Here is a 230686-nt window from a genome sequence, read left to right as displayed (position 1 = left end):
CGACCTGATGCCAATTTAAAACCCCTCTTGGCTTATCTAAAACAACAGTCGATTGAAAATATGGTACCTACCGTACCGTTAATGATTGTTCAGGGTTCTAAAGATCATTTAGTCGACCCGAGAGGGACATTTGCTTATTATCAGCAGCTATGTAAATTAAAAAAACCAACGGTATATCAAACGATTGATGGTGGAGATCATCGTGATGCACTACGCCAGAGCAATACTTTTGCTACTCACTTTTTAAATGTAATAGAGAAAAACCAAAGTAAGTCCTATTGCTCGACTTCTAAGTAAATTGGTTTAAATGCTAAAAAAGCCGACTTTTCATAAGTCGGCTTTTTATATTTGAAGGGGTGACTTTAGGTCAGGTTATACAGTCTTTCTTTAGGGAAAACTGCGTTAAAATCAGCCTTCATATTCACGTCCATTTTTGCGCCATTTTCCATCAGCACCTTTGTACCAGTCTGGGGCTACAGCTGGGCCTCGTGCTCCTGAGCCTTCTCGTGACTCATCTATAGAATCAATTTTATCAATGTACACCGTATCTTCCCGGCCTTCATAAACTCTGCTGCGCAACAGTATTGTACGGTGCTTCCAATCAATACTTTTAAGTTCTCCTTGTTCGCAACGTGCATTTATTGAACCACCAAAATGTCCCCAAACCATTAAATACTTGCCCATAGGGATGCGTCTTAATTGATCATCAATAGTTTCTATATAAGGTTCTTCTTCGATTGGCTCAAGTGACTCAATTTTATCAAAAGAGATTAGTCCAATTGATTCACCTTCTATGAATACACGAATTGATACAAGAATAGTCTGTTGATCTTTATCAATATGAAGAACTTTTACTTTTAATGATTCTCCACTTTTTAAACCGAGAATAAAGCAATCAGTTATTTCTACATTATTCGATATTATTTCTACAGGGTTAATAGTCATTTAAGCCTCGCTTAATTATTATGTTAGCTGTTCTTATGGATTAAGTTTTTGTAGCGAGTTAATAATACTAATTTTATTTAAAAATGAAAGTGGTTTTTAAGACTGTTAAATAATTAGTTTAAATGGTGTTTTTTATTTTTAACCATTTTTAAATTATCAATGACATTGATTATATATATTGTATAAATTGAGTGGTTTTATTTTTTTAAAGTACAGTTAGTATATCTATTTCATAAATTCTAATCTATGAAATAGATATGAGAGAAAAAGAAGATTTATTAAATAACTTATATAGGCTAATTATAAATAGGATTTGATTTTATCAGTGACAAAAAATTAAAATCATGTCCATAATAACTTATATATACAAAATGGCTAAGTATCTTTCACTGCGTCTATTTAATATCCACCCTTTGTGTGAAATGAATACTTTTTAAGCCATGTTATATAGTCTTTCTTTAGGAAAAACCACTGTAAAAGTTGAACCTTCATTTTCTTTAGATTGCACATCTAAATAAGCGCCATGTTGCATCAATACATGCTTCACAATGGCCAAACCTAAACCTGTACCACCTGTTTGACGACTACGGTCGCTGTCAACACGATAGAAGCGTTCAGTTAGACGTGGCAAATGTTTGGGGTTAATCCCAATGCCTGTGTCTTGTACACTAAAGTAGGCATGTTCACCGTCGTCATGCCAGCCAATAGTAATCGTTCCACCTTTTGGCGTGTATTTGATGGCATTGGTAATTAAGTTACTAAACGCGCTGGCGATTTCCATGTCAGAACCAATCAGGTCACAGTGACTATCAATATGTAAATTGAGTGTATGTCCATAATCGGCATTGTAGGCCTGAGCATCATCAAACAGTTGATTCATTAAACTCGGCATTTCAATAATCTGATTTTTTGCAATTTTCTTATTATTTTCTAAATTCGATAATAGCAGTAAATCATTCACCAAAGCATTCATACGTTTGGTTTGTGACTGCATCTGATCAAACGCACGTTTCCAACGTGGACTAATATCTTCTTGATCGGTAAATGTCTCGATATAACCACTAAGTACAGTTAATGGTGTACGAAGTTCATGAGAAATATTATCTACAAAGTCTTTACGCATTTGCTCAAGGTTGTGCATACGAGTAACGTCGTAAGCCACCAATAAACGACTTTCTCCACCAAATCGTGTGAGCTTAACCTGCACATATCGGTCATCGTCAAAACTTGACTGTAATTTAATACCATCGGGTGCCTGATCAATATTGTTAAAATATTCAATAAAGGTCGGCTGGCGTAAAATCGTTAATAAATTTCGACCACGGTCGAGAGGACTGATACCCAACAAACGTTCAGCAGCAGGGTTCCACCATTCAATTTTATGTTGGTCATCAATGAGGACAACAGCTTCGGCAAGCGCCACTAAAGAAGACTGAGCACGATCAATTAAACCGACCATTTCTGCTTGAACGATTCGTTCCTGACGCTGGGCACGATAAACATTAAACAATAACGCTCCCCAAATCCCATTTAGGTTTGGAGGAACGTCATAAGGTTTATTTGCAATCCAGTCATTGACCAGATAAAGCGAACGCAACTGGAGTGTAAAAAACACCACAAAGGCGATAAAAATACAGCTCCAGAAATACCCAAGGCCTAAACCGACTAAACCGGCAATAATTATAAAAAATAATAAAAGCCGTAAATCTTGTTTGGCAAACGTCCATAAACTACTGTAGCGGGAAAGCTTTTGTTCACGTACCTGTTCGGGGACGGGGTAGGGTTCATACATAAATCTTGGTTAACCTGCGGCTAAATCTGCACGTGTTGAGAAGCGGTAGCCAGTTCCACGCACGGTCTGAACAAATCGGTCAACACCAAAAGGTTCTAAAACTTTACGCAAACGACGGATGTGCACATCGATAGTTCGATCTTCGATATATACATTACCGCCCCAGACCTGATCGAGCAACTGGGCACGTGTATATGCACGCTCTGGATGGGTCATAAAAAACGCAAGTAAGCGATATTCAGTTGGGCCCATATCTAAAATACTGTCGCCAAAGCTTACACGTTGGCTCACAGGATCAAGAATTAAACCATTGGCGTCAATCATTTTTTCGCCACTTAATGCATTTGCACGACGCAGAACTGCTTTAATACGTGAAACCAGTTCACGTGTTGAGAAAGGCTTCGTCATGTAATCATCTGCGCCAGCATCAAGACCTTGTACTTTGTGGTCTTCTTCTCCGCGAGCGGTAAGCATAATTACTGGAATTTCTGCTAAGTTCTCATCACGTTTTAAGCGGCGACATAAATCGACACCACTTACGCCTCCAGGTAACATCCAATCGAGCAAGATAAGCGCCGGACGTTGGTCGACGATAATTTGATGAGCCTGTTTGGCATCTTCTGCCTGCAAACATTGAAAGCCTGCCATGTCCAAAGAAGTATGGATCATTTCACGAATAGGAAGCTCATCATCGACAATTAAAATATAGTCATCTTTCACAGCGCAATATCCTATAGATTTAACGGTGAACCGTTTTGTAGTTATGACAGGCTTATTACAAAGATTAATTATGACAATTTCATTGCAGAAAAGTCTATAAAATTGAATTTAGCAATAATTTGTGACAAAAGTAAGGCAAAGGTGTGACCGAATGATGACATGAAAGCTTAAATATTCTTAAAATCATTCAATAAGTTATCACCTTCAACGCTTAACGGGTTTTGCACATTTTAGAGTGTCAAAAAACTTTAATATTATTTTGAAACCTTGGCCAATAAAGATAAGAAAACAATGCGGCATGCGGTTAAAACCTGTTCAAGAGACTGCTCAAAGCCTCCCATGACCCATCGAATTGCAATTTGAGTGACATATCCATTTAAGCCTGTTGCGATTAAAGAGAGCTCATTTTCATGGTGTTGAATTTGCGGCATGGTCAACATAACAAAGGCCTGAATCATTCGATCAAACTGTGCAAGAGTTTCTTGAATGGTGGCCTGATTATGTAATTCTTGTACCAAAACTGCGTCAACATAGATAATGCGAGCTAATCTCGGGTCGTCTTTTAATGTCGTCAGCAGTGCCCTTAAACCAGCATCGACCATTTTTTCTGGATCTGGTGTCGCTTTAATGACAGCTTGCATCAGGTTTTGCTGCAATTCTTCAATCATTTTTAAAAAGATGGTTTGAAATAAATCTTCACTCTTCTTAAATGATTCATAGAAATAGCGTTCTGTGAGTTTTGCTTCTTGGCAGACATCTTTGACCGTCACGGAAAAAAAGCCGAGTGTTCCATAGGTCGCAATACCAGCTTCAATCAGTTTTTCTCGGCGTGCCTCTTTACGTTCAGATAGAGATAACCCTTTGAACTGACGTTCTTTACTCACAGTTTTTGTTTTCTTTTTACTGGTTGAGTCGTTAGTCGCCATAAATAAGTCGTTTCCTAAAGATTGGTTTCCTAATTTATAGGTTTTGGCCAAATATGCTCACTATGATAAAGCTCTCAGCAGAATTGTGCCATTCTATCTGAAATTACAGTGTACTATATTGACAATGGATATTGTCAAAATTATATTAAAGATGTCTAAGCTGCACATGCAATGAACCGATTGTGCAAATATCGAAAAACAAAGGATGGACAATGAAAAATTTTAAAAACAAAGTCGCTGCAATTACGGGCGCAGGTTCTGGCATTGGGCAACAACTCTCAATTCTTTTGGCAAAACAGGGCTGCCATCTTTCATTGAGTGATATTAATGAGAAGGGATTACAGCAAACCGTTGAACTTTTAAAACCGTATAGCACGATTACTGTGACGACCAAAAAGCTTGATGTTTCTGACCGTGAAGCGGTAAAGCAGTGGGCCCAAGAAACTGTTCAAGATCATGGGTCAGTTAACCTGATTTTCAACAACGCTGGCGTTGCATTAGGCTCTACTGTTGAAGGTGCGACCTACGAAGATTTAGAGTGGATCGTTGGGATTAACTTCTGGGGTGTAGTGTACGGAACGAAAGAGTTCTTACCGTTCATTAAGCAAACGCAAGATGGCCATATTATTAATATTTCAAGCCTATTTGGTTTAACCGCTCAACCGACTCAATCTGCTTATAACGCGACTAAATTTGCTGTGCGTGGTTTTACCGAGTCATTGCGCCAAGAGTTAGATATTGAAAAAAGTGGCGTAAGCTCTTTGTGTGTACATCCGGGTGGAATCCGCACCAATATTGCTAAATCTGCAAAAATGAGTGATAGCTTAAATAGTTTGGGTATGGACCCGACTAAATCGATTCAAAATTTTGACAAGTTATTACGTACTCCACCTGAGGAAGCGGCTAGTCAAATTTTACAAGCAGTATTAAAAAATAAACGTCGTTTATTGATTGGTAGTGATGCAAAAATTCTTGATGTATTCCAGCGTTTGTTCCCAACTGGATATCAACGTGCTTCTACCATTGTGACTAAGTTAATGAAATAATTTCAAAGTCAAAAAAAGCCATCAAATGATGGCTTTTTTTATAAGAATTTATTGGTTCTAAATAAGAACTTTGATCTTCTTTTTCTTCCAGATAAATTGGTAATAGAGCCCTTGAATAATACATAAACTCACAAATGCCAAGGCATAGGCAACCCAGATCCCTTTAAGCCCCCACATTGAGCTAAACCAGTAAGCACATGGAATTTCAATAAACAAAATAGCGGAAATATTAAGTAGCATTGGGACTGTCACAGTTCCACTGGCACGCATGATCGATGCAAAAATGGCACCCGCACCAAAGAATAAAATTGCCCAAAGTACAATAAATAAAAGTTGTTGGCCCAGTACCACCACGGTTGGGTCGGTAATGAATAAAGCCATTAAATATTTTGAAAATAGATAGCCAAGTGCAATTAAAGTACCCGTAAATAAAAAGTTCATGCCTAAGGCAGTACGAGTCACACGAGATAACAAGTCAGATTTACCCGCACCAATCGCTTGTGCTGCAAAAATTGAAGCTGCAATTGAGATTGATAAGGCAGGGAACTGGATGTAATTGAGCACCTGATTTACCGCACCATATGCTGCTGTGGCATGTGAACCATAATGGTTAACCAACCCAACAATAACCAAGCCAGCCATTGAGGTGGTAATCATTTGAATGCCGGTTGGGACGCCTAAGCGCAAAATGATTTTGCTCAGTTCTGGATTATGACGGATATGTTGCAGAAGCTGACGATTCGGCCGAAGTGGATGATTTTTCTTATTTAGATAAATCGCAAGAAAAATCAAAATAGCCACATAACCCGTGATCGTTGCAATTGCTGGAGCAATAATTCCCAGAGCTGGTAAGCCAAAATAACCTTTAAGCAATATCGGGGTAATCACTAAGCCAATAACGCTAGTTAAAGCCAATGCAAGTAAAGGTGTAGTACTGTCGCCTACACCACGTAAAATTGAGGTATAAATAATATAAACAAACAGAAGTGGGCTACCCGCCAGCATCCATTGCACATAAGGCAAAGCAAGATGCATTACCTTGGGGTCAGTGCCTAATAACTCTAAAATATCGTGGGCAAAAAACACACCAATAATCGCGGTAATTACTCCACCAATCAGTGTCATAAAGAGGGTAGAACCCACCACACTTTGGACTTTCTCTATATTTTGTGCGCCCCATGCTTGCCCTACTAAAACAGTCGTACCTGTTGAAATCCCGATAATAAAAGCGAGTAGCAAAAATAAAATAGGGAAAAAAACAGAGACGGCAGCAATTGCATCTACCCCCATCATTTGACCAACAAAGATTGTGTTAATAGTTCCGGACAAGTTCTGCAAAATATTGGTTGCAATTAAGGGCAGCAAGAAAACAAAAAATGTTTTCCATAGATTTTGCTGATGAATTAAAGACTGTCTTGGTGGCATGCATTCTCCATCGCCCATCTCTTTGATGAGCGGGGCAGATATCCAACTTAGCATAGTTAGAGCAAATGGCTTGTAGTGTTTTTACTATGCTAAGTGGCTAAATTTATTAACATTGATTCAGAATTTCTCCTGCTTTTTGCAATGTCTCATCATTTTTAGCAAAGCAGAAACGAATCAAACGCAAAGACTCTGGCGCTTGCTTGTAGAAAACCGAAACTGGGATAGCCACAATCTTATGTTGTTCTGCTAGAAACTGGCACATTTCAACATCGTTTAAGTCGGGTCTAATTTGACTGTAATCGAGATTTTGGAAATAAGTACCTTGAGACGGTTTTAGCAAGAAACGGCTATGGTGAATCACCTGATTAAAATGATCTCGCTTAGTTTGGTAGAACTGTGGCAGCTCTTGAATATGTTCTGGATGTTGCTCCATATATTGCGCTAGAGCAATCTGACAAGGTGTCGTGCCACAGAAATTCGCATATTGGTAAATTTGGCGGAATAAACGCATTAACTCAGGTGAAGCGACACAGTAGCCTGTTTTCCAGCCTGTGACATGAAAGGTTTTTCCAAAAGAACCAATCACAAAGCTACGCTCTCTGAGCTCTGGAAAATGCAATGCGCTGAAGTGTTGTTGACCATCAAAGACCAAGTGTTCATAGACCTCATCAGATAAAATCACAATGTTTTTATCTTGAATCAGTGCAATGAGTTCTAACCAGTCCTGTTTATCCCAGATTGTACCTGTTGGATTATGGGGAGTATTCACCACAATCATTCGAGTTTTATCATTAATCAAATCTTTAAGTTGTTGCCAGTTCACCTTAAAGTCTGGAGCTTCAAGAGCGATGTGGATGGCTTTACCACCAGCTAACTGCACGGAAGGGCCATAACTGTCGTAACTTGGGTCAAAAATAATGACTTCATCGCCCGCATTAATGCATGCCTGTATGGCACAAAAAATTGCAATGGTTGCGCCGGGAGTAATCGTGATTTGCGTTACAGGATCTAGTTGAAGTTGGTCACGTTGCTGAAATTGTAAAGCAAGCTGTTCACGTAAACCGAGAATACCATCGCCAGGTGGGTATTGATTATGCCCAGCCAAAGTCGCCTGAGATAAGGCTTCCAGTAAGGCTGGTGGAGCCGGAAAATCTGGAAAACCTTGTGACAGGTTGAGTGCACCTAGTCGATGTGCCATTGCCGTCATGGTGCTAAAAATCGTCACGCCTTGAGTGGCCAATTTTGACTGAAGCTGTAGCATATTGTTCTCTTATAAAAATATTTAAAGTTATAAAATTGATTCAATCACTGCCCGAATTACACCGAGTGTTAAACCAATAAATGCCCCGACTACAACGCCGTTCACACGGATCATATGTAAGTCGCCACCGACTTCGTTTTCAATTTTCCCAATCATTTCGCGCGAATCCCATTCATGAATGCGCTCGCTGACATAACGGATGATTTTATGGCTATATTGATCTGTAAAAGTCAGCGCAAGGCCTGTCATTTCTTTGTTCAACACTTCACGTACTTTGGCATTTTGAACAAGGTTTTCACCCAGTTGCTGAATAGCAGCCCGAAGGTTCATTGCAATACCTGAGTCTTTTTTCATTAAATCTTCTTTAATGGCATCACACAAAATGGTGACGGCACCACTGATGAAATTTAGGACTTGCGGACTGTCTAAAAGAGCATCTTTACCGCTGTTGAGGCGTTGGCTGGCAGCACTGTCTGGTTTTGCCAGCTCTAGCATGAGCGAGTGGGCAATGGTTTCAATTTCCTGTCGCCATGGGTGTTCATGGTCTGCCAGCATCGATTCTACTTTTTCAACGAGTGAGTCGATGGTGCGTTGTTGAACATCAATACCAATCCAGCTTGCGCCTTTTGCAAGTGACCAGACACCCAGTGCTTTAAACATTTTTCGGGTCAATTCACGGGTTTTATCTGGGTTTTGTACCACCCACTCATGGGCGATATCGAGTCCACGCTGTAAAACGTCTTGGTGGAAGTCATTTTCCAATACCGCGCGAAGCATTTCACTTGCGAGTTTATTGACTTCGGTATTACGCACCCACTGCACACTATTGTTTTGCACAAAATTGGCAATTTGATCTTGGCTAACAAACTCAAAAATTTTCGGAACGGTTTGCTGAATGAGCTGGACCACTTGCGTATTGTTTTGTGGACTTGCTAGCCATTGACCAATTGCGAGGCTTAAGTCAGTTTTTTCTAAGCTTCGTTCTACCACTTGAGGCGAAAGAAAATTTTCCTGTACAAAACGGCCCATTGACTCTGCAATGCGTGCTTTGTTGCGTGGAATAATCTCGGTGTGGTCCCTTAAAAATTTAGGAATCGGTAACTTACCAAATGGGTTCCGAAATAGAACTGTAATCGCGTACCAGTCGGCTAAGCCACCTACCACGCCGGCTTCAGCCCCTAACATCAAAATATGAATAAAACCTGTGTACTCTGGCAGAAAACGGTCGGCTACCATCAGTGCAACCCACAGCACAACGACAATAATAAGCGCCAGAGTAGCAAAATATTTGCTACGTTTTAGACTGGGCACGTGGTGAACTTCTTCTGCCATGTTCATAAATTTATCCTATTCATTTTTGTTTTACTGGAGGCTCAGGCGGTGGCAACAGCTCTCCTGTCGGACTCAATCCATATTTTTGTCCGATTGATTTCAAGATCAAGGTTGCATCAAAAGCATCCTGAGGAGCCTGCTTCTGATCCCGATAACATTCAATAGTATACGACACTTGAACAGGATCGATATTGACCACTTGTGGGTAATCATAGAACGGATCATGCCAGAAACCAGGGTAACGACGACCGTAACCATATGGGTAAAAACTTGGAGCAGATGGATAAACCACAGCCTGACGTTGTGGTTTCTGGCTCTGATTACTTGGGTCATTTTGTACTTTAAAAAAGCGAAAACCTTTTTGTACCGTCGTTTGTGCTGATTTTACCAAAGTGATTTCTTCAGCTGCGCCATAACTCATATTTGGGTCAGCTTGAAAACTAATCCGAAAAGTTTGGGCATTTAAGGGATATGCTGAAAACTGACCAAGCTGATCAAAGGTTCTTGGTTTACTTGGCGTTGTTGCACAAGCAGTTAAAGTTAAGGCAGTGCCTAAGGCTAAACAAAGAGAGAGATATTTCATGATGAACTCCCAGCTGAGCATTTTAAAAAATAGATGACTCAGCGTTAAAAATTAAGAAGTTTTAAAAACTACTGTTTGGTTCTAATAAAAATTCAGTTTCCTCTGGAGTGGAGGCACGTCCAAGAATCGCATTGCGATGAGGATAACGACCAAAGCGATCGATAATCACTTTATGCTTTTTCTCAAAGCTTAAGTTAATTTCATTGCCGAGGCGTTGAAATAGTTTCAAGGCAAACTCATGGATCAATTTTGATTCACTATGCATAAACGGCATATATAAAAAAGAGCGTTGCTCTGGATTAAGCTGTGCATCTAATTGCAAGCTAATTGCTTCTTGTGCTAAAGCTAAAGCAAGGCTGTCGTAAGCAAAAGATTGTGGTTGATCACGATAAATGTTGCGAGAAAACTGGTCTAGTACAATAATCTCTGCCAGACGGCCTTCAGCCGTTTTTCGCCAAGACCAGAGTTCTGCTTGAGTTGCCTGTCGATGAACGTCAGAAAAATTTTCACGAATTTTTTTGTCAAAATCATCACTTTTTGCAAACCAAAGTGAACGGTGTTCAGGTGAAAACCAGAAGTTTAAAATGTCTTGATCGTTCATGATATTGACAACTCTTTAGCAATTATTCTTCAATAAAATCACAATTCTTTCGTGTCTTAAATAACAAGATTGTGATAAAAATTGCCAAACTGGAATGATGTGATTATATAAGTAACCGTATCATCTCACGATTTTGTATATAGTGATCTTTAATAAGCGAGCAAATGCATGAGTCAACCCACTACACCATCTCAATCAGTTATTCCTGCTTGGGTGGATTCGTCGCTACTACAAGGCATGTTACGTGGAATAGAGCGTGAAAGCCTACGTATGCAAAGTAATGGGTTCTTATCGCAAGAGTTACATCCAAAAGCATTAGGTTCGGCTTTAACACATCCGCAAATCACGACTGATTATTCAGAAGCATTGATGGAGTTTATTACTTCACCTAAGCCAACCATTGGTGAAGCTTTACATGAGCTCACCGATATCCATGCGGTTGTGCATCGTCATTTAGAAAATGGTGAAAAACTCTGGCCGCTGTCTATGCCATGTATGTTAGATGACAATGAAGAACGAATTCGTCTAGCGCAATATGGCACTTCTAATATTGGTCGCTTTAAAACACTATACCGTCGTGGGTTAGGAATTCGTTATGGTCGTCGTATGCAGACGATCTCAGGTGTGCATTACAATTTATCTTTTCCAGATACGCTTTTTGCTGAGTTGCAAGCTCACGAAACTGATGAACAATTAAAATCATTAAGTTTGCAGGATTATCGTAGCCATCGTTATTTTGGTCTTATTCGTAATTTTATCCGTTTAACGCCACTGGTGATGTTTTTGGTCGGTGCGAGCCCAACGGTATGTCGTTGTTTCTTGACCGGACATAAACATCAGTTGTTGCCTTTAATCAAAGGTTCATACTATTTACCGTATGCTACAGCTTTACGTATGGGACGATTGGGCTATCAAAACTCAGCCCAAAAAAGCTTAGGTATTCATTATAACAATTTAACTGGTTATTTGGATGGTTTACAAAAAGCCGTTCATTCTCCTTACCCACCATTTAGCCGTTTAGGGTTAAATGATGCCGCTGGTGAGCCGTTGCAAATTAATGATCATGTTTTGCAGATCGAGAATGAATATTACAGTCTCGTACGTCCAAAACAGGTGCCTCAAGCGGGTGAAACGCCATCTCAAGCCTTGAAAAATCGAGGAGTGGGTTATGTTGAACTACGTGCTGTTGATGTAAACCCATATTCGTCAATTGGCGTTGATGAAACGACAGCTGGCTTCCTTGAAGTGTTAGCACTTTATTGCTTGTTAAGTGATAGCCCAGAGCTGTTAGGCCCTGAGCAAGATTTGATTGAAAAGAACCAGACCGAAGTGGTGAATCGTGGCCGAGCGCCGAATGCAACCATTACAGATTTAAACGGTTCTTATCACATCGAAGATTGGGCACGTTTGTATATTGCTCAAATGCAAGGTTGTGCGCAGTTACTCGATCAGACCTATGGAACAAAGCTGTATGGTTCTGCATTAGCGATCATGCAAGCACGAATTGATGAAGTTGATGAAACTTTGTCAGCCCATGTGATTGACGATACGTTAAAGCATGGTGGAACTTGGAGTTTTGGTAGCCACATGGCCCAGTTACATGCTGAAAGTTATGAGGAGCATGAGCTTAGTGTGGAAACCTTGAAACATTTTGAGCAATTGGCTGCACAATCTTTACAGCAGCAAGAACAACTTGAGCAAGATACTCAGGTCAGTTTTGACCAATATCTTGAACAATATCGATAATAAAATGAGGTTTTACATGCGATTAAGTTACCGTTTGGTGAGTGGACTACTTGTTTTAGCAAGTATTGTCGGCATGTCTTTTGCGTTGTATCTGGAACATGTAAAAGGTTTGGAGCCATGTCCGCTCTGTATTTTTCAACGTGTTGGCTTAATGGCAATGGGCCTTGTGGCACTGATTGCATTTTTGCATAACCCCGTTTCCAATGCAGTTAAACGCTTTTACGCATTTTTGGCTGGCATCGCAATTTTATGGTCAGTGGGTGTAGCAGGGCGTCATGTCTGGCTACAACATTTACCACCTGATCAAGTACCAAGCTGTGGTCCGGGCTTAAACTATTTAGTTGATGCCTTACCAATGAAAACAGTTTTACAGGAAGTCCTGTCGGGTTCAGGTGAATGTGCAGCGATTGACTGGACCTTTTTAGGTCAGTCTTTACCAGTTTGGTCATTGGTTTATTTCATTTTGCTATTACTCGTATGTTTATGGCAATTGTTCCGTTTTTATCCAGTGTTTAAGACTGCTAAAAAGTAAGTTTAAACAGATTAAAAAAAGCTCAATATTATGTTGGGCTTTTTTTATTGTTTTATAATTAATCAAACTATAAAAAAATAAATTGAAAAAAAAGCATAACGATGTAGACAGATAGTTCTGTTTTTTATAAAGTGCAGCCGTTTTATATCCTTATGATTATAAAAAATGCTTTTTAATATATTTAATGTTTTGGAAAAAATAGGGTTAAGTGCACAGAAACGCGCGATTCACGTGCAATTTTCTAATGAACTACTCAATAACCAAGTTTTTTTACAGCGTATTGAAGGCCAACATCAGCTAAATGGGGGAGTTGAAGCTGAGTTAATTTGTCTTTCGACGAGTGCCCAAATTGCATTGAAGCAGTTTATAGGGGTGCAAGTTGCTGTTGATCAGGTGACCGATGCAGGTCAATTATTTCGAACAACAGGAATTGTGACTGAAGCTAGTTATGGACAAAGTGATGGCGCTTTAACGCTTTATAAATTGACCTTAAAAGACGCGACAAATTTATGGCACAAACGCCGTAACAGTCGTGTTTTTATGAATAAAAGTATCGTAGAAATTACCGAAGTTCTATTCAAAGAATGGCAAGAAAAAAGTCCACTTTTTGCGACAAGTTTAAGCCTAGACCTGAGTGGGTTAAGCCAGAGTTATGATACTCGTCCATTTATCATGCAGCACAATGAACCCGACTATGACTTTCTTACGCGTTTATGGCGAAGTGAAGGCGTGAGTTGGTTAGTTGATGAATCAGAACTTCTCGTTCCCCATTTTACTGCTCCGGTACAGGCCCAAAAGCTTAGATTAATTGATGATAATAACCAGTACCAAGCTTTAGCACGCCGTAGCATTCGCTATCACCGAAGTAGCGCGACAGAATATCAAGATAGTATTACGGGTTTGGTTGCGGTGCGGAGTCTGCAACCGACTGCGGTACATGTGCAACGCTGGCAGCCCGATGCCTTATCACAAGAAGAAGGCGCTGGTTCCGTCATCACGACCCATACACATTCAGATAACTTTGATTCAGCGAGTTTAAGCCTTGAGCAAGCATGGCACATGAGTCCTGCTTGGATGCAAGATTTAAAAGGTGAGGATCAGGCTACTGCTTCAACTAGTAATCAGCTAGAGAAACTGAATCAGCAATTTAATGACATGTATGCAAGTCAGGCCAAATACTTTAAGGCTTATAGCAGTGTCAGAGATAGCCAAGTCGGCTATTGGTTTAATCTCCGAGAGCATCCGGAAATTGATCAACATGAAGGGGCTGATCAAGAGTTCCTGATTATCGCTAAAAATTTCTATAACCAAAACAATCTACCTAAAGACTTACATCAGCAAGTTAGCCAGTTATTAACCCAAAGTCGTTGGGATAAACACGGTTATGATGATATTGAGCGACAAGGTAATGAGCTGACTTTAATTCGCCGTCAAATCAAAACGACACCTGAATATAATCCAGAACAGCATCGTCCGATTGCCTACCCACAAAGAGCGAAAGTTGTGGGGCCAGAGGGTGAAACCATTCATGTCGATGAATGGGGGCGTATCAAGGTGCGTTTTCTGTTTACCCGTAGTGATGATCATGGACATGATGGTGGCGCAGGTAGCAATGACAACGATACAGATTCAGCTTGGGTCGATGTACTGACTCCGTGGGCGGGTGAAGGTTATGGAGCACGCTTCTTGCCGCGTATTGGTGAAGTAGTGGTCATTGACTTCTTTGATGGCAATATTGATCGTCCATTTGTGACAGGGCGCATCCATGAAGCGCAGCGTTCACCAACCAAGTTTGATGTGAAAGGACAGCTTCCTGATACTAAAAAACTCAGCGGTATTCGTAGTCAGGAAGTTAGTGGCAGTGGGTTTAATCAATTGCGATTTGACGATACGACAGGGCAAATCAGTACCCAACTACAAAGTAGTCATGCAGCAACACAGCTGAATTTAGGTAATTTAAGCCATCCTAAAGAACAAGCAACCAGTCAGGGTCGTGGTGAAGGCTTTGAGTTGAGAACAGACGCTTGGGGAGCTGTGCGTGCAGGTAAAGGCATGCTCATTAGTACCTATGCGCAAGAGCAGGCAATTGCAGATCATTTAGAAGCTGCACAAGCACAATCCTTACTTTCACAAGGCTATGAAAGCATGAAAATGCTCAGTGAAGTTGCAGCCAAGCAACAAACTGATGCTTTGAACGTGATTAACAGGTTACCCAAATTCATCCAGTCACTTGAGCTAAAAACCACAGGGCAGGCTTTAAATAGCACGGTAAATCTATTTAAAGAAGGGATTAATAACGATCCTATTCATGCGTTAAAAGATTGTGGTGGTTTTATTGAAGATATTGGTGCACTAGGTGGCGATGCAAAAGGAGTTGTAGATGAATTTAATACTTTCTTTAGCGATGCTAAAGATTCGGTAGAGAATTTAAAAGCCTTTATTGAAAATGTTGAAGAACATGGTGCTGACATTGTTAAAGGCAAACTCGCAAGCATTAAAGATCGAATTCATCAAAATCCATTTGAAAGTCTTAAAGAGGTCAGCAAAGTCTTAGGGAATGTCGAGACTAAAGACTTTGACTTGATGAGTGTATGCGGAACTTTTAGTAAGGGCAGTAAATTGGAAGTGACACCTTCTAAAGCATTGGGTTCTTTACAAGGCTTTATGGAGGGTTATACCCAAGGTCTAGAAAGTAGTGCAGATACGAAACAACAAGAACAGGGCAAAATCTTTAGACAAGCCCTTATGTTATTAGCATCGCCAAATGGTATTGCTTTAACGACACCTGAAAATATTATTTTGCAAGCTTCACAAGATATTGCTGAAAGTGCCAGTGGTTCAATTAATTTAAGCGCACAGAAAAATATTATTGGGCATGCACAAGACAAAATTAGTCTGTTTGCCGCGCAAAAGGGTTTTCGTGCTTATGCAGCAAAAGGAAAGCTCGAGCTACAAGCGCAAGATGATGCTATTGAAGCGATTGCCAAGAAGGTCATCAAGCTCATTTCTACTGAAGAAAAAATCGAGCTTACGAGCCCAAAAGAAATTGTATTAACAGCGGGTGGATCTCAGCTCAAAATTAATGCGGATGGCGTATTTTCAACGACAGGCGGTAAGTTTGAAAGTAAAGCTGGACAGCATTTGTTTACGAGCGGAGCTAAGGTTTCTTATGAGGTTCCTGAGTTGCCGAAGATTGGTCCATCTGCAGTTAAATTTTTATTTACTTCAATATTTGGAGAAGCAATTCCTGAAGCTAAAGTTATAGTGTTTGATGACTTAGAAAAACATACATTATGGGAAGGGGTAACTGATGGAAACGGTTTAACACCTTTATTAGAAAGTGAAGATACTAAAAAATATTCTACATATTTAGGTTTTGATCAATGGTCTAGCTCTTTTTATGATGATGAAATCGACGATGATAATACTAACGATATGATTCTAGAACCAGGTGACCATGGTTCACAACTTGATTAAATTTTAGTAGGTAGAAATAAATGAATAAGAAAATACACAAAGTTGTAAAAGGTGAAACACTTTGGGGAATATCAAAGCATTATGGGATTCCTTTAAAGAATTTAGCTGATTGGAATAACTTAGCTGGACGACTAATTCATAATATAAGTATTGGGCAAAAAATATATTTATATCCACCTGAAGAGGAAATTGATACATTTTTAGCTATTCGATTGTTGGATTTAGCATTTAATCCAATTAATACTGCTACATTAAATTTAGAATATGATGGTGTGAAAAAAGAAATTGAAATACTAAATGGAAATTCTCCTGTAATTGCTATTAAAGATCACACTAAGGGAATTAGAGTTTATTTTAAAAGTAACCAAAAAGGCTTTTATTTAATTGCTGATCATAAAAAATTGCCTTTAGGTAAAAAGAAATTAGTTTTAACTTCTAGAATGATGAAATCATATGGTGTATATGGTTATAAAGAAGGTACTGAAAATCAGAAAGTAAAAGATGTTAAAATTGATTTAAAAAATAAAAATAAAGAAATAGCAAACAAGAAAGATGTAAAATCATCTTCAGGTCCCGTAGTGATTGAAGATAATAATGAGTTAAACAATCAAAAAGGAGTGTTGATTGCTAGAGGAGAGAATACTTCAGCTAGTGAAAATTTACAAAAACAAAAAGAAACACCACCTCCAGCTCCTTTACCTGAAACAATCGACAAATCGGTTAGAACTGAACGAGGAGAAAAAACACACGCTATTGCTAAGGTTGGAAGTGAAGGGAATTTGAGACTGGTTGCTGCAAATGAAATTTATAGAAAAGATATTCTTGATGCTGAAAAAAAATATGGCATAAATGCAGCAACCATAGCAGCTCTTATTTGTATTGAGACGGGAGGAGGCAAAGTTGAAAATAAATGGGATTCAAACGCAGTAAATCCACAAGGAACAGGAGTCGGTCTAGGTCAATTTTTTACACCCACTTGGTTAGAACTAGCAACAGATAAAACAGGTAAGCTTAATCAATATATAGTTAATAAAAAAGGATATAAAATACTAGTTGGCAGTGGTCGTTGGAGAAGCTATACACTTTCTGATGACCAGCGTACTGATGACCAGAAAAAGAAAAAATTACAACAACCTATAGTTAAGTTGAATAACAGTGATATCAATTGGATAAATTCTCTAAGAACTGATGCGGGATTGTCAATTGATACGATAGCTTTGTCTGCAAAAAAAAATTTAGAGGGCTTAAAGCGTAGATTAAAGAATAATAGTTTATCTACTAGCGGGGTTGATAACTTAACTCCATTAGAAATGAGTAAACTTATATATTTTTGCCATCATGAATCGCCTGGTTCTGCATATTTGATAATGAGAAACAGTATTGATGAAGATACTGCTAAGAATAATTTTAAATCTAATGTAAGTAAGAAAGTTCAAGCTAAATACTTAAAGCAAGGTAATAATAATTATATTCAAGCTTATAAAATTTGGATGTATGAAAATCTAATTGATACAAAAGTTCATACTTTAGAATTTATGTTAAATACAAATGGATTACATGAATCTAATATGGTGGATATAGAAAAGAAAATTTTAAATTCTAAGGAGCAGCCAAAACAGGAGCCAAAACAGGAGCCAAAACAGGAGCCAAAACAGGAGCCAAAACAGGAGCCAAAACAGGAGCCAAAGATTGGCGGTGCAAATATTTGGTTTGATCCATTAAAAGTAAATAGAATGAGATCAGCTGGAAAATATGCTGCTGTCGCAAAATCCTGCACATTCGGTATGGTTAGAAATGGTGGGACAAGAGCACACCAAGGAATTGATTTAGAAGCAAAAGTTGGAGATGAAATAAGGGCAGTTGCTTCAGGAACTTTATATGCCATTAATAGAGATTTTAATGCTAAAGGAGATAGTAGTTTTGGGGCGACTATTACATTGCAAGTAAAAGTAGATGATTTACCCGATAAACAAAAACTTTACATAAGGAAACGCTATCCAGATATAATATTTGTTTGGTTTTTTTACGCCCATTTGAGCCAAATCAATAGTTTTGAAAGTGATGAAGCGTGGATTGAGGCTGGAACTCCATTAGGAAAAACTGGATGTAGTGGCAATGCACATATAATGCCAACAGTTGAATTAGGCAGCCATTTACATTTTGAAGTTTGGTATTTGAAGGATCATGGGAAAGGTAATAAATCATTACCTACAAAAGATCAAGATGGTAGAGGTTTAGTTGGTCGTTTTGATCCGTCCCCTTTGCTTAATAACCCATTACCTCCAACCAAAGAAAAACGATGAGATTAGATATGTATTTAAGAAAAGTATTTTTAATATTAGCTCTGTTGATACCAAACCTTTCACAGGCAAAAAATATCATTCTTTATGATGATTCAAATAGTGTTATTTCTCAGGGCTATAAAAGTATTAATGAACTTGGACAATCTGTAAAAATAGATAAAGATTATGAAATTCTAACAAAAGAAAACTCTTTTAATTCTGATGATAAGGATACTCATTCTTATAGTATTCTCCTGAAACAACGAAATAATTTATATACTTTGGATAAAAATAAAATATCTGGTTTGAATAGATATATTCTTTCACCATATTTTTCTGATAATAATTTTATTGGTTTTGTGCAATATACAGAAAATGTATTAAGAAGTGATTTTTATATTATAAAGAAATTTTATATTTTTAATAAAAAAACTAAAGAAATTGCTGTTGTAAAATTAAATAATACAAGTGTTTCTTATAATAAGGATGGTCAATATGATTATAAATTTTTAGATCAAAATTATATAAAAAAAATTAGTGTGGATAATTCTTTAAATATATATACTGTAAACTCTATATATGAACAAAATAACCCAGCTGTTTGGGGGGTGTTGTCAAAAGAATTTAAGTCAGGGCTTAAAATTAATAATGGTTTTAAATTTAAGCTAACAAAAGATAATAAAATTAAATGTGAGGATTTAAAAGGTTCAATTCAAGAGTGTAATGAAGGTTTTATGCAAATTCACCAAGTAAAGTAAAGGTTTTAATTATATATTTTAATTTGTTAGAGTATACTTATTTTTAATAAAAAGTTAAATAAACTAATAGTTGGGTTGTAAATATACAGACACTTTTATTACTGAAAGTGCCTGTATAAGCTAATTTAATTGATCCTATAGCCTCTTTGGTTAATTAGTTGTTAGGTGGCTTCTAAAAATAATATTAATGTTCTAACTTTAAAACCCAATTTAATAGTTTTAAATTGTTGATTTTAATATTTTTAATTTTGTTGTTGTCACCATTAATTAAATAGGGGAGTTTGGCGCCCATCAAAATAGGAAAGTCATCTTCAATATCATCACTGTATGTCGCGAACCAAGGTTGATTGACATTAAGTTTATTCAATCTTCTTACTTTTTCTTCAGATCTACAATGTATTCCACTTACCCATCCACCTAGCCTCTTTTGCAAAGGAGTACCAATAATTTGTACATCTAGATTGATAGACCCGAGTAAAATATTTGCTAACTTTTCTGGTGCAGCTGTGGCAATAAACACAATTCTTCCACTTGCTAAATGATCTTTAACTTCTGTTATACCTTGCTCAAACCAATATAATGAATCAGAAGTAGTATCTTTTATATTATTGGAAAAAATTTTAAAGCTGTATTCTAATTCTTCTTCATTCAGACCGCAGGTTGCAATCCACAAATACAATGAAGCACCTCTAGATTTATATTTCTTGAATTTCATAAGAGGTAAAGCAATGGGAGTAACAATAAGTGTACCGATGAATCTAAGAAGATTAGATTTCAATTTATCCGTTAACCATGCCTTTGTAGAGTCACCCGAAAGTAATGTCCCGTCCAAGTCAAAAACAACGATTTCCTTCATATATTTCTCTAAATTTGGTAATAGTGATAAGAATTAATTTTCAAAAAGAATATTTTTAATAGTTATTTTATAAATTAATAAAATATTTTATTGTATTGTAATTTGGTTATAATACCTTGATCTGATTATTTATAAATTAATTAAATGAAATTTTTATTATTATTGCTGGCTCTTTCTGCTAACACACTTGCAAATGCTGATAAGTGGAATGGTACTTATCATTATTATAGTTCAGAAGAACTACCAGATGGAAATGTTGCGACGATAGAATCAGTTTTAACATTAACACCAAAAAAGTGTGTGTACTCTATTGCTGGCTTTCAGGTTGATAAATCTTATATATGCAAAGTGACAGAGAAAAATAACGAACTATATTTCTTTAAAGTTCAAAGTGGTGAAAAGTTAGGAAAAGTAGTCTTTAAGAAAGGAAAATATTATCTTTATTCCGATGAAGTTTTAGATATCAAAGATAATCTATTTTATAAAGATTAATAATTGATATAGGCCTTTTATAACCTTTTCTATTTTCTAATATCTGAGAAATAAAAAAGATTTAAAATTTTATTAAACAAGCCCAACATAAGTTTTCTTTTTCTTTATAGCTCATTATTAACATTCAAGCATATGGTTCGTTATATCTAAGATGAAGCTTTTAATCCCTAAGTGATGAAGATATTGATGGAAGTGGTTGTGGGATAGAATATGAATATGTTTGAAATATTTAAACGAAAGATAACGGAAGGTACAGGATTTAATATGAAAAAGACTTTTATATCAATTTTTTTATTGAGCGGAATTATTTTTAGTTTTAATATATACGCAAATGACGATACTTTTGTAGTTTCAGCGAAATGTAAGGATGAATATAATTCTAGTTGTGACATTGTGAGAACTATAAATTCTCAGAATGAAATAGTTATAAAAGATGTCAAACTTTTAAATATTTCAAAAATAAATAAAAACTTATATAAAGTAAAAACATCTTGTGGGTCTCCATGTTTAGTTACGCTTTTCTATAGTCAAAATAAAGAGGATTCTACAGACGAATTTATTGCTATTGATAATAAAAATAATTGTTTAATTGAAAGTGATAGTCAGAAAAAAGTCATTTATGCAAGAAAATTGTTTACAAATAAGCCTAGAAAAATTGCCGATTTAAAAACTAAAGAATTTAATGGTTTACTACAAAGATTTGATTATTATAGCTATTTTAAGGAGGAAAGTTTTTTTTCACCTGATGGTAGTTTAAATTTAATTGCAAATGATTATGGGGAAATATTGGTTAAAAAGAAAATAAAAAATCCTTGTGGTGGTGTTGGAAAATAATTTATTTAGTGCCTTTAATTGATAGAAATACTAATTTTCTTATCAAGTCTAGTATAAGTGTTAAAAAATTAGTATCAGAATTAATTTCTGGATGGAAAATTGAGTCTTTTGATGATTAAGAAATTAGTGTTCATGGTTGTAGAGAAAAGCATAAACGTGATTGAAGATTTAAAAAACAAAATTATAGAATTTTATTTATTTAATATTAATAAGTTAACTGTTTTAGCTCTTACATTTTGTGGATTTATTATTGGTTCAACTGTTTATGCAAAAAATACATTTAATGTTGAATTGAAATGTAAAGGGCATGATCAGGAATATTGTGATGTCGTAAAAAATTCTGATAATAAAACTAGTTTTATTTTAAGAAACATGAGATATCCTGAGGTTGAAAAAGTGAACGAAAATATTTTTCATACTTATGGTAGTTGTGGCTCACCATGTCAATATCACTTTTTCGTAAGTAAAGTAGAGGAAGATCAGACTAAAGAGTTTATTGCTTTAGATAAAAATAATAATTGTTTAATTGAAAGTGATTCTAAAAGGAATTTTATATATGCTAAAAAGTTATTTAACAGAAATAAAAAAATAATAGCTAATTTAAATGATAAAGAATTTAATGAAATTCCAATAGATATTGCTATATATAACTCATTTCAAGAGAGGTCATATTTTGATGATCAAGGACAATTACATTTAGTAGCCATGTTGGCAGATTTTGATAAAAATGGTGATAGCTTATACTTTAATAAAATAGTTAAGAAAGCTTGTGAATAATAAAATGAATGATTGCGGTGGTAAATATTTTTTAGTTAATTTGAGTGCAATCAAAAAAATATTATTGGATTTATAAAAGATAAGCTTGAATGTAAGATAGCGGCAGATTTTTTGAAAATTTTAGAATAAAGGTCTAAGTTAGTAATGAAACTATTAAAGATAGCAGTAGTGATATATCTTTTATTAAATAGCATAAATTTATATGCAGAAAGCGCCAAAGAATGTATGAAGTATTGGAGTAAACCTGCAGTACAAGTGAGTGTACTGCCAGATATTCAATGCCCTGATGTCTGGGATGATAGTTTTAGGCCAGAAAATAAAAAATTAGTAAAACGAATAGGATTTAATCTAAAAGATAAAAATTGGATTTCTACTGGATCTTGTAGCCATGTCCAGTATAGAACTAAAGACTATTATATTTATTGGGCTGATATGAAAAATAATAAAACTGATCTTATTGTGATTTATAGTCCTAATAATTCATTTGCTTACTCAAGAGCATTAGATCAAACAAAAATTCAAGAAGGGTTCAAAATAGAGGATTATGTCGACGTAAATTTGTCTTGCGGTAAAATAGGGGAAGATATAAATATTATATCTGTCTTAAATGGATATTTACTTAAGGAAACATCGATTAAGAATATTTCTAAATATAAACTTTATGACAGATTTAAATGATTGAAAAATATAAAATCTAAAAAAGCCCAACATAAGTTGGGCTTTTTTTACGTCTCTACAATCCCTTCCAAATCTTCGAGAGTATAGTTCGGCATATCAATAATATGAGTTTGAATACCTTCTTGCACATAATCATTCGCATGAGGATATAACCAGCGTGTGATCTGTTCAGCGACGCTCGAATGATACTGAATTTCAAAGTGATTTAAGCCATAAAATACGGCTTTATGCGAATCTGGAACTTTAAGCTGAAAACGTGGATTAGGATGTTCACCCAGTGCGCTTTTCACACTTACCAAGTAGTCACCAATCACAGTAAGCGCTTTATTGCGTACTTTTTCAAACTCGAGTGTTCCTGCCACTAAAAAAGTATTGATATGGGAAGGCAAAGGAGCAGGGGCACGATTATCATCCATCATACCAATTCGGGCATCCATATATTCCCAGTCATCATCACGAACACTACCGTGGCGTAAGTCTAAAATACCGTTACTGCGAATATTAACCAGTTGACCAAGTAAACCTACAAAAGGGAACGCGCCAAGTTTATCTTGTATGGTAAAACCAAAGCGCTCCAAGACCGCGCCATGATGTGGGGAACCAATACACACCAGGTTCTCGACCATATGAATCCATTGGTACATATTTTGTTTACCGTAGAACAATGCACTACGTGAAACCAGTCCACCCATACTATGGCCAATCACATCAATGCTGGTAATTCTTGGATTATTTTTTACGAGATCTTCTAATAAATTTGAAAAACTGCGACCATTGGCCGAAATACGTCGACCTGTATTGTAATTTAAATACAGCATGGTGTTATGGTCACGCTGGGCTAATAGGCGCTCTCCAATTCCACCATAATTGGCGTTTGACCAAGTCAGATGATTCATACACAAACCGTGAACCATAATTACAATACGGCCTGCAAGCTCACCTTGCTGTATAGCTCCGTAGTGATCGTATAGCACCATTGGTAGGGCGAGAGGACTATGTTGTTTAAGTAAGTAATCTCCAAAAACACCATTCAAAATTCCCACCAAAAAATGTAGGCTTGGGGTGAGTGGTTTTTCGTGAAGTGTTGGATATTTTTCAATAATGCGACGCAAACCGGGTGCTAAAAAATAACGACCATATTTTTGTAAAGCGCCATAAGAAAATTGATATGCCTTTTGCACAAATGGTCGTTTTTGAAAGTTTTTAGCGTTTTGTGTGCTAATACCAAAAGCATTTTTTAAGACTTCAATATTAATAACTTGTATTAATTCATGTACACCATTTAAGCTGGTGCTGAACAGTTGAGCTAAACCTTCAAGTACGTCTGCCTGACTCGGTGGCGTACGATCCCATTTACAATAAGTTTCATGTAGTGGTGTTAAGCTCGGCATATCTTTTCCCCATATACGTTATAACCGACGTTTTAAGCTGTACTTTTTATCAACGGCAGTAAACGTTTCCATCTTAGTAGTTTAAATAACACATTTTTTTAAAATACTGATGAATGGTTAGTTGAGTGGTTTTTCTTGTCTAACAATTGTGCTTTTCTATACAAACTGAGAACAAAATTGTGAATTTAGTCTCAATTTAGAGGGAAATATATGAATATTATCTACCTCCATGGTTTTAATAGTAGCTCTCTTTCGATTAAAGGATTGAGCTTAAGGCAGTATTGTAGCGAATTAGGGATTAATGTGCATTTGCCAAATCTCAATAGATCTCCAGATCAAGTGGTTGAGCAAGTTTCAGAGCTTATTGAAAGTCTGGATGATGTTGCACTTGTAGGTAGTAGTTTAGGTGGTTTTTTTGCGACATACTTTGTCGCGAAATATAATATTCCGGCTGTACTGATTAACCCTGCTATGCAACCATGGAAGTTGTTTGATGAGTTATTTCAGGTTGAAAGCATGCCCTATGTGGTGAATGATCAATGGTCGATTGATCATGTTCAGCTACGACAGTTGCAGCAACTTGAACTGAAACAGCCTGAAAATGCCGACAAAATACTCGTCTTGTTGCAACAAGGCGATGAAATTTTGGATTATCGTCAAGCACAACGCTATTATAGTGCTGCAACGCCATCCTCATTGATTTTGACGGATGCTCATGGCAATCATGCTATGGAAGATTTTGAAGAAAAATTACCGTTAGTGATCGAATTCTTTGCGCACACCATCAAATAAGGAAAACGTACAACGTGACACAATATACGGCTCAATCGCTTGAAGTCCTTTCCGGTTTAGACCCTGTTCGTCGTCGTCCAGGGATGTATACCGATACGACTCGACCTAACCATTTAGCTCAGGAAGTTATTGATAATGCTGTTGATGAAGCATTAGCGGGTCATGCCGACAAAATATGTGTCACGGTTTATAAAGATGGTTCATTGTCTGTTGAAGATAATGGCCGTGGTATGCCAGTCGATATTCATCCTGAATATGGCCAATCTGGTATCGAAATCATTCTGACCAAGTTACATGCTGGCGGTAAATTCAGTACCGATAACTACCAGTTTTCTGGTGGTTTACATGGTGTGGGAATTTCAGTTGTAAATGCTTTATCAACACGTGTTGAGGTCGAAGTACAACGTCAGGGCAACCTCTACCAAATGGCATTTGAGCAAGGGGAGCCTGTTGCGCCTTTAGCCGTGCTAGAGGGTAAGGCACCAAAACGTGCGACAGGTACGACCGTACATTTTTGGCCTGAAACTAAATATTTTGATAGTCCGAAATTCGCTTTAAAAGCCCTTAAACATAATTTAAAAGCCAAAGCTGTTTTAGCCGCAGGCTTAAAAATTATTTATATTGATCAAATTAATGATGAAAAAATCGAATGGCAATTTGAAAATGGCCTTGTCGATTATTTGATGGATGAGTTGCAAGACCGCGAAATTTTGCCGAATCCCGCTTTTGTGAGTAATGGTCAGGCTGATCGTGCGGCGTGTGAATTTGCAATTTGCTGGAATGTAGAAGGTGGTGAGCAGGTTCAAGAAAGTTACGTGAACCTGATTCCAACTGCACAAGGCGGAACCCATGTGAACGGGTTACGTTCAGGGGTAACCGAAGCATTACGTGAGTTCTGTGAGCTGCGTAACTTGTTGCCACGTAATCTCAAACTATCCGCAGAAGATGTTTGGGATGGTGTGAACTATATTTTGTCACTCAAGTTCCAAGAACCACAGTTTTCAGGTCAAACCAAAGAGCGCCTTTCTAGTCGAGAAGCATCTAATATTGTTTTAAATATTGCCAAAGATGCTTTTTCACTTTGGTTGAATCAACATGCTGAAATTGCCATGCAACTGGCAGAAATGGCGATTTCTAAAGCGGGTCGTCGTTTAAAAGCCGCGAAAAAGGTTGAGCGTAAAAAGATTGTTTCTGGCCCTGCTTTACCGGGTAAGTTGGCAGACTGTGTGGGACAAACTCGTGAAGACAGTGAGTTATTTATTGTCGAGGGTGACTCTGCGGGCGGTAGTGCCAAGCAAGCACGCGATAAAAACTTTCAGGCCATTATGCCAATTCGTGGAAAGATCTTAAATACGTGGGAAGTTTCTTCAGATGAAGTGCTGGCTTCTCAAGAAGTTCACGATATTGCGATCGCAATTGGGGTAGACCCAGGTAGCGATGATTTATCCGAGCTACGTTATGGCAAAGTTTGTATTTTGGCCGATGCGGACTCCGATGGTTTACATATTGCCACTTTGTTATGTGCGCTATTCGTTAAACACTTTCCGACACTGGTGGAAGAAGGCCATTTGTATGTGGCGATGCCACCATTGTTCCGTATCGACATTGGTAAAGATGTCTTCTACGCCTTAGATGATGATGAGCTCGAAGTCATCTTGAAAAATGTGAAAGGCAATCGTAATCCGCAAATTACCCGATTCAAAGGATTAGGTGAGATGAACGCGATTCAGCTACGTGAAACGACTATGGATCCAAACACACGCCGCTTGGTGCAGCTCGACCTTGATGATGCTCATTTTACGGCAGGTTTACTCGATAAATTACTTGCCAAAAAACGTTCAGCGGACCGCAAGCAGTGGCTTGAGCAGAAAGGTAACTTAGCCGATATCACCGTTTAAAAGAGAATTAAAAAAAAAACCCGCTTAATAGGCGGGGTTTTTATGTAAACCTAGATTATTGGAAATCACCACAACAATTGCTGTCATTAAACTAAAATAGACAGATCTGTATATTTTAATTTAGACCGTAATTTTTATAGCGTGTGGAAATTGAAAAACATCACAATTCGCTCCGCCTCCAATTCGATCCACTACTGCAAAATCACTCGGTGCTTCAAAGGTAAGCAAAGGATGATGCCATGTACCTGCCCGATAATTTATGCTTTGCTTTCCATTTGAAACAAATGCACATAACTTTGAAATATCGGGAGTATTCTCGTCCAAAGCAGGTGCCACAATAATTAAGAACTTTTGCTGTTGTAATGGAATAAATGCCTGAGAGCCTTTCGGATGACGCTCTAGCATCGAAATTTCTAAAGGTAAAACGCTGGTCTTAATATTACGAAAAATACTAATTCCCGCTTTTGCTTCACCTTCAATTTCTGTTTCAACGAGCGCGTGGTAGCGCTCGGTGTGTGCATCATTAATATGAAAAAAGTCATGCCCGTCACAACAAATGACTTCTCCGAATGGCTGAAAGCTCTCAATGGTTAAGGGCTGAATTTGGACATTATTCATGATCATGACTGGGCAATTTTCCCCCATAAACGGACACGGCTAATACCACCATCTGGAATCATGTTGATACGAATATGAGAGATTTTTTCATGCTGTAAAATCTCATTCACATATTCATGAATATGGTCCATTTGCATAGGTTGAGCTTCAAGTAAATAAGCCCAGAACATACTCTGTGGAATCAGCTGTGCATCGGTTGCATTTTCAAGGTAAACCGCCTGAATGGATACTTGGGCAGGGAAATTACCTTTAAAGTGAGCTGTATCAATTTCAAGCTTATCAATTTTCCCGCCTTTACCTAGAGCAAGAATACACCAGTCATAACCCGGAGCTCGGCGGCGTTTGGTTTCCCATCCATCGCCCATGTTGACGCCACGGCCAGGGTTAATCAAATTACGCGGATGTCCAAAGTGCGCATCGCTATAGGCAACTACGCGGCCACCATTTTCAAGGGCTAATAAATCAAGAGTTTGCTCGCTATCAGTCACCTGAATATGAACGTCTCCATAGACACGTAAACGAGCAATACCACCATCTGGGAAAATATTGAGGCGTATATGAGTGAAAAGTGCATCATTATTGACCATAAAAATATGATGCTGGCTTGGGCCTAGTTCAGTATTTTCTAAAACACTCTCCCATTTTGCTCCTGTAAGGTCACCATTTGGTGCATAACAAGCTTCTAATGATGCAGAAGCGGGATAATTTCCTGTGAAAAAGCTGGTATCAATATCAAGTGCACTGATTTTTCCACTTACACCTAGTTTTACAATGCACCAGTCATAGCCTGCATGACGCTTACGACGCGTTTCCCAACCGTCCATCCATTTGCCGTTGTCATCGAATTTATCTTCAACAAAAACAGGTGCTTCAAATTGCAGCATACGCTTTGCTTCTGCAAAGAAATCATCTGAACACTCAATGACTTGTGCACCAATTCGGGTATCTGCCAAATTGGTTTTCGTATTCAAAATTTCAGGAAGTTCAAAAGCTGGAGCGTGCAGTGTTGCCATAATGGAGTATCCGTATTTCTTGTTAAAAACATGATTTTTCATTTAAAACTGCGCCAACACGGAGCGTGCTGAGACGAGTTTTACACGTAAATATATAAGCATGGTGCATGCCAGTTTTGTGGAAAAGCTAAATAAATTTTGAACGATGGCATGTTTTTAGCATAAGCACCCTATAGGTGAATATCTATAGGAGAGTGTTATGAATGTGGTGATTATTGGTGCGGGAATGGGAGGTCTAACCACAGGCATTGCATTAAAGAAATTTGGTCATCAAGTTCGTATTTATGAGCAAACAGAGAAGATTCTTCCTGTGGGTGCTGCCATTTCATTGTGGTCAAATGGCGTAAAATGTTTGAACTATCTTGGATTAACCGAGAAAATCGCCCAACTTGGTGGACAAATGGACGATTTGGCTTATGTAGATGGTTTAACTGGAGACGTGATGACACAATTCAGTTTACTGCCATTAATTGAAGAAGTAGGGCAAAGACCTTATCCGGTTGCACGTGCAGATTTACAAAATATGCTGATGGATGAGTTTGGCCGAGATCAAATTTATTTAGGCAAAAAAATGGTCAGCCTCGAAGACAACGCTGATTATGTCGAGGTGCATTTTGCTGATGGTAGCTCTACACAAGCCGATTTAGTGATTGGGGCAGATGGCACTCACTCAATTACACGGGCCTATGTGTTGGGCCAGCAAGTACAGCGCCGTTATGCGGGTTATGTGAACTGGAATGGTCTGGTTGAAATATCTGAAGATTTGGCTCCAGCACAGCAATGGACCACCTATGTTGGGGAAGGTAAGCGTGCTTCTCTGATGCCGGTTGCAGATGGGAAATTCTATTTCTTTTTAGATGTGCCTTTACCAGCAGGTTTAGAAAATAATCGAGATGACTATAAAAAACTTTTAAAACAATATTTTGCTGATTGGTGTTTGCCAGTACAGCAACTCATTGAGCGCTTAGACTCGCAAAAAACCAATCGGGTAGAAATCCATGACATTGAACCGTTTACACAATTTTATAAAGGTCGTGTAGTGATTTTAGGTGATGCCGCACACAGCACGACACCTGATATTGGGCAAGGCGGTTGCCAAGCGATGGAAGATGCTATTTATTTAGCGCGTTCTTTGCAAATTAATACTTTAGGTGTTGAAGATGCTTTACGTCGCTATCAAAACAAACGTAATGAACGTGCCAATGAGTTAGTACTTCGTGCACGTAAACGTTGTGATGTGACCCATATGAAAGATGAAAGCGTTACTCAAGCGTGGTATGCAGAATTACGCCGTGAACAAGGTGGACATATTATGCAGGGGATTATTAGCAATATTGTGGGTAATCCACTCGACTAAAACAAAAACAGCAAGGACTTCTCCTTGCTGTTTCAAGCTTCTAAATCATAATTTTAGAAGTGGTATTTAACCAGTGCACTGACGTTGTTTTCGTCTCGTCCTTGAAGGCCAAATTTATTATTCCATACAGAGTGCTCTATACCTAGGTATAGACGCGTATCAGGAGAAATGTGTTTACCAACATTCCATTTCCATTGTGTTGTCCAGTTCAACTCGCTGGCATGGTCGCCTTCAGCGGTTGACCAGTCAAGGAAACCATCTACCAAGAAATCTTCAGATGCGATTTTAAATGGAATGCCATAAACAAACGTCATTTGATAATCGTCGTCAGTTTTGTCATTATCCGCACGGTAGAAGTTTAAATTTGCATATTGGAAATATGGGATATTTAAGTCAACTGCAAAACCATACAAGAAATTGTTGAAGTTATTACCACTTTCCCTATTTCCTTCCCAAGTAGTACTAATGAGTACATCTTTGATTGGGCCATACGACAGTTTTTTGCCTGACACTTCGCCTAAGCTTAAACGTGGTGATAATTCAAAATATGTACTTTTATGATCATCTTCGCCACGCATGTGGTCCATGAAGAAAAATACATCAGCGTATTTAACTTTCGCTGCATATTCCAAAGTAATCGTGGTTTCTTTGTCATCTACTACTTCATAGTTTTCACCATAAAGTCCAGTCACACTAAAATCTTGCCAGATTGGTTTTGCCTGAACCATGGCAGTTGCAGATAACAAGGCACAAGTCGCCGCAAGTTGCTTTAATTGCATTTAAATGATCTCCCCCCAAATAAAGCACGCTAAGGATACAGTGTCTTAAGCAAAAATGAAGCCAAATTTGATCAACGGTTAAAAAAAGGCCCACCGAAGTGGGGCGCTAAAAACTAAATCTTTAATGTGTATTTCTGGTATTTATTGTTTGGCTTAAATGAGGGGTACGCGAGCTGCGAAATGTAGGTAAATGATTAAATAATAAATTCAACAAGATAGCAAAGATACAAGTTGAACTAATGCCCGAATGGAACAAAGTTTGTACCCAAATTGGGAAATGAGCATAAAATTCATGGTTAATAATTGGGATCATCCCTGCTGATAAAGCGGTCGCGACAATGATTAAATTTTTCTGATCGTTATAATCTATTTTTGCCAAAGTGCGAATTCCACTTGCTGCAACCGATCCAAATAAGACCAAACCTGCACCACCAAGTACGGGCATTGGAATCGCGGCAATCAAACGACCCATAATAGGGAGTAGACCCAAAATAATCAGAATGACACCGCCTGCTGCCACCACAAATCGGCTTTTTATACCTGTAATCGCAACGAGTCCAACATTTTGGGCAAAAGCGCTTTGCATAAACGAACCAAAGATAGGGGCGAAAGCACTTGAAAACATATCTGCACGTACACCATTGGCGATACGTTTAGCATCTACTTCCGTTCCTACAATGTCTCCGACAGCAATAATATCGGCTGTGGTTTCCGTCATAATGACTAAAGTCACAATCAACATCGACAAGATTGCGCTGAGCTCGAAAGTCGGTAAGCCAAATGCAAATAAGTGTGGAAATTGCAGCCATGCGCCTGAGCTTACCTGACTAAAATCACCAAAGCCCATAAAATAGGCGAGGGCAGTACCAGCAACAATAGCCAATAAAATCGATAAGCGACGAATGCTGGCTTGCGGCAACATATTTAAAACAATCACAATGCCTAAGGTTAGTAAGGCCAAAGAGATATTTTCTACACTTCCCCAGTCGGGTGCTTTATTGTTACCACCCATCATCCAGCGAACTGCGACGGGTAACAGAGATAAACCAATAATTGTGATGACGCATCCCGTTACAACAGGCGGGAAAAAACGAATAATTTTTGAAAAATAAGGCGCAAGACATAGGCCAATCAGAGACGCAGCAATGACTGCGCCATATACAGCAGGTAAGCCTCCACCTGTGGTGATAATTGCGACCATGGTTGCAACACCTGCAAAAGACACGCCCTGAACTAAAGGTAATTTTGCGCCTAGATATTTGGTTCCGATCGTTTGAATCAGTGTTGCCAATCCACCGACAAATAGAGCAGCAGCGATTAACATTCCGACTTGTGCTGAGCTTAATCCAGCCGCTGTTCCAATAATAAGGGGCGGTGCAACAATGCCACCGTACATGGTAAGCACGTGTTGTAACCCGTAAGCAAAACTTTTGGATATTCCTAAATATTCATGCTCTGGAGAAATCGCATTCTTTTGCCGATGATTCATATTTTTCTCCTCGTTATATTTGAGTTAGCTACCGCGATAAGTGGAGTAAGCAAACGGGCTAATCAGTAAGGGAATGTGGTAATGCTGATTAATGTCTTCTATAAAAAATTGAATGCAAACACGCGGGAAAAAAGTTTTGACTTTTAGTGATGAAAAATAAGGGGCGATTTCGAACTCAAGTTGATAAGCACCCTCTGCAAACTCTCTTATTCCAAAATCACTCACACGCCCATCCTGGCTCGTGGTTGCGGTCGCAATCAGCTCATGGGTTTCTGCATGAAACAACTTCACTTCTACGTGTGCAGCTGGTTTGCCTAAATTCGTATCTAAAATATGAGTGCTGATCATGCTTGTATTTCCTGAGATAGACGTAATAGAGCAATCGCTGCGAGTTGCTCATGTACAATTATTTTTTCGATAGCTAAGTCATGTTGTAAACGTTCATGTAGCTTTTTTAAAATCTCATCGCTACTGAGGCCCGCTGCTCTAATTAAAAAAATAAAGCCAAACTTTTGTTCATAATCGAGGTTGCCTTGCAGCAGAGCTTGCTGCGTTTTTTCATCTAGAGAAATGCCAGCTTGTTCTTGATTTGAAAAATCTTGCTCTTTTGCATTGAGTTGCTTTTTTGCCTGCCGTTCACCAATTTTTGGGTGAGTTGCTAAAGCTGCTTCTATCTCTTGCCATGACCACATTTGACTTAAATTTTCTGCATATTCCAAAAGAGATGTTTTTGATGAATAAGGCCGTTCTAAGATGATTTTTTCGGCCCATGTTGGAATGTGGACACAGTTTTTTAACAAAGTCTTGAGTTGTTCGGGTGGGGCTTGATTAAACTCGGCTAAAAACACTGTTATTCCTAAACTCATTGTCGTGATATAGAGTTTTAGCAATAACAGTGCCAATAGCTGTTAATCAACAGTTTAAGAATTTAAAAATTTAAAAATCAATTATTCAGTTATGTGATTTTTATACCAATGTTCAGCAATATCCTGACGACGGCATACCCAGACACGATCGTGCATTTGAATGTAGTCGAGAAATTTTTGTAAGGCTTTAAAACGACCCGGATGCCCTAAAATACGGCAATGCATTCCAATTGACATCATTTTTGGTGCAGTTTCTCCCTCTGCATACAACACATCAAAACTATCTTTTAAATATTGAAAAAACTGTTCTGAATTATTAAATCCACCTGGTGAACAGAACTTCATATCGTTACATTCTAAAGTATAAGGAATAATTAAATGGGCTCGGGATGCACCCGCAGCATCGGTAAGTGTGGTCCAAAAAGGCAGGTCATCACCATAATAATCAGAGTCATATTGTATTTGTGGGAACTCTGCAAGTAACTGACGAGTATTGGGGCTGTCACGTCCGGTGTACCAACCTATCACTTTATTTTCAAACAAGTTTTCTAAAAAAGATAGGGCCTGTTCCATGTGCTGTTTTTCTACTTCAATATCGGTATCTTGATAGTGAAGCCAGCGGTAGCCATGAGACACTACATCATAATCAGCTTGCTTAATGGCTTCTACAATATAAGGATTGCGGGCAAGCGCCATTGCAACTCCAAAAATGGTCATTGGAAGCTTGCGCCGTTCAAACTCACTATGAATGCGCCAAAATCCAGCACGTGAACCATATTCGTACATTGAGTCCATCGACATGTGTTTAGCTGGGTAGCTTGCAGCACCAATGATCTCTGATAAAAACTGTTCCGAACCTTCATCGCCGTGCTCAATATGTTTTTCGCCACCTTCTTCATAATTAAGCACAAATTGCACAGCAACCTTGGCATTATTAGGCCATTTAACCTGTGGGGGCTGTCCGTGATAACCGATTAAATCACGTGAATAAGGAGACTTTTGAATTTGCTCAATGAGCTCGGCGCCAGATAGATAAGATTCGGTCACGATTGCTCTCCTTTTGTTCAATTTTTCATAAATATTTAAAAAATCAGCTTGCATATTTTTATAGATGGACTGATATTGAAGATATGAAGATCTTCAAAATAAATTAAAAGCAGTACGTTTAAGTCAGGAGATAACAAACCATTACACCATCAAAATGTACAATTGAAGTCAGTTCATGCATGCTTAAAACATGCCAACATAAAAAAGTTTTGCATAGAAAAGATCCACAGTAAGAAAGAGAGGATGGTATTTATGAATATAGAAATCCGTACAGATAAAAACATCCATAATAGCGAACGTTTAATTACTTATGTACGTGCAGAACTTACTCAAGAATTCCAACGTCATAGCGAACGTATTACGCATTTCTCGGTTCATTTTAGTGATGAAAATGGGGACAAAAGTGGTGACAAAGATATCCACTGTATGATTGAAGCACGTCCTTCAGGTTTGAAACCAGTTGCAGTGCACCATAAAGCAGGAAATATTGATGCTTCAATTCATGGTGCAATTGAAAAATTAAAACGTAGCCTCGAACATACTTTTGAGAAAAAAGAACACCCGAGAGGTGGGCAACCAGAATTCATTGATGATGAAGTTTAATTGAAAACGGTAAAAAGCCCTTCGGGGCTTTTTTTATATCTGATGAAAATAAAACTATTCACAACATTAGGTTTGCAATGCAATGCAATCAACCTCTAAAATCTGGAGAAGAGATTAGGCATAATAGCCCTAATATATTTTTGAGAGATGGTCATGTTAACCACCCAGCAGCAAGCTTTAATTAAAGCCATAGAAGAATTAGAACTCGCGCAAGTGCAAAAATTACTTGCTGAAGGACTTGATCCGAACTTTATTGATCCGGAACAGGGGCCACCTGTATCAATTATCTGTGACGGAATTTTTAAATGGTGGGAAAATGTATCGGAAGCTTATGAAGCAGGTACACCATTATCAAAAGAAGAAAAGCAACAAGCGTTACAGGTTTACCTTGAGATTCTCGAAGCTTTGATTCAGGCTAAAGCCAATGTACATCTTTGGGATGCAGAAGAGTTTTACGGTCCATTATGGGATGCTGCAAGCTCGGCATGTGCGCCAGCTGTTCAGCGTTTACTCGATGAAAAAGTTGATCCAAACTCACGTGATGAAGAAGGACTCACTATTTTATCTTCAATCAGTCAATTGTTCTTTGATTGTGAATTTGATGAAATAGATTGGTCAGAATCGCTTGAAGAAGAGCGTGAAACATTAGAATTATTGCGCCGTCATGGGGCTAAAATGACAAAAGAATTAACTGCTTGATTGGATATTAAAATGAAAATAGTACAAATTTTAACTTTTGCTCTCACCACTGTTGCTGCAGGAAGTACTTTTGCCGCAGAGTTCTCGTTTGACCGCCCAGGGGCAGGAATGGGGACGGGTATTACCCCTGTAGGGAATTTGGCTTGGGAGCAAGGTTTACCTAGCGCAACTTATACAGAGTCGACTATTGATGGTGTTAAAGAAAAGACTGTAACTGTAAATGAGGATATGTTGTTCCGTACAGGTTTGGGTCGTGACTTAGAATTACAGTTAGGATGGCAGGGTCCAGCATGGACTCAAACCAAACGTGCGGGTAAAAAAACTGACAATTCAGGTTTTGGTGACGTAAGCATCGGTTTAAAAAAAGCGATTGATTTAAAAGATGACAGATTGTCTATGGCGGTGTTGGCTGAGGCCGTCATTGCAACCGGAAATGATGAATTTACGGCACATGACGACATTTATAGCCTTACCTCTGCGGTAGCTTACGAATATAGTGATTTAGTGGGTACTTCAATTACCATGCGTTATGAAGTGCAAAATAGTGATTGGGCTGTAACAGCAATCCCAACGATTGATTATAAAATCGCAGGTAAACTTTCAGGATATTCTGAGTTTATTTACCGTAAAGCTGAAAGCCAAGACTATGAATATGGTCTAGGCACAGGTTTAGTTTATGCAGTCAATAATCGTACTCAGCTCGATGCAAGCATAGGAGTCGATTTGAACGGTCAAGACAAGAGCTATAACGGTGGCTTAGGCGTGGCATTCTTGTTCTAATCAAAGCAATTTAAATTTATGTTAATGAAAAAGCTTATACATCAGGGAATTCTTTATTTTCTAGCAGTTATTGTTTGTGTATTTAGCCAGTTGGTTTCTGCACAAGACAAGTTGCTGTCACCCGAACAAGCTTTTTCATTTTCGGTTGAATCTTCTGAGCCGCATACTGCGAGTTTATCTTGGCAGATTCAGCCAAATTACTATCTATATCAGCATAAATTTACCGTACAACAAGGTACTCAACCTTTAGCTTTAAAGTTACCTAAAGCTGTTGCTCAATATGATGAAAATTATGGGCAAAGTCAGGTTTACTACCATCAAGTTAATTTTCAAATTAAGACAAAGCCTTCAGAACACTACAGTGTGACTTGGCAAGGTTGTGCCAAAGACCGTATTTGCTACCCACCTCAAACAATTGAGTTTCAAACTGATGCAGATGGCTTGGTGGGTGTGCAAAACCAAGCAGGAACAGCGCAAAAACGATTGTTGGATTTAGCAAATACGCAACCAAATGCCTCTTCAGATTCAGAATCTTTAGAAAAAGAGCAGAGTACACAGACGGCTGTTGATACAACTACACCACAAATTGCACAAGATCAGATCTGGTCTGCGAAGTTAATTGAACACTCACTTTGGTATGGGATTTTATTATTTCTAGGTTTAGGCATGCTGCTCGCATTTACGCCATGTTCTTTACCGATGCTTCCTATTTTAACTTCGTTGATTATTCGAGAGCATAAAGGTTTAAAAGCTTGGGTGATTGCACTTACTTTTGTCTGTAGTATGGCATTAGTTTATGCAGGCTTGGGTTTAATTGCTTCTTCAGCAGGCTTAAATTTCCAACGCTGGTTACAACAGCCTGCGACTTTAATTGCTTTTAGTTTGCTGTTTATAGTATTTGCTCTGAACCTATTTGGCTTGTTTGAACTTCGTTTGCCGCAAACATGGTTAAACCGACTTGACCGCATTCAGTCCATGCAACAAGGCGGCACTTTGATTGGTGCTGGCGTCATGGGTGTGGTTTCTGCGCTCTTGGTGGGTCCTTGTATGACTGCACCTCTGGCTGGAACATTATTATTTATTTCTCAAACACAAAACCAATGGCAAGGAGCTTTGCTTCTGTTTTGTTTGGGATTTGGGATGGGGATTCCCTTATTACTCGCGAGCATATTAGGTGCAAAATTTTTACCTAAAGCTGGCGACTGGATGCATCAGATTAAAGTGATTTTTGCTTTCCTGATGTTGGGTTTAAGCCTTTACTTTATTCGTCCTTTATTACCTGATTGGGGCATGCAAGTACTTAGTTTAGTACTAGGTCTCGCTTTTATAGCCTATGCTGTTTATCAGTTTTTCTGGAAAAAAGGGCAGCTACAATGGCTCTATGCGATTTTATTGTTAATCGTTACACCTTTTGTAGCCTATAACCAGTATCAACATATTCATAATCGAAATTTGCAAAGTTCTGATCACATGGCTGAGTGGCATGTTGCGGCTAGCGCGGCAGACTTCCAAAAGATTTTAGCGGCTGCCCCAGCTGATCGGGCTATTGTAGTTGATGTTTATGCAGACTGGTGTGTTGCCTGCCAACCGATTGAACACCGTATTTTAAAAGCACCCGAGGTTCAATCTGCTCTTGCACCATATTATTTAATTAAGCTTGATTTGAGCCATTATGATCAGTCACATGAGGCTCTACTGAAACAATGGAACATTTTAGGGCCACCGACCTATTTATTCTTAAGCCCAGAGCAAAAAGAAATTCGTGCGTTGCGTTTAACTGGTGCCTTTAGCCAGCAAGAACTTTTACAGCAACTCGCTAGTTTGGCAAAACTAAAAGAATCATAGCGTATTAACAGCCTCAGTCTGATGAAATGTACGTACCTGATTACGTCCTGAGGCTTTTACGGCATAAAGCACTTGGTCTGCCTGCCGAATAACAAGATATGGATCCTTTGCAAATGCTGAACTACTTATTCCAAAACTTGCACTAATATGAATGGGATTATTTTGAGTACTAAAAACTGGCAGTTCTTCTAGAGCATGGCGGCAGCGCTCAGCAATTTTTTCTGCTTGAATAATATCGGTATGGGGGAGTAGTAAAATAAACTCCTCTCCACCAAAGCGACCAATAATATCTTCACTACGCAAGTTTTTTGACAGACATTGAGCAATTTCAATTAAGACCTGATCTCCTTGATGATGTCCGTATATATCATTAATTTTTTTAAAGTGATCAATATCAAGAAGTACGACCGCATAATCAAATTGCTGTTGATGCATTGACTCCAAATGAGTATTTAAACTACGCCTGTTTAATACATTGGTTAATGGGTCGAGTTGGCTTAGGCGTTGAATATAAGTTTCGCGCTGACGCCATTGGGTGAGTAATATTTCAAATAAAATAAAACAAGCCAATAAAATGGGCATAATAAAAAATGCCATACTCCCTAACCAAAAGGGGTTAGTTTGAGCACGTTGCATATCAATAAGATTAAATAACGGCGCATAAGGTAAAGTACCTCTCATGCTTAAATAAGTACATACCGCTAAAATAATGGTCGCAGGTATAAGGGCGCTATAAACAATTTTTCGGTCGAATAACACGAGTCCCACACCAATGGTACCGACATAACCCACCATGGTTGCAGGGCTAATGCTGCCAATTAAATATCCATCGTGGCATAGCATGAGTGCAAAGAATTGCACGCTAATAAATGGAATTACTTTTTGAGCCCATTCTTGGTTTTTGTAGAGGTAGCAAGGAATAATTACTAAGACTAATACAAATAAGGTGAATAGATGTAACCAGATTTGCGACTGAACGAGAGGTAAATTTGTCCATTGCCAAACACTTGGCGTAATTAAAATATAACCTTTCCATAAAATCCAACTAAAATTCATTACAAAGCTAAGTGTGAGCATGAGTGCGCTTTTTTGTAATGGCGTCCAGTTAATGATGTGATTATTGTGGATGAAATCGATTATCACCTGTTTTGTTTTATGTATGGGATGAGTGATTAAACGACTTTTCATAATAAGTAAGGGCTCCTAAGTACAGATGCCTCTTTTGTTAGACTATCCTAAAATTGGATTGTTTAAATAATTTATATTTTAAACATAACATGATTTTGAATTTAAATATGATGACTTTTTATAAAGAAAATAATGTGAAAAGTTTTATTCACTGTTCACATCATTTATAGATAAATTAAGTTTTATCGAGTTCATGAGCAAATTCAGCAATATCTGCCAAAGCTTGTTTTGCTTCATCAAACCATGCATTAAACATCTGGAAGTTATGCCACATACCTGTATAAAGTTTGAATTGAACTTTAACACCTGCATCTTCGGCTTTTTCTCTAAAACGCTTGGCATCGTCTAATAATATTTCTTTAGAACCTACTTGAACCAAAGTCGGCGGTAGGCCATGCAAGTCATCGAAAATAGGCGAAACACGTGGGTCATCGGCTGTAATCTGATTGCCAATATAATGTTGGATCCCTGTTTGCAGGGCTTCAAGCGAAAGCAGGGCATCATGTTTCTGGTTAAATCTTAATGATTCGCTTGTCAGCGTTAAATCTAAAAAAGGCGACAATAAAATAAGACCACTTGGCATGAGCTCAGGTTGTTCTTTTAAGCGTAAACAAAGTGCTAGTGCTAAATTCGCTCCGCACGAATCCCCCGATAAAATAATATCTTTTGGCTGAACACCTTGTACTACTAAAGATTGATAGATGTCATATAGAGCTTCGGTTGCCTCAGGGTATGGGTGTTCAGGCGCAAGTGGATAGTCCACATGAATAACTTGCATTTGGGTGCGAGCAGCCAAATCTGTCATAAAAGCATGGTGTGTTTTGACACTGCCAAGAAAAAAAGCACCGCCGTGAATGTGAAAAATCATTTGAGTAGCATGATCTTGTGGTTTGATTTCTTCACCTTTAATGCCTGCCAGCCGAATCGGGCGCACAGAAACATTTTTTTGTCGTGGAAAAGCACGACACATTTGGTCTAAAACAGGACGTAAGGCAGTAGGCGGTAAATTTAGCTGACTTGGCTTGCGAATTGTTGTTTTAAGAAAAGTTTCTGTAAAGTAATATTTCCAAACATTTGATATATTCATAGAGCATCCATTTTTATGCTAGTTTCTTGTTTTCTTGTAAATTTTATTTTGCAAGATTACAAGGTTACACGAAACAGTCACATTCAAAAATTGCAATATCTTTGCGACTTCTGAATACTAAAATCTTGAAAGACCCAAGGATATTACAAAAATGAAAAAGATTGCTTTAGCTTTAGGACTCATTGGTATGGCTGCATTTGCCAATGCGGCTGATTCACTCAATGGAACGGTATGGAAAACAATTGATGATCAGACCAATAAGCCAAAAGCCGTAGTTAAATTTACGGAACAGAAGGATGGAACCTTAACTGCAACCATTCAAAACATTTTGACACCAGGCGAAGAAAACGTTTGTACAAAATGTGAAGGTCCGTACAAAAACAAACCACTTAAAGGTGTCACCATTGTACATAATTTAAAAAATGTAGGTGATAACAGTTATGAAAACGGTACGATTTTAGATCCTAAATCTGGCAAAACTTACAAATTGAAAGGTGAGTTAACAGATGGCGGTAAGAAGCTTAAATTACGTGGATATATTGGCGTTTCTGCACTTGGTCGTAACCAAACATGGATTCGCGCTAACTAAAAGTTTTAATAAAAAAACGAGCCAAATGGCTCGTTTTTTTATGCTTGGATATTTTGATATATCGCTTCATCAAAACCGACGATAAAACCTTGAGAGGTTTGTAAAACTGGTCTTTTAATTAAACTTGGTTGAGCAATAAGTGCTTCAATAAGATGGTCTTCACTGCTTAACGCATGCGTTTGTTCTTCTTCTGATAGCTTACGCCAAGTGGTTCCTTTTTTGTTTAGAACCGTGTCTTGTCCAATTTCTTTTAACCAAATTTTTAGGGTATCTACATCAATCCCTTGTTTTTTATAATCATGAAAATCATAGTTAAGCCCTTTAGCTTGCAAGGCATCAAATGCTTTTTTCATTGAATTACAGTTTTTGATTCCATAAATTTTTAACATTTTATCGGACCATGTCAAAAAGAGAGAGCACACAGCCTAACCCAAAAAGCATTTGAGCACTACTTTATACAGATACTTTTAAAACAAATGAAAAATTATGATTAATCGAAAGAGAAATGTCATGTTATTGTCATAAGACAAGGCGATAATGAGCTTAATAAGAAGAAGTTAAAACTAAAAGAACTTAGCGCAAAAAATAAGAGATTGAAAAGAGAAAACCCGCATTTAATCATCCTGATCATGCGGGTCTCATTTCAACGTCCAATGTCACATCCTTGCAAATAAACTTATCATAAGTTTATTTTATCTTCCTACGGCGTCCTATCCTTTTGCGTCATCCTGACTGCTTCCCTGTGCCGTGCAGCTATAATGCCGTTAAAGTTGTGTAAGAAAAATACTCAAAAACGACATATGCTGTAAGCGAAAACGACAATGCAAGTGAACGAGTGTTCACTTACTCTTGAATTTTATAGTCGATGATAACGGGTGCATGGTCGCTAAACCATTGATCTTTAAAGACCCAGGCATTGGTTGTACGTGCTTTCCAGTCTGGTGAGCAGGCTTGATAGTCAATACGCCATCCTACATTTTTTGCACGAGCTTGACCGCGATTTGACCACCATGAATAAAGTTCTGCTTCTGCTCGAACTACACGGAAGGTATCAACATAGCCAAGTTCATCATAAATATGGTCAAGCCATGCACGTTCATGCGGTAAACAGCCAGATGATTTTTGATTACCTGACCAGTTTTTAATATCAATCCGTTTATGAACGATGTTGTAGTCACCACAAATGATCACTGACTTATTTTCATCACGCCATTGCTTCAAGATTTTCGCGTATTCACCTAAAAATAAATCTTTACGTGCTTGCGCTTCTTCACCACTTGAGCCTGAAGGTAAGTATAATGATGCAATATGTACTGGATGTGACAAACCTAAATCGAATTCAGCAGAAATAAAGCGACCTTGACTGTCAGCCAACTCAAACCCTAAACCATCTTTAACAGAGACGAAGGGTAGGCGGCTATATATGGCAGTTCCTGCGTAACCTGCACGCTCTGCTGGAAAGAGATGGGTATGCCATCCTTCGGGTCTAAATTTTTCAGTCCATTGTTCATGGGTAATGCGGCTTTCCTGCATGCATACGACATCGGCATCTGATTGTTCTAACCATTCAAGTAAGCCTTTCGTCACCGAAGAACGCAAGCCATTTACGTTAATGGAAACGACTCGAAGAATTTTTACATCACTTGGATACTGATCCTTTGGTATCATGCGAAAATTTAACCTCAATTGTGAATTTGGAGCACCTCATGACAACGCCTGTGTCATTTAACCCGCAAGCATTTATCGAACTCGCATTATCACGCGGTGTGCTTAAATTTGGTGAGTTTACTTTAAAATCTGGACGCGTGAGTCCTTATTTTTTTAATGCAGGCCTACTCAACGATGGTGAAGCTTTATCTCTTTTGGCACAAGGCTATGCCGATAAATTAACACAATGCCAAAATGTTGATGTTATTTTTGGACCAGCTTACAAAGGCATTCCGTTTGTAGCAGCGACTGCTGTTGCCTTGTCGCAAGTACACAACAAAAGTGTGCCATGGGGCTTTAACCGTAAAGAAGCAAAAGATCATGGTGAAGGTGGTGTTTTAGTTGGTGCTGCGGTTGAAGGTAAAAAAGTCTGGATTATTGATGACGTAATTACCGCAGGTACAGCCATTCGTGAAGTCGTAACGATTTTGAAAAATGCTGGTGCAACTATCGCTGGTGTTTTAGTTGCGCTAGATCGTCAAGAACGTGGTCAAGGTGAACTTTCTGCAATCCAAGAAGTTCAAAAAGAATTAGAAATTCCTGTGCATGCACTCATTACTATGAAAGATTTAATGGATTATTTAGATGCGAAAGGCGAAAAAGAAGCGCTAGCAAATATGCAAGCTTATCGCGAGAAATACGGAATCTAAGAGTTAGGTGTGGAAAAGGAAGCTGTGGCTTCCTTTTTTATAATTTAATTATTGAGTTGATCTAATGGCATTGATTAAATGATAGTCATTTGGGTGGAAATCATAAAAAAGCCGTTTAAGAGCACTGAGCCTTATAATGATTTAGACTAAGTTTTTGATTGTTATACGGAAGATTTAATAATTTCGTATAAGCTGTATTATGTTAATTTGACTTTGTTGCACAAACCTACCGATAAGGTCTATGACATGGAAGTGAAGTTCAAAACCGAAATGAATGAGTACCACTATAAGCCTAAAATCTCATTCAACGGCTCAGCAACAGAATGCTATACTAAGTTATCCGAAGCTTTACAAAAACTTATAAAATGAAAAAGATCCTAATTAGCCTACTTGCTATTTCAGCAATCAGTACAATTCAAGCGAAAGAATATCCAAACTATGCAGATGAAAAGAAATATTTACAGATGCTAGAAAAAGTTTACCCACAATTAGAAATCATTGTTCGTGGTAAATTGATATTGAATAACGCTGAAAATGATGTAAAGGTTCTGGTCAATAAAGATAAAAAAGAAGTGTGTTCTATGGCAAATGCAGTTATAAACGCTGACAACATTATTGTAAATAACACAGTCCATGAGTCTTATTTTGAATCAACAAACTATCTCCAAAATTTTATGACTTCAGAAGGTGCTGATAATCTAAAACAAGAATTACGGTTATCAGGCTTTAAGTGTGATTAAAATGAAAATTAAGTACTTACACAAAATTTAGAACAGTCCCAAGGCCCATAAATAGGGCCTTTCGATCATCTGATTAACATAAAATCTCTTATGCGAATCACTTCTTACACTCCATCGTCATGCCCAACTTGTCTTGTTGACCTTGTTCAGTCATTACCCAAGGACGAAAAAGAAGCGCTAGCAAACATGCAAGCTTATCGCGAAAAATATGGTATTTAAAAATAAAAGGCATACCTCTAAATAGGGGGGATGCCTTTTTAATATTTTTACTTAGAACTGATAATTCAAACGTAATAACACATTACGAGGTGTGCCCGGCATGCTGTCAGAGCGCCAGTATTCTTTATTGGTCAGGTTATTCACTGCAATAGTGACATTCCAAGGGTCTGCACTATAGCCAATCGCTGCATCGACACGGTTAAAGCCTTCCATTTTTACTTGATTATTAATATTTGGATAATAAGAGCCCACATAGGTCACACCCACTTCGGTATACCACTGCTCGGTTGGTAAATAACGAACAAATAAATTACCCGTGTTCTTAGATGTATTTGCTAAATAGTTGCCTTCTTGTTCAGGCTTTTGTTTGTCTTCTTTTACTTTTGCATCTGTGTAGCCATAACCACCGCGAATAAAGACATTATCTAGTACACGGCCAATAAAACTAAATTCAAGACCACGAGATTGATGCTGACCGGCCGTTGCCCATACTTCTGGTTCTTCATTAGGCTTTGGTTTATAGCGGATATTATTTTTACGAATATCAAAGACCGAAAATTGAGTATTTAAACGACTATCTAACCATTCGCTTTTTACCCCAACTTCGTATTGCTCGTTATATTGAGGCTCTTTATCCATTTTTGTGACATCAGTGCTTCCAGTAACTTGGTTAACACCCATTTGTCCACCAAATGGTGCAAAGCTCTTAGAGTAAGACGTATAAAAACTATGTTCAGGAAGCGGTTGCCATACCAAGCCAACATTCGGGCTAAAGCTGCCATCTTTTACATTACGGTGTTCTTTAGTCAGCTTGTTGGTGGTTGAAAAGTCAAAGTAATCGTAGCGCACACCCATCATGAGTTTAAGTTGGTCATTTAGACCAATTAAATCTTGAATAAATACGCCGTAAGTTGTGCCTTCATTATAGTTATGCTGACTAATCTTTAATGGGCCATTGCCACGACTGTACTCTCGTTCACCAGTGATTGGATTAACGTAACCATAAATGGCTGACCCATTTTGAGTTTTATTGGCTAGACGTGGCTCTCGCTGTTCATAAGTCCAGTCTGTACCCAACATAATTTGGTGTTCAAGCGAGCCTGTTTTGAACTTGCCCTTAATATCAAAGGTATTCGTCGTTGTTTTATTGCTGGTTTGTTGCCAGTAGTAAATTTGGTCGATGTAACCTTTTTTAGTACAAGACTCATTCTTTGAGTTTTTACCATCTAAACCACAATAAGTCCCAGAATAAAAGTGGTCAAAGTTCTGTTCTGCTTGTCGGTAACTTGCTGCCCAGTGGAAGTTCCAATCAGGCGCATATTGGTAATTTACGTCAGTACGCACAACTTGCAAAATATCATCAACATAATCTCCGTCTTGCGCAAATCCTGTTTTGATAGAGGTTCCCACAGGCAAGTTTTCATATGCTGGACCACGATCAGGCACACGACCTAATTTGTCATAGGTATATTGTGTAGTCCAAGTAAGCGTTCCATCATCATTTTTATACGTAAAACTTGGTGAAAACATCTCAATTTTATTTTCAATACCAGAGCGGAAGCTACCTGACTCGCCATATTCTCCCGTAAGGCGTACTGCTAAATTGTCATTAATTACTTGGTTAATGTCAGCAGTGGTTCCATAGTTATCGTATGAACCTGCATAACCGCCAACTGAACTTTTAGAGTCGAAATTGGCGAATTTACTCACCATATTCACAACCCCACCACCAGCACTACGGCCATATAAAACAGAGGCGGGGCCTTTTAAAATTTCAATACGCTCAATATTGGCAGTACTACGGCGTACTTGCCCACTTTCACGTATACCATCACGGTAAATATCGCCTGTATCAGCACCAAAACCACGAATGGTAATGCCATCACCACGCATATCGTAATTGGTAGATACCCCTGGGGTACCTTGCAGCATAACGCTTAAATCATTTGATCCATAAATTTTATATTTCTGAACATCAATGGTATCAACGGTTTGAGGGATATCTTTTTTATCTAAGCCATTACGTGTGACATTGGCTTTGTCATAGTCGATATAGCTTTTAATTGGGTCTAACTCACTCATAGCCTCAATTTTTATGGTGGGCATGGTCGCTGCAACTTTCGAGGATGAGTTACTAGAGTCTTCAGCGTATACACCTTGAATATTCAAGATCATTAAACTGAGTAAGCTGAGCGGGAACAAACGCTTAATTGGGGGAGATGATGTAGAAATTCTTAACATAAAATAAAATCAATTAACAAAAATAAAAGTATTAATGATAATTATAATCATTTCTTTGTTTAGAATAAAAGAACTATTGTCTTTAAAATTTATGAGATTGCTTTTTTAAGTCTTTATTTTGAAAGGTTGTAGTGATTGCTCAAGCTAACAAGGAGGGGTATTGATTAGCTTGAGTTATTAATTTGGATTAAGAAGATGTTTTTAGAGATGAAAGTAAATATTTAATTTAAGCATTATTTTTGAGAACATCTAAAATATCCATTTCTGGATCATAATTCTCGTCAATCGTTTTACAAATTGCTTGTCCAACAATCACATGTGTGCCATTAAAGGTCATGCTGGGTGCTTCATATACTTCCCAGCCGTGATTCAGTGCTTTAGTTACTCGTGCACAAAAAGCAGAGTCATCAGGGCCGGTTAAATAGCGATAAAGTTTCATCTTTAGCCTTTAAAAATAATATTTTATGGTCATAGTTTAACTGAATTTACTTGAGTTCTAGTTAAAGGAATAACAGATAACGATTTACTGAAATTAAGAAAAACGAGTGAAAAATCTCAGCTATACTCATGCTAATTTAAATTTTATGAAGAGCTTGAGCATGCGTGTACTTGTCGTCATGGATCCGATTGAAACCGTAAATCTTAAAAAGGATTCAACCATGGCAATGTTGTGGGCGGCGAGCCGTCGTGGACATGAATTGGGTTATGCATTACAACAAGATTTATATATCGATCAAGGTAAGGCTTACGGTCTAATCTCACCATTAAAAGTATTTGAAGATTACAATCATTATTACGAATTGGGCGAAAAGAAAAAAGAATCTATCGCGGCTTACGATGTGGTATTGATGCGTAAAGATCCACCGTTTGATATGAATTTTGTCTATACAACTTACGTGCTTGAACAAGCTGAACGCGAAGGTTCATGGATTATCAATAAGCCTCAGTCATTGCGTGATTGCAATGAAAAGCTATTTGCAACGCAATTCCCAGAGCTGCAAGTACCTACACTTGTAACATCGCAACAAAGTTTAATTCGTGAATTTCTTAAAGAACATGGCGATGTCATTGTGAAACCACTTGATGGTATGGGTGGTACGGGAATTTTCCGTTTATACCAAGACGGTGTAAATATTGGTTCTACTTTAGAAATGCTTACAGAGTTAGGTACTCGTCCAATTATGGCTCAGCGTTATATTCCTGAAATTGTAGAAGGGGATAAGCGTATTTTGATGGTAAATGGCGAGCCTATTCCTTACTGTCTAGCTCGTATTCCACAAAATGGTGAAGTGCGCGGTAACTTAGCGGCAGGTGGCTTAGGTCAAGCGCGTCCGCTCACTGAAAACGATAAGCTGATCGCAGCTAAAATTGGTCCTTTCTTGCGCGAAAAAGGTTTGATTTTTGTTGGTTTAGATGTAATTGGCAATTATGTCACTGAAATTAATGTCACCAGCCCAACATGTATTCGTGAAATTGATGCTCAATTTGGTACATCAATTGCTGATAATCTGTTTGATGTATTAGAAGCTGGTCGTACGGCTTAATTATTTATTTCAGGTGATTTTCAGCGGTATTTATGGGAAATCACCTGAAAATATATGAATTAATAAAATCACAATATGAAATACGCTAGTGCTTTGTAGGCATATTTTCAAAAAAGCACATCTTTCTGTTATAAACGAGTGAAATTAGCTTTTCGTTAATGAAGCTTTAGGATTAAAATAAACGGCTACAAAAATAGATGACAATTTCCATTGTTTTTTGAGTTGAAGAATTAGACCGTGACCGATTCACAGCAAAGCAAACCCAAACATGTCATGATGATGGCTGCCGGTACAGGCGGACATGTTTTTCCAGCCCTCGCCGTAGCCAAACAACTTCAACAACAAGGTTGTCAGGTTTCGTGGTTAGCCACGCCAACAGGTATGGAAAATCGTTTATTAAAAGATCAAAATATTCCAATTTATCAAATTGATATTCAAGGTGTTCGTGGGAACGGTGTGATCCGTAAACTTGCTGCGCCTTTTAAAATTTTAAAAGCGACTTTAAGCGCAATGCGCTATATGAAACAGCTTAAAGTTGATGCTGTTGCTGGATTTGGCGGTTATGTTGCGGGGCCTGGTGGTTTAGCAGCACGATTGTTAGGTATTCCAGTACTTATTCACGAGCAAAATGCGGTTGCTGGTTTTACCAATGCACAGCTAGCGCGTGTTGCTAAAGTCGTGTGTGAAGCATTTCCAAATACTTTTCCTGTTAGCGACAAAGTTGTCACAACTGGAAATCCGGTACGTCGTGAAATCACCGATATTTTAAGCTCTAAGTGGCGTTATGATGCGCGTGAGCAAGCGGGACAACCTTTAAATATTTTAATTGTCGGCGGTTCTTTAGGTGCAAAAGCGCTTAATGAACATTTACCGCCAGCGCTCAAAAAAATACAAGTTCCACTCAATATTTTTCATCAAAGTGGTCAACAGCAAGTTGAAGCAACTCAAGCACTTTATGCAGATGCACCAGCCAACTTAAAGGTGCAGGTTTTGCCGTTTATTGAAGAGATGGCAAAGGCTTATAGTGAAGCTGATTTAATTATTTGCCGAGCTGGAGCATTAACGGTGACGGAAGTTGCAACAGCAGGCGTTGCTGCAGTTTTTGTACCACTTCCGATAGCAGTTGATGATCACCAAACTGCAAATGCCAAATTTCTGGCTGATATCGGTGCTGCAAAAATTTGCCAGCAATCGACTATGACACCAGATGTTTTAAATGAATTGTTCACTTCGCTGATGAACCGCCAATTACTTACAGAAATGGCAGTGAAAGCGCGTCAACATGCCCAACCAAATGCGACTCAGCATGTGGTTGATCTTATCCAAAAAATGTAATCGGATTTACTATGTCTCCATCAACAGCTGCGAACCAAGCAAAAAAACTGATTAAAGTGCCTGAAATGCGCCGTATCAAACACATTCATTTTGTGGGGATCGGTGGTGCTGGGATGTGTGGCATTGCAGAGGTATTGGGTAACCAAGGTTATAAAATTTCTGGTTCAGACATTAAAGCATCTAAAACTACAGAACAATTAGAGCAAAATGGCATCAAGGTTTATATCGGCCATCAAGCGGAAAATATTAAAAATGCCAATGTGCTTGTAGTTTCTACAGCGATTGATCCAGAAAATCCGGAAATTAAAGCAGCGATTGAACAACGTACTCCAATCGTACGCCGTGCAGAGATGCTAGGTGAGCTTATGCGTTACCGTCATGGTATTGCTGTAGCTGGTACGCATGGTAAAACCACAACGACTAGTCTTTTAACTACCATGTTGGCTGAAGAAAATCTTGACCCAACTTATGTTATTGGTGGTTTGCTTAATAGCACAGGTGTAAATGCTGCACTTGGTGAAAGTCGTTTTATCGTGGCTGAAGCTGATGAGTCAGATGCGTCTTTCCTTTATTTGCAGCCAATGGCAGCGATTGTAACGAATATCGATGCTGACCATATGGATACCTATGAAGGTAGCTTTGATAAATTAAAAGATACGTTTGTACAGTTCCTTCATAACTTACCATTTTATGGTTTGGCTGTAGTTTGTGGTGATGACGCCAACATTCGTGAAATTATGCCACGTGTAGGCCGTCCAGTTATTACTTATGGTTTTAATGAAGATAACGACATTCGCGCAATTGATGTTGAACAAGATGGTATGCGTTCACACTTCACGGTGTTACGTAAAGGTCGTGAGCCGCTACGTTTAACCATCAACCAACCAGGCATGCATAATATTTTGAATGCTTTGGCTGCTATTGGTGTTGCGACTGATGAAGGTGTTTCTGATGACGCAATTAGTCGTGCTTTAGCAGGCTTTAGTGGTGTTGGTCGTCGCTTCCAAGTACAAGGTGAATTCGAACTTGCCGATGGTAACGTTAAGCTAATTGATGACTATGGTCACCATCCGAAAGAAGTAGAAGCGACTATTAAAGCTGCTCGCCAGAGCCATCCGGATCGTCGTTTGGTTATGTTATTCCAGCCACACCGTTACTCTCGTACCCGCGATTGTTTTGATGACTTTATTGAAGTGCTTTCTCAAGTCGATCAATTATTATTACTGGAAGTTTATCCTGCCGGTGAGAAGCCTATTGTAGGTGCAGACAGCCGTACTTTGGCGCGTAGTATCCGTTTACGTGGACAGGTGGAACCGATTTTGGTCGATCCGGTTGAAGGTAATTTGCAAAACATCATGCAAAATGTGTTACAACCAAATGACTTGTTATTAACGCAAGGTGCGGGTAACGTTGGAGCAATTTCAGTAGAACTTGCACAACACCATTTGTATGTGAAATAAACAAAAATATTGAATTATCGGGTTAAGGATTTAAACGTGTCAAATGCTACAAAATTCGGCAAAGTTGCCGTGCTATTTGGTGGGAAATCGGCTGAGCGTGCTGTGTCTTTAGATAGTGGTCAGGCAGTTCTGGATGCTTTATTGCGTTCAGGTGTTCAGGCTGAAGCATTTGATCCGCAAGACCGCAGTGTGACTGAACTTGTAAATTATGATCGTGCATTTATTGTACTGCATGGTCGTGGCGGTGAAGATGGCCAGATTCAAGGTGTACTTGAATGGTTAAATCTGCCTTATACCGGAACAGGTGTACAAGGTTCTGCGATTGGCATGGATAAAGTCAAAACCAAGCAAATCTGGCAAGGTAGCGATTTACCTACAGCGCCATATCGCATTATCACTAAAGAAACAGATTTAGATGCGGTTATTGCTGAGTTAGGCTTGCCTGTCATTATCAAACCTGTACATGAAGGCTCAAGCGTGGGCATGAGTAAGGTTGAGAAAGCAGAAGACTTTGCTGCTGCAATTGAAAAGGCGACTCAGCACGATGCTGTTGTGATGGCAGAAAAATGGATCACAGGTCGTGAATTCACAATCTCGTTCTTAAATGGACAGCCTTTGCCAGTTATTCGTTTACAACCCCCAGCAGACGTTGCTTTTTATGACTATGAAGCAAAATATGAACGTAATGATGTTGAGTACGGCATTCCTTGTGGTCTAAGTGAGACAGAAGAGAAAAACCTGCAAGCATTGTGCTTACGTGCTTTTCAAGCTGTTGGTGCTGAAGGCTGGGGCCGTATTGATGCGATGCAGGATGAGCAGGGTAATTTCTGGCTTTTAGAGGTAAACACTGTGCCAGGTATGACCAGCCATTCTTTAGTTCCAAAAGCTGCTCAAGCTGTTGGCTATAGTTTTGATGAATTGTGTGTTGCCATTCTTGAGCAAACATTGGAAGGTACGGCTTAAATATGGCACAACTTCCGGCTTCCATGCGCCGTAAACGTGCGGCCATCACCTCTATTCATGATAAACCGCCTACACGTAAGCAGAAGCTTGCGAATGCTGGTGGATGGGTGCTGTTGGTTATTGCTTTTGTAGTGCTGGCAGTCGGAATTTATGGGCTATATAAAGTTATTACAGATGCAAAAGTTGCAAAGCTAGAGGTTGTAGGGTCGACGTCTTCAGTTGAAACACAACAAGTGATGCAGCATGTTGCTCCAATTATAAAAGCGAATTATTTCACATCTGATTTAGAACAGATTCGTGACAAAACATTAGAAATTTCGTGGGTAGACCGAGTTGTCGTATCTCGTGCCTGGCCCAATGGTATTCGTGTTCGTGTTATGCCTCGACATGCCATCGCCCGTTGGGGAACAGGTCGCTTGTTAAGCGATGGAGGCGATGTATTCAGTGAGGCAGAGCCGACAATTCATCCTGAGCTTCCGTTACTACATGGTCCGGTAAGCCAGTCGAAAATGATGATGCGACGCTATAATGAAATCAATCAATTATTCCATCCCGCCAATTTGCGCTTAAAAGAGTTATATCTGACGGAGCGAATGACTTGGTTTATGCAGTTTGATACAGGTTTACGAATTATTGTTGACCAAGATCAAACAATGAATAAGTTGCAACGTTTAAGTCATCTGGCACAATCTGACTTAAAACCGGTGTGGTCGAAAATCTCAGCCATTGATTTGCGATATCGTAATGGATTATCTATTCAATGGAAGAACGCAACACCACCTAAAATTGTGAATGGTCAGTTTGTTGTAACGATTGATGACACAAGCATTGCAGGTGGAACAAAAGCAAAGCCATAATACGTGGCTTTAAAATAGGCAATTTGCCTGGTATTAAACAACAAAGAAATGGTATGAGTGATGAATGAAGCTGTTCCCTCAGTTGTTGCGATTGACATTGGGACGCATAAAGTTTCAGTTTTGATTGGAAAAATTCATGCGCCGGATAACATTCAAGTTATCGGTATGGCAACTGCTCGCAATCGTGGCATGAATAAAGGAAAAATCGTCAGCCTCGATAAAGTCATCGCTGCGATTAAAAATGCTGTTGCTGAAGCGGAAAATATGGCCGAATGTCGCATTCATAGCGCATGGGTATCGATTCCGAGTACCGAGTTGCAAAGTTTTTATGCCTCTGGTCGCACACCAGTCGCTAATCCAGCACATGTTATTACAACAAACGAAGTTGTGCGCGCGTTAGAATTGGCAAAAGCAAGTCATGTGACTTCTGATTACTATTTAGCAAGTGCAGTGCCGTTAGGCTTTGAATTGGGTGATTCTGCTGAATGGGTGCAGAATCCAATTAACATGACTGCCCATAGTATGACAGGACATTATCAGCTCATGATGATGCCTATAGCGACTATGCAAAACCTTGATCGCGCCATGAAAGGTGCAAATATCGGGGTTGAAAAAATGGTGGTATCTTGCTTGGCAACCGCCGAGGCAAGTTTGCTTAAAGATGAAAAAGAATATGGTGTTTGTCTGGTCGATGTTGGCGCAGGCATTACCAATCTTGCGGTTTATCTGGATGGGCGTTTGGCTCTGGCACGTACATTGCAGCGCGGTGGTGAACACGTTACACGTGATATTGCTGCTGTATTGCAAACCACGACAGAAGAAGCTGAACGCATTAAAATTCTGTATGGTTGTGTCGATTTAAGTGCTGTTAAGCCAGATCACATGATTCAGGTAGAAGGAATTGATGGCCCTCAAACCATTAGTCGAATTGAGTTGTCAGAAATTATTATTGCCCGTTATGAAGAGATCTTTAGCCAGATTCGCGATGAACTCGAAAACAGCGGTGCAATTCATGGTTTATACCATGGTGTAGTGCTGACAGGTGATGCTTGTCAAATCGAAGGTATGGTGAGCTTGGCTCGCCGTATGTTGGGGGTATCTGCACATTTGGGCAATCCACCGTTACAGGTTTATGCTGATGATCAGCATCAAGCCGCGTTACGTCGTTCGATGTATGCAACAGCAGCTGGTTTGCTCATGTTTAGCCAAAGTGAGTTGCAAGAAGCTGTTGAAGAGCCTGAAGAGGCAAATGACCGTTCGGTATGGGAACGAATGGTAAATGGCTGGAATGCGTTTAATAGCAAGCTAAAAGCCATTTTTTAGGATGTATGGATTTATTGGTAGAATTGTTAGGAAGTTGTAAGAGAAAACCACTGTACTTGACAAGGTTTGTATTGCACAGCATTCTTAAAATTAGTTATTTTTGAAAATCAAGGCAGTATACGGGCTGAAGTGACTGCCATAATGTATTAGGAACCCTAAAGGTCATGGCCTCATTTGAATTTATAGAAGATGAACTAAACGATGGCAACGGTCAAGCCCGTTTCACTGTATTTGGTGTAGGTGGTGGTGGCGGTAATGCCGTTCAACATATGGTGCAGTCTGATATTCAAGGTGTTAAATTCGTTTGTGCCAATACAGACAAACAAGCACTGGACTGTATGAATGCACCTTTCAAAATTCAGTTAGGCGAGCAAAGTACACGTGGTCTAGGTGCTGGTGCTAACCCTGAAGTAGGGCAAGTTGCAGCAGAAGAAAGCCGTGAAATTATTCGTCACCATCTTGAAGGTACGGATATGGTATTCGTTACCGCTGGTATGGGTGGTGGTACGGGTACAGGTGCGGCACCTGTGGTAGCTGAAGTTGCCAAAGAAATGGGTATTTTGACTGTTGGCGTTGTAACAACCCCATTTAACTTTGAAGGCCGTCGCCGTTTAAAGTCTGCTGAACGTGGTATTGAAGCGCTTGAAGCACATGTTGATTCATTGATTATTATCCCTAACCAGCGCTTACTCAGCGTATATGGCGATATTTCAATGAAAGATGCTTATAAAAAAGCTGATGATGTATTGTTAAACGCTGTACGTAGTATCTTTGACCTTGTTGTAAACCGTGGTCATATTAACCTTGACTTCGCCGATTTGAAAACTGCAATGAGTACACGTGGTTATGCCATGATGGGTGCTGGTTTAGGTCGTGGTGAAGATCGTGCGCGTCAAGCTGCTGAACAGGCTATCCGTAGTCCATTGCTTGATAACGTAAATATTATTAATGCTAAAGGTGTGTTGATTAACATTACTGGCGGTGATGATATTACTTTACGCGAAACTGAAATCATTACTGATGTCGTGAACCAGATTGTTGACCTTGATGAAGGTGAAATCTTCTACGGTACGGTATTTGATCCAGATGCGCGTGATGAATTACGTGTAACAGTGATTGCAACTGGTTTAACTCGTAATGCAGCAGATGCAGAGCCGAGAAAACGCAATACGGTAAGTCATGCATCGACTCAATCAGCTCAATCTGTTGATGAAGATGACGTTCCTGCAATTAATAAGCGTCAAAATGCTGATAATGAAGTGAGTAGTACTGCAAGTTCTTCTCCGCGTTCTTCTCCGATGAGCATTCAAGATTACTTGAAAAATCAGCAACGTAAGTAAAAAATTATTAAATTTAAAAAAAGGCAGTGTTTAAACACTGCCTTTTTTTGTTTTTGATCAATGACTAAATATGCTAACGTATAGCGGTTTTAAAAAAGAAGTTACAAAGCATGGTGAAACAACGTACTCTCAATCGTGTGGTAAAAGCGAGTGGAATAGGTCTTCATAGCGGTCAAAAAGTGATGATCAATTTCATTCCACATACCGTGGATGGAGGTATTGTATTTCGTCGTATCGATTTAGATCCACCTGTGGAAATCCATGCGAATGCTTTGCTGATTCAAGAAGCTTTCATGTGCTCCAATTTAGTGATTGGGGATATAAAAGTTGGAACGATTGAGCATGTGATGAGCGCAATTGCAGGTTTGGGAATTGATAACCTTATTGTTGAGGTATCTGCGTCAGAAGTTCCGATTATGGATGGAAGTGCCGGCCCATTTATTTACCTGTTAATGCAAGGTGGATTGCGTGAGCTGGATGCGCCGAAAAAATTTATAAGAATATTAAAACCAGTTGAAGCATTAATCGATGATAAAAAAGCAATTTTTAGCCCGCATAATGGTTTTCAGTTAAATTTTACGATTGATTTTGACCATCCGGCATTTGCTAAAGAATATCAATCTGCGACTATCGACTTTTCTACTGAAACTTTTGTATATGAAGTCAGTGAAGCTCGTACTTTTGGCTTCATGAAAGATCTGGATTATCTCAAAGCAAATAACTTAGCTTTAGGTGCAAGTTTAGATAATGCGATTGGTGTAGATGACACGGGCGTTGTTAACGAAGAAGGCTTACGTTTCGCCGATGAATTTGTGAGACATAAGATTTTAGATGCAGTAGGTGATTTGTATTTGCTTGGTCATCAAATTATTGCCAAGTTCGATGGCTATAAATCGGGACATGCTTTAAATAATCAGTTGTTACGCAATGTCCAAAGTGATCCGAGTAATTATGAAATTGTAACATTTGATGACGAGAATGAATGTCCAATTCCATATGTGAGTGTGACATAAGTCATTGTCTTTATTTGGTCATGTTATAATGTAACATTTTAAAGTGTGAATTTTGTCACATAAATATGGCTGAACTTTTCATTAAATATAGAGCTCGTCATTTTTTATTGCTTGCCAAACGTAGTAAAGCTTGGCTAAGCTTAGGGTCGCTCACAAAGTCGGCTGCACTGCGTAACATTTCTTGTGTTTCCGGGGGAATGGGTTTAGATGGCTCAGATGAGGGTGGATTTGGAATGTTTTTATTTCTCAAGCGAACCTGAATTCTTTGTAGGTCTTTTAACCCTTCAAGTTGAGATAATTTAGATACATATTGGTTCTGTAAATAACTGAGTTGACTAATCATCGCCTGATTTTCACCAGTAATGATCAAAGAACCATTTTGATAACACACGACCTGCCATTGTTCCGGTTGGGGCAATAAGGGTTGGATAATTTTCGTAAGTCTTTGCCATTGCGCGACTTGCGTTGTTAGAAACGTAAGGTTTCCTGTTTTTATGTGTTTTCCGGATTGTTGAAAAACGTTATCGGGTTTAGACATGGGTCATTCTCGGATAGATTCTTGTCTTCATCTTAAGCGTTCATTTCAATCGATATCAAGGAAGAGATCATAAGGAACTTAAGTAAGAACAGTTTCAAGAGGTTTTTATGCACACGCGTCGTATTTTATTAGCGTTTTCACTTGCCGCTTCGGCAGCATCAGTTGCTTTTGCAGATTATCAAACAATTAACCAATCTACTGATTCAGATCGATTGGAACAACTATCAAAAACATTATCTCAAGGTTCATATACTCATCCTGATGATTTAGATCTTCCAGCGAGTGCGAAAGTTTCAGTGACCTTACGCCAAAAAACGGTTGAGCTCAACAATGAGTCACTCGCTAAAAAATATGGCAATACGACAGCTAAGAACTCTTTCAATACCTCTTCTTCAAATGCTTATTCGTGGTTAGTTTCTCATCCTCTTCCTGATACAGTACGTGTTTCTTCCAACTTTGGTGGCCGTACGATGAGCGGTCGCGCCGAACATCATGGTGGATTGGATATGGCTGCTCCAAGTGGTACACCAATTTATGCTACAGGCCCAGGTATTGTAACTAAATCTGGTTGGGGCACTGGCTATGGTCAATATGTTGAAATTAACCATGGTAATGGCTATTTAACACGCTATGCGCATGCTTCGCGTTTAATGGTACGTGTAGGTGAACAAGTCTCTGCAGGTGAACATATTGCCAATGTAGGTTGTACTGGTCGCTGTACTGGTCCACATTTGCACTATGAAGTAGTAAAAGATGGTCAACGTAAGAATCCAACAACTTACTTGGCGATGCTTCCTTAAAAGCATAGTGAAAAAGGTTAAGGTTATTGAATTTATGAATCTGAAATTAACTTAAACCTTTTTTAACGTAAAGATTGTATAAAAAAACGCCATTATTGGCGTTTTTTTGTTATTTTGTTTAATGCTCGGTCAATGACTATTCATTCAGAAAATAATAGGCCCCCCTCACATTCACCCATGGCAATAACTAGAGAGGGGTAAAACGTGGTAAAAATACAAAGTAGATTAAAGGACAAGGAACAGGTGAATTATGGCGTTTTACGGTGACTCCGATGCACAAGAAACCCAAGAGTGGCAAGATGCATTCGATTCAGTTTTACAACATATGGGAACTGAGCGCGCGGCATTCTTATTGGAAAAACTTTACCAACAAGCAATTGCCAAGCATGTTCCCATTCAACGTCTCAATACACCTTACTTAAATACAATTTCTGTTGAAGAACAACCTGCAATGCCAGGCGACCAAGATATGGAACGCCGTATTCGTGCATTGATTCGTTGGAATGCCTTAGCAATGGTACTTCGTGCGAATAAAACAGGTGATGATTTAGGTGGCCACTTGGCGAGCTTCGCATCAAGTGCAACATTATATGACGTAGGTTTTAACCATTTCTTCCGTGCAAACAGTGATAACTTTGGCGGAGATATGATTTATTACCAAGGACATTGTGCTCCTGGTATTTATGCTCGTTCATTCCTTGAAGGGCGTTTGACTGAAGAACAGTTAAGTAATTTCCGCCGTGAAGTTGGCGGTAACGGTTTACCAAGCTATCCACATCCATATTTAATGCCGGACTATTGGCAATTCCCAACTGTATCAATGGGTCTTGGTCCAATCATGTCGATTTATCAAGCACACATTCAAAAATATTTGATGAATCGTGGCTTGATCAAAGAAGAAAATCGTAAAGTCTGGGCATATCTTGGCGATGGTGAAATGGATGAGCCAGAAAGTACTGGTGCAATTTCACTTGCTGGTCGTGAAAAACTTGATAACCTAATTTGGGTGGTTAACTGTAACTTACAGCGTCTAGATGGCCCTGTACGTGGTAACGGTAAAATCATTCAAGAATTAGAATCTTTATTCCGTGGTGCGGGCTGGCGTGTCATTAAAGTAGTATGGGGTCGTCATTGGGATCCGCTACTTGCAAAAGATAGCACAGGCGCTTTAAAAGCGGTAATGGGCGAAACAGTTGATGGTGAATACCAGCGCTATCAAGTGAAAGGTGGTGCATATACACGTGAGAAATTCTTTGGCAAGTACCCAGAAGCTGCGGAACTTGTAAAAGATTTAAGCGATGAAGACATCGATAATCTCAACCGTGGTGGTCATGACCCGTACAAAGTTTTTGCTGCCTATGCAGAAGCAATGACAGCCAAAGGTCAACCAACAGTTATTCTTGCGAAAACTGTAAAAGGTTACGGTTTGTCTGAAGAAATTGAAGCGGTGAATAAGACTCACCAAATCAAAAAAATGCAAATCGATTCTTTAAAATATGTACGTGACCGTTTCAACCTGCCATTTACAGATGATAAATTAGAAGAGCTTCCATTCTATCGCCCAAGTGAAAACTCTCCTGAAATGAAATATATGAAGGCACGTCGTGAAGCTTTAGGTGGCTATTTACCTGCACGTCGTAAAGAGAGTGAAATTTTAGCGATTCCTGAATTATCTGTATTTGATGCAGTATTAAAAGGTTCTGCAGGCAAAGAACAATCAACTACCATGGTGATGGTGCGTTTAATTGCTTCTTTGCTTAAAGAAAAAGCAATTAAAGACCGCGTAGTGCCAATCGTTCCAGATGAAGCGCGTACTTTTGGTCTAGAAGGTATGTTCCGTCAGCTTGGTATTTATGCCGCTCACGGTCAAAAATATACCCCAGAAGACCAAGAGCAGTTAATGCATTACCGCGAAGCAAGTGACGGTCACATGCTTCAAGAAGGGATTAACGAAGCTGGTGCGATGAGCGCATGGGCTGCGTTGGCAACAAGTTATTCAACGAATAACTTGCCAATGATTCCAATGTACATGTACTACTCAATGTTTGGTTTCCAACGTATTGGTGACATCGCATGGGCTGCTGGTGATGCACAAGCTCAAGGTTTCTTGTTAGGTGCTACTGCTGGTCGTACCACATTGAACGGTGAAGGTTTACAGCACCAAGATGGTCATTCACATATCTTGGCGAACACGATTCCAAACTGTGTATCTTACGATCCATGTTTTGGTTATGAGTTGGCTGTAATCGTACATGATGGTTTACAACGTATGTATGTGAACCAAGAGCGTGTGTTCTATTACCTAACTGTAATGAACGAAAACTACGAGCATCCTGCAATGCCTGAAGGCGCTGAGGAAGGCATTAAACGTGGTATGTACTTGTTCGAAAAAGATGAAAAAGCAACTGTCCAATTGATGGGTTCAGGTGTAATTCTTCGTGAAGTGATCAAAGCTGCGAAAATCTTACGTGATGAATACCAAATCCATTCAAACGTTTGGAGTGTAACAAGCTTCAATGAGTTGTCGCGTGATGGTATGGCGTGTGAAGAATACAACCGTTTACACCCACTTACTGAAGAAGTGAAAGAGTCTTGGGTATCTAAACAATTACGCGGTACAGAAGGTATTGTTGTTTCAGCAACAGATCATATGCGTGCGTATAGCGAACAAATCCGTGCCTATCTTCCAGATGGTCGCCCATTTGTTGCGTTGGGTACAGATGGTTATGGTCGCTCAGATACACGTGCTAACTTACGTAGTTTCTTTGGTGTTGATGCTGCACATATCGTTGTTGCTACTTTGAAGAAATTAGCTGACGAAGGTGAAGTAGATGCACGTTTAGTTAAAGATGCAATTTCTAACTTTGAGTTAGATACTGATCGTCCAGTGGCATGGGCTCCACAAGCACATCCAGAAGTTCAAGCAGTTGCTGAATACCATGAAGCGCAAACAGGTGAGGGGAACTAAGCATGCAAATTAAGACCCCTGATATTGGCGTAGATAAAGCAGTTGTTGCTGAAATTTTGGTAAAAGTTGGCGATAGCATTGCTGAAAATGACAGCCTTGTTTTGCTTGAGTCAGATAAAGCCTCTGTTGAAGTGCCTAGCACTTCAGCAGGTGTAGTGAAAAGCATCTTGATCAAAGAAGGCGATAGCGTAACTGAAGGTACGGTATTGTTTGAACTTGAAGCTGAGGGTGCTGCACCTGTAGCTCAAGCAGAAGAAGTTGCAAAACCTGCACCAGCAGCTGAAAAAGAAGCACCTGCTACAGCTCCACAAGTTGCTGCACAACCAGCAGCTGCAACCACTAGCCAAGTGGTTGAAGTTCAAGTTCCAGATATTGGTGTTGAAAAAGCACTAGTTGGTGAAATTTTAGTAAAAGTTGGCGAGCAAATCGATGTTGAGCAAAGCATCGTTGTTGTTGAATCTGACAAAGCAACTGTAGAAGTGCCAAGCAGTGTTGCTGGTACTGTAGAAAGCATTCAAGTTAAAGAAGGCGATACAGTTAAAGAAGGTGTTGTGCTCATTAAAGTGAAAACAACATCTGCATCAAGTGCGCCAGTTGAAGCTCCTGCTTCTACAGCAGCCCCAGCGGCAGCGCCTGCACCAGTTCAACAAGAAACTGTAGCTGCGGCTGCTACTCAATCTGGTCCAGTTGATATTAACGTTCCTGATCTGGGTGTAGATAAAGCAGTTGTTGCTGAAATTTTGGTACAAGTTGGCGATAAAGTTGATGTAGACCAAAGCCTTGTTGTGGTTGAGTCAGATAAAGCGACTGTTGAAGTTCCAAGTACTGTTGCTGGCGTTGTGAAAGCGATTCACTTGCAAGCAGGCCAACAGGTTTCACAAGGTATATTACTTGCAACAATTGAAGCTGAAGGCCAAGCACCTGCTGCGGCACCAGCGGCAAAAGCAGAAGTAGCTCCAGCTCCACAGGCAGCAGCACCTAAAGCGGCAGCTCCTAGTCCGACTCAGGCTGTATCTGCTCCAGTTTCTGGTAGTGATAAGTTAACGAAAGAGCAGGAAGCTGAAAACGCTAAAGTTTATGCTGGCCCTGCTGTTCGTAAGCTTGCTCGTGAACTTGGTGTGGTTTTATCACAAGTTAAAACTTCTGGTGAACATGGTCGTGTGATTAAAGAAGATATCTTTGCTTATGTGAAGACTCGTTTAACTGCACCACAAGCGGCTCCAGTAGCTGCGGCTGCACCAGCAGTTTCAGGTTTGCCAAAGCTTCCTGACTTCACTGCGTTTGGTGGCGTGGAAGAAAAAGTACTGACGCGTTTGCAGCAAGTATCAATTCCGCAATTGTCATTGAACAACTTTATTCCGCAAGTCACCCAGTTTGATTTGGCTGACATTACTGAGTTAGAAGATTGGCGTAATGAACTGAAAGGCAACTTCAAAAAAGAAGGTATCAGCCTGACGATTATGGCATTCATTATCAAAGCGGTTGCGTATTTGTTGAAAGAAGAGCGTGAGTTCGCAGGTCATCTATCTGATGACGGTAAATCAGTGCTCTTGCGCAATGAAATCCATATGGGAATTGCGGTAGCAACACCTGATGGTTTAACTGTGCCAGTACTTCGTAACCCAGACCAAAAATCAATTAAGCAAATTGCAGTTGAATTGGGTGTGTTAGGCCAAAAAGCACGTGATAAGAAATTAACACCGAAAGACTTGCAAGGTGCGAATTTCACCATTTCAAGTTTAGGCGCAATTGGTGGTACAGCATTTACACCACTTGTAAACTGGCCGCAAGTTGCGATTTTGGGTATTTCACCTGCAACGATGCAACCGGTTTGGAATGGTAAAGACTTTGACCCACGCTTAATGTTGCCGCTGTCGTTGTCTTATGATCACCGTGTAATTAATGGTGCAGATGCTGCTCGCTTTACCAATAAACTTACGAAACTTCTTAAAGATATTCGTACTTTATTAATCTAATATTTTGAAATGCATCATTAAAACCTCGCTTCGGCGGGGTTTTTATTTTGATATTTAATTTAATTGGTTTTAGGTTAATCTAAAGATTAGATATGAATTATCGAGAGAGAGGAGAAATTTCTCGTTATTAGGTAAAGGAGAAATAATAAATGGCGGGTTTTTTAAAAATCATGGTACCAATCCTATTGATTGTATTTTTATTAATGGGGGTATGGGTCAGTGTTTTACACTTTCCTTGGGAATGGATGACTTACGTTGCAATGGGGTTGGAAGTATTTGTAGCAATGCTTATTTTGCCGTTTGAATTTCAGTCACAGCACATAGCAGGCATTAACAATTTGGGGTTTATTAACTTAAGTATTTGTTTAGCCTTACTATTGGGCTTAGGTCGGCTGTTGGTGTGGGCATGGATAAAATTTTTTGTTTGAAAAATAGAACTGCTCGAATATAATAAGCACTACTTCATTGGGGAGTAGCCGCTATTCATTTCTGAATGAATAGGTGATGATCAACATAATTGTTCAACAGAACATGGTCATCATAGCTTAAACGTCTCATCGTTTCCGAGTTGGCAAGACCTTTGATTTACCACTCTGCAGATATTTGGCTAGCAGGAGGGGTAGGTCATGGGCATTTATGCTAGCCAGAGAAACGACATGCAAGAATTTCTGATTTCTACCTCAATTGTTGCCCTAGCTGAAATGGGCGATAAAACTCAATTACTCGCCCTTTTATTGTCTGCACGTTTCCGTAAGCCAATCCCTATTCTCATTGCAATTCTGTTAGCAACTTTAATTAACCATGGTATCTCTGCTGTGCTTGGACAGTGGATTACTACTGTCTTGAGCCCTGAAACCTTAGTTTGGGTTCTTGCGGGTGGTTTTATTGGTATGGCGTTCTGGATGCTTATTCCAGATAAGTTAGATGATGAAACAGATAGCATTAATAGATGGCAAAAATTTGGTGTTTTTGGCGCAACCTTTATCTTGTTTTTCTTGGCTGAAATTGGCGATAAAACGCAGATTGCAACAGTGGCCTTAGCTGCTCGTTACGACAGTATTTTCTGGGTTATGCTGGGTACAACTCTAGGTATGATGATTGCCAATGCACCAGCTGTATTTATTGGTAATAAATTAGCTGAACGTTTATCTATCTCACTCATTCATAAAATTGGTGCTGCTATTTTCTTAATTGTAGGGATCTCTACTTTAGTGCAGCATTATTTCTTCTAAAACATTTAAAACTGCCATAAAAAACGCACTCAATTCGAGTGCGTTTTTTTGTAGGTCGTTTAGTAGTTAAATTTCACTGTAAAGTTAATTTGGCGTGGGTTGCCGAGCGTCACTAAATTCTCATTCAGCGCACCTGCATAGTAATCTTTATCAAATAGATTGCGGATAGCAAGTTGAGCGCCCCAATGCCCAGCGTCATAGCCAGCTTCAGTGTCAAAGACTGTATAGCCTGGAACATGAACATCTAAGCCATCGACAGTTTTATACGTTTCACCGCGGAACCCGCCGCCTACATACCAACCAAGTTTTGATGCAGGGTCAAATTTATAGCGTGCTGACAAGCTATATGCATGCTCAGGAATATTGTCGAGTGCTTTTCCTACATTACTCGTGTTTGCGTCTTTGCTAATTTCTGCATCAATTGTGTAGGTATATGCAGCTGTTAATTTTAAGCCTTCTAAAATTTCTGCGCTGAGTTCGGTTTCAATACCACGTGTTAACTGTTCGCCACGCTGAACTTTCTCACTCGTATTGATTAAATCATTGACTACAACATTCTGACGTTTTAAATCATACCAAGCGATAGCGCCTTGAATTCGTTGATCAGGACTTTGTAATTTCATTCCAACTTCAACCTGTTTCCCTTCTTCAGGTTTGAACGGATTGTTATTTACATCAGTACCACTGTTAGGTGTAAATGAAGTGGCATAGCTAACATAAGGAGCCACAATGTCATTAAGGGTATACATGACAGAGGCGCTACCCGTAAATGCATTGTCTGATTGTTTAGTCGCATTACTTGTAACTAAACTTGTGCTTTGGGTTTGTGCCCAGTCTTGGCGTCCAGACAAGCTTAAAAGCCATTGATCATTGAGTTGAATACGGTCACGAATATATAAGCCTACGTATTTTAAGCGGTTAATATCGTGGTTGCTGACAGGATCGGAACAAGTAACAGTTTGCCCATATACAGGAGCATATATGTTTAAATCACCTACATTACAACGGTTATTGGTGTAATCACTTTTTTCTTGGAAGGCATCTACACCTATATTGAAATCATGTTGCATACCATATAAATCAAACTGTTTATTTAAACGGTTATCGATGGCAAAACTTAAGTTATCAATAATTTGGTGGCGGCTGTTATTTTTACGGCTTATGGTGGTGTAGTTTTTATCTGCCCAAAAGTTACTACCTGTACGAGCAAAAACCGCTTTACCATCCATTTCAGTTTTTTGTACAGCAAAATTCTGGTTAAAGTTCCAGCCATTGTCAAAGGCATGTTTAAACGTATAACCAGTACGGTAAACATCTGCTTCATATTTACCAAAATTAGGGTCGCCAATATATAAACTTCGGTCTATAGCGCCGTTAGGGTTATCTTTTAAAGTACCAATGACAGGTAGACCTTGCTGACGAATATATTCGCGATGTTGATAACTTGCGATGACAGAAAGGTCGGTGTTATCCCCTAAATCAAAGTTGTAAGAAGGGGAAATATAGTAATTTTTAAAATATACATAATCTGTCGGGTCATCTTGGTCAGAGATACGACCATTTAAACGGAAAGCACCTTTTTCACTATTATTAGGACTATAGTTTAAATCGAATGTGCCTTCTTTAAGGCTGTAACTGCCATAAGTCATGCTAGCGCGTGCAAAATTTTCTGCTTGAGGGCGTTTAGTGACTAAATTCACCATGCCGCCTGGAGCAACCAAACCAAAATTAATAGATGCAGGGCCTTTTAAAACTTGTACCTGATCCATACCTGATATTTCAGCTGCGACAGATGGAGTTGGTGAGCTTTGACCGACTCTTAAGCCATCTACATAAACTGAATCAGAAGATGTCTGCCCTCGAATAACGAAATCATCCCAACCACGGCGACCAAGTTTCCCAGCTTCTACTCCTGCAACACCTTCAAGTGCCTCTGCAAGTGTCTTTGCTTGTTTCTGATCGAGCTGTTCACGTGTTACTACCGAAACCGATTGAGCAGTTTTAAACAAGGGCGCATCTGATTTTAAGGCAGAGGTTGCTTTCGTTGCGACATACGGGGAGGTGGTTTCTTTTTGCGCCTGAATAGAAATTGTGGGTAGCACACTGGTCGAATTTTTTTGTTCTGCTGTTTCATAAGCATGACTTGCTGTCATCGAACTAAAAATAGCAACTGCTAACAATGTTTTGGAGCTTGAAAAATAAGGTGCTTGGTTCATGGGAGGCCTAGACAGCGCAAAAGACAAAAAACTGATAATGAGAATTATTTTAATTTATTGTGAGGTAATTTTAAATAACATTATGATTCATTTATAAAATAAGAAAAGCAAAAGCTATTTTAAAATATTATGAGAAAAATAAAGCAATTCATTGCAAGAATTATCGAATCCCTTTATTTTAGTATGGATATAAAAATATCTAATATTTAAAGTTTTTTTGGGGAATTGTATGGGGTTTGAAAAAACAACATCGCAGATATTATTTGATAATGGCGTACATAAATGTATTAGTTTTACCAGTTTGGTCAAAGGGGAAGGCATACAAGCCAATCAATTTTTAATTATTGATCATGAACGAGCTGCGGTGATCGACCCAGGTGGCGATTTGACCTATGTTCCGTTGACCATGGAATTAAATAAATATACGCGATTGAAAAATCTGGATTATGTGATGGCTTCTCATCAGGATCCAGACATTATTACTTCAATGCCGCGCTGGTTGGTCTATACCGATGCCAAAGTGGTCGCTTCTAAGTTATGGGCACGATTTTTACCGCACCTCAATTCTGCATTCATGAGTGAACGCATGAAAGGGAATTGGGAAGATCGCCTTATTGAACTACCAGATCGTGGTCAAGTGATTCAATTAGGAGAATCAAAGCTTGTGGTGGTTCCAGCCCATTTTCTACATTCGGTGGGTAATTTTCAGTTCTATGATCCAGTCGCGAAAATTTTGTTTTCTGGCGATATGGGTGCCTCGATTGTTGAGGATGCTAGTCAACCTTTAACAGATTTCGATACGCATGTTATGAAAATGAAAGCTTTTCACCAACGCTATATGTGTTCAAATAAGGTCATTCGTTTATGGGTCAACATGGTCCGTCAGATGGATATTGAAATGATTGTTCCACAGCATGGCAGCCCATTTATTGGTAAAGAAATGATTAATCAGTTTTTAGACTGGATTGAAACTTTACCTTGTGGTGTCGATTTAATGTCAGAGCAAATTTTTAGTTGCCCTGCATAAATCTAAATATTATTTCTAATAATTAACCCAGATGAAGTTCTGGGTTATAAAAAGATAAGAGCTAGAAAATAGAGCTAAAAGTATAATTAAGTGGGAATTATTCAGAGTAGGCCGATATCTATTGCTGAAAAAGGCAAAGATAATATGAAAATTGCATTGAAATTTGTTTATAATAGCTCACGGAATTTACCAGTGAGATTGTTATGCTGACCATCGTTCAAGAAGCGCTAACCTTCGATGATGTCTTATTACTTCCTGCCTACTCTACTGTTCTCCCAAAAGATGTCTCTCTAAAGACACGTTTAACTCGCGGCATTCATTTAAATATCCCATTAGTTTCTGCTGCAATGGATACAGTGACTGAGTCACGTATGGCGATTGCGATGTCACAAAATGGCGGTATCGGGATTTTGCACAAAAACATGGATATTGCTGCTCAAGCTGCAGAAGTACGCCGTGTAAAGAAATTCGAAGCGGGTATGGTGAAAGACCCTATCACTGTAACGCCTGAAACTACAGTACGTGAACTGATTGCAATTACTACCGCTAATAACATTAGCGGTGTACCTGTTGTTAAAGACGGCAAGGTTGTTGGTATTGTGACAGGCCGTGATACACGTTTTGAAACCAATTTAGAACAACCAGTTAGCAACATCATGACAGGCCAAGATCGTTTGGTGACTGTGCGTGAAGGTGAGTCTAAAGAAAATATTCAAGCATTATTGCAAAAACATCGTATCGAAAAAGTCTTGGTCGTTGGCGAGAGCAATGAACTTAAAGGCTTAATTACAGTGACTGACTTCCGTAAAGCTGAGAGTTATCCAAACAGTTGTAAAGATGATCTTGGTCGTTTACGTGTTGGTGCTGCGGTAGGTACAGGTGCTGATACACCAAGTCGTGTAGAAGCATTGGTTGAAGCCGGTGTTGACGTAATTGTTGTTGATACAGCACATGGTCATTCAGCTGGTGTAATTGAACGTGTACGTTGGGTGAAACAAAACTTCCCTCAAGTACAAGTAATTGGCGGAAACATCGCAACTGGTGATGCTGCATTAGCATTATTAGATGCAGGTGCAGATGCAGTCAAAGTGGGTATTGGTCCTGGTTCTATCTGTACGACACGTATTGTGGCAGGTATTGGTATGCCACAAATTTCTGCGATTGACAGCGTTGCTAATGCATTGAAAGATCAAATTCCTTTAATTGCAGATGGCGGTATCCGCTTCTCTGGCGATATGGCAAAAGCGATCGGTGCGGGCGCAAGTACAATCATGGTTGGTTCACTTTTAGCTGGTACTGAAGAAGCGCCTGGCGAAGTTGAATTTTTCCAAGGTCGTTACTACAAAGCATATCGTGGTATGGGTTCATTAGGTGCAATGGCGGGAGCAACCGGTTCTGCTGACCGTTATTTCCAAGACTCAAAAGCGGGTGCTGAGAAGTTAGTACCAGAAGGCATTGAAGGCCGTGTTCCATATAAAGGCCCAATGGGCAACATCGTTCATCAAATGATGGGTGGTTTACGTTCATCGATGGGTTATACAGGTTCATCTGTGATTGAAGATCTTCGCCAAAATGCGAAATTTGTGAAAATTACTTCAGCAGGTATGTCTGAGTCACATGTTCATGATGTTACGATCACTAAAGAAGCTCCAAACTATCGTGTTGGTTAGATTTTGGTAACCAAAACAATGAAGAAAGCCGTCATTACACTGACGGCTTTTTGTTTTTGGTGTAAAGTAAATCTAACGAAAAGAAATATGGCGGAATTGCCATATATGAAGTGAGCCACCGCTGAAGTGGCGTAAGAATGAGATAAGCTATGAGTTATTTTGGAACGGATGGTATTCGTGGAAAATTTGGGCAAATGCCTATTACTCCAGAGTTTGCTTTAAAACTCGGTTTTGCTGCAGGGAAGGTATTAAAACGAACGAGTCCAAAAAATAAACCGCTCGTTGTATTAGGAAAAGACACACGTTTATCTGGTTATATTTTAGAATCTGCTTTACAGGCAGGCTTAAATGCTGCTGGCGTATATGTTCATTTACTTGGTCCATTACCAACGCCAGCAATTGCACACCTTACTCGTGCTTTGCATGCACATGCAGGTATTGTTATTTCTGCATCACATAATCCATATTATGATAATGGGATTAAATTCTTCTCAAGTGAAGGCAAAAAATTACCTGATTCATTACAAGAAGAAATTAACCTTGAATTAGAAAAAGACTTATTCATTGAGGACACTGCAAACTTAGGTAAAAGTGTTCGTGTAAATGATGCAAACGGTCGTTATATCGAATTTTGTAAATCTACTTTCCCTTACCACTTTGATTTAAATAATTTAAAGATTGTGTTGGACTGTGCTCATGGTGCTGCATATAGCGTTGGCCCTTCAGTTTTCCGTGAGCTAGGGGCAAAAGTTATTGCTTTATATAATGAACCAGATGGCTTAAATATTAATGAAAGCTGTGGTTCAACACATCCTGAACACTTGCAAAAAGCAGTGGTTGAGCAGCAAGCAGATTTAGGCATTGCCTTTGATGGTGATGCTGACCGTGTTGTGATGGTTGATAAGTTTGGTAACTTAATTGATGGCGACCATATCCTATATATCTTGGCGACTCAGGCGCAAAATAAGCCAGCTGGTATTGTTGGTACTGTCATGAGTAATATGGCACTTGAAGTTGCACTTGAAAAAGCAAATGTTAATTTTGTTCGTGCAAAAGTTGGTGACCGTTATGTATTACAGGCTTTAGAAGAAAATGGTTGGGTGACAGGTGGCGAACCTTCTGGTCATATTCTAACTCTAGACAAGAGTACGACTGGTGATGCCATTATCGCTGCACTTCAAGTTTTAACTGTGATGGTCGAGCAAAATAAGGCTCTTCATGAATTGGTTCAAGACTTTAAACTATTCCCACAAGTTCTTTTAAATGTACGTTTAGAACAAATGCTTGATCCATATTCTATTCCAGCATTGGTTACTGAATTTGATAAAGCAGAAGCACAGCTTAAAGGCCGTGGACGTATCTTAATTCGTAAGTCAGGAACAGAGCCTGTGATTCGTGTCATGGTTGAAGGTGACGATGAGCACGAAGTGAACGCTTTAGCTCAGCATTTAGCAGATTCAGTTCGTTCACAAGCACAAGTCGCATAAGGTACATGACATGAGTGATGTCATTAAAGATTTAAGTGAATTACGCTTGAGCTATGAGCAAGGCGAGTTGTATGAGGGGCAGGTTGAATCAAACCCTCATCAGCAGTTTCTTGGTTGGTTTAACCATGCTCTAGCTGCCAATTTGCATGAACCTTATGCCATGTCGTTAGCAACAGCGGGTGCTAATGGCAGACCACATGTTCGAACAGTTTTGTTGCGCGGTGCTACAGAAGCTGGCTATGATTTTTATACTAACTATGATAGTCAGAAAGGTATAGATTTGGCAGAAAATCCATATGCTGAATTATTATTTTACTGGCCGAGTCTAGAGCGTCAGGTGAGAGTTGGTGGTCATGTAGTAAAAATCTCTGAACAGGAATCTACAGATTACTATCGTAAACGACCACGTGATAGCCAGATTGCAGCGCATATCAGTACTCCACAAAGTGGCAAAATTGAAAGCCGAGAGCTGTTACAGCAGCGCTTTCAAGACTTACAACAGCAAGTCGAAAGTCGTGAAGTGCTTGATAAGCCAGAGTTCTGGGGAGGCTATCGTCTGCAACCGGATTATTATGAATTCTGGCAAGGGCGACCAAATCGTTTACATGACCGCTTGAGTTATGAAAAAATTGACGGTCAATGGATGCTACACCGGCTGATGCCTTAAATGACAAAAATACAAATCAAACAAAGACCTTTATTGACACGCCCTGAACAGTTTCAGGGCGTGCCGCCGTTTATTGCCGAGATTTTGGCAAGACGTGGAGTTCAATCTGAACAGGAATTAGAGCTCAAGCTTAAGAATTTACTTGCTCCAGAGCTCAAAGGTCTAGAAACCGCTGTAGCATTAATGGATCAAGCCATTGATGAGCAGAAAAAGATTGTTATTGTTGGGGATTATGATGCTGATGGAGCAACCAGCACCGCGTTAATGGTATTGGTGCTTCGCGATATGGGGGCACAAGTCGATTATTTGGTTCCCGATCGGTTTAAGTACGGTTATGGGCTTACGCCTGCAATTGCAGAGCTTGCTCATCAAACTTATCAACCAGATCTATTAATTACTGTCGATAATGGAATTTCCAGCCATGCAGGTGTGGAAACTGCTCAGGCCTTGGATATGCAGGTCATTATTACCGACCACCATTTAACAACTAAAGAAACACCTCCAGCACAAGCAGTTGTTAACCCAAATCAGTTAGGTTGTGATTTCCCAAGTAAAGCGCTTGCAGGTGTTGGCGTTGCATTTTATGTGCTGGCGAATTTGGCAAGTTTACGTAACAAGCAAGGCAAAAGTACAAGTAAAGTCACTCAATATCTAGATTTAGTGGCTTTGGGAACTTATGCCGATGTTGCTGTATTAGATTATAACAACCGTATATTGGTGGATGCAGGTGTAAAGCGAATCCAACAACACCAATGCCGAGTTGGAATTTTAGCGCTATTGGATATTGCTCGTAGAGAGGCGAGTTCATTACGTGCACAAGATCTAGGATTTGTTATAGGACCCCGTATTAATGCTGCTGGACGTATGGAAAGCATGCGTATTGGGATTGAATGTTTACTTGCAGAGAATATGGAAACTGCCTATCCAATTGCTCAGCAATTAAATCAACTCAATATAGAGCGGCGCCAGATAGAAGGGGAGATGAAGCAACAAGCTTTGTCTGCTTTAGATAGTTTGCAACTCTCAAAAGAAGATATTCCACAAGCCCTTGTACTCTTTGAAGAGAGTTGGCATCAAGGTGTGATTGGGATTGTAGCAGGGCGTTTAAAAGAACAGTTCCATCGCCCAACTATTGTTTTTGCACCAGATGAAGATGGTATCCATATTAAAGGCTCTGCGCGTTCAATTGATGGCGTGCATATTCGAGATACAATTGAACAAGTTGCTGAACAACATCCAGAATTGGTGAGTCATTTTGGTGGACATGCAGCAGCAGCTGGCTTAACGATTCGAAAAGAAAACTTTGATGCTTTTAAAACTGTTTTTACTGGCTGTGTTGCAGCCATGGAAGAATCTCTATTCCAAGCAACACTATGGACGGATGGAGAGTTACCAGCTTCTGCTTTGCAACTAGACACATTGGACTGGATAGAGCAGCTTGGACCATGGGGGCAAAAATTCCCTTTTCCGCAGTTTGAAGGACATTTTAAAGTTGTCGATTATCGCTGGCTTAAAGAAACACATCTAAAACTTAGATTAGCCCTAGATCAATATACGTTTGATGCGATTGCATTTAATGCAGCTGGTCGTTTTGAATTTAATCCTATGCGAGATGAAGTTCATTTAGTATATGAAATGGATCGTAATGCATTTAATGGCAATGTAAATTTGCAATTGCGTATTGTGCATTTAAACCAATAAAAAAATCCGCTCATTAGAGCGGATTTTTTTATGTGCTTTTAAGCGATATTAGAAGCGGTATCCTGCACGAACACCATAAGTGTTGTCGTTGTCACCGAAACCAATACGACCTTCAAGACTTACTTGTTGATTTAAGAATTTTTTAGCATTAATACCAAATTCATCTTTATCAGTTAAGTCGTTATTGTAGTAATCCACACCAAGACTTAAAGTTTTATCGATGTAGTAGTCACCACGAACTTTATATTCGTCAAGGTCACCAAACGCACCAAACGCTTCAAGGTTTACGTCATGTTGACCTACTTGAGTTACGTATTTAGCACGAACTGTTGGATCAGCGCCATCTTTACCGTCTTTTTCGTCGTAACCTTTAACACCTAGAGCAAGTAATAAACCAGGAGCTGGTAAATAACCTACTTCAGCAGCATAAGTCGTAACTTTCTGGTCGTAATTAGTGTTGTCAATTTCACTCTCATTTCGACCTACATCACCGCTAAGGTAGAAATCTGAGTTAGGAACGTAGTATTCAACGCCTACGCCATACTGAGTATCTTTTGTACCGCTGTTATCGCCATAGTTGATAAGTGCGTTAACATTACTTGCACGGCTTAAAAAAGCTGCTTCTGCAAGTGGAGCGTTACGAGTTTGAACAGGATTAAAGTAATAAGTCCCGTCAACACCGAATTTGCTTACACTGCTGCCGTCATCTGGATCAAGATAATTGTAAGAACCACCAACTTCAGCTTGGTAAGCGTTTGCTGCGCCACTTACTGCCAGTGCAGATAAAAGAGCTGATGCAATTGCTAGTTTTTTCATGGAATCTCTCCCCTCTAAAAAGCGATTTTATAAATGTTTTGTTACAACTTTTAGTCTAGACCAAAATGCTTATGCGTCAATCTTGCTCAAGTAACCATACTGTAACTATGTGTTTTTTATGTAAACTTGATCTATTTAAATTATTGATTATTAAATAAAAGTTAATAATGTTTTATTTTATTAAAATTGAGGAGATTTTGTGTAGATCATAAAAATTGCTGTAAAAATACCCAATTTTGTATGAGGATGTTACTGGTTAAACTTAAAATGAACTGAAAAATGCCCAAGGAAAATTCCCTTGAGCATTCATATTTTTAATAATAAATACTTATGGATTAGAAGCGGAATGTTCCATTAATACCAAAAGAGTTAGCATCATCAACAGTTGTATAAGTTAAACCTACTGCTACTTGAGGTGTGAAGAATTTCTGTGCGCGGACACTAAAAATTGCATCAGAATCTTCTGCTGTTGAATCTGCAAAAGATGCTCCAATACTTAAAGTAGGATCAAGATAAAGATCTGCACCTAAGCGATAAGTTGTTTCGTCACCAATATAAGTTTGTCCTTCAAAATTAGTATAAAAACCTGAAATTTGAGTAACGTATTTGGCACGTAAAGTTACTGCTGTATCATCATCTTCACCAGTTACAGCTGTAGCATTTGTGACTGAAGTAATAAAGCCATACTTAGCTGCTTGTATTGGATCAAAGCTTTCAGATATATCTGTTACACCAGCGGCCAACAATAAGCCATCTGTTGGTAGGAAACCGACCTCTACAGCATAACCATTACCGCTATCATCAACCGAACCAAAATCATTTGCAGTGACTTCGGTTTTTGTACGGTTAAATGCTCCTGATAAATAGAGTGTGGTATTTGGAATAAAGTATTCACCTGTAATGCCTACAGAACTAAATTCGAGTTTCCCAGAATCTTCATCATCTTCTAGTTTGCTATATGCATATCCTAGTCCAATATTTGAAGATTTATTTAAAAAAGCAGCTTCAGCTAAAGGGAAAGTTTTTGCTTCTACTGGATTAAAATAATATTTGCCGTTAATACCGAAGCTATTATTTTCTCCCTCATCCATATCTGTAAATTCGTACATTGTACCAACTTCAGTTTGATAGGCATTTGCATTGAAAGCACATGTAGCAGTAAGGATTGCGAATAAAATATTTGATTTTTTCATGAGAAAAACTCTAGTAATGAATGTTATAAAGTTATTAAGATTTTAAGTTACTAATTTTAATATGTTTTTATAATATTAATCAATATTATTATATTTGTTTATCACGATTAAAATAATAAAAAACAATAAGTTTTAGTCCTTTTGTTTGAAAATGGGAAGCTATGCTAAAATAATCGACTGTTTATCTGCTTTTATGGGAACACTCGCGTGGAAATTAATCCTTATCTAAACCAATTGAAAGACTTAACTGATCGTAGCCAAACACTACGGGGGTATCTTTGACTACGATCTGAAAAAAGAACGTTTAGAAGAAGTTTTACGTGAGTTAGAAGACCCTGCGATTTGGAATGACCAAAGCCGTGCTCAGGCAATGGCGAAAGAAAAGGGCGAACTAGAAAACGTTATTAATGTGTTGGATGGCTTGTCAACACAACTTGAAGATGCAAAAGCAATGCTAGATTTGGCCGTAGAAGCCGACGATGAAAGCCTACTGGAAGATGTTCAGTCTGAGCTTGGCGCTGCCGAAGATGAACTGGCTAAACTTGAATTCCGTCGTATGTTTAGCAACCCGATGGACCCGAATCCTTGCTATGTCGAGATTCAATCAGGTTCGGGCGGTACTGAAGCACAAGACTGGGCATCTATGCTATTACGTATGTATATGCGCTGGATTGAACGTCATGGTTTCAAAGCTGAACTCATGGAAGTATCTGATGGCGATGTGGCGGGCATTAAGTCTGCAACGATTCGTGTTGAAGGTGAATATGCCTATGGCTGGTTACGTACCGAATCAGGTGTACACCGTTTAGTTCGTAAATCACCATTTGACAGTGGTAACCGTCGTCATACCTCATTCTCTGCGGTGTTTATTTCCCCAGAAGTTGATGACAATATTGAAATTGATATTAATCCTTCTGATGTTCGTACCGATACTTACCGCGCATCTGGTGCAGGTGGTCAGCATATTAACAAAACCGATTCGGCAGTTCGTTTGACTCACACTCCAACAGGTATTGTGGTGGCGTGTCAGAACCAACGTTCACAACATGCTAACCGTGACCATGCATGGAAACAGTTACGTGCGAAACTGTATGAGTTGGAAATGCAAAAACGTAATGAAGCGGCTCAAGCCTTAGAAGACTCAAAGTCTGATATTGGTTGGGGAAGCCAGATTCGTTCGTATGTATTAGATGATTCGCGTATTAAAGACTTACGTACGGGCGTTGAAAACTCTAATACGGGTGCTGTTCTTGATGGTGACCTTGATCGCTTTATTGAGGCGAGCTTAAAACAAGGTTTATAAGAGTCTGCTGAACTTTTAGTTTAAATACAGTTCATCTATGAATATGTAGAACTCTTGGATTTTTAGCGATTAAAACGGCAAAGCAGTTCAGCCTTTAAATGTTAATCGAAAAAATGCGATATGAATATCGGAAAAAACAGATATGAATATCGCAAAAATGCGATATGATGTTTTCGAAATGCTGAATAAAGCTTTGTTCGTTTAAAAGACGTGTTGAGCCTATGGATATTGATGCAATTAGCAAAGCCCTTTCCAATCCGCTACGTCGGCAAATTTTACAATGGTTGAAAGAACCTGCGCATTATTTACCAGTGGAAGAGTGTGGTGGTAGTTTTGAGAAGGGTGTTTGTGCAGGTCATATTGAACGATTGGGTAAAGTAGCACAGTCTACAATGTCTAATCATTTGTCTGTTTTACAGCAGGCGGGGCTAATTCAGGTCCAAAAATATGGTCAATGGTCTTATTTTTCACGTAACGAAGCTTTGATTCAGCAATATATCGAACATTTAAAACAAACACTTTAATTACTATTTAAAGTGTAAGTCGAGGCGACTATGGCTGAACTCAATACTCCTTTAACGGTTGGTGATTTTGAAATTAAAAATCGATTGGTAATGGCTCCATTAACGCGTGCGCGTAGTGGTGAAAGCCGAGTACCGAATGATTTAATGGTTGAATATTATCAACAGCGTGCAAATGCCGGTCTTATTTTGACTGAAGCAACAGTGATTGGTTCAAAAACTGTGGGTTATGCAGAAACTCCAGGATTATGGTCACAAGAGCAGGCACAGGCTTGGAATAAAATTATTGAGGCAGTTCATGCTCAAGGTTCAAAAATTGTAGCTCAGCTATGGCATGTAGGCCGTATTTCGCATCCTGAGCTTTTAGATGGTGATACTCCTGTTGCACCAAGTGCGATTCAACCTGCGGGTGAAGTGAGTTTATTACGTCCTAAACGTCCATATGTAACGCCACGCGCGCTTTCAATTGAAGAAATTAAGGAGGTTGTAGCTCAATATAAACATTCAGCAGAATTGGCTAAAGCAGCTGGTTTTGATGGTGTTGAGTTACACGCGGCAAATGGTTATTTAATTGACCAGTTCCTTCAAAGTAACACCAACCAACGTAATGATGAGTATGGTGGTCCAGTTGAAAACCGCGCACGTTTATTATTAGAAGTGATTGATGCGTTTATTGAAGTGTGGGGCGCTGGCCGAGTTGGTGTTCATATTGCACCGCGTGGTGATTCGCACGATATGGGTGATGAAAATCCGTTAGCGACATTTGGTTATGTCGTTGAGCAATTGAATCAACGTAATGTTGCTTTCATTTTCTCTCGTGAATATGAAGCTGCCGACAGCATTAGTCCAAAACTTCGTGAAAAATTTAATGGTGTATGGATTGCTAATGAAAATCTAACACCAGATTCGGCAAAACGTATTTTGCGTGATGGTGAAGCTGACGCAGTATCTTTTGGTAAAGCATATATTGCCAACCCAGATCTTTTACAGCGTTTAGAGCAAGACTTGCCTTTAAATGAACTTCAACCAACGACTTTATATGCTAAAGGCGCTGAAGGTTATACAGACTATCCAACGCTAGAAGCTTCGTAAATTTTTTGAAATGACTGTTTGCTGACCTAGTCCATTTATAAGCTCAGTAAATCGCTTTTCTTGTAATGGTAGAGTTTAGGTATCGAAACTCTGCCATTTTTTCTATCTATGTTATATTTTCCCCAGTTTTTAAATTTTGACTATTTGAGGCAAACCGCTTGGCGACCCCTTTTTGGTACAACACCGCACTTCATTTATTAAAACCCTTTTACCGCTGGCGGATAAAAAAACGTGCAGAAAGCCAGGAATTATATAATCAGGAATGTCTTGAAAGATTTGGGCCGTTTGAATCTCCGAAGAATGTGAGAGCAATCTGGTTCCATGCTGTCTCGGTTGGAGAAACTAACGCCGCGCAGCCTTTAATCGAGCATTATCTTAAACTCGGACAACCTGTTTTAGTGACCAATACGACTAAAACGGGGCAGGCACGTGCCAAATCGTTATTTTTAAAAGCTCCTTATTTAGACTTGTTTCAAGCAGTTTATTTGCCTGTTGATCAGAAGCATCTTTTAAAACAATTTTTTGAGTTGTATCAGCCAAAACTTTTAGCATTGGTTGAAACAGAGCTTTGGCCAAATTTAATCGATCAAGCCAAACAGCAGCATGTTCCATGTTTATTATTAAATGCGCGGTTATCAGAAAAATCAGCTAAAGGTTATGGGCGAGTTGCAGGTCTAACAGCAGGAATGCTGAAAAAAATTGACTGGGTGTTGGCACAAGATAATGCGACTCGACAACGTTATGTAGAACTTGGCTTAGATCAACAAAAAAGTCAGGTGGTTGGAAATATTAAATTTGATATTCACGCCCCTGAAGCATTTTTAAATCAGGCTGCAAAGCTACACCAGCTATGGTATTTGGGGCAACGGAAAGTCCTGACAATTGCCAGTACACATGCACCTGAAGAACAACAAATTTTGCAGGCACTTCAGCCTTATTTAAAGTCAGATCCAGATTTAGTTTGTATTGTTGTACCTCGACATCCTGAACGTTTTGATGAAGTATTTGAAATTTGCCAAAACTTAGATTTAATTACTCATCGTAGAAGTTTGAACCAAAGTATTCATACCAGTACACAGGTTTATCTAGCCGATAGCATGGGTGAACTTTGGTTATGGTACGCCTTAAGTCAGGTGTGTTTTGTGGGCGGCTCTTTAAATGAACCGGGTGGTGGGCACAATATTTTAGAGCCTATGGTTTTAAATGTTCCAACAGTAATTGGACCTCGTTATTTTAACTTCCAAACCATTGTTGATGAATTCATTGATGAAAATGGTGTGCTAATTGCTCAAAATGCAGAGCAGGTTGTGGCAATCTGGATGGCTTGTTTAGCTGAACCTGATCAGACCCAACAAGTGGTAGAGCAAGCGCATAAAGTCTTACAACGTAATCAAGGCTCATTGCAAAAACATATTGGAGTAATTAACCGGTATTTGGCCGATAAACCATGAATATCGTTTTACTAGAACCAAAAGATGCTCAGTCAGAAATATGGTCGATTCATTCAAAGCGCCAATTACAGCATTTACGTGAACATCTTGATATTACAGTCGGCCAGAATCTGAAAGTTGGTATCCGTAACGGCGCACGTTATATCACGGAAATTGTTTCGATTAACGAGCAAGAAGTCTGTCTTCGGCCTATCAGTGAAGAAGCTGTACCTGCAAAAATTCCGGTTCATTTAATTGTGGCATTACCCAGACCTAAAGTTTTACGCCGTTTAATTATGGACAGTGTGACTTTAGGTGTTGAAAAAATTAGTCTGATTCATAGTTATCGGGTCGATAAAAGTTACTGGCAGACTCCCTTTTTACAGCAAATCGACAACTACGTTACTTTGGGACTTGAGCAAGCAGGGGACACGATTGTTCCTGAAATTCAAATGTATAAACGCTTTAAGCCTTTTGTTGAAGATGTCTTGCCTACATTTATTTCAGAAGAGTACCCTACCTATGTGGCCCATCCATATGCAGAGCAAAATATGCCAATTAATATTGATCACGCCTGTAGTGTTGTGGTCGGACCCGAAGGTGGTTTTATCCCTTATGAGGTTGATTTGCTCACAAAAAACGGCTGCCAAGCAGTGAGCTTAGGCAACCGTATTTTAAGAACTGAAACGTCTATTTCTTATATTTTAGGACGCTTATTCGCAGCTTAAGCATTTGGCTTAACAGTTTCTTCAGTTGGTTGATCACCACGATACACTTTTACTTCTTGTACCGGATATGGAATTGAGATGTTGTTTTCATCAAACGCATCTACAACCAATTCCTGAATTTCACTAATCGAAGCAGAGGTGGTTGTTTCCGTTGTGTCTACCCACCAACGAACGGTTAGATTGACAGAGAAATCTGCAAGAGCCGTTACGTTGACCGAAAATGCAGGTTGGCTAAGCACATTACGGCTGTTGTCTAGTAGTTTAAGAATGACAGTTTTTGCCTTTTGGACATCGTCTTCATAGCCAATTCCGACTACAAATTCACAGCGGCGACGTTGATAGGCAGTATTTACAGTTACTGCACTGGTGTAAACAGTCGCGTTAGGAATAACAATACGACGGCCATCGGGTGAACGTAAAAAGGTCGCACGGATTTGAATATCTTCTACGGTTCCTTCCATGTTGTTGACAATAATGTCATCGCCAATACGGAAAGGTTCGCTGAGTAAAATTAAAATACCAGAGAGTAAGTTCTGAAAGATATCTTTAAATGCGAAACCAATTGCGACAGAACCAATTCCTAGAGCACTCATTAATTGCCCTGGCGTAAACCCTGGAATCGAGATAACTAAAGCAATTAAGAAACCAAAGAATAAAATCGCTGTACTGCCTACACGGTTCAACACAAGCACAAGGTTTTGACGCGTGTAAGAGCGGTTTTCTAAGGTTTTGCGAACAAAGAATTTAAATAATTTGGTCAGTAGCCAAAAAATAATAAAAACGATAATCGCAATACAAATATAAGGCACACGTTCCCAGAAGCTATCCACAATTTTATCGATTGTGGTATAGGCATCATGATACTTTTCAGTATGGGCTAAAACTGTTTGAGTGGTTTTAGTGCCCGCCTCTTGTAAAAGTTCGCCTGTATTTTTTGCGACATCTGTTAAGGATGTTTGTTCATCAGCCACGACAAGTCTCAATTAAAAAAATTATGAAAGCAATTTTCAGCTTTCATCATAGTAGGAGATAAAATGTGCGCCTACTATAATGAGTTCATCTGAATAATAAAGTGTTTTTTAATTAAAAGTATTCCGTTCCTTTTTGTAATATTTGTGTTGGTGTCTCTAGGATATCGGTCCCTGAGAAATAATAAAAAATTCCTGCTGTTGAAATAAGGCTAATTAAAATAGCCACTAAAATAAGCCAAGCCATGAGTTTTTCTATAAATGTTGATGGTCGAACAGGGCCATATTGATTGGTGCCTGCTGTACCTGAGGCAAGCAGTAAATAAATCATAAAAAAGAACTGAACAACCGGAATGAGCAACAGCAACCCCATCCAGCCACTCTTATTTAAATCGTGCAGACGTCGAACAACGAGAACAATATTGAGATAGATCAGAAATAGCCAAAAAGCCCAAATGACTAAAGCGCTAATGCCTGAAAGAGAGCTATAAAATTCAAAATTAAATAGATCGCTGGATAGCTGAAAACTTCCAAGAAACGAGGCCAAAATAAAGTAGCCTACTATGGTAAGCAAATAGATTAGTCCATATCCACCTAAATAGCTCATACGATTAAAGCGCCCATGAATTGAAAAAGGGCTATCTTTAAAAGGAAGCTGGGGTGGGCGTGAAGAGGTTGTTTGGGCAAACATATTATTTTATTCCTGTGTTGCGTATGAGAGACAAAATAATCTTTGTTGATGATCAAAACCATCAAATCTTGAAAAAATTATAAAAGTAAAAGCTATAGACAAATGTTTTAAATCAACTTAATTTTATAAAAATGTTCACAATTTCGTATGCTTGAGTAAGTGGTTAATATATGACCAAAGTCGCATTGTTTGGACTTTGAAAGAGTCATCATACTGCAAAGGCATGCAAATAAGATCCAGTAAAATAATAGCCACAGTCTCGAGATGGGATGCACAAGATCAAGGAAGTTGCGTATGAATGAGATCTATCCAGTACCAGAGGAATTTAAAAAAACAGCTCGTACTGTTGAAGCAGACTACTTTAAACGTTATCAACACTCTATCGAGAACCCAGATGAATTCTGGGCAGAGCAAGCTAAAATTGTCGATTGGATAAAGCCATTTACCCAAGTTAAAAATACGAGTTTTGACAAAGACAATTTCAAAATTGAATGGTTTGCTGATGGTGAGTTGAATGTGTCGGCAAACTGCCTAGACAGGCATCTTAAAGAACATCCTCATAAACCTGCAATTATTTGGGAAGGTGATCATCCTTCTCGCCATAAAATCGTTTCTTATAAAGAATTACACGATGAAGTCTGCCGCTTTGCCAACGTTTTAAAGAAATATGGCATTGGTAAAGGTGACCGCGTTGTGCTCTATATGCCAATGGTCACTGAAGCTGCAATTGCCATGTTAGCGTGTGCTCGTATTGGTGCGGTTCACTGTGTGGTATTTGGTGGTTTCTCTCCAGACTCTTTAGCAAGTCGTATTGAAGATAGCCAAGCTAAACTGGTGATTACAGCAGACTCAAGTCTACGTGCGGGTAAGTTGTTACCACTCAAAGAAAATGTCGATTTAGCTTTAGCGTTGCCGGGTACAGAGTGTGTTGAAAATGTAGTTGTGGTTTACCGTAATGCGAACCCGATTGAAATGAAGCCGGGTCGTGATTTGTGGTATCACCTTATTATTATGGAGGTTGATGCAAACTGTCCTCCAGAGCCTATGAAGGCAGAAGACCCATTATTTATTCTTTATACTTCAGGTTCGACAGGTAAACCTAAAGGGGTGTTGCATACCACAGGTGGTTATTTAGTCTATGTAACAAGTACTTTCAAAGAAGTATTTGATTTAAAACAAGATGATGTGTACTGGTGTACGGCTGATGTGGGCTGGATTACAGGCCATAGTTATCTGATCTATGGACCACTTGCAAATGGCACCACAACCTTAATGTTTGAGGGTGTACCTCAATATCCAACATGGGCACGTCTTGGTCATGTGGTCGATAAGCACAAAGTCTCTATTTTATATACAGCGCCAACCGCGATTCGCGCCATGATGCGAGAAGGTGATTCGTTTGTACGTGAGAGTAACCGTAGCAGTTTACGTTTACTCGGCTCGGTCGGTGAACCTATTAACCCTGAAGCTTGGAACTGGTACTACAATGTAGTTGGTGAAGGCCGTTGCCCAATTGTTGATACATGGTGGCAAACCGAAACTGGCGGTATTTTAATTGCGCCATTGCCGGGAGCAACAGCTTTAAAACCGGGTTCCGCAACACGTCCGTTATTTGGTATTCAACCTGCCATTGTAGATGGTGAAGGTAATGAGCTAGAAGGTGTAGCAGAAGGCAATCTAGTCATTAAAGATTCATGGCCGGGCCAGATGCGTACCATTTGGGGTGATCCAGATCGCTTTATTGAAGCTTATTTCTCGACCTTTAAAAATAACTACTTTACAGGTGATGGTGCTCGCCGTGATGAAGATGGCTATTACTGGATCACAGGCCGCGTAGATGATGTCTTAAACGTTTCAGGTCACCGTCTGGGTACGGCTGAAATTGAAAGTGCTTTGGTGTCGCATGAATCAGTAGCAGAAGCTGCAGTGGTGGGAATGCCACATGATATTAAAGGACAGGGTATTTGTACTTTTGTGACCTTACAAGCGGGTGTGCCAGAGTCGGAAGAGCTACGTAAAGAATTAATTAACTGGGTGCGTAAAGTACTTGGACCAGTGGCTTCGCCAGATGCACTACACTGGGCACCAGCATTACCTAAAACGCGTTCTGGTAAAATCATGCGCCGTATTTTAAGAAAAATCGCGGCAAATGAGCTTGATAGTTTGGGCGATACCTCAACCCTAGCTGAACCTGCTGTGGTCGATCAGTTAATCGCAACGGTCTATCCTGATAAGCAAAACTAATTTTTAAAAAAGCCCCAAATGGGGCTTTTTTATTGAACTTTATTTAAGATTTTGCTAGAAAATCGGCAGTATTCTGTACATTCGCAAACGTACTAAGCGCAGTTAAAAAAGCAGTTTGCACGTCTTCAGCTTTTACAGTTTTTCCGTCATGGCTTAAATCACGTGTTGCGGTGGCATCTGCAATTAAGATTGGTTGATAACCTAACTCCTTAGCGGCACGTGTCCCTGAGTCAATACACATATGCGTCATCATGCCTGTAATCACAAGTTGCTCAATTTGATGTGCTTTTAAAAGTTCATTTAAATTGGTTTCTAAAAAACTATTTGGATAATGCTTTATCACAATTAATGCGTCGTTTTGAGCGTTGAGTTCAGGGTGGAGTAAAACACCGTCGGTATTTTCTTGAAAGAAGCTCGCCTGTGGTGGGTTAATATGTTGTACATAAATGATTGGAAGATTTTTCTCACTGAAATATTGTTCAAGCTGTTTTATTTTTTCTAGTGCTTGATCTGGCCCAACCAATTCCATTTTGCCATTTTTAAAATAATCATTTTGGACATCGATAATTAATAGTGCTTGTTTCATGAGATTACTCTTGTTGATATGAGATAAAACAAGATTATTCTCTGCTCGCAAAATCGGCTATAGTCCTATGAAAGCATTACCGCCAGTTTTCTTTCGCCATGAAAAATGAATATTGAATTAGACCCGATTGATCTAAAAATTATTGCATTACTGAAGCAAGATTCCCGTTTAACAAATAAAGAGATTGGGCAGCGTGTTCACCGGACAGGTCAGGCAGTGGGTGCGCGTATAGCTCAGCTTATGGATGCAGGGGTTATCAAAAATTACACCATTGCCGTTCAATATAGCCATAAACAATTTATTCATTTGCATTTAAATGAACAACGCGCATTTGAAGAAATTGAAAATTTAGTCAAGCAATATGAACAAATAGATGAATGCTTTAAGGTCATGGGAAATGCATGTTATATGATCGTCAGCCATTTCGAGCCCTCAGCATTAAATGAATTTATCGAGAAACTTTCAAAATGGTGTCGCTATTCGGTTGAAACAGTGATTCGAGAAGTTGAAAAATCTTAAAAAATAAAGGCTCCAAGCCGAGTCTTGGAGCCAATAAGTCTTTATTTTTAATTTATTGTTTTTATTGTCTTGCGCTGCTTTAACTGAAGTTTTTTAGGCTGATTTGGCTTGAATTTCTATCTCCTTTTCTTGTTGAAGTTCTAATTGACGCACGAGCGGTAGAACTTTTTCCCCGAAATATTCTACCTCTTCAATAAAATGTAAGAAGCCGGAAAGAATCAAATCAACACCTACATCTTTAAGTGCCACAATACGCTCTGCAATTTGCTGAGGGGTGCCAATTAAATTGGTTTTAAAACCATCGTTATATTGCACTAGATCTTCAAAACTTGATTTCGCCCAGTTACCTTGTTGCTCTGGTGAAGCAGCACCCGCTTCACGTGTTGCATCGCCAAATGCATTTACCGCTTCGGTGTTGGCTTTATCAATAATTTCTTGCAGTACCGCTTTTGCTTCTTCTTCGGTATCTCTGGCAATAATGAAGGCATTCACCCCAATTTTGACGTGATGGTTATTGGCTTTAGCTTTAGTGCGAATGTCTTCGACTTGTTTTTGAATCTCTTCTACCGTATTACCATTGGTGAAATACCAGTCAGATACACGTGAAGCCATGTCACGTGCAGCACGGGAGCTACCACCCTGAAACACTTCAATATAAGGCTTTTGCAGAGGTTTTGGTTTAAGTGTGTAGTTTTGGAATTGATAGTATTTACCATCGAAACTATAGTTATCGGTGGTCCAGATTCCTTTTAGAGTGCGAATGAATTCTTCAGAGCGGACGTAGCGTTGGTCATGCTCTGGCCATTCTTCACCAATCGCATCAAACTCTCCTCTAAACCAGCCACTCACCACATTAATGGCAATACGGCCTTCGGTTAGATAGTCGATTGTTGCAAGTTGCTTAGCTGCGAGTGCCGGTTTCCAAGGGCCGGGCAGAATAGCAGCAATGACCTTAAGTTTTTCAGTTTTTGCTAATAATGCATGACTGAAACTGACTGATTCATGCTGATTTTCTGCCCCATAGCCCGCCGTAAAACGAATTTGAGTGAGCGCATATTCAAAACCATTTTTTTCGGCAGCCTGTGCAAGTCGAACATTGTAGTCGTAACTCCAGTCTGTACGCTGCTCGATGTTACTCACTACAAGGCCACCGCTTACATTTGGTACCCAATAAGCAAATTTAATCGGTTGTTGTAATTGCGTCATGGTGTACTCTCCCAAATTCGTTATTTTTATTTAGACATATTGCGGTTAGGCAACATGCGTTAATGATTTACCAGACTTGTGATGTAAGCGAGATTCCGCTGCATCAAGATCTGGAACAGCTGCTGAAGGTAAGACTTCTTCTTGCTCAATCTGTTTATTAATCCCAAGCTCTTGGTTCGCTTGCTGAGATTTAGATTTGATCACTTCAGCACGCTTACCTTTGGCTGGTGCCCATTCTAAAATTGGTAATGCGCGAGCTACTGCTAGCGTAATACGATCTGCTAATTGCTCACTTTTCACTGTATATTCAGGGGTAAAGTCGCGATCTGTTGCATATACGCCAATTGGTAAAGTTTGTGCTTGGAAGAAACTAAACAATGGACGTAGCTGATGCTCAAGTACAAGCGCATGACGATCGCTACCGCCTGATGCTGCTAAAAGTACAGGCACATCGACCAAGGCAGTTTGCTCAACAAAATCGAAGAAATGTTTAAACAGACCTGTGAAAGAAGCACGGTAAACAGGTGTACCTACAATTAAAGCATCTGCTGCTTCAACCGCTGCAAGGTCATCTTGTACACGCTGTGGAAGTTGGTTGCGATAAAATGCACCGCCTAATAAAGGCCCAATTTCGCTTAATTTAATGAAATGAACTTTAATATCGATTGCTTCAGATAATTCATCAAGAATGGCTTGAACCAGACTTTCCGTTTTAGATGGGGTATTTAAGCCACCAGAAACAGCAACAATATTCAAAGGTTTTGGTGATGTGATACCAGTCATAATTTGGTTCCTAAGCCTAAAAAAGGTGATTGGACCTATTAATCAACAACGACGGTAAACTGTAAAATAACGAAATTGGTCAACCTTATCTGTTTTAAATATAAAAGATAAATAGTGGATTTTTATACTTTGTTCTTTTGTTAAGTTGTTGTTTTTATTTTATATCATTATTGGTGATATATTTTTTATAATAAAAAGGAAGCTTATATAAAAAACAGATTAATTTTGATTAAAAGTTAAAAAACATCTGAAAATTTTTGCTAAGTTCTGCATTTATCAACATTTTGCATAAAAATGGATAAGATGAACGTATCTTTCATCTAAATAGTAGGGTTACAATAGGCCATAATTATGCTCAAGATTACTTTAATCGCTTATGAACATTTTAATCGTTGATGATCATCCTTTGTTTCGTCATGCTTTAATTCAAGCAGTACGTTATAGCCTGCCACAGGCACAAATTCATGAAACAGCTTCGGTTGATGAGTTTTATGAGCGTTTGGAAAATGGGGCAGAACCTGATCTGGTATTGCTCGATTTAAATTTACCAGGTGCTTCAGGCTTTTCTGCTTTGGTTTATGTGCGAGCACAGTATCCAGCTATTCCAATTATTGTGGTTTCTGCACATGAAGAAACTTCAATCATTCAGCGTGCGATTGCACATGGCGCGATGGGTTATATTCCTAAATCTGCGCATCCAAGTCATATTGGTGAAGCGATTCGTCAGGTCTTAGAAGGTGATATCTGGTTGCCGCCTAACTTGCCATCTAACCTTAATCTTGACCCGCGAGCGGCAGATGAAACTGCATTGGCAGAACGTATTCAGTCATTAACGCCTCAGCAGTTCCGTGTTTTGATGATGGTTGCAGAAGGCTTATTAAATAAACAGATTGCCTACGAACTCGATGTTTCAGAAGCAACGATTAAAGCCCATGTAACGGCCATCTTTAGAAAATTAGGTGTGCAAAACCGGACACAGGCTGTACTGGCAATTAGTGCATTAAATATTGAAGATAGAAAAATCTAAAATTAAAAAAAGACCTCAATTGAGGTCTTTTTTATATGTGTGAATTAAGCAAGGCAATCCTGTTTTGGGGTTAGGCTGTCGCAATACAAAGGATTAAGAGCAGATTGCAAATCATCGATCTGTTCTTGCGTCACATAACGTTTCATTTTTAAATATTCCGCGACACGGTCATCACGCAAGCTTAAGAAAGCAGCATCATAAACACCCAAATCCACAAATAGTGCAGCTGTTTCAAGACTGTTGAATCGATCTAGAAAAATATCGTTGCCATACATTAAGAAGATATGGTCGAGTTTTGCTTTTTCATCAACATGTAGACGTTCAGCAAGTTGATCTGGATGAGTTTTAATAAAGAGTAAGTCAGAGAGTTCATCAAACTGAGTCATGTCTAACTGATTTTCTCCAAGTTTGACATGACCAAGCCAAGCTTTGAAAACGAGTACAGCGCCACCACGAAGTAACATGCTCCAGATTTGATGACGCGTATCGTGATCAAGATTTTCACTTTCCGCAGTGAGGACTTGTAAGAAGTTTTCTTCTTGTTGACCTAATTTATCAAATAAGCCTAAACCTTGTGGATGGTAAGCAGCTGGGGCAAATACATCAAAATTCAAATCATGAAAAATATTGAGCGCGAGCGGAACGGCACACTGATAAATGGTATTTAATGCTTTGATATGCGCTTCATTGAGTTTGCTATTGGGAAAAATGCTTTGCCAATCTAATTCCGGAAGTAAAGCATTGGCACTGTATTGACGATAAAACTGTTGAGATGAGAGTTGCCCTTGTGGGGAGGTATCAAAAGTATTCATGGCAATTGTCCTTTGCATTAATAAGTTGGTATGGATGTTTTATAAATTGGAAATGGGTTCTGAAATCTTGAAGCATATAGAATGCACATCGATTATTTATGGAACATCAAGAATGCAAGTGATATACGACTAAAGTTGTATATGAGGGTTTTTAGTTTATTTTCTTATAAAAAATATAAGTTTATTAAATTGTAACTAGGTGTACACGTGTTCACTTACAAAAAAGGTGGGCTTTGCCATAGGAAAAGGGGCATTGGAAAGTTTGGTCAATTATTTCTTGGGTAAAAGTAGACTTTTTGAGCAGTTCTGCCTATTGGCTTAAATTCAGCCATTAATTTTTGCCAACAATTTCTCCCAAACCCATAAACGGCTTGGGAGAGACAAATCATTAGTCTGCTGTGCTGGCAATTTTAAGCCCAGATAACCAAGCTCTTAATGAAGCTGGTTTAAGCGGCTTCTTAAGTAAAACAATATTCAACTCTTTAAGCTGCTGAGGTAACTCTGGATGAGAGTCAGCGGTAATTAAAGCAACTGGAATATCGTGCTGTCGATTTTGCATAATAAAATCGACGCCGAGTTGGTTGTGATTCAAGTGTTGGTCAATGAGCCAGACCTGAATATTTTCCTTTTGAATAATCTCAAGCGCCTGTTCGGGTTCAGTGGCTTTAAAGACCTGATAGCCCCATTTACCTAGTAAACTACTCATACCTTCTAAAATAGTTTCATCGTTGTCCAGACATAAAATGCGGTAGGCCTTAGTTTTTAACGGTACTGTCTGCACGGTTGGGGTAATCACTTTTGGCGCTTCTACGACTGGAACTTCAATCATAAAGCATGAGCCTTTATTGAGCTCTGAGTAGACATGAACAGGATAATTCAACAAACCTGTCATACGCTGCACAATAGCAAGTCCTAAGCCTAGACCTTGTTCACCCCAAGGTGATAAATGTCCACAGCGTTCAAACTCTTGAAACAGTTTAATTCTCTGTTCCTCGGCAATTCCGGGGCCTGTATCCCAAACACCAATTCGAATATGACCTGACTGTTGCGCCGAGCGTAGAACACCCACAACCACTCGGCCTTTTGCTGTATAGCGCAAAGCATTACTGACAAAGTTTTGAATAATACGTCGAATCCACTGTGGATCTGTATCAATCCAAAAAGATACATCATGAACTTTGAGTGAAATATTTCGCTGAGCAGCAATCGATTTAAACTGTAGTTCAAGATCGCTGAGTAAATCATGTAACGGATAAGGCTGCCTTTTTGGCTGTATGCTGCCGCCTTCTAAACGGGCAATATCGAGTAGGGCAGAGAGCATGCTTTCTGCACCATATAGAGCACGATCAAGTTGTTGCAAAGTCTGACGGTCTTCTTCGGTTGCGATGCTCTGTTCAAGAACGGTGCTAAACAGGCGAGCGGCATGCATTGGCTGTAATAAGTCATGGCTTGCCGCAGCGATAAAGCGGCTTTTCGACATATTTGCCATATCGGCTTGTTCACGGGCAAGTTGTTGTTCGGTTAAGGCATCGGCAAGCTGCTGGGTTCTGTTTTTTACGCGAGCTTCGAGTATTGCTTCATTTGTACGGAAAGGAGTAATGTCGGCGAATGTTGTCACAAAGCCTCCACCTGAAATAGGGTTACCCCGCATTTGAATTACCCGACCATCTTTACGGATTCGTTCAAATTCATGAGCACTTCCAACTTTCATCCAGTGCAAGCGTTTACGAACATGTTCTTCGACTGAACCGGGGCCACATTCACCGCGTTCAGCGTTATAACGAATCAGGTCGGCAATTGGACAGCCGACGTACACCAAGTCTTTAGGGTAACCAAACAGTTTTAAATATTGATTATTCCATGCCACCAGACACATATTTTTATCAACCACACTTACCCCTTGGGTCATGTGGTCAATCATGGTCATGAGTAAGTTTTGGTTAAAACGTTGCCATTGCGAGGCTTGGTCCAAAATATTAGCAACTTGGCCTAAAGCCAAACCATTATTAATCATTGCTGTAGTGAGTAAAGTACGTGCAGAGGCTGCCCCAATAATGCCGGCTAGATATTGCTCGGTAAACCGCCACCACATACCATTCGCAATGCTATTTTCATTAAGTATTAAATGATTTTGTTCACAGAAATTTTCAAAGGCTTGTGTTGTTGGTTGCTCACCAGTAATTCTTTTGGCAAGTGCAAAGAGATCACCTACTTTTAAACGTGCTGCATCATGCGGTAAATAGGTTAAATCGGTAGAGGTGTGCGGTGATGGCAATGGTTTTGTTTCATAATAGAAGAAACTTTCCGCCTGAATTTGCTCTGCCACACTTGGGCGGTAGAGTTTAGAAATCCAGATATATAAAAGAATATTTAAACCAAGCGACCAAATTACACCATGTGTGAGTGGTGCAAATGACTCAAAACCAAATAATGATTCAGGGCGTAGCGCATTGATTCCCAAAGGACCAAAAAGCAAAATACTCTGAGCCGCTTCCTGATAGGCTTCTGGCAAACTACGTAAGATCGTTGGAAATAGTAAAGTATAACTCCACATTAAAAATCCAATGATGAGCCCCGCATATACGCCTTGACGACTTCCACCACGCCAGTACAAACCACCAATAAGAGCAGGGGCAAATTGAGCCACAGCACTAAAAGCCAATAAACCAAATACTGAAAGCTGGTTAATATCATTAAAGAAATGGAAGAATAAAAAGCCAAGTAGCATCACTGCAACGATACTAATGCGGCGACTAAACTTAAGAACTTTAGGGAGATGCTTATCATGGCGCGAGAGCACTTTAAAACGCCAGAGCGCAGGCATAATTAAGTCATTACTCAGCATGATAGACAGGGCAACTGATGAAACCAGTAACATGCCTGTTGATGCAGAGAACCCACCTAAAAAAGCCAGTAAAGCCAGCCCTTCTTGGTTATAGCTAAGCGGTAATGACAACACGGCAACATCAGGTACAGTCAAGAACTTCGGTGCTGCATGCAACGCCCAGCTTGCGATCGGAATAATGGCTAAAATCGTTAAGATGAGATAAACCGCAAACCATTTACGCGCACCACGGATATGCTTTTCGTCACGCAGTTCAACTACTGCCACATGAAACTGACGTGGCAGGCAGATAATTGCTAAACCTGCCAATAAGGTCTGAATCCAGAATGTTTCAGGTACTCCAAATAACTGAACTTCCTGAAAGGTTTGGTTTACATCGGCTGTGACTTGTACTAGGTTCGCTGGTGTTTCAAAAATAAAAAATAAAGCGACGCAAATGAGTGCGAATAATTTTACAAAAGATTCAAATGCGACGGCGAGCATGAGACCGCCATGTTGTTCGGTATTTGCGATTTGTCTTGTACCAAAAATCATGGCCAAAATAGCCAGTACACTGGTTAAAAGCAAAACACTATTGGTGGTTGTATGGATATGAGCATTCTGTTCCATAATGACAGACGTACTTAAAGCAATCGCACGTAGCTGTAGGGCCAGATAGGGGATAATTGCGATTACGGCCAAAATGGTAACCAGTGATGCCAAGACACCGCTTTTTCCGTAACGTGCAGCAATAAAGTCAGCAATTGATGAAATAGCATGGTGTTGGCGTACTCGACCTAAACGTCGCCAAATGTCATAGCCGAACCAGACAAATAAAAGTGGACCTAAGTAAATCGGTAAGAAAATCACGCCTTCGCGAACAGCGGCTCCAGTTGCGCCGTAAAATGTCCATGATGAGCAGTAAACACCTAAGGTTAAGCTGAACAAGAACATGCGGCCACGTGTACTCAAACGGCTGGCATGCTTTTCACCAAAAAAAGCACAAATAAATAAGAGTGCTATATAAAGGGTGAGTACCCCAATAATCAGCCAGCTGTTCATATGACTCACATGATTAAAACCTTGTGCCTATCATACCCCAAGCAGAAACAAAGCTATAAATTGATTAAATTTTAACGACCAAAGTCTAAGTTACGAATTACACGGAATTTTGCTAACTTAAATCCTGAGAAACTACTATTAAAAAAGTGGCCAAGGCTGGGCACTGGGCAAGGAGTTTGGTTATGGATCAGAACCAAGTAGAACAGATTCTACGCAATCCAAAGTTTCAAAAGATGGTCAAGAAAAAAAGTACATTAAGTTGGACGCTCACAGTCATCATGTTAGTGCTTTATGTGGGCTTTATGCTACTTGTGGGCTACAACAAAGAATTTTTGATGAGTTCATTTAGTGGTGGTGTGACGACATGGGGAATCCCGCTAGGTTTAGGAATTATTGTTTTATCTTTCCTACTGTGTGGTGTGTATTCCTTTATTGCAAATCACACCCTTGATCAGTTGAGTGAAGAAGCGTTGAAGGAAGTTGAAGCCATCACGCACGATAAAGGACTACACTAATATGAAATGGAATTCATTAAAAGCGAAAGTCTTGCTGACAGCAGCATCGCTATATTCAACAATCGCTATGGCGGGTCCTGACTTAGGTGAAGCTGAACAACAAGCAACCAACTGGCATGCCATCATCATGTTCTTAATTTTTGTTGGTTTCACTTTGTTCATTACTAAGTGGGCTGCAAAACAAACCCAATCAACACAAGACTTCTATACAGCAGGTGGCGGTATCAGCGGTTTCCAGAATGGTCTGGCAATTGCGGGTGACTATATGTCTGCTGCATCTTTCCTTGGTATTTCTGCACTTGTGTTTAGTTCGGGCTTTGATGGCTTACTTTACTCACTTGGGTTCATGGTAGGTTGGCCAATCGTTTTATTCTTAATTGCAGAACGTTTGCGTAACCTTGGTAAATATAACCTTTCAGATGTGGTTTCATTTCGTCTTGAAGAAAAACCAGTACGTACTTTAGCTGCGGTCAGTTCACTTGTTGTTGTGGCATTCTATTTGATTGCTCAAATGGTAGGTGCGGGTCAGCTCATCAAATTACTATTTGGTTTGAACTACAACATTGCTGTAGTCATCGTTGGTCTATTAATGATGGCCTATGTAATCTTTGGTGGCATGTTGGCAACGACATGGGTACAAATTATCAAAGCGGTAATGTTACTCAGTGGCGCAACCTTCATGGCATTCATGGTCATGAAAGGAGTTGGCTTTAGTTTCAGCAACATGTTTACCCAATCAATTGAAGTATTCAGTAAAGTGCATGATGTAAGCTTGACCGATGCTGCAAAAATTATGGGGCCAGGTAAACTTGCAGCAAACCCGATTGATGCCTTGTCTCTTGGTTTGGCATTAATGTTTGGTACAGCTGGTTTACCGCACATTCTTATGCGTTTCTTTACAGTAAAAGATGCAAAAGAAGCGCGTAAATCGGTTGTGGTTGCGACAGGTTTTATTGGTTACTTCTACCTTTTAACTTTCATTATTGGTTTTGGTGCGATTCTTTTCGTATCAAACAATCCGCAATTCCTTGACGTTGCAAAAATGGCAGTAACAGGCAAACTTGAGCTTGTTGGTGGTAACAATATGGCAGCCGTGCATTTAAGTGACGCTTTAGGCGGTGACTTATTCATGGGCTTCATTTCAGCAGTAGCGTTCGCAACTATTCTTGCTGTTGTTGCTGGTTTAACACTTTCAGGTGCATCTGCGATCTCTCATGACTTATACGCTAACGTATTCAAAAAAGGTCAAACTACCCCAGCTTCAGAGCTTCGCATGTCAAAAATTGCGACACTTGGTTTAGCTATTTTTGCCATGATTTTAGGTATTTTGTTTGAAAAGCAAAATGTGGCGTTCATGGTAGGCTTGGCATTCTCTGTAGCTTGCTGTGCAAACTTCCCAGTTCTTGTTCTTTCAATGTTCTGGAAAGGTTTAACGACTCGTGGCGCAGTTATTGGTGGTGTGGTTGGTCTTGTAACAGCGGTAGTATTGATTGTGTTATCTAAAGCAGTTTGGGTAGATACTTTAAAAATCTCTGATACACCAATCAATCCATTCAATGGTCCTGCATTATTCGCAATGCCGTTGTCTTTCCTTTGCTGTTGGTTGTTCTCTGTTACCGATAACTCTGCACGTGCTAAAAAAGAGCGTGCTGCTTTCGATGCTCAATATGTTCGTTCAATGACAGGTATTGGGGCATCTGGTGCATCAGACCACTAAGATCAATATTGCTATCTAATTCTTAAAAAAAGCCCTACGGGGCTTTTTTTATACTTATTTAATTTTCAATTTAGGGTTTAGATATTAATAAAGAACAACTTGTTTGCCTTGTTTTGTGTACAGTATGATTTGCTAGACCTCAAAAAGCATAATGAAATAAGGAAAATAATAATGCGATCTATCATCGAGTTCTGGGCGAGCTTTCGATTGCTACCTTCTGCATGGTTGCTGCTTGTGCAATTTATCTTACTCATTTTGGCTATGCTGACTTTTCATGATGTATTTTACCGCACACTTACATGGGCTTTAGGGGTGCTGGCCCTACTCATTATTGCCAAGGTTATTCGTCAAACCCCAATGTTTACTTTTCTCGGGTTAACATTTGTGAGTGGGGCGATTATATCCTCTGTATTTATTTTATTGGGTTATGGCAATTTATACGTTCAGGTTTTTGCACATGGCTGTGAGGCGCTAGCTTACTTTTCAGCAGCTTATGGCTTATTTCGTTATATGTTTGCCGATCAGTATTTAACAAGAGATGAGTTGTTTGCAGCAGCAGCAGTTTTTACGCTTATTGCTTGGGGTTTTGCATTTTTATATAACATTTGTCAGCTTATTTTTCCGTCTAGCTTTCAAAATCCAAATAACATTCACCATTTACAGACGTGGTTAGATCTATTATTTCTCAGCTTTAGCTTGCAATCGGCTACAGGTTTATCTGACTTAATGCCTATTAGTCCACCAGCGCGCGTTTTAGCCATGCTGCAAATGTTCTGTGGAGTTATGTATTTAACTTTAATCGTAACCCGATTAATTGCTTTACAATATATTACCCACCTCCCTAAAAAAAATTCAGATAAATAATGGAGGAGGTGTTTTAATTTATTTACACCTTTGTAACTGCAATATTCTTTAAGTTTATTTAGAGTGTTATCGGCTTTCTCTATTGAAAGCCCTAGCTTTGTTCATTCTATGAATATCTTATCGGCATTTAAGCCTGTCACTTTTCATTAAAATAACATGGAGGATTTATGCCTTCCAAACAGTCCGGTTGGTTCGCAAACGTTAATCCTAACGTATTTTTTGGTACGGTCATTATTATTGCTTTGTTTTTAGCAGTAGTGGTGATTGCTCCGAGTTCTTTTGAGCTTCTAACGCAACAATTAAAACAATGGATCACTGATTCATTTAGCTGGTTTTATGTTTTATCTGTTGCTTTCTTTCTAATCTTATTGATTTATATCGCCTGTTCATCGATTGGACGCATTAAATTAGGGCCTGATCATAGCCAGCCTGATTATAATAATGGGTCCTGGTTCGCCATGCTGTTTACAGCAGGGATGGGGATTGGGTTGATGTTCTTCGGTGTTGCTGAACCCGTCATGCATTACGTTACCCCGCCAAGCGGTGAGGCACAAACCATTGATGCAGCACAGCAAGCACTAAGAGTAACCTTTTTCCACTGGGGGTTACATGCGTGGGCGATTTACGCTGTAGTCGGACTGGCTTTAGCTTATTTTGCCTATAGACATAATTTACCTTTGAAGACCCGTTCCGCACTTTATCCTCTGATTGGAAAAAAGATTTATGGTCCACTGGGCGATAGCATTGATATTTTTGCAACGATTGGAACCGTATTTGGTGTCGCCACATCTCTTGGCTTTGGGGTAACGCAGATCAATTCTGGTTTGCATTATTTATTTGGTGTAGAGCAAAGTACTCATGTTCAAGTTCTACTCATTATTTTTGTGAGTATGTTGGCCTCTTTATCTGTATTTCTAGGTCTAGATAAAGGTGTAAAACGTTTATCAGAAATAAACTTAGTTTTAGCTGTAATTCTCTTAGTATTTATTTTTATTGCCGGCCCAAGTATTTATTTACTCCAAACCACTATTCAAAATACGGGGCAATACCTCTCTAACCTTTTTACCATGACGTTCAATTTATATGCCTATCAGCCAAATGGATGGATTGGGGGCTGGACGATTTTGTATTGGGCATGGTGGATTTCTTGGTCGCCATTTGTGGGAATGTTCATTGCCCGCGTGTCACGTGGTCGTACCATTCGAGAGTTTATTGTTGGGGTTTTGCTTATCCCAACTGGCTTTACCATTATCTGGATGGGCTTTTTAGGAAATGCTGCTTTATTTAGCATTATCCATGAGCATCAAACCACCTTAATTCAGGCGGTTCAACAAGATTCATCCGTCGCATTATTTGAATTTCTAAATCATTTACCTTTCTCTGGGGTAATGAATGTCTTGGCAACTGTTTTAGTGGTTTTATTTTTTGTGACCTCGGCCGACTCAGGTGCATTAGTCACCGACTATTTAACTGCAAAAACAGAAAACTCACCGACTTGGCAACGCCTGTTCTGGACAGTGCTTATGGCTGTACTCGCCATTATTTTATTATTGGTAGGTGGATTGGCCGCACTTCAGTCCTCAATCATTATGAGTGCATTACCATTTACTGTCGTCATGCTGTTAATGAGCTGGGGACTAATAAAGGCCTTGCATCTTGATGTCACTAAAATGACTGCTATTCAGGAAGCACGAATCACACCGCGTGCTATTCATAATCCACGAAGCTGGCAACAGCGTCTAGGATTAATCATGCACTATCCTCATAGTGAAGACGAAGTAAAGCAATATATTGAAAATCAGGTAAGTAGTGCTTTTGAAAATATTAAGCATGAATTGAAACGCCGTCATTTAGAAGTCTCAATTAGTCAGCTTGAAGATGGTATGCAGCTTAGGGTAGACCATCACAATGAAATTAATTTTATTTATAAAGTTGTTTCACGTGAAACATTGCCACCAAGTTTTCTTATGGGGCGTATAGAAGCAGAAGATGGGCAATATTTTCAGGCCGAAGTGTTTTTAAGAGAAGGTGGCCAGAACTATGATGTCATGGATTGGACGCAAGAAGATTTAATCCAGGATATTATTGATCAATACGAACGTCATCTGTATTTCTTAAATATTGTACGAAGCTGATATTTAGGTGTAAAAAAAGGACTCAATTGAGTCCTTTTTTAATTCGATTTCTAAATTAAATTAGAAACGGAATTTAGTATTTAAACCGATAGTTTGTGTATCGTAGCTAGTAGACGCATTTTTAACGTCAGCTTTCATGTACGATGCACCAACTGCTAAAGCAGGAGTAATGAAGTAGTTTACGTTACCACCCCAAGCTTGACGGAATTCACCAAGGTCATTACCTTTGATGTTAGCTACGCCATCGTTACCCACGAAAGATGCGCCAACACTTAACTTAGGAGTTAAGTAAAGGTCAGTTTTTAAACCGTATTGGTTTTCTTCACCGAAAGCACCAGCAGCTTCAAAACCGATTGCCATGTTAGTTCCATCGATTGGACCTACATATTTAGCACGTGCAGTAATAGCATCTTGGTCATTTTGGATCGCAGCAGTTTGGTTTACAGCAGAGTAGATACCGTTGCTGATGATGCCAAAGTTGTCTAAAGCGAATTGGTTAGCAACACTTGTATAACCAACAGTCATCAAGAAGTTAGGTAACAACATAGCACCAACTTCTAATGCATAACGGTCACCGTTGTCATCTTTAGAGAAGTTGTTTTTACCATCAACATCAGTGTGGTTGTAAGTTGCGCTAGCATATACAGGAAGGTAAGGAGTAGGAACGTAAGCCTCACCTTTAACGCCGTATGTACCAACGTGGTAGTTTAAACCATTGTTTTGGTCATACTGTTGGTAGCTATAACCTAAAGATACGCTAGAAGCTTGATTCAAGAAAGCTGCTTCAGCTAATGGACCTTTAGCGGTATCAACATTTTTTAAATAGAATGTACCAGCAACGTCACCAGTGAAGTTTTTATCATTTGCAGTTGTGTCAACATATTCAGATTGACCTTGAACTTCAAATTGATAAGCATGAGCACCGGTCATGGCTAATAATACAGCAGTGGCTAAACCAAGTTTTTTCATAATCATTTCCAGCAATAACAAGAGATAAAGCTGGGGTCATTGTATTGTAACAATTTATGAAGTCAATAATGAAAAAAAAGGAATGTTAAAGATATTTGACACTTATGTTAAAATTGGTGAAAAACTAATCAAATGAAAAGTAAATTGTCAACCTGATAAAAAAATGAACATTTACAAGAGGCTAATAATTATATTTCATAGGGAATTTAGAAGTAAATGTTTAAAAGTTATTACAATTGTGATTGGAAAAATAGATTATCTTAATCGGTTTTAACATTAATAAAAGTATAATATTGTTTACAATGCGAATAAAAAATCATCATTTTCTTATCAAATTTGTAATATTTTGAGGAATAGTTAACAATATTTAGATTAGTTTAACTAAAAAATTTAACTATTTTTAATTATTATATAAGTGAATAAGATAAAAGAAATCTCTATTTTAAGTTGAAAAATCGATTAAATTTTAAATTCTGATTAATTTAATCGACTTTACAAAAGTAGAGATAAGTCACATAATTTAATTGCAAAGTTCACTACCTAACGTTTTTAGGATTTAAAGTGCTTTCCCAGATACGATGTGCGTAGCACATCAGATTTTACGAGCTCAGCTTTCCCCAAGGTTGAGCTTTTTTTTATCTATAAGAAAATCTTAAAATTATAAGAAAAGTTATATGAAATTTATTGGAAAATAATAGATTAAAAAGAACCCAGCTAAAAGCTGGGCAGTGGATGCTGGGAGAAGTGCATCCAAGAGGATAACTAAATATGTTTTACTATCATTGCTAAAAATTTTTAATCTGTAAAATAGAGTTTTTTTATAAATATCATTCAATTTTTCGATCCCGTTTATTGTTTAAGCTTACTAAAATGTAGGAAACGTATAATTATTAAAAGAGAAATGAAAGGTTTATTGATGAAATTCTAGTTATTAAAATGCTAGGATGGATTTAAGCCTAATTTATATCGTAGTAAAAATGGCAGGACATTTACGGAGTACCAGCTAGAAATGTCAGGATTACGTTCAGAGCATATTAGTAATCGACTGTTCTTTTTTATGCTGGTTATTATTTTGTCCTTATTATTCATGGCGATTCCCCTCATTGTGGGAAGCTATCAGGATTATATAAAAACTAGACAAGCCTTAGCCGAAATAAAAAGTTTAAGAGCTGTAGCCGATATTGCCTATAAAATTTCTAAGGAGCGTGCTCCAGCTAATAAAATGATGTCGAGCAGTCCTCATGATTTATTAAAGAATCAGCAAGAATTAAAAAAATTTCGTTTAATTGTTGATGCGCAAATTGATACAAGTATCCTTATCTTACAACAAGCAGGTTATGTTTCATTAGCAAATGAGCTGCAAACCAACTTCAAAGAAAATCTTAGACAAGCTCGGCATGTAGTCGACTACTATGGTGAAATTCCATATGGAGCACGAACTTCCGTCCAAATGGATAATGCCATTTTAGGGATGTTTGGAGCATGGGATAATTGTAGGGAAATACTGCAAAAACTGATGTTGCAGCTAAAAAGTAAAGATAGCCGTATTTCTAATTACTTTACGCTGATTATAGTTCTGACCGATATGCGAGATCAGGCCGGACGTATGGCATCTAATATTATCGCTCCTGTGAGCTTTAATGAAGAAATTCCAAGTAATAATCGTGCGCGTTCTTTACAAACTCAGCATCAATCTAGATATCTATGGATTTTGGTTGATACATTGCAGCCTGAACAGGCAAAGACCCCAGAATACCGTCGGTTATATGCCCGAGTGAAATCAGAATTTATAGACAAAGGTATTCCGATTGTAGAAAAGTTATTAGAAGAAAGCCAAAAGGGGGAGCCATATTATTTAAATGGCACCCAATTGACAGAAGCAATCGTGGGTAAATTTACTACTGTGGTTGATTTACAAAGTTATATTCTTGATGAAAGTGTTGTAATTGCCACTCAAGAAAATGTAATTGCTCGAAATGGTTTTCTTTTAACTTTATTAATTTCTTTAATTTCTTTAGCCACCGCGTTACTTACGCTTAATTATGCGCAAAGAAGGGTTTTTTCTCCTTTAATAAAAGCGAGGACTTTAATTTTAGATTTGTCGCATAGTTCTGATCATTGGACAGATGAGATGAATGTAACAACAAAAGGTGAATTTTTTTCCTTATTTGAGGCGATTGATCGATTACAGCGTATGTTGCAACAACGCGATGCTTTTGAATTTCAATTAAAGAATATTGCCAATACTGATCCATTAACTGGTGTGTCCAACCGTCTCGCTTTATCTGAATATTTAAAAATTGTTGAAAGTTACCCTCAAAAATTTACGCAGACTTGTTTAATGATTATAGATATTGATCGTTTTAAACAGGTGAATGACCAATATGGGCATATTGTAGGTGATCATGTCATTGTTAATATTGCTGAGCAATTAAAGCAAAATATACGAAGTTCAGATTTAATTGTTCGTTATGGCGGAGATGAGTTTTTAATATTATTAGAGCAGATGCAATTTATAGATGCACGACTTTTAGCAGAAAAAATTCGGATTGCGATTTCTTTACAAGAAATTGATTTGTCAGGTTCAGATGAAAAATTGCATGTGTCTGTCAGTATTGGTTTTGCGATAGGAGCGGCGAGTTGGATAGAACTCTTAGAGAAAGCTGACCGTTCGCTATTAAGAGCTAAGGCCCGAGGTCGGAATGCAGTTGAGGGATAAAAAAAGCCGGAAATGATTTCCGGCTTTTTTATTCAATAAATTACTTCAACATCGGCTTCAAGAAACGCCCAGTATGAGAAATTTCAACATCAGCCACTTGTTCAGGTGTGCCTTCAGCAATGATCATACCACCGCCTGAACCACCTTCAGGGCCTAAGTCGACAACCCAGTCCGCTGTTTTAATCACATCAAGGTTATGTTCAATCACCACAATGGTATTACCTTTGTTGCGTAGCTCGTACAAAATGTCGAGTAGCTTGGCAATATCATGGAAATGTAAGCCTGTCGTCGGCTCATCCAAGATATATAAGGTTTTACCTGTATCACGTTTTGCTAACTCGCGAGCTAATTTAACGCGTTGCGCTTCACCGCCTGAAAGTGTCGTTGCAGCTTGACCTAAACGAATATATCCCAGACCTACTTGCATTAAAGTATCTAAACGACGATGAATCACAGGAATTGCATTAAAGAACTCAGCCGCATCTTCAACGGTCATTTCTAATACGTCTGAAATGTTCTTACCTTTATAACCAACTTCTAAAGTTTCACGGTTATAACGCTTGCCATGACAAGCATCACAAGGCACATACATATCAGGTAAGAAATGCATCGCGACCTTGATCATGCCATCGCCTTCACAAGCTTCACAACGTCCACCTTTCACGTTAAACGAGAAACGACCTGCGCTATAACCACGCGCTTTGGCTTCAGGTGTTTGCGCAAATAACTCACGAATAGGCGTAAATAAACCTGTATACGTAGCAGGATTGGAACGTGGGGTACGACCAATTGGACTTTGGTCAATATCAACCACTTTATCTAAATGCTGTAAGCCATCAATCGAATCAAACTTTTCTGCCGTCAGCGTAGTTGCACCATTGAGTTGAGTGGCAGCTAAAGGTAATAAAGTACGATTAATTAACGTTGACTTTCCTGACCCTGAAACGCCAGTCACACAAGTCATAATGCCAAGCGGAATTTTTAAATCGACATTTTTAAGGTTATGACCACTTGCACCAGAGAGTTTGATGAATTCATCTGGGCGTGGTGATTGGGTACGTTGTTTTGGTATCGCAATTTTTAGGCTGCCTGAAAGATATTGACCTGTAAGAGAGTCTTTATTGCTCGCAATCTCGTCATAGCTACCTTCCCCGATAATGACACCGCCATGAATCCCTGCACCAGGTCCGATATCAATAATATGATCTGCAGCACGAATCGCATCTTCGTCATGTTCAACCACAAGCACGGTATTACCCAAATCACGTAAGCGAATTAAGGTTTGTAGTAGGCGATCATTATCACGTTGATGCAGACCGATAGATGGTTCATCGAGTACATACATCACGCCCATCAAACCTGCACCAATTTGCGAAGCGAGACGAATACGCTGAGCTTCACCGCCTGACAAGGTTTCTGCTGAACGAGCGAGACTGAGATAATTTAAGCCGACGCTGACCAGGAAGTGTAAACGCTCGCGAATCTCTTTAAAGATTTTATCGGCGATTTCACCTTTAGCACCTTCAAGATTGAGATCTTGATAATAGTTTTCAGCATCACCAATCGACATCTTGGTGATTTGTGCAATGGTCTTATCTTTGACCCGAACGTTGCGTGAAATTTCATTTAGACGTGAACCGTCGCAGGCATCGCAAGCGGCATTAGATAAATATTGAGCTAAATCGTCTCGTACATAGTTACTTTCAGTTTCACGGTAACGACGTTCAAGGTGCGGCAAAATTCCTTCAAAAGGTTGTACGCGCGTGTGTTTGCGGCCACGTTCATCGATATAACTTAAATCGACTTTTTCTTTACCCGTACCTTGTAAAAATTTCTTTTGAGTATCTTTATCTAACTGGTTCCAAGGTGTATCAAGTTGGAAACCAAAATGGTCGGCAACTTTTTGCAGCATCGAATAATAATATGGACGTTGACGATCCCAACCGCGGATAGCACCTTCACTAATCGCAAGCTCAGGATTTGGAATGAGCTTTTCAGAGCTAAAATGACTGCGTGTACCTAAACCATCACAAACAGGGCAGGCACCAAACGGGTTGTTAAATGAAAATAAGCGAGGTTCAAGTTCTGCCACAGCACGATCACATTTAGGACATGAGTGTTTTGCAGAAAAAACACGGTCTGGGTGTTCGCCATTCATCCATGACAAAACCGCGATGTCACCGCCCAAACGTAATGCAGTTTCAAATGATTCGGCAATACGATTACCTAAATCTTCGCGTACTTTAAAACGGTCAACAACAACTTCAATGGTGTGCTTTTTCTTTTTATCGAGTTCAGGTGGCGTATCAATATCAATGATTTCGCCATCAACACGCGCACGAACAAAACCTTGGCCTTGTAGCTGTTCGAACAAGTTGCTGTATTCACCTTTACGCTCACGCACCACTGGGGCAAGCAACATCAGTGCTGTGCCTTCTTCAAGTGTTTTTACTGCATCGACCATTTCAGAAACAGTTTGCGCAACCATCGGCAAGTCGTGTTCAGGGCAGTACGGTGTACCGACACGCGCATAGAGCAAACGCAAATAGTCATAAATTTCGGTAATGGTACCGACTGTCGATCGCGGGTTATGACTGGTAGATTTCTGCTCAATTGCAATCGCTGGAGATAAACCTTCAATCGAGTCTACTTCAGGCTTTTCCATTTGCGATAAAAACTGACGTGCATAGGCTGAAAGTGATTCGACGTAGCGGCGTTGTCCTTCGGCATAGAGGGTATCGAAGGCAAGAGAAGATTTTCCTGAACCTGATAACCCCGTAATTACCACAAATTTATCGCGTGGAATATCGAGAGACACATTTTTTAAATTATGGGTACGTGCGCCTCGAATACGGATATGACTTTGGCTCATAAAACATCTCAATTATGTATTAATGAAAATTTAGGTGTTGATTGATCAGTCTCGTGCAGTGTGACTGGTTATAAACAACAGACCCTATATATGATAACGATTTAAAATTGTTCAAGTGGTACAAAATGATTTAAAGCGACAAATTGTGACGGTTAAACGACAATCGACAAAATTTGTTTAATTAAGCAGGTTGTATTTTTAACATTCCTCTCTTTTGATTTCTACTCTTACCAAATTTTAATGAGCAACATAATTTTACTAGACGACTGGTCTAATAGTGGAGTATTGTGTATGCATGAAACGACTAAATAAAAGTGAAACCACGCGACAACACATTTTGGATACCAGTTTTGAGCTGGTATTACACAAAGGATTTGTCGGCGTTGGTTTACAAGAAATCTTAAAGGCTTGTGACGTACCTAAAGGTTCGTTCTATCACTACTTTGCTTCGAAAGAGGCGTTTGGCTGTGCGTTGCTAGAGCAATACATGGCTGACTATAAAGTTCGTATGGAACAACTTTGGCAGCACAGTGAACAAAGTGCCCACGCCCGTTTAATGGCGTTATGGCAGGCATGGATTGATGACCCAGTAAATGGTAGCTGGGCTGAAAATTGCCTGATTGTGAAGTTGGCGGCAGAGGTTTCCGATTTGTCGGAAGATATGCGCCAAATTCTTAATGATGGCGTGTACAAATTAACGCAGCGTTTGGCTTTGCTACTCAAAGAAGGGCAACAAGAAGGGTCAATTCCAAAACACATTGACCCTTTAAAAACTGCACAAGTCATGTATCAGTTATGGTTAGGTGCCGCTTTACTCACAAAATTGTCGCAAGACAAAGCGCATCTACATCTAGCTTTAGAAACGACCCAACAACTCTTAAAACCGATAGAGGAATAAAGCATGCGAAGTATTATCCATGGTAATTTTGGCGAACCTGTAGACGTTTTAGAGCAGGCGGATATGCCAAAGCCAGAACCAAAAGCAGGCGAAGTTCGTATTAAAACAATCATGTCTCCAATCCATAATCATGATGTATGGACGGTACGTGGAAGTTATGGCTACAAGCCTACTTTACCCGCTATTGGTGGTAGTGAAGCTGTTGGTATTGTAGATGCGCTGGGTGAAGGCGTTACTCATGTACAGGTAGGGCAGCGTATTGCAGTTGCAGCTGTGCATGGTAGTTGGGCTGAATACTTTATTGCACCAGCTCAAGGGCTTATTCCACTCAATAATGAAATTGATGACGAAACAGCAGCACAGCTGATTGGTATGCCAATTAGTGCCCTCATGTTGTTGGACTTTGTAAATGTTCAACCGGGTCAATGGCTCATTCAAAACACGGCAAATGGCGCAGTAGGTAAAACGGTTGCCATGATTGCGCAGGCACGTGGTTTACCTGTAATTAATTTAGTTCGTCGTACTGATGCAATTGCAGAGATGCAAGCATTAGGCATTCAACATGTTGTAGCAACCGATCAGCCGAACTGGAAAGAGCAAGTTAAACAGATTCACGGTGACCAACCTTTAATTGCTGGTGTGGACTCGATTGGCGGAAGCGCAAGTGGTGAAATGCTGAACTTGCTTAGTGAAAATAGCTTATTGGTTTCGTTTGGAAGTATGACAGGTGAAACCATGCAAATTTCATCTGGTGATCTCATCTTTAAACAAGCAACTGTAAAAGGTTTCTGGGCGAGTGTGGTCAACAAAGAAATGCCAGCAGAACGCAAAAAAGAGCTTATTGTTGAGTTATTAACGTTAGCAACTCAGAAAAAATTAACTCTGCCTGTTGAAGGTGTATTTAGTTTTGATGAGATTAAAACAGCTGCCCAAAGAGCAACACAAGGTGCTCGTCAAGGCAAAGTATTGTTAAAGCCGTAAAACATTAAAAGATCAGTCGAGAGACTGATTTTTTTTAATATCTTTAAAATAAAAAGGAAAATTGTATGATCGGACAAGTTTTAGTGGGTTTAATTGCAATATTACATGTCTATATTTTAGTGTTAGAGATGTTTTGGTGGGACAAACCCTATGGCATGAAAGCCTTTGGAAATAATGCAGAAAAAGCAAAACTCACCAAAGTAATGGCGCAAAACCAAGGTCTTTATAATGGCTTTTTGGCAGCGGGGTTATTCTGGGCTTTATTGGCTGATGCACCGTTTGCGACATCAATTGCCAACTTCTTTTTAGGCTGTGTGCTCATTGCGGGTATTTATGGTGGACTGACAGCCAGTAAAAAGATTATTTATATTCAGGCAGTTCCAGCACTGATTGCTTTGGTCGCTGTTAATTTTCTCTGAAAAGCGCACAATACAGCGTTTTGATATGGAAATGACCAGATAGGATAAGCACATGTGGGCGTTATTTTTAAAATGTATGTTGGGGGCTGGGGTTGTTCTCATCATTTCGGTTTTATCGAAAAGTAAGGCATTTTATATTGCAGGTTTAGTCCCGCTTTTTCCTACCTTTGCTTTGATTGCCCATGTGATTGTTTATCAGCAAAAAGGAGCTGAGGCTTTACAGAAAACAGCGCTGTTTGGCCTATGGTCACTTATTCCATATGCCATTTATTTAGTGGCGGTCTATGTACTTGCAACGCGTTTGTCGATGTGGTCATGTCTAGGCTTCGCAACACTGTGTTGGGTAGTTGCCGCGGCAGGTTTAATTTATGGCTGGCAACTATTTCAGCATTAAAAGATTAAGAGATAGCCCTTAATCTTTTAAATTGAACTAGCTTTATGACGGATCGACAACGCGGGTTCTGAGCATCCCTTCAACTAAATTAATCATCTTTTTGCGAGAAAGAATTCGAGGCAGTTGAGACGTTAAATAGTTGCTACAACCTACAACAAGAGTTGGTTTATTCTTATCTAATGCTTTAACCGTTGCAGATACAACATCCTCAACTGTAGAGCTTTTCATACCGCTGGTATCGGCATTAGCGACCTGAGTAAAATTGGTTTCCGTATTGCCTGGACAAACCGCTAGAAATTTAACACCCGAAGATGCATATTCTCCTGCCAGCGCCTCAGTAAATTGTAATACGTAAGATTTACTTGCCCCATAAACAGCAATGTAGGGGAGAGGCTGGAACGCACCTGTCGATGAAATATTAATCATGATGCCTTTTTTGTTAGCAAGCATGTGAGGCAAGAATAAATAACATAAAGACGTTACGCTGCTGATATTCAGCGTGATCATTTCTTGATAGGTAGATACAGATTGATCTAGAAATTTAGTCCATTTTCCAAATCCTGCGTTGTTAATTAAAATTTCTACCGATAATTTTCTAGCCTGCACTTCATCAAATAATATTTGAGCTGAATTCGCTTGAGCTAAATCTAAAACGATAACTTCAACATTTACGTTATATTTTTTTCTAAGTTCATCAGCTAAATCATTCAGCTTTTGTTCGGAGCGTGCGGTCAAAATTAAATGAATCCCTAAAGATGCAAGTTTTTGAGCATAGGCTTTGCCTATTCCTGAAGATGCTCCTGTAATTAATGCTGTTGAACTTTTAAATGTAGAAAGATGAGCGCTCATTTTATTTATCCGTAATAAACGAAGTCATTACGATAAACCTTTACCCTAAGGGCAGAGTCAAGCACTCATTTTGAAAGCTATTTCAAATTTTAATGAGCTGTTTTAAGCCGAAATTTTATTGGTAATATAAGTTTGAATAATCTCATTCTCTAGTTGCTTTAAATCTTCTTGTAAACGCGTTAACGCTGCTTTTTGCTCAATAATTTGTTGATTCTTTTTCTGAATGAGCTGTTGTGCAACTTCTACAGGAAATCGATTATTTTTATATTTTAAAGCAGACAAATCATACAGTTCTGAAAGGCTAAATCCAACAGCTTGCGCGAGGCGAATCATCTTAACTGATTGAACATCAATCGCTTCATAAATACGATAATTTCCCTTTCTTTTTGCCACAGGTAGCAAGCCTAATTTCTCATAATGCCGAATGGCTTTAGGAGTGGCTCCAGTTAAAGATGCTAATTCGCCGATATACATATCTGTCTCGCATTTTAGTGAAAATCGATCAGAGTATTGAACCATCTGACCGATTCTTTTGAAGTTTTAAATATGATCTAAACCTAACCATTGTCTTTGGTGGTAGGCGCTATCCCAAAATAACCACTCAAGTTTTGCACCCATGGTGTATGCAGCATGCATTTTTTCTAAAGTGTCTGCATCACAACGTGCTGCAACTTTATCAACTGTCGCAATTACATTGCGAACGGCAGTATGGAACTCTTCGCCTGCATAGGTATCGACCCATGCTTGGTAAGGGTTATTAGGTATAGATTTGTTCACAATATCTTTACCGACTTCAGCATAGATCCAGAAGCAAGGTAACAGTGCCGCCAGCACAACAGGATAACTTTCAGACCAAGCAGTTGCTGTTAAAAATGAAGTGTAATGATGGCCGGCCAAAGTTAATGGGGTATTTTTAAATTCTTCTTTGGTCACACCAAAATTTTTCATGAAGTCATCATGCAAACTGCGTTCAACCACAATTGCAATTTTTGCTGCATCTGAAAATTGCATAATATCGTCAGCTTCAAAAGCCTTTGCTGCTGCAACGGCTAAAACGCGGCCATAGGCCACTAAATATTGAGCATCTTGAATCACATAATGACAAAACGCTTCTTTATCTAAAGTTCCACTGGCAAGTTCCTGATTAAAAGGCAGGTCTAGAATTTTTTGATATAAATTTAAATTACGTTGCCAGAGTTCTTGAGAAAAAAGCATAAAATCATTCCATTTAAAATAAGACAGCTGAACTGGATTTTAAATCAATTTTAAAATACAAAAATAATAATGATAGATATATCGCAAGAAAATATTTAATACGATTAATAAGTTAATTAAAAATTATAAATTTCTTTATTAAACAGAGAGATAAAGTAAAGGTAATAACGGCACAAAACAACATCGTTTTGTGGTTAATTATCGATATAATAGCCACGGTTTTAAGAAAGATTAAATTTAGTTCTTGGTATAGGTCTGATCCATGAAGCATTTCCGATTTTCGATATTTTTTACGGTGGTGTGTTTAGCGCTATCCGCTTATTGGGGTTTTACCCATGGACCTGAAGCAGGCGTGTCTACCATGCTTAAAGCTTTAACGATTACAGCCATTTTAGCTGTAATGGAGGTTTCTTTATCTTTTGACAATGCTGTTGTCAATGCATCGGTTCTGCGTAATTGGGATCCTTTCTGGAAAATGCTGTTTTTGACGGTTGGTATTTTAATCGCCGTTTTTGGTATGCGTTTAATTTTCCCAGTGGCGATTGTTGCCGTGACTGCGGATATGGGAATGATTGAGGTGGCTAAATTAGCACTCAACGATCCAAAAACTTATTCTGAACGCTTAATGGCCCACCACGCCGAGATTTCAGCTTTTGGTGGAACATTCCTATTATTGGTTTTCTTAAACTTCTTCTTTGATGAGGAAAAAGAAACTCATTGGTTCAGATGGCTTGAAGCTAAACTTTCTAGCCTAGCGAGCGTACCGGCAATGTCTGTTTTTATTGCCCTAATTGCGATGTTAATTATGGCAGCCAATGTTGATGAATCGCAGCGCCTTGTTGTGACTATGGCTGGTATTTGGGGCATTGTGGTTTATATCGGTGTAGAAGTATTAAGCCATATGTTAGGCGGTGAACCTGAAATTGATGAAGATGGCAACGCCATTATGAAAGATGGATCAGGCGCTGCTTCTGGTGTAGTTAAAGCGGGTATCGGTGGTTTCTTATACCTAGAAGTGTTAGATGCCTCTTTTAGTTTTGACGGTGTGATTGGTGCATTTGCAATTACCAGCGATGTTGTCGTGATTATGCTTGGTCTTGCAATTGGTGCTATTTTTGTCCGTTCAATGACAGTTTATCTTGTTGAAAAAGGCACGCTAGATGCTTATGTGTTCTTGGAACACGGTGCACATTATGCAATTGGTGCTTTAGCATTCATTATGATTGCAAGTGGTACAGGCGTACATGTACCAGAAGTGGTAACAGGTTTAATTGGTGTAGCATTTATTGTTTGGGCTGTATTTGCTTCAATTCAATATAGTAAACGCCATTCACATTCGTCTTAAGTTAATTTTCAGTAAAGATGTTTAGAATAAAGAGGCTAAATGCCTCTTTATTTTTTTAAGCTGAAATCGTTAATTTAAATAAGGTGTCCCGTATTTTTAGAAACGAATCGGCTTATAATTTGCCTAGTTTGATAAACGTGTATTGATATGATGAATGCTTTGGAACGTCGCTCAACTTTTGCCTTAAGTAGTATTTTTGCACTACGCATGTTGGGTTTGTTCATGATTATTCCTGTCTTTTCTGTAGTCGGGCAGTCATATCAATATGCGACTCCAGCACTCATTGGTTTGGCTGTGGGCGTCTATGGTTTAAGTCAGGCTATTTTACAAATTCCATTTAGCTTACTTGCTGACCGTTTTAGCCGGAAACCTCTTGTGGTGCTTGGCTTGTTACTCTTTGCTATTGGCGGTGCAATTGCCGGTTTATCTGACACGATTTATGGTGTGATTATTGGCCGTGCCATAGCAGGTGCAGGTGCAGTTTCAGCAGTCGTGATGGCGCTTTTGGCAGATGTTACGCGTGAAGAGCAGCGCACTAAAGCCATGGCTGCAATGGGCATGAGTATTGGTCTGTCTTTTGTGGTGGCATTTAGCCTTGGGCCTTGGCTTACAAGTCTTGTCGGCATTTCTGGTTTATTCTTTGTCACGACCATTATGGGCTTAATCGCGATTTCGATGTTATTGCTTGTACCTAAAGTGACTCGTCATCATCGTAATTATCAGCAAGGCTACATGGCACAGCTTAAGCAAGTCATTCAAATGGGTGACTTAAACCGTTTGCATGTCTCGGTTTTTGCACTGCACTTACTGCTTACCGCCATGTTTATTTATGTGCCTTCACAGCTCATTGAGTTTGCACATATTCCTTTAGCAAGTCATGGTCTGGTATATCTGCCGCTGTTAGTAATTAGTCTGTTCTTTGCATTTCCAAGCATTATCGTGGCTGAAAAATATCGCAAAATGCGAGGAATTTTCTTAACGGCAATTACAGGGATTATTGCAGGTTTACTGTTACTCATATTTGGTTATCAATCAAAATATGTATTACTCGCAGGCCTAGGTATTTTCTTTATTGCATTTAATGTGATGGAAGCATTATTGCCATCGTGGTTATCAAAATGTGCTCCAATCCAGTCAAAAGCAACTGCTATGGGTGTAAATGCCAGTAGTCAGTTTTTAGGTGCTTTTTTTGGCGGCACACTAGGTGGTCAATTATTGATGTTACATAATACTGCGATTGGATGGAGTGTCTTAACAGGGATTGCTATAATATGGTTGCTAATTAGTTTTGGTTTAGCTCAGCCGCGGTATTTGTCATCGATTGTGTTGCCATTGCCGCAAGTGCAACAGGTGAATGAGTGGACCACACAGCTATTGGCAATTCGTGGTATAGAAGAAGTTGTGGTGATGCCTGACCAGCAAGTTGCTTATATTAAAGTCGATAAACAGACTCTTGATGAGGCTGCGCGACGTGATTTAACGCAGTTGTTCGGTAAAGAGGTAGCCATTTAAGCATAACTCTTATAAAGTAAAACATAGAAATGTATAGGATGAAGACAGCTAATGCGTGGTGTAAATAAGGTTATTTTGGTTGGTACTTTGGGTCGTGATCCTGAAACAAAAACTTTTCCAAATGGGGGCTCGCTGACTCAATTTTCAATCGCGACAAGTGAAGCTTGGACCGATAAAACTTCAGGTGAACGTAAAGAACAAACAGAATGGCACCGTATTGTTTTGCATAACCGTTTAGGGGAAATTGCTCAGCAGTTCTTACGTAAAGGTTCTAAGGTTTATATTGAAGGTTCATTACGCACGCGTCAGTGGACTGATCAAAATGGTCAAGAGCGCTATACAACAGAAATTCGTGGCGAACAGATGCAAATGTTAGATGGTCGTCAACAAGGTGAACAAGGGTTCGCTGGCGGCAATGATTTTAACCAACCACGTTTTAACGCACCTCAACAAGGTGGCAATGGTTATCAAAATAATAATAACCAAGGTGGTGGTTATAACCAAAATAGTGGTGGCGGCTATGGCAGCAACCCAGCTGGTTTTGGTAATGGTGGCAACAGCCCGCAAGGTGGTGGTTTTGCTCCAAAAGCACCACAACAGCCTGCGTCTGCACCAGCTGATTTAGACGATGATTTACCGTTCTAAGCAAAATTTTAAAAAAGGCGAGTTTATCTCGCCTTTTTTATTACTCAATTCCAAGCAAACGTAACAGTGCTGTACCAGCGGCTGCCAAGCAAATTACCAATAACAGCGGTACTTTTTTCCAAACTAATAAAAGCGCAAATCCAACACCCAATATACGCGCGAATCCCGCAAAATTTTGGCCTTCAAAAAATGTCGTCGTGACAGCAATCGCACAGAGCAAAACAGTTGCGCCGTTTGACAGTAAAACTTGATATTTTTCAGAAAAAGTAAATTTGGCACCTAAGTGAAAACCAGCAAAACGGATGCTGTAAGTACCGAGTGCAAGTAAGCCTATGCCCAAAATAATCAGTAATTGTTGATTCATTTTTTTCTACCAAATATTAAGCCAAAAAGTGAAATCAGAATTGGAAGTCCTGAGGCCAAAAAAGGTGTGGTAATCAGTGCCAAAGTTGATCCAGCAAATGCAGCTTTTCGAGTAGATTTATTCTTTAAAGCATTAAAAGTAAGTGCAATTAAAATGGCAGGGAAAATGGCATCTAGACCAAATGTTTTTGGGTCTGGAATAGCACTTCCAATAAAATAACCCGCAGTGACACCGAGTGGCCAACTCAGCATAATGCTGATACCACACAACCAATAAGCGGCTTTTTTAGTCTCAAAATCAGGCTGTGCCATGCCAAACAAAACGCTTTCATCGTTCATGATATGGGCCCCGAAATATCGAGAGAATTTACCTCTGATTAATTCATTGACCGCAATACCAAAAGGTAAATGCCGTAAATTGACGAGTAGTCCTGCAATTGCAGCAGCAATCGGGCTACCACCTACTGCTAAAAAACCAATAAAGATAAATTCAGCAGTTCCTGCGAGCACAAATACGGATAGGCAAAGTGGAATCCAGAGTGCTAAGCCATAACTTGCAGCCAGTGAACCTAAAGACATACCAACGACACTGGTCGCTAGACACACAAAGAAAATCGAGCGGGTGGTGTCTTTACTAAGTTTATTAATGAGAGTGTATGTGGTCATAGCATGATATAACGAACGATTTTCCATTATAATGAATAAGTCTGATTGTTTTGTCAAAACGAACGATCGTTTTTTTTATAGAACGGATGTGGTGAATGTCTCAGCCAATTGAAATTATTGCTAAAGGTTTAAATCGTGAACGCCAAAGAGCGGGGCTTTCTTTGGCAGAGGTTGCTCGTCGTGCAGGCGTTGCCAAATCTACACTTTCACAATTAGAGGCAGGTCAAGGTAACCCAAGCATTGAAACCTTATGGGCACTTTGTGTTGCACTAAATATTCCTTTTGCGCGTTTGATGGAAGAGCCAAGCAATCAGGTGCAAGTCATTCGTTGTGGAGATGGCCCAACCGTTAGCTCTGAAATTGCGAATTACAAGGCCATTTTGTTGGCGACTTGTCCACCGCATGCGCGCCGCGATGTGTATTTACTGATTGTTGAACCGGGTGAAGACCGTCTTTCAGAACCTCATCCAGTTGGTTCTGTGGAGCATATTATTATGGTGGAAGGTAAGGCTCTGGTTGGTCTAATTGATGAGGCCGTTGAACTCAGTGTTGGAGACTATATTTGTTACCCTGCCGACCAGAAACATATATTCAGAGCTTTAGAAAAAGGTACGAAAGCTTTATTAATTTCTGAGCAAAACTAAATAATTCCAATCTAATTAAAGTAAAACTTATTCATTTTTAAAATAAAAACTAAAAACCATTTACCTACATGCAATCTAAAAAGAGCCAATTTTGCGTATAAATTTTGCAATTGGCTCTCTCTTTTATTACAAAAATGGCTCTCGTTTCTTCAGGGCCGAAACGACAAATTAAAGCCATTGGAAGTATGCATACGGAAGCGCCGGATAAGCTCAGTGAATTTTCTGTTTTAGGAATTGGGCAAAACGGCTAAATTTTTAGGGGATATAGTTGGCTTCGGAGGATTTCCGAGATTGGCCGATATCCTCCATATATTAAGGAAAATGATATGGCAGCTCATCAAAATGGTTCTGAAGCCAATCACTCCCAAAGTTTAAAACATGGACTTAAATCACGCCACCTAACGATGATCTCAATTGCAGGGGTTATTGGTGGTTCTCTATTCGTGGGCTCAGGTAGCATTATTTACAATACGGGCCCTGTTGTTTTTCTAACCTACGCTTTGGGTGGTCTACTCGTTTGGTTCATCATGCGGATGTTAGGCGAGATGGCCGTTTTAAACCCTGATAGTGGCTCTTTTTCAACTTATGCTGACCGCGCGATTGGTCGTTGGGCAGGCTTTTCAATTGGCTGGTTGTACTGGTGTACTCTCGCAATGCTCATGGGATGGGAAGCCTATGTGGCAGGTAAAATTCTAAACAATTGGTTCCCATTTATACCAATCTGGGCCTATATGGTCGTGGTCATTGTCGCATTGGTCGCAGTCAATTTACAAAACGTGAAAAATTATGGTGAATTCGAGTTCTGGTTTGCCCTTATCAAAGTTATCGCAATTGTTATTTTCCTTGTGATTGGTAGTTTGGCCATCATGCATTTATGGCCGTGGGGCAATCCGGCTGCTTCTGGTATTAGTAATCTAACCTCTCAAGGCTTTATGCCAAATGGTGGTTCATCCGTTATTACCGCCTTACTTGGGGTCATGTTTGCTTATATTGGCGCTGAAATTGTTACTGTAGCGGCAGCAGAATCGGCAAATCCCTCTAAAGAAATTCGTAAAGCTTCTAACTCAGTGGTTTGGCGAATTATTTTATTCTATGTAGGCTCAATGTTCGTTGCGGTATGTTTAATTCCACACAATAACGAACTTTTGAAAGATTCGACTTGGGGAACCTATAGCGTAACGTTAAGTGCACTTGGTATTCCGGGGGCTCGCCATATTGTGAATTTTGTGGTGTTAACGTCGGTATGTAGTTGTTTTAACTCAGCACTTTACACGTGTTCGCGTATGTTGTTCTCATTAGCTAAACGTGGTGATGCACCGAAAAGTTTTGGTTCTGTGAACAGTAAAAGCAGCCCGTGGGTTGGTGTGATTGTGTCATGCTTTTTCTCTGTGATTGCCGTGATTTTAACTGCAACCAAGAGTATGGATGTTTATGACTTTTTCATGCTAACGACGGGTGCGGCAACATTGTATGTGTACCTGACCATTGCTTACTCTCAGCTTCGTATGCGTAAAAAACTAGAAGCTGAAGGGGTGAAAATTGACTTTAAAATGTGGATGTTCCCTTATCTGACTTATGTGGTGATCTTTGCAATTATTGGGGCAATTCTCACCATGCTGATTGAAGGCACATATTTCAAAGAAGTGATTTACACCACAGCATTGTTCGGCATTATTGTGTTCTTCGGAATATTGTCGGAAAAACTGGGTTGGGGTAAAGACCGTAGAACAACTCATCTCACTCATACTCAAGAAGAAAAGTTAGTTTAATATTTTAGAAATCAAAAGAGCCTCTTTATGAGGCTCTTTTTTATTCAGTATGATGAGATTAAAGAATTAATTCAGGGTTGATACACCTGCTTCACGTAAGCACTGGAGTAGCACACCAAAAGCCATCACCATGTCTTTTTCATTGACGCAGGCAAAGCCCATGAGCAAACCACGTTGCGCGTGGGCATGTGATTGCATGTAATACTGTGAAAGTGGGCGAACTTTGACACCACGTTCAAGTGCAGTGGCTGCAATCGCGACATCATCGCAAGAGTTTGGTAGTTTTAAAACCAGATGTAACCCTGCTGCTTCATCGTATTCGTGGATGAATTCAGGCCCTAGATAGCGTTTAATCAGGCTCACCAAGTAATCACGCCGTTTGCCATAGAGCAGACGCATACGCCGAATATGCGCTTCATAATGGCCTTCACGAATAAATTCAGCTAAAGCTTTTTGTTCGAGCAAATGCCCACCACGATACAGTTCAGCTGCCACAATCCGTAAGGGTGAAAAGAGCGGCTTAGGCACGACTAAATAGCCAATTCTTAAAGATGGATAAATGGTTTTACTGAACGTGCCCATGTACAGCACAGGCGCATCATTTTCTAAACCTTGTAAAGATGGATACGGCTGGCCTGAGAAACGGAACTCACTGTCGTAATCATCTTCTACAATCCAGCTATTGTGCTGGCGGGCAATCTCAATCAATTTACGTCGGCGATCTAGGCTTAAATGTGAACCGAGTGGATATTGATGTGAGGGCGTGACAAAAATGAGTTTAGGTGGTTTAACCGGATTTTCTTCGGGGATAATGCCTTCGGCATCGACTGGCATTGGTTGAATATCAACGCCATTAATACGTAAAGTATTACGCATTCCCCAATAGCCTGGATCTTCAATCCAGATCCGGTCACCAATATCACTGAGCGCACGTGAGACTAAATCAATCGCTTGGTGAATACCTTCGGTAATAATAATCTGGTCAGCATCACACTGAACTGAACGGGCAACCCGTAAGTAGTCTGCCAACGCACTTCGAAGTTCAATACATCCGCCCGCGTTGCTATAAATAAGGCGGTTAATGTCTGGCTCACGGCTTAATTTTGCTTGAATACGACTAAAAATATGATGTGGAAACTCGGTAACGTCCGGAGCTCCAGGCACAAATGCACCCCATTGATGTGGAGAGGCTGCTGCATAGCCTAATAAATTTGAACCGCGTTGCGATAACGCATAAGAGTTTTGAACCTTATGAATATTGGTGTTCTTTTTTTCATTTTTTGTATTTAAAAAGCTTTCGGGTAGTTTCTCTGCAACCCATGTGCCATGGCCTGTACGTGCTTCTAAGTAACCTTCAGCCTGTAGTTGTTCGTAGGCCGTAAGAACTGTATTTCTCGAAACATGAATTTCACTGGCCAAATCCCGTGAAGCGGGCAAACGCGTTTTTGGTTGAACCACTCCATCAATAATGGCAGCGCGTAGACAACGAAAAAGTCGCTGATGGAGTTTACCCTCGATGTCCTGTTGGAGCCGTTGTAACAAATGATCTCCAAGTAAACTACGCAATTGGCTCTCTCCTACAGTTAAAAAATGGCTCTCGTCAGTTGCCGCCAGACGAGCGAAATTACATGCATAGGCAGTTGTTGTAAAGCACCCTGAAAATTAAGCACAGGATGTAAAAACCAAAGCTGCAACTGATGATGAAAATATGAGGGAATCAAATGGATAATCAACATTCTGCACTTAACGCACGTAAACAGCAAGCAACTCCACGTGGCGTAGGCGTGATGTGTCAGTGGTATGCGGAAAAAGCTGAAAATGCCACGCTTTGGGACAAGGAAGGCAACCAATTTATCGACTTTGCTGGTGGTATTGCGGTTTTAAATACAGGCCATCGCCACCCTAAAGTGATTGCAGCGGTAACTGAACAACTCACTAAATTTACTCATACTGCCTATCAAGTAACACCTTATGAGAGCTATGTCGCTTTAGCTGAGCGTATTAATGAGCGCGCACCAATTGCAGGACCTGCCAAGTCTGCTTTTTTCACAACAGGTGCAGAAGCAGTTGAAAATGCGGTGAAGATTGCCCGTTGTTACACTGGTCGTCACGGCATTATCACTTTTGGTAACGGTTTCCACGGTCGTTCATTCATGACGATGGCAATGACAGGTAAAACTGCGCCTTACAAACGTGATTTCGGTGTTATGCCAGCTGGTGTGTTCCACGCACGTTACCCTGTGCCTGCAAAAGGTATTTCAGTAGACGCGGCAATTGAAAGCGTTGAAGATATTTTCAGTGAAGATATTGCACCACATGATGTTGCAGCGATTGTGCTTGAGCCAGTACAAGGCGAGGGTGGCTTTCATGTTGTGCCAGCTGAGTTCTTAAAACGTTTACGCGCAATTTGTGATAAGCACGGTATTTTATTGGTAGCAGATGAAGTTCAGTCTGGTTTTGCACGTACTGGTAAATTGTTTGCAATGAACCATTACGAGACTAAAGCTGACTTGATCACGATGGCGAAAAGCTTAGGTGGTGGTTTCCCAATTTCGGGTGTAGTTGGTCGTGCAGAAGTGATGGATGCACCAAACCCAGGTGGATTAGGTGGTACTTATGCAGGTAGTCCGATTGCGGTTGCTGCCGCGCATGCAGTGATTGATGCGATTGAAGAAGAAAACTTATGTGACCGTGCAAATGAGCTAGGTGCTGAGTTGGTTGTTTCGCTTAAAGACATTCAGCAAGCAACAGGCAATGTAGTGACTGATATTCGTGCATTAGGTTCAATGGTTGCAGTAGAACTAGAAACTGCTGAGCAAGCAAAAGTTGTACAAAACTATGCAATGGAAAACGGGTTGTTACTTCTTACTTGTGGTAAATACGGTAATGTAATTCGTTTCTTATATCCATTAACCATTCCTGCTGAGCAATTCCGTCAAGGCCTTGATATCCTGAAACAAGGTTTTGCGACACTCAAAGCAGGTAGTGCAAAAGCAATGGAGCAATCTGCATGATTCAAAACAATTTGCAGTATTTATTAAAACATCCTGATATTTCATTAGAAGCGCCTGCATCAAATGATTATATCGAGGTAAATGATGCTGCTACGGGTGAAACTTTGGCATGGGTGAAAACCTATGACCGTGCAGGGGTTGAAGCCGCAATTAACCGTTCAGCAAAAGCGCAAGCTGCTTGGAAAAAGCAAACTGCCTTGGCTCGCGCTGATGTGTTATTGGCATGGTATAACCTCATGCTTGAGCACAAAGAAAATCTGGCTCAAGTTTTAACAGCCGAACAAGGCAAGCCATTGGCTGAAGCACGCGGTGAAATTGGTTATGCAGCATCATTCATCCGCTGGTTTGCCGAGCAAGCTCGTCGTGTGGATGGTGAAGTGTTAACACCAACCTTGCCAAACCAACGTCTTTTAGTGATTAAACAAGCGATTGGTGTCACTGCTGCGATTACACCGTGGAATTTCCCAGCTGCCATGATTACGCGTAAAGCAGGACCGGCTATTGCTGCGGGTTGTTCAATGTTGGTTAAGCCAGCAGAGCAAACGCCGTTAACAGCTTATGCGCTTGAAGTTTTGGCATTACAAGCAGGCTTACCAGCTGATGTTTTAATTAACATTAGCGGTGATGCGGTTGAAGTGGGCAAAACCTTATGTGAAAGCGATATCGTTCGTAAGTTAAGCTTCACAGGTTCAACACAAGTTGGTCGTATCTTGATGCAACAATGTGCGCCAACCATTAAAAAGCTTTCACTCGAGCTAGGTGGTAATGCCCCAGTCGTAGTATTTGACGATGCCAATCTTGAACAAGCAGTTCAGGGCATTATGGCAAGCAAATATCGCAACAGCGGTCAAACCTGTGTTTGCGCGAACCGTATCTATGTTCAAGACGGTATTTACGATGCATTGGCAGAGCGTTTGGTTGAAGCGGTGTCTAAGCTTAAAGTTGGTGATGGACGCCAAGAAGGTTCAACTCAAGGGCCTTTAATTGATGAAGATGCGATTGCAAAAGTTCAGTCTCATATTGCAGATGCAACTGAGAAAGGCGCAACAATTCGTATTGGTGGTCAACGCTCGGCACTTGGTGGCACATTCTTTGAACCAACAGTTTTGACTGGCGTAACGCAAGACATGAAAGTGTCAAAAGAAGAAACCTTTGGTCCGCTTGCACCGCTATTCCGCTTTAAAACTGAAGATGAAGCAGTGGCAATGGCGAACGATACCGAGTTCGGTTTAGCGGCTTATTTGTTTACTCAAAGCACCGCTCGTCAATGGCGCGTTGGTGAAGCACTTGAGTACGGTATGGTCGGCATTAACACGGGCGCGATTTCAAATGAAGTTGCTCCGTTTGGTGGCGTAAAACAGTCTGGTCTAGGCCGTGAAGGTTCAAAATTCGGCATTGAAGAATATGTTGAAATGAAATACCTCTGCGTAGACTTATCTGAGTAAGGAACAAAGCGAGTTAGTTTTGTTCTGAACGAAAACATGCAGTTATGCTGTATGTGATGTTTCACAAAAAACCGGTCATGCCCATTCATGACCGGTTTTTTTTAGATAAGATCTGGACTTAGCGTGCTGAATCTAAAACTTCGCTATTTTTAATCACCTCTTGAGCTTTAGTATAGCTTTCAATCAGTAGCTGATAGGCAGGGAAAATTTGAGTATAAACTTGTGCCCATTCAAGTGCGTCATCTCGATTCCATGTTTTTTGAATTTCAGAAGCAACTGCTGCCGTATCCATAGGAACTACACCAGCTTGCACAACACGCGCTAACGTAATTTCTTCCGCCATTTTGCTATAAGTTCCTGAAGCATCAACCACTGCAAAAACTTTATATCCTTCTGCAACCGCACTAATTGCTGGAAAAGCCATACAAACGCTGGTAATTGTCCCTGCAATAATAAGAGTCTTACGACCAGTAGCTTTTACTGCGGCAACAAATTCAGGGTTGTCCCAAGCATTGATTTCACCTTTACGGGCGACATATTGTGCATGAGGTGCATTTGCGTGAATTTCTGGAATAAGGGGGCCATTGGGACCTTGTGGAACAGAAGCGGTTGTAATCACTGGAATATTCGACAAGCTTGCGATTTTAGCCAATGCTGCTGCACGGGCACGTAATTCGGTCATTGGCATGTCTGCTACAGTTTGAAATAGACCACTTTGATGATCAATCAAAAGCATGACTGAATCATCTGGATCGATAACTGGACGTTGACCATTGAAGTTTGCTGGAGTTGTCATTGTTATATGCTCTGTTTGGTGAGGGTGTAATTCATATTACAAATAGGATAAATGGCGAAAAATATCTAAAATAGAAATCATTGTCATGCATAAAGAACAACATGGTATGTTTTATATTCAGCTTGCTGAAATACACTGTGATTAATATGAGGATTGCAAAATGAAAGACTTAAATGACCTCTTTTTTTTCGTAAAGATTATTGATTGCGGTGGTTTTTCGGCTGCGAGTCACGAGTTGATGGTGACCAAGTCTTTATTAAGCCGACGTATGGCAGAGCTAGAAAATCGGCTTGGCGTGAAGTTACTCAATAGAACAACCCGCCAAGTCTCGATTACTGAGGTGGGCAAGATTTATTACCAGCACTGTAAGGCAATGCTGATTGAAGCAGAGGCAGCAGAAGAGGCGATTGAATATTTAACATCGGAACCACGTGGTCTAATTAAATTGTCTTGTCCAACAAACTTGCTGCACATTAATGTAAGTGAAATGCTCAATGAATTTCTGGCGCTTTATCCTAAAATTAAACTACATGTAGAGGCGACAAACAGAAGAGTCGACCTGATTGATGAAAGATTTGATTTAGCCATTCGAATTCGGCCTTTACCTTTGCCTGATAGTGATTCTATTGTTCGTGAGCTGGCTTTGGCGAGGCAGTTTGTTGTTGCTAGCCCTAACTTAACCAGTCGATATTTTTCAATCTCACGACCTGAGCAATTAGCCGATTGGCCTATTTTAATGATGGAATCTTTTGCACCTGAATATGCATGGCATCTTTATTCTCAAGACCAACAAGAAGCGACAGTGAAATGTCATCCTCGGTTCACCACTACAGATTTAACAGCTTTAAGAAACGCCACGTTACAAGGATTAGGAGTAGCAAAATTACCAGAACTTGTGGTCTATGAAGATCTGGCTAAAGGAACACTCGTTAATGTATTGCCTGAATGGCAATTTCCTCCTGAAATGATTCATTTGGTGTATACAAGCAGGCGTGGATTGTTGCCTTCAGTAAAGTTGTTAATTGATTTTCTTGTAGAAAAGTTTAAAGGACTTAAACAGAATGCATCTGTGCTCTACTAAAAGAACTACTCAATGCATTATGAAAATGAATAACCTTGAGTGCTTTCAGGCAAACGTCGAAGTTCTTCAATCAGCGTTTCAATGAGTTTCTCGACCACAAGACGCTGACCTTTTCTAGACACATAAACCAGTTGTAGCATGCCAATATTCGATTTCCAGTCAGGAAGAATATGAATAAGTTTGCCTTTACGAATTTCAGGTTCAACGGTTAAAAAGGGAAGATCTGCAATTCCTAAACCATCCATAACGGCATAGTAGACACCTGCCAAGTCATTACTTTTTATTCGTGGTTGATAAGGTACATCAACTGATTCGCCATTGCGAATATTGCATAAATGCCAGATATAATTTTGCTTTTGAGTGCCCAAACTAATACTTGGAAAGTCCGGTAGCTCTGAATAATGTTCAATCGTGCGACCTTGGAGCAATTCAGGCGCAGCAACTAGACAATGATCAGTTTTAATCACATCGCGAACAATTAAATTCGAGTCTTCATTGGGTTCGAAATTGGTCCGAATCGCGAGGTCGATGTCATCATGCAAAATATCTACTCGGCGACTTGTAAGTTCAAGAGATATTTCAACTTTAGGGTAGGTTTTTAAAAACTGATTTAAAATTTTTCTAATTTGAAAATGCATCATAAGCGGTGGGCAACTCACTTTTATTAACCCTTGAGGCTCACTTTTTTGTTTCAACAAAACGTTTTCTGCACATTCAACTTGAGCTATAACTTTGCAGCATTCTTCATAGAACTCTTGGCCTAAATCGGTCACTTTAAAATGGCGGGTTGTTCTTTGAATCAGGCTCACATTAAATTTATTTTCAAGATCAATAATGCGTCGGCTGAGTTTCGATTTACTTATATTTTCGGCGTCGCTGGCTGCACTAAAGCCGCCGTGTTTTACGACTAAATAGAAATAATAAAAATCATCAAAAGAGCTTATCAATGTCAGTTCAATCCATTTAAATTTAAGATTAGAGCGCTTAGGCACTCTAATCTTAGCAATTCAGCTTATTTTTGCGATGTATTAAAACTATAGCTGGTCATCAGGTTACGGTAATCAGGAATATGATTTGAGAATAATGCACCTAAACCTTCTACATCATTACGCCAGTCACGATGTAACTCACATGCCATACCGAACCAAGTCATAAGCTGAGCACCTGCTTTTGACATACGGTCCCAAGCAGCATCACGTGTTAATTCATTAAAAGTACCAGAAGCATCGGTAATCACAAACACTTCAAAGCCTTCTGCGAGTGCAGATAAAGCAGGGAATGCTACACAAACTTCAGTCACTACACCTGCAATAATCAGTTGTTTTTTACCTGTCGCTTTCACAGCTTTTACGAAGTCTTCATTGTCCCATGCATTGATTTGGCCAGGACGTGGAATAAATGGCGCATCTGGAAAAAGCTCTTTTAATTCTGGAACTAAAGGACCGTTTGGACCGTTTTCAAAACTCGTGGTAAGAATAGTCGGTAAATTGAAATATTTCGCAGCATCTGCAAGTGCTAATACATTATTTTTAAATTTATCTGGATCGATATCTCGAACTAAAGAAAGTAAACCTGCTTGGTGGTCAACTAAAAGAACTGCAGCATTATCCTTGTCTAAACGCACGTAATCTTGAGCCATTTTTTATTTCCTCATGTTATCAAAATGAATGATGAAAAATTATTGAGTAGGTCATCATTGCCTAAAATTATGCTAGTTGAGTTTTATGTTGTGATTAAGTCTAAAAAATAGGATTAAGAATTTTAAAAATAGGACGATAGCCGAGACATATTCTGAAAAGGCACGATTGTCTCATAGATGAAATAATGTGTTGCTAATCCTGATCTATAAACTGCAATTATTGAGGCGTAAAATCAATCCCAGTTCAAGAAAATCCTACATATATAGGAGAGATCAGATGAAGAAATTTCTTGGTGCATATCAAAATAACCAGATGCATTGGGTGGGTGATGGTTTCCCTGTATATAACCTGTTCTCTTATGACCGTTTAGGCCAAACCCTAAGCCCATTTTTGTTACTCGATTATGCAGCGCCTTATAGCTTCTCACCAACGACCGAGCAGCAAGGTGTAGGTTCACATCCTCACCGCGGTTTTGAAACAGTAACAATCGCCTACCAAGGTGAAGTGACGCATAAAGACTCAAGCGGCGGTGGCGGAACCATTAAAACTGGTGATGTGCAATGGATGACTGCTGGTGCAGGAGTGTTACACGAAGAGTTCCATTCTCCTGAGTTCGCAGAGCATGGTGGTCTTTTTGAGATGGTGCAATTGTGGGTAAATTTACCTGCTCATTCAAAAATGACTCCTGGAAAATACCAGGCGATTGAAGCCAAAGATATTCCAGACATTGCACTAGATGAGCATGGTAGTCACTTGCGTGTGATTGCAGGTGAATATGCAGATGCAGAAGGCGCAGCAACTACATTTAGTCCATTAAATGTATGGGATGGCAAACTGGTTAAAGGCCAAAAACATACCCTTTATGTGCCTGAAGGTCATACGACGCTTGTTGTAGTGTTAGATGGGGCAGTTGTGGTTAATGACTCAAACCTTCTTGAAGGTAAAACCGTTGCGATTTTATCTCGTGAAGGCGTTGAGTTCACCCTAAATGCAGAAGAAGACACAAAATTCTTGGTGTTAACAGGTCAACCGCTTAATGAGCCAATCGAAGGTTATGGTCCATTTGTAATGAATACCAAAGCTGAGATTATGGAAGCGATTAATGATTTTAATCATGGAAAATTCGGTTCAATCATGCAAGAAGGATAAATCCTCTCGATTAACCGTTAAAGCAAAGTAATAAAAAGCCCGCTATCAAGTGTGAATAGCGGGCTTTTTCGCTGTAAAGGTTCTGTTTTTATGATGGTTGGCATTGTTGTTTCGGCATTGTTTTATGTGATTTGGTTCTCATTATTGTGGTTTCATGATATCCCAAAAAAAGATAGTTGTAAAACAAATGATATAAATATAGTTAAATTATCTTATTTATTTAAAAGATTTTTTTTAAATTTCTAAAGAATATAAGGTTTTATATGCTTATTTGTTTTTGTAAGAAAATATAAAAAAAGAGATGGGTAAGAAACTAAATATTTTGTATATAAATTCATGTAAAAAATAAAAATCTGGTAGTTTTTAATACGGTGTTTTTTTAGGGTATGAGTGATAATCAAAAAAATTCTCGAAAAATGGGACATCATTTTGAATATCGCAATTATTGGCAGTGGAATGGCAGGTCTTGCGGCAGCAAGAATTCTGAAAGATGCAGGGCATACGATCACGATATTTGAAGCACTTCCTGGCCGGGGAATGGATAGCCATAGTATTGAGTTCGACGGTGGAATTATTGATGCGCCATTGCGTGTTATGAATCCACATTTGTGGAAAAACACACTCAGCCTTGCTGCTCATTTAGGTATTAAAACCTTTCCGGTTCGTACTTATATGTCATGTAGCTGGTTATTTGAAGACCGTACTGAAACATGGTTAACCACATCTCGTAGCCGTATTGGTAATTTCCCGATTATCAATAACCGTAAAGGGATCCAGCAGTATGGCTGGCGTCTTGTGAAAGGGATGTTGCAATTAAAAACTGCAATCCATCAGTTTTTCAAATCTAAAAATCAAGATATTACTCTCGCTGAATTTATTAATCAGAACGATATAGAAGAAGTATTCTGGCATGGTGTGGTAATGCCAGTGCTATATACCATTTGTACTTGTAACCCAAAAACAATTGGCGACTGGCCTGCAAAAAATCTACTTGAGTTTTTACGTCACTTAACTGATGGCGACATGCTGTTACGTATGAAAGGTGGTACACCTGCATTTGTAGATAGCTTAATTAAAGATATCGACATCCATAGCGGATCAGCGATTAAGAAAGTTGAATTACAAGGCGAAAAAGTACTGGTTGAAAATAGCCAAGGTGAACAGAATTTATTTGATCGGGTGATTGTTGCAACTCCGACATCTAAGATCGATGAGTTTTTAAACCCTGAACAATTTGCTGAAGATATGAAGCTGCTGAAGCAATTCCGTTTTGAGCAAGGCGATCTTGTGATTCATACAGATGCCACAGTCATGCCACCACGCCGTAAAGACTGGTCGGTGCTTAGCTATATGATGGATCGTAAGTTTACGCGTCAGCAATTCACAGTTTGGATGAATGCAGTTGAACCAACACTCGTTGGTAAAAATCCGGTATTCCAGACTTGGCGTCCAGTCACTGATATTGACCCTAAAAAAGTTATTTCAAAAGTGACCTTAACGCGTGCAGTAGTTGACTCGCAAACAATTGCTTTAAATAAAGAATTGCAACAACGTCATTTAGACTTAAACCGTAAAGTATTCTACTGTGGTTCATGGTCATGTGATGGCTTGCCAATTTTAGAGTCAGCCGTTACTTCTGCAATGCACATTGCTGAAATTTTAGGTGCACCTTTACCATTTGTAGGTTTAAAACCTCAGGTTGAAGTTGCTCCTGAGCTCGGTTACTAAAATTGTGAAAACAAAAGTTCGAGCAGCTCTTTCTAAACTCATTCCCCATAAATATGCAATTGATGCATCAAGCTTGGGAGATGATGGAGAGCTTGCTTGGACAAATTTGGGCTTTTGGAAAAATACCCAAAACTACCGTGAAGCTTGTTGCCAATTGGCTGACCATTTGGCACAAGCAGTTCATTTAAATTCAAAAGATCATCTATTAGATTTAGGCTGTGGACAGGGTGCAAGTTTAATGCACTGGTTACAACACTATCAGCCCAAAAGCCTTAGTGCAGTTGACCTGCAAGCTAAATGTGTTAATAAAATTCAAAAATTTATTCCCGAAATAAACCAGATTTTTTGTGGTTCATTTTTAAATTTAAAACAATTTGAATTCAAACAATCTTTCGATGTGGTGTTGTGTATCGACGCGGCTTATCACAGTTCTTTAAATTCATTTCTTAACTCAGTCACTCCAGTTTTAAATTCAAAAGGCCGATTAGGTTTTCATTACTTAATGAAAGCTGATTCATGTCAAAACATGACAGTCTTACAAGAACAGAAGTATCGCTATCTGCTTAAAGCGGCAGACGTGGTTTGGGACAATGTGCCAAACGAGAAAACGCTAAGAAATGCTTTAGAACAACAAGGTTTTACAGATATCCAAATTGAAGATTTATCAGAACCTGTATTACTCGGTTTTTCGCAATATATTCAAAATCAACAAGAACAAAACCAAAGCCGCGGATTGGCAAATTTTAAAATTCAAATGACTGCAAAGTTATGCCAACAACTCTACCAAGCTGGATATGTACGTTATATTCAAATCACAGCAATAAAAAAATAGGATGAGCTATGTCAGCTAAATATCAGGGATCGTGTTTGTGTGGAGCAGTGAGCTACCAAAGCGAAGCAGAGCCACGTTATAGCTTTAATTGCCATTGTCGAGATTGCCAGAAGGCGACGGGTTCGGCATATGCGCCAATTGCTTTTTTTCATCAATCTGAATTGAAAGTAAGTGGTGAGCTTAAATATTTTGAGACGTTAGGTTCTTCTGGTCGTTCCATTAAAAGAGCGTTTTGCCCGACTTGTGGTTCTCAGCTTTTTGGCTTGCCTGAAATAGCTCCTGAAATGATTTCAATACGTGCAGGAACTTTAGATGACCCAAGTCTCTATCAGCCTAGGGCGGAAGTCTTTGTAAGCCAAGCCTATAATTGGGATACGCTCAACCCAAACCTTAGACATTTTGAAAAAATGATAGAGAAGAGAAAAGAGGGATAAAAGTACTCTGACAGGTTCGTACGCTTTTTCGTACATTCATTCGGGAAATTTGCGTCTTTCTATGACTTCATAAATTACCTATGATGCACTTAACGGGAACAGGAAGTTCCAAAACGTAAAACGACAATAATAAGTTTAAGCATCAGGATGTGAGGTATTACAGGAAGTGTACCTAGTGACGAAATACGAAAAAAGCCCAACAGGATGTTGGGCTTTTTTCATTTTGTATTAACGAATTTCTTTTCCACCTAAGGCTGCACAATCAACAGGCGTATTCCATTTCACGGCAGTTCCTGTAAGTACAGGACGAACAATACGCCACGGCCAGAAACCAAATCTTTGGCTTTGATGATAATTAATCACCACATCTGCACCATATTTACGGGCAACAATGGCTAATTTAGGTTTTATTTCTTCAAACCCACCATATGTTCCTTTCGCGACTTTAATACGTTTAATAGATTTATAGTGTTCTGCTGAAGGAGTACCCTCAATTAAGCAAATTGGTGGGTTTGCAACGTTTTGAATTTGAGATGTGGTGTCTTGGGCATATGTTGTTAAAGGTAACGTTAGAAATAAAGCAGGTAAAATAAAACGGAGTTTCATATTTTTCCTTGTTGGTATCGTAATGAATTAAAGTTTATAAAATAGGTCTTATTAACATGACCTTATTTGGGGGCGCATTATAATCTTATCTTTTTAATATTTCTTATTTTAATCCTATATTTTTTAATAAATTAGCGGCACCATATTTTGCTTTTAAAAGAATAAATTGGTTTTAGAAAGTTATTTTGAAGTTTAGATTTATAATAAGTGTTTATCAAATTTAAAAAACAAAGTTTTTGACAAGAGCTTTTTCTCGAAAAGATATTCTTTAAAAATATTATTAGTATGTTTTACCTAAAATTATAGCAGCGGCAAAAGAGATGGTTACTGAATTGGAGAAATACGAAAAATAATTTGAAGGGTGTAGATCAATAGATCTGCACTCAATTTTTTGGTAATACCTATAAATTTTTGAGTATTATAAAATCTACAGGCAACAAAAAACCCCATAAATCAAATATTCATGAGGTTTAATGATGGTGCCGGCACACGGATTCGAACTGTGGACCTACTGATTACAAGTCAGTTGCTCTACCAACTGAGCTATGCCGGCGATGTGGAATGAATTTTACAGTTTCTTAAAAAAAATACAAGCCAAAAAATGAGCATTTGAATTTTTTCGTTCTATTTTTAAGTGCTTATGCAGTTTAGCTTGAAAATGACTTAGGTTTTCAACACATAGATAAATGAATCAACACGTTCGCCACTATTTAAAGTGACCTGAACAGGTACTCTTTCATATTCTTCGCCTTCAAAATCATCAAGCAATTTCCAGTTCGAATCTAAGTGTTCTGAGCTAAAAACAAAACCTTGAACTTGATTAGCAGTATCATCGAGCACAATTCCCGGATAGCCTAAATCTGCGCCCCAACCTTCGTTACGTAAGGTTCCATTTACCCAGCCTTCTGTCCATTGTCCGCCAATATTTTCAAGGATATGAGCGTTAGGTCGGCCCGGGCCTAAAGTGCCATAAACAAATAAACTCGACATGTGAGGTTCCTTTAAGTTAAAAATTAATGAGCTTTTGCGTGTGAGGTAGAAACCGCTAAAAATATTCCAAGTAATGAAAGTACAACGGTTAAACCGACTATGGCGCTCCATCCGCCGTGTAACCAGAACCAACCACCTGCCGAGCCAACAATGCTCGAACCCATATAGTAAAACAGTAAGTACAGTGAACTGGCGTGGGCTTTGGCTTGTTTGCTTTCAGCACCCACTGAGCTGCTTGTGAGTGAGTGGGTAATAAAGAAACCCGTCGTAATAAATGCAATACCGATAATAATGCCGAAAAGAGAGGTGAGTAGCGTCATGAGACTGCCCACAATCATTAAGGCAAAGCCACTCATCATCATGGTTTTTTTACCGAAGCGGTCGGCTAGGCTACCTGCTAATGATGAAGACACCATACCAAAGCTATACGACAAGAAAATAAGGCTAATTTGCGTCTGACTCAGTGAATAAGGCGCACCGCTTAAACGGAAAGTAGCGTAGTTAAATAGAGTCACAAATACACTGGTCAGCAAGAATCCAATTGCAAATAGACGTAGCAATTTGAAATTACTTAAATGGGTACGCCACATTTGTATATGAAAATCTAAATTCAAACCTTTTTTCTGGACGAAATTACGCGAAGCAGGAAGTAAGTTCAAAAAAGCAATCGAGCAAATAAAACAGATTACCCCAAGTAAGCCTAAAGCAGTGCGCCAAGAAAAATATTCAATCAAAATGCCCATGCCGACACGGCCCATCATTCCACCAAAGGCTGTACCTGCAATATATAAACCCATGGTTTTACCAAGGTGTTCAGGTGCGATTTCTTCAGCAATCCAAGCCATGGTTACGGCTGGTACACCGCCAAGCAATAGACCTTCTAGTGCTCGTGCTATGAGTAAACTGTGCCAGTTAGGTGTAAACATCGCCACAATATTAAGAATAGCTGCACACAGCATTGAGCTGAAGATCACACCACGACGGCCAATCGCTTGTGAAAAAGCGCTCGATAGGACAATTGAAATCGCTAAAAAGGCGGTCGTTAAAGACAAGGCTAAAGAGCTGCTTGCAGGGCTAATCTGGAAGCTTTGGCTAAACGCTGGCAGAAGCGGCTGTACGCAATAAATCAGAGAGAAACTAGCAAAGCCTACCAAGAATAAAGCGAAGCCTGCATGTTTATAGGCTTTAGTACCTTTGTGAATCCACTCGCGGGAAAGGACAGAAGTTGCTTCAGTGCTTAAGGTACTGGGTGTAGATGAAGAGCTCATATCATAACCATGACAGAAAAGAGGTGCAGCGCCTTTCGGCGTGCTTCATCGAGAAAATTCGATAAATTAAAATTAGCAATTTAGATGGTATTTTTCTAATATATTTAACAAGGGATCATGATATGTTTTATATATAGCGATGGAACTAAGACATATACGCTACTTTTTAGCAGTAGCAGAAGAAAAAAACTTTACCAGAGCGGCGCATCGCTTAAACATGAGCCAGCCACCTTTAAGCATGCAAATACGAGACTTAGAAGAAGAACTCGGTGCGGATTTATTTATTCGTTCGCCACATGGAGTGGAACTGACCGAAGCTGGGCTTGCCTTTTTAAATGCCATTCAGCCTGTACAGCAGCGTGTAGAAGATGCAGCGAACTTAGTCAAACAGGTTGCTAATGGCGAAGTTGGTCAATTGAGATTAGGTTTTACAGGCACTTCAATGTTGAATCCTCTAATTCCTAAATGCGTTCGCTATTTTCAGCAGCAATATCCTAAAGTGAATTTAAAGCTTGAAGAAGCTAACACCTTGCTGCTCATAGACTTACTGCTTGAAGATCGTTTAGATGTCGCGATTATTCGGCCTCCACGTCACATTCCAGAGAGCTTAATCGTTCAAGAATTATTGGCTGAACCTTTAATTGCAGCCTTGCCTTCAGAGTCTTTTAAACTAGACGAGTCGTCAAAAGAAATTGATTTAGCTTCCCTGCGAGAGCTTGATTTTATTGTCTCTCCACCTTCAATTAGTGCAGGGCTTTTTGATGCGATTAGACAAGCATGCCAAAATTGTGGCTTTGAACCTAAAATTGGACAAAATGCACCGCAAATTGTGTCAATTTTATCGTTAGTGTCTGCAAACTTGGGGGTGTCTTTGGTTCCAGAGTCGACCAAACAATTGCAAATACAGGGTGTGGCTTATCGGTCGTTGCAAGCGCCAGTACCTACGGTGGGTTTAGCGCTTGCATATAAAAAACATGCCCCTTCACAAATGGCGATTAATTTTGCCAGTGTGGTGCAAGTGGCTTGCCATCATGCAGAGCAATATAAATGAAATTAGTCAAATTATGATTTAGGTGCTCTATTCATTAAAAAGATGCCTGAAATAATGAAAATTGCGCCATATAAAAAAGATAAAGTTGGTTGCTCATGAATGAAGACCCAAGCCATGAGTGCCGCAAAAATTGGCTCAGAAAGCTCAGTCACTTGTACTTTTGCCGCACTCATGTAAGACAAAGCTTTGGTGGTACAGAAAAAGCCTAGAATGGTAGGCAAGACTGCTAAGCCAACCAAACCTAAAATAATGTCAGTGTTAAAGTTTATGCTATGAAAGTTGATTAAAAAGGGAACAGCAAGATAAACACTACCAAAAAGTAATAAGTATTTGGTTAGAAATAAACCACCATTTAATCTGAATTTTTTAATTAATACTGAAAATAAACCATATCCAATACCTGCAATAGAAGCATTGATAAGCATTAATAAACTATTTTCACCTTTCCATGAAATTACACTAATACCCGTTACAGCTAATAATGTTCCAATAATTGAATGAATATAAATACTTTCTTTTAAAACTAATCTACCAAAAAATAAAGCTGAAATAGCTGCTGAAGCCATTAATACCACGACCACATTGGCTGCAGCACCGTGGTTGTAGGCAATGGTCTCGAAAAAGAATAGAGAAAAAATCCCTAAAAAAGCACATATCGCAATTTGAGCAAAAACACTGAGCTTGCTCGGAGTGCTACTTATGTATGCAATCTTCTGGCTAACAGGGACTTTAAATAAAAAAACACTTAAAAAGAAAAAGGCAATAATGGTTTTTAAAAAGGCAATATCTTGTGGGTTTAAACCACTATGCATGAGTAATTTACTAATCACACCAATAGAGGCATTGAGTGCAGCTGCACAGAGCGCAAATAGGGTTCCGATAATTAAATTATTCACTTTTATAATACTTCCATATATTTAGCCACAAGGATTCTACATTATTTTTTGTAATAATATAGCCCTGTTAAATTCCTTCTTTTCCATGAAGTGTAAGTTATTTAAGTTTTGTTGGTGGTGAATATTAATTGGAATTAATTTTTTTGTTTAAACAATATTGTTGCTTAATTGTTAATTAAAATTATTGCTTTTATTTTTGATTAATAATACTTCTTTTAGTTAGAAATTCTAAAATATAATATTTTGTTGACATTTTATAAAATATATTTAAACATAATATTTGCTTGTTTTAAGTTTAATTAATAATAATCTTAATTCTAGCTAAATAAGTATTTAATACTTGGATAATAATTTAAATATAACGGAGATAAAACGTGTTTTTTTCACAGGAAAGTCTGAAAAAATTAGAAAGTGCGGTTGATCATGCTATGCATAGCGAGTTTAAAAAAGATGAAATTATGCATAAATTTCATAATGAAGACTGGTTCGATGAAAAATATTATAAACGACATATTTTAGAGTGCGTTATTCGCATTCATATGAATAATGAGTTAGATGCAAATGCTGTACGCGTTGCAGCAATCAATAATATCTCTGCTGCAAAACAGCTTTCATATTATTTATATGATGAATTTGGACACGATGAAATGTTTGGTCAAGACTTGACTAAATATGGATATTCTTCAGATCAGATTATTTCAAAAAATGCATTTCCTGAAACATGGAAACTGATGGGGTATTTAAACTTTTGTGTAGAGAAATTTGGTGCATTGCCAGCAGTCGTTTGGGACTGGTTCCTCGAATATTATGGCGACAAATTTAATAATTTTATTACGCAAAAAGCGGGTGTTCATATGGGGAATCAGGCTGTATCGGGCGCAGCTTCGCATGTTGCATTTGATGAAGCTGAAGACCATAGCGGCATGATGACAGATATGCTTTCTTCTGTAATTAAAACTCAAGAAGACTTTGATCTTGCAATCAAGCATATCAATAGCTTTGTTCCGATGGTAGGAGAGTATTTTCAGGCTGTGCGTGCTGAAACCCTTTCATAGCAATGGAATTAGAATATGCCAATGGTGAATGTTCGCATTAAAGAGCATATTTTCATTGCTGATTCTGAGCAGCCTCTTATCAATGCAGTGCCTGATAGCACGGTGATGAAAGGCTGTTTAAAAGGTGTGTGCCGAGTTTGTCGATGTAAACTAAAAGGTGGAGTCGTATATGAATCGGGAAACCAAGTTGCCATAGATAAAGAGTTCTTACCTTGTATTAGCTATGCTCAGAGCGATGTCGAAATCGCACCATTGGTTAATAATTTTAGTGTGGCTCAATTAATAACTAGAAATTTTCTTTCTGAAAATATTGTTGAGCTCACATTTAAAATTAAAAGGACCTTCTTTAGTTCTAAAGCAATTGTAAATATCAAACACCCATCAGAATCTTTAATTCGAAGTTACTCTGTGGTTTCACTGGGTGTGAAAAATTATGATTTTTTTGTTTTGCACATAAAATTAAGACCAAATGGAATATTTTCTAACTTATTTCAAAAGCTAGCGATTGGTGACCAATTAGAATATAACCTGAATAATCATATAGAACCTGAATACGAGAAGGCCATATCTACGCTTAATATTGTAAGCGGTGGAAGTGGTATGGGTGCTGCACTTACTCGGGGATTGGATCTCATCCGAAAAAATCCTATTTCTAAAGTGAATATCTATGCGATTAATCGGTCAGTTTTAAGTCATTACCATCAACATTGCGTGAATGTTTTTCGAGAGCAAGTTGAAGCTGAGGTCAATATTATAAATATCCCGTTTTGTACGTGGACGAATAATGGATTTGATTTTTCAAATTATTTGGACTCTCAAGAGTTAACAGTGGGTGTCGGTTCTACCCCAATAATTAATAAAATTTTAAATCAGCCTCTGTGTGAGTTGGAAAGTTTTGGTCCCTAACGGAGACTGTAACAATGACTGTAGTAGTTATAGAACCTATTTCTTCGGGCGTAACTTATTTAAATGCCGCTCAAGAATTAGGTATAGATTTATATGTTTTTTCTACTGACGAAGGAGAGTGCAGCATTGATGGAACAATGCGACAAAAAGCAAAAGAGATAATAAAAATAGATACCAGTGATTTTCATAGCCAACTCTCTAAAATTAATGAGTTAAAGACCGTAAGAGCGATATTACCAGGGGTTGAATATGCTGTACCTATGGCAGCACAACTAGGCAATTCATTTGCCAAAAACTCTCTTGAATATACGACAGCTCAAACGGTTCGAAATAAATTCAAATTTCGTGACAAGCTAACCAAGTCAGGCTTGAGCGATATTAAATATGCCTTGATTTCAAAAGGTAAAGAGATCCGCTTACCTCAAGGGTTTAAGTTTCCTGCTGTAGTGAAGCCAGTTGATATGGCAGGCAGTATGTCTGTTAAAAAAGTTGCAGATTTTGAGGAGCTTTTACGAACAGTTGACGCGATCTGGAAATCTAAACCTAATGATATTGGCTTCTATGCAAGTGGTGATTTAATTGTTGAAGAATACATTGTAGGGAAGGAATACAGTGTCGAAGGAATTGTTCATACAGATGGAAAAATAACCTTTGCTTCACTGACAGAAAAACTATTAGGGCCAGAACCTTACTTTGTCGAAATTGGGCATATTGTGGGTAATCAATATGACGGTCAATTTTCTGAACATGTTTTTGATTATGCCGCAAAAGTCATTCAAACCTTAGAATTAAACATCGGGCCTTTTCACCTAGAACTGAGAGTAACGCCTCAGGGAAAAGCCGTAGCGATCGAGTTAGCTGCACGTTTACCGGGCGATAATATTGTTGAGTTAATTAAACTGGCGACTAATTTTGACCTCGCACAAGCTGTACTGAGCGAATACCTCGACCTGCCATATTCACCTTCAATAGAGAAAAATATGGTCTCTGCAATTGCCTTTATTCCGCAAGGCAACCACCGCCTTTTTAAAGGTTTTAGTGGGCTAGAGCAACTGTTAGACGCACCTGAATATGTATACCATCACTTTTACTACGAAGCAGACGATGAACTGGCGTGTAACCATGATTGGACCTCACGATTAGGCTACATCATCCTTCGTTCTGAAAGTGAAGATAAGATCCGTAGTTTAGTCACACATATACATGAGCAGGTGAAAGTCATATGAAACATGTATTAATCATCAATAGATATGACGATGAATTGTCTGACTTTAATAAATATATAGATCACGATGCTGTCCATGTATCTTATATTTCATTAACAGAAACGATGCGCTATATCACCTCTTCAAACTGTTATTACATAGCGGGTTTAGAACAATTAAATGAAGAGGATGTATTAAAAGAAGCCGTAAAAATCTATGAAAAAAAGCCAATAGATTATGTTATTGCCATCTCGGAATATGACCTCGATGCTGCGGCTCGCATTCGAACTGAATTGAATATTGTGGGCGCAACGGTTGAAGACAATTTGTTGTGCCGTAACAAGAAAAAAATGAAGGATGCTTTAGCTCATTCTACTGTCCGTTATCCAAAATATGCGGAAGTGTCTTCACACCAAGACATTGAAAAGTTTCTGCTAGAAAGTGGCTCAGCGATTATTTTAAAACCACAGGTAGGTGCAGCTTCTGAAGGCGTAATAAAAATCAGTGAATTGGCTGATATACCACGATTGTCTTCCTATGAAGGCTATGAAGTAGAAGAATTTGTTGAAGGAGATATCTATCACGTCGATGCGATTATTTCTGACAATAAAATGCCTTACTTTAAAGTCTCAAAATATATTAATACCTGTTTAGACTTCAGAAACGGTGCGCCATTAGGATCGGTAACGATTGATAATTCTGAATTTATTCAAAAAGTAGAGCGATTTACTTTAGACGTATGTAAATTCTTAAAATTAAAAGATCAGGCGATTCATCTCGAATTTATTGAGTCTAAAGGTGAGCTGATCTTTTTAGAAGTCGGTGGGCGAGTCGGTGGAGGGGAAATTCCGTTCATTACATTACGTAATGAGTCAGTCGATTTATATGAAATGTGGATTAAGGCGGCCATGAATATTCCGCTAGAGCCAGTGAATACAAAAATCACTGGTTTTCTGATGATGCCGAATCCCTATAGTTCTGGTTTTTTATTTAATGGCATTAAAGAATTAGAGAATGAAACGATTACCTATCAGTTAATTCAAGAAAGCGGCGACCATAACAATTTTAGTTATGAAAATATTCCTGCAAAAATTCATTTCATGGGAGAGAGTCAAATACAGGTCGAAGATGCGATTAAAAATAGTATGAAAATTTTGCAAAGCGCAATTTGTCAAAATCATCATTCTAGTTTGAGTCTAAGTGAGACTTCTTAGTTGAGATTTGGCTAAACTCTAAAAATCAAAAGGCTTGGACTTAAATGTTCAGGCCTTTTTATATGCATTGATAAATGAATCATGGACATACATTTTAATAAGCCATTCTAATGGACTTTTGTTGCAGAGAATTGTGATTTGTCGAACTAGCTCATATTATATAATTAGTTAATTATTAAAGAATTTTAAAAATGATTAAATCTATTATTTCAGGTTGCGCGGTTCTGATACTTTCGGCTTTGTCGGTTACTCATGCAGAATTTTCTTTTGCACAAGAGCTACAACAAAGCTGTAATAAAGTGAAGCAATACGCGAGCTTAGGTAAGAAAAACTACGACCAAAAACAATATAAAAAAGCACTAGAAAATTTTCAGAATCAAGCCTCTTGGACTGCGTTTTGTAAAGCCAATGCAGATGAAACCACGGTTAAATTTACCGATCGAGATATTGAAGTTGCCAACAATAATGTGGGCTTAGCCTATGCCAAACTGGGTCAGCCACTTTGGGCAAGATCGTGGTTTATGCTTGATGAAAAATCAAAATCTAGCCAATTTAACCTTAAGCAATTACCTGCACCTAAAGCGTCAAATGACTTGTCTGGTGAATATGTCCGTTACTCAGGTTTTGGCGAATGGGACCACATCACGGTAAGCCGTGAGAAGGGGCAATATGCAATCAGCTATGCTGGCTTATATATGGGCCTTAGAAGCTTAATTTACGGTCCGAACATGGGTGAGTTTGGCACCACAATGCCGAGCAATAAAAAGCAAATCGTCTATAAAGATCAAGACTGCCGCATTCAGCTCGATTTTAAAACCAATGCGAAATTAGGAAACTTCATTCAGGTCAAACAAAACGAGGGTAACTCGGGTTGTGGCTTTGGACACAACGTGTATGCAGATGGAACTTATTTAAAAGTTGAGTCTGGAAAATAGTAAATTTCTTACTATTCTTTTCTAAGATTTAAAAAAGGAAACTTGGATGTTAAGTTCGGCAAATATTGGCCATGGCATTATGATGGGCTTTGTAATGCTTGCTAGTATCTTGATAATTATAATTGCAGTAATTGTTGGGCTATACGGTAAAAAACGTAAAAATAAGTCTGAGACAGACAATATAACCTTTATCATTCTTTTATGTATTGGTGTAGCTGGTTTGCTCTATTCATATATGGGATAGCTATATGGATATGTTGAAATAAACCAAAAATATTAATGTGTTAGAGCTAATCAAGTTTCAGGGAATTAAATAATGAATATATTTGCACGGTTGCTATTACTTTCTACGATTGCGATTTCATCTCAAATTTATGCAGAGCCAACGAGCGTATGTAAAGAGGTGAAATTTCAGCAAGCCGATCAGGCTTGGGGTGGACACTATTATTTAAATGGTGTGATGGAAGTTGGTTCAGAACTTTTACTTCAGCCAGACGGTAAGTTTAAATGGATGCTAGCTTATGGTGCTTTAGATCAATATGCCGAAGGGACATGGTGGAAAAATGGCAACTGTATTGGTTTAAAACCAGACTCTAAATTCAAAAAGAATTTAAGTATATTTCCTGAAAGCCTGACGATTTCTGAAAAATCGTTAGACGTAACTTGGAACGATGGACGCCAGCAGGGCAGTTATAGCAAAGACTAAATAAAAAAGTCCGACACTAAGTCGGACTTTTTTTATAGGTCATATTTTAATGGTTGACCGCAGCAAGTTGCTCAGCGTTATAGCGTGCGCCCATGTTTGGGTATCTCGTAATAATTGCATCGATTTCTGCCAAATCTGCTGTTGTTAAATCAAGGTCTACAGCGCCAGCATTTTCCACAAGTCGCTCGATTTTACGCGTACCCGGAATTGGAATAATGTCTTCACCTTGCGCTAAAATCCAAGCCAAAGCCAGTTGAGCCGCTGTTGCGTTTTTGCTTTGAGCAAATTCGCTAAATGCTTGCGCCAAACTTTGGTTATTTTTCCAGTTATCGCCCTGATAACGCGGTAACTGGCGACGGAAATCGTTTTCTTCTAGGTTGCCGACATCGAGCGTGTTGGTAATTAAACCACGCGATAACGGTGAATACGGCACAAGGCTAATGCCTAACTCACGAATGGTTTGCAAATGGGTTTGCTCAAACTCACGTGTGAGTAGCGAATATTCATGTTGAACTGCTGCAATCGGGTGAATCGCATGCGCTTTACGAATGGTTTCAGCCGACGCTTCACTGAGTCCTAAATAGCGAACTTTACCTTGTTGGACCAAGTCAGCCATTGCGCCAATCGTGTCTTCAACTGGAATATTCGGGTCAATGCGGTGCGCATAATACAGATCAATTACGTCTGTATTTAGGCGTTTTAAACTATTTTCGACCGCAACTTTAATCCACTCTGGAGAGCCGTCGATATAAGACTCTAATGAGTTTTGTGGATTGAGGTTATCTTCTTTATAGCGGAAGCCAAATTTGGTCGCCAAGAATACTTTGTCACGGTGTTTTTCTAAAACTTTTGAGAGCAAAACTTCGTTTGCGCCGTTGCCGTACATATCGGCGGTATCCCAAAAGTTAATGCCGAGGTCTAAGGCTTTTTCTAGGGTTGCAATGCTTTGTGTGTCGTCTGAGGCACCATAGGCAAAGCTCATTCCCATGCAACCTAAACCAAGTGCTGATACTTTTTCGCCTGTTTGTCCTAAAGTTCTATATTTCATTTTTCACACTCTTTTTGCAAAATCACTTGAGTAGAAAAACTATAAAATGCTTTGGCTCAAACTGACGTATAACATTCAAACCAATAATTATAAAATTCAAACAATCTGTATTTAGGCTACACAGTCTTCACGGAACTTTTTAGGTGAAAAACCCGTATTTTTCTTAAAGAAGTTGGTGAAATACGCTGAATATTCAAAGCCTAAGCTATAGGCAATTTCAGAAATATTCCAACTGGTGTGTTGTAGCAGCGCTTTGGCTTCTTGCGTAATGCGCGAACTAATATGCTCAGACGTGGTTTTGCCTGTGGCTTCTTTTACAGCTCGGTTTAAATGGTTCACATGCACCGACAAGCCATAGGCATAGTCATTTGCAGTTTTGAGTTTAAGCTGGAAATGGGGCGAGTCGATGGGGAACTGACGCTCTAATAACTCAAAGAATAAATGGCAAATCCGAACCGCAGCATTGCTATGTTTTTCAAACTGTTGGGTCGGTTGCATTTTCATGGCTTCATGCACAATCAGGTGCAAATAGTTTCTTAAAACGTTGTATTTATGAATGTAGTCTGAACTTATTTCAGTCATCATCTTTTTGAAAATAAATGAAATTTCTTCAACTTGTTGATCATTTAAAAAATATAGTGGATCGCCGTCGACTTTAAACAGCGGTGAGTCTTTTAAAAAGCTTTGTCTTGATTCTTGGTTTACAAACTCTTCGGTAAATAGACAAAACCAGCCTGCCTGTTCGGGCGAATTAATTTCCCATGCATAGGGAACCATTGGGTTTGAAAACAGTAAAGCAGGGCGATCTACCCGAATCCAGCGGTTGGCATAGTGGAGGTCGCCTGTGCCTAAAACCAGTGAAATTTTATAATAATCGCGGCGGCTATAAGGCGTGAGAAACGAGCAGGCATCGCGTTGGAACACGTTAAAATGTCCAAACGAAGTCGATGGAACCGAGTAATCGCTATCTCTGGTTAAAGAAAAGCGGCGATAAAAATCATGTATGGTTTCCATGTCTTTGCCTGCATGCATTATTAATTTATTTAAAGTTATAAAATTCAAACTTTATTTACTGTAGCTTTTATTTATAGCGCGATCAATCAGTACATTTAAGCAGTTTTGAAAATGAATGATTTTTTATAAATACTCTGGGTAGGCAATGTAAGAAGACTCTACGCATTCGAAGCCTATTTGGCGGTAAAGAGTAACCGCTGGGGTGTTATCGATGTCGACAATTAAGTGGGCAATCCGTCCAGTTGCAACAATCCGATTGACCGCGAATTGTAAGATACGCTCGGCAAAACCTTTTCGGCGATAAGCAGGGAAGGTGTATGTGCCACCAATAGAAATGAGCCGATCAGTTTCTATCCCTAAACGCACAATTGAAACGATTTGATCGTCTGTTTCAAGCACAATAATCTTTTCTTGCTGAATCAGAGATTCCCAATCAGGTGTTTCATTCACTGAGCGCTCATCATTATATTGATGTTGATATTCGCGGAGACGAGCAATATCAGAAAGTTCAGCCAAGCGGCCTTGAGCTTGAGAAAATTGGCGTGAGCAAATCATGATCCATTGATCATATTCTCGTAAAAGGCGTCCTTTTTGTTTTATCTCGGCATGCAATAAATCACGTCCAATTGCGGTGGTTACAATCCGACGCGGTTGAAGCTCTAAAATTGAAGTGCAGAGCGATGCCCCAGATGAAGATGTCTTTGATGGAACCCAGAAGCAGGTTCCCCCAGTAACGATGACCGCGACTCCTAAAAGTTGCTTGGAGTTCTGTGGGTGATATAACCGTAAGAGTTGCCATTCGGCATCGATAACCTGCGTTTGATCAAGAAAGGCCAGAGCCCCAATAGAATAATAAAACCGTTCATCAAGCCATTGAAAGATAAGTTGGTATTCTTCTGAACTAGTGGGAGGTCCCTTTATTATCATTATTAATTACTCACTTAAATGATGAACTCAATAATAATTCACTATCCTACATTTTTATTATTATCATGATATCGTTAAATTTAAATTGAATGACTGTTTAGCTTAAATATCTAATTGAATAAACAACAATAATTATTTAACCAATTTCTATTCAACCTTACATTGACACTCAAAAATGCGCGGATTATCCTTTGCCTGCTGGCCTACATTGCCAGTCGGTTTTAGCAGACCGTCTACAAAAGGCGCACAACAATGCTGTTTTGGTTTTTGTGCGTTCTCTTAAGTCACGCCTTTATGGTGAGGCTAGGAGGGACACCTTCGGGTGTGCTGGTTTCCTTTTGTACCAGTCTGCTAACCCTTCTAGTCTTGCCACCATTATTTAGCAGTAATTGGTAAGACTCTTCTAAATCAAAAGGAGTCCGCTATGCGTACTATTTCATCTCTCTCGTTGGCAACCTTTGCCAAAATCTTTACGTCTATATCGCACTGGTCTTTAAAACGGTTTAACCGACTTTAGGTTTTAAGCCATAGGTCATTACGACTAAAAAATTACAGCAACAATAAAACCCGAGATAGGCGAGCACACCATTTTTGTGTCATTTTCGCATGCCTGTTTTTAGCGCTCAATTTAAGAGTGACGGCATTTCTATCTCTTTCACATACAACAAAAAATTATTTTAAACGGTATAAAAATGCCAAATTTGGAAGCTTCATTTAGAGCATTAAGCGTGCTCCACGCAGCAAAAGATTTATTTAATCAAAATGGGTTTTACATCGGGATAGATCGAATTATTGAGGAAGCCAAAATCCCCAAAGCCACTTTTTATAACTATTTTCACTCCAAAGAAAGGCTCATTCAGATGAGCTTAACTTTTCAAATAGATGCATTGAAACATGAGGTGTCTTCAATTATTCATTCGTACCGCGAACTCATGGCATTCGATAAACTCAAGAAAATTTACCTTTTACATGTGAACTTAGATGGCTTTTATCGTTTGCCATTTAAAGCTATTTTTGAAATTGAAAAGATCTATCCAGCAGCTTATAAACTCGTTATTGACTATCGAAACTGGTTCATTAAAGAAATTCATAAACTGCTTTTAACTGTAAAAGCGACTGCTACAGTTGAAGACGCGCACATGTTTTTATTTGTTATTGATGGCGCGATGGTTCAGCTTTTGGGGGCGGATAGCACCGATGAAAGGGATGCATTACTCGACTATTTTTTAAGTCGGGTTTGATGGGGAAAGGCCTGACGAGAGTTGGGCTTTTAGAAATTTTTTTAATTATTTCTTTAAAATAGGAGTGATTTATAGAATTCTTTTATGTAAATTGTAATAATATGATTTAACAACACTATAATTTTATATCAGGGGTAATATCTTTTGAAAATTAAAAAACTTTATATTGATGGAATGTTTGGTGATTTTACTTATAACTTAAATTTTGAAGATATAAAAGATAATGTAATTATATTAACAGCTCCTAATGGGTATGGTAAGTCAACTATTTTAAAAATAATTGATGATTTTTTTAATATGAAATTTGATGATCTATTTGATGAAAGTTTTGATCTTTTTAAAATAGAGTTTGATGATCAAACAGTCACCGTAGTTAAAGAAAATAATTTATTGGTTATATATTATGGTTTAGGTAAGGTTGTTGAAATAAATAAAAATATATTTAGAGATAATAAGAAAAAGTTTAATAATATTCTAAAAAATGAACTTTCATACATGAAGAAAGTTAAAAATAATTTATGGATTGATACTCGGGATGATGAGGTTATTACTACTTGTGAAATGTTGGAGAGATATAATTATATTTTTCCAGAAGAGATAGTAAATGTAAAGTTAGATGATGACTTATTACAGCTTTTAGAGCGAGATGTTTTTTTTGTAGATGCTGATAGACTAAATAATATTAATGTTAATGAAAACAATCAAGAATACAGTGCAATAAATAAATTATCTAAAAGTATTAGACAGCTCATGGTTGATGTTAAGGAAAAACAATATGCTATTTCTATGGATCAGAGTTCTAATTTTCCAGAAAAAGTTATGTCATTATTAAGTGAAGATATAGATATTGATGTTACTAAAACTATTAATAAAATTGTTAAAATTACGAGATTTGATCGGGAATATAATGAAAATGAGATTTTTGGAAATTTAAATTTAAATCCTAATATAATTGGGAAACTTAGAAATGAACAAATATATGATAATAAAGCATTTTTAATGGTTTTAAGTTCATATTTAGATGATATTATTCAGAGAATCGATACTTGCGCTGAACTTGCTGAAAGAATCAATCTTTTTAAAGAATCCGTAAATTCTTTATTACAGTTTAAAAATATTGATATCCATCCTATTTTTGGATTAATTGTTGAAAAGAAAAAAGATAAAGATAGAGTTCAGGATGAAAAAGAAATTGTTAATAAGAAAAAAATTAAAAGCTTTAATAATGGTGATTTTAGTATTAACTTGCTTTCTTCAGGTGAAAAACACTTAATAATATTATTGGGAGACTTGATTTTTAATACTAAATATGGATCTGTTGTATTAATAGATGAACCCGAAATATCTTTACATGCAGCATGGCAAAAAAAACTTCTCGGCCTAATTGAGAAAATTTCTAAAATAAATAACTTCAATGTTTTAATCGCTACACATTCTTTTACTTTGATTAATGGGAATTGGGATAATACAATTGAATTAGCAGAGTTGATAAAATGACTAATAATACATTGAAAGATATAGCTGAGGAACAAAAAACATTTTTAGATGAAGCTTTTGGTGTTTTTAGATCAAAAACATATGATAAGTTTATATTTGTTGAAGGTATATGTGATAAAAAGTTTCTTAAGAAAAAGGGTTTTGTAGAGGAAGATTATTTTTATTTAGGAATGTGTGGGAAAAGTATGGTTATTTCTAGTCATTTTTATTTTAAAAATATTTATCCTTATAATAAAATTGATAAAATAGCTTTTATAATTGATAACGATTATGATCATATCACTAATAGTCTTAGATTTGATGATAGTTTATTTATTCATTCTGTATGTAAGAGTACGAAAAATCATTATCTAAATGATTTAGAGAGTTATCTTGTTAATTCATCAGCTTTAGTACAGTGGTTGGATGAGGTTGGTGGACTGACACTGCAACAAGTAAATACAATGAAAGATGAAGTTGAGCGTGAGAGTAGAAGAATCGGTAAATATAGGGCAGCCAATGAATTATTGAAAAGAATAAAGAATTTGCCTGAACAGTCGACAATTCTTTTTAAGTTTGATATTGATGATTTTTTTGATCATAGAAACTTTCTTTTTTTAGAGAGAGATTTTGAAAGTAGAGTCAAATTCAGTTCGACCTATAAAAATTTAGTTGATGAACTATTTATTTTAAGTAATAGTATTGATTATGAATGTAGTGAAAAGTGGAGATTATCTCGAGGCCATGATGTAACAGAACTGATAAGTATCTATCTACATACTAAATTTGGGATTAATTTATCTTCTAAAGAGATTGAGCAGTATTTAAGATTAACTATAGATACTAGTGAATTAAATAGTTATCACATGTATAAGGATTTAAAAGATTTTTTTGAAATATAAGCCTTTAAAATCGAGTTAATATAGTTTAATTGTATTCAATCTTTTCATAAATTATATGAAATTAAAGACTATCCTCTTTCTGATAGTCTTCCACTCTAATTTTAGCTTTCACTCAAAACCAACTGTTTAATCTTCACAGCTTTTTCGAAGTGATCTAGCTTATGCAGCATAATCCACCAATGCGCTGCTTCCATTAGTAACTCAGGGTTATCGTTCTTATTTTTAAAAAAAGCATAAAAAGATAGACCGACATTGTCTCCCTTCTTTTCAATTTTATCGTCGCATCCCTTAATAAAAATTTCTCTTAATTCATTTCTCATATTTAGTATCACTTCAAGTCTATAAAACTAAGACGGCTTATTGCGCTCGCCCCAATCACACATCATATCTAATAAAGGAATCAAAGACTGTCCTCTTTCTGAAAGCCGATACTCAACTTTTGGCGGAATTTGAGGATATTCCTTACGATGAATCAGTCCATCTCTTTCTAATTCTTTGAGTGTATTGCTGAGCGTTCTAAAAGAAATATTGCCAATACAGCGTTGCAGCTCATTAAAACGCATGACGGTTTTTCCATAAAGCCAATACATAATAATCATTTTATATTTGCCGTTAATCAAAGAAAGGGTGTAGCCAAAACCCGTATCTTCTAATGGCGTATACGTTGGAATGCAGTCATCCATTTTTAAAATCCATACTATCTTTTGGTATAGTATATAACATAAATTACCGTACTTATATTTAGGAAAGCACACTTCTATAATCGATTTATCTACTTTTCGATAAGCGTGTTTTCATAATGAAAAAGACATTAGTCATTGTTACCCATCCTCACATAGACCAGTCTGTTGTAAATAAAAGATGGATTGAGGAACTAGAAAAACATCCCGATCAATTTACGATTCACCAAATTTATCAAGCTTATCCAGACGGGGTGATTGATGTCGCAAAAGAACAAGCGCTTGTAGAAGAACACGAAAATTTAGTATTTCAATTTCCAGTGTATTGGTTTAACTGTCCGCCGCTTTTGAAACAATGGTTAGATGAAGTTTTGGCGTATGGATGGGCTTACGGTTCAGAAGGCGACAAGCTCAAAAATAAAAAGTTTATGCTAGCTTTGTCTGCTGGTGGGCAAGAACAAGTTTATTCAGAAAGCGGTGAGTATCAAATTTCTTTAGACAAGATTTTTGTTCCATTTGAGCTAACAGCTTTATATGTTGGGGCAATCTATCAACCACTTCATGCATTTTATGGTTTAGACACAAACCCTTCAGAGGACGATGATGTTCCGACTCACCAAGACATAGACAATAATGCAATGCAGTATGTTCAGAAACTATTAGAGTTGTCTAAGTAAGTTTAGAGATGGGAAGGCCTAAGCGTGAGGGTTTGGGTCTTTTTATAGAGGATAGATTGAAGAATTTAATTACTGAACTTTGCTTTATTCTAGTTGTTATTAGGAATAAATATGCATCAAAAAATACTGATTTAAAGCCAAATATAGCATATTATTTTAATTAAATAATTCTTACCTTTTAATCACATGATATCACAGCTACTTTCCGATAGAAGGTCACTAAATTGGCTTATTTATACTGTTGGTGTTGCTTTAATTCCTATATTTTTTAGGTTTTTAACATGGTTGCTTACGATAAGCACCCAAATAACACCAGTTTCTACAGGTGATATTCTACTTTTTTCTTTAATTATTCATTTATCTATTATTAATGAAATTAGCCACATTAAAAATGAAAACCATTTGAGATGGAGGGATAGTAATATTGGTTTTTCAACACTATGGATTGTTTTTCTGACATTCATGTTGACCTTATCTTTTTTATCAGAAGCAAGACCAGATTTTGTAAAAGTATCTGTACTTTTATGGTGTTGTATTATTTTAGCAATTGCCAATTTAATCATTGGATGCAAGGTGTATTATAATCTTTCAACATTGGATAAAGTAGGAGAAAATATATGAATTATTTCATAATTTTAGCTACTGTAACTATGGTTTTATTTGGACTTTACTTCGCCTTTAAATCTTTTGATAATAGACGTAACAAATATTACCAAGATTACTTAAGGCGAAAACGTTGAAATTAAGAAACTTTATCTATTTAGATACCCAGAAGCTATACTCCATTTATTCTCAATTATTTAACGGATTTACAGAATCATTTATTTCTGAAAGTTCAAATATTGAAACTAAAGGGGAGAACCAAAAGGGTCCCTTAGGTAGTGGACATAGTCTGAATGACCTGTTGGAAGTTGCTTCTAAATCTGTCGAGAAAAAATTTTTACATGATCAAGCATATTCAAAATTAGAGAACTACTTAGAAGAAGAACTACTTTTACAAGAAGTAATATCAAACTCTACTGAAGTGACGGTAGATTTATTAGAGGGAAAACCTTTTGTTAAAATTAAGGCATTAGTTAGATTTGATAATTATGAAAAGATAAAAAACTTTTTTAGAGATTTTAATAAAATTGGTCTAGCAATTTCTTCTCTTTCACATTTCGAAAAGGTTAAGGGTTTAGTAGCGACTTTAGAAGAGGAAAAATCCTTATTAAGAGATAAAGGTAAAATTAGAGAAATCGAACAGAAGATTAATAATTTAAAAGATTTTAAGGAGATTGCTAAGAGTACAGGGCTTCAGCAAGATTCTGCTTTTTTAGAGCAATTAACTACAATAATGCAATTTGGTTATGATAATGAATTTGCTTTAAGTCAGGAAATCGATTCTAAAGTGTTTACTACTTATTTAAATAGAGAATTTTTAAGAGAGTCACCTGAATTAATTGTAAGAAAATATCATCAAGCATCTTTTAAAGAAATAGTAGTTATAGGTTCTATTAGTCAAAATGGCTTAATAGAAAATCAATATCAGCATAATGAAAAAGCAGATTTTGCTAATATGAGAGAAGCATTAGATAATCTTTTAGGAATGTATGTTGGTGTTGAAAAATCTATTACAGGATTGATGCGTAATGAAATAGTAATAGATCCTATAGCCGCGTACTTTGAATTAAATTAATATGTAGATGGTCATTAAGAATCTTGTTATTTAATTGAAAACTTATAATTTTTTAGTGATTTTTTTTGTGATTAGATTAAAAATGTAAGTTAAATATAACATAAGGCAATAAAAAAGACCTAAATCAAAATGATTTAGGTCTTTAAAAGACAAAAATATTTATCTTATCTTTCTGATTATTTTTACTAAACTGTTTGCAAAAATCAAATTTGTCTATAAGTTGAAAATACAATAATACGTCTTTGGAAAAATTATGAATATCGCGCCTTTTCCATTTCAAATTACAAACTGGGAAGAAATTGAAGTCACTGAATATAGCGGTGAAACTGGAAAAGCTTATTGGAAAACTCAATTTTTTGGTGAAGAAGGAAATAAAATAAGGGTAAGACTTGTTGAGTACTCGGCTAATTATTTAGCAGACCATTGGTGTGAAAAAGGGCACATATTATTTTGCTTAGAAGGCGAACTAGAAAGTAGATTGAAAGACGGTCGAACATTTACTTTAACTTCAGGAATGAGTTATCAGGTAGGGGATAATTCAGAACCACATCAGTCTTTTAGCTTGAATGGTGCGAAGTTACTTATAGTTGATTAGATTCATACAAAGAACACAATAAAATAGAGGGATAGCGATCTCTATCCCTCATAAAAAATCTTAATTTGCTAAAGTTGTCATCGCCTCAACCAGGCTTGTAATCCCTGTATAGATATCCTTTAAGCAAGCTTGATCATCCATATATGCAGGCGTAGTAACAAATAAGTTTTGTTTATCTACTACGATCTCTGAAGTTTGGCATACATGATGAATCGCACCAGTTTTTTCAATTTCCTTAGCAATGTTGGTGTCAGAGCCTAAAGTGATATTTGGGTGTAAGTTTCCAAAAGTCAGTGCCAATAGTGCAGGGGATATGCAAATTGCCCCGATCGGTTTCTTACTTTGATGAAACGCTTTTAGAATTGAAGCCACTGTAGAATGTACGCTTGCTTCTGCTCCTTTAAAGGCAAAAGTTGATAAATTTTTTGCGACGCCAAACCCACCGGGAATAATAAGTCCATCAAATTCATTTTCATCAAGTTTATTGAGTGTGGAAATTTTACCTCGGGCAATTCGTCCCGCTTCTTGTAAAATATTTCTGTTCTCACCTTCGCTTATTTCTCCACTCACATGGTCGATGACATGAAACAAAGGCTCATCAGGTGCAAAAATTTGATATTCAATATTTGCTGTGTCTAAAGCCAAGAGGGTTAAAACAGATTCTCTAATTTCAGAACCATCTAAATAACCACAACCCGATAAAATCACCGCTACTCTTTTCATCTGCTTTCTTAAGAACCTTTTTTAGTGTGCAAAAGATCTTAAGTTTTCTTCTTAAATTTTTTTATACGCAGATTTGCCATAATTTCGCCTTAATTAAGCATTTTGGTTTTGCGTAGTTCACGAGGGGTAATACCAAATAAATTTTTAAATTGTTCTGTAAATCTAGATTGAGACTGATAGCCACACTCAAATGCAATATTTCCAACGCTGTTATTGGTGGTTTGAATTAAGTGTAATCCATGCCCCAGCCTTACTCTATTACGAATGTCTTGAATACTGTTTCCCTCACTTTTCAGCTTTCTTCTTAACGTCGATGAACTCATGAAAAGTTGGGAAGCAATAAATTCAGCTGTGAGTTCTGTAGATAAATGATCAGAAATTAATGCCTGAACTTTTTCACTCAAGCTTGTAGTCATATTCAGGCTAGAGATATCGGTATAACCAGAATGATAAATAAGCTCTAAAAGCTCTCTTCTTCTAAATTTAAAAACAGAAGACGGGGCAATGAGAGAAAAATCTATAAATTGAGAAAGGGCATTTTCGAGTAAGGCGTTGAGTTGGCCTTGTACAAACTTTTTAGGAGTTCCTGAAGAGGTAGGGAGGTCTTTAAAGTCATCAATGTCGAACTCGATGAGGAGCGCGAAATATTCTTCTTGATTTGGAATATTGCGCATATCAATGCTGGCACTATTTGATAAAAATATAAAAGAACCAGTTCCACATACAATGTTTTCAGTTCTGCCTAACTCTTTAACACCACTTAAAATAGCGATGAGTAAAGGTTTCGTAATCGGAACATTTCTAATTTTTTGTTCTTTATAAGCTGAATAAATTGAAAAGGGTAAATTTAAATTGTTATGGGAGTGAATTGCTTTCTTAGCTAAAGAAGTGAGATTTTTCATTGAGTTGAAATATTTAATTTAATCTGGGGCTTAAATAAGATGAGAAAATTATCGGCTTTTTCTGACAGTTTTTTAATATTTTGGCTAATAAAAAAGCTTAAACCCATTAGGTTTAAGCCTCTTTAAATTTCAATTCTGGCGGTGAGAGAGGGATTCGAACCCTCGATACGCGCAAACGTATACACACTTTCCAGGCGTGCTCCTTAAGCCACTCGGACACCTCACCAAGGCGTGCGATAGTAACTAAAAAATCTTGTTCTGCCAAGATTTAAGATGAGCTTTACAGAAAAAAAATAATAGAGGTGATAAGATTGCGATAAAAATCATGTTGGTTTAATTACACAATGCAAAATACGGCCAAAAAAGCAACCTTGCCTGCCACGGCTTTGGCAGCTCTTGGGGTGGTCTTTGGAGATATTGGAACAAGTCCACTCTACGCCTTAAAAGAGTCCTTCCATGCAGCGCATGGGTTGGGAATTAAGCCTGAAAACGTATTAGGAATTTTATCCATTATTTTTTGGTGCTTAATGCTGATCATCAGTATTAAGTATGTCGCCATCGTCATGCGTGCAGACAACAATGGCGAAGGCGGAATCATGGCCTTACTCGCATTGAACTTACGTAAAGCCAAAATTGCCGATAACAAAAAAATCTACATGATTGCCATTGGCTTTATTGGTGCATCGCTGTTTTTTGGTGACGGTATTATTACCCCAGCCATTTCGGTACTCTCGGCAGTCGAAGGTTTGTCTATTGCAACCGATGTGTTTGACCCATTCATCATGCCAATTGCGATTACCATTATCATCGCGTTGTTTTTAGTACAAAAGCACGGTACGGCCTTTGTCGGTAAGTTTTTTGGCCCGATTACGATGGTGTGGTTCTTATCTTTAGGAATGTTAGGTCTTCACAGTGTCATTCAAACCCCTGTGGTGTTAGGCATGTTTAGTCCACATTGGGCGATTCAGTTTATTTACCACCAACCCCTAATGACCTTTTTCGTTATGGGTGCTGTAGTCTTAACAGTTACTGGTGGTGAAGCGCTTTATGCCGATATGGGACATTTTGGACCAGTTCCGATTCGTCTAGCATGGTTCTTTGTGGTGTTGCCATGCTTGGTTTTAAATTACGCAGGACAGGGTGCATTGTTGCTCAGAGATCCAGCGGCGATTCAAAACCCGTTCTATTTATTGGTGCCACAGTGGGCACTTTACCCAATGATTATTATGGCGACCATGGCAACCGTAATTGCCTCTCAAGCCGTAATTTCTGGGGTGTTTTCACTTGCACGTCAAGCGATTCAATTGGGTTATTTACCACGTTTAAGTATTAAACATACCTCTGAATCTGAAGAAGGCCAGATTTATGTTCCTTTCTTAAACTGGTTACTTTTAATCGCAATTATTATCTTAATTTTGATTTTCAAAACCAGCTCAAACTTGGCAAGTGCTTATGGTCTCGCTGTAACCTTGACGATGCTGTGTGACACGATTTTGGTTGCTGTGTTCATCTATTCAGCTTGGAAGTGGAGCATGCCAAAAGTGCTACTCCTCATTATTCCATTCTTTGTTTTAGAGTCTGTATTGGTGGGTGCAACTTCACTTAAAATCTTGTCGGGCGGTTGGGTGCCATTACTGATTGGTGCGATTGCTGTGACTATCTTAATGACATGGAAACGTGGTCGTGAGCTCACTTTTGCCAAGCTCGAACACGATACGTTATCGTTAGATTTGTTTGTGAAAAGTATTGGTAATAGCGTGCACTGGGTTCCGGGTGATGCCGTCTTTATGACAGGTACACCGAACGTTGTACCACATGCCATGCTGCATAACATCAAGCACAATAAAGTGCTGCATCAGCGCAATATCTTGGTCACTGTAGTGATTGAAGATGTACCCTTTGTCGAACCAGAAGATCGTATTTCAACAGAAACTTTAGCTGAACACTTCTTCCGTATTAAGATTTTCTACGGCTTTAAAGATGAAATGAATGTACCAAAAGCACTCATGCAAGCTTACGAGCAGTTAGGTCTTGAATATGACTTAATGCATATCAGCTTCTTTATTTCCCGTGATCGTATTGTTCATTCGGTGGGCGACGGTATGTCTCCATGGAGAGAGAAACTGTTTATCTCTATGCAGCGTAATACCAGTCCGGTGAGTGATTTCTATCAAATTCCAACCAACCGTGTGGTTGAGTTAGGTAGTCAAATCGAGATATAAAATATTGATGTAATAAAAAAACCAAGACAAATGTCTTGGTTTTTTTATGGCTCTGATTATTGAGCTTGAACAGGTGCATCTGCTGGCAAAGCACCATCTTTTGCCATTGGGTCTGCCGACTGAGTTGGATCTGCCGCAGGTGGTACAGCATTCGGATCTTGTGGCGCTGGAGACGCTTGGTTTGGTGCAGGAGGGATTGCATCAGTTGGCGCTGCTGGTGGTGCCATTTCACCGCCTGCTGGAGGAGCTGGTGGAACATCTGCCGGAATAGGAGCACCAGTAGGAGCAGCATTTGTTGGTGCAGCAGAAACTTGCTGTACTTGTCCGCTATTAACTAAATCACTAATAGAACCAGGCTGGCCATTTACCGTTGTAGTAACTTTCACTTTAGACAAACTCTCTAAAGTTTCTCCTGGCTGGACTGCTGGTTCAGCCAAAGCGGCCATACTACACAATCCCGTGATTACGCCAATACCAATAATCTTTGAATGGATCATTCAATGGACTCCGTTTATATTTTTATCCAAATTTGTGGAGCTAACCATGTCATAAGCAATCAGTGCTTTTCAACGAAAGATACGCAATTGACGTAATTCAATAGCCAAAGCCTCTCAGAATCCCAACAAATTGTTACGTATAGCAGAGTAGAGTTACAAAAAATATGACCATGTTTTAACCATTTGAAAGATAAGAGATATACTTAAAAAAGCAGGATTGTTAAGCTGCGGGTGGACAGTGGTATTGATATAAACATGGCAACTAAAAAACGTAGTAAGGGTACAAACCAATTTTCGATAAGTGGACATTTCGGCAAGATTATTCTTGCTTGTATTGCGGCTGGAAGCTTTGCAATTGCTTTTGGTAGTGAAAAGATTTCACAGTGGTTTTCGCCTTTAAGTACTAACTCGACTTGTTTAAATCAGTTCTATCGTGAAGTTCCTCCTGCTTTAAATAAAGAAAGTTTAAAAAAAGACAGTTATCCGCTGTGCTTTAACGGCTTTAGCGTTTTGTATTCAGGCATCTCTAAAACGCCGTTATGGTCGGCTGAGCATTTAAATGCAGAACGTTTGAGTGTCAAAATTAAGCGTGAAGATAACTTTCATGAAGAAACTCGTGTTGATCAAAGGCATCGGGCACTGTTAAGCGACTATCGTGGTTCAGGCTATGACCGTGGGCATATGGCACCGAATGGCGATATGCCAAATAAGAGTTCACAGTCCGATAGCTTTTCGTTAAGTAATATGGTGCCGCAAGCCCCTAAAAATAACCAAGAAGTCTGGCGTAAACTTGAAGAAGCCACACGTGCTATTGCGACCAAGCAAAAACAAGATGTATATGTTGTTACCGGCCCTGTTTTTGAGGGCAAACGCCTTAAAACCATTGGGCAAGGTGTAATTGTTCCAACCGCAGTTTATAAAGCGGTATATATGCCAAAAACTGGCGCTATTGGGGCTTACTACGCACCCAACAATAACTCTCTACAAGTGAAAGTGGTGAGTGTTTGCTACCTTGAAGAACGCTTAGGCGTTAACCTGTTTCCACAGTTAACTGAGCAGCAAAAGCGTAATGTCTATCGTCTACCTTTAACAGCAACGTCGGTTAAGCCAAATCAGAAGTTAGACTATTTACATTGGGATGGTGAGAGCCAATGTGAGCAGGACTTAAACGCTGATCAAATTAAAGCGTTACAAGACCAGTTTAAAAAGCAAAAAAGTGGCTCCTCAGAACCAATGGAAGCAAAAGTTCCAAGTATTGATGAAGAAACACGCCAAGCCATTGTGAAACAACTGGTGGAAGCCTTGGTGAACTATTTCTTGCAAATATTGAAGTAAGCAATTTTATAGTAGTTATTGCATTGTCTTAAATTCATAAAATAAAATGAGTATACAGATCTGTATACTCATTTTATTTTTAATAAGGACAATAACAATGTTTGCCTCGATGTTTCTTTTTTCATTTGCAATGTCTATTACCCCCGGTCCCGTAAATACCGTAATTTTATCGACCAGTTTAAATCATGGTTTAAAAAGATCGCTTCCCTATATTTCAGGCGCCACCATTGGTTTTACCTTACTTTTGATTTTTATGGCATTTGGGCTTCAGAGTTTATTAACTCAGTTTCCGATCGTATTAAAAATCCTTGCAGTTTGTGGAACGCTATTTGTTTGTTATATCGGTATAAAAATTATTCTTTCTGCTGCCAAAATTTCCATTTCAAGTGCTCCTGTAGAACAGATGATTATTCCCAATTTTAAAGATGGTTTCTTGTTACAGTGGCTTAATCCGAAAGCATGGTTGGCTTGTGTGTCGGGTATAACGATGTTTACAAGCATTGAAAATCCGCAGTCGTTGCCGATCTTTATCATTATTTATTTCTTTACCTGCTATGCATGTTTGTTCTTTTGGGGACTATGTGGCGATAAATTTTCGGTGGTGCTTAACCATGGCAACCGTTTGAAATATTTTAATATCTTGATGGGAGCATTTCTAATTTTATCGGCACTTTTAATTTTGATTGATTTTTTTTAAATTGGTCGTATTACACTGTCAAGATATAACAACGAGACAACACCTATGTTTAAGCCATTTGAAAAGGGTACAGAGTCTTCTTCGATTGAAGATTTAACATTAGAAAATGATGTCGATTGCGTCAGCATTTATGGCAACTTGCAAATCACTAAAGACAAAGTCGGGTTAGAACAAGCCAAAGCTTTACAGAGCTTTTTAAACGATGTGGTTGCGGCTTTGGAAAAAGAAGAATTGCCTGAGAAAATTGAACGTCCAGCTGAAAAAGAAATTAATAATCCGTTTTTATAAATGATTTATCAGTGGAATTGGATCTGACCAAGTTGTCTACGATTTTGAACGATGCGTGAAATCTGATTCGTGATAAAGCCATTCACAACCTGCCCATTTTAAGATCAGAATTGTTACTGTGTGGGATCAGATACATGATCCCAGAGAACAGGTTTTGTGAATGGCAATGGTTTTGGTTACTTTTGCCGAAACAAAAGTAATGAGAATTAGCTGATTACTTTCGATTTTACGAAGTTGAACTCCGTCGTGTTAATCCTTATCCCCAGCAACTACCTTATAAATAATCGCACCCAGCACAGCACCCAAAATCGGCGCCACCCAGAACAACCACAATTGACTTAAAGCAGCAGTTTCAGCAAAGAACGCCACACCTGTACTACGTGCAGGGTTCACAGAAGTGTTCGTGACTGGAATGCTGATTAAGTGAATAAGCGTTAAGCCTAAACCAATCGCAATAGGGGCGAAGCCAGCAGGTGCGCGGCGGTCAGTTGCGCCTAAAATAATGATTAAGAAGAAAGCTGTAAGTACCACTTCAATAATAAAAGCAGAACCTAAGCCAAACTTGTTTGGTGATAAATCACCGAAACCATTTGAAGCAAAACCACCAACACCGCTAAAGCCAGCTTGGCCTTGAGCAATAATGTAAAGAACAAATGCAGCAGCAGTGGCACCAACCACTTGAGCAACAATATAGGGAATGAGATCTTTAACATCGAAGCGGCCGCCGACCCAAAGGCCAACACTTACCGCGGGATTAAAATGTCCACCTGAGATATGCCCTAGAGCATAGGCACCTGTGAGTACGGTTAAACCAAAGGCAAGGGCTACACCTGCAAAGCCAATACCAAGTTCAGGGAAAGCTGCGGCTAATACTGCGCTACCACAACCACCAAAGACTAGCCAAAACGTACCTAGAAATTCAGCAAAATATTTATTCATTTTGATTACTCATTTATTTAATCTATTTTAATTAATGTGAATTACGTCACATAAATTTGAAGCATGTGACTATATGAAATTTTTGTTTTCAGTGTTGTTTTAATCAAGAAAAGATTTGTAAGTTTTGGTTGGTTATTCTTTGTCTAAAAATTGATCTCGCCATTGTTGCGGTGTTTGATCGGTCCAATGCTTAAAAGCTCTTTGAAAAGCACTTTGTTCTGAATAACAAAGCAAAAGAGCAATCTCTTGTAAGCTTAAATGCGGATCTTTTAAATATTCAGTCGCAAGCATAAACCGCACTTGCTGAACGCGTTCCTGAAATGTGGTGTTTTGTTGTTGTAAGTGACGTTGGAGCTGTCGAACAGAAAGGCCTAGCTGAGCTGCAATATATTCAATTTGATATTGATCCTTTTGTAGCCCAGTCAAAATTGAGTGCTGTAAGCGTTGATCAAGTTGTGTCGAATTCGGTAATTGCTCTAAAAGTGCTTGTGCTTGCTGAACCAGTAATTGTTGCAGGGTGTGGTCGGCACTGCTAAGTGGTTTATTAATTTCAGTAATTGGAATGAGTAATTGGGTACGGGGCTGATTAAAACGAACCGGACATTGAAAGTATTGTTCATAAACCCTGATGTTTTTAGGTGGGGCATTTAAAAAATGTACTTCATGCAAATGTACATCTTGGTGAGACATAAAAAGGCGTAAAAATTGAATAACTAGAGCAATGGCAATTTCATCGGTAAGTTGGGTAGGGTGCAACTCTGTAGCTTCCCAGCGAATAGAAGCATATTGCCCATATAGCTCAACCACTAACGGACTTCCGTCATAAATTAGGCGGTGAAAGTCATGATAACGAATTAAAGCTTCGCCTAAGTTATCGCAAGAGAGTGCAAGGTAGGCAATAATTCCTAAGTGTTTGGGTTGTACATATTTGGCAATTTCTAGACCTAAACCCGGCTTGGGGGCTAGTTTATAAATCACTTCTAATAGGTCGCGCCAAACCACATAGTCAAAGCGTTCCAGATTTTGAATTTGTTCTAATTGCTCTGGTACTGCTAACTGATTGGCTTCACAGTAAGCTTTTAGTAGGTGTCCGAGTCCTCCATAGACCGAACCTGTATAATTTTTTAGTTGTGGCATCCCTGACCACCTCTTTCTTGTCGTGATTTGTCAATGAAACCATAAATTCTGGTCAATACATAGCATATCGAATTTTATATTCTGAATAAAAAGAAAAAGGAGTAAAGCGATGTTAAAAGGGTTTATTGCTGGAATTGCGGTTGCCAACGCATTTGAATGGGTAGCTCATAAATATATTTTGCATGGGGTACATCGTGCTGGACAACCGAGATATAGCCCTGTGCCAAAAAGCATGGAGTCACATTGGGCACATCATCGTGAAGTACGCAAACAGCAATTTCATGATGATTGTTATGTGGAAGGTGTTGGAAATTGGCGGACTAAAAATGAGTTAATTTCACTAGCAGTGGTGGCAACTGTTTCAAGCGCAATTTTCTATCCATTTTCAAAAGGCATGGCGCTTGCCGCGTGGTACAGCGCAGGAAATTATTATTATATTCATCGCCGTGCACATCTGGAGCCTGAATGGGCAAAGCGTAAAATTCCATGGCATTACGACCACCACATGAACTCTAATCAAGATGCCAATTGGTGTGTGACTAAGCCTTGGTTTGACTATGTGATGGGAACACGTGTGGTGTCTTCGGCAGATTTAAAAGAACAAAATCCTTTGGGCATATGGTTACCCACAGTAATTGCTAAACCTTTATCTCAAGCTGTAGAAAAAATCTTTCCTGCAAAATGGGTCGAGAAAAAAGAAAAGCCTAAACTCATCGGTGATCTGAATGTTGTAGACGGTGCTGCATAAAAAATAAAGGGGCATATCGCCCCTTTAAATATCAATAAACTTACAAGCGCATTTCAATGCCTTGTTCAGCTAAATATTGTTTAGCTTCTGGAATGGTATATTGCCCAAAGTGGAAAATACTTGCTGCCAATACTGCATCGGCGCCACCTTGTAAAATACCATCAGCAAGATGTTGTAAGTTACCTACACCGCCTGAAGCAATCGTTGGAACGGTAACGCGGTCATTAATAGCACGCATTAAAGCAATATCGTAACCTGCTTTAGTACCGTCGGCATCCATACTGGTAATGAGTAACTCACCCGCACCGAAGTCAGCCATTTTTACGGCCCATTCAATCGCATCGATACCGGTTGGTTTGCGGCCACCGTGGGTAAAAATTTCCCATTTGTTGTCGCCAGTTTTTTTAGCATCAATTGCAACCACAATACATTGCGCGCCAAAGTGCTGTGAAGCTTCTTGAACAAATTCAGGATTAAATACGGCTGCTGAGTTAATACTCACTTTATCCGCACCTGCATTTAATAACGAACGAATATCTTCAACTTTACGTACACCACCACCGACAGTTAATGGCACAAATACAGTCTCGGCCATACGTTCAACAGTACGGTAAGTGGTATCGCGTCCATGATGTGTAGCGGTAATGTCTAAGAAAGTAATTTCATCTGCACCTTGTTCGTTATAGCGACGTGCCACTTCAACAGGGTCGCCAGCATCACGAATATCGAGGAATTGAACGCCTTTAACTACGCGTCCGTTATCAACGTCTAGGCAAGGAATAATACGTTTAGCAAGCATAGCTTTTTCCAAAAATAATCGCCGTTGGTGAAAGTTCCTACACAGGCGCTACACCTTCATGAAGGGAAGAGGTATTCTATCAAACTTCACAGATGTTTTTTGCAGGTTTTCCATGTCGGTTTATACCCCGTTGAGTTTAGATGAAGTTCGCACCTTTGCTGCACCTTATGGATTAGAGGTGTTGGAGCTGAACCCAATTCAGGGAGGTATTCAAAACACCAATTATTTTCTGGTTGATGTAAACCGCAAACAATATGTATTGACTGTATTTGAAGAGTTAGATGCTCAAGGGGCGGGTGAACTGATTCCTGTTCTTGAACAATTGGGAACACACGATGTACCCGTTGCTGTGCCGTTAAAACATAGCGGACAAGCGGTTCATGTTATTGCAGAAAAACCTGCACAAATTGCTCCACGTCTTATGGGTCACCATCCCATGCAAACCACAGTCGCACAAGTTGCCGCAATTGCAGATGCACAGGCGAAACTACATGTTGCTTTACAAGATTTTCCGCTTGAGCGTGAATATCGACGTGATCATCAATATTGGACAGGCGTTGCAGAACAGCTTAAACCAAGCATGACGCAAGATGACCAAAATTTACTTGAACAGGTCTATCAAGCTTTTAATACTAAAACAGCGCAGTATTCAAATCGACCAACAGGTTTTATTCATTCAGATTTGTTCCGAGACAATACGTTGTTTGAAGGCGAGCAATTACAAGGTATTTTAGATTTTTACGAGCTCAATCAAGATGAATTACTGTTTGATATTGCGATTACCATCAATGATTTTTGTACCGAATATCCAGCAGCGCATTTAAACTCAGAGAAAGTAGCAGCTTACTTAGAGGCATATCAAAAAGTTCGTGCGCTTACTTCAGATGAACTTGAATGTTTAGATGTATTCTTAGCAATGGCGGCGTGCCGTTTTTGGTCGATGCGTTTGCAAGTTGCTCAAAAAAATAAAGAAGAAGGACGTACAGGCGACGACATTTTGCAAAAAGATCCGCTAGAAATGCGAGCAATGATGCAAGATCGTTTAAGCCATGTAAAAGGATAAGGAATAAAGATGCGAGATCAGGGGCGATTAGTCGAATGGTTCGACGAAAAAGGTTATGGCTTTATTCAGCCAGATGATGCTGAAAAAGAGCGAGTCTTTTTGCATATCAAAGATTTTGCACGCCCTGGTCCTCGGCCAATTATTGGCTGTGCACTGGAATATCTGGTTATCCTTGATGAACGTGGTCGCTTTCGTGCCCAACAGGTAACCTACCTAAAAGCATCTCAAACTCGTAAAGCTCCAAAGCCAGCAAAAGCAGAATCTTCTTTTCAAGCTAAACCATGGTCTGCCATGCAAATGGGGATCGTATTTTATTTTGTTTTAATGGGCATTATGAGCTTTATGCATACTTTGCCAGCTTACACCTTGTTGTTTGTTTTAATGATGAATGTGCTGAGTTATTGGCTCTATTCACAAGACAAAGAAGCAGCACAATTGGGTAATCGCCGTGTGCCTGAACAAACATTGCATATTGTCAGCTTTTTAGGGGGCTGGCCTGCTGCATGGTGGGCACAACAAAAACTGAGACATAAAACACAAAAACAACCCTTTCGTAAGATTTATTTTTGTACCATATTCCTTCATTTACTTTTGATTTTGTGGCTAATTTCTCCCTTAAATGTGTTGCGGGGCTCATAAAAGTAAATCGTTTTATTAAACTCGAGAGGTATAAAAATGAATAGTTCTATCGACCAAGATTCAAATCGTACTTTAACGCTTATTTTATATGTACTTTATATTGTTGCCATTTTTACAGGCGGCTTACTTGCGGTTATTGCTCTAATTATTAACTACGTGAAACGTTCTGATGTACAAGGTTCAATTTTTGAGAGCCACTTTACATGGCAAATCAGAACATTCTGGTGGTATCTAGCTTGGAATATTATCGCCTTTTTGCCATTTATTTTCTTGTTCTTTACGGGTGAAAATCCTGATCTGTTTGCAGGTGTTGCAGTCTCATCTACTGTATTCTGTGTAGGCGTAATTACTGCTGCGTGGATTTGGATTGTATATCGTGCAATTCGTGGATTGATTGCTTTAAATGATAATCGCCCGATGTATCAATAAACCATGATTATTGAACATGTGCATTTGAGCATAAAGGCTGGGCAAAGTGAGGCGTTTCTTGCGGCATTTGAGCAGGCCAAACATATTGTCTATCCAATGGAAGGCTTTAATGCTGTCCAGCTGATTAGACATGCAACTGACCCACATCATTATATTTTAATGATTTTTTGGGATGAGATTGAAAATCATACCGAAGGGTTTAGAAAGTCTGAGGCTTATCAGGAATGGAAGGCATTGCTCCATCCATTTTATGATCCAATGCCGACAGTTGAGTATTATCAACCCTGCATATTATTGAAGAAAAAATAATAGATAAAAAAAGAGAGCATTACGCTCTCTTTTTTTATTCTCGAATTCTTTTGACTTTTTTGGTCGGTAACTTAATTTTTAACTCACTAACTAAAACACCTAATACCACTAAAGCACCACCCAAAAGAGCAATGACTGGTAAACGCTCACCAGCAATTCGACCAATAATGCCCGCCCAAACGGGTTCTCCTGCATAAATAATTGCAGCCCGTGAAGGGTCAACCACACGTTGAGCCCAGTTCATCACAAATTGAATGAGTGCACTGGCTAAGCCTAATGCAACAGCAATCATCACAAGAGGCCATGAAAATGCTGGAATCGTATGTTCACCAACCACGGGCATAATGGCAAAAGAAATTAGAGATGCGACAGCGAGTTGAATGATAGTGACACGGCGTAAATTTACTTTTCCAGCAAAGTAGCTAATAAAAATAATCTCTAAAGCAATTGCAAATGCACCAAGCACTGTTAAAAGCTGTCCAAAACTTAATGAAATCTGCTTAAAACCATTTCCTGTCAACAAAACAAGACCAGCAAACGCAAGGACCGCTCCAACCCAAGTCATGATGTGTGGAGTTTTTCTAAAGATGAGCCACATTAAAAGAGGGACAAGCGGCACATAAAGTGACGTTAAAAATGCGGATTCACTACTTGGAATGGTTTGAAGACCAATCGTCTGTGTGCCATAGCCCGCCGCAATTACGAGGCCAATTGCACTCCCTGCACCTAAATCTTTTAACGTTATGCCTTTCATACTTTTTAATGAAATAAGCAGTAAAGTAAACGCAGCTACAGCAAAGCGACAGCCCACAAAAAACATAGGCGATGAAAAATTCAGTGCATACTGCACAGTAAGGAATGTTCCACCCCAAATAATGGTAATTAGGATAAGAGCTAGTTGTGGGGCTTTGCTTGAGCTCAGAGAAATTGGTGACATATCTGATCAGGAGTGATTGTGCAATATACTGCACATATTGCAGTATTCCTATGTTTTGTGCAATATATTGCTCATATTTTCTTTGCTACTTATTTTATGATCCAGCCCAGTACCGTTTTACAGCATGTCGGCACAAACATCCGTTCATTAAGAGATGAGCGAGGTTTAAGCCAGCAGGATTTAGCCGATCAGGCAGGGGTGAGCAGACGGACAATCGCTGCTTTAGAAACAGGGCAGGTCAATATTAGCTTGGCTAAACTCGACGCAATTGCGGAAGTGTTAAGTGTAGATTTTAGAACGATTGTGAGTGCACCAGAGCTTAAAGAGCAAGCCTTAGTAAATGTACTTGCTTGGCAGGGAGACAAAGAAGAAAGCAAAGCAACCTTATTGGCTTCAGTCCCATCTCGGTCACAAGTTGAGCTTTGGACGTGGTCATTGGCAGTGGGTGAATCTTATATTGCCGAAGCAGATGCGGAAGGATGGCAAGAACTGATTTATGTATTAGAAGGTGAGTTGACCATACAGTTTACCGATAGCATAAAAATAATTCCTGCTGGTTCATCTTTTAGTTTTGAAAGTTCAGTGACTTACACCTATATCAATAGTAGTAACCAAGTGCTTAAATTTATTCGAAATGTGGTGTATTAACTTTAAAGTCTTTTTAAAATTATGTGAGTTATTAAGTTTTATATATAGAATTTTTATTATTTAAAAACTTGTAATTTTAATTAAAAAAACATGAATAACAATAAATAAGGCAAGTTATAATATTTCTTGTGTAATGAAATTATTTTTAAATTGTTTTAATAGAAAAAAGATACAGAAATGAAGTTTTTATTAAGTTCGCAAGATATTCAAAACTATAAATTTTTATGGAAAGTTTCTAAAGAAAATTATAAGAAACAGAAGAGTAGTATGTTTCTCATGTTTTTATTAGTGATGTTTTCAGCATTCTTTACCACATTATTACCATACCTGCTGAAAATTATTATCGATTATTCGGCACATGAATATAGCTTTTTGTTCAATATTCAACTCCCATTTAATTTTTTATATCTAATTGTACTTGCCTACGCTACAGCATGGTTGGTAAATGAGTTATGTCATTGGACGCAAAATATTTTTGGTGCTTATTTGATGGTCGATTTCAAAGGAGCATTAATTTCTGCTGGTTTAAAAAATTATTTAAATATTAAAAAAGATCAACAAGATCAAATTGAAGCGGGAACAGTAATCAGTGATCTTGAAAGAGGAAGTTCTGCTTTTGGTGAGATTAATCTAACGTTACTGCTTCATTTGGGGCCAATTATTTTTCAATTGGTTATGATTTTTGCAGTTTTATTTACGACCATTAGCTTAGTTTTTAGTATTAGCTTTTTATTAATAGCTATCGTTATTTTTATAGTTTCCTTTCATATAAATAAAACAAGTAGTTCACTATTTGATGCCATGTATGAACAAGACAATCTGGTGAATAGCCATTTGATACATCAAATATCCAACTCCTATGAAATTAAAGTAAAAAATGCGGTACCGTTTCAATTGTCAAAATTTAATGCCACATTAGATTCATACATCACAACAGCTAAAGATAGGAACAAGAAAATAGGGCTATTGATGATTTCTCAATTGTTCCTGATCTTTCTGTTTTTACTAATTTTTATGTTATTTACAGTGTTTCTTTCAACTGAAAAGCAGCTTACACCGGGTGCTTTTGTATTGATAAGTACCTATATTATTCAACTCACCAATCCATTTCTGGCGGTTTCCCAAAGCTTGATGCGTTTAAATGGAAATTTTGTCGCGTTAGCAAAATATCGGCAGTACTTTAATCTAAAGAAAGAACAATATACGTCTTCTGCCATTCAACATTCTGAAGATCTCTTCCAATTTATAAATGCTAAATTTTTATTAGGAAAAAGAGCAGTAGATCATTTTAATTTAACAATACTAGCCAATAAAACGTATGTCGTGATTGGCCCAACAGGTTTGGGTAAAACTTCTCTGATGAATTATTTAATGGGGGTATATCAGATTCAATCAGGACAGCTTTTGTATAAAAATATTGATATTAGCCAAAATTTTTCTAAGCATATTTTTGATGAGGTTGTTTACGTTGCACAGCAACCAGTTATTTTCCCTTATTCCCTTAGAGATAATTTAGTTTATAACTCCTCGCATATATATGAGGATTCTTACTTACTTCAGATGCTTGATCAATTTAACCTATTACATATTTTGAAAAAGCATCAACTGACACTTGATGATGATTTAACTGAAATTTATAAGAATTTTTCAGGAGGAGAAAAGCAAAGAATTTGCATTCTTCGAGGACTTTTAGCTCGCCCGCAGCTCATCATCCTAGACGAACCGACTGCCGCCTTGGACGTAGATACTGCAAAAAATATACTTGAATATATTCAGCAAGTCGTTCCATCCGTAATTATGATTACACATTCACCCTACGCAATGGAACTTGCAGATGAGGTTATCGATTTAGAAAAGTTATTAAACTAAAGATAATCAAAAAATAAAAAAAGAGCCTAAACAGGCTCTTTTTTACATCTTAAAAATTAAAGACGATTCTCATCTAACAAAAGCTGAGCTTCACGAAGGCTCAGTGTGCCTTCATAAATTGCGCGGCCTGTAATCGCACCTAAAATGCCTGGTTGGCCTATTAAGTTACGAACGTCATCAAGGTTAGTTACGCCACCAGAAGCAATTACTGGAAGGCCTGAGTATTGAGCCAAGTTTACAGTTTGCTCAACGTTTACCCCTTGCATCATGCCATCACGAGCAATGTCTGTGTAAACAATGCTAGATACGCCTGCATCAGCAAAACGTTTTGCTAAATCAGTTGCTTTAACGTCAGTTACATTAGCCCAACCGTCAGTTGCAACCATACCATTCATGGCATCAATACCAACAATGATGTGGCCTGCAAAGCGTTTACAAGCTTCTTCTACAAATTCAGGTTCTTGAACTGCTTTAGTGCCGATAATGACAAAAGTCACGCCAGCTTCTAAATAGTGCTCAATTGTTTCTAAAGAGCGAATACCACCACCAATTTGAATTGGTAATTCTGGCTGAGCTTTAGCAATTGCTTCAACAATAGGTTTATGAATTGGAGTGCCTGCGAAAGCGCCATTCAAATCGACCAAATGCAAACGACGTGCGCCTTCATTTACCCAATGCTGGGCAGTTGCAACTGGATCGTCAGAGAAAACGGTATCGTCTTCCATACGCCCTTGTTTTAAACGCACACATTTACCATCTTTCAGGTCAATTGCAGGAATGATTAGCATGCTTCCGCTCCTTGCTTCATCATGATTATGAAATTGTGCACATCTTAGCAAAGTATTGATCAATCGCTAAGCCTTAGAAAAGACTTTTATAACTTTACGCTTGAAGTGCGGTTTGAATAGTTTGAGAAATGTGAGTGGGTAATAGTTTTTGTTTTCTGAGCTCTTGAAATACCAATAAAGCAGCATATGCATCGGCAGCAGCGTAACTGATTTGCTGAGAGCTAAGTGGCTTTCGTGCCCAGTTTGACGTTCCAATTTTTTTCGACTTTGCAAGATATTGCTTAAATAACAGCGCAACTGCTTTTTGTACCCCCAGTTGCTGTTTAAAACCAAAATGGCTAAAGCCTTTTGCGAGGTCGACACAACCTTCGAGTTCAATCCCTTTTTTATGAAAAATATGCTTATCATTTTTGAGTCCAAAACCGACTTTGATTTGTTTTGGGTTAGATAAAATAGGCTGTAAAAATTTTAAAGTCGATGAATTTACATGAAAAAGATATGCTTTTTGTTCAGTCGCTAACTGAATCAGATGTGGACCTGTCGAGACTTCACCTACCCGAAAAGTCGGTTTAGACTCAGAATCAAATCCCAAAATTACAGCGTTTTTTAATTCTTCTTCAATAGTTTTACATTGCTCGATATTTTCAATCACCACAATATTTTGATAGTTAAGATTTTCAAAAGGAGGAAGCTGCTGAATAGAGGCTTTATCAAGGAGGGGAGAGGCTTCGGACATATTTAACAGCATACAAATGAATTGAGCTATTAGCTTTATATAGGAATAAAGCCTAGAGAACTAGGCTTTATCAATGATTTAACAATGTTTATGGTTGGGTTGTTGAGCTAATTTTAATTTGTTGACTTTTTTCAATGTAAGTTTGATAGCTTGGGACTGCTATTGCAATAATGCCAACAATAAAGAGGATTGGAATAATGACAATATAAATCCAACCCAATATACGCTCCCAACTTGGCGTTGCCCGCGCTGGACCGTAGTCGTTAGTGCCTTCATCACCTTTAGCTGCAAAAAGATAAATTATAAGGCCAATATTTACCAAGGGTACGAGTAGAAGTAGTGACAGCCAACCACTATGATTTCGATCATGTAAACGACGAATCATAAGTATAAAAGTAGAATAGAAATATGCGATATAAAAAACAAATAATAAAATGAACCCAACCGTGACAGGTACATTACTGCTGGGTTCAACTACCAGACCAGCAGACATACCAATCACTGCAAAAGCACTAGTGAAAATAATAGCATAAAGCAGTAACCATGCTGCATAAGAGAGTCGTCCAAAACGACCACTTGCTTTAAAGGGGGAATCTTGTTGAATCGGTTGATTTTCAAAAGGTGAATTCATTTTGTTTTCCTGATCATTTGGTTTTATTTAAAAGTATAAATATTCAATATTTTGTTGAATAAAATATCATTCTGTAAATGATTGGTTGTTATTATAAATAAAAAAATAGATCAGGCCATCTCGACTTGATCTATTTTATTTTTTAAAGGAAATTAAATATTCCATTCCACAAAGTTTTTCAGTAACTGCAAACCGGCAGTATGACTTTTCTCTGGGTGGAATTGAGTAGCAAATAAATTCTCTTTGTGAATTGCTGTGCAGAAGTTCACGCCATAGTCACAGGTCGCAGCCACAACACTTTCATCTTTTGGCTCGACATAATAACTATGTACAAAGTAGAAGCGGGCATCTTGTTCGATGTTGTTCCACATAGGGTGGCTTGGGTCCAATTGGTGAACCTGGTTCCAACCCATATGAGGCACTTTTAACCCTTCCATTTGAGGGAAGTGTTTTACTACGCCGTCAAAAATACCTAGTGCATCTACACCGCCATTTTCTTCTGAGCTTTGTAGTAGGGCTTGCATACCTACGCAAATTGCAAGAACTGGTTTGTTAAAAGCAGCTTTACGTACGACTTCATCAATGCCTGCTTCGCGCATGCCTTGCATACAGTCACGCATTGCGCCAACACCTGGAAAAACAATTTTGTCGGCTTGTGCAATTAATTTTGGATCATTGGTCACATCGACTGTAGCGCCCACATACTCAAGTGCTTTAGCTGCTGAGTGTAGATTGCCCATGCCATAATCAAGTAACGCGATACGTGTCATTAGAGGCTACCTTTTGTCGATGCAATCGTGTTTTCTGCACGTGGATCAACTTCACATGCCATACGTAAAGCACGAGCAAGCGCTTTGAACACACTTTCAATTTGATGGTGGCTATTTTTACCTTTCAAATTATCGATGTGTAAGGTCATAAGCGCATGGTTTACGAAACCTTGGAAAAACTCAGAAAATAAATCGACATCAAATGTACCGATACGTGCGCGGGTAAATGGAATATCCATAAATAAACCCGGACGACCAGATAAATCTACAACAACACGAGACAAGGCTTCATCTAATGGTGCATAAAAATGACCATAGCGTTTTAAACCTTTTTTATCGCCTAAAGCTTGTGCAAAAGCTTGTCCAAGCGTGATTCCACAGTCTTCTACAGTGTGGTGATCGTCAATCTCGAGGTCTCCGTCACAATGAATATCGATATCAAATAAGCCATGTCGCTTGATTTGATCAATCATATGGTCTAAAAATGGAACTCCAGTGTTTAGTGTGCCTTGACCAGTACCGTCGAGATTTAATCGAACTCGAATTTTGGTTTCATTGGTATTTCTAACCACTTCACTGATACGTTGCGTCATGGACACGTTCCTCAAAAAAACGTCAAAAATGATTGGATGTAACGATAATTTCGCTGTGACGAATTCGTGACAGCATCATAGTTTGCTCAGGAGGGTTAATCAATGCCTATTACCGTACATGCTTATAGTTCTCTAGATAATTCAGAGATTCGCGATCAGCTTGAGCGACTGTATGATACAAGTCCGGAGTTTGGTGACGGGCACGATGCGATTGAACAACTTGAACAAGATTTACAACAGTATACCACGCTATACACTGCCGAATTTAACACCAAAATTATAGGGGCAATGTGGTCTTCAGGACAAGGTGAAAGCAAGGTTCTTGAATATATTGTTGTGCATCCTGCCAACCGTGGTCGTGGGGTAGCAGAGCGTTTAGTTGAAGAAGCTTGTCGTATAGAAGAGTCAAAAGGCGTGAAAATTTTTGAGCCGGGTTGTGGTGCTATTCATCGCTGTTTGGCTCATATTGGTAAATTACACCATTAAAAGTCCAGTTTGTATGTGATGGTGATTCAAAAATAATCACTTGTTACAAAAAACACGGAAGTTGCTTGACGTGATCATATAAACATTGTTTAATACGCCCACTTCGGCGTGATAGCTCAGTAGGTAGAGCAACGGATTGAAAATCCGTGTGTCCCCAGTTCGATCCTGGGTCTCGCCACCATTATATGTGTTTTCAATCCCTGATCCCATCAGGGATTTTTTTTGAGTATAAAAAATACTCATTTAAATCAAAAACTCAGGATAATAGTTGACTATTGTTCTGAGATACGGCTTAATACAGGCCATCGGCGTGATAGCTCAGTAGGTAGAGCAACGGATTGAAAATCCGTGTGTCCCCAGTTCGATCCTGGGTCTCGCCACCATATTCGAAAAAGCCTCATACATAACGTATGAGGCTTTTTTCATGCCTATTGTTTTTATCTGAACAAATCATTTTCTTACTTGTGGGTAAAATGAGATTTATCCACAAGCACTGTCACTTATCCCCAAGTTCTGATTATTTTTCTTATTATGTCAAAGCTATAACAAGTAAGGGCTTAATCATGTGAACTATCGCTAATTAGACGTTTCCCTAAACATACCGCTTCTACTTCGTCATAGCCGAGTTGTTCATAAAAATTCAGTACATTTAGGTTATCTTTACGCACTAATAATTGTAGTTTTGGGCAACCCCGAGCAATCAGTCGCTTTTCAAGCTGCTGAACGAGCGCTGTAGCTATTCCTAAGCGTTGTTGGTGGGGGTGAACAGCTAAATAGTTAATCCAGCCTCTATGACCGTCATAGCCGCCCATAAGTGTGCCAATGAGTTGCTCATCTTTAATCGCAACTAAAAATAAATCATCTTGTTGTGAGACTTTTCTGAAAATATCGGTTTCAGGATTATTCCAAGGACGAGTCAGGCCGCAGCTTTCCCATAAAATAACGACATCTTCCAGATCCGCATTTGTAAATTGACGAATAATAAACATATGGATTTCTACTTTTTGTTTTGATGTGCTGAAAAGATAAAATAAAAATTTGGGCTTGAGCAGTATTTTATGAATAATTTAAACAAATAAAAAAGCACCCCCATAGGAGTGCTTGAATTAAACCAGTTATTTAAGCTGATTTTGCAACTGGTGCTGCTTGAAGCATTTGACCTGTTTCTTCGAAGTTTGCATGCCAAGACAATGCTTCACGAAGTAAATGAGGCGTATGTCCACCTTTAGCACATGCACGATCAAAGTAATCATTTAATGCATCACGGTAAAGTGGATGTACACAGTTGTCGATAACAACGCGAGCACGTTCACGAGGTGCTAAACCGCGTAAGTCTGCTAAACCTTGCTCTGTCACTAAAATATCAACATCGTGTTCACTGTGGTCAACGTGGCTCACCATTGGCACGATAGAAGAGATATCGCCACCTTTAGCAATTGATTTGGTCACAAAGATCGCCAAGTGAGCGTTACGAGCAAAGTCACCTGAACCACCAATACCGTTCATCATTTTAGTACCACACACATGAGTCGAGTTCACGTTACCGTAAATATCAAACTCAAGCGCAGTGTTAATGCCGATAATACCTAAACGGCGAACCAGTTCTGGGTGGTTAGAAATTTCTTGTGGACGAAGTACTAATTTGTCTTTGTAAGCTTCGATATTGCCAAAAACTTTTTCACCACATTTTGCAGAAAGTGTAATTGAGCTACCAGAAGCAAATTTCATCTTGCCTGCATCAATTAATTCAAAAGTACAGTCTTGTAATACTTCTGAGTACATGATGAGGTCTTCAAAGTCAGAATCTTTTAAGCCAGTTAATACAGCATTGGCAATAGAACCGATGCCTGCTTGTAATGGGCCAAGGCTTTTCGGTAAACGACCTTCAGCAACTTCTTTATTAAAGAAAGCAATCAGGTGGTTTGCAATGCCTTGAGTTTCATCATCTGGCGGAGTTACCGTTGATGGTGAGTCATGCGTATCGTTAAATACAATACCAACAATCTTTGCAGGATCGATTTGGATTGCTGATGTACCAATGCGCTCATCCACTTTTGTTAATGGAATTGGAGTACGTGTTGGACGATAAGTTGGAATGTAGATGTCGTGCAAACCTTCAAAGCTTTCGCTTAAAGATGTGTTGATTTCAACAATTACTTTCTCGGCAAAAATAGCAAAACTTGCAGAGTTACCTACAGAAGTCGTTGGAATAATGCCGCCATCTTCAGTAATTGCAATTGCTTCAATCACTGCAACATCAGGACGTTTAAGCTGTTGGTTACGCATTTGCTCAACAGTTTCAGACAAATGTTGGTCAATAAACATAACTTCGCCATTGTTAATGGCACGACGTAAAGTGTTGTCCACTTGGAATGGCATACGACGAGATAAAACACCTGCTTCCGTGAGTTGTTTGTCTAAGTCGTTACCTAAGCTGGCACCCGTAATTAATGTGATTTTTAACGGATTTTTCTTTGCAAGTTCTACAAGTGCTTGTGGAACAGCTTTAGCTTCACCAGCACGAGTAAAACCACTCATACCTACGGTCATTCCATCTTCGATGAATTGTGCAGCTTGTTCAGCACTGATGACCTTGTCATGAAGAGAAGCTAGGCGAATACGACTTAAAGACATTGGACATCCTCAGAATTGTCAAAACATAGGGGATTTTAGCTATGAAAAATTGAAAAGTGCATAGGTGTTAGGCTAAGGTCTAATTTTGTAAATAAATGGTGGTATAAAATATATTTATAGTTTTTATTTTATTGATTTTTAATTATTTTATTTGTCTTTAAAATGAGGCTTTTAATAACTAACTGGTTAAATTAAAAGCGCTCACTCAAAGTTTGTTTTATTTTTTCTAATGGATTGATCGAGCTATTTTCTTCAGTGCTTGGTTTCGGGATAGGTAAAGAAATAATAACTTCTAAACCGCCTTGTTCACGGTTATGAATTTGAATTTCACCATGATGAATATCAACAATACGTTTGACAATCGCAAGGCCAAGACCGCTTCCTTGAACTGTTCTTGCCGAGTTTCCTCTAACAAAAGGTTGCATTAACTCTTCTATTTGATCTGCTGGAATACCTTCACCATGATCGGCAACAGTAATTAAAATATGTTCATTTTCAACTTTTGCACTGAGTTCTATCGGTTCAGCACCATAGCGTTTTGCATTGTTAATTAGGTTGGCAATAAGTCGCTTTAAAGAAAGGCTACGTGCCGGAATAATTGGCACATCCTGCATCTCGAAGTGAATGTCTAAAGGTTTGAACTGGATAACAAGTTCTTGCAAAAGCATATTGATATTGGTGTCTTTCAATTCTTCATCAGAACCATCACGCATATAGGAAATGAACTGATTAAGAATCGCATCCATATCATCTACGTCATAGACCAGACCTTCACGTAAAAACTCATCAGGTAACATTTCCGCCGTTAAGCGAATACGTGTAAGAGGAGTTCTTAGATCATGTGAAATGCCAGCCAGCATAATACGTCGTTCACGCTCAGTTTGGTCAAGCGTATAAACCATGCGGTTAAAGGCTTGGTTCACCTGACGAATTTCTAAGGGACCATGATTGGTATCTAAATAGGGAGCTGTTCCAGCCTTACTATATTCATTGGCAGCATTTTGCAAACGACGTAAAGGGCGGTTCATCTGCCTAACTAAAATCAGAATAATAATAGCTGAAAGTAATGGAACACCAACAATCCAACCAACCAGTAATTCAGGACTATAGTTGGCGTAAGTTTTTAGAGGCTCACGGACCCAGTTCCCATGCATTTCAGGTGTTTGAATCCAGATGCGTGGGCTAGGCTTAAACTGGAAGTAAACAGTAACATCCTTCGTTCCAATCTCATTTGCCAGTTTTTGTTCGATCTGATTAGTAAAAAACTCAGCAATAACTTTATCGCGGACGCTTGGATATTCTTTGGGATTGGTAACGTATTCAATACCAACACGATTACGTAACCACGTATCAACATCAACTTCGTTGTCACGATGGAAAATTCGTATATCTGGATTGTTGACGAGTTCAAGTTCAACTGCTAGATAACGGGCATGTTGTTGAATTTCAGGTAAATAAAGAGTGCGCCAAAAGAACCATAACGACATGAATAAGCTAAAAAATACCACCAGCAGTACCAGAATGGTGGTACGCATGGCAGCAGAGCGTGGCTTAATTTTGTCGAGAAAACGTTCCCACCGAGTTCGTTTCCGTTCAGAGTAGGTAGCGTAATCAGTAAAGTTTTGTGGCGCGATTGGTTCTAAACTCACTCTATCTTATCTCAAGCTTATTCCGCACCATCTGGAACAAATACATAACCCACGCCCCATACAGTTTGGATATAACGTGCACGTGCAGGATTATCTTCAATTAAACGACGTAGACGAGATACTTGAACGTCAATTGAACGTTCCATTGCACCCCATTCACGACCACGAGCCAAGTTCATGAGTTTGTCGCGCGTTAATGGTTCACGTGGGTGTTGTACCAATGCTTTTAATACTGCAAATTCGCCAGTCGTTAAGGTAACGATTTGTCCTTCGCGTGTCAGCGTGCGGGTAGACAAGTCTAAAGACCATGGTCCAAAGCTTACAACTTCAACTTGTTGGCTTGGAGCACCGGGAACTTCACGAACTTGGCGACGCAATACAGCACGGATACGGGCTAAAAGTTCATTTGGGTTAAATGGTTTTGGTAAGTAATCGTCTGCACCAGCTTCCAGACCTGCAATACGGTCTGAATCGCTACCACGCGCTGTTAACATGATAATAGGCGTATCAATATTTGATTGGCGTAAACGACGGCAAATACTCAAACCATCTTCAACTGGCAACATAAAGTCGAGTACGATAAGTGAAAATAACTCACGTTGTAATAAACGGTCCATTTGCGAAGCATCGTGGGCAGTTTTTACAACAAAGCCTTTATCTTCCAAAAAACGTTGCAAGAGGGTACGTAAACGCACATCGTCATCGACCACTAAAATACGTTCGACACGATCCGTTTCGTTGTGTACGGTTTCAGGATGTTCAGCAGGTACAACTAAACTCATGATGTACTCCCTTTTAAAGTCATAATTTATATATTATTGGGTCGGTCAGGCTTATTGCCAGCAAGCCCTCAGTATAATGCTGATGTTCTCGTTAAGACTATGTATCAATTTGCTCAAAATTACAATTTTCAAGGTGGTTTGAAACCAAAAAACAACATCTTAAGCCCATAATTTAGCAAAGACTGATCTAAAAAAACAAATACTTAAATATTTGATAAATTTTTAATAATTAAATAGTAATAACTAATTGTTTCAAATAAGATATTTTAGGTAAACCAAGTTGGTTGTTATAAAGCTTTTATTTGTTGAAGTAAGCAGATGGTTGGGTTGGTTAAAAGATTGGACGAATAAAACCTTGTTGAATCGCTATATTTTTAGCTTTTGAGGAATGTATCAATATGATCATTTTCTCATAATTTATAATAAAATTTTGTCACTTTCATGACACAAGGCCTACGTTTATATTTTATAAAGATTAAAAAACAGAGCTCAGCCTCAACTTTTTCATACTTGAACTCCTGTTTTTATGTGCTCTAGTAGTCGTAAAAACTATAAATATTCAGAGTCAATACAAAAAAACGTTTTGAATACGCAAACAAGTGTGGATTTTATGGGCTTGGTCTTTATAATCAGTGCTTTTAAACTTTATCCTTGTGGGATCAAACACGATGACTGACTTAGTTCAGCAGTTGGCAAGTGAGCTTGCCGTACGTCCAAACCAAGTAGAAGCTGCCATCCGCTTAATTGATGAAGGTGCCAGTGTTCCATTTATTGCCCGTTACCGTAAAGAAGTAACACAAGGTTTAGATGATACGCAGTTACGCCAATTAGATACTCGTTTAGCGTATTTACGTGATTTATATGAGCGCCGTGAAAAGGTTATTCAGTCATTGCAAGAACAGAATAAATTGAGTGATGACTTGTTGGCGCGGGTGAATGCAGCCGAAACAAAAAATGCTTTAGAAGAAATTTATGCACCGTATCGCCCTAAGCGTACAAGTAAATCTTTTAAAGCAAAAGAAGCAGGTTTAGGACCAATTGCTGAAAAAATTATTGCAGAACAAGTTGACCCGACAGAAGCATTAGCTGGTTTTAGTCACGAAGACTACCCAGATGTTGAAAGTCAGTTAGATGCGATTCAGCACATTCTGATTGATGACTGGGCGCAAAATATTTCACTTACTACAGAATTAAAAACAACTTTTGCAAAAAGTGCGGTTTTAAAAAGTGCGGTTGCATCTGAAGAAAAGAAAGAAGTTGGTAAAAAATTCCGTGATTACTTTGAATTCTCTGAAGGTCTAAACAAATTACCTTCTCATCGTTTATTGGCGATGTTACGTGGTCGTCAAGAAAACGTATTGGGTTTGAAAGTAGATGGTGAAGATGATGCACCATTGGCGCGTATTGAAACTGAATACAACCTTGAGCAAATTCAACCTCAAGCACGTCAAGATTTCTTAAAGCAAACTGCAAAATTATTCTGGTTAGGTAAGATTCGTCCTCAAATCGAACATTCATTGCTGACAGAAAAACGTCTTACTGCCGAAGCAGAGGCAATGCAGGTGTTTGCTGAAAATCTTCGTCATTTATTATTGTCAGCACCAGCTGGTAGCCGTACGACTTTGGGTGTTGACCCTGGTATTCGTACTGGTGTGAAACTGGCAGTAATCAGCGATGCAGGTGATGTACTTGCTCACAGCACGATTTATCCATTTGCTCCAAAAGAAGATAAAGAAGGCTCAATTGCTGAACTTACGCGTCTATGCCGTGAATATAATGTAGAGCTCATTGCAATTGGTAATGGTACAGCTAGCCGTGAAACAGAAGCTGTTGTTGCTGAAATGATGGCTGCGAATACTGATCTGAATTTAACACGAATCACTGTAAGTGAAGCGGGTGCATCTGTTTACTCTGCAAGTGAACTTGCGTCGGCAGAACTTCCAGAACTTGACGTTTCAATTCGTGGTGCAGTTTCTATTGCTCGCCGTTTACAAGATCCACTTGCTGAACTTGTTAAGATTGATCCGAAATCAATCGGTGTGGGCCAATATCAACACGATGTGAACCAGACTGGTTTGGCAAAAACACTTGATGCAGTGGTAGAAGACTGTGTGAATGCTGTAGGCGTTGATGTAAATACCGCTTCACCAGCAATCTTGGCTTATATTGCAGGTTTAAACAAAGCAATTGCTCAACAAATTGTTGAATACCGCAAAGAGCATGGCCGTTTTGATAATCGTCAAGCGTTGAAAAGCGTACCACGTTTAGGTGAGCGTACTTTTGAGCAGGCAGCTGGTTTCTTGCGTATTCAAAATGGTTCTGAACCTTTGGATGCTTCTTCTGTTCACCCTGAAAGTTATGGTCTTGTTGAGAAAATTGTTGCAGCAAAAGCAACAACTGTTAAAGACATCATTGGTAATACTGAAATCATTCGCCAAGTAAAAGCTGATGAATTTGTTGATGACAAATTTGGTTTACCAACAATTCAAGACGTTTTAGCTGAACTTGAAAAACCGGGTCGTGACCCTCGTCCAGAGTTCCGTACTGCTAAATTCCGTGAAGATATTACTGAAGTTGGTCAATTGACAGAAGGTATGCAGCTTGAAGGTGTGATCACTAATGTCACAAACTTTGGTGCCTTTGTTGATATTGGTGTACATCAGGATGGCTTAGTTCATATTTCTGAATTAGCAAATGAATTTGTATCTGATCCGCATAAAGTTGTAAAACCGGGCCAGATTGTACAAGTGCGTGTTATGCAGGTTGATGTTGAACGTAACCGCGTGAACTTAAGTATGCGTGCTGAAGGTTCTGCACCTGTTAAAGCGCCGCGTCCACCACGTCGTGAGCAAAATACAGAACAGCGTTTTGAGCGTAAACCTCAAGCTAAGCGTCCTCAACCGCGTAAAGATCAAGCTGAACGTCCTCAGCGTAGCAAGCAAGATAAACCACAAGAACAAAAGATTGGCGGTTTAGGTGCATTGTTACTACAAGCAGGGATTAAAAGCTCTAAATAAGAGTTTTTAATTGATAAAAAGGCCTCCAATCGGAGGCTTTTTTTATGGGTTAAGAATTATTTTTAACAGTTATATAAAAGCAGTTAAGAAAAAATCGCAGTCGTAAAGATGAGGTGAATCTTAAGATCAACAAAACGTTGTGAAACCTACAATCAAATATACAACGTTATAGCATAACTCAACTTTAACGATATTCAGTTGTCCGACACCATCAACCAAGCCTTGAAGCAATTAATCACTTTCAGGCTGTAATAGTACAACTTTGCTTATTTCTTTATATTATAAATGGTTGTTTTATGTCGGTTTTAAACCTGAAAAATAGATTTCATTTAAAAGACCTCCTGTCCGGAGTTGTTGTATTTCTTGTGGCATTACCGCTGTGTTTGGGTATCGCTTTAGCCTCAGGAGCTCCCATTATCTCTGGCATTATTGCTGGTATTGTTGGTGGTATTATTGTTGGTTTACTGAGTGGTTCCCACATCAGTGTAGCCGGACCAGCAGCAGGACTAACTGCTGTCATCCTTGTACAGTTAGAACAATTAGGCGGCAATTATGCCGCCTTTTTATTGTGTATTATTTTCGCAGGTGTTCTACAAATTCTCTTTGGATTATTTAAGCTAGGCTTTTTTGCAAACTTTATTCCAAATAATGTCATTTTAGGATTACTGGCGGCCATTGGTGTCATCCTGATTGCGACACAATTGCCTTATCTGTTTGGTCTTTCTGATTTTTCATGGAAACAGGTTTGGACTTCAACGCCAGATGCATTCCTTCAGCATTTCGATGGAGGAGCTGCACTCATTGGTTTGCTCAGTTTATTCTTAATTTTAGCGTGGGATAGTAGTCCACTCAAAAAACTAGCTTTACCTTCTGCCCTGATTGCAGTTGTGTTGGCAGCGGTTTTAAATTTTATTTTGGTGAGTATTGGCTCACCCTGGGCAGTGCAAGTTGATAACCTCATTCAATTGCCGAATATATTGCAAGCGCCCGAAGAAGTATTAATTTTCCCTGATTTTAGCTATTTAGCTGAGCCTATGATTTACACAGGAGCAATTACGCTTGCTGTCGTGGCATCGTTAGAAACATTATTGAATCTGGAAGCGGCAGATAAAATCGACCCTCAAAAACGCTCTTCTCCTCCTAACCGTGAACTCTGGGCACAAGGTACGGGTAATATTATTTCGGGCTTAATTGGTGGAATGCCTGTGACCTCGGTTATTGTGCGTAGTTCGGTGAATGCAAATACAGGCGCGCGTAGTAAATGTTCTACCATTATTCATGGTGTATTGTTGCTGTTAGCGGTTTTGTTCTTCGTACCATTAATGAACATGATTCCCCTGTCTGCGTTGGCTGCGATCTTAATCGTGACAGGCTTTAAGCTTACCCATCCAAAACTATTTAAACAGCTTTATCAAAAAGGTTGGAAACAGTTTTTACCTTTTATTATTACTTTAGTTGCAATTTTACTGACCGATCTTTTAATGGGAATTTTAATTGGTCTGTTCACCAGTAGCGCTTTTATTCTCTATGGCAATTTTAATAAAGGTATTCGTGTTTATAGAGAGAAGCGTTTGCATGGCGTAGTGACTCGTATTGAGCTTCCTTCACAAGTCACCTTTCTTAATCGTTCTGCGCTTATTTCGGCATTGGAACATGTGCATAAACATCAACAACTTATTATTGATGCGACTCAATGTGATTCGATTGATCCTGACATATATCAAGTTATTCAAGATTATCAAAGTGAAACGGCCATTAAACGCCAAGTAAATCTTAAACTGGTCGGGTTCAAACAGCATTATCAAGATGTTGATGATGCGGTACTTGATATTGATATTAGTACAAGGGATTTACAACAAAAACTGAGTCCACAGCAAGTCGTGAATTTGCTTAAAGAAGGTAATGAGCGCTTTGTAAGAAATGAACGCCTTCAACGAGATATTTATCGACAAATTCGAGTTACCGCAGATGAAGGGCAACATCCGATCGCAGCAGTCCTTGGTTGTATGGACTCACGTGCACCTACAGAAATGATTTTTGATGTGGGTATCGGTGATCTGTTTAGCTTACGAATCGCAGGTAATATAGCTGGGCAAAAGGTATTAGGCTCGCTTGAGTTTGCTTGTCAGGCTAAAGGCTCTAAAGTGATTGTAGTCTTAGGGCATACCGATTGCGGTGCGGTGACGAGCGCATGTCAATTACGCTTAGAGCATAAGCAAGTGTCTGATGTGAAGGAAATGCCACATATTCAATATGTGCTTGGGCCGTTAATGCATTCGGTTGATAGTGTATATGACATTATGCAGCCACGTGATCTAAGTAAAGCCTTTATCAATCAGGTGACTGCTATGAATGTTCACTACAATATTCAATACATCATTAACCAGAGTAACGTCTTAAAAGATATGGTTGAGCGAGGTGAGATTGCAGTTGTGGGTGCAATTTATGATGTAAAAACAGGCCATGTTCAGTTTCTGGATGGGTAATATTTTTAGTTAAAAAAAGCGCCTTACTTGAGGCGCTTTTTAGATCCTAAATTATATTTTTAGCCGAAAATTACCAGTGTTCACCTGGGAAAATTCGTGCATATGCTTTTTGTGCCCAGTTCAACTTCTCGGTTTCTTGACCTTTTGCTGCATCCGAACTTGGGAATAAGCGGAAGCCAATCGACATAAACATATTGTTGATACCAGGCGCAACCGAATAAGTCATTGAAGCTAAACGCCCTAAGTTGGTTGCCATACGTTTTGGACGTTTCACAATTGCATAAGCAATTAAGTCAGCAGCCTGCTCAGGTGAAAGTGTTGGTACGTATTTATAAATTTTAGTTGGTGCAATCATTGGGGTGCGAACCAACGGCATATAGATTGAAGTAATCGCGATTTTATGTGCATGAACCTCAGCTGATAGGCAGCGGCTAAATGCATCAAGAGCAGCTTTAGATGCTACATAGGCAGAGAAGCGAGTCGCATTTGCTAACACACCAATCGAGCTAATATTAATAATTTGCCCATCTTGACGTTGAATCATATGAGGCAAAATATTGAGAACTAAGCGCACTGCGCCAAAATAATTTAACTGCATTGTGCGTTCAAAGTCATGGAAACGATCATAAGACTCATGTACGGCACGGCGAATAGAGCGACCGGCGTTATTAATTAAAATATCAATGTGATCAACCGTAGCTAAAATTTCTTTAGATACTTGATCAATCGTATCCATATCGTTGAGATCACATGGGAAAATTGATGCCTTACCGCCACGACTTTCAATACCTGCTTTTACTTCTTCCAAAGTTTCTTGAGTACGGGCAACAAGTAAAACATGAGCACCAGCATCAGCAAGTTTGTTTGAAATCGTTAATCCGATTCCACTCGAGGCGCCTGTCACTAAAATGACTTTATCTTGTACCTTTTCCTGGAACAGAGCTTCTAATTTTTTATTCACAGCATTTTACCTAAGTAGGGGCAGGGACTATTTATTCCGGTATGTAATTTTTATTTTTTACAACCGTAGGTTCATCCAAATGAACTCATAAATATAGCTCTTATCTTAATAGATGTTTAAAAATTGTCTAGTCTGTAAATATATGAAATTTAACAATTTATTTAGAGTAAAAACTCTAAAATAGTATCTTAATCCATTAATTATTTTTAGTCCTGTCATGAGCAGAAAATAAAAAAGCCTCTGTTTCCAGAGGCTTGTTAGATAGTTTAAAAGTTATACAGCTGAAAGCGCTTGTTCTAAATCGGCGATTAAGTCATTGATATGCTCAATACCAATCGAAAGACGTACCATATCTTCACTTACGCCCGCAGCTTTAAGTTCTTGTGCGTTGAGCTGGCGATGAGTTGTTGTTGCAGGGTGACAAGCTAAACTTTTTGCATCGCCAATATTTACGAGACGAGTAAACAGTTGTAGTGCATCGATGAAACGAGTACCGCCTTCGAGACCATCTTGCACGCCAAAAGACAAAATTGCAGAAGGTTTACCTTTTACATATTTTTGAGCCAGTTGGTGCTGTGGGTGATTTTTGAGGCCTGCATAATTCACCCATTTTACTTTTGGATGATTTTGCAAATATTCCGCAATTTTTTGAGCATTTTCAGTATGGCGTTCCATCCTTAAATTTAGAGTCTCTAGACCCTGTAAAATCAAGAACACACTTAAAGGGCTAATTGCTGCACCTGTATTGCGTAACGGAACGACGCGAGCACGGGCAATATAAGCTGCTTCACCTAATGCTTCAACATAATTAACCCCGTGATAACTCGGGTCTGGTGTGTTCAAAACTTTAAAGCGTTCCGGATATTTACCCCAAGGAAATTTACCGCTATCTACAATCGCACCGCCAATGCTATTGCCATGACCACCGATATATTTTGTAAGAGAATGAATGACAATATCAGCGCCATATTCAAAAGGTTTTAATAAAGCAGGGGTGGCAACGGTATTGTCTACAACGACTGGAACACCATATTCATGAGCAATTTTAGCAATAGCCTCTAGATCAATAATATTTCCGAGTGGGTTGCCAATCGACTCAACAAAAACAAGCTTAGTTTTATCATCAATTAAGTTACGTAAGCTTTCAGGCTTTTGGTAATCAAAAAATCGGACCTCAATACCTTGTTTCGGTAAGGTGTGGGCAAATAAGTTATAGGTTCCACCATACAATGTTGAGACTGAGGCAATGTTGTCTCCTGCTTCTGTAATGGTCTGAATGGCATAGGTAATTGCCGCCATACCAGAAGCCAAAGCTAAAGCGCCAATTCCGCCTTCTAGCGCGGCAAGACGCTGTTCAAGCACAGAGGTCGTTGGGTTCATAATACGGGTATAAATATTACCTTGAACCTTTAAATCAAAGAGGTCAGCGCCGTGCTGGGTATTATCAAATGCATAAGATGTGGTTTGATAAATAGGGACTGCAACAGCTTTTGTGGTCGCCTCTGGTGAATAGCCTGCATGAATGGCTAAGGTTTCATCTTTATAAGTCATGATTACTTCATCTTCGTGAGTTAAATATTGAGCGAGTCTAGCCTAAAACGAATAGAGAAAATTGCAGAAATTCTGGTTTGTTTTCCAATTTTAGGAATAAAGATAGAAAAATATACGCTGAAACCTTGTATAAATCTTATACATAAACATTTTGCAACTTATTGAAAAAGAAAATTGTTTGATAAATCCGTACGATGGAAATCATAACTTCAAGTCAAAGAGGTTTTCAGCGTATAATAAGCGCGATTATTTATCGCTTATTGCGATGTACTGGTTTTTCAATTGAGGAGTCCTGCGTGGCCCAATATATTTATACGATGAACCGAGTGTCTAAGATGGTTCCGCCAAAGCGCGAAATCTTAAAAGACATCTCTTTATCATTTTTCCCGGGTGCCAAAATTGGTGTGCTCGGTTTGAACGGTGCAGGTAAATCTACCTTGCTTCGTATTATGGCTGGCGTAGATAAAGATTTCTCTGGTGAGGCTCGTGCACAACCTGGAATTAAAATCGGCTATTTAGAGCAAGAACCACCGCTAGATCCGACTAAAGACGTTCGTGGTAACGTTGAAGATGGCGTGCGTGAAGCTTTAGATGCATTAGAACGTCTTGATCAGGTTTTTGCAGAATATGCAGATCCAGATGCAGATTTTGATGCACTTGCAAAAGAGCAGGAAAAATTAGAATCAATTATCCATGCTTGGGATGCACATAACCTAAACAACCAGCTTGAAATTGCTGCGGATGCTTTGAATCTTCCAGCTTGGGATGCAGACGTATCATTACTTTCTGGTGGTGAGCGCCGTCGTGTTGCACTTTGCCGTTTATTGCTTTCGAAACCAGATATGTTACTTCTGGACGAACCGACGAACCATTTGGATGCAGAATCTGTAACTTGGTTAGAACGTTTCTTGAAAGATTTCCCTGGCACTATCGTTGCGATTACGCACGACCGTTATTTCTTGGATAACGTGGCTGAGTGGATTCTTGAACTTGACCGTGGTATGGGTATTCCTTATCAAGGTAACTATTCTTCTTGGTTAGAACAAAAGAATGCTCGTTTAGAGCAGGAAAATAAACAAGAAGAATCTTTTGCTAAAGCATTGAAAAAAGAACTTGAATGGGTTCGTTCAAATGCTAAAGGTCAGCAAAAGAAAAACAAAGCGCGTATGGAACGTTTTGAAGAGCTTAACTCTAAAGAATTCCAGCAACGTAATGAAACATCTGAAATCTATATTCCACCTGGTCCACGTTTGGGTAACAAAGTTGTGGAAGTGGAAGGCATCAGTAAATCATTTGACGGTCGCTTGTTGTACGAAAACTTAACGTTTACCGTACCTCCAACAGCGATTGTTGGTATCGTTGGTCCAAACGGTGCAGGTAAAACGACTTTATTCCGTATGATGACTGGCGAACAGCAACCTGATACAGGTACTGTGACTCTAGGTGAGTCGGTTAAAGTTGCTTATGTTGGTCAGATCCGTGACACTCTAGATAATAATAAAACTGTTTGGGAAGAAGTTTCTGGCGGTTTAGATATCTTAAAAATCGGTGATTACGAAATCGCATCACGTGCTTATATCGGCCGTTTTAACTTTAAAGGTCAAGATCAGCAAAAACGTGTAGGCGAATTGTCTGGTGGTGAGCGTAACCGTTTACAACTTGCGAAGATCTTACAGTTAGGTGCAAACGTAATCTTACTGGATGAACCATCAAACGACTTGGATATTGAAACTTTACGTGCGCTTGAGGATGCAATTCTTGTATTCCCTGGTACGGTAATGGTGGTATCACATGACCGTTGGTTCCTTGACCGTATTGCGACACATATCTTGTCATTTGAAAATGAACAGCCAGAGTTCTACGCAGGTAACTATGCTGAATATGAAGCATATCGCCAGTCACGTTTAGGTGATGACGCTGCTCAAAAACGTACCAAATACAAAAAAATTAGCGGTTAATCTCTGTTAATTAAAAAAACCAGCCTGAGGGCTGGTTTTTTTTTAGGAATCTCAGTGCTTTATTTATTAAAGTCACCATGTAAATCTGCCCATATTAAAGAGGGTGCAAAGACAATTACATCAAAGGTCATTGCTAAAGGGTACAAAACCTTGCGGGTAGCACGCTTGAATGGATGTTTCTTAGTTGTTTCAATTTTTTCCTGTAATTCAACTACGTATGGAGTTGCTAGTTTTTGTTGAATATCTTTTAGGTCTTTAGCTTCATAAAGCTGGCCTTTGAAAAGAATATTAATATAGGGATATGGGGTATTCTCTTGAGCTTGGAGCATGGCAAAATTCTGTTTAAAACCCAAATCCTTTAATATATCTTTTTGTTTTTCATTTAGATTTCCCATGCGGGTATTATAGCGAACCTGTATTACTCCGTGAAAATGATTTGGATCATCCATAGTGAGCACAAGTGGAGAGGGGATATTAAGCGTTCTTTCGGTGGCTGGAATGGTTTTAATAATTTTTAGAAACTCTGCGCTACCATCAGTCATTAAATAATTATAGTCTTGACCTATAAATACTAATCCTTGTTCCTGCTGATTTTTAACTGCCTGTCCTAGGGCAATAATTTGATCTGTTTTTAAAGTATTCGTCTGAACTTGGGTTGTTTCATCGGGTAAGGCTGATGATAGCATTGACGTTGCACAGCCAGTTAAGCCAAGGCAAATTGTTAATATAGATGCAGAAAAAAGCTTGTACATAATGATTACTCAATAATAAGTTATTTTTGTCTCGTCTAACGTGAGATAAGTTCTAAATTAAAAGGTGGGGGTATGAATCGAGGTTTTGTAATTTTATTACATGCCTACTGCCTGTTATAGTGGCTTTGTTCAACTTTTTAGTTTAATGGTGCGCTTTTGCCACGTTCCGCAATTTTTATGTCCGTCTTGTTTAGTTTGCTCATATTCCAGAGTTTATGGAATGTGGCAGCGGCATTTTGCGCGCATGAAAATCAGGAAAAAGCATTGCATCATTTCGGGCATCATGCAGCTTTGAATGTTTATCAATCTTCACATCAAACGCATGCTGAACAGAACGATGCTGGAAACACCTCTCATAAGGCTCCTTTAAATTTGCAAGATCACCATGATCATTTGCCTTCATGTTTTCATGTTGTGATGACTGAAGTTGCAAAACAAGCTGAAGCACCTGTAGTCCATGTGCAGGAACTCTCACAAATTTATCACTGGTCTAATTCTTACCAGTCACCCCATCTTACTGCTTTAAAACCTCCTCCTGTTTTGACCCCGCTATAGGTGGGGTAGCCAAAATAAGCCCACCGCATCTCTTATTTATTGCGGGGCAAAAACATGTCTTCTATTTTTTCAAATCGAGTGAGTTCTACTTATCACTTAGAGAGTAACGTTAAGATAACGTTAAAAAAAGTTTTAACCATCTCAAGTCTATCTGTTGCCATGCTATTGGCTGCACAAGTAACGATGGCTCAGTCTGAGATTCAACAAGAACGTTATATTCAAAAAGCAGCGTTTACTTTTGACCAAGCCTTAGAGCAGGTACAAAAATATCAAAGTCAGCAAGGTGTTTGGCAAGCACAGCAGCAAATGGCTGAGGCTAATTTAAAGCAAAGTCGTTTATGGGCCAACCCAAGTCTTTCCATTGAGCAAACAGGTTTCCAGAGTGATCAAGAAAAAGAACTCGCAATTGGTATCTCTCAGCCTCTAGATATTTTTGGACAACGTAAGGCGGCGCAAAACTTGGCAAAAGTGGAAATATCAAAAATTGATTTGGCTGAGCAGCGTTATCAAGCTGAACTTGGATTAATCGTTAAATATTTTTGGTCGCAAGTGGCTTTGCTTGAGCTTGAAAAGTCTCTCATTGGTGAGCAGCTAGAAGTGAGCCAAGAAAATTTACTAGCATCGGAAAAACGTTATCAGGCAGGCAGTATTGCTCAAGTTGATGTAGACCGAGTGCGTATGTCTCACTTGGAAAATCAGCGCTTATATCAACAAGTCGATTTAAAACTCCAAGTTGCGAAACAGCAACTAGTGAATTTATGGGGTGGTGGTTCAAGTCAGTTTCAGCTATTCCAAAGTCCAAACCAATTATGGGCGCTGGCAGCAAATGTAGAACCAAGCCAAGATTCACAAAATAATTTATTGGAGCGCTCTTTCCAGTTAGATTCTCTTGCACAGCAAGCCAATATTCAACAGCTTAAAGCAAAAGCAAGACCACAACCTACCGTAACTTTGGGTATTAATAACACTCGCTCTCCAGAGCAGAGTACAGATAACCAAATCCGTTTAGGCGTAGAAATTCCTTTAAATCTTTTTAATCGCCAACAATATGGAATCAAGATTGCTCAAGCCAAGCAAGAGCTGTCTCAACGCCAACAAAGCTTTTATCGACAGCAGAATCAAGCAGATATTGAGACTTTGATGTCTGAATTGAAAGGTTTACGCATCCAGTTTAAACAACTGAATGATCAGCAAGTTCCTCTTGCGGCTCAAGTTCAGCAAAAAACATTACAAGGTTTTCGTTTGGGTAAGTTCGCCGTTACCGATGTTCAGCAAGCCACCATGCAATTGCAAGACGTGCGCTTACGTAAAGTCGAGCTATTAAAACAGGCTTGGCAAAACTCAATTGAAATTCAAAGTTTGCGTCTTGGGTTAGAACCAGAACAGATCATGGCGAAAGATGCCTTAATGCAATTGAATCAACGTGCTTGGCAACAAAGCCAATCATTCCCAACTCAGGCAGGAGAATAAAAATGTCGGTAAATTTAAAGAAAAATTCTCAATGGCTTTGGGTGGGAGTGATTGCAGCAGTCACTGCAATATTAATCGGTTTGCTCGTTTTAAATTCAAAAAATAAATCTAATTCTTCGGAAGCATCAGAAGGCCACGGGCATGCTGAGGAAGAGGGTGAAGAACACCATGATGAGGGTGAAAAACCATTGATGCTCACTGCTCAACAAATGCAGGAACAAAATTTAAAAATTGAACAAGCTGAAGTAGGTGAAGTTCCTCAGCTTCAAACTTACCCAGCCAAACTGGTTGTAAATACTGACCGTCAAGCCCATGTCTCTCCAAGTTTTAGTGGTCGTGTCGAAGCGGTCTATGTTGAATTGGGGCAACAAGTTAAAAAGGGTCAGGCTCTCGCAAGTTTATTGGTTCCAGATCTAGTCGATCAACAAGCCAATTTACAAATTGCACAGTCTAATCTTGATTTAACGCGTCAGGACTATGAACGTGAACGTAGCTTATGGTCTCAGGGAATTTCTGCTAAACAAGATTATCAAAGAGCTTATAACGCTTACCAGCAAGCCCAAATTCAGGTTAAAGCAGCTCGCTCACGCTTAAGTGCATTCGGCGCAGGTTCCGGTTCAGGAGGACGCTACACCTTAACAGCTCCAATTGCTGGCACGGTGAGTAACAAAGATATTGTGGTGGGTGAAAACGTACAGCTTGCAGATCAGCTTTTTATTATTAATCAACTTGATCAGTTGTGGCTGGAATTTATTTTACCAAGTACCACGAATATGAATGTGCAGCCAAATCAGCAAATTGAATTTAAATCTTTGCAAACTGGGAATGTATTTACTGCACAGGTTCAAAGCTTAACAACAGAGGCTGATGCTCAAACAGGGCGTTTACAAGTCCGTGCAAAGGTCTTAGCAAATAATAGTGAATTACGTCCAAACCTAATGGTTAACGTTGAGCTAAATTCAGGTTCAACGCAAAAAGTAACACGTGTAAAAGTTCAAGCGATCCAGCAAATTGAAGGTAAAGACGTTATCTTTACTCCAAAAATGGTTAAAACAGGCTTTGAGTTTGAACCTGTCACAGTACAGTTGGGGCAACGTTCTAAAGATGGACAGTGGGTCGAAGTAGTAAAAGGTATTAATCCAAGCCAGCGCTATGTTGCAGAAGGCAGCTTCTTGCTGAAATCCGAACTGGAAAAAGGAGAGGCGGAGCATGGACATTAATAAACCCGAACTGCCCAAACCCGCAGGACTGTTTGACAGAGTTATTCAGTTTGCTATTCAAAATGCTATTTGGGTCATGCTATTTGTGCTGACGTGGATTGGAGTCGGAATCTGGAGTTATCAAAAGCTTCCTATTGATGCGGTTCCAGACATTACCAATGCTCAGGTCCAGATTAATACTCAAGCAAATGGATATACGGCTTTAGAGGTCGAACAGCGGATTACCTATCCTATTGAAAATGCGATGGCCGGAATTCCTAATCTGGAACAGACTCGCTCTATTTCCCGTTATGGACTTTCCCAAGTCACCATTATTTTTAAAGATGGAACAGATATTTATTGGGCAAGACAACTGATTAACCAGCGTTTACAAGAGGCGGACGGACAACTACCTGAATCAGTTGATCCAGTTATGTCTCCTGTTTCAACGGGATTAGGTGAAATTTACCAATGGGTCGTAAAAGCAAAATCTGGTGCTAAAAAAGCTGATGGTACAGCCTATACAGCTATGGATTTACGCGAAATTCAGGATTGGATTGTACGTCCCCAATTACAGCGGGTGAAAGGCGTAGCCGAAATTAACAGTATTGGGGGCTACAATAAAACCTATATTGTTTCTCCTGATTTAAAACGTCTGCAGCAGCTTCAGATTTCAATTAATGAATTTCAAACTGCTTTGCAAGAAAATAATGAAAATCGCGGTGCAGGTTTTATTGAAGAGAATGGCGAGCAACTCACGGTTCGTGTTCCGGGCATGTTAAGTAATGTTGAGGATATTCAAAATATTACTGTAAGCACTAAAAATGGTTTACCAATTCGTGTGGCAGATGTGGCGAATGTCTCTATTGGGCATGATTTAAGAACAGGTGCCGCAACTTACAATGGTGAAGAAACTGTTCTTGGCATAGCCATGATGATGATGGGAGAAAACAGCCGTACCGTTGCTCAGGCGGTTGACGCCAAAATTAAGGAAATCCAATCTACCTTACCTAAAGGTGTAGAAATCGAAACGGTTTATGACAGGACGAGCTTGGTAAACAAAGCAATTGCAACAGTACAGAAGAACCTTGTAGAAGGGGCGATTCTGGTTATTGTGATTCTGTTTATTTTCCTTGGAAATTTCCGAGCAGCTTTAATTACTGCCTGTGTTATCCCGCTTTCGATGTTATTTACCCTGACAGGTATGGCTGAACAAAACATTAGTGCCAACCTGATGAGCCTAGGAGCGCTTGATTTCGGGATTATTGTAGATGGGGCGGTTGTTATTGTAGAGAACTGTATTCGACGTCTAGCAGAAGCACAGCATGCTTTACATCGACCACTTACACGCACTGAGCGATTCAAAGAAGTTTTTCTTGCAGCAAAACAGGCCCGCCGACCGCTTATTTTTGGGCAAATGATTATTTTAGTGGTCTATTTACCTATTTTTGCCTTATCTGGTGTTGAAGCCAAGATGTTCCATCCAATGGCAATGACCGTGGTTATGGCGTTATTGGGTGCCATGATTCTTTCTGTGACATTTGTACCTGCGGCAGTTGCTCTTTTTGTTACGGGTGAAGTGAAAGAAAAAGAAACACGTTGGATGCTGCTTTTAAAGCAGAAATATCGAGATATTCTCGATCAGGCTTATCAACTTAAGATTGTGGTTCTTAGTTTTGCATTAAGTATTTTAGTGCTTACTGGTGTGTTAGCGACCCAAATGGGCAGTGAATTTGCTCCCCAGTTAAGTGAAGGTGACTTCGCCTTACAGCAAATGCGTTCACCTAGTACAGGGCTCGAGCAATCATTGCGAATGCAAGAAAATACTGAAAAGCTCATTTTGAAAAACTTTCCAGAGGTAAAAGCTGTTTTTGCGCGAACAGGGACAGCTGAGGTTGCAACTGACGTGATGCCACCTAATATCTCTGATGCAGTCATTTTACTTAAACCTCATGATCAATGGCCAAACTCTAAAGAAACGCTAGATGAACTACGTTCGCGTATGCAGGCTTTCTTGGCGACATTACCGGGCAATAACAGCGAGTTCTCTCAACCGATTGAGCTGCGTTTTAATGAGCTGATTTCAGGCATTCGTAGCGATATTGGCGTTAAGATTTTTGGCGATGATATGCAAGTGCTTAATGAGCAGGCTCAGACATTGGCCCAAAAGATACAGACGATTTCTGGTGCTACAGCGGTTAAGGTAGAACAAACGAGCGGTTTGCCTGTGTTAAGTATCGAAATTAATCGTCCTTTGGCCGCGCAATATGGATTATCTGCCAAAGCCATTCAAGATATTGTGGCGGCAAGTGTCGGTGGACAAAATGTAGGGCAGATTTTACAAGGTGATAGACGGTTCGATTTTGAAATTCGCTTAGAGGATCAGCAACGTACCATTCAAAATTTAGCCCAACTTCCGATTCAATTACCAAATGGCGGTCTAATCCAGCTTCAAGATGTCGCTAAAGTTGAACGTACCTCAGGCTTAAATCAGGTAGGACGTGAAAATGGTAAGCGCCGTGTCATTATTACCGCTAACGTAGAAGGCCGCGATTTAGGGTCATTTGTTCAAGAGTTAAGAACAACGCTCGCAAAAGAACAACTACCAGCAGGGTATTGGTTGGAATATGGTGGTCAGTTTGAAAATCTAGCCTCAGCTGCTGCACGAATGAAAATTGTTGTTCCATTAGCGCTTGCTATGATTTTCATTTTACTCATGGCTGTATTCCATAACATTAAAGAAAGTCTGTTGGTGTTTAGCGGCGTTCCGTTTGCTTTGTCGGGTGGCATTATCGCGCTTTGGCTGAGGGATATTCCACTTTCAATGTCGGCGGGTGTCGGTTTTATTGCTTTATCGGGTGTTGCTGTTTTGAATGGCCTGGTGATGCTGAGTTTTATTAAAGAGCTTAGAGAAAACTTTGATATTCAAACTGCAACTTGGAATGGGGCGATTTTGCGCTTAAGACCTGTACTCATGACGGCTTGTGTTGCCTCGCTTGGTTTTATTCCAATGGCTTTGGCAACAGGAACCGGTGCAGAAGTGCAACGACCTTTGGCAACGGTTGTTATTGGTGGCATTATTTCATCTACGATATTAACTTTGGTTTTATTACCAGTAATTTATCGATGGATGAATGAAAGCAAAGCGAAAAGCGCTGAGCATTCATAATGTCATCGATTTGAGATATCTTTTTTGATTACAGAACTTGAGTCAAAAAAGTGTTTGAAAGAGGTAAAAATAATAATGCATTCATTGTTACTTTTACCTCACCATAAAGATAAATAATAAGGAGTCCGCAACATGGGTGGACAACATGATCATAGTCATGCCGTAGTCACTGAAGGTAATGCTAAAAAATTAACAATTGCCTTAGCTCTTACTACAACGTTTTTAATTGTTGAAGTCATTGCAGGTTTAATCACACAAAGTTTGGCATTGCTCTCTGATGCTGCACATATGTTTACAGATGCAGCTGCTTTGGCAATTGCTTTGGTTGCCATTCAAATTTCAAAACGTCCCGCTGATAATAAGCGTACTTTTGGCTATCAGCGCTTTGAAATTTTGGCAGCTTTATTTAATGCGCTCATGCTCTTTGTGGTGGCAGTTTATATTTTATATGAGGCCTATATCCGGTTCTCTAAGCCACCTGAAATCCAAAGTGTGGGTATGCTTATTGTGGCAACGGTTGGCTTAGTAATTAACCTCATTTCAATGAAAATTTTAATGTCGGGCGCTAACTCTAGTCTAAATGTTAAAGGTGCTTATCTAGAGGTCTTAAGCGACGCATTGGGTTCGGTAGGAGTGATCATCGCGGCAATAACGATTTATTTCACCAACTGGTACTGGATTGACACGCTTATTGCCGTACTCATCGGCTTTTGGGTATTACCAAGAACATGGATTTTGCTTAAACAGAGCATTAATATTTTGCTCGAAGGTGTGCCAGAAGAAGTGGATATTGAGAAATTACGTACAGATCTGCTTTCTTTAAATGGCGTTGAAAGTATTCATCAACTTAAAGTATGGGCCATTACGTCTAAAAATATTCATTTAACGGTGCATTTATTTGCGCCAGAAGCAGAGCGTACAAGGCTTTATAATGAAGCAGTTGAAATGCTATCTCATGAACATGGGATTGCAGAGGTTACTTTGCAAATTGAAGATGACGAGGAGATTAACTGTCAGCACACTGCCCAGCATGCTCCTCATGAACATGCTGACGAAGCACATTCACATCAGCATTAAACTGATGTGAATGATTGATTAGATTTCCCACTCGTTATTGCAGTCACGGCATTTCCAATGTTTTTGTGACTGCATAAATGCTTGCATAGACAGTTTAAAGTCTGGTAAATCACGCCAGAACATAAAACCTGCCCCTACAGTCACAACAAAAACAACTACTGTTGCAATTTGAAGAGAGCTGCTTGCACCATTGCCAAAAATCCACATAAAAATGCTAATAATAACCAAGAGTAAAAGCATAAAAATTGCAGGAATTAAGATAGCAAGGCTTTTAGGAACAGTTGGTTTTGCGCTGTTAATGCCTTGGCTTACAGGCATAATTTTAACACTTTGACATTGAGGGCAACGGTATTGCATAGGAACTCCACATTCAGTTTGAATCTATTCTAACGGAAATGTCGAAAAAGAAAAAAATTTGTAAGATATCGATGAAGTGCTTTGAGCTAGCAAAAAATTAATTTTGAATAAACAAGGAAATACAAAAAGTAGATGATTTATGCGTACACATAAAAATTAAAATAATATTGTAGAGCATGCTAATCTACAGAAAAATGAAGTGTGATTAGCACTATAAATGAGCTTAAATACTCATAAATAGGATGTGAAATAAATATAAAAAGGAGAGAGAGACTTGGGTCAACAAGATGACAATGAGTCGAAGCCTACAACAACAGCATCGGCTGTAGATAACCCAGATACCGCAAAACCGTCATTATCTCGTCGATTACTGCATAAGACATTGCAACATGCCCAAGATGCGGTCGGGTTCGCTAGTGATACGACACGTAATATTGCAGGGGTCGCGGATGCTGCATTAGATGCGCTCGACCAAGTGACCACTCACACCAGACGTGGAGTTGTCGGAATGACAAATCTGGCAGCAGGTACTGTGAGAGATATGGTGTCTGAAACCAGTGAAACTGCACGTCAAGTCGCGTTGATCATGGCACGTACATTTTTGGGGAAGAGCACCTTAACGCTATATTTACCGGAAATGCTATTAAACAATCAAATTCGTAAGCGCATAGATCGTTCTGAAATTGATGATATTAAAATCAAGTGTGGCAATGATAGTTTCCAAGTCGAGATCGATGGGCATTACCATCGTTTCATGTATCGTTTAAGTTTAGATTTTAAAGTATTGGAATGTCGTATTGGGCAGGAAAAATTTTTGCGCCTACGTCAAATGGATGAGAGCCTTGATGTCCAGATTCGCCATGGGGGAACTCTGTCAAACTGGGCTGTGCGCCGTATTGGTCGAGTTGGTTTTGAAGTGGTGAATATGTTACCGATTCCATCACTTATTAATCACTTGATTGGCGATATTCCTGGCATCCAGCGCGATGGTCACCGTATGTGGTTTATTGACCTAGAGCAAGCAGGATTTATTGACTTTATTAATAACCGTTCATGGATGGTAGAAAAGCTTCTGAGTTTGACTGATTTCAGTATTTTACCTGGCTTGAATATTTTGAGAGAAAGCCGAGAGTTGGTCCAGCAATTGGTAGATCAATTTGAAATTAGAGGACTACGGGTACAGTCGGGTCGCCTTGAAGTACAAGTGGGCATTGCGAGCTAATGGAGCATATGAAAAGCTAATCATTGATTGGTTTTTCATTTTTAAGGCAAGAAAAAAGCCACTGACATTATGCAGTGGCTTTTTAGAATTTGGCGTCCCTACGGGGATTCGAACCCCGGTTACCGCCGTGAAAGGGCGATGTCCTAGGCCTCTAGACGATAGGGACATATGTGAGGCATACATCTGAAAAAATTATTGGCGTCCCTACGGGGATTCGAACCCCGGTTACCGCCGTGAAAGGGCGATGTCCTAGGCCTCTAGACGATAGGGACGTTTCAGAGGTGGGCGTATATTAGGTTGATTTAATAAAAGTGTCAAATAGTTTTCTGAATAAATATTAAAAAAATCTATCAAGCGCTTAAAAATAACTCAAATTGTAGAAAATATATACATTTAGCCCTCTTTTTTCTGAAAAGGTTCAATAATTGCCTTTATCACGGAGGGATGTTGTAAATATCCTAAAATCTCATGAGGCTGGTTGGCGAAGGTAAAAATTTTCTGATTAATAATAGGTGGATCAAAGTTAAAAGGAGCCTCACATAATGGAAATGCAGTCAGAAAATCATCTTGGGAATAAAAATTAAACCATTCGCCGTCAATATGGGGTGGCCTAGAAATTGGACTCGGGAGCTTACTTTGAATGACGCGAAAAGATAAAGGAGACGCTAATGTTATAAATCGTTTAATCGAAAACCGATATGAAGGGTTTGAAAGTAGATTAAAAGCAATAACTGAGCCGAGAGAGTGTGCAACGACGATATAATCATCATCTTCTCGCATTTTTTGTAAAATCCGCTCATTCACTTCCTGCATAAATTCAGGATTAGATAAGTACATATAAGTTTCAATCAGAAACTGCTGTATCAAGCTCTCATGCAATTTTGGAAAGTTGTTTAAAAGAACAACCAATTCTTTGAGTACTCGATCCTTTACGAGCTGAGAGGTGAGATAAAGTCGTTCTGAGAAGCTTTTTTCAGCTGGGTCAGTTGCTGGTAGTAATAAAGGAACAAATGGAGTGTGTTCTTTAGCTGGAGGATTGTTGCGATGTAAGTGAATAGGTAAATAATTATTTAAAAAAGACTTAGGTAATAAAGTATTAGGGTTTAATTGATTGCTTAATTGATATTTAGTCATCAGATCGCCATAAAATGGCATATGAATATGAAGATCGCGCACGTTAACTTTGCAAGGCATCTGTTTTAGACCGAGCTTAAATACTTTTAACCAATGCTCTTTCAAGCGATGTGCTGTGTAATTCTGTTGATTCATCCCGTGGATAAATATAATTTTCATTCTATACAAGGAATTGTTTTTAATATAAATTTTAATCTACAACGGTATGTTATATAAAACCAGTATGCAGACAAAAAAAAGTGTAGCTTTTTGCTACACTTTCATTGAATAAGAGTGGTTTAGACTTTATTGCGGTAAAAAATAAAATAGCTGACATAACATAAAGCTGTAAAAATAAGGCAGCCTACGAAACCAGCACGCATTTCAGGGTCTGCTGCCATACTTAAACAGGTAATAAAGCAGAAAATAAAACCTAAAATTGGGACGATAGGAAATAATGGAGCAGCATATTGTAAGTCTTTAACTGTATGGCCAGATTTGTACCATTGGCGACGGAAATTAAATTGACTTAAACAAATGCTCATCCAGACAATAACCATAGTAAATGCTGCAACGCCAAGCAGATTTTTAAAAATAGTCTCTGGGGCAAATTGCTCTGATAACAAGCCTGGAATTGCTCCAAACATTGTTACAACTAAGGCAACAATAGGTGTCCCACTTTTTGAGAGCGTAGCAAATACGCTAGGTAATAATTTTTGTTCTGACAGTGACCACATCATACGTGAAGCGGCATAAAGTCCTGAGTTTGCTGCCGAAAGCAGAGCTGTAATAATTACAAACCGAATAATGTCATCTGCATAGGGAATGCCAATATAATTAAATACGGTAACGAAAGGACTACTACTTACGCTTTCACTGCCTAAACCTGCAAGCTGGAAGGGAAGCAAAGCACTAATAACAATAATGGTTCCGACAAAGAAAATAAGAAGGCGCCAAATCGCAGCGTTAATTGCTTTGGGTACATTCTGAGCCGGATCTTTGGTTTCACCTGCTGCTACGCCAATTAATTCAGTGCCTGAGAAAGCAAAGTTAACAATTAGCATGGTGGTAAAAATAGGAATTAAACCGTGTGGGAACCAGCCTTGAGCTGTAAGATTGCTAAATAGCGGTGCAGTTTGGCTACCATGAAAAGGAATTAAACCAAAAATTGCTAATAGGCCGAGCACAATAAAAGCAATAACGGTAATGACTTTAATAAGAGCTAGCCAAAACTCAGACTCAGCAAAAATGCGGGTTGAACTAATATTTAAACCAAAAATAGTGATTGCAAAAACAATTGTCCAGATCCACATTGAAATATGTGGGAACCATTCCTGCATGAGTAATGCTGCGGCTGTGAATTCAGTTCCAAGCGTTGCAGTCCAGGTCAGCCAGTACATCCAAGAAATCATATAGCCTGTACTAGGACTAATATATTTTTTGGCATAGGCACCAAAAGAGCCAGAAACAGGCATGTGTACAGCAAGCTCTCCTAGGCAAAGCATGACCATATAAGCGATCGCGCCACCAAGAATATAGGCAATAATTGCACCAATAGCTCCAGTTTGTGAAATGACTTCCCCTGAACCTAAAAATAAACCAGTTCCGATTGCCCCGCCTAGTGATAGCATAACAAGATGGCGAGTACTCATGGCTCTTTTTAAAGGTGCAGTACTGTTCTGATGCTGATGAGCATCTAGTTGATTGTCAGATGGCTGCATATTACACATTGAGAGAATTAAGAAAGACGCTATTTTAGATAAAATAGACAAATGTGCAATCTAGAAAGAGATAAAGAATAAACAGTAAGGTGACGATAGAGTCTTTTAATAATTTTTAAAGCAGAATATGGCGTCCCTACGGGGATTCGAACCCCGGTTACCGCCGTGAAAGGGCGATGTCCTAGGCCTCTAGACGATAGGGACTTGATGAGGCAAACACAAAGGAGCGTGGTGGAGTCAAGCGGGATCGAACCGCTGACCTCTACAATGCCATTGTAGCGCTCTACCAACTGAGCTATGACCCCAGTTTGTGTGAGCGCAATATTAGGTTGAATGCGCTCACACGTCAACTAAAAAATGAATTAAACTTCGCTAGTTGCTTCATTTTTCGGCAATTTTAAGCTCTCATTGAGTTTTTCCCAATTTTTAACTTCTTTCTTGCTTGGTCCACCCACAATTTCTAAAGCGCGACGTAAACGAGCGAAAGTTAAATCAGGTCCAAGAGTGACCATCGACTGCATTACAGGGGTCGAGCTGGTTGAACCTGCAATTGCGATAAAGAACGCTGGCATGAAATCGCGTAATTTGATGTCCATCTGGTTCGCAAGATCCATTAGGGTTTGGCTCACAGTGTCATTATTCCAAGTGAACTGGCCTTCAAGACGCCATATTGCAAATTGAAGACTTTGACGAACCTGTTCAGAGGTCAATTTTTTACTTTCAAACATTTCTGCTGTGATTTGTGGCATATGGTTAAAATAGAAACCAGCCCAATTCACTGCTTCTGAAAGCAAATTAATACGTGGTTGAATAGCAGCAGCGATATCTTCTAAAGTGCTACGATCACTCTTCCAAGTTAATAAACGGTCTAATAATTGGCCAGGGGTTAAACCTTTGATCCATTGACCGTTAAGCCAGTTCAATTTTTCAACATCAAAAATTGGTCCGCCGAGTGATACACGTTGAATATCAAAGTTATCCATCATGTCTTGTAGCGTGAACACTTCTTTTTCGTCCGGCATTGACCAACCCATACGGCCTAAATAGTTTAATAAGGCTTCTGGTAATACACCGATATCGCGGTAGTAGTTAATTGACGTCGGGTTTTTACGTTTAGATAATTTTGATTTATCTGGATTACGTAACAATGGCATGTGGCAGAGCGTTGGCATTTCCCAACCAAAATATTGGTAGAGCAACTGATGCTTCGGTGCAGATGGAAGCCATTCTTCACCACGCAATACATGAGTGATTTCCATTAAATGGTCATCAACGACATTGGCCAAATGATAAGTTGGTAATCCATCATTTTTAAGAAGAACTTGCATGTCGACTTGCGCCCAAGGAATTTCAACTTCCCCGCGTAATAAGTCATTAAATTTACAAATACCTTCTTCAGGTACTTTCATACGGATAACATGTGGTTCGCCTGCTTCCAAGCGACGTGTCACTTCTTCTTGAGAAAGTTTTAACCCACGACCGTCATATTTTGGTGTTTCACCACGTGCTTGTTGTTCTGCACGCATCTGGTCTAATTCTTCGGCTGTAGCAAAACAATAAAAAGCATGACCTTTTTCAACAAGTTCTAATGCATATTGCTTATAAATTCCCATACGTTCAGATTGGCGATACGGTGCATGAGGACCTCCCACATCTGGACCTTCAGACCAATTTAGACCTAACCAACGCAATGAATCCAAAATCATTTTTTCAGACTCTGGTGTAGAGCGAAGTTGGTCTGTATCTTCAATCCTTAAAATAAATTCTCCGCCATGTTGTTTCGCAAAACACATGTTAAATAAGGCGATGTAGGCGGTGCCGACATGAGGAAAACCAGTAGGGGATGGTGCAATACGAGTACGAACTTTCATAGGTAATGGGTCAAAATAAAAATTGAAACTATTATAACGAAAAAGCCCAGTATTCTGACGTTTTATTTAACATCAGACTGGGCTAAAACTGAAACGAAGAGGGGGGGGGTCAGATTTTAAGAAGTATGCGGCTGAAAGATTGCCTGAACAAAACGTGAAAAACGTTCATGCTGAGCAGCGAGAAAATTTTGAGTCGGTGTAACGCGAATAGTATTGAGTACTTTAAGCTCATCATTTGTAGAAGGTAATACAATAGGATTACGTTTCTGTTGATCTAAAGCTTTTTCAATAAGCGAAGTTTGCTTATCTGACCCAGTTTTATTCGGGGTATCTTTAAGTACTGCTGCTGCAGAAAACTGTGATGCCAAACCCAGCACCAAACTTAAGCTTAACGCTTTTCCATAATGAATTTTCATTATTAATCATCCCCTCTGTTCATTACATTTCATCTATTTTTTGAGTTTAACGAAATGTAAAATTACGGTAATGCTACGATTTAAACATAAATCTTAATAAAAAAGTGGAACTGTGTCACACTTTTTACAAAAATTATCTATATTTTAATCTGGTCGACCCAAATGTAGGCCATATGTATCCTTTGCGCTTCATTATTTAACAAATTAATGTGTAGATAAAGTGAAGGCCCTCATTAAGTTGTAAGGATAATTACAAAACTTTTCAAAAATGAAATAACTTAGACATCTTAATCTTATATATTTTAAAGAGATTAATAAAAAATATATTAATATAAGTAATTGATTGTAAATTATAAAATTAAAAATATAGTAAAACTAAAACCAATGATGGATTTTGTAAATGAAAAAAATATCAATAATGGCTGTAGCTGTGTATTTGGGAATGGCAACAGCAGCTCAAGCCGCTACCTCTTTTTTAAACGTTTCTTATGATCCGACCCGAGAATTTTATCAAGAATATAATCAGGCTTTTGGGAAGTTCTGGAAACAGCGTACGGGGCAAGATGTTGAGTTTAAACAGTCGCACGGTGGATCTGGTAAACAAGCTCGGGCGGTGGCTACTGGTTTAGAAGCTGATGTTGTAACGTTAGCGTTAGCTAATGATATTGATGAGATTGTGAAAGCAGGTTTTATTCAGCCGAATTGGCAAAAAGAATTTCCGAATAATTCTGCGCCTTATACTTCTACTGTTGTATTCCTGGTACGAAAAGGTAATCCGAAAAATATACGTGACTGGAATGATCTAACAAAACCGGGCGTTGAAATTATCACCCCTAACCCTAAAACAGGTGGCGCACCTCGTTGGATTTATTTGTCTGCGTGGGGTTATGCCTTAAAACAACCAGGTGGTAACGATGCTAAAGCTCGCGAGTTAGTTAAAAAGCTTTATCACAATGTAAAAGTACTTGATTCGGGAGCACGCGGTTCGCTAACAACATTTGCTGAACGTGGCATTGGTGATGTTTTATTATCTTGGGAAAATGAAGCTTTACTAGCGACTAAAGGACCTGATAAAGACAAATATGAAATTGTTTACCCATCAATTTCAATTTTGGCAGAGCCATCAGTCGCAATTGTAGATAAAACCGTTGATAAAGATGGGAACCGCACTTTAGCAAAAGGTTATTTGAACTTTTTATATTCACCGTTAGGGCAAGAGTTAGCGGCTAAACATTATTTCCGACCACGTAATGCTCAAGTGGCAGCAAAATATGTAGCACAATTCCCAAAAATTAAATTATTTACCATTAATGATGTGTTCGGTGGTTGGGCGAAAGCTCAGAAAACTCACTTTGCTAATGGAGCTATCTTTGATCAAATTTATGATGGGAAGCAGTAATTAACTAAGTTTTTCCATGTGGCCGCTTATTTAATAATTAAGCGGCTTTTTTGAATTTTAAGATTTTCACATCTAATTTTTGATTAATTTAGAAATTACCCAATCTTTTTAATAAGGTGCTGATAAAGATATTAATGTAGTGGTCTACATCATCTTTAAAAATCATATATTGTAAAGCTAGCCCATAACTTAATGATACAAGCTCTATAACAATAGAGTCATAGTCATCAGGCTCAGCTATCTGCATTAAAGAAAAAAATTGCTTCATGATCTTGGTTACTTCTTGCTGATGAGTTTTCCAAACCTTTTGATACTCCTCTGCGAAGGTAATATCACGTGCAGCAAATAGTTGTAGCTCTATTGATATCTTCAGCCATTCATCGTTTGTAAAAAAAACCTTCAGCCATTGGCGTAACGAATCGATTAATTGCTCAGTATTTGAAGGAGCACTGGTAAATATTTCTTGTAATTGTAAATTTTCTTTAGCGAATTGAAGCTCCATCAGCTCAAGTAAAAACGCTTCTTTATTGTTGAAATTAGAGTAGAAGGCACCTTGAGTATAACCTGCTTGTTTAGAAAGATTCCTGATTGATACCGCGTTATAACCAAATTCAGAAATGAGAGCAAACCCAGCTTCAATGAGATGCTGTCGAGTTTGTATCTGTTTTTCATTGCGAGAAAGAGTCATAAGAGCCAGATCAAATAATAGTTGAGATATCACTTGTTATCTTAATTTTTATAAGATATTTTCGCTACTTATTTATTTCAGATATCACTTGATATTTGAATGTGCGACAATAAAGGCGATATATGTCTCAACTCTCTAAACGTATTGTAGTTATTAATGGTCATCCATCCGATATCAGTTTTAATCATGCATTAGCTCACAACTATGTAGCACAAGTAAAAACATTAGGTGTTCACGTAGATCTTGTAGAAATTGCTAAGTTGGATTTCGAGCCTAATTTAAAATATGGTTATGAGAAACGTATGGATCTGGAACCTGATTTAATGAATGCGTTGGAAAAAATTCAAGCCGCTGATCATTTGGTGTGGTTCTTTCCAGTTTGGTGGGGAGGACTTCCAGCCATAGCTAAGGGTTTTATTGATCGACTCTTTTTACCAAATCTTGTATTTAGTTACCGAGAAAACAGCAATCGTGTTATTGGTCATTTACACTCCAAATCGGCACGACTCATTACTACTTTAGATCAGCCGGGCTGGTTTTATCGTTGGTACTATGGTGAACCAAGTACTCGTCAACTTAAAAAAGCGACTTTGCAATTTTGTGGGGTCAGCAGAGTCAAAGTTAATTATATTGGAACAGTGCGGGGAGCAAGTTCAGACCAACGGCAAAAATGGTTAAATCAAATCGGTAAATATGCCGAAAAAGATTGCCAGCTCATCTCGTCCTAAGGCAAATCCGTGAGAGTCTCTAACGGAATAAGCGTAAAGGAAAAAGAGAATTTTTTAGGTAAAGTGGTTAATAATAATTTTTATAAATTCGTATTTAGCTATAAAAAATTATTCTTGGTTTCTTATTTTGCTTAAAAAGTGCTAACAAAACGGTTTTATCTATGAAAAATTAATATTTTCCTACAAAAAGCCGTTTGGCGTTGGTCATAAACAAGGTGATAATGTGCAGTTACATTTTCACGCTATGATTTAACACCTATGTCGCATATTTCTGTCTTACTTTCCGAGACCATTGAGAGCTTATTGGCAGATCGCACAACTGGGGTGTATATCGATGCAACCTTCGGAAGAGGTGGGCATACACGTTTATTGCTTTCTAAACTTGATGAAAATGCACGAGTGTACGCATTTGATAAAGACCCTCAAGCATTGGAAGTTGCTGCTGCTTTGGCCCAAGAAGATTCAAGATTTACCATCATTCATGCCAGTTTTGCTGATATCAAAGAGAAGATGCAGGAAATTGGCGTGATGAGTGTTGATGGAATCATGGCTGATCTAGGGGTTTCATCTCCTCAACTTGATCAGGCAGAGCGTGGTTTTAGTTTTATGCAAGATGGTCCGTTGGACATGCGAATGGATAATTCTAAGGGTTTAACTGCGGCCGAGTGGTTACTTAAAATTGAAGAAGAACAATTAGCAAATATTATTTATCAATATGGTGAAGAGCGTTATAGTCGACGTATTGCTAAAGCCATTAAACTAGCTGGAAAACTAGAAACGACCGCTCAATTGGCGGAAGTTGTTAAAACCGCTCATCCAAAATGGGAAAAACATAAACATCCAGCGACACGTGCATTTCAGGCTATTCGAATTGCTATTAATAAAGAGCTAGAAGATATTGAACTGTTTTTGCCGCAAGCTGTAGACTTACTAAAACCGGAAGGACGTTTGTCTGTTATTAGTTTCCATTCTCTTGAAGACCGACTGATTAAGCAGTTTATTCAAAAAGAATCTACGTTAGCAGAAGATTTCGGTTGGGGAATGCCTGAGCAGCGGGTAGATACTAGAAGATTAAAGAAAATTTCACGGGTTCGTGCGAGTGAAGAAGAAGTAAAAGCGAACCCTCGTTCACGTAGTGCATGGCTTCGGGTTGCTGAACGCTTGGAAGAAAAAGGCGCGTAATGAAAAGCAGTGATGAAATCGCAACCACAGAAAATAACGTGGTGAAAAAAGTTGTTGTGTATACAGTATTGGTGGCGCTTGTTTTTATAAGTGCCATGATGGTGGTATTTCAAGTATTTGAATATCGGCATGATTATAGAGAGCTTAGCTCTTATATGCGTGAACGTGATGATCTCAATGCTGAATGGGGGCGTTTGCTCATTGAGCAACAAACCTTTGGTGCAACGGCACAGATTGGTACGCGTGCTGTAACTCAGCTACGGATGTTTTCTCCACCGGCTGCAGAAACGGTGGTAATTTCTTTACCAATGACCTCAGAGCAAAATAAGTAAGGCCTTGCTGTATGGTAGATAAGCGAACAAAACAAACACGGAAAAAACAGCAGTCTATTTCGGAAAAACCAACTCTTGCCTTTGATATGTGGCGGTTTTATCTGCTCTGGGCAGTGGTGCTGCTCTGTTTTGTTGTTTTAATTGCGCGTGCATTTTATGTACAAGTAATTAATAAGGATTTTTTACAAAACAAGGCCAATGCCAATATTTTGCGTACTGAGCGTGTGGAAGCCATGCGTGGCGTGATTAGTGATCGCCATGGGGTACCTTTGGCAATTAGTACACCGATCATGAAAATCGTAATGGATCCACGTGATTATTTCGATACGAAGCACTTATATGATCAAATTACAGAAGAATTAAAGAAAGATCCGAATAATCGTAAATTAAAAAGACAATTACCCGATAAAAATTTGAATCTTGATGAGTTGGCAGATGTTGTTGGTTTAGACCGTACCGATCTTAAAAAACAGATGAATGCACGACCGCGTTCTCGTTATCTGGTTTTGAAGAAAGAGATACCACCGCAACAGGCAGACCTCATTACGAAGGGTAACTTTCAAGGGGTATATGCCGAGAAAACGTATAAGCGTTATTATCCTCAACCACAGCCAAATGCCCAGATTATTGGTTTAACCAACAGTGAAGGCCAAGGGATTGAAGGCTTGGAAATGCAGCTCAATAAACAGCTGTCAGGTGTGGATGGTGAGCAAAAAATTATTCGTGATAAGCGCGGAAACCGTTTAAAAGTTTCAGAGGTTATTCGTGAGGGTGAACCGGGCGAAAACATCACTTTAAGTATTGATTCACGTTTGCAGTACATTATGTACCGTGAATTAACAGCTGCTGGTGTTGCAAATAACGCTCGTTCGGCAACAGCTATTGCTGTAGATGTTAAAACTGGCGAAATTTTGGCAATGACCAGTTGGCCGTCATATAACCCAAATGACAAAAACGGTTTATCTAATAAAGATGCCATGCGTAACCGCGGTGCGATTGATATGTTCGAACCGGGTTCAACCATGAAGCCATTTACTGTCTCTGCGGCACTGGAAACTGGACAATATACGCCAAATACGATTGTAAACACTTCTCCGGGTTCAATGCGTTTAGGTTGGCATACGATTCGTGATACTCATAATTATGGTGCATTAACTGTAAGTGGCGTAATTATCAAGTCTTCAAACGTGGGTTCTGCAAAAATTGCATTGTCGCTTCCAAAGCAAACATTGCCGAGCTTCTTTAATCGTGCTGGCTTTGGTAAACGTTCGGCTGTGAAGTTCCCAGGTGAAAGCTCAGGTTTGGTACTACCGGTAAGTAAATTAAATTCTTCCCAAATTGGTACCATGGCTTATGGTTATGGTCTAAATGCGACTATTCTCCAGTTGGCGCAAGGCTATGCAATGCTTGCAAATCATGGCGAGAAAATGCCTTTAAGCCTACATAAGTTAGATCAGGCACCTAAAGGTGAACAAGTTCTAGCTCCAAAAATTGCCGATCAGGTTTTGCTTATGCTAGAGCAGGTGACGATGCCTGGTGGTACTGCAAAACAAGCTAATATTCCGGGTTATCGCGTGGGTGGTAAAACTGGTACGGCGCATAAACTTCGTGCAGACCGTAAAGGTTATTCAAATAATGAATACCGTGCTTTATTTGCTGGTGTAGCCCCAATTAGTGACCCGCGTTTAGCCGTTATTGTTGTGGTTGAAAACCCGCAAGGCCGTTATTACGGTGGTTTGGTTGCTGCCCCTGTTTTTGCACGCATTATGCAAGAATCATTGCGCTTAATGAACGTACCGCTTGATAAGCCCCTTGATACTCCAGAAAACCCTATTCGCAGGTAAGCTATGTCTGTTTCTTTTCAAGAAATTAATCCAGTCGAGATTGATGCACAGTGGTCTAAGCAGCCTTTTCATGGCTTTAGTTTAGACAGCCGTAAGGTTGAGTCAGGCCAAATCTTTATCGCCTTGACCAGTTATAGCCAACCTGAAAAAACGCGTATATTTGCTGAGTCTGCTTTAGCCAATGGTGCACTTGCTATCATTAGCGAGACTGAGTTGGGTTTGGAAAATGAGTGGGTATGTCCTGATGTGCGTCAACGTATGGGTGAGTGGCAACAGCGTTATTTGCAGCAGATAGATCCAGTTGCACCAGCACGTATTGTTGCAGTGACAGGCACAAATGGTAAAACGACAATTTCACGTCTAATTGCTGAGTTAATTAGTTCGCAACAACAGCAATGTGCAGTGATGGGAACTACGGGTAATGGTATTTTGCCAGACTTAACACCATCAACGCATACCACACTTGATGCTTTACAATTACAAAATGCGTTACATGACTATGCTAAACAAGGTGCAACTTTTGCGTCTTTGGAAGCAAGCTCACATGGTTTGGAGCAGGGCCGTTTAAATGGTTGTGCTATTGAAATTGCCGTTTATAGCAATTTGAGCCGTGATCATCTGGATTATCATGGCACTTTAGAGGCTTATGCTGAAGCTAAGGCTCTTTTATTCCGCTTCAGCTCTTTAAAAGTGGCTGTTATTAATCTGGATGATGAGTATGCTGCTCTAATGATAAATGCAGCAAAACAAAATCCTGCTCAGCCAAAGATTCTGACGTATTCGCTTACTCAAAATACAGCAGATTATTATATTAGTGACCTAACTTACAGTTTGGCTGGGGCGACTTTTCATTTAGTTAGCCAGCAAGGTTCTTTTGCTGTTCAAAGTCCATTATTGGGACATTTCAATGTCGAAAACTTGATTGCAGCACTTATTGCTGCTGAGCAAGCAGGTTTTGATTTAGAAGCATTAGTCGCTTTTGTCCCTCAATTGATTGGTGCGCCGGGACGGATGCAGGTCATTCGTGATGGTGAACGTTTATTTGTTGTGGATTACGCACACACACCTGATGCTTTGATTCAGGTGCTTAAAACTTTAAAACGTCATGTATCTAATCAGCTTTGGGCGGTATTTGGATGCGGGGGAGATCGTGACCGTGGGAAACGCCCACTAATGACTCAAGCGGCTTTAGATGGCGCAAATCCGATTATTTTGACTTCAGATAACCCAAGAACTGAAGACCCTGAACAAATTTTTGCTGACATGAAGCAAGGAATCGATTTTTCAGGGCACCGTATGCATGAAATTCATGGCCGCCGTGAAGCAATTAAATTTGTTGCACAGCAGGCTCAGGCTGGTGATATTGTTGTTATTGCTGGTAAAGGTCATGAAAACTATCAAGAAATTAATGGTGTGCGTCACTGGTTTGATGATGTTGTTGAAGTTCAATCAGCGATTGCTGCGCAACACCATACTGTAGACGCTGCTTACCCTGCACAATAGGACAAATTATGCATACTTCAACCACCAGTACCGTGCCTTTGGAACCGTGGACAGCTCAGCAATTACAACAGGCAACACAGGGCTACTGGCATAAAGACCAGATCCCTCAAACTGAAATTAAACGTATTTTGACGGACTCACGTCATGCGGAAACTGGGGATGTTTTTTTAGCACTTAAGGGTGAACGTTTTGATGCGCACGACTTTGTAGCTCAGGTTGCAGCGAATGGTTGTCAAATCGCAATTGTTGAACGCCCTTTAGATGTAGATATTGCCCAACTAGTTGTTGCCGACACTCGCTTGGCTCTCGGGCAACTTGGTGCTTATCGCCGTGAGCAAAATACACAACTAAAAGTGATTGCATTAACAGGAAGTAGTGGCAAAACTACAACCAAAGAAATGCTGGGTAGTATTTTGTCGCGCTTAGCACCGACACTAATCACTCGAGGCAATTTAAATAATGACCTCGGTGTACCGATGATGTTGCTTGAACTGAGAAAAGAACATCAGTTTGCTGTAATGGAACTAGGTGCTAGTCATCAAGGTGAAATTGATTATACTTCTAAGTTGGTTCAGCCTCATGTTGCGGGCATTTTAAATATTGGGACAGCTCATTTAGGCGAATTTGGCGGACGTGAAGGTATTTGCCGCGCAAAATCAGAAATTTATCGTCATATTTTACCAAATGGCGTTGCAATCGTTCCACAACAAGATGACTTTACGGCTGAAATTCATAAAGCTGCGCAAGCACATCGCATTTCTACATTTGGCGTAGGGGGCGATATTTATGCAACAGATATTGAGTTACTGCCTCAATCAACAAATTTTACCCTACATACGCCGCAAGGGACGAGTACCGTTAAACTCCCTTTTGCAGGTGAGCATAATGTGCAAAATGCCACTGCGGCTGTAGCCTTTGCTTTGGCGCTTGGTATTGGACTTGAAGATATTGTCCAAGGCTTAGAGCAAGCTCAGGGTGCTAAAGGTCGTCTAAACTTTATTCAAAAATCTCCTTACTTATTTATTGATGATACTTACAACGCCAATCCAAATTCTATGCGTGCTGCTGCACAAGTATTGTTACAGCAACAAGGCATAAAAGTGATGGTAATGGGTGATATTGGTGAGTTGGGAGATAGCAGTTGGCAAGAGCATCACGATTTAGGCCATGATCTCGCCGAACTTCCTTTAGATCATATTATTGCAGTTGGGCAGTTTGCTTCAGCCGTTCTCGAGGGTGCAGACTCTCATTCCAATAAAGTGAAAGCATTTCAGACACAAGCTGAGGCGCTTCCATTTCTAATCAATCTAATCCAAACACATCAACCCCAGTCCATGAGTTTCCTGTTTAAAGGTTCTCGCTTTACTCATATGGAAACGTTGATGGCTGATTTGATGGAGAAACTTTAAATGCTGTTATGGTTGTTTGAACAACTTGCGGGCTATCACAGTTCGTTTCAGGTCGTTCGTTATTTAACATTACGTTCTTTACTCAGTGTATTAACGTCCCTGACCATTGGTTTGGTCCTTGGACCGATCATGATTCGTAAATTACAAGCGTTAAAATACGGTCAGGCAGTAAGTTCATTTGCTCCTGAAAATCATGCTAAAAAGATGGGTACACCAACGATGGGTGGGATTTTAATTCTGCTTTCAATTGGGATTAGTACTTTACTCTGGGCTGATTTATCTAACCCTTATGTCTGGATTGTGCTTGGTGTAATGGTTGTGTTCGGTGCTGTAGGTTGGGCAGACGACTGGATTAAAATTCGCTATAAAGACAATGCAGGTTTACCTGCACGTAAGAAGTTTTTCTGGACTTCTGTTGCATCCCTTGGTGCTGGTATTGCGTTATATTTAATTGCAACTCAACAGTCCAATGCAGAACATACTGCAAATATGCTGGATTTATTGATTCCTTTCTTTAAGAATCTTTCAATTCCACTCTCAATTGTTCCTTTAGGCTTGGCATTTATTGTATTTACCTATCTGGTGATTAATGGTGCCTCTAACGCGGTTAACTTAACCGATGGTTTAGATGGTTTGGCGATCATGCCTGTTGTAATGGTAGCTACAGGCTTAGGTGTATTTGCTTACTTGTCTGGTGACATCCGTTTTGCTAACTATTTACATATTCCATATGTGAAATATACCTCTGAGCTTGTTGTGATCTGCTCTGCCATGATTGGTGCAGGTTTAGCATTTCTTTGGTATAACGCGCACCCTGCCCAAATCTTTATGGGTGATGTTGGCGCTTTAGCTTTAGGCGCGATGCTTGGAACGATTGCTGTCATGGTGCGCCAAGAAATCGTATTTGCGATTATGGGTGGTGTGTTTGTAATGGAGGCAGTATCTGTCTTCTTGCAAATTGGATCGCTGCGAATGCGTAATAAACGCGTATTCTTAATGGCGCCGTTGCATCATCACTATGAAAAGCAGGGCTGGAAAGAAACCCAAGTTGTGATTCGTTTTTGGATTATTACAATTATATTAGTAGTTTTAGGTCTAATGACTTTAAAATTGCGATAGATCTTATTTTAGTGTCAATATAAAGCCAGTTCTACTGGCTTTTTTTATTGGAGAGATGAATGACAAAAGTTGCTGGTCTAGACCAATTATCTGTAATTAATCAAAAAGTGGTTGGTGAGGGTGAGGTATTACCTCAGGTCGTACTTAAAGATGGAAGTCAGGTACAAACAGGAACTGTCGCTACAATGTTGCATAATATTGAATTATATAATGCAGGGCAAAGAGGACAGATTGAAGAGGAATTAAAGATCGCAATTCCAACTTTAGTCAAGGTTGGTCTATTTGATTTATTTCAGGTGGACGAATGGATTAACGGAACAAATGCTGGGCGTACATTTGTGGGAATGCACGCAAAGACTTATTTACAACAAAAAGAACAAGAGAATAATTAAAAGTGACTAAGCAAATTTTAATGTGTCCTGTGTGTCGTCAATCTCTGGATTTAAATGAAAAAACTTGGCGATGTGGACAAGGGCATAGTTATGATGTCGCTAAACAAGGTTATGTTAATTTACATGTTGTGCAACATAAACATAGTAAAAATCCAGGAGATACGCCAGAGTCAGTCGATGCGAGACGAGCTTTTTTACAAGGCGGTTATTACCAACCCTTACAACATGCTGTAGTCGATTTATTGAAACAACTCGATGTAAAAACTGTACTTGATATTGGGTGTGGTGAAGGCTATTACACAAGTGCTATGCAGCAAGTGGTTGAGCAATGTGTTGGGGTTGATATTGCAAAAAATGCGGTACAGCGTGCAGCAAAGCTGAATAATGAGGTGACTTGGGTTGTGGGAACTGGTGCGACTTTACCTGTGCTTGATCAAAGCATGGATGCATGTACCAGTTTGTTTAGCCCAATTCCACAAGCAGAAATTGCACGTGTTTTAAAAGATGATGGCTATTTAATTGTTGTCACGCCTGCCTCTGAACATTTATATGCAATGCGTGAAGCTTTATTTGAACAAGTTAATCCTCACACGCCAGAAAAGTTTGTGGAGCAGTTGCAAGATTTGTTCGAGCTCAAGCAAGAGCAAATTATTGATGCCCCTTTTGTGCTTGATCAGCAGGCCTTAAAAAATCTAATTGCTATGACGCCTTATGCTTATAAAGCTTCTCCCGAACGTCGTTTGCAGTTAGAGCAGCAGTCGCAATTAGAAGTAACGGCCTCTTTTCAAATTTATGTCTTTCAGAAGCATAATAAAGAAGCTAGCTAATAGACTATTTTTAAAGCGTAAAAAAAGCCATCTAACGATGGCTTTTTTATTATTTATTCAATCTGATTAATCAGATTTTCTAGTTCATCTTTTTCTCGCTTAGGCGCAGGTTCCTGTGAAGGTCTCATGGCCGGAGGTGCAGCTTTTGATGGAATAACAATTTCTTCGCCAGGTAAATCGGCAAAGTCATTGTTATTGTTGAGCTTCGGTTGCGGTGGTGCTGGACGATATAGTGGACGAGCCAATGGTGGAGCCGCACGATAAGTTTTCTTGTCGCTAACTTCTACTACCGCTTGAGTTTTGTCACGTGAAATAGGTGCTTGAGCATCTTTGTCGAGGCGAACCCAAGCTGATGGTGTACCTTCCAATGCTTGACCCATAAAGTTGATCCAGATCGGTAATGCAGCAATACCACCGTACTCACGACGACCTAGTGTCGTCGGTTGGTCAAATCCAACCCACGTCACAGTAACTAACTTGCCATTGAAGCCAGCAAACCATGCGTCTTTTGCATCGTTGGTTGTACCTGTTTTACCGCCTAAGTCATTACGACCAATTTTAAGCGCAGCACGGCCTGTACCATGTTCAATAACGTCTCGTAAAATATTAGCCATGTCATAAGCAGAACTTGATTTTAAAATACGCTGTGCCTGACGATATTCACTGTTCGCTTTATCAGTCTGTTTAAGATTAAGTTGCTTAGCTGCCTTTTCTTTCTGCTCTACATCTTTATTAGTAACTTCAATCACTTCATCGTCTGTTGTCGTCGTTTTTTGCTCGTCATCAGTTGTGTCAGGCGCGTTAATACATGGAATACATGCATATTCAGGTTTAGCTTCATAAATGACTTTACCGTATGCATCTTCAATACGTTGAATAAAGTGCGGTTGAATGCGATAGCCGCCATTGGCAAAAGTCGAATATCCCGTTGCCATTTGAATTGGTAAGACTTGAGGAGTACCTAAGGCAATGGTGTAGTTACGTGGAATTTGATCTTCTTGTAAACCAAAATCCATAAATAACTGGCGAGTACGTTCAATACCGACTGTCTGTAAAAGACGTACAGATACGGTGTTACGAGATAAATACAACGCACGGCGTAATGGAATCATTCCTAAATAACGACCGTCTGAGTTTCTCGGTGTCCACTTACCAATCGTGATAGGACTATCATTCACCATACTGTACGGCGTCATACCGCGCTCTAGTGCCAATGCATAGACAAAAGGTTTAATTGTTGAACCCGGTTGGCGCCAGCCTTGTAAAGCACGGTTAAATTTCGATTGATAGAAATTATAACCACCTACAATTGCTTCAATTGAGCCGTCGTTAGGATTGATTGCAATGAGTTGACCTTGAACTTTTGGAATCTGAACTAAAGACCATGCCGTTTTTGCTTCATTTGGACGTAAGCGAATAATATCTTTAACTTGAACAATTTGGGATGCACGGGAAGGAGCACCACCTACACTATTCGCATTGCGATAGGGACGGGCCCATGACATACCTGACCACTGTACAGTAACTGTTGTACCATCTTGCATTAATGCTTCAAAAGAGCTGCTATTTACCTTGGTAACCTGTGCGGGGTAGGTGTTGGCATATGCTCTAAATTCACTTAATGGTTTGTCGTGTGCTTCAGCACCGCGCCAGCCATGACGACGGTCATAAGCTTCAAGACCATCTTGCACAGATTTTTCTGCAATCGCTTGGCGTTTAGCATTGATGGTTGTATAGACTTTATAGCCAGAATCAATTGCTTGTTCGCCAAAATGTTTTACGAGTTCTGAACGAACCATTTCACCTGCATAAGGGTGAATATTATTTAAATCCCGATTGGGCATATTGAGGTTGATCGGTTCAGCCACAGCTTTTTGGTATTCTGCTTGAGAGATATAACCCAGCTGTAACATACGACCTAAAATCCAGTTACGACGTTCAAGTGCACGCTCTGGATTAACCACAGGGTTGTATTTAGAAGGCGCTTTTGGTAAACCTGCGATCATTGCCATTTGAGCAATGCTGAGTTCATTAATACTTTTGTTGTAATAAATTTTGGCTGCTGCTGCGATACCGTAAGCATTTTTTCCTAAGAAGATTTTATTCACATAGAGACTGAGAATTTCTTCTTTGGATAAATTTTGCTCAATTTTTCGAGCCAAAAAGATCTCGGTTATTTTGCGTTTTAATGTTCGTTCTGGACTTAAATAATAGTTCTTTGCAACCTGCATAGTGATGGTTGAACCACCAGTTTGCACATCAGAGCCAGTCACACTTTCACTTAAAGCACGCCCTAAGCCCTTAAAACTGATCCCGCTATGTTCAAAGAAAGAAGAGTCTTCTGCTGCTAAAAATGCATGAATAAAAGCAGGAGGAATTTGTTTGTATTCAACCGGAATAGACAGCTTACCACCATACTCGGCAATCAGTTGATTATCTGATGTGTAGACCTGTAGTGGTTTTAAAAGCGGAGCTTTTTTTAGTGAACTCATTTCTGGGAGCGATGGGGCGATATAGAGATACATGCCATAAAAGCCCATCGGAAGTGAGACTAAGATAATAATAATGATCAAAAAAATTGGACGCACGAAGCCCAAACTGGATAGCTTTTTCATGATAAGTAAGCTTTAATAAGATCGAATACAAACTAATTGTGGTCAGTATAGCCTTTAGACATGCGGATTGTTAGATGAGATATTGTATCCGTGTAAAAATAAAGACCTAGATTATTGGTTTGTAATTTTTTTTGGGGATAAAAAAATAATAGGACAATAGTGTGCTCAGGTTATATCGTAAACCGAATAAGGGGTTAATGGGTGTCGATATTAGTTCGACTTCTGTTAAGTTGTTAGAGCTCTCTGTTAAGAACGGTAAATATTGGGTAGAAAGCTATGCTTTGATGCCTTTACCCGAGAACAGTGTAGTTGAAAAAAATATCTTGAATCCAGAGGCAGTTGCGGAAGCTTTGGAACGGGCGATGAATTTAGCAAATCCCCAAACCAGTAACGCTGCAATTGCTGTTCCAACATCGACGGTTATTCATAAAACCATCGAAATGGATGCAGATATGAATGATGATGAGCGAGAAGTTCAGATTCGATTAGATGCGGAGCAGTATATACCGTTCCCTTTGGATGAAGTGAGCCTTGATTTTGAGGTTTTACCAGATCGACTGCCTAATCCAAACCGCGTGAATGTACTTTTAGTTGCAACAAGAACAGAAAATGTTGAAACACGAGTAGAAGTACTGGAACTGGTGGACTTAACTCCTAAGCTTGCTGATGTAGAAAGTTATGCTGTCGAGCGTGCTTTTAGTGTATTTGCTGATAGCTTGCCAATGGGTGCAAATACCATTGGTATTTTAGATATCGGCCATACCATGACTACATTATCGGTTATGCAAAGTGGTAAAATCATTTATACCCGTGAACAAGTCTTTGGTGGCAAACAGCTGACTTTGGAAATTCAAAGCCGTTATGGTTTGTCTTTAGAGGAAGCGGGACGGGCTAAAAAAGAGCGCTCTTTACCAGATGATTATGACATCGAAATCTTAGAGCCATTTCTTGATGCTGTAGTGCAGCAAGCAGCTAGATCTCTACAATTTTTCTTCTCTTCATCACAATTCAATGAAATTGACCATATTTTACTAGCAGGTGGGAATGCCAATATTCCTGGGCTTGCCAAATTGTTGCAGCAAAAGCTTGGTTACCGAGTCACTATTGCCAATCCATTTTTACAAATGGGTTTTTCTCCTCAAGTCGACGTTCAAAAAATTGAAAATGATGCTTCTTCGTTAATGGTGGCATGTGGCTTGGCTTTAAGGAGTTTTGATTAATGGCAACAATTAATTTACTCCCTTGGCGTGATGGGCTTAGGGAACAGCGCAAAAAGCAATTTATTATTTTCTGTTTTGGGGTAGTTGTTCTGGGGATCACCACTGTATTTTCTGGGTGGTTTTATTTGAATCAAAAATTAAATGATCAAGAACAAGCTAATCAACTCATCACCAGTACAAACCAGAGTCTAGATCAACAACTTAAAACCTTAAATGGTCTGCAAGAACAGCGTGACGCTATTATCGAGCGTATGAAACTTATTCAGGGATTGCAAAGTCAGCGCCCTGTTGTCGTGCGTTTGGTAGATGAATTGGTACGTGTTACTCCTGCTGCGATGTATTTGACTAAATTTAGTCGAACTGGAGATAAATTTACTATTGAAGGTAAAGCGGAAAGTCCAAATACGGTTGCGGAGTTATTACGTAATCTCGAAGCATCACCATGGTATCGCAACGCTTTTATGAACTCTTTCTTAGCGACTGAAGAGAAAAAAGATAAGACTGCGAGTTCGCTGCTTCCTCGAGTGGAAGATAGCTATGGCAGTTTTGTTGTGACTGTTGATTTGGGCGAAATGGGGGTGACTACAACAGATGATACCGCCAATACGTCTGTAAGTACGGATAAGGGGGCGGTTAAATGAGTCCGGATGAACTTCATGAGTTGTCGTTAGAGCAAGCTCCATCTAAGAAAAAAAAGATCACTTTAGAAAAATTTCTTCAGCAATTTAACACACTAGATATGAACAGCTATGGTAGCTGGCCATTATCTGTGAAAATTACTTGCTGGATTTTTATTTTCTTTGCTGTGTTAGCTTTGGGATATTTTGTTGTTATTCAGCCAAAGCTACAAGCAATTGATAATGCACAGGCACAAGAAAGTAATTTGTTGAATGAATTTCGAGAAAAAGATTCAAAATTGCGTAACTTGCAGCAATATCAGCTTCAACTTCAAGAGATGCAAGCAAACTTTAATCAGCAGTTAGAGCAACTGCCAAAAGAAACCGAAATTCCAAGTTTGGTTGAAGATATTAATTTAACTGGGGTGAATTCTGGCCTGAAGTTTAAAAATATCCGTTTAGAAGATGAAGTGAAGCAGGAAATTTTTATTGAACAGCCTATTACGATGGAAGCAACCGGCGATTATCACGCTTTTGGTGCTTTTGTCAGTAGTATTGCGGCATTACCACGTATTGTGACAATGCATGACTTTGTTGTAGAGGCTGCACCTGTTAAAGATAGTAAGTCAGATATTCCTGTACTTAATTATTCTATTAAAGCAAAAACTTATCGCTATATGGGCGCCGCAGAAAATGCTGAAGATCCGGAAAACAACGATTCGGCTTCAGTAGCACCTGTTTCCTCTACTGCTAATACACAGTCGAAATAGGAGCATTACAATGAAACTTAAGCAAATTTCTTTTTCTATTTTGGCATGTTTAGTTTTAGTCGGATGTGACTCGAGAATTGACGCTGTAAATCAGCAAATGGCAGATATACGTAACCAGCCACCACAGCGGATAGATCCAGCACCGGTTTTCACACCTGTGCCACAGTTTAATTATGCGGCTCATCAACTAAAGAGTCCATTTTTACCAAGCTCACTTGCTGCTGAGCTCAAAATTATGGCAGGAAAACGGGTATATCCGAATTTCTCACGTGCACCTCAACCTCTAGAAAGTTATGCATTAGAATCCTTAAATATGAAAGGAAGCATACGTAATAACCGTGGGCAAGTACTCGCTCTTATCCAATCACCTGATCAGCAAATTGAGCGAGTGCAGGTGGGGAACTATATCGGGATGAATCAAGGGCGTATTACCCATATTGGTCCAACCCAGATTGATCTGGTAGAAATTGTCCCCGATGGGCGCGAAGGCTATGTGGAGAGACCAAGAACCTTAGTGTTAATTGGACCCGCACCCTAAAATTTAGGGAATAACAAAGAAAAAGTATTTTTAAAGATTATTTAATTGGGGATGGTCAGACAATGAATCACGTATTCCGTCAGTTTTCTATGGGGGCTGTAGCCATTGCAGTTATGCAGGTTGCATCTGCACAGGTCAGCATGACCAATATTGTACCGACACAAATTGCAGGTCAGGGTACAGAAATTAGAGTTATGTTTAATGGTTTGCCGCCGCAACCACAGGCATATCAACTTGAAAATCCTTCACGTTTGATTTTGGATTTTAATAAAGCTCAGCAGACTTTAACACAGTCAAAAGTGGCGATTGGTACCAATGAAGCGAGCTCGGTCGATGTAAGTTCTGACGATCAGCGCTCACGTTTAACTGTAAATTTAAAAGAGGCGGGTGCATTTACAACGCGCATAGAAGGCAATACTTTTATTTTAAAGATTAATTCAGCTCAAGCGGCTATTAAACCTTTATCAACAAATACGATCCAACCCCAGGGTGTTTCAAATGTTGGTTTTCAGCGTGGTAGTCAAGGTGAAGGGTTAATTGTTATTGATTTATTGGGAAGTAATACCCCTGTTGATGTGCAACAACAAGGCAGTAAAGTTGTAGTGAGAACACTAGGCTCTAAAATTCCCGCCCATTTAGCTAAACGTTTAAATGTGAACAATTTTGCGACCCCTGTTTCTACCATCGAATCTTATAATGAAAAAGGCAATGGCGTTATTACGATCCAATCTACTGGTAGCTATGAATATATGGCTTATCAGGCAGAAAATAAACTCACCATTAGCTTAAAGCGCCCGCAGGACAAAAACGTAACTTCTTTATATAAGACGCCTAATTACTCTGGTAATAAGCTTTCTCTTGATTTCCAAGATATTGAAGTTCGTAGGGTTCTACAGTTACTTGCCGATTTTACGGGCATTAATATGGTGGCCGCCGATAGTGTTCAGGGTAATATTACTTTGCGCTTGAAAGATGTTCCGTGGGATCAGGCACTTGATATTATTTTAAAAACTAAAAATCTGGATAAACGCAGAAATGGTAACGTTATTTGGATTGCGCCTGTTGCAGAGTTGATTAAGGCTGAAGAGGAGGAAGCTAAGGCTGTTGCTCAAAGTGTCAAACTTGCACCCTTACAAACTGAGTATATTCAACTTAAATATGCGCAAGCTCAGGATATTATGGGTTTAATTACTCAAGGCTCAAATAATAGTAATGGTTTACAACGGACTTCTGCTGGCGGAACATCAACTTCTACTAACTTAAATACGGGTGTTGATAGTTTAGGAAATAATGTTGGGAGTTTGTTGAGTCCACGTGGAACAATTACTCAAGATGATCGAACCAATACCTTAATTATTAATGATACAGCACAGTCGATTGATCAAATTCGTAAAATGATTGATTTGTTGGATGTGCAAGTCAAACAGGTCATGGTTGAGGCGCGAATTGTAAGAGCATCTACTTCATTTACCAAGGAGCTTGGCGTTAAGTGGGGAATATTATCGCAAGGTGTGAACAGTAATAACAGTTTGTTGGTGGGTGGTAGTGATACGACGCTTTGGAATTTAAGAGAACCAGATGACAAAGGTAAATACACGATTGAACGGCCAGATAATTTAAACGTTGATTTGGGTGTTACCTCAGCTGGAGCCAGTAGCATAGCTTTTAGCTTAATTAGTATGTCTGATTTTATGTTGGATTTAGAGTTATCAGCATTGCAGGCAGATGGCTATGGTGAGGTTATTTCAACACCAAAAGTCATGACTGCTGATAAACAACGAGCTAGAGTGGCAACAGGTCAGCAAGTTCCATATCAAACTACAACTAATTCTGCTTCTGGTTCAACTGCCACAACTTCTTTTAAAGATGCACTTTTAAGTTTGGATGTTACGCCAAGTATTACACCTGACGGTAAAATTCAAATGAAATTGGATATTTCAAAAGACTCGGTTGCCGATAGTGCTCCGAATGGTGAGTTAATTTTGAATAAAAATCAGATTAATACCAATGTATTGGTAAATAATGGGGAAACCGTTATTTTAGGTGGAGTATTTGAACAGGCAACTTCTAATTCACAAACCAAAGTTCCTTTCTTGGGAGACCTCCCTGTAGTTGGCCGTTTATTTAGAAAAGATGTGAAATCTGATGATAAACAAGAGTTACTGATTTTCGTTACGCCACGAATTGTTAATGACACTTTGGTGAGAAATCATTAATATATTTTTCAATGAAAGCAATTGAAATAGGTGGCGCCTTGCCAAGCAAAGCGTTTGAAACCCTGCCAAATATTTATTTGGTAGGGCCCATGGGGGCAGGAAAAACAACCGTTGGACGTCATTTAGCCGAACTATTGGGGCGTGAATTTTTAGATAGTGATCATGAAATTGAGCGCAAAACGGGTGCTACTATTCCTTGGATTTTCGAAAAAGAAGGGGAAATTGGATTTCGTACTCGTGAAACCATTGTTTTGAATGAGTTGACTTCCCGTAATGCCTTGGTATTAGCAACTGGGGGCGGTGCCATCACTCAAGCGCCAAATCGTGAGTTTCTAAAGCAGCGCGGTATTGTTGTTTATCTTTACACTCCTGTGGAACTTCAATTACAACGAACGTATCGCGATAAAAACAGACCTCTATTACAAGTCGAAAACCCTGAACAAAAATTGCGTGATTTGTTAAAAACACGTGATCCTTTATATCGTGAAGTTGCTCATTATACGATTGAAACTAATCAGGGCGCTGCTCGTGATCTTGCTCAAAAGATTTTGCAACTTATTTTGTCTAACACGCTAATATAGCCAAACTTACTCGTGGTTTTATAAACTCATGCAAACTTTACATGTTGAATTAGGCGAACGCCGTTACCCTATTTTTATTGGCAGTCAACTTGATCCTAAACAGTTGCTTGAGCCTTATATTCATGGTCAACAGGTCATGATCGTAAGTAACGAAACGGTCGCTCCTTTATATTTGTCTCATTATCAAGAAGCGTTAAAAAGTTTGGGTAAAACTATAGCTACTTGTATTTTGCCTGATGGTGAAAAATATAAAGATATTCAACATTTAAATTTAATTTTTGATGCATTACTCGAAGCTGGGTTTAACCGAGACTGTACAGTTTTAGCTTTAGGCGGTGGTGTTATTGGTGATATGGCTGGCTTCGCCTCAGCATGTTTCCAGCGTGGTGTATATTTTGTTCAGGTTCCGACCACACTTCTTTCACAGGTAGATTCAAGTGTAGGTGGTAAAACTGGCATTAATCATCCACTGGGTAAGAACATGCTTGGTGCATTTCAGCAGCCTCAAGTTGTTTTAGCTGATATGGCTCAACTCAACACTTTACCAGATCGAGAGTTGTCTGCTGGATTGTCAGAAGTCATTAAGTATGCCTTGTTAGGTGATGCCGATTTTCTAGTTTGGTTAGAACAAAATATGGATGGCTTGGTTGGTCGAGATGCCAATCTTTTAGCTGAAGCTGTTTATCGTTCATGTGCCCATAAAGCCCGTATTGTTGCAAACGATGAAAAAGAGCAAGGCGAGAGAGCTTTACTCAACCTAGGTCATACGTTTGGTCATGCTATAGAATCTTACCTTGGTTATGGTACTTGGTTACACGGAGAAGCAGTTGCTACCGGCATGGTAATGGCAGCTGATTTATCACAGCGTTTAGGCTGGATTTCAAGCGATGATGTAGAGCGTACAAAAAAAATTATTCAACGCGCCAATTTGCCGATATCATGTCCAAAAATTCCATTGGATGAATTCCTTGGATATATGGCACATGATAAAAAAGTCCTCAATGGTCAATTACGTTTAGTGTTGTTAAAGCAACTTGGACAAGCGGTAATTACTAAAGACTTTGATGTTGAACTCATGAAACAAGCTATTTTGGCAAATCAACACGGATAATAAATTAAGGTAACACATGACTGTATCACGTACACTTTGGCAGAATGTTCAACAATATATCTGGTTGGTGGGTGGTATCGTCTGCTTGTTTCTGGCTTTTATTTTCTGGGTAATGACTGATAGTAAGAAGCTTGTCGAAGTTGAAAAAGCAGCCGATTCAGACACACCAGTGCAAATTCAGCCAGAAAAAGTGGCAACAACGGCTAACTTGGGGGCTTTAGCTGATGAAGTTAGGCCTCTTGATTTAACGACTCGGACTGTTGTATCTGGTCAACATGAGGCAGAGTTCCGCGGTACAAAGTTTATTAACGAAAACAAGAAACAATGGACGCTTGAGCTGTTCCGTGCATCTGACGAAGATATTATTAAAAACTTTTTAAAGAATCGTTCAGACCGAAATAAATTTATCTACTTTCGATTAAGTGGAGAAAAGCAATCTGAACAATATGTTTTGACATATGGCGTAATTAAACGTTCTGAAGATGCAATTCAGCAGTTAACACAACTGAATCTTAATTTGCCTGAATCAATTAAGCCGCAACCTCAACAATTTTCAACTTATGTGCCACTAGTCAATGATTTGGGTGCGGATGAAATGAAAGGTGGGATTAGCCAAACTTATGAAGTGCGGTTGCGCCCAGCTGCGTTGCCTAAAATTGATGAGTCTTTGCTTATGGGCACAGGTGTAAATGGGGCTATAAATACGCAACCTAAAGTGGCTGCTCCAGCAACAAACTCTACAACTCGGACAACTATTATTCGTCGAGATGCAGAGGGAAATGTTGTAGATGTACACCAGTCTAATTCTGCTGTTGATACTGCTAAAAAGACTCAACAAAATCGTGTAACTGAAGCTCCTCCAAAAAGTGCAACAAATGAGGGCACAAGAGGAAACTAATGGTAAGAATAATTTGCACAAATATAGTGCAATAATAAGAAATACATATGCTCTTTGACCAAGTGTGGTGCATATTTGGTCATTTATTAAAATGATAGCCTGAATAAAACTGATCTATTTTTAATAAATATAAACACTTAAGTTGTAAAAACTATATTGGCATATTTTTTGCTTTATTCTTGTGCTTATTAATGTACTGCTAACTATTTTGGCGCTCTAAAGAGTGAAGTCTATGCAGAGTCGTGGGGTCGAACTGCTTTAAAAGAGTGCGAAATAAGTCAAAACATTTTTCTAGCAAAAACCAGTGTACGCATTTATGGAACAGCGTATATTGGCTTATCAGCCCAAAATTTTTTTTTGCGAAACATTGAGCTAACTATCGTCCGTAGGCAATATCGCAGAAATAAGTTGTTTGTTTGACGCTCGAAAGAGCCTTATTGAAAGAAGGGTACGCTATGCACATGCCATCGCCTAATACTGTAGCTCCCGCTCAAGGTTTATATCAACCTGATGAGTTTAAGGATAACTGTGGTTTTGGACTGATTGCCCATATGAAGGGTGAATCAAGTCATCATCTTGTAGAAACCGCGATTCACAGTTTAAGTTGCATGACGCACCGTGGTGGTATTGCCGCAGATGGCAAGACGGGAGATGGGTGCGGCTTATTATTGGCGATGCCAAAGCAATTTTTTCGTGATGAAGCAAAAAAGCTGAGTGATATTACACTGAGTGAAGTTTTTGCTGTGGGTACGGTATTTCTAAATATTGATCCGGCATTAGCGCAACATTCTAAAAATATTTTAAATAAAGAAATTGAAGCAGAAGGCTTACGCGTACTGGCTTGGCGCGTTGTGCCTACAAATAACGATGCTCTAGGTGAAATTGCACTTCAATCTTTACCTGCTTTTGAACAGGTCATTGTGAACTGTCCAATGGGTGTAACCGAAGTTGAGTTCAACCGTAAGCTATTTTTGGCGCGTCGCCGTGCGGAACAACAATTACAAAAAGATCCGTTATTCTATGTGACTACGCTTTGTTCGACAGTGATCACTTATAAAGGCTTAATGATGCCTGCTGCGATTGCTGAGTTCTATACAGACTTGGCAGACGAACGTTTAAAATCACATATCGTCGTGTTCCATCAACGTTTTTCGACCAACACTTTACCACGTTGGCCGTTGGCTCAGCCTTTCCGTTATCTTGCTCATAATGGTGAAATTAACACCATTACAGCAAACCGTAACTGGTCATTAGCACGTACTCCTAAATTTGAAAATCCATTGTTGCCGGGCTTAACTGAACTTAACCCGATGGTGAACCGTACTGGTTCAGACTCATCAAGCTTAGATAATATGCTTGAGATCTTGGTCGGCGGCGGTATGGATTTATTCCGTGCGTTACGTATGCTCGTACCACCAGCTTGGCAAAACGTAGAAACTTTAGATGCGGACTTACGCGCATTCTATGAGTTCAACTCTAAGCACATGGAAGCTTGGGATGGTCCTGCGGGCTTGGTAATTCAAGATGGTCGTCATGCCATCTGTATGCTTGACCGTAATGGTTTACGTCCAGCACGTTGGGTAATTACTAAAAATGATTACATTACCTTAGCGTCAGAAATTGGTGTTTGGGGCTATGAACCTGAAGATGTGGTTTCTAAAGGTCGTGTTGGACCAGGCCAAATTTTGGTAGTTGATACCTTAACAGGTAAAGTGCTTGATACTAAAGATGTAAACACTCATCTTAAAAACATGCGTCCGTACCGTGAATGGTTGCGTGATCATGCAATTCGCTTAAAGGCTAATCCTGAACTTGAAGAACAATTAGTTGATCAAGGTTTAACTGGCGATGCTTTAAAAGCAGCTCAAAAAATGTTTATGGTGACATTTGAAGAGCGTGACCAGTTATTGCGTCCAATTGCTGAAAGTGGTCAGGAAGCTGTAGGTTCTATGGGTGATGATACGCCAATGGCTGTATTGTCTCGTCAAGTACGTCATGTGACTGATTATTTCCGTCAACAATTTGCACAGGTGACTAACCCTCCAATCGATCCATTACGTGAATCGATTGTAATGTCCCTTGAGACGTGTTTAGGTCGTGAGCAAAATGTATTTGAGCAAGGTCCAGAGCACGCAGATCGAATCATTATTTCGAGCCCTGTTCTGTCTAACTCAAAAATGCAGCAAATCCGTAGTATTGATCGTGCAGGCTATGAGTCTGTTGACATCAATTTGAACTATGCTGAAGAAGAAGGTTTGCAAGCTGCGATTACACGTATTTGTGAAGAAGCGGCACAAGCGGTTCGTGATGGTAAAACTTTAATTGTTTTAACTGATAAAAATATTCGCCAAGGTTTCTTACCTGCAAATGCAGCACTTGCAACAGGTGCGGTACACCATTACCTCATTAAAACTGGTTTACGTACTGATGCAAACATCATGGTTGAAACTGGTTTTGCACGTGATCCGCACCAATTTGCGGTATTACTTGGTTTCGGTGCAACCGCAGTTTACCCATACCTTGCATATGATGTGATCAATGATTTGATTGCTAAAGGTGAGCTTTTAGGTGATCCAATCCATGCGCAAGCGAACTTCCGTAAAGGGATTGAGAAAGGCCTATTAAAAGTTCTTTCAAAAATGGGTATCTCTACAGTTGCGTCGTATCGTGGCGGTCAGCTTTTTGAAGCAGTTGGTTTGTCATCTGAAGTAGTAGATCAATGTTTCTTAGGTGTTCCAAGTCGTATTCAGGGCGCAACATTTGCTGACCTTGAAAAAGATCAGAAAAAATTAGCTGCTACAGCTTGGTCAAATCGTAAACCGATAGATCAGGGTGGTTTACTTAAATTCGTATTTGATAAAGAGTACCACGCGTTCAACCCAGACGTGATTAACTCATTACATACGGCTGTTCGCTCTGGCAAGTATGAAGACTTTAAAGTATATGCTGAGCTGGTGAATAACCGTCCGGTTGCAACCATTCGTGACTTATTCAAGTTAAAAACAACGAATTCGATTCCAGTTGACCAAGTAGAGTCAGTTGCAGATATCTTGCCTCGTTTTGACTCGGCAGGTATGTCTTTAGGTGCTCTTTCTCCAGAAGCACATGAAGCAATTGCAATCGCGATGAATACAATTGGTGGTCGTTCAAACTCTGGTGAGGGTGGTGAAGATCCTGTTCGCTACGGCACAATTCGTAACTCGAAAATCAAACAGATCGCATCTGGTCGTTTTGGTGTAACACCTGCGTACCTAACTTCTGCTGAAGTATTGCAAATTAAAGTTGCTCAAGGTGCCAAACCAGGTGAAGGCGGTCAGTTACCGGGCGGTAAAGTAAATGGCTTAATTGCACGTTTACGTTACTCTGTACCGGGTGTAACGCTGATTTCACCTCCACCACATCACGATATTTACTCAATTGAAGATTTGTCTCAGTTAATTTTTGACTTGAAACAAGTTAACCCGAAAGCAATGGTGTCAGTAAAACTGGTATCTGAACCGGGTGTGGGAACAATTGCCGCTGGTGTTGCTAAGGCATATGCAGACTTCATTACCATTTCTGGTTATGACGGTGGTACAGCAGCATCTCCACTTTCATCAATTCACCATGCGGGTTCTCCATGGGAATTAGGTCTCAGCGAGGCGCATCAAGCACTTCGCGTGAATGACTTACGTGGCAAAGTACGTGTACAAACTGATGGTGGTTTAAAAACTGGTCTTGATGTCATCAAGGCAGCAATTTTAGGCGCTGAGAGCTTTGGTTTCGGTTCAACACCAATGATTGCTTTAGGTTGTAAATATTTACGTATTTGTCACTTGAACAACTGTGCAACCGGTGTTGCAACTCAACAAGACCACTTACGTCAAGAGCACTATATTGGCGAGCCAGAAATGCTCATCAATTTCTTCCACTTTATTGCGGAAGAGACTCGTGAATGGTTAGCAGCTCTAGGTGTTTCTTCATTGAAAGACTTAATTGGTCGTGTTGATTTACTTGAAGTATTACCGGGTGAAACTGAAAAGCATGCTCACCTTGATTTAAGTGCATTGTTAACGTCTCATCCATCTGCTGACGGTAAAGCACAGTACTGTGAAGTACAAGGTAATGCACCATTTGATAAAGGTGTATTGGCTGAGAAAATGGTTGAAGAAATGCTTCCTGCAATTGAATCAAGTGCAGGCGGTCAGTTCAACTTCAAAGTTGTGAACTGTGACCGTTCGATTGGTGCTCGTGTGTCAGGTGAAATTGCTCGTCGCTACGGCAACTTAGGCATGGAAGTGCATCCTGTTGTAATGAACTTAACTGGTACTGCTGGTCAGTCGCTTGGTGTATGGAACGCTGGTGGTTTACACATCCGTCTTGAAGGTGATGCAAACGACTATGTGGGTAAAGGTATGGCAGGTGGTCGTATCTCAATTTTCCCACCACAAGGTTCGCCTTTCCAAACACAGAACACAGCAATTATTGGTAATACCTGTTTGTATGGTGCAACTGGCGGTAAGCTTTTTGCAGCGGGTACAGCGGGTGAGCGTTTTGCGGTTCGTAACTCTGGTGCATTTGCAGTAATTGAAGGCGCTGGTGATCACTGCTGTGAATATATGACAGGTGGTGTTGTGACTGTACTTGGTAAAGTAGGTCATAACTTTGGTGCAGGCATGACTGGTGGTTTTGCTTATGTACTTGACCTTGATAATGACTTTGTAGATTACTACAACCACGAATTGATTGATTTAAATCGTATTTCAACAGAATCTATGGAAGATCATAAAGAGTTCTTGTTGCGTATTATCGATGAGCATATCAAAGAAACAGGTAGTGCTTGGGCTTATAAAATCCGCAATGAGTTCGATTTCTACAGCCGTAAATTCTGGCTTGTGAAACCAAAGGCTGCTAATTTGCAAACGCTTTTGAAAACAACACAAGCTGATCCACAATAATTCCACGACTGCAACGACATAGGCAGGTGCGGGCAACAGTGAAATCCGCGCCTACCCACGGAGAGAGACATGGCAGAACGCCTAAATAATGACTTTCAATTTCTGGATGTAGCACGCCAAGATCCAGAGAAAAAAGATATTACTGTCCGCAAAGCAGAATTTGTGGAAATTTATAAACCTTTTACATCGGAAACTGTTGCTAATCAGACTCACCGTTGTTTAGGTTGTGGTAACCCATATTGCGAATGGAAATGTCCTGTACATAACTACATTCCAAACTGGTTAAAACTCATCGCTGAAGGCCAAATTTTCCAAGCTGCTGAGCTTTGCCATCAAACCAACACATTACCTGAGGTATGTGGTCGCGTATGTCCACAAGACCGTTTATGTGAAGGTGCTTGTACCTTAAATGATGGTTTTGGTGCAGTGACTATTGGTAATGCTGAAAAATATATTAACGACACAGCCTTCGCTTTAGGCTGGCGTCCAGATATGTCAGGCGTGAAATGGACTGACAAAAAAGTTGCAATCATTGGTGCCGGTCCAGCAGGTCTAGGTTGCGCGGATATTTTAGCTCGTGGTGGTGTTAAGCCTGTTGTATTCGACAAGCGCCCTGAAATTGGTGGCTTACTTACATTCGGTATTCCAGAATTTAAAATGGAAAAAGATGTAATGAAACGCCGTCGTGAAATTTTCACAGGTATGGGCATCGAATTCCGCTTAAATACTGAAATTGGTACAGATGTCACCATTGATGAATTACTTGAAGAATATGATGCTGTATTCATGGGTATGGGAACTTATACCTACATGAAGGGTGGCTTCCCAGGTGAAGATCTTGCAGGTGTTTATGATGCACTTGATTTCTTGATCTCTAACGTAAATCGTTGCCAAGGTTGGGAAAAAGACCCAAGCGAGTACATTAGCTTAGATGGTAAAAAAGTGATTGTACTTGGTGGTGGCGACACTGCGATGGACTGTAACCGTACTTCATTACGTCAAGGCGCTCATGATGTAACGTGTGCATACCGTCGTGATGAAAGCAACATGCCAGGATCTGCGCGTGAAGTAAAAAATGCCTATGAAGAAGGTGTGAAATTCTTGTTCAATCGTCAACCGATCGAAATCGTAGGCGAAAATGGCAAAGTGACAGGCGTTAAAGTGGTGACGACTCAAATGGGTGAACCAGATAGTCGTGGCCGTCGTAGCCCTGAACCAGTTCCAGGTTCTGAAGAAGTATTACCAGCTGATGCGGTTTTACTTGCATTCGGTTTCCGCCCAAGCCCAGCTGACTGGTTTGGTAACGCGAATATTAATCTTGATGGTTCAGGCCGTGTTGTGGCAGCTGAAAAGCAAGAGTTCAAATTCCAGACATCGAACCCGAAAATCTTTGCTGGTGGCGATATGGTCCGTGGTTCAGACCTTGTCGTGACTGCAATCTGGGAAGGCCGCCAAGCTGCTGAAGGCATTCTAGACTACCTCGGTGTTTAATCTAAAAAATTATTTTTAAAGTTTTTAATAAAGCCTGCTTGATGCAGGCTTTATTTTTACCGCTAGTCACTTTGATGTTTTTGGCAAATATAATAAGCTTTTTTGCCCTTTTTAGCCTTTAACCATCACGACATACTCAAAGCTTCCTTCTTCAATACAATAGGTGTTGAATATGAACATCGCAGGTATGACGGCAGAAAAATCATATTTAAATCGTCGAAAAGCGTTGGGTATTACTGTGCGTCGCCTTGAATTTAATCCTAAGGCGATCAAGCGGCACTATTTTGCGAATTCTCCTCTTATGTCTCACTTTTTAACTGCACTATCTTCAACGTTTCCTGTAGGAGAGCAGTTTTTTGTAAATAGCGTGCGCAATGTACGTGATAAGGTTTCCGATCCACAATTACAGGCTCAAATCGCCGCTTTTATTGGGCAAGAAGCAATGCATTCTAAAGCACATGGTGAGTTTAATGAAGCTTGGCGGCGTGATGATTACAATCTGGACAGCTTTCAAAACTGGCTAAATCAGCGTGATAAATATTTAAGAACGATTCCTCCTAAACTGCAATTGGCCCTTACCTGTGCTTTTGAGCATTTTACTGCTCTACTTGGAGGATATGTTTTACAGCACCCAGAGTTATTAAAAACGTTAGATCAAGATGCACTAAAACTTTGGGTATGGCATGCGATTGAAGAAATTGAGCACCGTTCAGTGGCGTTCGATGTCTATCAGCATGTGTATGGGGATGATCGTATTCGTCGCTTACTCATGCGTAGTGTCACAACAGGATTTGCCAGTATCGCTTTTTATGGAACAACCCGCTTATTTTGGCAAGATAAATGGAATAGCTTACCTAAAATTGGAGGTAATTTATTTGGTTTATATTTGCTGGTTAAAATGCTTGTTCAGCTCATGCCCGAATATTTCGCATATTACAAAAAAGATTTCCATCCTAGTCAAAAGGATTATGGCCATATGGTCGATTACTGGAAAAGTTCTTTAGCAGATGAATATCGAATGGCAAGTTTTCAACAAGAAAAAGACCAACTATTAAGTTAATAAATAACCGGATTGAAAAATCCGGTTTTTAAATCAATAAAATAAAAGCAACACAATAATGCCAAAATCATCATACAATCTAGGAAAGAGGTTAAAAATATAAAGAAAAACTTGAGGATAATGTGACGATGAAAACATTGAAACAACTCGCGATCGCGACGACACTTGCCAGTACCTTATTGTTTTCAGGGTGTGGCTATAACACTTTACAAGTAAAAGATGAAGCCGTAACGGCAGCTTGGTCTGAAGTTCAAAACCAGTACCAACGTCGATCAGATTTAGTACCAAACCTTGTAAATGTTGTAAAAGGTTATGCTAAACATGAAGAACAAGTATTAACCGAGGTTACACAGGCACGTTCGAATGTTGCTGGTTTGAAGGTTGATAAAGAAGTTCTAGAAGATCCGGCTTTACTTGAAAAATACCAACAAGCTCAAAGTCAATTAACAGGGGCTTTATCTCGTCTGATTGCTGTTTCTGAAAACTATCCAGATTTAAAAGCCAATACCCAATTCCAAGAACTGCAAGTTCAACTTGAAGGAACAGAAAACCGTATTGCTGTAGCTCGTAATCGTTATATTACAACAGTGCAAGACTACAACGGATATGTACGCCAGTTCCCGCAAGCAGTGACTGCAAAAGTAATTGGTATGCATCCAAAAGCCAATTTCTCTGCAGAAGCATCTGCACAGCAGGCACCAAAAGTTTCTTTTGATTAATTTTAAGAATCAAAGGAGTGCTGCATGAGAAATAATATATTGCTTCAGCTTAAGCAAATTAAGGTATTTGTTATTACCTTAATTTTGCTCTGTTGCGGTGTTCTTTTTCAGAATGCAGCATGGAGTGAGACTAATATTGCAACTGCTACTGATGAAACTGACACCATTGTAGCGGGTAAAATTATTCAGAAGCAGCAGGCTCAAGCTTCCGCTTCTAAAAGTGAACAGTCTGCTTCTGGCGTAGCTCCCCAAGCTCAAGTCGCCAACGATATGGCAGATGGTGAATCGATTCGTGGTTTGCCAACCTTAAATCAGCCTGTTATTGATCAAGCAAATATATTAAGCGAGGCAGAGAAGCAGCAGCTCGACCAAAAAATTCTAAGTTTATATCAACAAGGCAAAGCACAAATCGGTATTGTTGTTGTTCCAACTACTGGGCAAGAAGATATTTTTGATTATGCATTGCGCGTAGGTGAAAAATGGCAACTTGGTTCAGCGAAGCGCGATAATGGATTGCTTATTGCGGTTGCGGTAAATGACCGCCGTATACAAATTTTAACCGGATATGGCTTAGAGGGCGTATTACCAGATATTGTCTCGAGTCGAATTATTAGAAACCAAATCACACCCTATTTTAAACAAGCCCAATATGCGCAAGGTTTAAATGCAGGCGTTGATGAAATCGGAAGAATTCTTAATCTTGATCCCGAAGTCGCTCAGCAAGCTGCTCAAGATTTAAAAGAACGACAACACCAAGCCGCAGAAGAGCAACAAGCCAAACAAACAACCCTCACAATGGCTCTATTTATTCTTGTTGCCGGAATTGTAGGGTCATTTATTGTAGGACGACCTCTTAGCGCATCTACTGCTGGTGTTGCTGCTGCGGTAGCAGGTTTTGTAAATGGTGCTGGCTTAGTCACTAGCTTATTACTTGGTTTTGGAATCTTCTTTTTACTCATTACCTCAATTGCCCAGCTTATTTTACAGGTTATCCTGAGTGGTGCAGGCGGAGGAGGGCGTGGGGGTGGCTTCGGCGGTGGAGGCGGAGGCTATGGCGGCGGCGGAGGTCGTTTTGGCGGTGG

General features: G+C 39.2%; 206 protein-coding genes, 8 tRNA genes, 2 pseudogenes and 1 riboswitch (1 of these 217 cut by a window edge). Of the genes and pseudogenes, 128 read left to right on the top strand and 88 right to left on the bottom strand.

Features of this window, described 5'->3' with window-relative positions; genetic code table 11:
• Positions 1–297 carry the final stretch of an alpha/beta fold hydrolase gene (locus HL290_RS13020; protein WP_198496689.1) on the top strand. Its footprint begins 900 nt before the window's first position, so the window shows 297 of its 1197 coding nt (coding positions 901–1197); its start codon lies off the left edge, out of view; the stop codon is at positions 295–297.
• 65 nt (positions 298–362) lie between these two features.
• On the opposite strand, the pseudogene HL290_RS18875 reads toward HL290_RS13020, so the two are convergent.
• The 4 genes and pseudogenes from HL290_RS18875 to HL290_RS13000 form a co-directional block, all read right to left on the bottom strand.
• Positions 363–455, bottom strand: a pseudogene (locus tag HL290_RS18875) (hypothetical protein); the annotation flags it as partial.
• 923 nt (positions 456–1378) lie between these two features.
• Positions 1379–2737, bottom strand: a complete 1359-nt coding sequence (gene phoR, locus HL290_RS13010; protein WP_003654168.1) for a phosphate regulon sensor histidine kinase PhoR — start codon at positions 2735–2737, stop codon at positions 1379–1381.
• Between the two features lie 9 nt (positions 2738–2746).
• The gene (gene phoB / locus HL290_RS13005; RefSeq protein ID WP_003654166.1) at positions 2747–3457 is read right to left on the bottom strand and encodes a phosphate regulon transcriptional regulator PhoB; all 711 of its coding nucleotides are present in this window, start codon (positions 3455–3457) and stop codon (positions 2747–2749) included.
• Positions 3458–3711: 254 nt separating this feature from the next.
• A complete protein-coding gene (locus HL290_RS13000) occupies positions 3712–4383 on the bottom strand; it encodes a TetR/AcrR family transcriptional regulator (protein WP_198496687.1) in 672 nt (223 codons plus the stop codon).
• A 212-nt stretch (positions 4384–4595) separates the two neighbouring features.
• Here HL290_RS13000 and HL290_RS12995 point away from each other — a divergent pair, with 212 nt between their 5' ends.
• On the top strand, positions 4596–5429 hold the full coding sequence (locus HL290_RS12995; RefSeq protein WP_198496686.1) for an SDR family NAD(P)-dependent oxidoreductase: 834 nt from the start codon (positions 4596–4598) through the stop codon (positions 5427–5429).
• 57 nt (positions 5430–5486) lie between these two features.
• Here the strand turns inward: HL290_RS12995 and HL290_RS12990 are convergent, their stop codons facing one another.
• The 5 genes from HL290_RS12990 to HL290_RS12970 form a co-directional block, all read right to left on the bottom strand.
• Complete coding sequence (locus HL290_RS12990; RefSeq protein WP_198496685.1) at positions 5487–6854, bottom strand: MATE family efflux transporter; 1368 nt, start codon at positions 6852–6854, stop codon at positions 5487–5489.
• 106 nt (positions 6855–6960) lie between these two features.
• On the bottom strand, positions 6961–8115 hold the full coding sequence (locus HL290_RS12985; RefSeq protein ID WP_198496684.1) for a pyridoxal phosphate-dependent aminotransferase: 1155 nt from the start codon (positions 8113–8115) through the stop codon (positions 6961–6963).
• Positions 8116–8142: 27 nt separating this feature from the next.
• Positions 8143–9453, bottom strand: coding sequence for a DUF445 domain-containing protein (locus HL290_RS12980; protein ID WP_003654158.1), 1311 nt, complete (start codon positions 9451–9453; stop codon positions 8143–8145).
• A 13-nt stretch (positions 9454–9466) separates the two neighbouring features.
• Positions 9467–10030, bottom strand: coding sequence for a CC0125/CC1285 family lipoprotein (locus HL290_RS12975; protein WP_198496683.1), 564 nt, complete (start codon positions 10028–10030; stop codon positions 9467–9469).
• A 61-nt stretch (positions 10031–10091) separates the two neighbouring features.
• On the bottom strand, positions 10092–10631 hold the full coding sequence (locus HL290_RS12970; RefSeq protein WP_133747309.1) for a DUF924 family protein: 540 nt from the start codon (positions 10629–10631) through the stop codon (positions 10092–10094).
• A 168-nt stretch (positions 10632–10799) separates the two neighbouring features.
• Between HL290_RS12970 and gshA the strand changes: the two genes are divergently transcribed.
• The 5 genes from gshA (at position 10800) to HL290_RS12945 (ending at position 19426) form a co-directional block, all read left to right on the top strand.
• The gene (gshA, locus tag HL290_RS12965) at positions 10800–12377 is read left to right on the top strand and encodes a glutamate--cysteine ligase (protein WP_198496682.1); all 1578 of its coding nucleotides are present in this window, start codon (positions 10800–10802) and stop codon (positions 12375–12377) included.
• 16 nt (positions 12378–12393) lie between these two features.
• Positions 12394–12909, top strand: a complete 516-nt coding sequence (locus HL290_RS12960; protein WP_198496681.1) for a disulfide bond formation protein B — start codon at positions 12394–12396, stop codon at positions 12907–12909.
• 165 nt (positions 12910–13074) lie between these two features.
• The gene (locus tag HL290_RS12955) at positions 13075–16386 is read left to right on the top strand and encodes a type VI secretion system Vgr family protein (RefSeq protein WP_198496680.1); all 3312 of its coding nucleotides are present in this window, start codon (positions 13075–13077) and stop codon (positions 16384–16386) included.
• Positions 16387–16406: 20 nt separating this feature from the next.
• The gene (locus tag HL290_RS12950; protein ID WP_198496679.1) at positions 16407–18689 is read left to right on the top strand and encodes a LysM peptidoglycan-binding domain-containing protein; all 2283 of its coding nucleotides are present in this window, start codon (positions 16407–16409) and stop codon (positions 18687–18689) included.
• Positions 18686–19426, top strand: a complete 741-nt coding sequence (locus HL290_RS12945; protein WP_227602287.1) for an RND transporter — start codon at positions 18686–18688, stop codon at positions 19424–19426. The genes HL290_RS12950 and HL290_RS12945 overlap by 4 nt, the downstream gene beginning before the upstream one ends.
• A 184-nt stretch (positions 19427–19610) precedes the next feature.
• On the opposite strand, the gene HL290_RS12940 is transcribed toward HL290_RS12945, so the two are convergent.
• Complete coding sequence (locus HL290_RS12940) at positions 19611–20282, bottom strand: haloacid dehalogenase-like hydrolase (RefSeq protein WP_198496678.1); 672 nt, start codon at positions 20280–20282, stop codon at positions 19611–19613.
• A gap of 144 nt (positions 20283–20426) precedes the next feature.
• Between HL290_RS12940 and HL290_RS12935 the strand changes: the two genes are divergently transcribed.
• The 4 genes from HL290_RS12935 (at position 20427) to HL290_RS12920 (ending at position 23063) form a co-directional block, all read left to right on the top strand.
• Positions 20427–20774, top strand: a complete 348-nt coding sequence (locus tag HL290_RS12935) for a DUF5991 domain-containing protein (protein ID WP_198496677.1) — start codon at positions 20427–20429, stop codon at positions 20772–20774.
• 210 nt (positions 20775–20984) lie between these two features.
• Positions 20985–21608, top strand: coding sequence for a hypothetical protein (locus HL290_RS12930; RefSeq protein ID WP_227602286.1), 624 nt, complete (start codon positions 20985–20987; stop codon positions 21606–21608).
• 132 nt (positions 21609–21740) lie between these two features.
• Positions 21741–22385, top strand: a complete 645-nt coding sequence (locus tag HL290_RS12925; RefSeq protein WP_227602285.1) for a hypothetical protein — start codon at positions 21741–21743, stop codon at positions 22383–22385.
• A gap of 144 nt (positions 22386–22529) precedes the next feature.
• Positions 22530–23063, top strand: a complete 534-nt coding sequence (locus tag HL290_RS12920; RefSeq protein ID WP_198496675.1) for a hypothetical protein — start codon at positions 22530–22532, stop codon at positions 23061–23063.
• A 47-nt stretch (positions 23064–23110) separates the two neighbouring features.
• Here HL290_RS12920 and HL290_RS12915 read toward each other — a convergent pair whose 3' ends face one another.
• On the bottom strand, positions 23111–24454 hold the full coding sequence (locus HL290_RS12915; RefSeq protein ID WP_198078379.1) for an alpha/beta hydrolase: 1344 nt from the start codon (positions 24452–24454) through the stop codon (positions 23111–23113).
• Positions 24455–24664: 210 nt separating this feature from the next.
• Here HL290_RS12915 and HL290_RS12910 point away from each other — a divergent pair, with 210 nt between their 5' ends.
• The gene (locus HL290_RS12910; protein ID WP_003654140.1) at positions 24665–25246 is read left to right on the top strand and encodes a YqiA/YcfP family alpha/beta fold hydrolase; all 582 of its coding nucleotides are present in this window, start codon (positions 24665–24667) and stop codon (positions 25244–25246) included.
• A 14-nt stretch (positions 25247–25260) separates the two neighbouring features.
• Positions 25261–27144: a DNA topoisomerase IV subunit B gene (parE, locus tag HL290_RS12905; protein ID WP_151744183.1), complete on the top strand. Its 1884-nt coding sequence runs from the start codon at positions 25261–25263 to the stop codon at positions 27142–27144.
• Between the two features lie 120 nt (positions 27145–27264).
• Here the strand turns inward: parE and HL290_RS12900 are convergent, their stop codons facing one another.
• Both HL290_RS12900 and alc read right to left on the bottom strand, forming a co-directional pair.
• Positions 27265–27768 (bottom strand): ureidoglycolate lyase, encoded by a 504-nt coding sequence (locus HL290_RS12900; protein ID WP_004640030.1) that lies wholly within the window; start codon positions 27766–27768, stop codon positions 27265–27267.
• Complete coding sequence (gene alc, locus HL290_RS12895; RefSeq protein WP_198496674.1) at positions 27765–28775, bottom strand: allantoicase; 1011 nt, start codon at positions 28773–28775, stop codon at positions 27765–27767. The genes HL290_RS12900 and alc overlap by 4 nt, the downstream gene beginning before the upstream one ends.
• A gap of 199 nt (positions 28776–28974) precedes the next feature.
• Here alc and hpxO point away from each other — a divergent pair, with 199 nt between their 5' ends.
• Positions 28975–30132, top strand: coding sequence for an FAD-dependent urate hydroxylase HpxO (gene hpxO / locus HL290_RS12890; protein WP_198496673.1), 1158 nt, complete (start codon positions 28975–28977; stop codon positions 30130–30132).
• A gap of 53 nt (positions 30133–30185) precedes the next feature.
• Here the strand turns inward: hpxO and HL290_RS12885 are convergent, their stop codons facing one another.
• The 5 genes from HL290_RS12885 to puuE form a co-directional block, all read right to left on the bottom strand.
• Complete coding sequence (locus tag HL290_RS12885) at positions 30186–30911, bottom strand: outer membrane protein OmpK (RefSeq protein ID WP_198496672.1); 726 nt, start codon at positions 30909–30911, stop codon at positions 30186–30188.
• A 121-nt stretch (positions 30912–31032) separates the two neighbouring features.
• Positions 31033–32400, bottom strand: coding sequence for a nucleobase:cation symporter-2 family protein (locus HL290_RS12880; protein WP_198496671.1), 1368 nt, complete (start codon positions 32398–32400; stop codon positions 31033–31035).
• A gap of 24 nt (positions 32401–32424) precedes the next feature.
• The gene (gene uraH, locus HL290_RS12875; RefSeq protein WP_198496670.1) at positions 32425–32748 is read right to left on the bottom strand and encodes a hydroxyisourate hydrolase; all 324 of its coding nucleotides are present in this window, start codon (positions 32746–32748) and stop codon (positions 32425–32427) included.
• Positions 32745–33248, bottom strand: coding sequence for a 2-oxo-4-hydroxy-4-carboxy-5-ureidoimidazoline decarboxylase (gene uraD / locus HL290_RS12870; RefSeq protein ID WP_198496669.1), 504 nt, complete (start codon positions 33246–33248; stop codon positions 32745–32747). The genes uraH and uraD overlap by 4 nt, the downstream gene beginning before the upstream one ends.
• 99 nt (positions 33249–33347) lie before the next feature.
• Entirely contained in the window at positions 33348–34313 is a 966-nt protein-coding gene (gene puuE / locus HL290_RS12865; RefSeq protein ID WP_198496668.1) for an allantoinase PuuE, read from the bottom strand.
• A gap of 252 nt (positions 34314–34565) precedes the next feature.
• On the opposite strand from puuE, the gene HL290_RS12860 reads away from it, so the two are divergent.
• The 4 genes from HL290_RS12860 (at position 34566) to dsbD (ending at position 38240) form a co-directional block, all read left to right on the top strand.
• Complete coding sequence (locus HL290_RS12860; RefSeq protein WP_004640014.1) at positions 34566–34916, top strand: HPF/RaiA family ribosome-associated protein; 351 nt, start codon at positions 34566–34568, stop codon at positions 34914–34916.
• 153 nt (positions 34917–35069) lie between these two features.
• Positions 35070–35615: an ankyrin repeat domain-containing protein gene (locus HL290_RS12855; RefSeq protein ID WP_056482112.1), complete on the top strand. Its 546-nt coding sequence runs from the start codon at positions 35070–35072 to the stop codon at positions 35613–35615.
• A gap of 12 nt (positions 35616–35627) precedes the next feature.
• Complete coding sequence (locus tag HL290_RS12850; protein WP_198496667.1) at positions 35628–36395, top strand: transporter; 768 nt, start codon at positions 35628–35630, stop codon at positions 36393–36395.
• An 18-nt stretch (positions 36396–36413) separates the two neighbouring features.
• The gene (gene dsbD, locus HL290_RS12845; RefSeq protein ID WP_198496666.1) at positions 36414–38240 is read left to right on the top strand and encodes a protein-disulfide reductase DsbD; all 1827 of its coding nucleotides are present in this window, start codon (positions 36414–36416) and stop codon (positions 38238–38240) included.
• Here dsbD and HL290_RS12840 read toward each other — a convergent pair.
• On the bottom strand, positions 38235–39428 hold the full coding sequence (locus HL290_RS12840; RefSeq protein ID WP_198496665.1) for a GGDEF domain-containing protein: 1194 nt from the start codon (positions 39426–39428) through the stop codon (positions 38235–38237). The two genes, dsbD and HL290_RS12840, sit on opposite strands and share 6 nt — an antisense overlap.
• Positions 39429–39603: 175 nt before the next feature.
• Complete coding sequence (locus HL290_RS12835) at positions 39604–40515, bottom strand: alpha/beta hydrolase (RefSeq protein ID WP_198496664.1); 912 nt, start codon at positions 40513–40515, stop codon at positions 39604–39606.
• A 151-nt stretch (positions 40516–40666) separates the two neighbouring features.
• Between HL290_RS12835 and HL290_RS12830 the strand changes: the two genes are divergently transcribed.
• Positions 40667–41104, top strand: a complete 438-nt coding sequence (locus HL290_RS12830; protein WP_198496663.1) for a DUF2147 domain-containing protein — start codon at positions 40667–40669, stop codon at positions 41102–41104.
• 38 nt (positions 41105–41142) lie between these two features.
• On the opposite strand, the gene HL290_RS12825 is transcribed toward HL290_RS12830, so the two are convergent.
• Together HL290_RS12825 and HL290_RS12820 are read right to left on the bottom strand one after the other, a co-directional pair.
• Positions 41143–41493, bottom strand: a complete 351-nt coding sequence (locus tag HL290_RS12825; protein WP_198496662.1) for an arsenate reductase — start codon at positions 41491–41493, stop codon at positions 41143–41145.
• A gap of 454 nt (positions 41494–41947) precedes the next feature.
• The gene (locus tag HL290_RS12820; RefSeq protein ID WP_005038000.1) at positions 41948–42772 is read right to left on the bottom strand and encodes an exodeoxyribonuclease III; all 825 of its coding nucleotides are present in this window, start codon (positions 42770–42772) and stop codon (positions 41948–41950) included.
• A 38-nt stretch (positions 42773–42810) separates the two neighbouring features.
• On the opposite strand from HL290_RS12820, the gene pyrE reads away from it, so the two are divergent.
• Entirely contained in the window at positions 42811–43461 is a 651-nt protein-coding gene (gene pyrE, locus HL290_RS12815) for an orotate phosphoribosyltransferase (protein WP_004639998.1), read from the top strand.
• 365 nt (positions 43462–43826) lie between these two features.
• Positions 43827–44201, top strand: a complete 375-nt coding sequence (locus HL290_RS12810) for a hypothetical protein (protein ID WP_198496661.1) — start codon at positions 43827–43829, stop codon at positions 44199–44201.
• 270 nt (positions 44202–44471) lie between these two features.
• On the opposite strand, the gene HL290_RS12805 is transcribed toward HL290_RS12810, so the two are convergent.
• Together HL290_RS12805 and HL290_RS12800 are read right to left on the bottom strand one after the other, a co-directional pair.
• Positions 44472–46661: a TonB-dependent receptor gene (locus HL290_RS12805; RefSeq protein ID WP_198496660.1), complete on the bottom strand. Its 2190-nt coding sequence runs from the start codon at positions 46659–46661 to the stop codon at positions 44472–44474.
• Positions 46662–46887: 226 nt separating this feature from the next.
• Entirely contained in the window at positions 46888–47100 is a 213-nt protein-coding gene (locus tag HL290_RS12800; RefSeq protein WP_198496659.1) for a DUF1737 domain-containing protein, read from the bottom strand.
• Between the two features lie 160 nt (positions 47101–47260).
• Here HL290_RS12800 and gshB point away from each other — a divergent pair, with 160 nt between their 5' ends.
• From gshB to lpxC, 8 genes are all read left to right on the top strand, one after another.
• Entirely contained in the window at positions 47261–48205 is a 945-nt protein-coding gene (gene gshB / locus HL290_RS12795; protein WP_005038008.1) for a glutathione synthase, read from the top strand.
• A gap of 237 nt (positions 48206–48442) precedes the next feature.
• A complete protein-coding gene (gene murG / locus HL290_RS12790; RefSeq protein ID WP_198496658.1) occupies positions 48443–49540 on the top strand; it encodes an undecaprenyldiphospho-muramoylpentapeptide beta-N-acetylglucosaminyltransferase in 1098 nt (365 codons plus the stop codon).
• 11 nt (positions 49541–49551) lie between these two features.
• Positions 49552–51000, top strand: a complete 1449-nt coding sequence (murC, locus tag HL290_RS12785; protein WP_198496657.1) for a UDP-N-acetylmuramate--L-alanine ligase — start codon at positions 49552–49554, stop codon at positions 50998–51000.
• 36 nt (positions 51001–51036) lie between these two features.
• The gene (locus HL290_RS12780) at positions 51037–51963 is read left to right on the top strand and encodes a D-alanine--D-alanine ligase (protein WP_003654094.1); all 927 of its coding nucleotides are present in this window, start codon (positions 51037–51039) and stop codon (positions 51961–51963) included.
• A gap of 2 nt (positions 51964–51965) precedes the next feature.
• Positions 51966–52820: a cell division protein FtsQ/DivIB gene (locus HL290_RS12775; protein WP_003654093.1), complete on the top strand. Its 855-nt coding sequence runs from the start codon at positions 51966–51968 to the stop codon at positions 52818–52820.
• Between the two features lie 60 nt (positions 52821–52880).
• Positions 52881–54143, top strand: a complete 1263-nt coding sequence (gene ftsA, locus HL290_RS12770; protein WP_003654091.1) for a cell division protein FtsA — start codon at positions 52881–52883, stop codon at positions 54141–54143.
• A gap of 164 nt (positions 54144–54307) precedes the next feature.
• Positions 54308–55483 (top strand): cell division protein FtsZ, encoded by a 1176-nt coding sequence (ftsZ, locus tag HL290_RS12765; RefSeq protein WP_003654090.1) that lies wholly within the window; start codon positions 54308–54310, stop codon positions 55481–55483.
• Between the two features lie 110 nt (positions 55484–55593).
• On the top strand, positions 55594–56496 hold the full coding sequence (gene lpxC, locus HL290_RS12760) for a UDP-3-O-acyl-N-acetylglucosamine deacetylase (protein WP_005038014.1): 903 nt from the start codon (positions 55594–55596) through the stop codon (positions 56494–56496).
• Positions 56497–56593: 97 nt separating this feature from the next.
• Here lpxC and HL290_RS12755 read toward each other — a convergent pair whose 3' ends face one another.
• Positions 56594–57034: a DciA family protein gene (locus HL290_RS12755; RefSeq protein ID WP_003654086.1), complete on the bottom strand. Its 441-nt coding sequence runs from the start codon at positions 57032–57034 to the stop codon at positions 56594–56596.
• Between the two features lie 107 nt (positions 57035–57141).
• Here HL290_RS12755 and HL290_RS12750 point away from each other — a divergent pair, with 107 nt between their 5' ends.
• From HL290_RS12750 to HL290_RS12730, 5 genes are all read left to right on the top strand, one after another.
• On the top strand, positions 57142–57834 hold the full coding sequence (locus tag HL290_RS12750; protein ID WP_045433755.1) for a M23 family metallopeptidase: 693 nt from the start codon (positions 57142–57144) through the stop codon (positions 57832–57834).
• 250 nt (positions 57835–58084) lie between these two features.
• Positions 58085–60802 carry a pyruvate dehydrogenase (acetyl-transferring), homodimeric type gene (gene aceE, locus HL290_RS12745; RefSeq protein WP_004639979.1) on the top strand — a complete coding sequence of 906 codons (2718 nt, stop codon included), beginning with the start codon at positions 58085–58087 and terminating at the stop codon, positions 60800–60802.
• A 2-nt stretch (positions 60803–60804) separates the two neighbouring features.
• On the top strand, positions 60805–62778 hold the full coding sequence (locus HL290_RS12740; RefSeq protein ID WP_198496656.1) for a 2-oxo acid dehydrogenase subunit E2: 1974 nt from the start codon (positions 60805–60807) through the stop codon (positions 62776–62778).
• 149 nt (positions 62779–62927) lie between these two features.
• On the top strand, positions 62928–63206 hold the full coding sequence (locus HL290_RS12735) for a hypothetical protein (RefSeq protein WP_003654079.1): 279 nt from the start codon (positions 62928–62930) through the stop codon (positions 63204–63206).
• Positions 63207–63233: 27 nt separating this feature from the next.
• A riboswitch (yybP-ykoY riboswitch) is annotated at positions 63234–63419 on the top strand.
• A 15-nt stretch (positions 63420–63434) separates the two neighbouring features.
• On the top strand, positions 63435–64010 hold the full coding sequence (locus tag HL290_RS12730) for a TMEM165/GDT1 family protein (RefSeq protein WP_198496734.1): 576 nt from the start codon (positions 63435–63437) through the stop codon (positions 64008–64010).
• Positions 64011–64069: 59 nt separating this feature from the next.
• Here the strand turns inward: HL290_RS12730 and HL290_RS12725 are convergent, their stop codons facing one another.
• On the bottom strand, positions 64070–66226 hold the full coding sequence (locus HL290_RS12725) for a TonB-dependent siderophore receptor (protein ID WP_198496655.1): 2157 nt from the start codon (positions 66224–66226) through the stop codon (positions 64070–64072).
• A 229-nt stretch (positions 66227–66455) separates the two neighbouring features.
• Here HL290_RS12725 and HL290_RS12720 point away from each other — a divergent pair, with 229 nt between their 5' ends.
• From HL290_RS12720 to recJ, 5 genes are all read left to right on the top strand, one after another.
• Positions 66456–67253 carry an MBL fold metallo-hydrolase gene (locus tag HL290_RS12720; protein WP_133747331.1) on the top strand — a complete coding sequence of 266 codons (798 nt, stop codon included), beginning with the start codon at positions 66456–66458 and terminating at the stop codon, positions 67251–67253.
• A 203-nt stretch (positions 67254–67456) separates the two neighbouring features.
• Positions 67457–68923, top strand: a complete 1467-nt coding sequence (guaB, locus tag HL290_RS12715; RefSeq protein WP_003654069.1) for an IMP dehydrogenase — start codon at positions 67457–67459, stop codon at positions 68921–68923.
• A gap of 149 nt (positions 68924–69072) precedes the next feature.
• Positions 69073–70410 (top strand): phosphoglucosamine mutase, encoded by a 1338-nt coding sequence (glmM, locus tag HL290_RS12710; RefSeq protein WP_198496654.1) that lies wholly within the window; start codon positions 69073–69075, stop codon positions 70408–70410.
• A 10-nt stretch (positions 70411–70420) separates the two neighbouring features.
• Positions 70421–71077 (top strand): pyridoxamine 5'-phosphate oxidase, encoded by a 657-nt coding sequence (pdxH, locus tag HL290_RS12705; RefSeq protein WP_151744165.1) that lies wholly within the window; start codon positions 70421–70423, stop codon positions 71075–71077.
• Positions 71078–72778 carry a single-stranded-DNA-specific exonuclease RecJ gene (gene recJ / locus HL290_RS12700; RefSeq protein WP_198496653.1) on the top strand — a complete coding sequence of 567 codons (1701 nt, stop codon included), beginning with the start codon at positions 71078–71080 and terminating at the stop codon, positions 72776–72778.
• 48 nt (positions 72779–72826) lie between these two features.
• On the opposite strand, the gene HL290_RS12695 is transcribed toward recJ, so the two are convergent.
• Together HL290_RS12695 and HL290_RS12690 are read right to left on the bottom strand one after the other, a co-directional pair.
• Positions 72827–73594 carry a putative porin gene (locus tag HL290_RS12695; RefSeq protein WP_198496652.1) on the bottom strand — a complete coding sequence of 256 codons (768 nt, stop codon included), beginning with the start codon at positions 73592–73594 and terminating at the stop codon, positions 72827–72829.
• A gap of 335 nt (positions 73595–73929) precedes the next feature.
• Positions 73930–74787 (bottom strand): putative porin, encoded by an 858-nt coding sequence (locus tag HL290_RS12690; protein ID WP_198496651.1) that lies wholly within the window; start codon positions 74785–74787, stop codon positions 73930–73932.
• Between the two features lie 207 nt (positions 74788–74994).
• Between HL290_RS12690 and prfB the strand changes: the two genes are divergently transcribed.
• The 5 genes from prfB to HL290_RS12665 all read left to right on the top strand — a co-directional run bounded on the left by prfB (position 74995) and on the right by HL290_RS12665 (position 79861).
• Positions 74995–76090, top strand: a protein-coding gene (gene prfB, locus HL290_RS12685; protein WP_100222431.1) for a peptide chain release factor 2 whose coding sequence is annotated in 2 segments (ribosomal slippage) — positions 74995–75066 and positions 75068–76090 — 1095 coding nt in all. Because the reading frame shifts where the segments join, the coding sequence is not laid out codon by codon here.
• 221 nt (positions 76091–76311) lie between these two features.
• Entirely contained in the window at positions 76312–76614 is a 303-nt protein-coding gene (locus tag HL290_RS12680) for an ArsR/SmtB family transcription factor (RefSeq protein WP_002121891.1), read from the top strand.
• Between the two features lie 30 nt (positions 76615–76644).
• Entirely contained in the window at positions 76645–77703 is a 1059-nt protein-coding gene (locus HL290_RS12675; RefSeq protein ID WP_198496650.1) for an alkene reductase, read from the top strand.
• Between the two features lie 158 nt (positions 77704–77861).
• Positions 77862–79154: a 3-deoxy-D-manno-octulosonic acid transferase gene (locus HL290_RS12670; protein ID WP_198496649.1), complete on the top strand. Its 1293-nt coding sequence runs from the start codon at positions 77862–77864 to the stop codon at positions 79152–79154.
• A complete protein-coding gene (locus HL290_RS12665) occupies positions 79151–79861 on the top strand; it encodes a 16S rRNA (uracil(1498)-N(3))-methyltransferase (RefSeq protein ID WP_198496648.1) in 711 nt (236 codons plus the stop codon). Before HL290_RS12670 ends, HL290_RS12665 begins: the two co-directional genes overlap by 4 nt.
• Here the strand turns inward: HL290_RS12665 and HL290_RS12660 are convergent.
• Both HL290_RS12660 and HL290_RS12655 read right to left on the bottom strand, forming a co-directional pair.
• Positions 79858–80832 (bottom strand): mechanosensitive ion channel family protein, encoded by a 975-nt coding sequence (locus HL290_RS12660; protein ID WP_151744159.1) that lies wholly within the window; start codon positions 80830–80832, stop codon positions 79858–79860. The genes HL290_RS12665 and HL290_RS12660 overlap by 4 nt on opposite strands.
• Before the next feature lie 112 nt (positions 80833–80944).
• On the bottom strand, positions 80945–81520 hold the full coding sequence (locus tag HL290_RS12655; RefSeq protein WP_198496647.1) for a DUF805 domain-containing protein: 576 nt from the start codon (positions 81518–81520) through the stop codon (positions 80945–80947).
• A gap of 294 nt (positions 81521–81814) precedes the next feature.
• On the opposite strand from HL290_RS12655, the gene acs reads away from it, so the two are divergent.
• The gene (gene acs, locus HL290_RS12650) at positions 81815–83764 is read left to right on the top strand and encodes an acetate--CoA ligase (RefSeq protein ID WP_198496646.1); all 1950 of its coding nucleotides are present in this window, start codon (positions 81815–81817) and stop codon (positions 83762–83764) included.
• A 43-nt stretch (positions 83765–83807) separates the two neighbouring features.
• On the opposite strand, the gene HL290_RS12645 is transcribed toward acs, so the two are convergent.
• Entirely contained in the window at positions 83808–84350 is a 543-nt protein-coding gene (locus tag HL290_RS12645; RefSeq protein ID WP_198496645.1) for a cysteine hydrolase family protein, read from the bottom strand.
• 105 nt (positions 84351–84455) lie between these two features.
• Between HL290_RS12645 and HL290_RS12640 the strand changes: the two genes are divergently transcribed.
• Positions 84456–84869, top strand: a complete 414-nt coding sequence (locus tag HL290_RS12640; protein ID WP_005038054.1) for an Lrp/AsnC family transcriptional regulator — start codon at positions 84456–84458, stop codon at positions 84867–84869.
• 93 nt (positions 84870–84962) lie between these two features.
• Here the strand turns inward: HL290_RS12640 and sfnG are convergent, their stop codons facing one another.
• Together sfnG and msuE are read right to left on the bottom strand one after the other, a co-directional pair.
• Complete coding sequence (gene sfnG / locus HL290_RS12635) at positions 84963–86075, bottom strand: dimethylsulfone monooxygenase SfnG (protein WP_004639937.1); 1113 nt, start codon at positions 86073–86075, stop codon at positions 84963–84965.
• Between the two features lie 45 nt (positions 86076–86120).
• On the bottom strand, positions 86121–86858 hold the full coding sequence (gene msuE, locus HL290_RS12630; protein ID WP_004639934.1) for an FMN reductase: 738 nt from the start codon (positions 86856–86858) through the stop codon (positions 86121–86123).
• A gap of 376 nt (positions 86859–87234) precedes the next feature.
• Here msuE and HL290_RS12625 point away from each other — a divergent pair, with 376 nt between their 5' ends.
• Positions 87235–87885 carry a response regulator gene (locus HL290_RS12625; protein WP_003654038.1) on the top strand — a complete coding sequence of 217 codons (651 nt, stop codon included), beginning with the start codon at positions 87235–87237 and terminating at the stop codon, positions 87883–87885.
• A 44-nt stretch (positions 87886–87929) separates the two neighbouring features.
• Here HL290_RS12625 and HL290_RS12620 read toward each other — a convergent pair whose 3' ends face one another.
• A complete protein-coding gene (locus HL290_RS12620) occupies positions 87930–88697 on the bottom strand; it encodes a hypothetical protein (RefSeq protein ID WP_198496644.1) in 768 nt (255 codons plus the stop codon).
• A gap of 388 nt (positions 88698–89085) precedes the next feature.
• A complete protein-coding gene (locus HL290_RS12615; RefSeq protein ID WP_198496643.1) occupies positions 89086–92583 on the bottom strand; it encodes a PAS domain-containing hybrid sensor histidine kinase/response regulator in 3498 nt (1165 codons plus the stop codon).
• A 182-nt stretch (positions 92584–92765) separates the two neighbouring features.
• Here HL290_RS12615 and HL290_RS12610 point away from each other — a divergent pair, with 182 nt between their 5' ends.
• The 4 genes from HL290_RS12610 to HL290_RS12595 all read left to right on the top strand — a co-directional run bounded on the left by HL290_RS12610 (position 92766) and on the right by HL290_RS12595 (position 97814).
• A complete protein-coding gene (locus HL290_RS12610) occupies positions 92766–93098 on the top strand; it encodes a DUF485 domain-containing protein (protein WP_017388650.1) in 333 nt (110 codons plus the stop codon).
• A gap of 1 nt (position 93099) precedes the next feature.
• Positions 93100–94815: a cation acetate symporter gene (locus HL290_RS12605; protein ID WP_198496642.1), complete on the top strand. Its 1716-nt coding sequence runs from the start codon at positions 93100–93102 to the stop codon at positions 94813–94815.
• 171 nt (positions 94816–94986) lie between these two features.
• Positions 94987–95679 carry an ion channel gene (locus HL290_RS12600; RefSeq protein WP_198496641.1) on the top strand — a complete coding sequence of 231 codons (693 nt, stop codon included), beginning with the start codon at positions 94987–94989 and terminating at the stop codon, positions 95677–95679.
• A gap of 167 nt (positions 95680–95846) precedes the next feature.
• Positions 95847–97814, top strand: coding sequence for a BCCT family transporter (locus HL290_RS12595; protein WP_198496640.1), 1968 nt, complete (start codon positions 95847–95849; stop codon positions 97812–97814).
• 60 nt (positions 97815–97874) lie between these two features.
• On the opposite strand, the gene omp33-36 is transcribed toward HL290_RS12595, so the two are convergent.
• A complete protein-coding gene (gene omp33-36, locus HL290_RS12590; protein ID WP_017391029.1) occupies positions 97875–98783 on the bottom strand; it encodes a porin Omp33-36 in 909 nt (302 codons plus the stop codon).
• 1009 nt (positions 98784–99792) lie between these two features.
• On the opposite strand from omp33-36, the gene HL290_RS12585 reads away from it, so the two are divergent.
• Entirely contained in the window at positions 99793–101502 is a 1710-nt protein-coding gene (locus HL290_RS12585; RefSeq protein WP_198496639.1) for a GGDEF domain-containing protein, read from the top strand.
• Positions 101503–101542: 40 nt separating this feature from the next.
• Here the strand turns inward: HL290_RS12585 and uvrA are convergent, their stop codons facing one another.
• A complete protein-coding gene (gene uvrA, locus HL290_RS12580) occupies positions 101543–104374 on the bottom strand; it encodes an excinuclease ABC subunit UvrA (RefSeq protein ID WP_005038072.1) in 2832 nt (943 codons plus the stop codon).
• A gap of 295 nt (positions 104375–104669) precedes the next feature.
• Between uvrA and HL290_RS12575 the strand changes: the two genes are divergently transcribed.
• From HL290_RS12575 to HL290_RS12560, 4 genes are all read left to right on the top strand, one after another.
• Positions 104670–105272 (top strand): TetR/AcrR family transcriptional regulator, encoded by a 603-nt coding sequence (locus HL290_RS12575; protein ID WP_198496638.1) that lies wholly within the window; start codon positions 104670–104672, stop codon positions 105270–105272.
• Positions 105273–105275: 3 nt separating this feature from the next.
• Positions 105276–106253 carry a zinc-binding dehydrogenase gene (locus HL290_RS12570; protein ID WP_045433674.1) on the top strand — a complete coding sequence of 326 codons (978 nt, stop codon included), beginning with the start codon at positions 105276–105278 and terminating at the stop codon, positions 106251–106253.
• 65 nt (positions 106254–106318) lie between these two features.
• The gene (locus HL290_RS12565) at positions 106319–106672 is read left to right on the top strand and encodes a DUF1304 domain-containing protein (RefSeq protein WP_198496637.1); all 354 of its coding nucleotides are present in this window, start codon (positions 106319–106321) and stop codon (positions 106670–106672) included.
• A 52-nt stretch (positions 106673–106724) separates the two neighbouring features.
• Entirely contained in the window at positions 106725–107066 is a 342-nt protein-coding gene (locus tag HL290_RS12560; protein ID WP_198496636.1) for a GlpM family protein, read from the top strand.
• 42 nt (positions 107067–107108) lie between these two features.
• On the opposite strand, the gene HL290_RS12555 is transcribed toward HL290_RS12560, so the two are convergent.
• From HL290_RS12555 to tenA, 3 genes are all read right to left on the bottom strand, one after another.
• Positions 107109–107915, bottom strand: a complete 807-nt coding sequence (locus HL290_RS12555) for an SDR family NAD(P)-dependent oxidoreductase (RefSeq protein ID WP_198496635.1) — start codon at positions 107913–107915, stop codon at positions 107109–107111.
• A 102-nt stretch (positions 107916–108017) separates the two neighbouring features.
• Complete coding sequence (locus tag HL290_RS12550) at positions 108018–108389, bottom strand: MerR family transcriptional regulator (RefSeq protein ID WP_003654012.1); 372 nt, start codon at positions 108387–108389, stop codon at positions 108018–108020.
• 66 nt (positions 108390–108455) lie between these two features.
• The gene (gene tenA / locus HL290_RS12545) at positions 108456–109130 is read right to left on the bottom strand and encodes a thiaminase II (protein ID WP_133747352.1); all 675 of its coding nucleotides are present in this window, start codon (positions 109128–109130) and stop codon (positions 108456–108458) included.
• A gap of 262 nt (positions 109131–109392) precedes the next feature.
• Here tenA and HL290_RS12540 point away from each other — a divergent pair, with 262 nt between their 5' ends.
• The 3 genes from HL290_RS12540 (at position 109393) to ssb (ending at position 112632) form a co-directional block, all read left to right on the top strand.
• Complete coding sequence (locus tag HL290_RS12540) at positions 109393–110475, top strand: DUF475 domain-containing protein (RefSeq protein WP_045433654.1); 1083 nt, start codon at positions 109393–109395, stop codon at positions 110473–110475.
• A gap of 147 nt (positions 110476–110622) precedes the next feature.
• Positions 110623–111987, top strand: coding sequence for an MFS transporter (locus tag HL290_RS12535; RefSeq protein ID WP_016139903.1), 1365 nt, complete (start codon positions 110623–110625; stop codon positions 111985–111987).
• Positions 111988–112038: 51 nt separating this feature from the next.
• Entirely contained in the window at positions 112039–112632 is a 594-nt protein-coding gene (gene ssb / locus HL290_RS12530) for a single-stranded DNA-binding protein (protein ID WP_004639902.1), read from the top strand.
• A gap of 40 nt (positions 112633–112672) precedes the next feature.
• Here ssb and HL290_RS12525 read toward each other — a convergent pair whose 3' ends face one another.
• Positions 112673–112996, bottom strand: a complete 324-nt coding sequence (locus tag HL290_RS12525) for an AzlD domain-containing protein (protein WP_198496634.1) — start codon at positions 112994–112996, stop codon at positions 112673–112675.
• Positions 112993–113688 carry an AzlC family ABC transporter permease gene (locus tag HL290_RS12520; RefSeq protein WP_198496633.1) on the bottom strand — a complete coding sequence of 232 codons (696 nt, stop codon included), beginning with the start codon at positions 113686–113688 and terminating at the stop codon, positions 112993–112995. Before HL290_RS12520 ends, HL290_RS12525 begins: the two co-directional genes overlap by 4 nt.
• A 68-nt stretch (positions 113689–113756) precedes the next feature.
• Here HL290_RS12520 and HL290_RS12515 point away from each other — a divergent pair, with 68 nt between their 5' ends.
• Positions 113757–114305 carry a helix-turn-helix domain-containing protein gene (locus tag HL290_RS12515; protein WP_198496632.1) on the top strand — a complete coding sequence of 183 codons (549 nt, stop codon included), beginning with the start codon at positions 113757–113759 and terminating at the stop codon, positions 114303–114305.
• Between the two features lie 326 nt (positions 114306–114631).
• The gene (locus HL290_RS12510; protein WP_003653993.1) at positions 114632–116074 is read left to right on the top strand and encodes an amino acid permease; all 1443 of its coding nucleotides are present in this window, start codon (positions 114632–114634) and stop codon (positions 116072–116074) included.
• A 66-nt stretch (positions 116075–116140) separates the two neighbouring features.
• Here HL290_RS12510 and HL290_RS12505 read toward each other — a convergent pair whose 3' ends face one another.
• Positions 116141–117640 carry a PLP-dependent aminotransferase family protein gene (locus HL290_RS12505; RefSeq protein WP_005038096.1) on the bottom strand — a complete coding sequence of 500 codons (1500 nt, stop codon included), beginning with the start codon at positions 117638–117640 and terminating at the stop codon, positions 116141–116143.
• A 155-nt stretch (positions 117641–117795) separates the two neighbouring features.
• Between HL290_RS12505 and gabT the strand changes: the two genes are divergently transcribed.
• Together gabT and HL290_RS12495 are read left to right on the top strand one after the other, a co-directional pair.
• On the top strand, positions 117796–119088 hold the full coding sequence (gabT, locus tag HL290_RS12500; RefSeq protein WP_017391017.1) for a 4-aminobutyrate--2-oxoglutarate transaminase: 1293 nt from the start codon (positions 117796–117798) through the stop codon (positions 119086–119088).
• Positions 119085–120533: an NAD-dependent succinate-semialdehyde dehydrogenase gene (locus HL290_RS12495; protein WP_198496631.1), complete on the top strand. Its 1449-nt coding sequence runs from the start codon at positions 119085–119087 to the stop codon at positions 120531–120533. Before gabT ends, HL290_RS12495 begins: the two co-directional genes overlap by 4 nt.
• 118 nt (positions 120534–120651) lie before the next feature.
• Here the strand turns inward: HL290_RS12495 and HL290_RS12490 are convergent, their stop codons facing one another.
• On the bottom strand, positions 120652–121329 hold the full coding sequence (locus HL290_RS12490; protein WP_003653987.1) for an isochorismatase family protein: 678 nt from the start codon (positions 121327–121329) through the stop codon (positions 120652–120654).
• A 160-nt stretch (positions 121330–121489) separates the two neighbouring features.
• Here HL290_RS12490 and HL290_RS12485 point away from each other — a divergent pair, with 160 nt between their 5' ends.
• Positions 121490–122410 carry a LysR substrate-binding domain-containing protein gene (locus HL290_RS12485; RefSeq protein ID WP_198496630.1) on the top strand — a complete coding sequence of 307 codons (921 nt, stop codon included), beginning with the start codon at positions 121490–121492 and terminating at the stop codon, positions 122408–122410.
• Between the two features lie 17 nt (positions 122411–122427).
• On the opposite strand, the gene HL290_RS12480 is transcribed toward HL290_RS12485, so the two are convergent.
• On the bottom strand, positions 122428–123402 hold the full coding sequence (locus HL290_RS12480; protein WP_198496629.1) for a LysR substrate-binding domain-containing protein: 975 nt from the start codon (positions 123400–123402) through the stop codon (positions 122428–122430).
• Between the two features lie 20 nt (positions 123403–123422).
• Positions 123423–124049, bottom strand: a complete 627-nt coding sequence (ycaC, locus tag HL290_RS12475) for an isochorismate family cysteine hydrolase YcaC (protein ID WP_002052204.1) — start codon at positions 124047–124049, stop codon at positions 123423–123425.
• Between the two features lie 277 nt (positions 124050–124326).
• On the opposite strand from ycaC, the gene HL290_RS12470 reads away from it, so the two are divergent.
• The 4 genes from HL290_RS12470 to HL290_RS12455 all read left to right on the top strand — a co-directional run bounded on the left by HL290_RS12470 (position 124327) and on the right by HL290_RS12455 (position 128193).
• Positions 124327–125199, top strand: coding sequence for a pirin family protein (locus HL290_RS12470; protein ID WP_198496628.1), 873 nt, complete (start codon positions 124327–124329; stop codon positions 125197–125199).
• Between the two features lie 429 nt (positions 125200–125628).
• Positions 125629–126927: an FAD-dependent oxidoreductase gene (locus HL290_RS12465; protein ID WP_044425777.1), complete on the top strand. Its 1299-nt coding sequence runs from the start codon at positions 125629–125631 to the stop codon at positions 126925–126927.
• Between the two features lie 4 nt (positions 126928–126931).
• Complete coding sequence (locus HL290_RS12460; RefSeq protein WP_198496627.1) at positions 126932–127759, top strand: SAM-dependent methyltransferase; 828 nt, start codon at positions 126932–126934, stop codon at positions 127757–127759.
• An 8-nt stretch (positions 127760–127767) separates the two neighbouring features.
• The gene (locus HL290_RS12455; RefSeq protein WP_017388631.1) at positions 127768–128193 is read left to right on the top strand and encodes a GFA family protein; all 426 of its coding nucleotides are present in this window, start codon (positions 127768–127770) and stop codon (positions 128191–128193) included.
• A gap of 228 nt (positions 128194–128421) precedes the next feature.
• Here the strand turns inward: HL290_RS12455 and HL290_RS12450 are convergent, their stop codons facing one another.
• From HL290_RS12450 to sxtP, 4 genes are all read right to left on the bottom strand, one after another.
• On the bottom strand, positions 128422–128799 hold the full coding sequence (locus tag HL290_RS12450; RefSeq protein WP_198496626.1) for a hypothetical protein: 378 nt from the start codon (positions 128797–128799) through the stop codon (positions 128422–128424).
• Between the two features lie 477 nt (positions 128800–129276).
• Positions 129277–129352, bottom strand: a tRNA-Thr gene (locus tag HL290_RS12445).
• A 110-nt stretch (positions 129353–129462) separates the two neighbouring features.
• A complete protein-coding gene (locus HL290_RS12440) occupies positions 129463–129789 on the bottom strand; it encodes a gamma-glutamylcyclotransferase family protein (protein ID WP_198496625.1) in 327 nt (108 codons plus the stop codon).
• A 23-nt stretch (positions 129790–129812) separates the two neighbouring features.
• Complete coding sequence (gene sxtP, locus HL290_RS12435) at positions 129813–131057, bottom strand: multidrug efflux MFS transporter SxtP (RefSeq protein ID WP_198496624.1); 1245 nt, start codon at positions 131055–131057, stop codon at positions 129813–129815.
• A 139-nt stretch (positions 131058–131196) separates the two neighbouring features.
• Between sxtP and sxtR the strand changes: the two genes are divergently transcribed.
• Positions 131197–132108, top strand: coding sequence for a multidrug efflux pump transcriptional activator SxtR (sxtR, locus tag HL290_RS12430; RefSeq protein WP_198496623.1), 912 nt, complete (start codon positions 131197–131199; stop codon positions 132106–132108).
• Positions 132109–132119: 11 nt separating this feature from the next.
• Here sxtR and HL290_RS12425 read toward each other — a convergent pair whose 3' ends face one another.
• Positions 132120–133004 (bottom strand): DMT family transporter, encoded by an 885-nt coding sequence (locus tag HL290_RS12425; RefSeq protein WP_045433606.1) that lies wholly within the window; start codon positions 133002–133004, stop codon positions 132120–132122.
• Positions 133005–133378: 374 nt separating this feature from the next.
• Here HL290_RS12425 and HL290_RS12420 point away from each other — a divergent pair, with 374 nt between their 5' ends.
• The 7 genes from HL290_RS12420 (at position 133379) to HL290_RS12390 (ending at position 139025) form a co-directional block, all read left to right on the top strand.
• Positions 133379–134059, top strand: a complete 681-nt coding sequence (locus HL290_RS12420; RefSeq protein WP_003653956.1) for a hypothetical protein — start codon at positions 133379–133381, stop codon at positions 134057–134059.
• A gap of 15 nt (positions 134060–134074) precedes the next feature.
• On the top strand, positions 134075–134965 hold the full coding sequence (locus tag HL290_RS12415; RefSeq protein WP_080027944.1) for an FAD-binding oxidoreductase: 891 nt from the start codon (positions 134075–134077) through the stop codon (positions 134963–134965).
• Positions 134966–134979: 14 nt separating this feature from the next.
• Complete coding sequence (locus HL290_RS12410; RefSeq protein ID WP_198496622.1) at positions 134980–136191, top strand: ATP-grasp domain-containing protein; 1212 nt, start codon at positions 134980–134982, stop codon at positions 136189–136191.
• On the top strand, positions 136188–137384 hold the full coding sequence (locus tag HL290_RS12405; protein ID WP_198496621.1) for an ATP-grasp domain-containing protein: 1197 nt from the start codon (positions 136188–136190) through the stop codon (positions 137382–137384). The genes HL290_RS12410 and HL290_RS12405 overlap by 4 nt, the downstream gene beginning before the upstream one ends.
• 191 nt (positions 137385–137575) lie before the next feature.
• Positions 137576–138319 carry a hypothetical protein gene (locus tag HL290_RS12400; protein WP_198496620.1) on the top strand — a complete coding sequence of 248 codons (744 nt, stop codon included), beginning with the start codon at positions 137576–137578 and terminating at the stop codon, positions 138317–138319.
• Positions 138320–138365: 46 nt separating this feature from the next.
• Positions 138366–138563, top strand: a complete 198-nt coding sequence (locus HL290_RS12395; protein ID WP_003653948.1) for a hypothetical protein — start codon at positions 138366–138368, stop codon at positions 138561–138563.
• Positions 138564–138632: 69 nt separating this feature from the next.
• Complete coding sequence (locus HL290_RS12390) at positions 138633–139025, top strand: hypothetical protein (protein ID WP_035358264.1); 393 nt, start codon at positions 138633–138635, stop codon at positions 139023–139025.
• 46 nt (positions 139026–139071) lie between these two features.
• Here the strand turns inward: HL290_RS12390 and HL290_RS12385 are convergent, their stop codons facing one another.
• The 3 genes from HL290_RS12385 to HL290_RS12375 all read right to left on the bottom strand — a co-directional run bounded on the left by HL290_RS12385 (position 139072) and on the right by HL290_RS12375 (position 142014).
• Positions 139072–140073: an aldo/keto reductase gene (locus tag HL290_RS12385; RefSeq protein WP_198496619.1), complete on the bottom strand. Its 1002-nt coding sequence runs from the start codon at positions 140071–140073 to the stop codon at positions 139072–139074.
• Positions 140074–140184: 111 nt separating this feature from the next.
• On the bottom strand, positions 140185–141087 hold the full coding sequence (locus HL290_RS12380) for a helix-turn-helix domain-containing protein (protein ID WP_198496618.1): 903 nt from the start codon (positions 141085–141087) through the stop codon (positions 140185–140187).
• Positions 141088–141210: 123 nt separating this feature from the next.
• Positions 141211–142014 (bottom strand): GNAT family N-acetyltransferase, encoded by an 804-nt coding sequence (locus tag HL290_RS12375; protein ID WP_198496617.1) that lies wholly within the window; start codon positions 142012–142014, stop codon positions 141211–141213.
• A 692-nt stretch (positions 142015–142706) separates the two neighbouring features.
• Here HL290_RS12375 and HL290_RS12370 point away from each other — a divergent pair.
• From HL290_RS12370 to HL290_RS12360, 3 genes are all read left to right on the top strand, one after another.
• On the top strand, positions 142707–143255 hold the full coding sequence (locus HL290_RS12370; protein WP_198496616.1) for a TetR/AcrR family transcriptional regulator: 549 nt from the start codon (positions 142707–142709) through the stop codon (positions 143253–143255).
• Between the two features lie 144 nt (positions 143256–143399).
• Positions 143400–144752: an AAA family ATPase gene (locus HL290_RS12365; RefSeq protein WP_198496615.1), complete on the top strand. Its 1353-nt coding sequence runs from the start codon at positions 143400–143402 to the stop codon at positions 144750–144752.
• Complete coding sequence (locus HL290_RS12360) at positions 144749–145633, top strand: hypothetical protein (RefSeq protein WP_198496614.1); 885 nt, start codon at positions 144749–144751, stop codon at positions 145631–145633. Before HL290_RS12365 ends, HL290_RS12360 begins: the two co-directional genes overlap by 4 nt.
• 101 nt (positions 145634–145734) lie before the next feature.
• Here the strand turns inward: HL290_RS12360 and HL290_RS12355 are convergent, their stop codons facing one another.
• Entirely contained in the window at positions 145735–145953 is a 219-nt protein-coding gene (locus HL290_RS12355) for a DUF6500 family protein (protein WP_198496613.1), read from the bottom strand.
• A gap of 27 nt (positions 145954–145980) precedes the next feature.
• Positions 145981–146316 (bottom strand): winged helix-turn-helix transcriptional regulator, encoded by a 336-nt coding sequence (locus HL290_RS12350; protein ID WP_004639833.1) that lies wholly within the window; start codon positions 146314–146316, stop codon positions 145981–145983.
• Between the two features lie 116 nt (positions 146317–146432).
• Here HL290_RS12350 and HL290_RS12345 point away from each other — a divergent pair, with 116 nt between their 5' ends.
• The 3 genes from HL290_RS12345 (at position 146433) to HL290_RS12335 (ending at position 149263) form a co-directional block, all read left to right on the top strand.
• Complete coding sequence (locus HL290_RS12345) at positions 146433–146990, top strand: NAD(P)H-dependent oxidoreductase (protein WP_198496612.1); 558 nt, start codon at positions 146433–146435, stop codon at positions 146988–146990.
• 736 nt (positions 146991–147726) lie between these two features.
• Complete coding sequence (locus HL290_RS12340; protein ID WP_198496611.1) at positions 147727–148668, top strand: hypothetical protein; 942 nt, start codon at positions 147727–147729, stop codon at positions 148666–148668.
• A gap of 253 nt (positions 148669–148921) precedes the next feature.
• Positions 148922–149263 (top strand): DHCW motif cupin fold protein, encoded by a 342-nt coding sequence (locus HL290_RS12335; protein WP_001017478.1) that lies wholly within the window; start codon positions 148922–148924, stop codon positions 149261–149263.
• A gap of 60 nt (positions 149264–149323) precedes the next feature.
• On the opposite strand, the gene elbB is transcribed toward HL290_RS12335, so the two are convergent.
• The 3 genes from elbB to HL290_RS12320 form a co-directional block, all read right to left on the bottom strand.
• Positions 149324–149986 carry an isoprenoid biosynthesis glyoxalase ElbB gene (gene elbB / locus HL290_RS12330; protein WP_198496610.1) on the bottom strand — a complete coding sequence of 221 codons (663 nt, stop codon included), beginning with the start codon at positions 149984–149986 and terminating at the stop codon, positions 149324–149326.
• 89 nt (positions 149987–150075) lie between these two features.
• On the bottom strand, positions 150076–150888 hold the full coding sequence (locus HL290_RS12325) for a helix-turn-helix transcriptional regulator (protein ID WP_198496609.1): 813 nt from the start codon (positions 150886–150888) through the stop codon (positions 150076–150078).
• Positions 150889–151024: 136 nt separating this feature from the next.
• Positions 151025–151114, bottom strand: a tRNA-Ser gene (locus HL290_RS12320).
• 118 nt (positions 151115–151232) lie between these two features.
• Between HL290_RS12320 and HL290_RS12315 the strand changes: the two genes are divergently transcribed.
• Complete coding sequence (locus HL290_RS12315) at positions 151233–153110, top strand: potassium transporter Kup (protein ID WP_198496608.1); 1878 nt, start codon at positions 151233–151235, stop codon at positions 153108–153110.
• Positions 153111–153166: 56 nt separating this feature from the next.
• Here the strand turns inward: HL290_RS12315 and HL290_RS12310 are convergent, their stop codons facing one another.
• On the bottom strand, positions 153167–153607 hold the full coding sequence (locus HL290_RS12310; RefSeq protein ID WP_198496607.1) for a hypothetical protein: 441 nt from the start codon (positions 153605–153607) through the stop codon (positions 153167–153169).
• Positions 153608–153862: 255 nt separating this feature from the next.
• On the opposite strand from HL290_RS12310, the gene HL290_RS12305 reads away from it, so the two are divergent.
• From HL290_RS12305 to HL290_RS12295, 3 genes are all read left to right on the top strand, one after another.
• Positions 153863–154942 (top strand): DNA/RNA non-specific endonuclease, encoded by a 1080-nt coding sequence (locus HL290_RS12305; protein ID WP_198496606.1) that lies wholly within the window; start codon positions 153863–153865, stop codon positions 154940–154942.
• Positions 154943–155039: 97 nt separating this feature from the next.
• Positions 155040–155639: a LysE family translocator gene (locus HL290_RS12300; RefSeq protein WP_003653914.1), complete on the top strand. Its 600-nt coding sequence runs from the start codon at positions 155040–155042 to the stop codon at positions 155637–155639.
• A gap of 45 nt (positions 155640–155684) precedes the next feature.
• Positions 155685–155927, top strand: coding sequence for a hypothetical protein (locus HL290_RS12295; RefSeq protein ID WP_003653912.1), 243 nt, complete (start codon positions 155685–155687; stop codon positions 155925–155927).
• A gap of 249 nt (positions 155928–156176) precedes the next feature.
• Here HL290_RS12295 and aqpZ read toward each other — a convergent pair whose 3' ends face one another.
• Together aqpZ and HL290_RS12285 are read right to left on the bottom strand one after the other, a co-directional pair.
• Positions 156177–156866 carry an aquaporin Z gene (gene aqpZ / locus HL290_RS12290; protein WP_004639814.1) on the bottom strand — a complete coding sequence of 230 codons (690 nt, stop codon included), beginning with the start codon at positions 156864–156866 and terminating at the stop codon, positions 156177–156179.
• A gap of 132 nt (positions 156867–156998) precedes the next feature.
• The gene (locus HL290_RS12285; protein WP_198496605.1) at positions 156999–158003 is read right to left on the bottom strand and encodes an AraC family transcriptional regulator; all 1005 of its coding nucleotides are present in this window, start codon (positions 158001–158003) and stop codon (positions 156999–157001) included.
• Between the two features lie 109 nt (positions 158004–158112).
• Between HL290_RS12285 and HL290_RS12280 the strand changes: the two genes are divergently transcribed.
• On the top strand, positions 158113–158751 hold the full coding sequence (locus HL290_RS12280) for a hypothetical protein (RefSeq protein ID WP_005038189.1): 639 nt from the start codon (positions 158113–158115) through the stop codon (positions 158749–158751).
• 40 nt (positions 158752–158791) lie between these two features.
• Here HL290_RS12280 and hisF read toward each other — a convergent pair whose 3' ends face one another.
• Positions 158792–159550, bottom strand: a complete 759-nt coding sequence (hisF, locus tag HL290_RS12275; protein WP_005038191.1) for an imidazole glycerol phosphate synthase subunit HisF — start codon at positions 159548–159550, stop codon at positions 158792–158794.
• 112 nt (positions 159551–159662) lie between these two features.
• Between hisF and HL290_RS12270 the strand changes: the two genes are divergently transcribed.
• From HL290_RS12270 to HL290_RS12255, 4 genes are read left to right on the top strand one after another with little or no spacing between them, the layout of a single operon-like run.
• Entirely contained in the window at positions 159663–160613 is a 951-nt protein-coding gene (locus tag HL290_RS12270) for a homoserine kinase (RefSeq protein ID WP_198496604.1), read from the top strand.
• Positions 160614–160622: 9 nt separating this feature from the next.
• Positions 160623–161252 (top strand): DUF1294 domain-containing protein, encoded by a 630-nt coding sequence (locus HL290_RS12265; RefSeq protein ID WP_198496603.1) that lies wholly within the window; start codon positions 160623–160625, stop codon positions 161250–161252.
• A gap of 36 nt (positions 161253–161288) precedes the next feature.
• Positions 161289–161681 carry a DUF4870 family protein gene (locus HL290_RS12260; protein ID WP_198496602.1) on the top strand — a complete coding sequence of 131 codons (393 nt, stop codon included), beginning with the start codon at positions 161289–161291 and terminating at the stop codon, positions 161679–161681.
• Between the two features lie 3 nt (positions 161682–161684).
• Entirely contained in the window at positions 161685–161990 is a 306-nt protein-coding gene (locus tag HL290_RS12255) for an antibiotic biosynthesis monooxygenase family protein (protein ID WP_045433515.1), read from the top strand.
• A 34-nt stretch (positions 161991–162024) separates the two neighbouring features.
• On the opposite strand, the gene HL290_RS12250 is transcribed toward HL290_RS12255, so the two are convergent.
• Entirely contained in the window at positions 162025–162927 is a 903-nt protein-coding gene (locus HL290_RS12250) for a DMT family transporter (protein WP_198496601.1), read from the bottom strand.
• A 96-nt stretch (positions 162928–163023) separates the two neighbouring features.
• Here HL290_RS12250 and HL290_RS12245 point away from each other — a divergent pair, with 96 nt between their 5' ends.
• Both HL290_RS12245 and HL290_RS12240 read left to right on the top strand, forming a co-directional pair.
• Positions 163024–163575: a helix-turn-helix domain-containing protein gene (locus HL290_RS12245; protein ID WP_198496733.1), complete on the top strand. Its 552-nt coding sequence runs from the start codon at positions 163024–163026 to the stop codon at positions 163573–163575.
• A 177-nt stretch (positions 163576–163752) separates the two neighbouring features.
• Positions 163753–165444 (top strand): ATP-binding cassette domain-containing protein, encoded by a 1692-nt coding sequence (locus HL290_RS12240; protein WP_198496600.1) that lies wholly within the window; start codon positions 163753–163755, stop codon positions 165442–165444.
• A gap of 56 nt (positions 165445–165500) precedes the next feature.
• Here HL290_RS12240 and hisA read toward each other — a convergent pair whose 3' ends face one another.
• The 5 genes from hisA to hisB all read right to left on the bottom strand — a co-directional run bounded on the left by hisA (position 165501) and on the right by hisB (position 168962).
• Entirely contained in the window at positions 165501–166232 is a 732-nt protein-coding gene (hisA, locus tag HL290_RS12235; RefSeq protein WP_004639792.1) for a 1-(5-phosphoribosyl)-5-[(5-phosphoribosylamino)methylideneamino]imidazole-4-carboxamide isomerase, read from the bottom strand.
• A gap of 94 nt (positions 166233–166326) precedes the next feature.
• A complete protein-coding gene (locus tag HL290_RS12230; RefSeq protein WP_198496599.1) occupies positions 166327–166968 on the bottom strand; it encodes a 3'-5' exonuclease in 642 nt (213 codons plus the stop codon).
• Positions 166969–167056: 88 nt separating this feature from the next.
• A complete protein-coding gene (locus HL290_RS12225) occupies positions 167057–167599 on the bottom strand; it encodes a DUF805 domain-containing protein (protein WP_198496598.1) in 543 nt (180 codons plus the stop codon).
• A gap of 152 nt (positions 167600–167751) precedes the next feature.
• Complete coding sequence (gene hisH / locus HL290_RS12220) at positions 167752–168369, bottom strand: imidazole glycerol phosphate synthase subunit HisH (RefSeq protein ID WP_005038212.1); 618 nt, start codon at positions 168367–168369, stop codon at positions 167752–167754.
• Complete coding sequence (gene hisB, locus HL290_RS12215) at positions 168369–168962, bottom strand: imidazoleglycerol-phosphate dehydratase HisB (protein WP_002116767.1); 594 nt, start codon at positions 168960–168962, stop codon at positions 168369–168371. Before hisB ends, hisH begins: the two co-directional genes overlap by 1 nt.
• Positions 168963–169064: 102 nt before the next feature.
• On the opposite strand from hisB, the gene HL290_RS12210 reads away from it, so the two are divergent.
• The 3 genes from HL290_RS12210 to HL290_RS12200 all read left to right on the top strand — a co-directional run bounded on the left by HL290_RS12210 (position 169065) and on the right by HL290_RS12200 (position 169831).
• The gene (locus HL290_RS12210) at positions 169065–169448 is read left to right on the top strand and encodes a GNAT family N-acetyltransferase (RefSeq protein WP_003653877.1); all 384 of its coding nucleotides are present in this window, start codon (positions 169065–169067) and stop codon (positions 169446–169448) included.
• A gap of 105 nt (positions 169449–169553) precedes the next feature.
• Positions 169554–169629: transfer RNA gene (locus HL290_RS12205), tRNA-Phe, on the top strand.
• Between the two features lie 126 nt (positions 169630–169755).
• Positions 169756–169831 (top strand) — tRNA-Phe (locus tag HL290_RS12200).
• 174 nt (positions 169832–170005) lie between these two features.
• On the opposite strand, the gene HL290_RS12195 is transcribed toward HL290_RS12200, so the two are convergent.
• The 5 genes and pseudogenes from HL290_RS12195 to ompR form a co-directional block, all read right to left on the bottom strand.
• Positions 170006–170437 carry a GNAT family acetyltransferase gene (locus HL290_RS12195; RefSeq protein WP_004639785.1) on the bottom strand — a complete coding sequence of 144 codons (432 nt, stop codon included), beginning with the start codon at positions 170435–170437 and terminating at the stop codon, positions 170006–170008.
• A gap of 130 nt (positions 170438–170567) precedes the next feature.
• Positions 170568–172082 carry an acetyl-CoA hydrolase/transferase family protein gene (locus HL290_RS12190; protein WP_003653872.1) on the bottom strand — a complete coding sequence of 505 codons (1515 nt, stop codon included), beginning with the start codon at positions 172080–172082 and terminating at the stop codon, positions 170568–170570.
• A gap of 35 nt (positions 172083–172117) precedes the next feature.
• Positions 172118–172246, bottom strand: a pseudogene (locus tag HL290_RS12185) (hypothetical protein).
• Between the two features lie 27 nt (positions 172247–172273).
• Complete coding sequence (locus HL290_RS12180) at positions 172274–173731, bottom strand: ATP-binding protein (RefSeq protein WP_005038215.1); 1458 nt, start codon at positions 173729–173731, stop codon at positions 172274–172276.
• A 17-nt stretch (positions 173732–173748) separates the two neighbouring features.
• The gene (gene ompR, locus HL290_RS12175) at positions 173749–174513 is read right to left on the bottom strand and encodes a two-component system response regulator OmpR (protein ID WP_000060753.1); all 765 of its coding nucleotides are present in this window, start codon (positions 174511–174513) and stop codon (positions 173749–173751) included.
• Between the two features lie 668 nt (positions 174514–175181).
• Between ompR and HL290_RS12170 the strand changes: the two genes are divergently transcribed.
• Together HL290_RS12170 and HL290_RS12165 are read left to right on the top strand one after the other, a co-directional pair.
• On the top strand, positions 175182–177530 hold the full coding sequence (locus tag HL290_RS12170) for a Tex family protein (protein ID WP_198496597.1): 2349 nt from the start codon (positions 175182–175184) through the stop codon (positions 177528–177530).
• Between the two features lie 296 nt (positions 177531–177826).
• Positions 177827–180016 (top strand): solute carrier family 23 protein, encoded by a 2190-nt coding sequence (locus HL290_RS12165; RefSeq protein WP_198496596.1) that lies wholly within the window; start codon positions 177827–177829, stop codon positions 180014–180016.
• A 70-nt stretch (positions 180017–180086) separates the two neighbouring features.
• Here HL290_RS12165 and HL290_RS12160 read toward each other — a convergent pair whose 3' ends face one another.
• Positions 180087–180977, bottom strand: a complete 891-nt coding sequence (locus tag HL290_RS12160; RefSeq protein WP_005044093.1) for an SDR family NAD(P)-dependent oxidoreductase — start codon at positions 180975–180977, stop codon at positions 180087–180089.
• 273 nt (positions 180978–181250) lie between these two features.
• A complete protein-coding gene (locus HL290_RS12155) occupies positions 181251–182528 on the bottom strand; it encodes an O-acetylhomoserine aminocarboxypropyltransferase/cysteine synthase family protein (protein ID WP_198496595.1) in 1278 nt (425 codons plus the stop codon).
• A 296-nt stretch (positions 182529–182824) separates the two neighbouring features.
• Here HL290_RS12155 and ettA point away from each other — a divergent pair, with 296 nt between their 5' ends.
• Positions 182825–184486, top strand: a complete 1662-nt coding sequence (gene ettA, locus HL290_RS12150; RefSeq protein ID WP_003653862.1) for an energy-dependent translational throttle protein EttA — start codon at positions 182825–182827, stop codon at positions 184484–184486.
• Positions 184487–184545: 59 nt separating this feature from the next.
• Here ettA and HL290_RS12145 read toward each other — a convergent pair whose 3' ends face one another.
• Positions 184546–185238: a hypothetical protein gene (locus HL290_RS12145; RefSeq protein ID WP_198496594.1), complete on the bottom strand. Its 693-nt coding sequence runs from the start codon at positions 185236–185238 to the stop codon at positions 184546–184548.
• Positions 185239–185394: 156 nt separating this feature from the next.
• Between HL290_RS12145 and HL290_RS12140 the strand changes: the two genes are divergently transcribed.
• From HL290_RS12140 to HL290_RS12120, 5 genes are all read left to right on the top strand, one after another.
• Entirely contained in the window at positions 185395–185793 is a 399-nt protein-coding gene (locus HL290_RS12140) for a cation efflux protein, CzcI-like (RefSeq protein WP_198496593.1), read from the top strand.
• A gap of 54 nt (positions 185794–185847) precedes the next feature.
• Positions 185848–187263, top strand: coding sequence for a TolC family protein (locus tag HL290_RS12135; protein ID WP_198496592.1), 1416 nt, complete (start codon positions 185848–185850; stop codon positions 187261–187263).
• Between the two features lie 2 nt (positions 187264–187265).
• Positions 187266–188483, top strand: coding sequence for an efflux RND transporter periplasmic adaptor subunit (locus tag HL290_RS12130; RefSeq protein ID WP_198496591.1), 1218 nt, complete (start codon positions 187266–187268; stop codon positions 188481–188483).
• Positions 188473–191631 (top strand): efflux RND transporter permease subunit, encoded by a 3159-nt coding sequence (locus HL290_RS12125; RefSeq protein ID WP_198496590.1) that lies wholly within the window; start codon positions 188473–188475, stop codon positions 191629–191631. The genes HL290_RS12130 and HL290_RS12125 overlap by 11 nt, the downstream gene beginning before the upstream one ends.
• Before the next feature lie 132 nt (positions 191632–191763).
• Positions 191764–192708: a cation diffusion facilitator family transporter gene (locus tag HL290_RS12120; RefSeq protein WP_017390939.1), complete on the top strand. Its 945-nt coding sequence runs from the start codon at positions 191764–191766 to the stop codon at positions 192706–192708.
• Positions 192709–192726: 18 nt separating this feature from the next.
• On the opposite strand, the gene HL290_RS12115 is transcribed toward HL290_RS12120, so the two are convergent.
• Positions 192727–193065: a hypothetical protein gene (locus HL290_RS12115; protein ID WP_005038239.1), complete on the bottom strand. Its 339-nt coding sequence runs from the start codon at positions 193063–193065 to the stop codon at positions 192727–192729.
• Between the two features lie 274 nt (positions 193066–193339).
• On the opposite strand from HL290_RS12115, the gene HL290_RS12110 reads away from it, so the two are divergent.
• Positions 193340–194287, top strand: a complete 948-nt coding sequence (locus HL290_RS12110) for a hypothetical protein (protein WP_045433461.1) — start codon at positions 193340–193342, stop codon at positions 194285–194287.
• A 90-nt stretch (positions 194288–194377) separates the two neighbouring features.
• Here the strand turns inward: HL290_RS12110 and HL290_RS12105 are convergent.
• The 8 genes from HL290_RS12105 to HL290_RS12070 all read right to left on the bottom strand — a co-directional run bounded on the left by HL290_RS12105 (position 194378) and on the right by HL290_RS12070 (position 199408).
• A tRNA-Glu gene (locus HL290_RS12105) sits at positions 194378–194453 on the bottom strand.
• Between the two features lie 30 nt (positions 194454–194483).
• Positions 194484–194559: transfer RNA gene (locus HL290_RS12100), tRNA-Glu, on the bottom strand.
• A gap of 121 nt (positions 194560–194680) precedes the next feature.
• On the bottom strand, positions 194681–195580 hold the full coding sequence (locus HL290_RS12095) for a hypothetical protein (RefSeq protein ID WP_080758469.1): 900 nt from the start codon (positions 195578–195580) through the stop codon (positions 194681–194683).
• Between the two features lie 119 nt (positions 195581–195699).
• Positions 195700–197121 (bottom strand): amino acid permease, encoded by a 1422-nt coding sequence (locus tag HL290_RS12090; protein WP_016139971.1) that lies wholly within the window; start codon positions 197119–197121, stop codon positions 195700–195702.
• 128 nt (positions 197122–197249) lie between these two features.
• Positions 197250–197325 (bottom strand) — tRNA-Glu (locus HL290_RS12085).
• A gap of 25 nt (positions 197326–197350) precedes the next feature.
• Positions 197351–197426 (bottom strand) — tRNA-Ala (locus HL290_RS12080).
• A 57-nt stretch (positions 197427–197483) separates the two neighbouring features.
• Complete coding sequence (gene gltX / locus HL290_RS12075) at positions 197484–198992, bottom strand: glutamate--tRNA ligase (RefSeq protein ID WP_198496589.1); 1509 nt, start codon at positions 198990–198992, stop codon at positions 197484–197486.
• A gap of 116 nt (positions 198993–199108) precedes the next feature.
• Complete coding sequence (locus HL290_RS12070) at positions 199109–199408, bottom strand: DUF4179 domain-containing protein (RefSeq protein ID WP_198496588.1); 300 nt, start codon at positions 199406–199408, stop codon at positions 199109–199111.
• A 400-nt stretch (positions 199409–199808) separates the two neighbouring features.
• Here HL290_RS12070 and HL290_RS12065 point away from each other — a divergent pair, with 400 nt between their 5' ends.
• Complete coding sequence (locus tag HL290_RS12065; RefSeq protein ID WP_198496587.1) at positions 199809–200807, top strand: sulfate ABC transporter substrate-binding protein; 999 nt, start codon at positions 199809–199811, stop codon at positions 200805–200807.
• Positions 200808–200895: 88 nt separating this feature from the next.
• Here the strand turns inward: HL290_RS12065 and HL290_RS12060 are convergent, their stop codons facing one another.
• Positions 200896–201495 carry a TetR/AcrR family transcriptional regulator gene (locus tag HL290_RS12060; RefSeq protein ID WP_198496586.1) on the bottom strand — a complete coding sequence of 200 codons (600 nt, stop codon included), beginning with the start codon at positions 201493–201495 and terminating at the stop codon, positions 200896–200898.
• Positions 201496–201617: 122 nt separating this feature from the next.
• On the opposite strand from HL290_RS12060, the gene HL290_RS12055 reads away from it, so the two are divergent.
• The 9 genes from HL290_RS12055 to HL290_RS12015 all read left to right on the top strand — a co-directional run bounded on the left by HL290_RS12055 (position 201618) and on the right by HL290_RS12015 (position 210831).
• A complete protein-coding gene (locus HL290_RS12055; RefSeq protein ID WP_198496585.1) occupies positions 201618–202223 on the top strand; it encodes an NAD(P)H-dependent oxidoreductase in 606 nt (201 codons plus the stop codon).
• Positions 202224–202481: 258 nt separating this feature from the next.
• On the top strand, positions 202482–203405 hold the full coding sequence (rsmH, locus tag HL290_RS12050) for a 16S rRNA (cytosine(1402)-N(4))-methyltransferase RsmH (protein WP_005044059.1): 924 nt from the start codon (positions 202482–202484) through the stop codon (positions 203403–203405).
• Positions 203405–203737 carry a cell division protein FtsL gene (ftsL, locus tag HL290_RS12045; protein WP_003653828.1) on the top strand — a complete coding sequence of 111 codons (333 nt, stop codon included), beginning with the start codon at positions 203405–203407 and terminating at the stop codon, positions 203735–203737. The genes rsmH and ftsL overlap by 1 nt, the downstream gene beginning before the upstream one ends.
• A gap of 11 nt (positions 203738–203748) precedes the next feature.
• Positions 203749–205581 (top strand): penicillin-binding protein PBP3, encoded by a 1833-nt coding sequence (gene ftsI, locus HL290_RS12040; protein WP_198496584.1) that lies wholly within the window; start codon positions 203749–203751, stop codon positions 205579–205581.
• A 3-nt stretch (positions 205582–205584) separates the two neighbouring features.
• Positions 205585–207084 (top strand): UDP-N-acetylmuramoyl-L-alanyl-D-glutamate--2,6-diaminopimelate ligase, encoded by a 1500-nt coding sequence (locus tag HL290_RS12035; protein ID WP_198496583.1) that lies wholly within the window; start codon positions 205585–205587, stop codon positions 207082–207084.
• Between the two features lie 8 nt (positions 207085–207092).
• The gene (locus tag HL290_RS12030) at positions 207093–208493 is read left to right on the top strand and encodes a UDP-N-acetylmuramoyl-tripeptide--D-alanyl-D-alanine ligase (protein ID WP_198496582.1); all 1401 of its coding nucleotides are present in this window, start codon (positions 207093–207095) and stop codon (positions 208491–208493) included.
• Positions 208494–209612 carry a phospho-N-acetylmuramoyl-pentapeptide-transferase gene (mraY, locus tag HL290_RS12025; RefSeq protein ID WP_003653822.1) on the top strand — a complete coding sequence of 373 codons (1119 nt, stop codon included), beginning with the start codon at positions 208494–208496 and terminating at the stop codon, positions 209610–209612.
• A 59-nt stretch (positions 209613–209671) separates the two neighbouring features.
• Positions 209672–210004 (top strand): hypothetical protein, encoded by a 333-nt coding sequence (locus HL290_RS12020; RefSeq protein WP_004639737.1) that lies wholly within the window; start codon positions 209672–209674, stop codon positions 210002–210004.
• Positions 210005–210006: 2 nt separating this feature from the next.
• Positions 210007–210831, top strand: coding sequence for a putative RNA methyltransferase (locus HL290_RS12015; protein ID WP_198496581.1), 825 nt, complete (start codon positions 210007–210009; stop codon positions 210829–210831).
• 53 nt (positions 210832–210884) lie between these two features.
• Here HL290_RS12015 and ponA read toward each other — a convergent pair whose 3' ends face one another.
• Entirely contained in the window at positions 210885–213446 is a 2562-nt protein-coding gene (ponA, locus tag HL290_RS12010; protein ID WP_198496580.1) for a penicillin-binding protein PBP1a, read from the bottom strand.
• Positions 213447–213607: 161 nt separating this feature from the next.
• Here ponA and HL290_RS12005 point away from each other — a divergent pair, with 161 nt between their 5' ends.
• From HL290_RS12005 to HL290_RS11945, 13 genes are all read left to right on the top strand, one after another.
• Positions 213608–214666 (top strand): pilus assembly protein PilM, encoded by a 1059-nt coding sequence (locus HL290_RS12005; protein WP_198496579.1) that lies wholly within the window; start codon positions 213608–213610, stop codon positions 214664–214666.
• The gene (locus HL290_RS12000; protein ID WP_017390950.1) at positions 214666–215307 is read left to right on the top strand and encodes a PilN domain-containing protein; all 642 of its coding nucleotides are present in this window, start codon (positions 214666–214668) and stop codon (positions 215305–215307) included. The genes HL290_RS12005 and HL290_RS12000 overlap by 1 nt, the downstream gene beginning before the upstream one ends.
• The gene (locus HL290_RS11995; RefSeq protein WP_198496578.1) at positions 215304–216053 is read left to right on the top strand and encodes a type 4a pilus biogenesis protein PilO; all 750 of its coding nucleotides are present in this window, start codon (positions 215304–215306) and stop codon (positions 216051–216053) included. Before HL290_RS12000 ends, HL290_RS11995 begins: the two co-directional genes overlap by 4 nt.
• Before the next feature lie 10 nt (positions 216054–216063).
• Positions 216064–216591, top strand: coding sequence for a pilus assembly protein PilP (locus HL290_RS11990; protein WP_198496577.1), 528 nt, complete (start codon positions 216064–216066; stop codon positions 216589–216591).
• A gap of 62 nt (positions 216592–216653) precedes the next feature.
• Positions 216654–218807 carry a type IV pilus secretin PilQ family protein gene (gene pilQ, locus HL290_RS11985; RefSeq protein ID WP_198496576.1) on the top strand — a complete coding sequence of 718 codons (2154 nt, stop codon included), beginning with the start codon at positions 216654–216656 and terminating at the stop codon, positions 218805–218807.
• An 11-nt stretch (positions 218808–218818) separates the two neighbouring features.
• Positions 218819–219388: a shikimate kinase AroK gene (gene aroK, locus HL290_RS11980; protein ID WP_003653807.1), complete on the top strand. Its 570-nt coding sequence runs from the start codon at positions 218819–218821 to the stop codon at positions 219386–219388.
• Between the two features lie 28 nt (positions 219389–219416).
• Positions 219417–220499, top strand: coding sequence for a 3-dehydroquinate synthase (gene aroB, locus HL290_RS11975; protein ID WP_003653806.1), 1083 nt, complete (start codon positions 219417–219419; stop codon positions 220497–220499).
• Positions 220500–220515: 16 nt separating this feature from the next.
• Positions 220516–221397 (top strand): hypothetical protein, encoded by an 882-nt coding sequence (locus HL290_RS11970; RefSeq protein WP_198496575.1) that lies wholly within the window; start codon positions 220516–220518, stop codon positions 221395–221397.
• Between the two features lie 461 nt (positions 221398–221858).
• On the top strand, positions 221859–226334 hold the full coding sequence (gltB, locus tag HL290_RS11965) for a glutamate synthase large subunit (RefSeq protein WP_171058514.1): 4476 nt from the start codon (positions 221859–221861) through the stop codon (positions 226332–226334).
• Between the two features lie 69 nt (positions 226335–226403).
• Complete coding sequence (locus HL290_RS11960; protein ID WP_198496574.1) at positions 226404–227825, top strand: FAD-dependent oxidoreductase; 1422 nt, start codon at positions 226404–226406, stop codon at positions 227823–227825.
• 172 nt (positions 227826–227997) lie between these two features.
• Complete coding sequence (locus tag HL290_RS11955) at positions 227998–228885, top strand: metal-dependent hydrolase (protein ID WP_198496573.1); 888 nt, start codon at positions 227998–228000, stop codon at positions 228883–228885.
• 128 nt (positions 228886–229013) lie between these two features.
• Positions 229014–229604, top strand: a complete 591-nt coding sequence (locus HL290_RS11950; protein WP_003653797.1) for a LemA family protein — start codon at positions 229014–229016, stop codon at positions 229602–229604.
• Positions 229605–229628: 24 nt separating this feature from the next.
• On the top strand, positions 229629–230686 hold a 1058-nt coding region (locus HL290_RS11945; RefSeq protein WP_198496572.1), incomplete at its 3' end, for a TPM domain-containing protein.

The sequence above is a fragment of the Acinetobacter sp. AC1-2 genome (assembly GCF_016124155.1).
GTDB lineage: Bacteria > Pseudomonadota > Gammaproteobacteria > Pseudomonadales > Moraxellaceae > Acinetobacter > Acinetobacter calcoaceticus.
This window is presented reverse-complemented; position numbering and strand designations above follow the sequence as displayed.

What these genes read in the sequence shown, in the direction of transcription:
- HL290_RS12350 (WP_004639833.1), bottom strand. Translation starts at nt 146,316, where the DNA reads ATGGATGACTGCATTCCAACGTATACGCCATTAGAAGATACGGGTTTT.
- HL290_RS12260 (WP_198496602.1), top strand. Translation starts at nt 161,289, where the DNA reads ATGAATAGTTCTATCGACCAAGATTCAAATCGTACTTTAACGCTTATT.
- HL290_RS12195 (WP_004639785.1), bottom strand. Translation starts at nt 170,437, where the DNA reads ATGTTTATTATTCGTCAATTTACAAATGCGGATCTGGAAGATGTCGTT.
- HL290_RS12355 (WP_198496613.1), bottom strand. Translation starts at nt 145,953, where the DNA reads ATGAGAAATGAATTAAGAGAAATTTTTATTAAGGGATGCGACGATAAA.
- aqpZ (WP_004639814.1), bottom strand. Translation starts at nt 156,866, where the DNA reads ATGAATAAATATTTTGCTGAATTTCTAGGTACGTTTTGGCTAGTCTTT.
- HL290_RS12310 (WP_198496607.1), bottom strand. Translation starts at nt 153,607, where the DNA reads ATGATCCATTCAAAGATTATTGGTATTGGCGTAATCACGGGATTGTGT.
- HL290_RS12520 (WP_198496633.1), bottom strand. Translation starts at nt 113,688, where the DNA reads ATGGAAAATCGTTCGTTATATCATGCTATGACCACATACACTCTCATT.
- HL290_RS12250 (WP_198496601.1), bottom strand. Translation starts at nt 162,927, where the DNA reads ATGTCACCAATTTCTCTGAGCTCAAGCAAAGCCCCACAACTAGCTCTT.
- ftsA (WP_003654091.1), top strand. Translation starts at nt 52,881, where the DNA reads ATGAATGAAGCTGTTCCCTCAGTTGTTGCGATTGACATTGGGACGCAT.
- HL290_RS12565 (WP_198496637.1), top strand. Translation starts at nt 106,319, where the DNA reads ATGATCGGACAAGTTTTAGTGGGTTTAATTGCAATATTACATGTCTAT.
- HL290_RS12265 (WP_198496603.1), top strand. Translation starts at nt 160,623, where the DNA reads ATGCGAGATCAGGGGCGATTAGTCGAATGGTTCGACGAAAAAGGTTAT.
- HL290_RS12305 (WP_198496606.1), top strand. Translation starts at nt 153,863, where the DNA reads ATGGCAACTAAAAAACGTAGTAAGGGTACAAACCAATTTTCGATAAGT.
- HL290_RS12840 (WP_198496665.1), bottom strand. Translation starts at nt 39,428, where the DNA reads ATGAAAAGTCGTTTAATCACTCATCCCATACATAAAACAAAACAGGTG.
- sfnG (WP_004639937.1), bottom strand. Translation starts at nt 86,075, where the DNA reads ATGACGCAATTACAACAACCGATTAAATTTGCTTATTGGGTACCAAAT.
- HL290_RS12850 (WP_198496667.1), top strand. Translation starts at nt 35,628, where the DNA reads ATGAAAATAGTACAAATTTTAACTTTTGCTCTCACCACTGTTGCTGCA.
- HL290_RS12510 (WP_003653993.1), top strand. Translation starts at nt 114,632, where the DNA reads ATGGCAGCTCATCAAAATGGTTCTGAAGCCAATCACTCCCAAAGTTTA.
- HL290_RS12470 (WP_198496628.1), top strand. Translation starts at nt 124,327, where the DNA reads ATGAAGAAATTTCTTGGTGCATATCAAAATAACCAGATGCATTGGGTG.
- phoR (WP_003654168.1), bottom strand. Translation starts at nt 2,737, where the DNA reads ATGTATGAACCCTACCCCGTCCCCGAACAGGTACGTGAACAAAAGCTT.
- HL290_RS12675 (WP_198496650.1), top strand. Translation starts at nt 76,645, where the DNA reads ATGGCTGAACTCAATACTCCTTTAACGGTTGGTGATTTTGAAATTAAA.
- HL290_RS12855 (WP_056482112.1), top strand. Translation starts at nt 35,070, where the DNA reads ATGTTAACCACCCAGCAGCAAGCTTTAATTAAAGCCATAGAAGAATTA.
- HL290_RS12800 (WP_198496659.1), bottom strand. Translation starts at nt 47,100, where the DNA reads ATGAAACTTTATCGCTATTTAACCGGCCCTGATGACTCTGCTTTTTGT.
- HL290_RS12955 (WP_198496680.1), top strand. Translation starts at nt 13,075, where the DNA reads ATGCTTTTTAATATATTTAATGTTTTGGAAAAAATAGGGTTAAGTGCA.
- HL290_RS12315 (WP_198496608.1), top strand. Translation starts at nt 151,233, where the DNA reads ATGCAAAATACGGCCAAAAAAGCAACCTTGCCTGCCACGGCTTTGGCA.
- HL290_RS12285 (WP_198496605.1), bottom strand. Translation starts at nt 158,003, where the DNA reads ATGCCACAACTAAAAAATTATACAGGTTCGGTCTATGGAGGACTCGGA.
- HL290_RS12995 (WP_198496686.1), top strand. Translation starts at nt 4,596, where the DNA reads ATGAAAAATTTTAAAAACAAAGTCGCTGCAATTACGGGCGCAGGTTCT.
- gabT (WP_017391017.1), top strand. Translation starts at nt 117,796, where the DNA reads ATGGATAATCAACATTCTGCACTTAACGCACGTAAACAGCAAGCAACT.
- HL290_RS12680 (WP_002121891.1), top strand. Translation starts at nt 76,312, where the DNA reads ATGGATATTGATGCAATTAGCAAAGCCCTTTCCAATCCGCTACGTCGG.
- HL290_RS12750 (WP_045433755.1), top strand. Translation starts at nt 57,142, where the DNA reads ATGCACACGCGTCGTATTTTATTAGCGTTTTCACTTGCCGCTTCGGCA.
- HL290_RS12030 (WP_198496582.1), top strand. Translation starts at nt 207,093, where the DNA reads ATGCATACTTCAACCACCAGTACCGTGCCTTTGGAACCGTGGACAGCT.
- HL290_RS12740 (WP_198496656.1), top strand. Translation starts at nt 60,805, where the DNA reads ATGCAAATTAAGACCCCTGATATTGGCGTAGATAAAGCAGTTGTTGCT.
- HL290_RS12130 (WP_198496591.1), top strand. Translation starts at nt 187,266, where the DNA reads ATGTCGGTAAATTTAAAGAAAAATTCTCAATGGCTTTGGGTGGGAGTG.
- glmM (WP_198496654.1), top strand. Translation starts at nt 69,073, where the DNA reads ATGAGTTATTTTGGAACGGATGGTATTCGTGGAAAATTTGGGCAAATG.
- HL290_RS12885 (WP_198496672.1), bottom strand. Translation starts at nt 30,911, where the DNA reads ATGCAATTAAAGCAACTTGCGGCGACTTGTGCCTTGTTATCTGCAACT.
- HL290_RS12820 (WP_005038000.1), bottom strand. Translation starts at nt 42,772, where the DNA reads ATGATACCAAAGGATCAGTATCCAAGTGATGTAAAAATTCTTCGAGTC.
- hpxO (WP_198496673.1), top strand. Translation starts at nt 28,975, where the DNA reads ATGAATGTGGTGATTATTGGTGCGGGAATGGGAGGTCTAACCACAGGC.
- HL290_RS12155 (WP_198496595.1), bottom strand. Translation starts at nt 182,528, where the DNA reads ATGACTTATAAAGATGAAACCTTAGCCATTCATGCAGGCTATTCACCA.
- HL290_RS12270 (WP_198496604.1), top strand. Translation starts at nt 159,663, where the DNA reads ATGTCGGTTTATACCCCGTTGAGTTTAGATGAAGTTCGCACCTTTGCT.
- HL290_RS12640 (WP_005038054.1), top strand. Translation starts at nt 84,456, where the DNA reads ATGAATATTGAATTAGACCCGATTGATCTAAAAATTATTGCATTACTG.
- HL290_RS11960 (WP_198496574.1), top strand. Translation starts at nt 226,404, where the DNA reads ATGGCAGAACGCCTAAATAATGACTTTCAATTTCTGGATGTAGCACGC.
- HL290_RS12415 (WP_080027944.1), top strand. Translation starts at nt 134,075, where the DNA reads ATGCCAATGGTGAATGTTCGCATTAAAGAGCATATTTTCATTGCTGAT.
- HL290_RS12560 (WP_198496636.1), top strand. Translation starts at nt 106,725, where the DNA reads ATGTGGGCGTTATTTTTAAAATGTATGTTGGGGGCTGGGGTTGTTCTC.
- HL290_RS12940 (WP_198496678.1), bottom strand. Translation starts at nt 20,282, where the DNA reads ATGAAGGAAATCGTTGTTTTTGACTTGGACGGGACATTACTTTCGGGT.
- HL290_RS12095 (WP_080758469.1), bottom strand. Translation starts at nt 195,580, where the DNA reads ATGAAAATTATATTTATCCACGGGATGAATCAACAGAATTACACAGCA.
- HL290_RS12295 (WP_003653912.1), top strand. Translation starts at nt 155,685, where the DNA reads ATGTTTAAGCCATTTGAAAAGGGTACAGAGTCTTCTTCGATTGAAGAT.
- HL290_RS12070 (WP_198496588.1), bottom strand. Translation starts at nt 199,408, where the DNA reads ATGAAAATTCATTATGGAAAAGCGTTAAGCTTAAGTTTGGTGCTGGGT.
- HL290_RS12515 (WP_198496632.1), top strand. Translation starts at nt 113,757, where the DNA reads ATGTCTCAGCCAATTGAAATTATTGCTAAAGGTTTAAATCGTGAACGC.
- ftsI (WP_198496584.1), top strand. Translation starts at nt 203,749, where the DNA reads ATGGTAGATAAGCGAACAAAACAAACACGGAAAAAACAGCAGTCTATT.
- HL290_RS12065 (WP_198496587.1), top strand. Translation starts at nt 199,809, where the DNA reads ATGAAAAAAATATCAATAATGGCTGTAGCTGTGTATTTGGGAATGGCA.
- HL290_RS12720 (WP_133747331.1), top strand. Translation starts at nt 66,456, where the DNA reads ATGGGGTTTGAAAAAACAACATCGCAGATATTATTTGATAATGGCGTA.
- HL290_RS12395 (WP_003653948.1), top strand. Translation starts at nt 138,366, where the DNA reads ATGTTAAGTTCGGCAAATATTGGCCATGGCATTATGATGGGCTTTGTA.
- HL290_RS12985 (WP_198496684.1), bottom strand. Translation starts at nt 8,115, where the DNA reads ATGCTACAGCTTCAGTCAAAATTGGCCACTCAAGGCGTGACGATTTTT.
- HL290_RS13000 (WP_198496687.1), bottom strand. Translation starts at nt 4,383, where the DNA reads ATGGCGACTAACGACTCAACCAGTAAAAAGAAAACAAAAACTGTGAGT.
- HL290_RS12915 (WP_198078379.1), bottom strand. Translation starts at nt 24,454, where the DNA reads ATGCCGAGCTTAACACCACTACATGAAACTTATTGTAAATGGGATCGT.
- HL290_RS12000 (WP_017390950.1), top strand. Translation starts at nt 214,666, where the DNA reads ATGGCAACAATTAATTTACTCCCTTGGCGTGATGGGCTTAGGGAACAG.
- HL290_RS12970 (WP_133747309.1), bottom strand. Translation starts at nt 10,631, where the DNA reads ATGAACGATCAAGACATTTTAAACTTCTGGTTTTCACCTGAACACCGT.
- HL290_RS12115 (WP_005038239.1), bottom strand. Translation starts at nt 193,065, where the DNA reads ATGCAATACCGTTGCCCTCAATGTCAAAGTGTTAAAATTATGCCTGTA.
- ssb (WP_004639902.1), top strand. Translation starts at nt 112,039, where the DNA reads ATGCGTGGTGTAAATAAGGTTATTTTGGTTGGTACTTTGGGTCGTGAT.
- uraH (WP_198496670.1), bottom strand. Translation starts at nt 32,748, where the DNA reads ATGATCAGCACTCATATTTTAGATACGAATTTAGGCAAACCAGCTGCA.
- HL290_RS12810 (WP_198496661.1), top strand. Translation starts at nt 43,827, where the DNA reads ATGAAAAAGATCCTAATTAGCCTACTTGCTATTTCAGCAATCAGTACA.
- hisA (WP_004639792.1), bottom strand. Translation starts at nt 166,232, where the DNA reads ATGCTAATCATTCCTGCAATTGACCTGAAAGATGGTAAATGTGTGCGT.
- HL290_RS11970 (WP_198496575.1), top strand. Translation starts at nt 220,516, where the DNA reads ATGACTGTATCACGTACACTTTGGCAGAATGTTCAACAATATATCTGG.
- HL290_RS12935 (WP_198496677.1), top strand. Translation starts at nt 20,427, where the DNA reads ATGAAATTTTTATTATTATTGCTGGCTCTTTCTGCTAACACACTTGCA.
- ftsL (WP_003653828.1), top strand. Translation starts at nt 203,405, where the DNA reads ATGAAAAGCAGTGATGAAATCGCAACCACAGAAAATAACGTGGTGAAA.
- HL290_RS12240 (WP_198496600.1), top strand. Translation starts at nt 163,753, where the DNA reads ATGAAGTTTTTATTAAGTTCGCAAGATATTCAAAACTATAAATTTTTA.
- HL290_RS12920 (WP_198496675.1), top strand. Translation starts at nt 22,530, where the DNA reads ATGAAACTATTAAAGATAGCAGTAGTGATATATCTTTTATTAAATAGC.
- HL290_RS12930 (WP_227602286.1), top strand. Translation starts at nt 20,985, where the DNA reads ATGAATATGTTTGAAATATTTAAACGAAAGATAACGGAAGGTACAGGA.
- HL290_RS12690 (WP_198496651.1), bottom strand. Translation starts at nt 74,787, where the DNA reads ATGAAAAAATCAAATATTTTATTCGCAATCCTTACTGCTACATGTGCT.
- HL290_RS12300 (WP_003653914.1), top strand. Translation starts at nt 155,040, where the DNA reads ATGTTTGCCTCGATGTTTCTTTTTTCATTTGCAATGTCTATTACCCCC.
- gshB (WP_005038008.1), top strand. Translation starts at nt 47,261, where the DNA reads ATGCGTGTACTTGTCGTCATGGATCCGATTGAAACCGTAAATCTTAAA.
- pyrE (WP_004639998.1), top strand. Translation starts at nt 42,811, where the DNA reads ATGACAACGCCTGTGTCATTTAACCCGCAAGCATTTATCGAACTCGCA.
- ycaC (WP_002052204.1), bottom strand. Translation starts at nt 124,049, where the DNA reads ATGGCTCAAGATTACGTGCGTTTAGACAAGGATAATGCTGCAGTTCTT.
- HL290_RS12730 (WP_198496734.1), top strand. Translation starts at nt 63,435, where the DNA reads ATGCAAGAATTTCTGATTTCTACCTCAATTGTTGCCCTAGCTGAAATG.
- HL290_RS12490 (WP_003653987.1), bottom strand. Translation starts at nt 121,329, where the DNA reads ATGACAACTCCAGCAAACTTCAATGGTCAACGTCCAGTTATCGATCCA.
- guaB (WP_003654069.1), top strand. Translation starts at nt 67,457, where the DNA reads ATGCTGACCATCGTTCAAGAAGCGCTAACCTTCGATGATGTCTTATTA.
- elbB (WP_198496610.1), bottom strand. Translation starts at nt 149,986, where the DNA reads ATGAAAAGAGTAGCGGTGATTTTATCGGGTTGTGGTTATTTAGATGGT.
- HL290_RS12230 (WP_198496599.1), bottom strand. Translation starts at nt 166,968, where the DNA reads ATGTCCGAAGCCTCTCCCCTCCTTGATAAAGCCTCTATTCAGCAGCTT.
- rsmH (WP_005044059.1), top strand. Translation starts at nt 202,482, where the DNA reads ATGTCGCATATTTCTGTCTTACTTTCCGAGACCATTGAGAGCTTATTG.
- ftsZ (WP_003654090.1), top strand. Translation starts at nt 54,308, where the DNA reads ATGGCCTCATTTGAATTTATAGAAGATGAACTAAACGATGGCAACGGT.
- HL290_RS12405 (WP_198496621.1), top strand. Translation starts at nt 136,188, where the DNA reads ATGAAACATGTATTAATCATCAATAGATATGACGATGAATTGTCTGAC.
- HL290_RS12610 (WP_017388650.1), top strand. Translation starts at nt 92,766, where the DNA reads ATGGATCAGAACCAAGTAGAACAGATTCTACGCAATCCAAAGTTTCAA.
- HL290_RS12725 (WP_198496655.1), bottom strand. Translation starts at nt 66,226, where the DNA reads ATGAACCAAGCACCTTATTTTTCAAGCTCCAAAACATTGTTAGCAGTT.
- HL290_RS12280 (WP_005038189.1), top strand. Translation starts at nt 158,113, where the DNA reads ATGTTAAAAGGGTTTATTGCTGGAATTGCGGTTGCCAACGCATTTGAA.
- HL290_RS12735 (WP_003654079.1), top strand. Translation starts at nt 62,928, where the DNA reads ATGGCGGGTTTTTTAAAAATCATGGTACCAATCCTATTGATTGTATTT.
- HL290_RS12585 (WP_198496639.1), top strand. Translation starts at nt 99,793, where the DNA reads ATGTCAGGATTACGTTCAGAGCATATTAGTAATCGACTGTTCTTTTTT.
- HL290_RS12400 (WP_198496620.1), top strand. Translation starts at nt 137,576, where the DNA reads ATGATTAAATCTATTATTTCAGGTTGCGCGGTTCTGATACTTTCGGCT.
- HL290_RS12375 (WP_198496617.1), bottom strand. Translation starts at nt 142,014, where the DNA reads ATGATAATAAAGGGACCTCCCACTAGTTCAGAAGAATACCAACTTATC.
- HL290_RS12975 (WP_198496683.1), bottom strand. Translation starts at nt 10,030, where the DNA reads ATGAAATATCTCTCTCTTTGTTTAGCCTTAGGCACTGCCTTAACTTTA.
- ponA (WP_198496580.1), bottom strand. Translation starts at nt 213,446, where the DNA reads ATGAAAAAGCTATCCAGTTTGGGCTTCGTGCGTCCAATTTTTTTGATC.
- hisB (WP_002116767.1), bottom strand. Translation starts at nt 168,962, where the DNA reads ATGACGCAACGTATCAGTGAAGTGGTTAGAAATACCAATGAAACCAAA.
- recJ (WP_198496653.1), top strand. Translation starts at nt 71,078, where the DNA reads ATGACAAAAATACAAATCAAACAAAGACCTTTATTGACACGCCCTGAA.
- tenA (WP_133747352.1), bottom strand. Translation starts at nt 109,130, where the DNA reads ATGCTTTTTTCTCAAGAACTCTGGCAACGTAATTTAAATTTATATCAA.
- aroB (WP_003653806.1), top strand. Translation starts at nt 219,417, where the DNA reads ATGCAAACTTTACATGTTGAATTAGGCGAACGCCGTTACCCTATTTTT.
- HL290_RS11990 (WP_198496577.1), top strand. Translation starts at nt 216,064, where the DNA reads ATGAAACTTAAGCAAATTTCTTTTTCTATTTTGGCATGTTTAGTTTTA.
- HL290_RS12620 (WP_198496644.1), bottom strand. Translation starts at nt 88,697, where the DNA reads ATGAATACTTTTGATACCTCCCCACAAGGGCAACTCTCATCTCAACAG.
- HL290_RS12360 (WP_198496614.1), top strand. Translation starts at nt 144,749, where the DNA reads ATGACTAATAATACATTGAAAGATATAGCTGAGGAACAAAAAACATTT.
- HL290_RS12540 (WP_045433654.1), top strand. Translation starts at nt 109,393, where the DNA reads ATGAAGCATTTCCGATTTTCGATATTTTTTACGGTGGTGTGTTTAGCG.
- HL290_RS12805 (WP_198496660.1), bottom strand. Translation starts at nt 46,661, where the DNA reads ATGTTAAGAATTTCTACATCATCTCCCCCAATTAAGCGTTTGTTCCCG.
- HL290_RS11950 (WP_003653797.1), top strand. Translation starts at nt 229,014, where the DNA reads ATGAAAACATTGAAACAACTCGCGATCGCGACGACACTTGCCAGTACC.
- acs (WP_198496646.1), top strand. Translation starts at nt 81,815, where the DNA reads ATGAATGAGATCTATCCAGTACCAGAGGAATTTAAAAAAACAGCTCGT.
- HL290_RS12880 (WP_198496671.1), bottom strand. Translation starts at nt 32,400, where the DNA reads ATGAATCATCGGCAAAAGAATGCGATTTCTCCAGAGCATGAATATTTA.
- gltB (WP_171058514.1), top strand. Translation starts at nt 221,859, where the DNA reads ATGCCATCGCCTAATACTGTAGCTCCCGCTCAAGGTTTATATCAACCT.
- HL290_RS12595 (WP_198496640.1), top strand. Translation starts at nt 95,847, where the DNA reads ATGCCTTCCAAACAGTCCGGTTGGTTCGCAAACGTTAATCCTAACGTA.
- HL290_RS12165 (WP_198496596.1), top strand. Translation starts at nt 177,827, where the DNA reads ATGTCGGTTTTAAACCTGAAAAATAGATTTCATTTAAAAGACCTCCTG.
- HL290_RS12370 (WP_198496616.1), top strand. Translation starts at nt 142,707, where the DNA reads ATGCCAAATTTGGAAGCTTCATTTAGAGCATTAAGCGTGCTCCACGCA.
- HL290_RS12255 (WP_045433515.1), top strand. Translation starts at nt 161,685, where the DNA reads ATGATTATTGAACATGTGCATTTGAGCATAAAGGCTGGGCAAAGTGAG.
- HL290_RS12245 (WP_198496733.1), top strand. Translation starts at nt 163,024, where the DNA reads ATGATCCAGCCCAGTACCGTTTTACAGCATGTCGGCACAAACATCCGT.
- HL290_RS12450 (WP_198496626.1), bottom strand. Translation starts at nt 128,799, where the DNA reads ATGAAACTCCGTTTTATTTTACCTGCTTTATTTCTAACGTTACCTTTA.
- HL290_RS12125 (WP_198496590.1), top strand. Translation starts at nt 188,473, where the DNA reads ATGGACATTAATAAACCCGAACTGCCCAAACCCGCAGGACTGTTTGAC.
- HL290_RS12135 (WP_198496592.1), top strand. Translation starts at nt 185,848, where the DNA reads ATGTCTTCTATTTTTTCAAATCGAGTGAGTTCTACTTATCACTTAGAG.
- HL290_RS12945 (WP_227602287.1), top strand. Translation starts at nt 18,686, where the DNA reads ATGAGATTAGATATGTATTTAAGAAAAGTATTTTTAATATTAGCTCTG.
- dsbD (WP_198496666.1), top strand. Translation starts at nt 36,414, where the DNA reads ATGTTAATGAAAAAGCTTATACATCAGGGAATTCTTTATTTTCTAGCA.
- HL290_RS12525 (WP_198496634.1), bottom strand. Translation starts at nt 112,996, where the DNA reads ATGAATCAACAATTACTGATTATTTTGGGCATAGGCTTACTTGCACTC.
- hisF (WP_005038191.1), bottom strand. Translation starts at nt 159,550, where the DNA reads ATGCTTGCTAAACGTATTATTCCTTGCCTAGACGTTGATAACGGACGC.
- HL290_RS12535 (WP_016139903.1), top strand. Translation starts at nt 110,623, where the DNA reads ATGATGAATGCTTTGGAACGTCGCTCAACTTTTGCCTTAAGTAGTATT.
- HL290_RS12455 (WP_017388631.1), top strand. Translation starts at nt 127,768, where the DNA reads ATGTCAGCTAAATATCAGGGATCGTGTTTGTGTGGAGCAGTGAGCTAC.
- pilQ (WP_198496576.1), top strand. Translation starts at nt 216,654, where the DNA reads ATGAATCACGTATTCCGTCAGTTTTCTATGGGGGCTGTAGCCATTGCA.
- alc (WP_198496674.1), bottom strand. Translation starts at nt 28,775, where the DNA reads ATGGCAACACTGCACGCTCCAGCTTTTGAACTTCCTGAAATTTTGAAT.
- HL290_RS12225 (WP_198496598.1), bottom strand. Translation starts at nt 167,599, where the DNA reads ATGAATTCACCTTTTGAAAATCAACCGATTCAACAAGATTCCCCCTTT.
- HL290_RS12835 (WP_198496664.1), bottom strand. Translation starts at nt 40,515, where the DNA reads ATGAATATATCAAATGTTTGGAAATATTACTTTACAGAAACTTTTCTT.
- HL290_RS12990 (WP_198496685.1), bottom strand. Translation starts at nt 6,854, where the DNA reads ATGCCACCAAGACAGTCTTTAATTCATCAGCAAAATCTATGGAAAACA.
- HL290_RS12570 (WP_045433674.1), top strand. Translation starts at nt 105,276, where the DNA reads ATGCGAAGTATTATCCATGGTAATTTTGGCGAACCTGTAGACGTTTTA.
- sxtR (WP_198496623.1), top strand. Translation starts at nt 131,197, where the DNA reads ATGGAACTAAGACATATACGCTACTTTTTAGCAGTAGCAGAAGAAAAA.
- HL290_RS12210 (WP_003653877.1), top strand. Translation starts at nt 169,065, where the DNA reads ATGCCTATTACCGTACATGCTTATAGTTCTCTAGATAATTCAGAGATT.
- lpxC (WP_005038014.1), top strand. Translation starts at nt 55,594, where the DNA reads ATGGTGAAACAACGTACTCTCAATCGTGTGGTAAAAGCGAGTGGAATA.
- HL290_RS12625 (WP_003654038.1), top strand. Translation starts at nt 87,235, where the DNA reads ATGAACATTTTAATCGTTGATGATCATCCTTTGTTTCGTCATGCTTTA.
- HL290_RS12385 (WP_198496619.1), bottom strand. Translation starts at nt 140,073, where the DNA reads ATGAAATATAGAACTTTAGGACAAACAGGCGAAAAAGTATCAGCACTT.
- gltX (WP_198496589.1), bottom strand. Translation starts at nt 198,992, where the DNA reads ATGAAAGTTCGTACTCGTATTGCACCATCCCCTACTGGTTTTCCTCAT.
- HL290_RS12060 (WP_198496586.1), bottom strand. Translation starts at nt 201,495, where the DNA reads ATGACTCTTTCTCGCAATGAAAAACAGATACAAACTCGACAGCATCTC.
- HL290_RS12090 (WP_016139971.1), bottom strand. Translation starts at nt 197,121, where the DNA reads ATGCAGCCATCTGACAATCAACTAGATGCTCATCAGCATCAGAACAGT.
- HL290_RS12440 (WP_198496625.1), bottom strand. Translation starts at nt 129,789, where the DNA reads ATGTCGAGTTTATTTGTTTATGGCACTTTAGGCCCGGGCCGACCTAAC.
- HL290_RS12055 (WP_198496585.1), top strand. Translation starts at nt 201,618, where the DNA reads ATGTCTCAACTCTCTAAACGTATTGTAGTTATTAATGGTCATCCATCC.
- HL290_RS12830 (WP_198496663.1), top strand. Translation starts at nt 40,667, where the DNA reads ATGAAAAAGATTGCTTTAGCTTTAGGACTCATTGGTATGGCTGCATTT.
- HL290_RS12950 (WP_198496679.1), top strand. Translation starts at nt 16,407, where the DNA reads ATGAATAAGAAAATACACAAAGTTGTAAAAGGTGAAACACTTTGGGGA.
- omp33-36 (WP_017391029.1), bottom strand. Translation starts at nt 98,783, where the DNA reads ATGAAAAAACTTGGTTTAGCCACTGCTGTATTATTAGCCATGACCGGT.
- HL290_RS12655 (WP_198496647.1), bottom strand. Translation starts at nt 81,520, where the DNA reads ATGTTTGCCCAAACAACCTCTTCACGCCCACCCCAGCTTCCTTTTAAA.
- HL290_RS12335 (WP_001017478.1), top strand. Translation starts at nt 148,922, where the DNA reads ATGAATATCGCGCCTTTTCCATTTCAAATTACAAACTGGGAAGAAATT.
- msuE (WP_004639934.1), bottom strand. Translation starts at nt 86,858, where the DNA reads ATGACTGGTATCACATCACCAAAACCTTTGAATATTGTTGCTGTTTCT.
- HL290_RS12345 (WP_198496612.1), top strand. Translation starts at nt 146,433, where the DNA reads ATGAAAAAGACATTAGTCATTGTTACCCATCCTCACATAGACCAGTCT.
- HL290_RS12825 (WP_198496662.1), bottom strand. Translation starts at nt 41,493, where the DNA reads ATGTTAAAAATTTATGGAATCAAAAACTGTAATTCAATGAAAAAAGCA.
- HL290_RS12035 (WP_198496583.1), top strand. Translation starts at nt 205,585, where the DNA reads ATGTCTGTTTCTTTTCAAGAAATTAATCCAGTCGAGATTGATGCACAG.
- HL290_RS12900 (WP_004640030.1), bottom strand. Translation starts at nt 27,768, where the DNA reads ATGATCATGAATAATGTCCAAATTCAGCCCTTAACCATTGAGAGCTTT.
- HL290_RS12645 (WP_198496645.1), bottom strand. Translation starts at nt 84,350, where the DNA reads ATGAAACAAGCACTATTAATTATCGATGTCCAAAATGATTATTTTAAA.
- HL290_RS12980 (WP_003654158.1), bottom strand. Translation starts at nt 9,453, where the DNA reads ATGAACATGGCAGAAGAAGTTCACCACGTGCCCAGTCTAAAACGTAGC.
- HL290_RS12925 (WP_227602285.1), top strand. Translation starts at nt 21,741, where the DNA reads ATGGTTGTAGAGAAAAGCATAAACGTGATTGAAGATTTAAAAAACAAA.
- HL290_RS12495 (WP_198496631.1), top strand. Translation starts at nt 119,085, where the DNA reads ATGATTCAAAACAATTTGCAGTATTTATTAAAACATCCTGATATTTCA.
- HL290_RS12550 (WP_003654012.1), bottom strand. Translation starts at nt 108,389, where the DNA reads ATGTATATCGGCGAATTAGCATCTTTAACTGGAGCCACTCCTAAAGCC.
- HL290_RS12600 (WP_198496641.1), top strand. Translation starts at nt 94,987, where the DNA reads ATGCGATCTATCATCGAGTTCTGGGCGAGCTTTCGATTGCTACCTTCT.
- HL290_RS11955 (WP_198496573.1), top strand. Translation starts at nt 227,998, where the DNA reads ATGAACATCGCAGGTATGACGGCAGAAAAATCATATTTAAATCGTCGA.
- HL290_RS12190 (WP_003653872.1), bottom strand. Translation starts at nt 172,082, where the DNA reads ATGTCTTTAAGTCGTATTCGCCTAGCTTCTCTTCATGACAAGGTCATC.
- HL290_RS12145 (WP_198496594.1), bottom strand. Translation starts at nt 185,238, where the DNA reads ATGTACAAGCTTTTTTCTGCATCTATATTAACAATTTGCCTTGGCTTA.
- HL290_RS12170 (WP_198496597.1), top strand. Translation starts at nt 175,182, where the DNA reads ATGACTGACTTAGTTCAGCAGTTGGCAAGTGAGCTTGCCGTACGTCCA.
- HL290_RS12120 (WP_017390939.1), top strand. Translation starts at nt 191,764, where the DNA reads ATGGGTGGACAACATGATCATAGTCATGCCGTAGTCACTGAAGGTAAT.
- uvrA (WP_005038072.1), bottom strand. Translation starts at nt 104,374, where the DNA reads ATGAGCCAAAGTCATATCCGTATTCGAGGCGCACGTACCCATAATTTA.
- HL290_RS12775 (WP_003654093.1), top strand. Translation starts at nt 51,966, where the DNA reads ATGGCACAACTTCCGGCTTCCATGCGCCGTAAACGTGCGGCCATCACC.
- hisH (WP_005038212.1), bottom strand. Translation starts at nt 168,369, where the DNA reads ATGACACGTATCGCGTTACTTGATTATGGCATGGGCAATCTACACTCA.
- HL290_RS12380 (WP_198496618.1), bottom strand. Translation starts at nt 141,087, where the DNA reads ATGGAAACCATACATGATTTTTATCGCCGCTTTTCTTTAACCAGAGAT.
- HL290_RS12910 (WP_003654140.1), top strand. Translation starts at nt 24,665, where the DNA reads ATGAATATTATCTACCTCCATGGTTTTAATAGTAGCTCTCTTTCGATT.
- HL290_RS12605 (WP_198496642.1), top strand. Translation starts at nt 93,100, where the DNA reads ATGAAATGGAATTCATTAAAAGCGAAAGTCTTGCTGACAGCAGCATCG.
- HL290_RS12020 (WP_004639737.1), top strand. Translation starts at nt 209,672, where the DNA reads ATGACAAAAGTTGCTGGTCTAGACCAATTATCTGTAATTAATCAAAAA.
- pdxH (WP_151744165.1), top strand. Translation starts at nt 70,421, where the DNA reads ATGAGTGATGTCATTAAAGATTTAAGTGAATTACGCTTGAGCTATGAG.
- HL290_RS12615 (WP_198496643.1), bottom strand. Translation starts at nt 92,583, where the DNA reads ATGAACAGCTGGCTGATTATTGGGGTACTCACCCTTTATATAGCACTC.
- HL290_RS12575 (WP_198496638.1), top strand. Translation starts at nt 104,670, where the DNA reads ATGAAACGACTAAATAAAAGTGAAACCACGCGACAACACATTTTGGAT.
- HL290_RS12325 (WP_198496609.1), bottom strand. Translation starts at nt 150,888, where the DNA reads ATGAAAAATCTCACTTCTTTAGCTAAGAAAGCAATTCACTCCCATAAC.
- HL290_RS12755 (WP_003654086.1), bottom strand. Translation starts at nt 57,034, where the DNA reads ATGTCTAAACCCGATAACGTTTTTCAACAATCCGGAAAACACATAAAA.
- HL290_RS12555 (WP_198496635.1), bottom strand. Translation starts at nt 107,915, where the DNA reads ATGAGCGCTCATCTTTCTACATTTAAAAGTTCAACAGCATTAATTACA.
- HL290_RS12695 (WP_198496652.1), bottom strand. Translation starts at nt 73,594, where the DNA reads ATGAAAAAACTAGCAATTGCATCAGCTCTTTTATCTGCACTGGCAGTA.
- aceE (WP_004639979.1), top strand. Translation starts at nt 58,085, where the DNA reads ATGGCGTTTTACGGTGACTCCGATGCACAAGAAACCCAAGAGTGGCAA.
- mraY (WP_003653822.1), top strand. Translation starts at nt 208,494, where the DNA reads ATGCTGTTATGGTTGTTTGAACAACTTGCGGGCTATCACAGTTCGTTT.
- gshA (WP_198496682.1), top strand. Translation starts at nt 10,800, where the DNA reads ATGAGTCAACCCACTACACCATCTCAATCAGTTATTCCTGCTTGGGTG.
- HL290_RS12960 (WP_198496681.1), top strand. Translation starts at nt 12,394, where the DNA reads ATGCGATTAAGTTACCGTTTGGTGAGTGGACTACTTGTTTTAGCAAGT.
- aroK (WP_003653807.1), top strand. Translation starts at nt 218,819, where the DNA reads ATGAAAGCAATTGAAATAGGTGGCGCCTTGCCAAGCAAAGCGTTTGAA.
- sxtP (WP_198496624.1), bottom strand. Translation starts at nt 131,057, where the DNA reads ATGAGCTCTTCATCTACACCCAGTACCTTAAGCACTGAAGCAACTTCT.
- murC (WP_198496657.1), top strand. Translation starts at nt 49,552, where the DNA reads ATGTCTCCATCAACAGCTGCGAACCAAGCAAAAAAACTGATTAAAGTG.
- ompR (WP_000060753.1), bottom strand. Translation starts at nt 174,513, where the DNA reads ATGAGTTTAGTTGTACCTGCTGAACATCCTGAAACCGTACACAACGAA.
- HL290_RS11995 (WP_198496578.1), top strand. Translation starts at nt 215,304, where the DNA reads ATGAGTCCGGATGAACTTCATGAGTTGTCGTTAGAGCAAGCTCCATCT.
- HL290_RS12410 (WP_198496622.1), top strand. Translation starts at nt 134,980, where the DNA reads ATGACTGTAGTAGTTATAGAACCTATTTCTTCGGGCGTAACTTATTTA.
- HL290_RS12485 (WP_198496630.1), top strand. Translation starts at nt 121,490, where the DNA reads ATGAAAGACTTAAATGACCTCTTTTTTTTCGTAAAGATTATTGATTGC.
- HL290_RS12665 (WP_198496648.1), top strand. Translation starts at nt 79,151, where the DNA reads ATGAATATCGTTTTACTAGAACCAAAAGATGCTCAGTCAGAAATATGG.
- HL290_RS12860 (WP_004640014.1), top strand. Translation starts at nt 34,566, where the DNA reads ATGAATATAGAAATCCGTACAGATAAAAACATCCATAATAGCGAACGT.